This is a genomic window from Allobosea sp. P1_B10, assembly GCF_056406735.1.
Map to the genome: position 1 here is coordinate 112,523 of NZ_JBFTZP010000005.1, position 224,729 is coordinate 337,251.

The 224,729-nt window shown below is 66.6% G+C and carries 206 protein-coding genes, 2 tRNA genes, 1 pseudogene and 1 riboswitch (2 of these 210 running past the window's edge); of the genes and pseudogenes, 98 read left to right on the plus strand and 111 right to left on the minus strand.

Annotated elements, in window-relative coordinates:
* From AC1D2L_RS13450 to AC1D2L_RS13470, 5 genes are all read right to left on the minus strand, one after another.
* Positions 1–122: the 5' end (the start) of a thiosulfate oxidation carrier complex protein SoxZ gene (locus tag AC1D2L_RS13450; protein ID WP_476846375.1), read on the minus strand. It extends 199 nt beyond the left edge of the window; the window shows 122 of its 321 coding nt (coding positions 1–122); the start codon lies at positions 120–122; its stop codon lies off the left edge, out of view.
* 10 nt (positions 123–132) lie between these two features.
* Positions 133–621, minus strand: coding sequence for a thiosulfate oxidation carrier protein SoxY (locus AC1D2L_RS13455; protein WP_476846376.1), 489 nt, complete (start codon positions 619–621; stop codon positions 133–135).
* Positions 584–1,039 (minus strand): sulfur oxidation c-type cytochrome SoxX, encoded by a 456-nt coding sequence (gene soxX / locus AC1D2L_RS13460; RefSeq protein WP_476846377.1) that lies wholly within the window; start codon positions 1,037–1,039, stop codon positions 584–586. Before soxX ends, AC1D2L_RS13455 begins: the two co-directional genes overlap by 38 nt.
* A gap of 7 nt (positions 1,040–1,046) precedes the next feature.
* Complete coding sequence (locus tag AC1D2L_RS13465; RefSeq protein ID WP_476846378.1) at positions 1,047–3,251, minus strand: xanthine dehydrogenase family protein molybdopterin-binding subunit; 2,205 nt, start codon at positions 3,249–3,251, stop codon at positions 1,047–1,049.
* A 94-nt stretch (positions 3,252–3,345) separates the two neighbouring features.
* Positions 3,346–3,813, minus strand: a complete 468-nt coding sequence (locus AC1D2L_RS13470) for a (2Fe-2S)-binding protein (protein WP_476846379.1) — start codon at positions 3,811–3,813, stop codon at positions 3,346–3,348.
* Positions 3,814–4,311: 498 nt separating this feature from the next.
* Between AC1D2L_RS13470 and AC1D2L_RS13475 the strand changes: the two genes are divergently transcribed.
* Positions 4,312–6,882: a DUF3772 domain-containing protein gene (locus AC1D2L_RS13475; protein WP_476846380.1), complete on the plus strand. Its 2,571-nt coding sequence runs from the start codon at positions 4,312–4,314 to the stop codon at positions 6,880–6,882.
* Positions 6,883–6,886: 4 nt separating this feature from the next.
* On the plus strand, positions 6,887–7,414 hold the full coding sequence (locus AC1D2L_RS13480) for a CAP domain-containing protein (protein ID WP_476846381.1): 528 nt from the start codon (positions 6,887–6,889) through the stop codon (positions 7,412–7,414).
* 82 nt (positions 7,415–7,496) lie between these two features.
* On the opposite strand, the gene AC1D2L_RS13485 is transcribed toward AC1D2L_RS13480, so the two are convergent.
* Together AC1D2L_RS13485 and AC1D2L_RS13490 are read right to left on the minus strand one after the other, a co-directional pair.
* Positions 7,497–8,321, minus strand: a complete 825-nt coding sequence (locus AC1D2L_RS13485; protein WP_476846382.1) for an OmpA/MotB family protein — start codon at positions 8,319–8,321, stop codon at positions 7,497–7,499.
* A gap of 14 nt (positions 8,322–8,335) precedes the next feature.
* Entirely contained in the window at positions 8,336–9,106 is a 771-nt protein-coding gene (locus AC1D2L_RS13490; RefSeq protein WP_476846383.1) for a motility protein A, read from the minus strand.
* A 136-nt stretch (positions 9,107–9,242) separates the two neighbouring features.
* Between AC1D2L_RS13490 and AC1D2L_RS13495 the strand changes: the two genes are divergently transcribed.
* The 3 genes from AC1D2L_RS13495 (at position 9,243) to AC1D2L_RS13505 (ending at position 12,722) form a co-directional block, all read left to right on the plus strand.
* Positions 9,243–11,060: a glucan ABC transporter ATP-binding protein/ permease gene (locus tag AC1D2L_RS13495; protein ID WP_476846384.1), complete on the plus strand. Its 1,818-nt coding sequence runs from the start codon at positions 9,243–9,245 to the stop codon at positions 11,058–11,060.
* A gap of 111 nt (positions 11,061–11,171) precedes the next feature.
* A complete protein-coding gene (locus AC1D2L_RS13500; RefSeq protein WP_476846582.1) occupies positions 11,172–12,284 on the plus strand; it encodes a calcium:cation antiporter in 1,113 nt (370 codons plus the stop codon).
* Between the two features lie 99 nt (positions 12,285–12,383).
* Positions 12,384–12,722, plus strand: coding sequence for a DUF1330 domain-containing protein (locus AC1D2L_RS13505; RefSeq protein WP_476846385.1), 339 nt, complete (start codon positions 12,384–12,386; stop codon positions 12,720–12,722).
* On the opposite strand, the gene aroB is transcribed toward AC1D2L_RS13505, so the two are convergent.
* Positions 12,719–13,870 carry a 3-dehydroquinate synthase gene (gene aroB, locus AC1D2L_RS13510; RefSeq protein ID WP_476846386.1) on the minus strand — a complete coding sequence of 384 codons (1,152 nt, stop codon included), beginning with the start codon at positions 13,868–13,870 and terminating at the stop codon, positions 12,719–12,721. The genes AC1D2L_RS13505 and aroB overlap by 4 nt on opposite strands.
* Positions 13,867–14,469 carry a shikimate kinase gene (locus AC1D2L_RS13515; RefSeq protein WP_476846387.1) on the minus strand — a complete coding sequence of 201 codons (603 nt, stop codon included), beginning with the start codon at positions 14,467–14,469 and terminating at the stop codon, positions 13,867–13,869. Before AC1D2L_RS13515 ends, aroB begins: the two co-directional genes overlap by 4 nt.
* 184 nt (positions 14,470–14,653) lie before the next feature.
* Here AC1D2L_RS13515 and AC1D2L_RS13520 point away from each other — a divergent pair, with 184 nt between their 5' ends.
* From AC1D2L_RS13520 to AC1D2L_RS13530, 3 genes are read left to right on the plus strand one after another with little or no spacing between them, the layout of a single operon-like run.
* A complete protein-coding gene (locus AC1D2L_RS13520; RefSeq protein WP_476846388.1) occupies positions 14,654–14,800 on the plus strand; it encodes a histidine kinase in 147 nt (48 codons plus the stop codon).
* Positions 14,797–15,729: a site-specific tyrosine recombinase XerD gene (locus AC1D2L_RS13525; protein WP_476846389.1), complete on the plus strand. Its 933-nt coding sequence runs from the start codon at positions 14,797–14,799 to the stop codon at positions 15,727–15,729. Before AC1D2L_RS13520 ends, AC1D2L_RS13525 begins: the two co-directional genes overlap by 4 nt.
* Before the next feature lie 9 nt (positions 15,730–15,738).
* Entirely contained in the window at positions 15,739–16,329 is a 591-nt protein-coding gene (locus tag AC1D2L_RS13530; protein ID WP_476846390.1) for a HutD/Ves family protein, read from the plus strand.
* A 12-nt stretch (positions 16,330–16,341) separates the two neighbouring features.
* Here the strand turns inward: AC1D2L_RS13530 and AC1D2L_RS13535 are convergent, their stop codons facing one another.
* On the minus strand, positions 16,342–16,536 hold the full coding sequence (locus AC1D2L_RS13535) for a hypothetical protein (protein ID WP_476846593.1): 195 nt from the start codon (positions 16,534–16,536) through the stop codon (positions 16,342–16,344).
* Between the two features lie 252 nt (positions 16,537–16,788).
* On the opposite strand from AC1D2L_RS13535, the gene AC1D2L_RS13540 reads away from it, so the two are divergent.
* On the plus strand, positions 16,789–17,793 hold the full coding sequence (locus AC1D2L_RS13540; protein WP_476846391.1) for an LLM class flavin-dependent oxidoreductase: 1,005 nt from the start codon (positions 16,789–16,791) through the stop codon (positions 17,791–17,793).
* Between the two features lie 72 nt (positions 17,794–17,865).
* Complete coding sequence (locus tag AC1D2L_RS13545; protein ID WP_476846392.1) at positions 17,866–18,672, plus strand: transglutaminase-like domain-containing protein; 807 nt, start codon at positions 17,866–17,868, stop codon at positions 18,670–18,672.
* Positions 18,673–18,691: 19 nt separating this feature from the next.
* Here AC1D2L_RS13545 and AC1D2L_RS13550 read toward each other — a convergent pair whose 3' ends face one another.
* Genes AC1D2L_RS13550 through AC1D2L_RS13565 form a run of 4 tightly spaced genes read right to left on the minus strand, consistent with a single transcriptional unit; the run spans position 18,692 to position 22,228 of the window.
* On the minus strand, positions 18,692–19,537 hold the full coding sequence (locus AC1D2L_RS13550; RefSeq protein WP_476846393.1) for a metal ABC transporter permease: 846 nt from the start codon (positions 19,535–19,537) through the stop codon (positions 18,692–18,694).
* On the minus strand, positions 19,534–20,397 hold the full coding sequence (locus AC1D2L_RS13555) for a metal ABC transporter permease (RefSeq protein WP_476846394.1): 864 nt from the start codon (positions 20,395–20,397) through the stop codon (positions 19,534–19,536). The genes AC1D2L_RS13550 and AC1D2L_RS13555 overlap by 4 nt, the downstream gene beginning before the upstream one ends.
* Positions 20,394–21,272 carry a manganese/iron ABC transporter ATP-binding protein gene (locus tag AC1D2L_RS13560; RefSeq protein ID WP_476846583.1) on the minus strand — a complete coding sequence of 293 codons (879 nt, stop codon included), beginning with the start codon at positions 21,270–21,272 and terminating at the stop codon, positions 20,394–20,396. The genes AC1D2L_RS13555 and AC1D2L_RS13560 overlap by 4 nt, the downstream gene beginning before the upstream one ends.
* 38 nt (positions 21,273–21,310) lie before the next feature.
* Positions 21,311–22,228 carry a metal ABC transporter substrate-binding protein gene (locus AC1D2L_RS13565; protein WP_476846395.1) on the minus strand — a complete coding sequence of 306 codons (918 nt, stop codon included), beginning with the start codon at positions 22,226–22,228 and terminating at the stop codon, positions 21,311–21,313.
* Between the two features lie 132 nt (positions 22,229–22,360).
* Between AC1D2L_RS13565 and AC1D2L_RS13570 the strand changes: the two genes are divergently transcribed.
* Positions 22,361–22,813, plus strand: coding sequence for a Fur family transcriptional regulator (locus AC1D2L_RS13570; protein ID WP_476846396.1), 453 nt, complete (start codon positions 22,361–22,363; stop codon positions 22,811–22,813).
* A gap of 299 nt (positions 22,814–23,112) precedes the next feature.
* Here the strand turns inward: AC1D2L_RS13570 and acs are convergent, their stop codons facing one another.
* Positions 23,113–25,065: an acetate--CoA ligase gene (gene acs, locus AC1D2L_RS13575; protein WP_476846397.1), complete on the minus strand. Its 1,953-nt coding sequence runs from the start codon at positions 25,063–25,065 to the stop codon at positions 23,113–23,115.
* A 237-nt stretch (positions 25,066–25,302) separates the two neighbouring features.
* Here acs and AC1D2L_RS13580 point away from each other — a divergent pair, with 237 nt between their 5' ends.
* Entirely contained in the window at positions 25,303–26,436 is a 1,134-nt protein-coding gene (locus AC1D2L_RS13580) for a DUF2235 domain-containing protein (RefSeq protein WP_476846398.1), read from the plus strand.
* Between the two features lie 100 nt (positions 26,437–26,536).
* Here AC1D2L_RS13580 and AC1D2L_RS13585 read toward each other — a convergent pair whose 3' ends face one another.
* From AC1D2L_RS13585 to tsaD, 4 genes are read right to left on the minus strand one after another with little or no spacing between them, the layout of a single operon-like run.
* Positions 26,537–26,944, minus strand: coding sequence for an EVE domain-containing protein (locus AC1D2L_RS13585; protein WP_476846399.1), 408 nt, complete (start codon positions 26,942–26,944; stop codon positions 26,537–26,539).
* The gene (locus tag AC1D2L_RS13590) at positions 26,944–27,276 is read right to left on the minus strand and encodes a hypothetical protein (RefSeq protein WP_476846400.1); all 333 of its coding nucleotides are present in this window, start codon (positions 27,274–27,276) and stop codon (positions 26,944–26,946) included. Before AC1D2L_RS13590 ends, AC1D2L_RS13585 begins: the two co-directional genes overlap by 1 nt.
* A gap of 14 nt (positions 27,277–27,290) precedes the next feature.
* Positions 27,291–28,292 carry an NAD(P)H-dependent glycerol-3-phosphate dehydrogenase gene (locus AC1D2L_RS13595; protein WP_476846401.1) on the minus strand — a complete coding sequence of 334 codons (1,002 nt, stop codon included), beginning with the start codon at positions 28,290–28,292 and terminating at the stop codon, positions 27,291–27,293.
* The gene (gene tsaD / locus AC1D2L_RS13600; RefSeq protein ID WP_476846402.1) at positions 28,289–29,377 is read right to left on the minus strand and encodes a tRNA (adenosine(37)-N6)-threonylcarbamoyltransferase complex transferase subunit TsaD; all 1,089 of its coding nucleotides are present in this window, start codon (positions 29,375–29,377) and stop codon (positions 28,289–28,291) included. The genes AC1D2L_RS13595 and tsaD overlap by 4 nt, the downstream gene beginning before the upstream one ends.
* A gap of 213 nt (positions 29,378–29,590) precedes the next feature.
* Here tsaD and hemC point away from each other — a divergent pair, with 213 nt between their 5' ends.
* The 5 genes from hemC (at position 29,591) to rpoH (ending at position 36,486) form a co-directional block, all read left to right on the plus strand.
* On the plus strand, positions 29,591–30,541 hold the full coding sequence (gene hemC, locus AC1D2L_RS13605) for a hydroxymethylbilane synthase (RefSeq protein ID WP_476846403.1): 951 nt from the start codon (positions 29,591–29,593) through the stop codon (positions 30,539–30,541).
* 46 nt (positions 30,542–30,587) lie between these two features.
* A complete protein-coding gene (locus AC1D2L_RS13610; RefSeq protein ID WP_476846404.1) occupies positions 30,588–32,531 on the plus strand; it encodes a uroporphyrinogen-III synthase in 1,944 nt (647 codons plus the stop codon).
* Between the two features lie 16 nt (positions 32,532–32,547).
* Positions 32,548–34,239: a heme biosynthesis HemY N-terminal domain-containing protein gene (locus tag AC1D2L_RS13615; RefSeq protein ID WP_476846405.1), complete on the plus strand. Its 1,692-nt coding sequence runs from the start codon at positions 32,548–32,550 to the stop codon at positions 34,237–34,239.
* 83 nt (positions 34,240–34,322) lie between these two features.
* Complete coding sequence (locus AC1D2L_RS13620) at positions 34,323–35,366, plus strand: RluA family pseudouridine synthase (protein ID WP_476846406.1); 1,044 nt, start codon at positions 34,323–34,325, stop codon at positions 35,364–35,366.
* Positions 35,367–35,586: 220 nt separating this feature from the next.
* A complete protein-coding gene (gene rpoH, locus AC1D2L_RS13625; RefSeq protein ID WP_476846407.1) occupies positions 35,587–36,486 on the plus strand; it encodes an RNA polymerase sigma factor RpoH in 900 nt (299 codons plus the stop codon).
* A gap of 104 nt (positions 36,487–36,590) precedes the next feature.
* Here the strand turns inward: rpoH and AC1D2L_RS13630 are convergent, their stop codons facing one another.
* On the minus strand, positions 36,591–37,643 hold the full coding sequence (locus AC1D2L_RS13630; protein ID WP_476846408.1) for a DUF2125 domain-containing protein: 1,053 nt from the start codon (positions 37,641–37,643) through the stop codon (positions 36,591–36,593).
* A gap of 140 nt (positions 37,644–37,783) precedes the next feature.
* Between AC1D2L_RS13630 and AC1D2L_RS13635 the strand changes: the two genes are divergently transcribed.
* Positions 37,784–38,344, plus strand: a complete 561-nt coding sequence (locus AC1D2L_RS13635) for a gamma-glutamylcyclotransferase (RefSeq protein WP_476846409.1) — start codon at positions 37,784–37,786, stop codon at positions 38,342–38,344.
* 8 nt (positions 38,345–38,352) lie between these two features.
* Here AC1D2L_RS13635 and AC1D2L_RS13640 read toward each other — a convergent pair whose 3' ends face one another.
* The 5 genes from AC1D2L_RS13640 to ftsE form a co-directional block, all read right to left on the minus strand.
* Positions 38,353–38,739 (minus strand): hypothetical protein, encoded by a 387-nt coding sequence (locus AC1D2L_RS13640; protein ID WP_476846410.1) that lies wholly within the window; start codon positions 38,737–38,739, stop codon positions 38,353–38,355.
* A 72-nt stretch (positions 38,740–38,811) separates the two neighbouring features.
* Positions 38,812–39,597: a lysophospholipid acyltransferase family protein gene (locus AC1D2L_RS13645; protein WP_476846411.1), complete on the minus strand. Its 786-nt coding sequence runs from the start codon at positions 39,595–39,597 to the stop codon at positions 38,812–38,814.
* 50 nt (positions 39,598–39,647) lie between these two features.
* Positions 39,648–40,454 (minus strand): YdcF family protein, encoded by an 807-nt coding sequence (locus AC1D2L_RS13650; RefSeq protein WP_476846412.1) that lies wholly within the window; start codon positions 40,452–40,454, stop codon positions 39,648–39,650.
* A gap of 68 nt (positions 40,455–40,522) precedes the next feature.
* A complete protein-coding gene (locus AC1D2L_RS13655; protein ID WP_476846413.1) occupies positions 40,523–41,482 on the minus strand; it encodes a cell division protein FtsX in 960 nt (319 codons plus the stop codon).
* Positions 41,469–42,137, minus strand: coding sequence for a cell division ATP-binding protein FtsE (gene ftsE / locus AC1D2L_RS13660; RefSeq protein ID WP_476846414.1), 669 nt, complete (start codon positions 42,135–42,137; stop codon positions 41,469–41,471). The genes AC1D2L_RS13655 and ftsE overlap by 14 nt, the downstream gene beginning before the upstream one ends.
* 257 nt (positions 42,138–42,394) lie before the next feature.
* Between ftsE and AC1D2L_RS13665 the strand changes: the two genes are divergently transcribed.
* The 3 genes from AC1D2L_RS13665 to AC1D2L_RS13675 all read left to right on the plus strand — a co-directional run bounded on the left by AC1D2L_RS13665 (position 42,395) and on the right by AC1D2L_RS13675 (position 44,307).
* Positions 42,395–43,222: a zinc-ribbon domain-containing protein gene (locus AC1D2L_RS13665; RefSeq protein WP_476846415.1), complete on the plus strand. Its 828-nt coding sequence runs from the start codon at positions 42,395–42,397 to the stop codon at positions 43,220–43,222.
* A 145-nt stretch (positions 43,223–43,367) separates the two neighbouring features.
* Positions 43,368–43,928 (plus strand): hypoxanthine phosphoribosyltransferase, encoded by a 561-nt coding sequence (gene hpt / locus AC1D2L_RS13670; RefSeq protein ID WP_476846416.1) that lies wholly within the window; start codon positions 43,368–43,370, stop codon positions 43,926–43,928.
* A 4-nt stretch (positions 43,929–43,932) separates the two neighbouring features.
* Positions 43,933–44,307 (plus strand): response regulator, encoded by a 375-nt coding sequence (locus AC1D2L_RS13675; RefSeq protein ID WP_476846417.1) that lies wholly within the window; start codon positions 43,933–43,935, stop codon positions 44,305–44,307.
* A 7-nt stretch (positions 44,308–44,314) separates the two neighbouring features.
* Here AC1D2L_RS13675 and AC1D2L_RS13680 read toward each other — a convergent pair whose 3' ends face one another.
* Positions 44,315–44,875 carry a TspO/MBR family protein gene (locus tag AC1D2L_RS13680; protein WP_476846584.1) on the minus strand — a complete coding sequence of 187 codons (561 nt, stop codon included), beginning with the start codon at positions 44,873–44,875 and terminating at the stop codon, positions 44,315–44,317.
* 39 nt (positions 44,876–44,914) lie between these two features.
* Between AC1D2L_RS13680 and AC1D2L_RS13685 the strand changes: the two are divergent.
* Positions 44,915–45,175 (plus strand): annotated as a pseudogene (locus AC1D2L_RS13685) (hypothetical protein); the annotation flags it as partial.
* Here AC1D2L_RS13685 and AC1D2L_RS13690 read toward each other — a convergent pair.
* From AC1D2L_RS13690 to AC1D2L_RS13715, 6 genes are all read right to left on the minus strand, one after another.
* The gene (locus tag AC1D2L_RS13690; protein WP_476846418.1) at positions 45,105–45,638 is read right to left on the minus strand and encodes a glycoside hydrolase family 19 protein; all 534 of its coding nucleotides are present in this window, start codon (positions 45,636–45,638) and stop codon (positions 45,105–45,107) included. The pseudogene AC1D2L_RS13685 and the gene AC1D2L_RS13690 sit on opposite strands and share 71 nt — an antisense overlap.
* Positions 45,639–45,774: 136 nt before the next feature.
* A complete protein-coding gene (locus tag AC1D2L_RS13695; RefSeq protein WP_476846419.1) occupies positions 45,775–47,394 on the minus strand; it encodes a peptide chain release factor 3 in 1,620 nt (539 codons plus the stop codon).
* Positions 47,395–47,452: 58 nt separating this feature from the next.
* Positions 47,453–48,229 carry an ABC transporter permease gene (locus tag AC1D2L_RS13700; RefSeq protein WP_476846420.1) on the minus strand — a complete coding sequence of 259 codons (777 nt, stop codon included), beginning with the start codon at positions 48,227–48,229 and terminating at the stop codon, positions 47,453–47,455.
* Positions 48,226–49,152 carry an ABC transporter ATP-binding protein gene (locus tag AC1D2L_RS13705; protein WP_476846421.1) on the minus strand — a complete coding sequence of 309 codons (927 nt, stop codon included), beginning with the start codon at positions 49,150–49,152 and terminating at the stop codon, positions 48,226–48,228. Before AC1D2L_RS13705 ends, AC1D2L_RS13700 begins: the two co-directional genes overlap by 4 nt.
* Before the next feature lie 328 nt (positions 49,153–49,480).
* Complete coding sequence (locus tag AC1D2L_RS13710; protein ID WP_476846422.1) at positions 49,481–50,113, minus strand: hypothetical protein; 633 nt, start codon at positions 50,111–50,113, stop codon at positions 49,481–49,483.
* A gap of 83 nt (positions 50,114–50,196) precedes the next feature.
* Positions 50,197–53,757, minus strand: coding sequence for an indolepyruvate ferredoxin oxidoreductase family protein (locus AC1D2L_RS13715; RefSeq protein ID WP_476846423.1), 3,561 nt, complete (start codon positions 53,755–53,757; stop codon positions 50,197–50,199).
* A 286-nt stretch (positions 53,758–54,043) separates the two neighbouring features.
* Here AC1D2L_RS13715 and AC1D2L_RS13720 point away from each other — a divergent pair, with 286 nt between their 5' ends.
* Both AC1D2L_RS13720 and AC1D2L_RS13725 read left to right on the plus strand, forming a co-directional pair.
* The gene (locus AC1D2L_RS13720) at positions 54,044–54,688 is read left to right on the plus strand and encodes a DUF1007 family protein (protein WP_476846424.1); all 645 of its coding nucleotides are present in this window, start codon (positions 54,044–54,046) and stop codon (positions 54,686–54,688) included.
* Positions 54,679–55,704, plus strand: coding sequence for a nickel/cobalt transporter (locus AC1D2L_RS13725; RefSeq protein WP_476846425.1), 1,026 nt, complete (start codon positions 54,679–54,681; stop codon positions 55,702–55,704). The genes AC1D2L_RS13720 and AC1D2L_RS13725 overlap by 10 nt, the downstream gene beginning before the upstream one ends.
* Before the next feature lie 92 nt (positions 55,705–55,796).
* On the opposite strand, the gene AC1D2L_RS13730 is transcribed toward AC1D2L_RS13725, so the two are convergent.
* The 5 genes from AC1D2L_RS13730 to AC1D2L_RS13750 form a co-directional block, all read right to left on the minus strand.
* A complete protein-coding gene (locus AC1D2L_RS13730) occupies positions 55,797–56,180 on the minus strand; it encodes a nitrile hydratase accessory protein (RefSeq protein ID WP_476846426.1) in 384 nt (127 codons plus the stop codon).
* A complete protein-coding gene (nthB, locus tag AC1D2L_RS13735) occupies positions 56,167–56,826 on the minus strand; it encodes a nitrile hydratase subunit beta (RefSeq protein WP_476846427.1) in 660 nt (219 codons plus the stop codon). Before nthB ends, AC1D2L_RS13730 begins: the two co-directional genes overlap by 14 nt.
* Positions 56,823–57,458 (minus strand): nitrile hydratase subunit alpha, encoded by a 636-nt coding sequence (gene nthA / locus AC1D2L_RS13740; RefSeq protein ID WP_476846428.1) that lies wholly within the window; start codon positions 57,456–57,458, stop codon positions 56,823–56,825. Before nthA ends, nthB begins: the two co-directional genes overlap by 4 nt.
* 109 nt (positions 57,459–57,567) lie before the next feature.
* Entirely contained in the window at positions 57,568–58,770 is a 1,203-nt protein-coding gene (locus AC1D2L_RS13745; RefSeq protein ID WP_476846429.1) for an amidase, read from the minus strand.
* On the minus strand, positions 58,770–60,359 hold the full coding sequence (locus AC1D2L_RS13750) for a gamma-glutamyltransferase family protein (protein ID WP_476846430.1): 1,590 nt from the start codon (positions 60,357–60,359) through the stop codon (positions 58,770–58,772). The genes AC1D2L_RS13745 and AC1D2L_RS13750 overlap by 1 nt, the downstream gene beginning before the upstream one ends.
* 141 nt (positions 60,360–60,500) lie before the next feature.
* Between AC1D2L_RS13750 and AC1D2L_RS13755 the strand changes: the two genes are divergently transcribed.
* Complete coding sequence (locus AC1D2L_RS13755; RefSeq protein ID WP_476846431.1) at positions 60,501–60,737, plus strand: hypothetical protein; 237 nt, start codon at positions 60,501–60,503, stop codon at positions 60,735–60,737.
* An 18-nt stretch (positions 60,738–60,755) separates the two neighbouring features.
* Here AC1D2L_RS13755 and AC1D2L_RS13760 read toward each other — a convergent pair whose 3' ends face one another.
* The 3 genes from AC1D2L_RS13760 to AC1D2L_RS13770 form a co-directional block, all read right to left on the minus strand.
* On the minus strand, positions 60,756–61,121 hold the full coding sequence (locus tag AC1D2L_RS13760; protein ID WP_476846432.1) for a DUF1850 domain-containing protein: 366 nt from the start codon (positions 61,119–61,121) through the stop codon (positions 60,756–60,758).
* Positions 61,118–63,256 (minus strand): TRAP transporter permease, encoded by a 2,139-nt coding sequence (locus AC1D2L_RS13765; RefSeq protein ID WP_476846433.1) that lies wholly within the window; start codon positions 63,254–63,256, stop codon positions 61,118–61,120. The genes AC1D2L_RS13760 and AC1D2L_RS13765 overlap by 4 nt, the downstream gene beginning before the upstream one ends.
* Before the next feature lie 158 nt (positions 63,257–63,414).
* Positions 63,415–64,383 carry a TAXI family TRAP transporter solute-binding subunit gene (locus AC1D2L_RS13770; protein WP_476846434.1) on the minus strand — a complete coding sequence of 323 codons (969 nt, stop codon included), beginning with the start codon at positions 64,381–64,383 and terminating at the stop codon, positions 63,415–63,417.
* 260 nt (positions 64,384–64,643) lie between these two features.
* Between AC1D2L_RS13770 and AC1D2L_RS13775 the strand changes: the two genes are divergently transcribed.
* The 10 genes from AC1D2L_RS13775 (at position 64,644) to AC1D2L_RS13820 (ending at position 74,218) form a co-directional block, all read left to right on the plus strand.
* Positions 64,644–66,263 (plus strand): OpgD/OpgG family glucan biosynthesis protein, encoded by a 1,620-nt coding sequence (locus AC1D2L_RS13775; RefSeq protein WP_476846435.1) that lies wholly within the window; start codon positions 64,644–64,646, stop codon positions 66,261–66,263.
* A gap of 160 nt (positions 66,264–66,423) precedes the next feature.
* Positions 66,424–67,290 (plus strand): hypothetical protein, encoded by an 867-nt coding sequence (locus AC1D2L_RS13780; protein ID WP_476846436.1) that lies wholly within the window; start codon positions 66,424–66,426, stop codon positions 67,288–67,290.
* A gap of 118 nt (positions 67,291–67,408) precedes the next feature.
* The gene (locus AC1D2L_RS13785) at positions 67,409–67,558 is read left to right on the plus strand and encodes a hypothetical protein (protein ID WP_476846437.1); all 150 of its coding nucleotides are present in this window, start codon (positions 67,409–67,411) and stop codon (positions 67,556–67,558) included.
* A 17-nt stretch (positions 67,559–67,575) separates the two neighbouring features.
* Positions 67,576–68,310: a zinc ABC transporter ATP-binding protein AztA gene (gene aztA / locus AC1D2L_RS13790; protein ID WP_476846438.1), complete on the plus strand. Its 735-nt coding sequence runs from the start codon at positions 67,576–67,578 to the stop codon at positions 68,308–68,310.
* A gap of 144 nt (positions 68,311–68,454) precedes the next feature.
* Positions 68,455–69,339 carry a metal ABC transporter permease gene (locus AC1D2L_RS13795; RefSeq protein WP_476846439.1) on the plus strand — a complete coding sequence of 295 codons (885 nt, stop codon included), beginning with the start codon at positions 68,455–68,457 and terminating at the stop codon, positions 69,337–69,339.
* 37 nt (positions 69,340–69,376) lie between these two features.
* Positions 69,377–70,324, plus strand: a complete 948-nt coding sequence (locus AC1D2L_RS13800) for a metal ABC transporter substrate-binding protein (protein ID WP_476846440.1) — start codon at positions 69,377–69,379, stop codon at positions 70,322–70,324.
* Between the two features lie 188 nt (positions 70,325–70,512).
* A complete protein-coding gene (locus tag AC1D2L_RS13805; RefSeq protein WP_476846441.1) occupies positions 70,513–71,475 on the plus strand; it encodes a CobW family GTP-binding protein in 963 nt (320 codons plus the stop codon).
* 146 nt (positions 71,476–71,621) lie between these two features.
* On the plus strand, positions 71,622–72,632 hold the full coding sequence (locus AC1D2L_RS13810) for a WD40 repeat domain-containing protein (protein WP_476846442.1): 1,011 nt from the start codon (positions 71,622–71,624) through the stop codon (positions 72,630–72,632).
* Positions 72,633–72,640: 8 nt separating this feature from the next.
* Positions 72,641–72,913 (plus strand): hypothetical protein, encoded by a 273-nt coding sequence (locus AC1D2L_RS13815; RefSeq protein WP_476846443.1) that lies wholly within the window; start codon positions 72,641–72,643, stop codon positions 72,911–72,913.
* Between the two features lie 144 nt (positions 72,914–73,057).
* Positions 73,058–74,218 carry a winged helix-turn-helix domain-containing protein gene (locus AC1D2L_RS13820; protein ID WP_476846444.1) on the plus strand — a complete coding sequence of 387 codons (1,161 nt, stop codon included), beginning with the start codon at positions 73,058–73,060 and terminating at the stop codon, positions 74,216–74,218.
* Positions 74,219–74,321: 103 nt separating this feature from the next.
* Here AC1D2L_RS13820 and mutT read toward each other — a convergent pair whose 3' ends face one another.
* The 5 genes from mutT to AC1D2L_RS13845 all read right to left on the minus strand — a co-directional run bounded on the left by mutT (position 74,322) and on the right by AC1D2L_RS13845 (position 78,373).
* On the minus strand, positions 74,322–74,726 hold the full coding sequence (mutT, locus tag AC1D2L_RS13825; protein WP_476846445.1) for an 8-oxo-dGTP diphosphatase MutT: 405 nt from the start codon (positions 74,724–74,726) through the stop codon (positions 74,322–74,324).
* 9 nt (positions 74,727–74,735) lie between these two features.
* The gene (locus AC1D2L_RS13830; protein WP_476846446.1) at positions 74,736–75,248 is read right to left on the minus strand and encodes a peptidase associated/transthyretin-like domain-containing protein; all 513 of its coding nucleotides are present in this window, start codon (positions 75,246–75,248) and stop codon (positions 74,736–74,738) included.
* A complete protein-coding gene (locus tag AC1D2L_RS13835; protein ID WP_476846447.1) occupies positions 75,245–76,165 on the minus strand; it encodes a DMT family transporter in 921 nt (306 codons plus the stop codon). Before AC1D2L_RS13835 ends, AC1D2L_RS13830 begins: the two co-directional genes overlap by 4 nt.
* Positions 76,146–77,396, minus strand: coding sequence for a bifunctional glutamate N-acetyltransferase/amino-acid acetyltransferase ArgJ (gene argJ / locus AC1D2L_RS13840; RefSeq protein WP_476846448.1), 1,251 nt, complete (start codon positions 77,394–77,396; stop codon positions 76,146–76,148). The genes AC1D2L_RS13835 and argJ overlap by 20 nt, the downstream gene beginning before the upstream one ends.
* A gap of 113 nt (positions 77,397–77,509) precedes the next feature.
* Complete coding sequence (locus AC1D2L_RS13845) at positions 77,510–78,373, minus strand: peptidylprolyl isomerase (RefSeq protein ID WP_476846449.1); 864 nt, start codon at positions 78,371–78,373, stop codon at positions 77,510–77,512.
* Positions 78,374–78,727: 354 nt separating this feature from the next.
* Here AC1D2L_RS13845 and secA point away from each other — a divergent pair, with 354 nt between their 5' ends.
* Together secA and AC1D2L_RS13855 are read left to right on the plus strand one after the other, a co-directional pair.
* A complete protein-coding gene (secA, locus tag AC1D2L_RS13850) occupies positions 78,728–81,511 on the plus strand; it encodes a preprotein translocase subunit SecA (RefSeq protein WP_476846450.1) in 2,784 nt (927 codons plus the stop codon).
* A 226-nt stretch (positions 81,512–81,737) separates the two neighbouring features.
* Positions 81,738–83,120 carry an aminotransferase-like domain-containing protein gene (locus AC1D2L_RS13855; protein ID WP_476846451.1) on the plus strand — a complete coding sequence of 461 codons (1,383 nt, stop codon included), beginning with the start codon at positions 81,738–81,740 and terminating at the stop codon, positions 83,118–83,120.
* Between the two features lie 3 nt (positions 83,121–83,123).
* Here AC1D2L_RS13855 and AC1D2L_RS13860 read toward each other — a convergent pair whose 3' ends face one another.
* Positions 83,124–83,540, minus strand: a complete 417-nt coding sequence (locus AC1D2L_RS13860; protein ID WP_476846585.1) for a DUF983 domain-containing protein — start codon at positions 83,538–83,540, stop codon at positions 83,124–83,126.
* A 147-nt stretch (positions 83,541–83,687) separates the two neighbouring features.
* Positions 83,688–84,791: a YeiH family protein gene (locus AC1D2L_RS13865; protein WP_476846452.1), complete on the minus strand. Its 1,104-nt coding sequence runs from the start codon at positions 84,789–84,791 to the stop codon at positions 83,688–83,690.
* Positions 84,792–85,170: 379 nt separating this feature from the next.
* Here AC1D2L_RS13865 and AC1D2L_RS13870 point away from each other — a divergent pair, with 379 nt between their 5' ends.
* The 4 genes from AC1D2L_RS13870 to AC1D2L_RS13885 all read left to right on the plus strand — a co-directional run bounded on the left by AC1D2L_RS13870 (position 85,171) and on the right by AC1D2L_RS13885 (position 89,682).
* A complete protein-coding gene (locus AC1D2L_RS13870) occupies positions 85,171–86,079 on the plus strand; it encodes an amino acid ABC transporter permease (protein WP_476846453.1) in 909 nt (302 codons plus the stop codon).
* Between the two features lie 2 nt (positions 86,080–86,081).
* Positions 86,082–86,867 (plus strand): amino acid ABC transporter ATP-binding protein, encoded by a 786-nt coding sequence (locus AC1D2L_RS13875; protein WP_476846586.1) that lies wholly within the window; start codon positions 86,082–86,084, stop codon positions 86,865–86,867.
* A gap of 35 nt (positions 86,868–86,902) precedes the next feature.
* A complete protein-coding gene (locus AC1D2L_RS13880; protein WP_476846454.1) occupies positions 86,903–87,733 on the plus strand; it encodes an ABC transporter substrate-binding protein in 831 nt (276 codons plus the stop codon).
* A 242-nt stretch (positions 87,734–87,975) separates the two neighbouring features.
* A complete protein-coding gene (locus tag AC1D2L_RS13885; RefSeq protein ID WP_476846455.1) occupies positions 87,976–89,682 on the plus strand; it encodes an FAD/NAD(P)-binding protein in 1,707 nt (568 codons plus the stop codon).
* A gap of 89 nt (positions 89,683–89,771) precedes the next feature.
* On the opposite strand, the gene AC1D2L_RS13890 is transcribed toward AC1D2L_RS13885, so the two are convergent.
* Both AC1D2L_RS13890 and cpdR read right to left on the minus strand, forming a co-directional pair.
* A tRNA-Val gene (locus tag AC1D2L_RS13890) sits at positions 89,772–89,846 on the minus strand.
* 134 nt (positions 89,847–89,980) lie between these two features.
* Complete coding sequence (cpdR, locus tag AC1D2L_RS13895) at positions 89,981–90,340, minus strand: cell cycle two-component system response regulator CpdR (protein WP_038363805.1); 360 nt, start codon at positions 90,338–90,340, stop codon at positions 89,981–89,983.
* A gap of 264 nt (positions 90,341–90,604) precedes the next feature.
* On the opposite strand from cpdR, the gene AC1D2L_RS13900 reads away from it, so the two are divergent.
* Positions 90,605–91,522, plus strand: a complete 918-nt coding sequence (locus AC1D2L_RS13900) for an N-formylglutamate amidohydrolase (RefSeq protein WP_476846456.1) — start codon at positions 90,605–90,607, stop codon at positions 91,520–91,522.
* 347 nt (positions 91,523–91,869) lie between these two features.
* Positions 91,870–92,652, plus strand: a complete 783-nt coding sequence (gene hisN / locus AC1D2L_RS13905; RefSeq protein ID WP_476846457.1) for a histidinol-phosphatase — start codon at positions 91,870–91,872, stop codon at positions 92,650–92,652.
* Here hisN and AC1D2L_RS13910 read toward each other — a convergent pair.
* Positions 92,557–93,612 carry an alpha/beta fold hydrolase gene (locus AC1D2L_RS13910; RefSeq protein ID WP_476846458.1) on the minus strand — a complete coding sequence of 352 codons (1,056 nt, stop codon included), beginning with the start codon at positions 93,610–93,612 and terminating at the stop codon, positions 92,557–92,559. The genes hisN and AC1D2L_RS13910 overlap by 96 nt on opposite strands.
* 195 nt (positions 93,613–93,807) lie before the next feature.
* On the opposite strand from AC1D2L_RS13910, the gene AC1D2L_RS13915 reads away from it, so the two are divergent.
* Positions 93,808–94,281: an Hsp20 family protein gene (locus tag AC1D2L_RS13915; RefSeq protein WP_476846459.1), complete on the plus strand. Its 474-nt coding sequence runs from the start codon at positions 93,808–93,810 to the stop codon at positions 94,279–94,281.
* Between the two features lie 85 nt (positions 94,282–94,366).
* Here AC1D2L_RS13915 and AC1D2L_RS13920 read toward each other — a convergent pair whose 3' ends face one another.
* Complete coding sequence (locus tag AC1D2L_RS13920) at positions 94,367–95,308, minus strand: hypothetical protein (RefSeq protein ID WP_476846460.1); 942 nt, start codon at positions 95,306–95,308, stop codon at positions 94,367–94,369.
* Positions 95,309–95,397: 89 nt separating this feature from the next.
* On the minus strand, positions 95,398–96,459 hold the full coding sequence (locus tag AC1D2L_RS13925; RefSeq protein ID WP_476846461.1) for a threonine aldolase family protein: 1,062 nt from the start codon (positions 96,457–96,459) through the stop codon (positions 95,398–95,400).
* 599 nt (positions 96,460–97,058) lie between these two features.
* Here AC1D2L_RS13925 and gltB point away from each other — a divergent pair.
* Together gltB and AC1D2L_RS13935 are read left to right on the plus strand one after the other, a co-directional pair.
* Entirely contained in the window at positions 97,059–101,759 is a 4,701-nt protein-coding gene (gene gltB / locus AC1D2L_RS13930) for a glutamate synthase large subunit (RefSeq protein ID WP_476846462.1), read from the plus strand.
* 4 nt (positions 101,760–101,763) lie between these two features.
* A complete protein-coding gene (locus tag AC1D2L_RS13935) occupies positions 101,764–103,185 on the plus strand; it encodes a glutamate synthase subunit beta (protein ID WP_476846463.1) in 1,422 nt (473 codons plus the stop codon).
* Positions 103,186–103,291: 106 nt separating this feature from the next.
* On the opposite strand, the gene AC1D2L_RS13940 is transcribed toward AC1D2L_RS13935, so the two are convergent.
* A complete protein-coding gene (locus tag AC1D2L_RS13940; protein ID WP_476846464.1) occupies positions 103,292–104,518 on the minus strand; it encodes an SGNH/GDSL hydrolase family protein in 1,227 nt (408 codons plus the stop codon).
* 65 nt (positions 104,519–104,583) lie between these two features.
* The gene (locus AC1D2L_RS13945; RefSeq protein WP_476846465.1) at positions 104,584–105,813 is read right to left on the minus strand and encodes a lytic murein transglycosylase; all 1,230 of its coding nucleotides are present in this window, start codon (positions 105,811–105,813) and stop codon (positions 104,584–104,586) included.
* A 363-nt stretch (positions 105,814–106,176) separates the two neighbouring features.
* On the opposite strand from AC1D2L_RS13945, the gene rnk reads away from it, so the two are divergent.
* Positions 106,177–106,602, plus strand: coding sequence for a nucleoside diphosphate kinase regulator (gene rnk / locus AC1D2L_RS13950; protein ID WP_476846466.1), 426 nt, complete (start codon positions 106,177–106,179; stop codon positions 106,600–106,602).
* Positions 106,603–106,619: 17 nt separating this feature from the next.
* On the opposite strand, the gene galE is transcribed toward rnk, so the two are convergent.
* On the minus strand, positions 106,620–107,609 hold the full coding sequence (galE, locus tag AC1D2L_RS13955) for a UDP-glucose 4-epimerase GalE (protein ID WP_476846467.1): 990 nt from the start codon (positions 107,607–107,609) through the stop codon (positions 106,620–106,622).
* 179 nt (positions 107,610–107,788) lie between these two features.
* Between galE and AC1D2L_RS13960 the strand changes: the two genes are divergently transcribed.
* The 6 genes from AC1D2L_RS13960 to grxD all read left to right on the plus strand — a co-directional run bounded on the left by AC1D2L_RS13960 (position 107,789) and on the right by grxD (position 113,271).
* Positions 107,789–108,670 carry a UTP--glucose-1-phosphate uridylyltransferase gene (locus AC1D2L_RS13960; RefSeq protein WP_476846468.1) on the plus strand — a complete coding sequence of 294 codons (882 nt, stop codon included), beginning with the start codon at positions 107,789–107,791 and terminating at the stop codon, positions 108,668–108,670.
* A 28-nt stretch (positions 108,671–108,698) separates the two neighbouring features.
* Complete coding sequence (locus tag AC1D2L_RS13965) at positions 108,699–109,580, plus strand: methyltransferase domain-containing protein (protein WP_476846469.1); 882 nt, start codon at positions 108,699–108,701, stop codon at positions 109,578–109,580.
* Positions 109,581–109,709: 129 nt separating this feature from the next.
* Complete coding sequence (locus tag AC1D2L_RS13970; protein WP_476846470.1) at positions 109,710–110,147, plus strand: acyl-CoA thioesterase; 438 nt, start codon at positions 109,710–109,712, stop codon at positions 110,145–110,147.
* A gap of 133 nt (positions 110,148–110,280) precedes the next feature.
* Entirely contained in the window at positions 110,281–112,491 is a 2,211-nt protein-coding gene (gene purL / locus AC1D2L_RS13975) for a phosphoribosylformylglycinamidine synthase subunit PurL (protein WP_476846587.1), read from the plus strand.
* Between the two features lie 147 nt (positions 112,492–112,638).
* Positions 112,639–112,875 carry a BolA family protein gene (locus tag AC1D2L_RS13980; RefSeq protein ID WP_476846471.1) on the plus strand — a complete coding sequence of 79 codons (237 nt, stop codon included), beginning with the start codon at positions 112,639–112,641 and terminating at the stop codon, positions 112,873–112,875.
* A 60-nt stretch (positions 112,876–112,935) separates the two neighbouring features.
* Positions 112,936–113,271 (plus strand): Grx4 family monothiol glutaredoxin, encoded by a 336-nt coding sequence (gene grxD, locus AC1D2L_RS13985; RefSeq protein WP_476846472.1) that lies wholly within the window; start codon positions 112,936–112,938, stop codon positions 113,269–113,271.
* A gap of 28 nt (positions 113,272–113,299) precedes the next feature.
* On the opposite strand, the gene AC1D2L_RS13990 is transcribed toward grxD, so the two are convergent.
* From AC1D2L_RS13990 to tlpA, 3 genes are all read right to left on the minus strand, one after another.
* The gene (locus tag AC1D2L_RS13990) at positions 113,300–113,545 is read right to left on the minus strand and encodes a DUF1272 domain-containing protein (protein WP_476846473.1); all 246 of its coding nucleotides are present in this window, start codon (positions 113,543–113,545) and stop codon (positions 113,300–113,302) included.
* Between the two features lie 67 nt (positions 113,546–113,612).
* A complete protein-coding gene (locus AC1D2L_RS13995; protein WP_476846474.1) occupies positions 113,613–115,343 on the minus strand; it encodes a carbamoyltransferase family protein in 1,731 nt (576 codons plus the stop codon).
* Positions 115,344–115,432: 89 nt separating this feature from the next.
* Positions 115,433–116,017, minus strand: coding sequence for a thiol:disulfide interchange protein TlpA (gene tlpA, locus AC1D2L_RS14000; protein WP_476846475.1), 585 nt, complete (start codon positions 116,015–116,017; stop codon positions 115,433–115,435).
* Between the two features lie 66 nt (positions 116,018–116,083).
* Here tlpA and argH point away from each other — a divergent pair, with 66 nt between their 5' ends.
* The 4 genes from argH to AC1D2L_RS14020 all read left to right on the plus strand — a co-directional run bounded on the left by argH (position 116,084) and on the right by AC1D2L_RS14020 (position 122,193).
* The gene (gene argH, locus AC1D2L_RS14005) at positions 116,084–117,475 is read left to right on the plus strand and encodes an argininosuccinate lyase (RefSeq protein WP_476846476.1); all 1,392 of its coding nucleotides are present in this window, start codon (positions 116,084–116,086) and stop codon (positions 117,473–117,475) included.
* A 165-nt stretch (positions 117,476–117,640) separates the two neighbouring features.
* Positions 117,641–117,904, plus strand: a complete 264-nt coding sequence (gene lptM, locus AC1D2L_RS14010; protein ID WP_476846477.1) for an LPS translocon maturation chaperone LptM — start codon at positions 117,641–117,643, stop codon at positions 117,902–117,904.
* A gap of 170 nt (positions 117,905–118,074) precedes the next feature.
* On the plus strand, positions 118,075–119,364 hold the full coding sequence (gene lysA / locus AC1D2L_RS14015) for a diaminopimelate decarboxylase (protein ID WP_476846478.1): 1,290 nt from the start codon (positions 118,075–118,077) through the stop codon (positions 119,362–119,364).
* Between the two features lie 129 nt (positions 119,365–119,493).
* The gene (locus AC1D2L_RS14020) at positions 119,494–122,193 is read left to right on the plus strand and encodes a TIGR02302 family protein (protein ID WP_476846479.1); all 2,700 of its coding nucleotides are present in this window, start codon (positions 119,494–119,496) and stop codon (positions 122,191–122,193) included.
* A gap of 128 nt (positions 122,194–122,321) precedes the next feature.
* Here the strand turns inward: AC1D2L_RS14020 and yddG are convergent, their stop codons facing one another.
* A complete protein-coding gene (gene yddG / locus AC1D2L_RS14025) occupies positions 122,322–123,185 on the minus strand; it encodes an aromatic amino acid exporter YddG (protein ID WP_476846480.1) in 864 nt (287 codons plus the stop codon).
* A 214-nt stretch (positions 123,186–123,399) separates the two neighbouring features.
* Between yddG and AC1D2L_RS14030 the strand changes: the two genes are divergently transcribed.
* The gene (locus tag AC1D2L_RS14030) at positions 123,400–124,602 is read left to right on the plus strand and encodes an MFS transporter (protein ID WP_476846481.1); all 1,203 of its coding nucleotides are present in this window, start codon (positions 123,400–123,402) and stop codon (positions 124,600–124,602) included.
* 93 nt (positions 124,603–124,695) lie between these two features.
* Positions 124,696–125,946: an MFS transporter gene (locus AC1D2L_RS14035; RefSeq protein ID WP_476846482.1), complete on the plus strand. Its 1,251-nt coding sequence runs from the start codon at positions 124,696–124,698 to the stop codon at positions 125,944–125,946.
* Between the two features lie 3 nt (positions 125,947–125,949).
* Here AC1D2L_RS14035 and phbB read toward each other — a convergent pair whose 3' ends face one another.
* Genes phbB through AC1D2L_RS14050 form a run of 3 tightly spaced genes read right to left on the minus strand, consistent with a single transcriptional unit; the run spans position 125,950 to position 128,109 of the window.
* Positions 125,950–126,672 (minus strand): acetoacetyl-CoA reductase, encoded by a 723-nt coding sequence (phbB, locus tag AC1D2L_RS14040; protein WP_476846483.1) that lies wholly within the window; start codon positions 126,670–126,672, stop codon positions 125,950–125,952.
* A gap of 35 nt (positions 126,673–126,707) precedes the next feature.
* Complete coding sequence (locus AC1D2L_RS14045) at positions 126,708–126,923, minus strand: DUF1737 domain-containing protein (RefSeq protein WP_476846484.1); 216 nt, start codon at positions 126,921–126,923, stop codon at positions 126,708–126,710.
* Positions 126,924–126,927: 4 nt separating this feature from the next.
* Entirely contained in the window at positions 126,928–128,109 is a 1,182-nt protein-coding gene (locus AC1D2L_RS14050; protein WP_476846485.1) for an acetyl-CoA C-acetyltransferase, read from the minus strand.
* Between the two features lie 309 nt (positions 128,110–128,418).
* Here AC1D2L_RS14050 and phaR point away from each other — a divergent pair, with 309 nt between their 5' ends.
* Positions 128,419–129,015, plus strand: coding sequence for a polyhydroxyalkanoate synthesis repressor PhaR (phaR, locus tag AC1D2L_RS14055; protein WP_476846486.1), 597 nt, complete (start codon positions 128,419–128,421; stop codon positions 129,013–129,015).
* Positions 129,016–129,126: 111 nt separating this feature from the next.
* Here the strand turns inward: phaR and AC1D2L_RS14060 are convergent, their stop codons facing one another.
* A complete protein-coding gene (locus tag AC1D2L_RS14060) occupies positions 129,127–130,815 on the minus strand; it encodes an EAL domain-containing protein (RefSeq protein ID WP_476846487.1) in 1,689 nt (562 codons plus the stop codon).
* Between the two features lie 179 nt (positions 130,816–130,994).
* Here AC1D2L_RS14060 and AC1D2L_RS14065 point away from each other — a divergent pair, with 179 nt between their 5' ends.
* Positions 130,995–131,192, plus strand: coding sequence for a hypothetical protein (locus AC1D2L_RS14065; protein WP_476846488.1), 198 nt, complete (start codon positions 130,995–130,997; stop codon positions 131,190–131,192).
* A 106-nt stretch (positions 131,193–131,298) separates the two neighbouring features.
* On the opposite strand, the gene rpmF is transcribed toward AC1D2L_RS14065, so the two are convergent.
* Positions 131,299–131,484, minus strand: coding sequence for a 50S ribosomal protein L32 (gene rpmF, locus AC1D2L_RS14070; RefSeq protein ID WP_069688448.1), 186 nt, complete (start codon positions 131,482–131,484; stop codon positions 131,299–131,301).
* Positions 131,485–131,656: 172 nt separating this feature from the next.
* Positions 131,657–132,367, minus strand: a complete 711-nt coding sequence (mtgA, locus tag AC1D2L_RS14075; RefSeq protein WP_476846588.1) for a monofunctional biosynthetic peptidoglycan transglycosylase — start codon at positions 132,365–132,367, stop codon at positions 131,657–131,659.
* Between the two features lie 154 nt (positions 132,368–132,521).
* On the opposite strand from mtgA, the gene AC1D2L_RS14080 reads away from it, so the two are divergent.
* Positions 132,522–133,472, plus strand: coding sequence for a polyprenyl synthetase family protein (locus tag AC1D2L_RS14080; RefSeq protein WP_476846489.1), 951 nt, complete (start codon positions 132,522–132,524; stop codon positions 133,470–133,472).
* Between the two features lie 78 nt (positions 133,473–133,550).
* Here the strand turns inward: AC1D2L_RS14080 and AC1D2L_RS14085 are convergent, their stop codons facing one another.
* The 6 genes from AC1D2L_RS14085 to AC1D2L_RS14110 all read right to left on the minus strand — a co-directional run bounded on the left by AC1D2L_RS14085 (position 133,551) and on the right by AC1D2L_RS14110 (position 141,732).
* Positions 133,551–134,768, minus strand: a complete 1,218-nt coding sequence (locus AC1D2L_RS14085; protein WP_476846490.1) for a histidine kinase — start codon at positions 134,766–134,768, stop codon at positions 133,551–133,553.
* A gap of 67 nt (positions 134,769–134,835) precedes the next feature.
* Positions 134,836–136,128, minus strand: a complete 1,293-nt coding sequence (locus AC1D2L_RS14090) for an adenylosuccinate synthase (RefSeq protein WP_476846491.1) — start codon at positions 136,126–136,128, stop codon at positions 134,836–134,838.
* Positions 136,129–136,256: 128 nt separating this feature from the next.
* Positions 136,257–138,812 carry an HWE histidine kinase domain-containing protein gene (locus AC1D2L_RS14095; protein ID WP_476846492.1) on the minus strand — a complete coding sequence of 852 codons (2,556 nt, stop codon included), beginning with the start codon at positions 138,810–138,812 and terminating at the stop codon, positions 136,257–136,259.
* Complete coding sequence (locus tag AC1D2L_RS14100; protein WP_476846493.1) at positions 138,790–139,359, minus strand: biliverdin-producing heme oxygenase; 570 nt, start codon at positions 139,357–139,359, stop codon at positions 138,790–138,792. The genes AC1D2L_RS14095 and AC1D2L_RS14100 overlap by 23 nt, the downstream gene beginning before the upstream one ends.
* A gap of 85 nt (positions 139,360–139,444) precedes the next feature.
* Positions 139,445–141,145 (minus strand): mucoidy inhibitor MuiA family protein, encoded by a 1,701-nt coding sequence (locus AC1D2L_RS14105; RefSeq protein ID WP_476846494.1) that lies wholly within the window; start codon positions 141,143–141,145, stop codon positions 139,445–139,447.
* A 122-nt stretch (positions 141,146–141,267) separates the two neighbouring features.
* Entirely contained in the window at positions 141,268–141,732 is a 465-nt protein-coding gene (locus AC1D2L_RS14110; RefSeq protein ID WP_476846495.1) for an Lrp/AsnC family transcriptional regulator, read from the minus strand.
* A gap of 143 nt (positions 141,733–141,875) precedes the next feature.
* On the opposite strand from AC1D2L_RS14110, the gene AC1D2L_RS14115 reads away from it, so the two are divergent.
* Both AC1D2L_RS14115 and AC1D2L_RS14120 read left to right on the plus strand, forming a co-directional pair.
* Positions 141,876–143,030: a trans-sulfuration enzyme family protein gene (locus AC1D2L_RS14115; RefSeq protein ID WP_476846496.1), complete on the plus strand. Its 1,155-nt coding sequence runs from the start codon at positions 141,876–141,878 to the stop codon at positions 143,028–143,030.
* A gap of 17 nt (positions 143,031–143,047) precedes the next feature.
* On the plus strand, positions 143,048–143,971 hold the full coding sequence (locus AC1D2L_RS14120; RefSeq protein WP_476846497.1) for a DMT family transporter: 924 nt from the start codon (positions 143,048–143,050) through the stop codon (positions 143,969–143,971).
* A 9-nt stretch (positions 143,972–143,980) separates the two neighbouring features.
* Here AC1D2L_RS14120 and AC1D2L_RS14125 read toward each other — a convergent pair whose 3' ends face one another.
* Positions 143,981–144,865, minus strand: coding sequence for a type 1 glutamine amidotransferase (locus AC1D2L_RS14125; protein ID WP_476846498.1), 885 nt, complete (start codon positions 144,863–144,865; stop codon positions 143,981–143,983).
* A gap of 138 nt (positions 144,866–145,003) precedes the next feature.
* On the opposite strand from AC1D2L_RS14125, the gene AC1D2L_RS14130 reads away from it, so the two are divergent.
* Positions 145,004–145,936 carry a DMT family transporter gene (locus AC1D2L_RS14130; protein ID WP_476846499.1) on the plus strand — a complete coding sequence of 311 codons (933 nt, stop codon included), beginning with the start codon at positions 145,004–145,006 and terminating at the stop codon, positions 145,934–145,936.
* Between the two features lie 115 nt (positions 145,937–146,051).
* Here AC1D2L_RS14130 and bla read toward each other — a convergent pair whose 3' ends face one another.
* Entirely contained in the window at positions 146,052–147,053 is a 1,002-nt protein-coding gene (gene bla, locus AC1D2L_RS14135; protein WP_476846500.1) for a class A beta-lactamase, read from the minus strand.
* A 320-nt stretch (positions 147,054–147,373) separates the two neighbouring features.
* Between bla and AC1D2L_RS14140 the strand changes: the two genes are divergently transcribed.
* Positions 147,374–149,113 (plus strand): diguanylate cyclase, encoded by a 1,740-nt coding sequence (locus tag AC1D2L_RS14140; protein WP_476846501.1) that lies wholly within the window; start codon positions 147,374–147,376, stop codon positions 149,111–149,113.
* Positions 149,114–149,138: 25 nt separating this feature from the next.
* Here the strand turns inward: AC1D2L_RS14140 and serA are convergent, their stop codons facing one another.
* A complete protein-coding gene (gene serA / locus AC1D2L_RS14145; RefSeq protein WP_476846502.1) occupies positions 149,139–150,728 on the minus strand; it encodes a phosphoglycerate dehydrogenase in 1,590 nt (529 codons plus the stop codon).
* Positions 150,729–150,950: 222 nt separating this feature from the next.
* Positions 150,951–152,126: a phosphoserine transaminase gene (locus tag AC1D2L_RS14150; RefSeq protein WP_476846589.1), complete on the minus strand. Its 1,176-nt coding sequence runs from the start codon at positions 152,124–152,126 to the stop codon at positions 150,951–150,953.
* A gap of 249 nt (positions 152,127–152,375) precedes the next feature.
* Here AC1D2L_RS14150 and AC1D2L_RS14155 point away from each other — a divergent pair, with 249 nt between their 5' ends.
* Positions 152,376–153,875, plus strand: coding sequence for a cobaltochelatase CobT-related protein (locus tag AC1D2L_RS14155; protein WP_476846503.1), 1,500 nt, complete (start codon positions 152,376–152,378; stop codon positions 153,873–153,875).
* 747 nt (positions 153,876–154,622) lie between these two features.
* On the opposite strand, the gene AC1D2L_RS14160 is transcribed toward AC1D2L_RS14155, so the two are convergent.
* Positions 154,623–154,856, minus strand: coding sequence for a hypothetical protein (locus AC1D2L_RS14160; protein WP_476846504.1), 234 nt, complete (start codon positions 154,854–154,856; stop codon positions 154,623–154,625).
* A 293-nt stretch (positions 154,857–155,149) separates the two neighbouring features.
* On the opposite strand from AC1D2L_RS14160, the gene AC1D2L_RS14165 reads away from it, so the two are divergent.
* The 5 genes from AC1D2L_RS14165 to AC1D2L_RS14185 all read left to right on the plus strand — a co-directional run bounded on the left by AC1D2L_RS14165 (position 155,150) and on the right by AC1D2L_RS14185 (position 158,884).
* A complete protein-coding gene (locus AC1D2L_RS14165; RefSeq protein ID WP_476846505.1) occupies positions 155,150–155,416 on the plus strand; it encodes a hypothetical protein in 267 nt (88 codons plus the stop codon).
* 162 nt (positions 155,417–155,578) lie between these two features.
* The gene (locus AC1D2L_RS14170) at positions 155,579–156,367 is read left to right on the plus strand and encodes an ABC transporter permease (RefSeq protein WP_476846506.1); all 789 of its coding nucleotides are present in this window, start codon (positions 155,579–155,581) and stop codon (positions 156,365–156,367) included.
* Between the two features lie 7 nt (positions 156,368–156,374).
* On the plus strand, positions 156,375–157,136 hold the full coding sequence (locus tag AC1D2L_RS14175; RefSeq protein ID WP_476846507.1) for an ABC transporter ATP-binding protein: 762 nt from the start codon (positions 156,375–156,377) through the stop codon (positions 157,134–157,136).
* A gap of 80 nt (positions 157,137–157,216) precedes the next feature.
* The gene (locus AC1D2L_RS14180) at positions 157,217–157,774 is read left to right on the plus strand and encodes a LemA family protein (RefSeq protein WP_476846508.1); all 558 of its coding nucleotides are present in this window, start codon (positions 157,217–157,219) and stop codon (positions 157,772–157,774) included.
* A gap of 30 nt (positions 157,775–157,804) precedes the next feature.
* Entirely contained in the window at positions 157,805–158,884 is a 1,080-nt protein-coding gene (locus AC1D2L_RS14185) for a M48 family metallopeptidase (RefSeq protein WP_476846509.1), read from the plus strand.
* A gap of 2 nt (positions 158,885–158,886) precedes the next feature.
* Here the strand turns inward: AC1D2L_RS14185 and AC1D2L_RS14190 are convergent, their stop codons facing one another.
* Entirely contained in the window at positions 158,887–159,495 is a 609-nt protein-coding gene (locus AC1D2L_RS14190) for a DsbA family protein (RefSeq protein WP_476846510.1), read from the minus strand.
* Between the two features lie 245 nt (positions 159,496–159,740).
* Between AC1D2L_RS14190 and AC1D2L_RS14195 the strand changes: the two genes are divergently transcribed.
* Positions 159,741–160,973 (plus strand): argininosuccinate synthase, encoded by a 1,233-nt coding sequence (locus AC1D2L_RS14195; protein ID WP_476846511.1) that lies wholly within the window; start codon positions 159,741–159,743, stop codon positions 160,971–160,973.
* Between the two features lie 164 nt (positions 160,974–161,137).
* Complete coding sequence (locus tag AC1D2L_RS14200) at positions 161,138–161,503, plus strand: hypothetical protein (RefSeq protein WP_476846512.1); 366 nt, start codon at positions 161,138–161,140, stop codon at positions 161,501–161,503.
* Between the two features lie 13 nt (positions 161,504–161,516).
* Here the strand turns inward: AC1D2L_RS14200 and AC1D2L_RS14205 are convergent, their stop codons facing one another.
* The 5 genes from AC1D2L_RS14205 to fabA form a co-directional block, all read right to left on the minus strand.
* The gene (locus AC1D2L_RS14205; protein WP_476846513.1) at positions 161,517–161,762 is read right to left on the minus strand and encodes a DUF2188 domain-containing protein; all 246 of its coding nucleotides are present in this window, start codon (positions 161,760–161,762) and stop codon (positions 161,517–161,519) included.
* A gap of 52 nt (positions 161,763–161,814) precedes the next feature.
* Complete coding sequence (gene fabI / locus AC1D2L_RS14210) at positions 161,815–162,648, minus strand: enoyl-ACP reductase FabI (RefSeq protein ID WP_476846514.1); 834 nt, start codon at positions 162,646–162,648, stop codon at positions 161,815–161,817.
* Positions 162,649–162,746: 98 nt separating this feature from the next.
* On the minus strand, positions 162,747–163,019 hold the full coding sequence (locus tag AC1D2L_RS14215; protein WP_476846515.1) for a DUF3303 domain-containing protein: 273 nt from the start codon (positions 163,017–163,019) through the stop codon (positions 162,747–162,749).
* 6 nt (positions 163,020–163,025) lie between these two features.
* Positions 163,026–164,252: a beta-ketoacyl-ACP synthase I gene (gene fabB / locus AC1D2L_RS14220; RefSeq protein WP_476846516.1), complete on the minus strand. Its 1,227-nt coding sequence runs from the start codon at positions 164,250–164,252 to the stop codon at positions 163,026–163,028.
* Between the two features lie 122 nt (positions 164,253–164,374).
* Complete coding sequence (gene fabA, locus AC1D2L_RS14225; protein WP_476846517.1) at positions 164,375–164,887, minus strand: 3-hydroxyacyl-[acyl-carrier-protein] dehydratase FabA; 513 nt, start codon at positions 164,885–164,887, stop codon at positions 164,375–164,377.
* Positions 164,888–165,253: 366 nt separating this feature from the next.
* Here fabA and irrA point away from each other — a divergent pair, with 366 nt between their 5' ends.
* Complete coding sequence (gene irrA, locus AC1D2L_RS14230) at positions 165,254–165,718, plus strand: iron response transcriptional regulator IrrA (protein ID WP_476846518.1); 465 nt, start codon at positions 165,254–165,256, stop codon at positions 165,716–165,718.
* A gap of 34 nt (positions 165,719–165,752) precedes the next feature.
* Here the strand turns inward: irrA and AC1D2L_RS14235 are convergent, their stop codons facing one another.
* Positions 165,753–166,289, minus strand: a complete 537-nt coding sequence (locus AC1D2L_RS14235) for an SH3 domain-containing protein (RefSeq protein WP_476846519.1) — start codon at positions 166,287–166,289, stop codon at positions 165,753–165,755.
* A 203-nt stretch (positions 166,290–166,492) separates the two neighbouring features.
* Here AC1D2L_RS14235 and AC1D2L_RS14240 point away from each other — a divergent pair, with 203 nt between their 5' ends.
* The gene (locus tag AC1D2L_RS14240; RefSeq protein WP_476846520.1) at positions 166,493–167,488 is read left to right on the plus strand and encodes a 2-hydroxyacid dehydrogenase; all 996 of its coding nucleotides are present in this window, start codon (positions 166,493–166,495) and stop codon (positions 167,486–167,488) included.
* A gap of 105 nt (positions 167,489–167,593) precedes the next feature.
* Here the strand turns inward: AC1D2L_RS14240 and AC1D2L_RS14245 are convergent, their stop codons facing one another.
* Positions 167,594–168,604 carry a complex I NDUFA9 subunit family protein gene (locus AC1D2L_RS14245; RefSeq protein ID WP_476846521.1) on the minus strand — a complete coding sequence of 337 codons (1,011 nt, stop codon included), beginning with the start codon at positions 168,602–168,604 and terminating at the stop codon, positions 167,594–167,596.
* A gap of 417 nt (positions 168,605–169,021) precedes the next feature.
* On the opposite strand from AC1D2L_RS14245, the gene AC1D2L_RS14250 reads away from it, so the two are divergent.
* Positions 169,022–169,108, plus strand: a tRNA-Leu gene (locus AC1D2L_RS14250).
* 412 nt (positions 169,109–169,520) lie between these two features.
* Here AC1D2L_RS14250 and thiQ read toward each other — a convergent pair.
* From thiQ to AC1D2L_RS14270, 4 genes are all read right to left on the minus strand, one after another.
* Positions 169,521–170,228, minus strand: coding sequence for a thiamine ABC transporter ATP-binding protein (gene thiQ, locus AC1D2L_RS14255; protein ID WP_476846522.1), 708 nt, complete (start codon positions 170,226–170,228; stop codon positions 169,521–169,523).
* On the minus strand, positions 170,221–171,786 hold the full coding sequence (locus tag AC1D2L_RS14260) for an ABC transporter permease family protein (protein WP_476846523.1): 1,566 nt from the start codon (positions 171,784–171,786) through the stop codon (positions 170,221–170,223). The genes thiQ and AC1D2L_RS14260 overlap by 8 nt, the downstream gene beginning before the upstream one ends.
* Before the next feature lie 7 nt (positions 171,787–171,793).
* Complete coding sequence (gene thiB / locus AC1D2L_RS14265; protein ID WP_476846524.1) at positions 171,794–172,807, minus strand: thiamine ABC transporter substrate binding subunit; 1,014 nt, start codon at positions 172,805–172,807, stop codon at positions 171,794–171,796.
* A 75-nt stretch (positions 172,808–172,882) separates the two neighbouring features.
* Positions 172,883–172,989, minus strand: a riboswitch (TPP riboswitch).
* A 94-nt stretch (positions 172,990–173,083) separates the two neighbouring features.
* On the minus strand, positions 173,084–173,848 hold the full coding sequence (locus AC1D2L_RS14270; protein ID WP_476846525.1) for an IclR family transcriptional regulator: 765 nt from the start codon (positions 173,846–173,848) through the stop codon (positions 173,084–173,086).
* 346 nt (positions 173,849–174,194) lie between these two features.
* On the opposite strand from AC1D2L_RS14270, the gene AC1D2L_RS14275 reads away from it, so the two are divergent.
* The 8 genes from AC1D2L_RS14275 to AC1D2L_RS14310 all read left to right on the plus strand — a co-directional run bounded on the left by AC1D2L_RS14275 (position 174,195) and on the right by AC1D2L_RS14310 (position 184,183).
* On the plus strand, positions 174,195–175,475 hold the full coding sequence (locus tag AC1D2L_RS14275; RefSeq protein WP_476846526.1) for an ArgE/DapE family deacylase: 1,281 nt from the start codon (positions 174,195–174,197) through the stop codon (positions 175,473–175,475).
* A 48-nt stretch (positions 175,476–175,523) separates the two neighbouring features.
* Positions 175,524–177,110 carry an ABC transporter substrate-binding protein gene (locus tag AC1D2L_RS14280; protein ID WP_476846527.1) on the plus strand — a complete coding sequence of 529 codons (1,587 nt, stop codon included), beginning with the start codon at positions 175,524–175,526 and terminating at the stop codon, positions 177,108–177,110.
* A gap of 100 nt (positions 177,111–177,210) precedes the next feature.
* The gene (locus AC1D2L_RS14285; protein WP_476846590.1) at positions 177,211–178,170 is read left to right on the plus strand and encodes an ABC transporter permease; all 960 of its coding nucleotides are present in this window, start codon (positions 177,211–177,213) and stop codon (positions 178,168–178,170) included.
* 122 nt (positions 178,171–178,292) lie between these two features.
* On the plus strand, positions 178,293–179,105 hold the full coding sequence (locus AC1D2L_RS14290; protein WP_476846528.1) for an ABC transporter permease: 813 nt from the start codon (positions 178,293–178,295) through the stop codon (positions 179,103–179,105).
* Between the two features lie 3 nt (positions 179,106–179,108).
* Positions 179,109–180,119 carry an ABC transporter ATP-binding protein gene (locus AC1D2L_RS14295; RefSeq protein WP_476846529.1) on the plus strand — a complete coding sequence of 337 codons (1,011 nt, stop codon included), beginning with the start codon at positions 179,109–179,111 and terminating at the stop codon, positions 180,117–180,119.
* Positions 180,120–180,142: 23 nt separating this feature from the next.
* Complete coding sequence (locus tag AC1D2L_RS14300; protein ID WP_476846591.1) at positions 180,143–181,141, plus strand: ABC transporter ATP-binding protein; 999 nt, start codon at positions 180,143–180,145, stop codon at positions 181,139–181,141.
* 221 nt (positions 181,142–181,362) lie between these two features.
* Positions 181,363–182,961 (plus strand): ABC transporter substrate-binding protein, encoded by a 1,599-nt coding sequence (locus AC1D2L_RS14305; protein WP_476846530.1) that lies wholly within the window; start codon positions 181,363–181,365, stop codon positions 182,959–182,961.
* Between the two features lies 1 nt (position 182,962).
* Positions 182,963–184,183, plus strand: a complete 1,221-nt coding sequence (locus AC1D2L_RS14310; protein WP_476846531.1) for a metal-dependent hydrolase family protein — start codon at positions 182,963–182,965, stop codon at positions 184,181–184,183.
* Positions 184,184–184,337: 154 nt separating this feature from the next.
* Here AC1D2L_RS14310 and AC1D2L_RS14315 read toward each other — a convergent pair whose 3' ends face one another.
* The 5 genes from AC1D2L_RS14315 to AC1D2L_RS14335 form a co-directional block, all read right to left on the minus strand.
* Positions 184,338–185,264 carry a 2-hydroxyacid dehydrogenase gene (locus AC1D2L_RS14315; protein WP_476846532.1) on the minus strand — a complete coding sequence of 309 codons (927 nt, stop codon included), beginning with the start codon at positions 185,262–185,264 and terminating at the stop codon, positions 184,338–184,340.
* 9 nt (positions 185,265–185,273) lie between these two features.
* Entirely contained in the window at positions 185,274–186,602 is a 1,329-nt protein-coding gene (locus tag AC1D2L_RS14320) for an NAD(P)/FAD-dependent oxidoreductase (RefSeq protein ID WP_476846533.1), read from the minus strand.
* A gap of 83 nt (positions 186,603–186,685) precedes the next feature.
* On the minus strand, positions 186,686–187,579 hold the full coding sequence (locus tag AC1D2L_RS14325) for an ABC transporter permease (RefSeq protein WP_476846534.1): 894 nt from the start codon (positions 187,577–187,579) through the stop codon (positions 186,686–186,688).
* Positions 187,580–187,587: 8 nt separating this feature from the next.
* Positions 187,588–188,538: an ABC transporter permease gene (locus tag AC1D2L_RS14330; RefSeq protein WP_476846535.1), complete on the minus strand. Its 951-nt coding sequence runs from the start codon at positions 188,536–188,538 to the stop codon at positions 187,588–187,590.
* Positions 188,539–188,562: 24 nt separating this feature from the next.
* The gene (locus AC1D2L_RS14335; protein WP_476846536.1) at positions 188,563–190,230 is read right to left on the minus strand and encodes a peptide ABC transporter substrate-binding protein; all 1,668 of its coding nucleotides are present in this window, start codon (positions 190,228–190,230) and stop codon (positions 188,563–188,565) included.
* Positions 190,231–190,451: 221 nt separating this feature from the next.
* On the opposite strand from AC1D2L_RS14335, the gene AC1D2L_RS14340 reads away from it, so the two are divergent.
* From AC1D2L_RS14340 to AC1D2L_RS14365, 6 genes are all read left to right on the plus strand, one after another.
* On the plus strand, positions 190,452–191,087 hold the full coding sequence (locus AC1D2L_RS14340) for a cupin domain-containing protein (protein ID WP_476846537.1): 636 nt from the start codon (positions 190,452–190,454) through the stop codon (positions 191,085–191,087).
* 74 nt (positions 191,088–191,161) lie between these two features.
* Positions 191,162–191,515 carry a cupin domain-containing protein gene (locus tag AC1D2L_RS14345; protein ID WP_476846538.1) on the plus strand — a complete coding sequence of 118 codons (354 nt, stop codon included), beginning with the start codon at positions 191,162–191,164 and terminating at the stop codon, positions 191,513–191,515.
* A gap of 147 nt (positions 191,516–191,662) precedes the next feature.
* Positions 191,663–192,997: an NAD(P)/FAD-dependent oxidoreductase gene (locus AC1D2L_RS14350; RefSeq protein WP_476846539.1), complete on the plus strand. Its 1,335-nt coding sequence runs from the start codon at positions 191,663–191,665 to the stop codon at positions 192,995–192,997.
* 213 nt (positions 192,998–193,210) lie between these two features.
* A complete protein-coding gene (locus tag AC1D2L_RS14355) occupies positions 193,211–193,654 on the plus strand; it encodes a MarR family winged helix-turn-helix transcriptional regulator (RefSeq protein ID WP_476846540.1) in 444 nt (147 codons plus the stop codon).
* Between the two features lie 11 nt (positions 193,655–193,665).
* Positions 193,666–195,366 carry an MFS transporter gene (locus AC1D2L_RS14360; RefSeq protein ID WP_476846541.1) on the plus strand — a complete coding sequence of 567 codons (1,701 nt, stop codon included), beginning with the start codon at positions 193,666–193,668 and terminating at the stop codon, positions 195,364–195,366.
* 14 nt (positions 195,367–195,380) lie between these two features.
* Positions 195,381–196,454, plus strand: coding sequence for an HlyD family secretion protein (locus AC1D2L_RS14365; protein ID WP_476846542.1), 1,074 nt, complete (start codon positions 195,381–195,383; stop codon positions 196,452–196,454).
* A 59-nt stretch (positions 196,455–196,513) separates the two neighbouring features.
* Here the strand turns inward: AC1D2L_RS14365 and AC1D2L_RS14370 are convergent, their stop codons facing one another.
* The 7 genes from AC1D2L_RS14370 to AC1D2L_RS14400 all read right to left on the minus strand — a co-directional run bounded on the left by AC1D2L_RS14370 (position 196,514) and on the right by AC1D2L_RS14400 (position 204,351).
* A complete protein-coding gene (locus AC1D2L_RS14370; protein ID WP_476846543.1) occupies positions 196,514–197,488 on the minus strand; it encodes a quinone oxidoreductase family protein in 975 nt (324 codons plus the stop codon).
* A gap of 71 nt (positions 197,489–197,559) precedes the next feature.
* A complete protein-coding gene (locus AC1D2L_RS14375) occupies positions 197,560–198,552 on the minus strand; it encodes a Bug family tripartite tricarboxylate transporter substrate binding protein (RefSeq protein WP_476846544.1) in 993 nt (330 codons plus the stop codon).
* A 177-nt stretch (positions 198,553–198,729) separates the two neighbouring features.
* Positions 198,730–199,668, minus strand: coding sequence for a hydroxymethylglutaryl-CoA lyase (locus tag AC1D2L_RS14380; RefSeq protein WP_476846545.1), 939 nt, complete (start codon positions 199,666–199,668; stop codon positions 198,730–198,732).
* Between the two features lie 4 nt (positions 199,669–199,672).
* Positions 199,673–200,485, minus strand: coding sequence for an enoyl-CoA hydratase/isomerase family protein (locus AC1D2L_RS14385; RefSeq protein WP_476846546.1), 813 nt, complete (start codon positions 200,483–200,485; stop codon positions 199,673–199,675).
* Positions 200,486–200,502: 17 nt separating this feature from the next.
* Positions 200,503–201,921: an MmgE/PrpD family protein gene (locus AC1D2L_RS14390; RefSeq protein WP_476846547.1), complete on the minus strand. Its 1,419-nt coding sequence runs from the start codon at positions 201,919–201,921 to the stop codon at positions 200,503–200,505.
* A gap of 30 nt (positions 201,922–201,951) precedes the next feature.
* Complete coding sequence (locus tag AC1D2L_RS14395) at positions 201,952–203,112, minus strand: acyl-CoA dehydrogenase family protein (protein WP_476846548.1); 1,161 nt, start codon at positions 203,110–203,112, stop codon at positions 201,952–201,954.
* Between the two features lie 45 nt (positions 203,113–203,157).
* On the minus strand, positions 203,158–204,351 hold the full coding sequence (locus AC1D2L_RS14400) for a CaiB/BaiF CoA transferase family protein (RefSeq protein WP_476846549.1): 1,194 nt from the start codon (positions 204,349–204,351) through the stop codon (positions 203,158–203,160).
* A gap of 288 nt (positions 204,352–204,639) precedes the next feature.
* Between AC1D2L_RS14400 and AC1D2L_RS14405 the strand changes: the two genes are divergently transcribed.
* A complete protein-coding gene (locus tag AC1D2L_RS14405) occupies positions 204,640–205,356 on the plus strand; it encodes a GntR family transcriptional regulator (RefSeq protein WP_476846550.1) in 717 nt (238 codons plus the stop codon).
* Between the two features lie 536 nt (positions 205,357–205,892).
* The gene (locus tag AC1D2L_RS14410) at positions 205,893–207,014 is read left to right on the plus strand and encodes an acyltransferase family protein (RefSeq protein WP_476846551.1); all 1,122 of its coding nucleotides are present in this window, start codon (positions 205,893–205,895) and stop codon (positions 207,012–207,014) included.
* Between the two features lie 75 nt (positions 207,015–207,089).
* Here the strand turns inward: AC1D2L_RS14410 and AC1D2L_RS14415 are convergent, their stop codons facing one another.
* The 11 genes from AC1D2L_RS14415 to AC1D2L_RS14465 all read right to left on the minus strand — a co-directional run bounded on the left by AC1D2L_RS14415 (position 207,090) and on the right by AC1D2L_RS14465 (position 219,017).
* Positions 207,090–207,818: an SDR family oxidoreductase gene (locus AC1D2L_RS14415; RefSeq protein WP_476846552.1), complete on the minus strand. Its 729-nt coding sequence runs from the start codon at positions 207,816–207,818 to the stop codon at positions 207,090–207,092.
* Complete coding sequence (locus AC1D2L_RS14420) at positions 207,815–209,470, minus strand: FGGY-family carbohydrate kinase (protein WP_476846553.1); 1,656 nt, start codon at positions 209,468–209,470, stop codon at positions 207,815–207,817. The genes AC1D2L_RS14415 and AC1D2L_RS14420 overlap by 4 nt, the downstream gene beginning before the upstream one ends.
* Before the next feature lie 50 nt (positions 209,471–209,520).
* Entirely contained in the window at positions 209,521–210,960 is a 1,440-nt protein-coding gene (locus AC1D2L_RS14425) for an FAD-dependent oxidoreductase (protein ID WP_476846554.1), read from the minus strand.
* 83 nt (positions 210,961–211,043) lie between these two features.
* On the minus strand, positions 211,044–212,339 hold the full coding sequence (locus AC1D2L_RS14430; RefSeq protein WP_476846555.1) for an ABC transporter substrate-binding protein: 1,296 nt from the start codon (positions 212,337–212,339) through the stop codon (positions 211,044–211,046).
* Between the two features lie 23 nt (positions 212,340–212,362).
* Positions 212,363–213,196 carry a carbohydrate ABC transporter permease gene (locus AC1D2L_RS14435; protein WP_476846556.1) on the minus strand — a complete coding sequence of 278 codons (834 nt, stop codon included), beginning with the start codon at positions 213,194–213,196 and terminating at the stop codon, positions 212,363–212,365.
* Complete coding sequence (locus AC1D2L_RS14440; protein WP_476846557.1) at positions 213,186–214,061, minus strand: carbohydrate ABC transporter permease; 876 nt, start codon at positions 214,059–214,061, stop codon at positions 213,186–213,188. The genes AC1D2L_RS14435 and AC1D2L_RS14440 overlap by 11 nt, the downstream gene beginning before the upstream one ends.
* 62 nt (positions 214,062–214,123) lie before the next feature.
* Positions 214,124–215,215, minus strand: coding sequence for a LacI family DNA-binding transcriptional regulator (locus tag AC1D2L_RS14445; protein WP_476846558.1), 1,092 nt, complete (start codon positions 215,213–215,215; stop codon positions 214,124–214,126).
* Between the two features lie 145 nt (positions 215,216–215,360).
* Entirely contained in the window at positions 215,361–215,891 is a 531-nt protein-coding gene (locus AC1D2L_RS14450; protein WP_476846559.1) for a chromate transporter, read from the minus strand.
* Positions 215,888–216,454, minus strand: coding sequence for a chromate transporter (locus AC1D2L_RS14455; RefSeq protein ID WP_476846560.1), 567 nt, complete (start codon positions 216,452–216,454; stop codon positions 215,888–215,890). The genes AC1D2L_RS14450 and AC1D2L_RS14455 overlap by 4 nt, the downstream gene beginning before the upstream one ends.
* On the minus strand, positions 216,451–217,836 hold the full coding sequence (locus AC1D2L_RS14460; protein WP_476846561.1) for an MmgE/PrpD family protein: 1,386 nt from the start codon (positions 217,834–217,836) through the stop codon (positions 216,451–216,453). Before AC1D2L_RS14460 ends, AC1D2L_RS14455 begins: the two co-directional genes overlap by 4 nt.
* On the minus strand, positions 217,833–219,017 hold the full coding sequence (locus tag AC1D2L_RS14465) for a PrpF domain-containing protein (RefSeq protein WP_476846562.1): 1,185 nt from the start codon (positions 219,015–219,017) through the stop codon (positions 217,833–217,835). Before AC1D2L_RS14465 ends, AC1D2L_RS14460 begins: the two co-directional genes overlap by 4 nt.
* A gap of 427 nt (positions 219,018–219,444) precedes the next feature.
* Here AC1D2L_RS14465 and AC1D2L_RS14470 point away from each other — a divergent pair, with 427 nt between their 5' ends.
* From AC1D2L_RS14470 to AC1D2L_RS14490, 5 genes are all read left to right on the plus strand, one after another.
* Positions 219,445–220,149, plus strand: a complete 705-nt coding sequence (locus AC1D2L_RS14470) for a GntR family transcriptional regulator (RefSeq protein ID WP_476846563.1) — start codon at positions 219,445–219,447, stop codon at positions 220,147–220,149.
* A 172-nt stretch (positions 220,150–220,321) separates the two neighbouring features.
* Complete coding sequence (locus tag AC1D2L_RS14475) at positions 220,322–221,362, plus strand: ABC transporter substrate-binding protein (protein ID WP_476846564.1); 1,041 nt, start codon at positions 220,322–220,324, stop codon at positions 221,360–221,362.
* Positions 221,363–221,486: 124 nt separating this feature from the next.
* Positions 221,487–223,214, plus strand: a complete 1,728-nt coding sequence (locus AC1D2L_RS14480) for an ABC transporter permease (RefSeq protein ID WP_476846565.1) — start codon at positions 221,487–221,489, stop codon at positions 223,212–223,214.
* A 40-nt stretch (positions 223,215–223,254) separates the two neighbouring features.
* Positions 223,255–224,343: an ABC transporter ATP-binding protein gene (locus AC1D2L_RS14485; RefSeq protein WP_476846566.1), complete on the plus strand. Its 1,089-nt coding sequence runs from the start codon at positions 223,255–223,257 to the stop codon at positions 224,341–224,343.
* On the plus strand, positions 224,340–224,729 hold the beginning of the coding sequence (locus tag AC1D2L_RS14490; protein WP_476846567.1) for an Ldh family oxidoreductase. Its footprint extends 672 nt past the window's final position; the window shows 390 of its 1,062 coding nt (coding positions 1–390); the start codon lies at positions 224,340–224,342; the stop codon falls past the right edge of the window. The genes AC1D2L_RS14485 and AC1D2L_RS14490 overlap by 4 nt, the downstream gene beginning before the upstream one ends.

The following is a 224,729-nucleotide window of genomic DNA, read 5'->3' on the forward strand; positions in this document are numbered from 1 at the left end:
ACGGTGCCGCCCTTTCCGTCGGACTGGCCGCCGCGGTCCATCGGATGGCGGGTCAGCACGCGGATTTCGATGATCTCGCCGGCGCGGGCCTGCGCCGGCACGGTGATGCGGGCGTTGAACATGAAAAACTCCTCAGCCGCCGTCGATGCAGGCGCTCAGCGTCACCACGATATCCGCATCGGCCATGACGAAGCTGCCATCGCTGAGCGCGGCGACGGCCGTGACGGTCTGCGACGCCGCAAAACGCAAGGTGGTGGCGACCTCGGCGCGGCCTGAGCGGGGGCCGAGATGGAAGCGGGCCATGTCGGGAAACGGGTTCTTTTCGGCGATCAGGTGAATCCAGCGGACATGGTCGGTCTCCGTCATCGGGCTCTCGACGAAGATGCGGGTGTCGACGGAGTTGCCGTTCTCGACCAGCGCGGGAATGTCGAGCGTGATCCGGCTGCGCTCGGGAACTGCGCCCTGGGTGATGCGCGCGACGAATTCCGGCAAGGCAGGCGGCGCGGCGGCGAGCACGTCTTGTGGCAGCGCCAGCAAAGCCAGGCCCGCGCCGGCCCCGGCAACGAGCTCGCGGCGGCTGGGTTCAAAAGCTCTTGAGGGAGGCGAGATAACTGACGACATCCTCGATCTCCTGTGCCGACAGAGCTGGTTTGCCCCGGTATTGCGCGGCGACATCTTGCAGGTTTTCCGTGCGGAAATAGGGCGGCATCACCGTATCGGGGTTGAGCTGCGAGGCGTCGACCAGCCGCAGGCGGATCTGGCAGGCATCGAGGCGCGCGCCGATGCCCCTCAGCGGCGGCCCGATCGTGCCCTGGAAGGGTTCCGCATCGTCGGCGCCCCTGTGGCAGATCAGGCAATTTCCGCGCTCCCGGTCGCGCACCAGCTCCGCTCCGCGCAGGCGATCCCCGGAGAACCCGCCGAGCGGAAGCGGGATGGCGTCCCTGACGACCCGATAGGCTTCGAGCGCGAAGACTTTGCCGGTGTTGCCCCAGATTGCCAGCAGGCCGACGAGGGCCAGCATTGCCCTCGTTCGCGCCATACTGGCCTCAGGCCTTCTTGAGATCGGCATTCTTCAGCGGCAGGGCCCGGATGCGCTTGCCGGTCGCAGCGAAGATCGCGTTCAGAACGGCGGGCGCCGCAACCGCGATGGTGGGTTCGCCGACGCCGCCCCAGAAGCCGCCCGAGGGCACGATCACCGTCTCGACCGCCGGCATGGCTTCGAGCTTCATCACCTCGTAGCTGTCGAAATTCTCCTGCTCGACGCGCCCGTCCTTGATGGTGATCTCGCCGTAGAGCGCAGCCGACAGCCCGTAGACGAAGGAGCCCTCGACCTGACGCTCGATCTGCGCGGGGTTCACGGCATGGCCGGGGTCGGTGGCGGCGACGATGCGGTGAATCTTGAGACGCCCGTCCGCGCTGACCGAGACCTCGGCCACCGCCGCGACATAGGAGCCAAAGCCCATGGTCTGGCAGATGCCGCGATAGACGCCTTCGGGCAGCGGCTTGCCCCAGCCGGCCTTCTCGGCGACGGCGTTCAGCACGGCGAGATGCTTGGGGTGGCTCTTCATCAGTGCGCGGCGGAATTCGAGCGGGTCCTTGCCCGCCGCATGCGCCAACTCGTCCATGAAGGATTCCAGGTAGATCGTATTCTGGTTCAGGTTGACGCCGCGCCAGAAGCCCGGCGGCACATGCGGGTTGCGCATGGCGTGGTCGATCAGCAGGTTGGGAATGCCGTAGCCGATCGAGGCTTCCGGCCCCGGGGCGTTGAGGCCCTGGAAGACCGCGGGGTCGCGGCCGTTCTGGATGGTCTGCGGGAACAGCCCGGCGACGATCGACTGGCCGGAGATGCGCATGTGCAGGCCGGTCAGATTGCCGTCCTTGTCGAGCGCGCCGACCATCTTGCACTGCGTGACCGGATGATAGCGGCCATGCATCATGTCCTCCTCGCGCGACCAGATCAGCTTGATCGGGGTGCCCGGGATCTGCTTGGCGATGGCGACGACCTGCCGGATCCAGTCCTGCGAGGCGCCGCGTCGGCCAAAGCCGCCGCCGAGATCGATCTTGTAGGCCTCGCATTTGGCCAGCGGCAGGCCTGCCGCCTCCGAAGTCGCAGCGAGCGCTGCCTCGCCGTTCTGCGTCGGGGTCCAGACCTCGCATTTCTCGGGAGTCCAGACCGCCGTGGCGTTCATCGTCTCCATGCAGGCATGGTTCTGGTAAGGATAGGAGTAGACCGCCTCGACGGTGCGCGCGGCGTTGGCGATCGCCGCCTTCACGTCGCCATTCTGGTTTCCGACCACGGCATTGGGTGCGTCGAGACCTTCCTTGAGCCAGGCCGCAATGCTTTCGCTCGAGACTTTCGCGTGCTCGCCCTCGTCCCAGACGATCGGCAAGGCGTCGAGCGCGCTCTTGGCCTGCCACCAGCTCTGCGCCACGACGGCAACCGCGCTGTCACCGACGGGCAGGACGTGCTTGACGCCGGGCATGGCCTTGATCGCGGTGGCGTCAAAGCTCTTCACCTTGCCTCCGAAGACCGGGCAGTCCTTGATCGCGGCGTTGAGCATGCCGGGCATGGTCAGGTCCATGCCGTAGATCTTCTTGCCGTTGGTCTTGTCGGCGGTGTCGAGGCGGGGCATCGGCTTGCCGGCGATGATCCAGTCCTTCGGATCCTTCAGCGTCACATCCTTGGGGGCCTCGAGCCTGGCTGCGGCGGCGGCGACCTCGCCATAGCGGAGCGAACGGCCCGAGGCCTTGTGCGTGATGACGCTGCTCTGCGCGCTGCATTCGGCCGCCGGCACCTTCCACTGGTCGGCTGCGGCCTGGATCAGCATCATGCGCGCAGCGGCACCGCCCTTGCGCACGTATTCGTTGGATTCGCGGATGCCGCGGCTGCCGCCGGTGGAGAAATTGCCCCAGACCCGGTTGCGCGCCACGCTCTGGCCGGGCGTGGGATATTCGGTGGTGACCTTGGCCCAGTCGCAGTTCAGCTCCTCGGCGACGAGCTGGGCGAGGCCGGTCAAGGTGCCCTGGCCCATCTCGGAGCGGGCGATGCGGATCACGACCTTGTCGTCGGGGTGGACCACCACCCAGGCATTGATCTCGGGCACGCTTGTCGTGGCCTGGGCGTTGGCCTCGCCCGCAAAGGGGATGCTGAAGCCGAAGCTGAAGGCGCCGGCAGCGGCGGCGGAGCCGGCGAGCAGGCTGCGGCGGGAGAGGCGGGTCTTGTCGGCGATCACGGTCGAGGCGGATGTCATGTCGTCCTCCGGATATCGATGGGAACGCGAGGGATGCGGCGGTCAATCGACCGGCCGCGCTCGACCTCGCGCAAGGGATGCAGGACCATCGGCCTCAGCCGCGGCCCAGCGTGCCGCCGGCGACCACGTCCAGGATCGCGGTCTTGACGCGGGCATAGGTCCCGCAGCGACAGATATTCGTGATCTCGCTGGCGAAATCGGCCTCTGTCGCCTTCGGATTGGCCTGCAGCAATGCGGCGGTGGCCATGATCATGCCGCTCTGGCAGAAGCCGCATTGCGGCACATCGTGCTTGATCCAGGCCTGCTGGACCGGATGATTGCCGTCGGGCGAGAGGCCCTCGATGGTGACGATCTTCTGCTCGGGCGTTACGGCACTCACCGGCAACACGCAGCTGCGCGTCGCGACCCCGTCGACATGGACTGTGCAGGCGCCGCACTGGGCGACGCCGCAGCCATATTTCGTTCCGGTCAGGCCGATCTGCTCGCGGATCGCCCAGAGCAGGGGCGTGTCGTCCGCGACTTCGATGTCGATGATCTTGCCGTTCACATTCAGCTTCGCCACTGCAAACCTCCCGGTTCAGCTTAGAGAAGGACGGCGAGAGTGCGGGCGCGCCTCGCCGAAAATCCCGGCGCCTGTCGTGCAGACGGCGCCAGTTTGTGATTGGACAAGAGTGAAACTCAGAACCGCGCCGGCCGCCAGCCTGGGGACGGGCACGGAATCGCGACCGGGAATGCGGGCGATCCCTGGCCCGACGTGTCCGGTTCGGCGCGATGGTGACGCTTTCGCCGCCTCACCGCCATGATCATGTCCCGTTTCTCGTCGATGACGCCGTGAACGCGTGTAATCGCCTCGCCCGAGCCTCACGGCAATGTGAAGCTTCCCCTTGGTTACACCTCTCCCATCTGCACGAGGTTCCTGCTCTTGCCGCTCATGACGCTATTTCCCGTCTCTCCTTGCGCTGGGAAGCACTCAGGGGCGAGGGTCGGGCGCGAACCGAATCACAGCGCGAGAGGGATTGATATGCGGCTCCCGACAGGGGCGAGGCGTCGTGCCGGCTCAATGTCCGCCCTCGGAAGCGCGCTGCTCGCATGCGCCATGCTGCTGGGCCTTGCATTGTCGGGCATGCAGGCTTTCGCCCAGGCCGCCGAACCCGGCCCGGCCCGCGGACGTCTCGACGGCCTGCGCACCGAACTCACGCATGTCGAGACCGTGCTGGCGGAGCCCGCCGTCACGGATACCGAACTCCAGCGCCAGCGCTCCCGCCTGCAGCCCGTCCTCGACCAGTTGCGCGCGCTCGTCGACGAGCAGGTTCCGAAGGTCGAACAGGCCCGGCTCCGGCTCGAGCAACTCGGCGCTAAGCCCGAGGCGAACGCGCCGCCCGAGAGCGGAGAGGTCGCCCGCGAGCGCGAGACCCGCACCAAGGCATTCTCGGATGCCGACGAAACCATCAAGATCGCGCGTGCGGCGCTGCTCCAGGCCGAGCAGCTCCAGACGTCGATCGGCGACAAGCGCCGCGAGATCTTCTCGAAAACGCTGTTCACCTCCGGGCCCACCATCCTCAGCCCGGAACTCTGGGCCAGCGCGCTGGCGGGCTTTCCCGAGGATCTGCGCGCCTCCGGCTACATCTTCGGAGGCTGGCTCTCGGTCGTCGGAGAGGCCTTTGTCGGGGCGCGTGGCGTGCTGGTTGCGCTCGGCTTCGTTGGCGCCGTCCTGCTCTATGTCGCCCGCTTCCGCTACATGCCGCGCTTCAAGGCGCGGATGGGCGGGACCGAGGGCGCCGGCGGCCTGCGCTGCCTCTATGTCGCGCTCGCCCATCTCGTCGCCGGCGCCGCGCCGCCGGCTTTGGCGAGCTGGCTGATCTATTCTGCCCTGAACACGGCGGGCCTGCTGCCGCCACGAATCCAGCCGGTAATCTGGGCGGCCGTCATCGGGCTCGCGCTCTTCGCCTTCATCCAGGCGCTGGCGGATGCGCTGTTCGCACCGGGCAATCCGCAGCGCCGGCTCGTCAGCGTGCTCGATACAACGGCGCGCATCGTCGTCTGGATCGCGAGTTCTCTGGCTCTGGTGATGTCGGTCGGCAAGGTCGTCGAGGCCTGGCTGCAGGCGATCGGGGCCGGACTGGCCGTGTCGATCCTGGCGCGCGGCATCCTGGCTATCATTTTCGCGGTGACGCTGATCGCCGGGCTCTACCAGCTTCGCGACGACGAGGATGTCGAGCAGGAGGCCTGCCTGGGGCCATATGTGCCGGTGGACGGGGCCAGCCTCGGGCCGCTGCGCATCCTGGGCTGGATCGTGGGCGTCGCCATCGTGCTGGCGGCCCTCAGCGGCTATGTCGTCTTCGCGACGTTCCTGACAGAGCAGGTGCTCTGGATCGGCATCCTCGCCTGCCTGTTCGTGCTGGCCTACCAGCTCGTCGATCTCGGCATCATGAGCCTGTTGACCGGCAAGGGGCGCATCGCGCTGACCCTGAAGGCGGGCATCGGCATCCGCACGGGCACGCTTCAGAAGATCGCCGTTGTGAGCACCGGCCTGCTCAAGCTGGTGATCATCGTCATCGCGCTGCTGCTTGCACTGGCGCCCTGGGGGCTCGAATCCGTCGACTTCTCGTCGTCGCTGCGCGCTGCCTTCTTCGGCTTCCAGGTCGGCGGCGTCACCGTCTCGCTCTCGTCGCTGATCGTCGCGGGCCTGTTGTTTGCCCTCGGGCTCACGGCGACGCGCTATTTCCAGGCCTGGCTGGATGACAAGTTTCTGCCGACGACCCAGCTCGACCGGGGCCTGCGCAACTCCATCACCACGGCGGCCGGCTATCTCGGCTACGCAGCGGCGGTGGCGATCGCGATTTCGGCGCTGGGCTGGAGCCTCGAGAGGCTGACGCTGGTCGCCAGCGCGCTCTCCGTCGGTATCGGTTTCGGCCTCCAGTCCGTGGTCTCGAACTTCGTCTCGGGGTTGATCCTGCTCTGGGAACGGCCGATCCGCGTCGGCGACCAGGTCGTCGTCGGCGATGCCGAGGGCATCGTGAAGAAGATCAATGTGCGCTCGACCGAGATCGAGACCTTCGATCGGTCCTCGGTGATCGTGCCGAACTCCAATCTGGTCTCGGGCGTGGTCAGGAACCGCGTCCGCACCGACCGCACGGGGCGCGTGCTGATCTCGATCACGGTTCCCCGCACGCTCGACCCCAGCGCCATCCGCAGCATGCTCAACGACGCCGCCGAGGCCCATGGCGACGTGATGAAGCAGCCGCCGCCCAGCGTGCAGTTCAAGAAACTCGGCACCACGACGATGGATTTCGACCTGGTCTGCGTCGTCGGCGACATCTCCATCGTCGGCCGCGTGACCAGCGATCTCAACTTCGTCATCCACAAGCGGCTGACCGAGATGGAGCCGGCGGCCGAGGGCGCGGAGATGACCGTCAAGGGGCTGGAGGGCATCGAGCACTCGCTCGGCAGCATCGCGCGCGCGGTCAGCCGCGAGATGCAGGCGATGAAGCGCCCGGCGAAGTCGAAGATCTCGGTCAGCCGCACAGCGGTGCCCGACGCCGAGCCGGAGGCGGACCGTGAGGAGGCTGCCAAGCCTGCGCCCGAGCCCAAATCCGCCGAAGATCTTCTCAAGGACGACAGCAAGGAATGACGCGATGCCCGAGACCCTGCGGCGCGGTGCGGCGAAAGCCCGCGCCATGACCTGCCCTGCCGTGATCGCCGGGGCGCTCGCCGCCTTCAACCTGGCCGGCTGCACCGAGCCCGTGCGCACGAGCCAGCCCGCCTTCTATCGCGAGCTCGGCTCGGCCTCGTCCCGCGTCGACGCGGAGGCCGCGCGCGCCACCATCTCGGCCTACCGGCTGAACCATGGGCTGGCCGTGCTGCGGCTCGATCCCGCGCTGATGCAAGCTGCCGAAAGGGAGGCCGCCGCCATGGCCGCCGCCGACAAGCCGGGCTCGGCCGACGCGGTCAAGGCGCGGCTGACCCGCGAAGGGCAGGGGGGCAGCGAGGTCAATCTCTCGGCCGGGTACCGCCGCCTCGCCGAGGCGTTTTCGGGCTGGCGCGATTCGCCGCAGCACGACCGGGTGATGAAGGCTTCTGGCGCGACCCGGATGGGCATCGGCACGGCCTATGCGCCGGGCTCGAAGTACCAGGTCTACTGGGCGCTGATACTGGCCCCGTGATCCTGGCGCCGTGATTCTGGCCCATGATTCTGGCCCATGATCCTCGCGCCGAAACCGGCCGCCCTGCTGTGACGGCCGCCGGCTACGGCCCGGCGCCCAGGGGCAACGGCGGTGCGTCGGCCTTGAGCACGATGCCGACGCGGCGATTATAGGGCAGATAGGGGTTGTCCCGGATCAGCGGCTCGGTATCGCCCTTGCCGCTGACCGAGGCGAAGCGCTCATTGGGCACGCCGGCATTGGCGAGGATCTCGCGGACCGCCGAGGCCCGGCCCACCGACAGCGTCCAGGGGTCGCCTTCGGGCGCCTGGCCCGGGCGCGGCGTCGCGGTGTGGCCGGTAAGCGTGATCCTGTTGGGCAGCCGGCGCAGCGATGGCGCCACTGCCGCCAGCACCTTGCGCATGCGCGCATTGGGCTGGCTCGAGCCCTCCGCGAACATGGCGAGCCCGTCCTGGTCGACGAGCTGGATGTCGATGCCGGTCTCCGAGATCTCGACCAGTATGTTGCGCGAGAGCTCGGCGATCTCCGGCATTTCGCGCAGGGCCTGCCGCAGCGAGGCGGCGGCCAATGCGAAGCCGCGATCCTGGGTGGTGGTCTGCAGCCCGTTTTCATTGGGCGTGTTCTGGGTGGGGCCGGGCGTGTCGGTGGCGTCGTCGAGCCGGATGATGCGCGCGTTCTTGACGTGGGTTTTGCCGGGATGGCCGTCCTGCTCGATGATCCCTGCAAGGCGCACGTCCGTCTGGGTGCCGAAGGCCTCGCGCATCGAGCCGGCGACGATCTGGAGCTTCTGCTTGTCCTGGCTCGAATAGGCCGCGACCATGACGAAGAACGCCATCAGCAAAGCCATCAGGTCGGCAAAGGTGACGAACCAGCCGTGGCCGCCATGCGCCCCGCGCTTTTTCTTTGCCATGGCTCAGCTCCCGTTCAGGTCGCTTCCGCCATCTCGGAGCGATGATGATCGGGCAGATAGGCCAGCAGCATTTCGCGCACGAGGGTCGGGCTCTTGGCGTCGCGCATCTGGAGCACGCCGTCGATGATCAGCGTGCGCGAGATTTCCTCTTCCTCGAGCTTGATGTGCAGCTTGTCGGCGATCGGCAGGGTGAACATGTTGGCGACCATCGCGCCGTAGAGCGTCGCCAGCAGCGCGGTCGCCATGGCAGGGCCGAGCTTGGAGGGGTCGGACATGTTGGCGAACATCGTCACCATGCCCAGAATCGTCCCAATCATGCCCCAGGCGGGCGCGCAGTCGCCGATGGCGCGATAGACCTTGGAGCCTTCGTCGAGCCGCTGCAGGAAGTTGTCGCGGTCACGTTCCATCGTGTCGCGGATGAATTCCTTGTCGTAGCCGTCTGCGATGTAGCGCAGGCCCTGGGCAAGAAACGGATCCGAGACCTCGACGCTTTCGAGCGCGACGGGGCCGCTCTTGCGGGCGACCTCGGCGACGCGGGTGATCTCGTCGATCAGTTCGCGCGGATGGATCGAGCGCATGGTGAAGGCGAAGCGGATGCCCATTGGCAGGCCATGGGCGATCACGGAAAACGGAAAGCGCAGCATGGTCGCCGCCGAGGCGCCGCCGAAGATGATGATGGCCGCGTGCTTGTCCCAATAGGCGGCGAAGTTGCCGCCATCGATCATGATCAGCGCAACGATCGTGGCGATGCCCCCGATAATCCCTGCGCCGGTTGCGAGATCCATGAAAAGCACCCTGATGCCGCTCTGCCGAGGCTTTCGGCCGGCTATTCGCAATCCAGAAACCATAGGATGCGTGGATTGAACGAAGCGTTAAGGTTGAGGGCTTGTTCACGTCGCAGCGTTCGCTAAAGGTCACTGCATGTCATTGTTTGCGATCTACACCCGCGTGCTCGGCGAACTCGGCTCGGAGAAGCGCCTCGGCATCATCCTGGCCCTCGCCAACGTCCTGCTGGCGGCCGCGGCTTTCGCGGAGCCGATGCTGTTCGGCGCGCTGATCGACAAGCTGTCGACCGTTCAGGGCGCTGGCCAGCGCCTCGGCTGGGGCGATCTCAATGTGCTGATCCTGGCCTGGGTCGGCTTCGGCCTCTTCACCATCGGCGCCAGCGTCTTCGTCTCGCTGCATGCCGACAGGCTGGCGCACCGGCGCCGCCTCGCCGTGATGGCCGATTATTTCGAGCACGCGCTGACATTGCCGCTGGCCTACCACACGCAGACCCATTCCGGGCGCGTGCTCAAGGTCATGCTCGACGGCACGAGCGGCATGTGGGCGCTGTGGCTGTCGTTCTTCCGCGAGCATTGCGCCAGCTTCGTCGCGCTCTTCATCCTCCTGCCCTTCACCTTGTGGAAGAACTGGCAGCTCGGCCTGCTGCTGATGTCGCTGGTGGTGCTGTTTGGCCTGCTGACAGCCTATGTGCTGCGCAAGACCGACAAGCTGCAGAGCAATGTCGAGGCGTATCATTCGAGCCTCGCCGAGCGCGCCTCGGATGCGCTGGGCAACGTGCCGGTGATCCAGAGCTTCACACGCATCGAGGCGGAGGTGCGCGGGCTGCGCTCGACCATCGCCAATCTCCTTGAAGCCCAGTTGCCTGTCCTGTCCTGGTGGGCGATCGCAGCCGTGGCGACGCGTGCGTCCGCCACGCTGACGGTGCTCGCGATCTTCGTGGTGGGTGCGTGGCTCCTGATGCAGGGGCTGACCACGGTCGGCGAGATCGTCACCTTCATGGGCTTCGCCACCATGCTGGTCGGGCGGCTCGAGCAGATCGTCGCCTTCGTCAACTTCATCTTCCTGCAGGCTCCGAAGATGCGCGAGTTCTTCGAGGTGCTGGATACGCTGCCCGCCGTCCGCGACCTGCCCAGCGCCAAGGATGTCGGCCGGGTCTCCGGCGCGGTCGCCTTCGAGGACGTCTCCTTCTCCTATGACGGCAAGCGTACCGCCGTTCGCGACGTCTCCTTCGCGGTGAAGCCGGGCGAGACCATCGCCATCGTCGGCTCGACTGGCTCCGGCAAGTCGACGACGCTCGGCCTGCTGCATCGCGCCTTCGATCCGCAATCGGGGGCGATCACCGTCGACGGCATGGACATCCGCGAGATCTCATTGCTCTCGCTGCGCCGGAACATCGGCGTGGTCTTCCAGGAGCCGATGCTGTTTGCGCGCTCGATCCGCGAGAACCTGACCGTCGGAAAACCCGATGCGACCGATGCCGAGATGATCGAGGCGCTCGACCGCGCGCAGGCGACCGAGGTGATGGCGCGCCAACCCGACGGGCTCGACACGCTCGTCGGCGAACGCGGCCGCACCCTGTCGGGCGGCGAGCGCCAGCGACTCTCGATCGCCCGGGCACTGTTGAAGAACCCGCCGATCCTGATCCTCGACGAGGCGACCTCGGCGCTCGACGCCGCGACGGAGGTCAAGCTCCAGAAGGCTCTGGAAGAGGTGATGAAGGGCCGCACGACCTTCGTCATCGCGCACCGGCTCGCCACCATCCGCAATGCCGACCGCATCCTGGTCTTCGAGCAGGGCGAGGTCATCGAGATGGGCTCCTTCGAGGAACTGGTCGGCAAGGGCGGGCGTTTCGCGGCGCTGGCCCGGGCGCAGTATCTCGTGGCCGACAAGCCGGTCGCGAGCCTGCCCGAGGGGGCGGCAAGCCCGCTGGCGGGGACAATTGCGGTCGAGTGATGCGATTTCAGTGGGTGACCGGCGGTTGTCCGCGCTAAGGCAGGGACGGCTGCCTGCGTGCCAACCCGCCTTGCCCCCGCATCATTTCACAGGACCTGAACCTTGACCCTCATGATCGTCCGCCTTGTTGGAGCCTGGGCCAGCGTCATCGCCTTCCAGTTGTTCGGAGACAGCCTCGTCGGCCAACTGGGAGCACCGGTTCCCGCCGCGCTCGTCTTCGCCTGGTTGCTGGGGATCATCATCTGGTCGGCATTCGGCGTGGTGCATGAGGCGGAGGAGATCGCGCATCGCCTCGGCGAGCCCTATGGCACGCTGATCCTGACGCTCTCGATCGTGATCATCGAGGTGGCGCTGATCGGGGCAGTGATGCTGGGGGCGAAAGGCTCACCGACGCTGGGGCGCGACACCATGTTCGCAGTGCTGATGATCGTGCTCAACGGCGTCGTCGGCATCGGGCTGTTCATCGGCGGCCTGCGTCATTTCTCGCAGCGCTACAATCTCAAGGGCGCCACGGCCTATCTGGCGGTGATCATCCCGCTCACCGTCATTCCGCTGATCCTGCCGAATTTCACGACCTCGACCGCCGACGGCACGCTCACCACGGGCCAGGCGATCGCCTTCTCGCTCTTCACGCTCGCGCTCTATGGCGCCTTCCTGATCCTGCAGACCGGCCGCCACAGCGCCTTCTTCCAGGAGCCGGAGGTCGAGAAGGCGGCTGCCGGCGCGCCTGAAGGCAGCGGCGCCAAGCCGGCGGTCCACACCTCCTCGGCCAATTCGACGCTGTCCCATGTCGTGCTGCTGCTCGCAAACATCCTGCCGATCGTGATCCTGGCCAAGAGCCTGGCGACGGTGCTCGACTTCGGCATCGGCAAGCTCGGCGCGCCGCCCGCGCTGGGCGGCATCCTGATCGCGATGGTGGTGTTCACGCCCGAATGCATCGCGGCCCTGCGCGCGATCACCGCCAACCAGTTGCAGCGCGCGATCAACCTGTGCCTGGGCGCGGCTGCGTCGACGCTGGGGCTGACCGTGCCCGCCGTGCTCTGCATCGGCGTGATCACAGGCCAGCCTGTCATCCTTGGGCTGTCGGCGACCAACATGGTCATCCTGGCGATGACACTGCTGCTGAGCACGCTGACCTTCACGGGCACGCGCACGACGATGCTGGAGGGCGCCGTGCACCTGGCGGTGTTCTTCGTGTTCCTGGTGCTGGTGTTCAGCCCCTGAGCGAGGAGGCGATTACCGCCGAGGTAATCGACCGCGCGAGGGCGCCCCGCCATGATCTTCGGAACGCCGGCCATCCGGCGGCGAATCCCGGAGGACATCATGACCGCCTACGCCATCGCCCATCTCCAGGAGGTCGATCTCGGGCCCGAGATCGTTGCCTATATCAAGGCGATCGATGCGACGCTTGCGCCGTATCAGGGCCGCTTCGCGATCCATGGCGCGAGCCCGGAAATCGTCGAGGGGCCGTGGCCGGGCGACCTCGTCGTTATCGCCTTTCCCGACATGGAACGCGCCCGCGCCTGGTATGCCTCGCCGGGCTATCAGGCCATCCTCGCCCTGCGGACGCGGCATTCGCGCAGCGTCGCAATGCTGGTCGAGGGCGTGCCCGATGGCTACCGGGCGACCGATGTGCTGGCGAAGCTGAACGCGGCGGCCTAGTGCGCCATGCCGTTCGTCGCGAGCTCGCTCTCGATGAAGGCCCTGACCTCGTCTGCCGCGACGCCCGGCGCGATGAAGCTCTTGCCGATGCCGCGGGCCAGAATGAAGGTCAGCACGCCGCGCTTGACCTTCTTGTCCTGCGCCATGGCGGTCACGATCTCGTCGGCGCTGCCGGCGCCGCCGGGTACCTGCTGGAGACGGCTCGGCAGGCCGACCGCATCGAGATGCCGGGCGACACGCACGGCGTCCTGACCGGGACACAGGCCCAGCCGCTGCGAGAAGCGGAACGCCAGCGCCAGTCCGATCGCGACGGCCTCGCCATGGACCAGGCGGCTTGAATCGTACTTCGTCAGCCGCTCCAGCGCATGGGCGAAGGTATGTCCGAGATTGAGCAAGGCGCGGTCGCCTTCCTCGCGCTCGTCGCGGGCGACGACGGCGGCCTTGGCGCGACAGGCAATGGCGACGGCATGGTCGCGCTCGGGGCCGCCGGCGATGACGCGGCTCCAGTTCGCTTCGCACCAGTCGAAGAAGGCGGGATCGTCGATCAGCCCGTATTTCACCACCTCGGCGTAACCGGCCTTGAACTCGCGCTCGCTCAGCGTGTCGAGCAGGGCGGTGTCGGCGATGACCAGCGCCGGCTGGTGAAAGGCGCCGATCAGGTTCTTGCCATGCGAGGAGTTGATCCCGGTCTTGCCGCCGACCGAGCTGTCGACCTGCGAGAGCAGGCTGGTTGGGATCTGCACGAGGCGCACGCCGCGCCGGAGCACCGAGGCGGCAAAGCCGGCGAGATCGCCGACAACCCCGCCGCCGAGGGCGACGACGAGGTCGTTGCGCTCGATCTTGGCCTCGAGCAAGGCGTCGCAGAGCGCGACGAACTGGCCGTAGGATTTCGAGGCCTCGCCAGGCGGGATCGTGATCCGGGTGGCGGCGATGCCTTCCTGGCTCAGGCAGGATTCGAGAGCCGGTGCATGCAGGGCGCCGACGCTTTCATCCGTGACGATGGCGACCTTGGCCCCCGGCGCGAGCTTGCCGATAAGCGCTGCGGCCTCGCAGAGCTGGTGGCGGCCAATATGGATGTCGTAGCCGCGGCCTTCCAGCGCGACGGGAACGACCACACGGGTCGGTTGGGTCTTCGCAGGCATGGTCATGGCTTGGCCTCGCTGCCGGTTTCGGCACGCAAATAGCCGTCGAGCGCGGCGATTGCGCCCTCGACGACGACATCATGGGGTTCGTCGCGCGAGACCAGAGTGAGATTGGCCAGGGCATAGGTCGGCTCGCGCTCGGCCAGCATGCGCCGCAGTGTCGCCTCGGGGTCTGCGGTCTGCAGCAAGGGGCGGTTCGAGCGCTTGCGGACGCGGCGCATCAGCACGTCGGCATCGGCCTTGAGCCAGAGCGAGATGCCGAGTTCAGCGATCCTTTCCCGCGTCTCGGCATTCATGAAGGCCCCGCCACCCGTTGCCAGGACGAGGGGGGCGCGCGTGCTCAGCACGCGGCTGATGACGCGGCGCTCGCCGTCGCGGAATTCGGCCTCGCCGCGCTGGGCGAAGATCTCGGGGATCGTCATGCCGGCGGCCGTCTCGATCTCGGTATCGGCATCGATGAAAGGCATCCCGAGCCGTGTCGCCAGCCGCTTGCCCACGGAACTCTTGCCGGAGCCCATCATGCCGACGAGCACGACGGCGCGCTGGCCGAGCGCGGCGCGCAACTCCGCGCGGTCGCGGCTATCAATCGTGTCGGCGGTCGTCATTCTGGCATGTCCTCAGGGCCCGTTTAGCACGACCGATCGCGCTCCGTCATGCCCTCCCGCCAGATCGCGGTTGCAACCCGCCGGGACGCGCGTCGCGAGGCGGCCCTTGCGTCCGCGGGCCGGCTTCGGGAATAACCATACAGGCCCGATTCCGCGGGTGCGAAGCTTACAAGGTCGCCCGGTCGTGCCGACACTGTTCAGGTTCATCGCCTTTCTCGCCATCCTCGCCGGGATCATCTTCGGCGGCATGGTCGCGCTGGTGACCTTCGTCGAGCCGCAGCCGCGCGAGATGATCGAAATCGTGCCGCCGGCCAAGCTGCAACCGCGATGAGCCGGCAGGGACGCGCCTGGCTGAAGGCCTATCTCGACATGATGGCGGCCGAGCGCGGCGCCGCCCGCAATACGCTCGAGGCCTATGAGCGCGATATCGACGACTACCTCGAATATCTCGGGGGGAGATCGCCGACCGATGTGACCGCGGACGATATCCGCGGCTGGCTCGGCGATCTCGCGGCGCGCGGGCTGAAGGCCTCCTCGGCTGCACGCAGGCTCTCGGCGCTGCGGCAGTTCCATCGCTTTCTCTATACCGAGGGCTTGTCACCCACCGACCCGTCGGCCGCGATCGAGGGGCCGCGCCAGGGCCGCCCGCTGCCGAAGGTCGTGTCGGTGGGCGATGTCGACCGCCTGATCGAGACTGCACGGCTCGCGATTGAACGCGAGGGGCTGTCGCCAGCGGCCCGGCTGAAGGCGCTGCGGATGCGCTGCCTGATCGAGATGCTGTACGCAACGGGGCTGCGGGTGTCGGAATTGATCGCGCTGCCGCTATCGGCGGCGACGACCCGCGAACGCTTTCTCGTGGTGCGCGGCAAGGGCGACAAGGATCGCCTTGTGCCACTCAATGATGCCGCCCGGCGTGCGGCGCTGGACTATCTCGAGGCGCTGCGCGAGGCTGGCGGGGACGGTTCGCGCTGGCTGTTTCCCTCGGATGGCGAAAGCGGCCACCTGACCCGGCAGGCCTTTGGCCGAGACCTGAAGAGCCTCGGTGCGGCGGCGGGGCTTGCGCCAGCGGCCCTGAGCCCGCATGTGCTGCGCCATGCCTTCGCGAGCCACCTCCTGCAGAATGGCGCCGATCTGCGCGTCGTTCAGGAATTGCTCGGCCATGCAGACATAGCCACCACCCAGATCTACACCCATGTGCTCGATGAGCGGCTGAAAAGCATGGTCCGCGACCTGCATCCGCTCGGCGACAGCGAGGACTGAGAGCATCAAATGGCGCCCCCGACGCTGACCAGCCTGCCGCAGGCCGACTTCGACCGCACGCCCTGGAAGAATGGCGGCGGCATGACGATCGATATCGCCGGCGACTACCGGCAGGGTTCAGAGGTGGGCAGCTGGGCCGGCATGATCTGGCGCTTCGGCCGCACGGCGATCACGGTGCCGGCGCCGTTCTCGGACCTCACGGGTTATGAGCGCATGCAGCTCGTCATCGAGGGATCCGGGCTGGTCCTTGTGGCCGATCACGGCGAGATCGATCTGCGCCGGCCCTTGCGGCCGGTGCGCTATGATGGCGGCCTCCCGCTTGTCAGCCGGCTTGAGAACGGAGCCGTCGAGGTGATCAACCTGATGGCCGACCGGGTTACCTGCGAGATCGACCTCGTCGTGCCCGGGGCCGGCATATCGCTGCCGCTCAGCGAGGGCGCGCATATCCTCTACGCACCCCGCGACGCCGTTTCAGGCGCCTGCGGCGAAGCTGCATTCGCTATCGAGGCCGGCGATGCGCTTCGGATCGACGCGACCGCTGCCCTTTCGCTGAGAATCAGTTCGGGGCTGGCGGTCCTGGCATCCGTCCGCCGCAGGTAGCTTTGCGTCCGGTCAGTGCGGCGCGCGCTTCTTGGCGACTGATTTCGTCGCACTCTGCGCGGCTACGGGGTCGCTGGCCGGAAAGGTGTCCTTCAGCGCGCGGTTCAGCTCGGCATCCTCGCCGCCTTCCCGGGCGGCGCGGCGCTGATCGGCCTGTTCCTTGCGAAGGCTTTCCTTGGCCGGATTTTGCGTCGTGGAGGTAGCCATGACTCGATCCCCTTCGATGGTGTTCAACGTCGTGGTGATGCGGGGAGAACGCGCGAGGCCGCGCTTGCGTTCCGGCGGCAATGCCGGCCAGAACGCGCGCGCAGATGCGCCATGCCCGTGCGATAGCGTGCAGCGCTTGGATTGCGCGGCGGGGCACCCCACCTGAGTGCCCTGACATGATCTGCCCTCTGGTCCTGGCAAGCCGGCATTGCAAGCCGGCAGCCGGAACGCGGGGCCAAAGCGGGGGCCTTCATGGTCGCTTACTCAGTTCTAGACCTCGTCCCCGTCATCGAGGGTGAGCAGCCCGGCGACGCCCTGCGCAAATCCGCCGATCTCGCTCGCCATGCAGAGTCGTTGGGTTTCACCCGCTACTGGGTGGCCGAGCACCACAACATGACGGGCATCGCCAGCGCCGCGACCTCGGTCGTCATCGGCCACCTCGCGGCGGCGACCAAGACCATCCGCGTCGGTGCCGGCGGCATCATGCTCCCCAACCACGCCCCGCTGATCATCGCAGAACAGTTCGGAACGCTGGACGCGCTGTTCCCCGGGCGTATCGACCTTGGGCTGGGCCGAGCGCCCGGCACCGACCAGATGACCATGCGGGCCATGCGGCGCAGCCCGATGGCCTCGGACCAGTTCCCGCAGGACGTGCTGGAGGTGCAGGCCTTCTTCGCGCCGGCCGGTCCCAACCAGGCGATCCAGGCCGTGCCGGGCGCCGGACAGAACGTACCGCTCTGGATTCTGGGCTCCAGCACCTTCGGGGCGCAGCTCGCGGCCGAACTCGGCCTGCCCTATTCCTTCGCCTCGCATTTCGCGCCCGACGAGTTGTTGCGGGCGCTGGCGATCTATCGCGACCGCTTCAAGCCCTCCGAGCAGCTCGAGATGCCCTATGCCATGCCGGGCATCAACGTGATCGCGGCCGATACCGACGAGGAGGCGCAGTACCTGGCGTCGTCCCTGTATCAGCGCTTCGTCGGCATGGTGCGTGGCGCGCGCGGCAAGCTGCAGCCACCGCTGGATATCGAAAGCTACTGGTCGCCCGCCGAAAAGGCGTATGTCTCGCGCATGTTGCGCTATGCCTTCATCGGCTCGCCCGAAACGATCCGGCGCGAGCTTGGCGCCTTCATCGCGGAGACATCCGCCGATGAGATCATGGTCACCGCGCCGATCTATGATCACGCGGCGCGCAAGCGCTCCTACGCGATCCTGGCCGGGGTTGCGGCGGAGCTCGGCAAGTCACGCTCGGCTGCCTGATCTCGCACCGGAACTTTTCGCTCCGGGACGGCGTTCGGCGGTCGAATTCTCACACGCAGTCCCGGAGACTTCATGAAGCTCACGATCGAGGCGACGCTTTCCTATGGCTTTGGCGCCGCCACGCAGGTCATCGCTGCGATCGAGGCGGCGCGATCGCCCGATCAGGTCATTCTGTCCGAGGAACTGGTGATCTTCCCGGATTCCGCGCTGATCCGGGACGCCGACGCCGCGACCGGCGAGCGCCGGTTCCGGGCCGTGCTCTCGGGCCAGGTCGAGATCAGCTATCGCGCCGTCGTCGACAATGGCGCGCGCGCGCCGCTTGCTGCGAACGCCCGCCAGCATGACTGGTCACAGCTGCCGCAGGAGGTCCTAGCCTATCTGCTGCCGAGCCGCTTCAGCCCGTCGGACGAGTTCATGCGCTTTGCCCAGCGCGAGTTCCGGCGGGTTCAGGGCGGCGGCGCGAAAGTGCTGGCGGTGCTGGACTGGCTGCACACCCATCTCGATTATGTCCACGGCGTCAGCCACGCCATGACGACGGCCGAGCAGACCTTCATCGACAGGGCCGGCGTCTGCCGCGACTTCTCGCATCTGGGCATAGCCCTGACGCGGGCGCTCAATATTCCGGCGCGCGCGGTCAGCGCCTATGCGCTCGATCTCGACCCGCCGGATTTCCATGCCGTCTTTGATGTCTATCTCGACGGGCGCTGGTGGCTGGTCGATCCGACTCGGCTGGCGCCGATAGAGGGCATGGTGCGGATCGCCAGCGGGCGCGACGCCGCGGACATCGCCTTCCTCACCAGCGACTATAATTGCCAGTGCCTGAGCCAGACCGTCACGGTCAGGCGGGCATCCGACGAGGCAGGCCAGCAGGCGGCCTGAGGGCTGACAGGGGCGGCCGTCAGGCGGCAAGGCCAGCCCGGCGCGCCGCCCGGATCTGATTGACCGCCAGAGCGACCATGAAGAACGCCGCCTGCACCACGACGATGCAGGGGCCGGTCGAGGCGTCGAGGTGGAAGCTCAGGATGGTGCCGATGATGCTCGACACCGTGGCAACGCCGACCGCGACTGCCAGCATGGCATCGAAGCGGCGGGTGACAAGGTAGCCGACGGCGCCGGGCGCGACCAGCATCGCCACCACCAGGATGATGCCGACCGCCTTGAGTGCTGCGACGATTGTCAGCGCCAGCAGCACGAGCAGCCCGAAATGCAGGATCCGCACGTTCAGTCCGATGGCGCGGGCATGTGCGGGGTCGAAGGCGACGAGCAGAAAATCGCGGCGCTTGGCCAGCATGATCGCGATGGTGGGCACGGCAATCAACGCAGTCTCGCCGATGTCGGCCCAGCGCACGCCGAGCATGTTGCCGAACAGGATGTGCAGCAGGTGCTGGTCGCTATCGACCTTGACGAACATCACCAGCCCGAGCGCGAACATGCCGGAGAAGACGATGCCCATCACGGTGTCCTCCTTCACCCGGCTGTTCTCCTTGAGGTAGCCGATGCCCAGCGAGCAGCCGAGGCCCGCCACGAAGGCGCCCAACGCCAGCGGCAGGCCGGCGATCTGCGCGATGACGATGCCGGGCAGCACGGCGTGCGAGACCGCATCGCCCATCAGCGACCAGCCCTTGAGCACGAGGAAACAGGACAGTACGGCGCAGACGATGCCGACCAGCACGGCGATGATCAGGCCGCGCTGCATGAATTCATGCGCGAGCGGGGCAAGGAGCCAGGTTTCGATCAGCGTCATGCCGAGGGCTCCGAGGCGACGGCGCGCGCGGCCCGCGCGGCTGCCAGACGGCCGTGCTTTGGGGCGAAGACGAAGGCTGCCAGGAACAGCAGCGTTTGCAGCACGACGATCAGCCCGCCGGTCGAGCCGTCGAGGAAATAGCTGACATAGGCGCCGGCCGCGCTGGTGACGACGCCCATGGCGACGGCGATGACGATCAGCCAGCCGAAGCGATCGGCCAGCAGATAGGCGGTGGCGCCGGGCGTGATCACCATGGCGATGACGAGGATGGCGCCGACCGTCTGGAGCGCCGCGACCGCGCAGGCGCTGAGCAACACGAAGAACAGGATCTTGAGCCGCGTCGGCGAGAGGCCGACCGCGCGCGCCTGGTTCTCGTCGAAGAAGACCAGCATCAGGTCCTTCCAGCGCGCGACCAGGATCGCGAGCGAGACGCTGGCGATGATCGCGACCTGGATGACGTCCTCGTCGGAGATGCCCAGGATGTTGCCGAGCACGATCGACTGGACGTTGACCGAGGTCGGATTGATCGAGACGATCAGCAGTCCCACCGCGAAGAAGGTGGTAAAGACGATGCCGATGACGGCATCCTCGCGCAATTGCGTGCGCACCCTGACCAGCGCCATGGCGAGCGCGGCAAGCAGGCCGGAAAAGAAGGCACCGGCAGCGTAGGGCACCTTCAGCAGATAGGCGAGCGCGACGCCGGGCACGATCGCATGCGAGAGCGCGTCGCCCATCAGCGACCAGCCCTTGAGCATCAGGAAGCAGGACAGGAAGGCGCAGACGCCTCCGACCAGCGCCGAGACCCAGATCGCGCGGACCATGTACTGGTACCCGAAAGGTTCGAGCAGCAGTTCCATCATGGCGTGCCCTCGCCATTGCCGGAGGATTTTTCGCCCGCGGGTTTTTCGTGGTCGCGCTCGCCATAGAGCACGAGGGGGCGCTCGTCGTCGGTGATCACCGTGACGCGGCGGACGTCGGCATCGTCGTGAAGTGCGGCGCCTTCCAGCCGGAAATGCCTGAGCGCGCCGCCGAAGGCGCGCTGCAGATTGTCATGGGTGAAGGTCGTCTCGGTCGGGCCGGCGGCCAGCACGGTCTTGTTGATGATCACGACCTGGTCGCAGAAATCGGGGATCGAGCCGAGATTATGGGTCGAGACCAGCATCAGCCGGCCCTCGTCGCGCAGCTCGCGCATTAAAGCGACAATCTGGTCCTCGGTCTTGACGTCGACGCCCGTGAAGGGCTCGTCGAGCAGGATGACACGGCCGCCCTGCGCCAAAGCGCGGGCGAGAAAGACGCGCTTCCGCTGCCCGCCCGACAATTCGCCAATCTGGCGGCGGCGGAATTCGAGCATGTTGACGCGGGCGAGCGCCTGGTCGACCGCCTCGCGGTCTGCCGCTCCGGCGATCCGCAGAAAGCCCATATGGCCGTAGCGGCCCATCATCACGACATCGTCGACGAGGACCGGGAAGCTCCAGTCGACCTCCTCGGCCTGCGGGACATAGGAGACGAGCCCGCGCTTGAGCGCCTTGCGCACCGCCATGCCGGCGATGGAGACGGTGCCGCGCGCGGGCTTCAAAAAGCCCATCAGCGTCTTGAACAGCGTCGACTTGCCGGAGCCGTTGATGCCCACGAGCGCGCAGATCGTGCCGGGCCCAAGCGCGAACGAGGCGTCGTTCACGGCAGTGACGCCATTGCTGTAGCGGACGGTCACGCCCTCGACCGAGATCGAGGGCATGACGCTTGCGTCGGTCGGCAGTCGCCCGGCGTGGATGTTCACTGTCCGAACCCCTTTGCGACGGTGTCGACGGTGACTTCGAGCAGCTTCAGGAAGGTCGGGACAGGCCCGTCTGCCGTCGAGAGCGAGTCGACATAGAGCACGCCGCCATAGGCCGCGCCGGTCTCGCGCGCGACCTGCTTCGCCGGCTTGTCGGATATCGTGCTCTCGCTGAACACGGCCGGGATCTTGTTCTTGCGCATCAGGTCGATCAGCCTGCGCACCTGCTGCGGCGTGCCCTGCTCGTCGGCGTTGATCGGCCAGAGATAGGCTTCGCGCCAGCCATAGTCGCGGGCGAGATAGCTGAAGGCGCCCTCGCTGGTGACGAGCCAGCGCTTGTCCTCCGGCACCTTGTCAAGGCGCGCGCGCAGGGGCGCGTCCGTCGCCTTCAAGGCCTCTGAATAGGTTTTTGCGTTCTCTGCATAGGTTTGCGAGTTGGCGGGGTCGGCCTCGCTCAGCGCCTTGCGGATGTTCTCGACATAGATCAGCGCGTTCTGGGTCGACATCCAGGCATGGGGGTTGGGCTTGCCCTCATAGGGGCCTTCCTTGATGCCCATCGGCGCGATGCCGTCGGTCACCACAGCGCTCTTCACGTTCTTGACGTTCTCGAAGAAGCGCTCGAACCAGCGCTCGAGGTTCATCCCGTTCCAGAGCACGAGGTCGGCGGACTGCGCCTTGACCACGTCGAGCGGCGTCGGCTGGTAGTCGTGAATCTCGGCGCCCGGCTTGGTGATCGATTCGACCACCGCGGCCTTGCCCGCGACATTTTGGGCGATGTCCTGGATCACCGTGAAGGTGGTGACGACGCGCAAGGGCTTGCCGGATGCGGTTTGCGCCAAGGCCGGCCCTGCTCTCACAACGGATGCGGCGATTGCCGCAATCAGCCCCAAGCCCATGAGAATACGACGCAAATGCATGGTGTCTCCAGTCGGCTTACGTTCCGCCAACTTTACGCTATTGCAAAGCACTTGCATCTGTCAATGCAGTTGCGAACGATTTGCGATAAGAGTCGATTTTGCAAATGCGTCTCAAAATTGGTATGTCGAGGCATGAGCGGAATCGAGCAGCGCGTGGCCATCTTCGAGGGCCAGATCAGGAATGCCGGCCTGCGGATGACGCAGCAGCGCCGGCTCATCCTGCGTGTGCTGGCCGAGGCCGACGACCATCCCGACGCCAAGGGCATCTTCACCCGGGCCTTTGCGCATGACCCGACGCTGTCGCTCTCGACGGTCTACCGGACCATGAAGCTGCTGGAATCGCAGGGTGCGATCGAGCGCCACGCGTTCGAGGATGGCGTGTCGCGCTACGAGCATGCCGACCAGGAACATCACGACCATCTCATCGATATCGAGAGCGGGCAGGTGATCGAGTTCGCCTCGGACGCGATCGAGGAGCTGCAGCGCCGGATCGCTGCCGAACTCGGCTATGAACTCGTGCGCCACCGGCTCGAGCTGTACGGGCGCAAGATGCCTGAGAAGCAGCCGAAGTCGCAGAAGGGCTGAGCGGCTCGTCCTCATGCTCACCCTGGCTCAACGCCGCATCAATCCGTGGCGGGCCAACGGCACGACCGTCATTGCGAGGAGCGCAGCGACGAAGCAATCCAGAATGGCGTAGCGCACTGCCGCCCCTGGATTGCTTCACTGACGCTCGCAATGACGGTTCGGTCCGATCAGAACGTGCTCTGATCCGAAGCCCCGGAGTGACGGGCTGCGCCCGCGGCTTCGGAATGCCTTGAGAGGGCCTGATACGAAAATGCCCGGGACGAGCCCGGGCATGATCTGTTGCAGATAGAGGTGGTCGCTCAGCCGGCCTTGCGCTTGTTCTGGCGGTTGGCGATGAGGTCGTCGACGACGGCCGGGTCGGCCAGCGTCGAGGTGTCGCCGAGCGCGGAGAACTCGTCCTCGGCGATCTTGCGCAGGATGCGGCGCATGATCTTTCCCGACCGGGTCTTTGGCAGGCCGGGCGCCCACTGGATCAGGTCCGGCGAGGCGATCGGCCCGATCTCGTTGCGGACATAGGCCACGAGCTCCTTGCGCAGATCGTCGCTCGGCTTCTCGCCGTTCATCAGGGTGACATAGGCGTAGATCCCCTGGCCCTTGATGTCGTGKGGATAGCCGACGACCGCGGCTTCCGAGACCGACGGGTGCGCGACCAGCGCCGATTCGACTTCCGCCGTGCCCATGCGGTGGCCGGAGACGTTGATGACGTCGTCGACGCGGCCGGTGATCCAGTAGTAGCCATCGGCATCGCGACGGCAGCCGTCGCCGGTGAAGTACTTGTTCGGGTAGGTCGCGAAATAGGTTTCCTCAAAGCGCTTGTGGTCGCCATAGACCGTGCGCATCTGGCCGGGCCAACTTTCGGCGATGACGAGATTGCCCTCGCAGGCGCCCTCCATGACCTTGCCCTCGGCATCGACGATCTCGGGCCGGATGCCGAAGAAGGGGCGCGTCGCCGAGCCGGGCTTGAGCTTGGTCGCGCCGGGCAGCGGCGTGATCAGGATGCCGCCGGTCTCGGTCTGCCACCAGGTGTCGACGATCGGGCAGCGATGGTCGCCGACGACGCGGTGATACCACTCCCAGGCTTCCGGATTGATCGGCTCGCCGACCGATCCGAGCAGGCGCAGCGACTTGCGCTTGGTCTTCTTCACCGGCTCCTCGCCTGCGCCCATGAGGGCGCGGATCGCGGTCGGCGCAGTGTAGAAGGTGTTGACCTTGTGCTTGTCGATGACCTCCCAGAACCGGGAGATCGTCGGATAGGTCGGGATACCCTCGAACATCAGCGTGGTCGCGCCATTGGCGAGGGGGCCATAGAGGATGTAGCTGTGGCCGGTCACCCAGCCGACGTCGGCGGTGCACCAGTAGACGTCGCCGTCATGGTAGTCGAAGACATATTGGTGGGTCATCGCGGTATAGACGAGGTAGCCCGCGGTCGTGTGCAGGACGCCCTTCGGCTTGCCGGTCGAACCCGAGGTGTAGAGCAGGAAGAGCGGATCCTCCGCCTTCATCTCGGCGGGCGGGCAATGGCCGGAGACCTTGGCGGCCTCGTCGTGATACCAGACGTCGCGGCCATCCTGCATGGTGACAGTGCCGCCGGTCCGCTTGACGACGACGACCTTGCCGATGCCGCCCTTCACCTTGGCGTGCGCGGCGTCGACGTTCTTCTTCAGAGGGACCGCGCGTCCGCCGCGCAGGCCCTCATCGGCGGTGATGACGATGTTGGAATCCGAATCCTCGATGCGGCTCGCCAGCGAATCCGGCGAGAAGCCGCCGAAGACGACGGAATGGATCGCGCCGATGCGGGCGCAGGCCAGCATCGCATAGGCCGCTTCCGGTATCATCGGCAGGTAGATCGTGACACGGTCGCCCTTCTTCACGCCGTTGGCGCGCAGCACGTTCGCGAACCTGCAGACCTCTGTGTAGAGCTGGCCGTAGGTGATCTTCTTGGATTCGGAGGGGTCGTCGCCCTCCCAGATGATCGCGGTCTGGCTGGCGCGCGTGGCGAGATGCCTGTCGATGCAGTTATGGGCGACGTTGGTGGTGCCGTCTTCATACCATTTGATCGAGACCTTGCCGGGCTTGTAGCTGGCGTTGCGCACCTTGGTGTAGGGCTTGAACCAGTCGATGCGCTTGCCGTGCTCGGCCCAGAACTTGTCGGGGTCCTTGATCGAGGCCGCATACATCTTCTTGTATTTGGCGTCGTTCAGATAGGCCTTCTTGGCCCATGCGGCGGGCACATCGTAGGTGGTCTCGGACATTATAGGCGTCTCCCCAGACTTGGGCCGTCTTCTGAATTTCTGGAGTCGGGCCTGCGCGATGATGCGATGGTCGTCCGCTTCCTTCGAATTGCAGATATCATAGGGTGCGTGGCCCCAGCGGCAAGCCATTGTGCGTCGCACTTTCGTGGCACGGCCATGCCGTGGTCGCGGCTCGCGCGGGAAGTTGTCCCCGGATGCCGGGAGGTCGTGCTAACCTCGCTCGGCTGGAGAGCGGCGATGGCAAGAAACATCTGCATCTTCTCTGACGGCACCGGGCAGGCCGGCGGCGCCAACCCGATCAACTGGACCAATGTCTATCGCCTGTTCATGGCGACGCGGGAGGCCGACCTCGCGGGTCAACTCTGCTTCTACGACCCCGGGCTCGGCTCGAATCCCGACAGTGGCGAGATTCGCGGCCCGTTCCGCCGTTTCAAGGACATGCTCGCCAAGGCCACCGGCTACGGCATCACCGACAACATCATCGACTGCTATGCAGCCCTTCTGCTTGGCTACGAGCCCGGTGACCGGATCTTCCTGTTCGGCTTCAGCCGTGGCGCCTACACCGTGCGCAGTCTCGGCGGCGTGCTCGGCCTCTGCGGCATTCCGGCTGGCCTGCCAAAGGTCAGGCATTGGCAGGATTTTGTGGAGGCGATCGCCGAGCCGTCTCTGCGCAAGCTGGCGTCGGAGGCCGTCGAGGACGTCTACATGGTCAAGGACGATGCCGAGCGCGCCCGCGCCGCGGCGGATTTTCGCCGCCGGCACGGCACCAGCCCGACACCGCCCTTCTTCGTCGGGGTCTGGGACACGGTGCGGGCGCTGGGCCTGCCGGCGATCGGGAGCATGCCCGGCCGGCACAAATTCCACGATCCCGTGCTGAACCCGGCCGTGCCGCATGGCCGGCAGGCGCTGGCGATCGACGAGAACCGCCAGGTTTTCGCACCCGAGATCTGGGACGAGCGCGCGGCTCCGCACGGCCAGATCAGGCAGATCTGGTTTGCCGGGGTCCATACTGATATCGGCGGCGGCTACGGCCTGCAGATGGGGCTGTCGGACCTGACGTTGCGCTGGATGATCGACGAGGCGCGCGCGGCGAGTCCGGCTTTGCTCGTGGAGCCGGAACTGATCGCGGGACTCCGTCCCGATGCACTGGGCCAGCAGCATGACGAGCGCGCGACCTCCTGGCTGCCCTGGAGCGAGGGCACGCGCGAGAGTTTTGTCGCCGACGCCTACCAGCCGCAACCGGCCGCGATGGCTGCGGCCGTCGAGCCGCGCCTGCAGGCGCCAAGCGTGCCGATCCTCGACCGGCGCGCGCCATATCGCCCGCGCGCGCTGTCGGCGTATCCGCCCTTCGCGCGCTATTACGGGCGGTAACCGTCATTGCGAGGAGCGTAGAGACGAAGCAAGCCTGGGGGACGTAGCGCTCTGCATCTGCTGGATTGCTTCGCTCACGCTCGCAATGACGAGTGGCGCCTCAGAGACCGCCCATCTTGCAGACGATGTCCCATTCCTCGTCCGTCACGGGCTGCACCGAGAGCCGGAACGAGGTGACGAGCGCCATCTTCGAGAGCTCCGGAGTCGCCTTCACATGGGCCAGCGTCACCGGCTTCGGCATCGGCTTCACGGCCTTGAAATCGACCAGCACCCAGGGCTCGCCGGGGATCCAGTTATAGGCCTCCTTGATGACCTCGACGATGCCGACGACCTCGAGCCCCTCGTTGGAGTGGTAGAAGAAGACCTGCTCGCCCTTCTTCATCGCCATCAGGTTGAGCTTGGCGGTGTGGTTCTTCACGCCGTCCCAATGCGTGCCCGCTTCGCCGGCCGCGATCTGCTGGTCCCAGGACCATTTCGACGGTTCGGATTTGATCAGCCAATGCGCCATCAGGCTTCGTCCTCTGCTTCCTTCAGCGGGTTCGGCGGCCGTGAGGCGGCCTCACCCTGCTCGTTCCAGAACCGCACCATCTCGCGGGTCAGGGCGGCGTAATCCTTCGGCTCGAGCTCGACCCGGACCTCGCCCTCGCCGAAAGGCAGGATCAGCACGAAGCGGTGAGTATCCTCGGCGCGACGGCGGCGATGCTGGATCACCGGCGCAGCGATCCGTCCCGAGAGCGGAACGGGCTGGCTCTCGGCGACAAGCTCGGATCCGGTGGTCTTGCGCACCTCCTTGAGCCCGCGCGCGACGCGCTTCGTCAAGTCAGACCAGTCGTTCGCCATGGTTCATGTCTCCCTCAGATCTCGGCGCGGATCGGCCGGGCCAGCAGGCCGGCGACCGCATCGCGCACGCCGATGCGGCCGGCGATGATGGCCGCGACCGCTTCGGCAATCGGCATCTCGGTGTCATGCGCCCGCGCCATTTCCGCAAGGATCGAAGCAGTAAAGGCGCCCTCGGCGAGCTTTCCGCCCGAGGCCTCGGCCACCGGCTTGCCTTGGCCGAGCGCGAGGCCGAACGAGAAATTGCGCGATTGCGGCGAGGCGCAGCTGAGCACGACATCGCCCAGCCCCGAAAGGCCCATCAGCGTCTCGCTCTGCGCCCCAAAAGCCGCGCCGAAGCGCCGCAGTTCGGAGAAACCGCGCGCGACCAGGGCGGCGCGGGCACTCTCGCCATAGCCGAGGCCGATCGCGATGCCGGCCGCAATGGCGAGCACGTTCTTGGCGGCGCCGCCGATCTCGACGCCGCGCGGGTCGCTGCTGTGATAGATGCGGAAGGCCGGCGAACTCAGCGCCTCGGCCAGCTGTTGCGCCAGGTCGGCATCGCTTGACGCCAGCGTCACGGCGGTCGGCAGGCCGCGCCCGATATCGGTGGCAAAACTCGGACCCGACAGGATCGCGGCCGGCGATCCCGGCCAGGTCTCGGCGATGATCTGCGTGGTGAAGCGCCCCGTCGCCTGCTCGATGCCTTTTGCGGCCGAAACGACCGGACGGCCCGCCGGCAGCGTTGCCGCCAGCGCCGTGCAGACGTCGCGCAGGCTCTGGGTCGGTACCGCAACCACCAGCGCGTCGGCTTGTGCGAGGTCGGCGAGCACCGAGGTCGCGTTCACGGCTGGCGGCAGGATCGTGCCGGGCAGATGCGGGCTCTCTCCGGTCTGCCGGATCGTGGCGATGGATCCCGCGTCGCGCGCCCAGAACAGCACCTCGCGCCCGGCCCGGGCCGCCGCGAGCGCGAGAGCCGTGCCATAGGCACCGCCGCCGACAATGCCGATGGTGGAGATAGTCGCGGCCGTGCCGCTCATGCCCCGACCGGGAGCTGTTGCGGGGCAGGCTCCGGCTGGGCGAGGTCCTGCGGCCGCAATTCGTCGAGCGGCCAGCGCGGACGGGCGATGGCGCTCATGTCGTCGATCAGGCCCAGGCGCAGGCGCTCCAGCCCGGCCCAAGCGATCATCGCGCCATTGTCGCCGCACAGCGCCATCGGCGGCGCCACCATCGGCAGGCCGGCTTCGGTCGCAAGCCGCGTCAGCCCGCGCCGGATCGGCTGGTTGGCCGCGACGCCGCCGGCCACGACCAGCGCCGTCGGCATGATGCCGGCGGTGCGGCAGGCGCGGAGCCCCGCCCGCGTGCGGTCGACCATCACGTCGACGACGGCGGCCTGGAAGGAGGCGCAGAGATCGGCGACATCGCGGTCCGAAAGTGGCGCGATCCGCTCTGCCACCAGTCGAACAGCCGTCTTCAGGCCCGACAGCGAAAAGTCGGGGTTGGGCCGGCCGCTCATCGGGCGCGGGAAATCGAAGCGCTCGGGATCGCCCTTGTCAGCTTCCTTCTCGACCGACGGCCCACCGGGATAGGGCAGGCCCAGCATCTTCGCGATCTTGTCGAAGGCTTCTCCGACGGCGTCGTCGATCGTGCCGCCGAGCTTGAGATAATCGCCGACGCCGCGCACCGCGAGCAATTGCGTGTGTCCGCCGGAGACCAGCAGCAGCAGATAGGGGAAGGCGAGGTCGTCGGTGAGGCGCGCCGTCAGCGCATGGGCCTCGAGATGGTTGACCGCGATGAAGGGCTTTCCGGTCACCAGCGCGATCGCCTTGCCCGTGGTGAGGCCGACCATCACGCCGCCGACAAGGCCGGGCCCGGCCGCGGCTGCGACAGCGTCGATATCGGAGGGCTTCAGGCCGGCCGTGGCAAAGGCGCGCGCCACGACGCGGTCGATCGCCTCGACATGGGCGCGGGCCGCGATCTCGGGCACGACGCCGCCGAAGGCTGCATGTGCGGCGATCTGACTCAGCACCTCGTTCGACAGGATCGTGGTTTCGCCTGAGCGCGCGACGCCGACGATGGCGGCCGCTGTCTCGTCACAGGTCGTCTCTATGCCCAGAACACGCATGAGGATTGAGTTTGATCTCGCTGAGGGAATGGGTGCGGCGAATGGGAGCAGGTGAAGCGGCAGGCGGGATGGCGTGACTGCCGACGGTTTCACGCCGGCAATTCCCCCGTATAGTGCGCGCGCAACCATAAGGCCAAGGGGCCGACGAGCCGAGCGCGGGATAGATCGCGCCATCGCCGGCATCGAGACGAGTTCGAGGGGCTATCAGACGGCATGACGCACAGCGCAGTTTCGCAACCGGACCGACCTGCCGGCCGTTTCGTCATCGGCACGCGCGGCAGCCCGCTCGCGTTGGCGCAGGCCCATGAGTTCGCCCGCCGCGTATCGCAGGCGCAAGGCTGGGCCGAGGACATATTGGCCATCGAGGTCATCAAGACGAGTGGCGACGCGATCCAGGATCGGCCCTTGTCCGAGGCTGGCGGCAAGGGGCTTTTCACCAAGGAACTCGACCACGAGCAGTTGGCGGGGCGCATCGACCTCGCGGTGCATTCGGCCAAGGACCTGCCGACCATGCTGCCCGACGGACTGGTCATCGCTGGCTACCTGCCGCGCGAGGATGTTCGCGATGCTCTGATCGCGCGCGATGTGAGCCGAGTCGAGGATCTTCCGCAGGGTGCCATTGTCGGCTCGGCCTCACTGCGGCGCCAGGCGATGCTGCGCCGGCTGCGGCCGGATCTCGACATCGTCCTGCTGCGCGGCAATGTCGCCCGTCGCCTGGGCAAGGTGACCTCCGGCGAGATCGCTGCGACGCTGCTCGCCATTGCCGGGCTCAAGCGCCTCGGGCTCGCCGACAAGGCGACGGCGATCCTGCCGATCGACCAGTTCCTGCCCGCCGTGGGGCAGGGCGCGATCGCGGTCGCGGTGCGCGCGGATGACGAGGCGGCGGCGCAGGCGGTCGCTCCCGTGCTTTGCCGCGACACCGGCATCGCGCTGGCGGCCGAGCGCGCCATGCTGACAGTGCTCGACGGCTCCTGCCGCACGCCGATCGCCGGCTATGCTGCGGTTGCCGATGGCGAGGTCCATCTGCGCGGCCTGCTGCTCTCGCCCGATGGCAGCGCCAGCGCCGAGGACGAGATCCGTGGACCTGCGGGCGACGCCGCCGCGTTGGGCTCCGAACTCGGACGCCGCTTGCGCGTTCGTGCTCCGCACGGGATCTATGTCTAGTTCCGTGACGACCCGCGCCGGTCTGATCGAGTCGAGAGGAAACAGCATGCGCATTCTTGTGCTCCGACCGTTGCCTGATGCCGAGCGCAGCGCCAGCGCGATCGCGGCGCGCGGCAACGAGCCGGTCGTCGCGCCGCTCTTCGAGATTTCGCGCCTGCCTGATCCCGCGCCGGAGGGGCCCTTCGATGCGCTCGTGCTGGCGAGCGGCAATGCCGTGCCGGTTCTGGCCGAGGGGCCGCAGGACTGGCGCGCCCTGCCGGTCTTCACGGTCGGGGCGCGTACCGCCGCGAAGGCCCGCGAGGCCGGCTTCGAGGATGCCCGCAGCGCCGATGGCGACCGCAACGACCTGATCGAACTGATTTCGCGCAACATCCCGAGCCCGGCAAAGCTCCTGCTGATCCTCGGCCGTGACCGGCGCGAGGACCTGCCGCAACGGCTGAGCGATGCCGGATACGCGGTGACGATATGGACGGCCTACGCCGCCAAGGCGTTGACGGCCTTGCCGGACGCGGCCTCGGAGCCGCTGCGCAGCGGCCTTATCGATGCCGTGCTGCACTATTCGGCGCGCGGGGCGCAAACCTTCATCTCGCTTGCCCGCGAGGCCGGGCTCAAGGACGAGGCGCTGGCGCCCACCCATGTCACCCTTTCGGCCGATGTCGCGGGCCCGCTGATCGAGGCCGGCGCGGGGACCGTGCTGGTCGCGGAGTTCCCCGAGGAGGCCGCGATGCTGGCGGCTCTCGACGAGATTTCCGCCCGCCACCGCCTGCACCAGCGCGCCGCCGCCGAGGTGGAAGGATCGGGCGAGGCCGCCTTGACGCCAGCGGCCGCCGCGCGGTCGCGCAGCAGCGCCCGCCGCTCGCCGCCCACCATCGAGGTTACCGCGCAGGAGGCGGTGCTGGTATCTCCAGAGCCCGTATCGGAGCCGGTGCCGGAGCCTGCGGTCGAGGCCGTGTTGCCGAGCGAGGCTTTGCCGCAGGAATTCAGCGCCCCACCTGACCCCGAGCCGCGCGAGAACGAGCGCCCCGCGATCGTGACGGAGCCCGCGGCAAAGCCCGGGCTGCCCTGGGCTGCGCTGGCGATCGCGAGCGTGGTCGGTGGCGTGGTTGGGGCGGGCCTAGTCATGCTGGCGCTGAGCCGCGTCACGCCGGCCGTCGATCCCGCCGAACTCGCGCAACTGCGCAGCCGCGTCGACGCACTCCAAACCGCCGCGACCGCGCTCGACCGAAAGGCGACGGCTGCCTCCGAAGCGGCGAACAAGGCGGGCGCCGATGCGCAATCGACTGCGGCACGCATCGGTGCGCTGACCACCGCCCAGCGCGCGCAGGCTCCCGATGCCGAGGCCATCGCCGGGCTGAGCGCCCAGGCCCAGCGCGCCGAGGCTGCGGCGACTGCGCTGGCCCAGCGCCTCGACCAGACGACAGCCAAGATCGGCTCGGTCGAAACCCTGGCCAAGACCGCGTCGGCGCCGAGTGCGCAGGCGCTGGCCGCCGCGCGCATCGTGCTCGCCGAGCGCGTCCAGGGCGCGCTGGCCTCGGGCAAGCCCTTCGCTAGCGATGTCGCGGCGCTGGCCAAGGGAGGCGTGGCAGCGGAGGCATTGGCGGCGCTGAACGCGGTCGCCTCCAGCGGTGCACCGACGCAAGCCTCGCTGCTGGCCCAGTTTCGCGAGCATCGCACGATGTTCCAGCGCGAGCTGACGCCGGCCAATGCCAGCTGGCAGGACCGCTTGCTCGGGCTTGCCAGCCGCATCGTGACCATCCGCCCGGTCGGCGAGACCGGCGCCAATGATCCCGCCACCTTGCTGATCCGCTTCGAGAACGCCATCGTCACCGGGAATGTCGTCGCGGCGGCCGGGCTCTGGGGGCAATTGCCGGAGCCGGCGCAGCGGGCCAGCGCCGATTTCGGTGCGAACGTGCAGAAGCGGGCGGCGGCGGATGCGGCCATCGCCAAAATCGCGCAGGATGCGGTCGTCGCCCTCGGCGCAGCCGGCTGACGGAAGGATAGAGTTTATGGTTCGCGTTCTGCTCTATCTTCTCGTTTTCGCCTGCCTCGCGGCGGGCGCGGTCTGGCTCGCCGACAGGCCGGGCGAGGTTTCCGTTCTATGGCAGGGCTATCGTATCGAGACGTCGGTCGCGATTGCCGCGATCGGCGTCGTGGTGCTGGCGCTCCTGGCGATGCTCGCCTGGGGCATTGCGCGCTTCGTGCTCGGCCTGCCATCCGCATTCAGCTTCGCCTCGCGCGCCAGGCGCCGGGCGCGCGGCTTCGAGGCCGTGTCGCGCGGCATGGTCGCGATCGGCGCGGGCGATCCCGTCGCTGCCAGCCGCTTTGCTGTCGATGCGCGCCGCTTTGCCGGCAACGAACCCCTGACGCTTCTGCTCGAGGCGCAGGCGGCGCAGCTTTCAGGCGATCGCGGCCGGGCCGAGGCCGCCTTCAAGGCGATGCTCGACAAGTCCGAGACCCGTGTGCTCGGCCTGCGCGGGCTGTTCGTCGAGGCAAGGCGCCGGGGCGACATGGCGGCCGCGCGCGCCTTCGCCGACGACGCCGTGCGCCGCTCGCCCTCGCTGGCCTGGGCCAATGACGCGCTGCTCGATTTCCACACCAGCGCCGGCGATTGGCAGGCGGCGCGCACCGCCGTCGAGCGTCGCGCCGCCCTCAGGCTGGCCGACAAGGCCGATGCCAAGCGCCAGCGCGCAGTGCTCCTGGCGGCCGAAGCGCAGGACGCGCGCGGGTCGGAGCCGGAGAAGGCGCTCGCCGCAGCGCTGGAAGCGGTCAAACTTGCGCCCGGCCTGACGCCGGCCGCAGTGCTAGCGGGCCGCATGCTGTCCGAGCGTGGCGACGTCCGCAAGGCCGCCAAGATCCTGGAGGCGGCCTGGAAAGAGGTCTCGCATCCCGATGTCGCCGCTGCCTATCTCGATGCCCGGCCCGGCGACAGCGCGCTCGACAGGCTGCACCGCGCCGAGACGCTGGCACGCCTGCGCCCTGCCGATCCCGAAGGCGTCCTCGCACTTGCGGGCGCTGCGATCCATGCCCGCGATTTTGCCAAGGCGCGCGCAACGCTGAAGCCGCTGCTTGCCGGCGGGGCCTCGATGCGCGTCTGCCTGTTGATGGCGGAGCTCGAGGATGCCGAGCATGGCGCGGCCGGACGCGTGCGCGAATGGCTCTCGCGCGCCACGCGGGCGCCGCGCGATGCCGCCTGGGTGGCTGACGGCCTTGTCTCCGACCAATGGATGCCGGTCTCGCCGATTTCGGGCCGCCTCGACGCGTTCGTCTGGACCGTTCCGCCGGCGACGCTGGGAAGCCATCCGGTCGGGGTCGATGACGTCCTGGCCGATCTCGACGATTCCGCTCCGCTGCTCGAGGCACGGGCCGAGAGCGCCGTGACCGTCGAGCCGACGATTGCGCTGTCGGTAGCAGCGCCCAAGCCGGCCGAGCCCGCTGACGCCGTCGTGGTCGAGCCTGCGCCCACCTTGGCGCAGGAGCCGCCTCCGGCCGTGCCGGCCAAGGATGGCGGCAAGGTCGAGACCAAGCAGGAAGCAAAGCCGGCACCGAAGCCTGAGCCCAGGCCTGCGCCGGCCGCCACGGTCCAGGACCATCGACCGACCCCGGTCATCTTCCCGGTCTCGCATGCGCCCGATGATCCGGGCCCCGAGGAAGCCCAGATCGTCGAGGAGAAGAAGGGCAAGTTCCGCATTTTCGGTTGATGCCGAGGCGGGATGCTGCCTTTGCGCATCGCTGATTGCGAAAAGGGGTGCGGGCGGCGCCTTGCGCCCGTATAGCAGCGCTCATGACAAGCAACCCGACCGAACACGACATCGCGCCCTCCGACGGCGTGACCCTGCAGGTGACGGCCGAGCAGGCCGGCGCTCGGCTCGACAAGGCGCTGGCAATGCTGGCCAACGAGATCTCGCGGGCGCGGCTGCAGCAGGTGATCAAGGAGGGCGGCGTCGCGCTCAACGGCGCCGTCTTCACCGATGGCAGCCGCAAGGTCGTCGAAGGCGACGAACTGACGCTGGTGATGCCCGCGGCCAAGCCGGCGGACCCTGTCGGGCAGGATATCCCGCTGACGGTGGTCTATGAGGACGAGCACCTGATCGTCATCGACAAGCCCGCCGGGCTCGTGGTCCATCCAGCCGGCGGACATGAGGACGGCACGCTGGTCAATGCGCTGATCGCCCATTGTGGGGCGAGCCTCTCGGGCATTGGCGGTGTCCGTCGGCCGGGCATCGTGCACCGGCTCGACAAGGATACCAGCGGCCTGCTCGTCGTGGCCAAGAACGACAAGGCGCATCAGGGGCTGGCGAAGCAGTTCGCCGATCATGGCCGCACCGGCCCGTTGCAGCGCGCCTATCTCGCGATCGTCTGGGGCTTTCCGCGCCGGCCGCATGGCACGATCGAGGCCAATATCGAGCGCTCGAACAAGAACCGCGAGAAGATGGCCGTCGTCAACGAGGAACGCGGGCGCGAGGCGATCACCCATTTCACAGTGATGGAGCGCTATCCCGCACTGCTCAGGGGCAAGGAGGAGACCGAGCCGCTCGCCAGCCTGGTCGAGTGCCGCCTCGAAACCGGGCGCACCCACCAGATCCGCGTGCATATGAGCCATCTCGGCCACCCCCTGCTCGGTGACGGGCTCTATGGCTCGGGTTTTGCCACCAAGGCCTCGCGTCTGCCGGAGCAGGCCCGCGAGGCGCTGACGCAACTCGGTCGGCAGGCGCTTCATGCCGCCGTGCTCGGTTTCGAGCATCCGGTGACCGGCGAGGAACTGCTGTTCGAGTCGGAGCCGCCAGCCGACTTTGCAAATCTGCAAGAAGCGCTCGCGATCCTGTGAGGTTTGTGGGCTCGACTGCCCATTTTCCGACACGCTGTCTTGGCATATGGTGCATTGCATCGGATGCGGATGGCCAAGGGGGCGCCGCACGTGACGATGCGAACCGAACCGGCCGAGCCTTGCCGCGTTAGGTCCAGAGGTCACGACGTCCGAGCCCTGCGCGAAGGTTGATCGCGCGGTTGGTCTGCCGCGAAGCGGGGGCCTGAGAAGGAGAACGAGCATGGCAAATGCTGCCTCATTGCCCGTCATGTCCGCGGAAGGCGGATTGTCACGCTATCTCGATGAGATTCGTAAGTTCCCGATGTTGGAACCGAATCAGGAATTCATGCTGGCCAAGAGCTGGCGCGAGCATGGCGACCGCGAAGCGGCGCACAAGCTCGTGACGTCGCATCTTCGTCTCGTCGCCAAGATCGCCATGGGCTATCGCGGCTATGGACTGCCGATCGGCGAAGTCGTGTCGGAAGGCAATGTCGGCCTGATGCAGGCGGTCAAGCGCTTCGAGCCCGACAAGGGCTTCCGCCTCGCGACCTATGCGATGTGGTGGATCAAGGCCTCGATCCAGGAATACATCCTGCGCTCGTGGTCGCTGGTTAAGATGGGCACCACCGCCAACCAGAAGAAGCTGTTCTTCAACCTGCGCAAGGCCAAGAGCAAGATCTCGGCCCTGGGCGAGGGCGATCTGCGCCCCGAGCAGGTCAAGACCATTGCCACCAAGCTCGGCGTCAACGAGCAGGACGTGATCGACATGAACCGCCGCCTCGGTGGCGACGCGTCGCTGAACACGCCCCTGCGCGAGGATGGCGATGGCGAGTGGCAGGACTGGCTGGTCGACGACAGCGAGAGCCAGGAGCGGCGTTTCGCGGACTCGCAGGAAAGCGACAACCGCCACTCGGCACTGCGCGAGGCCCTGACGGTGCTGAACCCGCGCGAGCGCCGGATCTTCGAGGCACGCCGCCTCGCCGAGGATCCGATCACGCTCGAGCAGCTTTCGGAGGAGTTCGGCGTCTCGCGCGAACGCGTCCGCCAGATCGAGGTGCGCGCCTTCGAGAAGGTCCAGGAGGCCGTCAAGAAGGCCCTGACCCGGATCGAGGCGCCGCGTGCGGCGCTGCCGGCGGCGTGAACCTCCGGTCCTGATCGATGATGTCAGGGGGCGCTTTGCGCCCCCTTTTTTTATTGGGTCGGGCGCGACCCGTCATTGCGTCGCTGCGCTCAATGACGCTGGAATCAGTACAGCGGCGGCAGCGGCTGGAGGGGCAGGCGGATCGGGCCGAGATAGACGCGGCCTTCGCGCAGCACGAGCGGGGGCAGGGGCGTCAGGCCGGGTGCTGCCCCGGGCAACTGCGCGCTCAGCCTGCCGCCAAGCAGGCCACCGAGCCCCGAGGCCAGGCCGCCGAGCGGAATGCCGGCAACCTGCTTGATCCCCGCGAGCGCCGCCTCGATGCGGCCCGAGATTCGGTGGGTCTGGTCGAGCAGAAGCTGGCCGCTGGCCTCGACGCGCGCCGTCCCCTTGGTCGAGACGAGCCGGGTCAGGTCGACCTGGCCGCCGGCACTGCGCCAGATCTCGAGTGCGTCGGGGTTGAAGCCAGCGCGAAACGCCTTGGTCTGGGTCACGGTCGCCTGCAGGTCGACATCGCCGGGCTCGGTGGTGCCAAGCAGGGCATCGATCGCCGGCAGTACCGAGGCCTTGGTGTTGAGCGCGATGTCGACCGCCTGGTCTGCCGCCGGCCGGGCCGGGTTGCGGCGGAGATGGAGCTGGAGCTCGCCGGCCCGCCAGCTCTCATCCGCCTGTCCGGGCGACTTCAGGACGGCGTCAGGCTGGATCATCACCAGCGAGAGCCGCTCGGGCTCGGTCAGGCTGTGCTGAAGGCTGGCCTCGAAGCGGGTCCAGCCGAGGTCGAGCGTACGCCCTTCTGGCAGTGTCGCCTGAAGCGGCCCGGTGACCTCCACGATGACGAGGCCCGGCGAGTAGATCTGCCCGACCGCGACGCTTGGGCCGGTCTGGATCCTGACGGTGTCGCCCCAGCGCGCGGAGGTCAACGCCAGCGAGCCGCAGCGAAGTTCGACACGGAAGGGGAAGCCCCCGAGGGTCCTGTCGGTGCAGGTCCAGCTGCGACCCTGGCCGGCCTCGCGCAGGAGCGCGGCATCGACCGCCTCGGCGACCCGCCCGCGCACATAGAACCAGAAGCCGACCCAGGCGAATGCCAGCAACGCCAGCAGGACGAATGGGGCATAGAGCCAGAAGCGGCTGTTGCGGCGCGCGGGGGCGATATCGGTCATGCGGCATTGATCCATTGCGCGAAGGCGGTGGGATTGTTAGCTCCCGCGGCAGGCGGGCGGAAGGGCCGGCAGCCGATTTCGTCTGGCGCCGGACTATCCTGCCATCAAGCAGGCCGTAGCGGCCAAATTGTGAGGCGGTCGTGATACCTGATCTCGGCGAAACCGATCTCTGGGTTTTTGGCTATGGCTCGCTGATCTGGCGGCCGGGCTTCCCCTTCACCGAAATCCGGCAGGCGCGGCTGCACGGCTTCCACCGCTCGCTCTGCGTGTTCTCGCATGTGCATCGCGGCACGCCCGAGCGTCCGGGCCTCGTGCTCGGGCTCGACCGTGGCGGGATCTGCCGGGGTATGGCCTTTCAGGTCGCCGCAGCGGAGGCCGTCGAGACGGTCGCCTATCTGCGCGCCCGCGAGCAGGCGACTTCGGTCTATGTCGAGCGCTACATGCCGGTGCGTCTCGACGATGGCCGGAGCATCAAGGCATTGGTCTATGTCGCCGACCGCGGGCACCTGCAATATGCCGGCCGGCTCTCGGCCGAGGAGCGTTTTGCACTGGTGCGCGACGGGCGGGGCGGCTCGGGCCCCAATCCCGACTATGTGCTGCAGACGCATGAGCATCTGCGCAAGATGGGCGTGATCGACCCTGTCCTGGCCGATCTCGCCCACAGGCTGGGCATCGGCGACGAGACTGCGCCGCAGCGCTGAGGCTTCGTTCAGACCTCGGGCATCAGGTCGAGCAGCGCGGCGCGACGGCTGATGCCGTCCTCCGCCAGCAGATGGACGTGGATCTCGCTGGCGCCTGCCGCCAGGACCGCCTGGCGCCAGCGCGTCAGCGCGGCCTCGACGCCGAAGGGGCCGCTGTCGCGCGCCGCGAGAATCCGGCGATCGGGCGAGACGGCGAGCAGCACCGCGTCCGTGAAGCCGAGCGCGTGATCGTCGCCGACGACAAAGGTCGAGGCGACGTAGCGCCGGCCGGAGCGGCCTCGCCAGGCGGTGAAGCGACGCTCGGTCAGTCCCGCCGTGATGCGCAGCGGCATCTCGCGCGCTCCGGCGGTATCCTCGGCGAAGAGATCGGGCTGTGAGTAAGCGAGAGCGGCCATGCCGTTCCTCCTTTGTTCAGAACAAAATGAGAACGACAGTGCCGTCTGTCAAGGGGCGTGGCGGGTTCGGGTTCAGTCCTGCTGTCGGGATGTGTCAGGAGCGCCGGCCAGCTTGCCCAGGCCGATGCTCGCTAGTTCGGCGCGGCCCTGCTCGAGCAGGCGGTTGCTGGCGGTCTCGATCGTCTCCTGCAGGAGCGCGTAGAACTCGGCCTTGGGCAGGCCGGGCAGGATCGGCGGCAGGAACTCGAGCCGGATCGTGCCGGGCGGGCGCAGGAACTTGCGCCGTGGCCAGAACAGGCCGGAATTGAGCGCGACCGGCACGCAGGGCACGCCCAGGCTGCCATAGAGGTGGGCCACGCCATACTTGTAGTCCGGCGGGGCACCCGGCGCGCGGCGCGTGCCTTCCGGGAAGATCAGAAGCTGGCGGCCGTTCTGGCCGAGCTCGACGCGGGCGCGGCGAGCGACCGCGGTCAGGGCCCGGGCCTTGCCGCCGCGGTCGACCGGAATCATCCTGAGCTTCAGCAGGCACCAGCCGAAGAAGGGGATCCAGGTCAGCTCGCGCTTGAGGATGAAGACCGGATCGGGAAACAGCATGACCAGCACGAAGGTTTCCCAGAAGGACTGGTGTTTGGCGGCAACCATCAGCCCGCCCTCGGGGATGTTCTCGAGACCCTTGATCTCGTAACGCGTGCCGGCGGTGATCCGCATCAGGTAGAGCGCGCTGCGAGCCCAGGCCGCCGCGACCTTGGTCAGGTAACGGCGCGGCAGCAGCAGAGCGGGGAACGCCGCGAACACCAGCCAGAGCGACAGGTTGATGTAGAACACGACATTGGCGAGCAGGGAGCGCAGGAACAGCATGGGGCGCAGAAAGCCTGCCCGCCAGCCGCCGTCAAGCGGGCATTGCGGTTTCAGGCATCGTGGCGAGGCGCGTGCAGGCGCGTGCGCTTCTCGTAGTCGGGGCCGATCATGTCCGGCGGCTTCGGCGAGATCGGCTTCCGGCCGCCGATGATCACCGAGAGCCGCGAGGTCTCGGGGTCGGTCTCGAACTTGCTGCGCAGGCGCGCCACGAGATATTTGACGTATTCCGGCGCGAGCAGCCTGATCGTGCTCCAGTTATGCCACCATTCGGAGGCGTCGACCTGGTCGCTGACGACGGGATGGGGCACGAGCTGCACGCCCGGCATGGCATGGGCGAACTCCGCGAGAACACGCGGCATGTGATAGTTGGAGGTCACCACCAGGAGCGAGCCGAAACTGTGCCGGCGGACCCAGCGCCGCGCCTCGATGGCGTTGCCGATGGTGTTGCGGGCGCGGTAGTCGAGATCGACGCAGCAGGCGAGCAGCGCGCGCGAGGACGGGTTGTTCCGCGCCAGTTCCTCGCGTCCGGTCCGTTCGTTGACGCCCGAGATCAGAAGCCGCGAGCCGCGATCGGCGCCGAGCAGGCCTATGGCGTCGCCGATGCGCTGGGAGCCGCCGGTGACCACGACGATGGCGTCCGTCCGTGGCGCGCCGACCGGTTCGTGCGGCTCGATGCGGGAGGCGAACTGGGCATAGCCGATGATCAGGGCGACGGCGGACATTCCCGCAAGGCAGCACAGCACGAGGCCAAGCCGCGCCAGCCAATGGCGACGCCCAGCGATCGACGGCCCGCGCGCAGAGCGCGGTGCATCGCGCGATACCAGCCCCTTGCCTTGCGTGCCTTCGATCATAGCCATGACTTGATTAGGTTATTTGCTCATTCGGGCATAACGGCGGCGAATGAGACCGGCCTTCGCCGCAATGGTTAAGCGAGAGTCCTGAGATGGCGCCGCACCGTGAAGCGCGAGACCAGGCCTGCGATCGCGGCCACCACCGTGGCGACGAGGATGACCGCGCCATAGCCTGACCAGCCGATCTCGAAAGCCCCGAATAGCGCCTGCAACTGCTCCGCCTCGGCGTCGGCCGTCCAGCGCGAGGCCAGCCAGCCGAGCAGCGCGATGACCAGGATCGCCGCCAGCCCGCCGGCAGCGCCGCCCTTGAGGCCGAGCTGGATGAAGCGCGTCTGGAACTCGCGCGCGATGAACGCGTCGTCGGCGCCGACAAGATGCAGCACCTCGACGCTGTCTCGGCTTCCGGCCATCGCACCGCGCGTCGCAAAGGCGACCGCCAGCCCCGCCGCCGCCAGCACCAACAGGACGACGGTGACGCCCGACAGGATGATGGTGCTCGCCATGGCCGAGAGGCGGCGCACCCAGAGCTTGTGATCGTCGAGGATGGCGCTCGGCAGGTCGCGCCGCAGTGCCGAGCCCAGCGCCGTCAGGTCGGGGCCTGCCCCGTTCTTGAGCTTGAGCACGATCAGGCGCGGCACCGGCAGTTCGACGAGGTCGAGCCCGGTTCCGAGCCAGGGCTCGAGCAGCTTGTCCGATTCCGCCTTGGGTACGACGCGCACGCTCTCGACACCGGCGACGCCGGCGGCCATCGCCACGGCCTGAGACAGGTCGGCCTCCATGTCGCGGCGGGCGTCAGGACGGATCTGGATCGTCATCTCGTTGGCGACGGCGCCGCGCCATTGCTCGGAGGCACGCGCCGCCAGCACGGCCGCGCCCGCGCTGAGCGCGGCGAGGAAGGTCAGGATCGCGATTACGGCCATCAGGGCCCGGCCCGCGACGGAATCCACGGGCACGAGCGGCTGGCCGCGGCGCAGATTGGCCGGCAGCGCGCGCTCCTCATAGTCGGGGGCGGCATGCGGCTCAGTTGTCGACATGGAGATGTCCGTCGGCGAGAACCAGGCGCGGCGCGTCGTAGAGTTCCATCAGCGCGAGATCATGGGTCGCGATCACCACTGCGGTTCCGAGCGACTGCAACTCCATGAACAGGCGCAGCAGGCGACGGCCCAGACCGGGGTCGACGTTGCCGGTCGGCTCGTCGGCCAGCAGGAGCTCGGGGCGGCTGATCAGGGCGCGCGCGATTGCGGCGCGCTGCTTCTCGCCACCCGACAGAACGGGGGGAACGGCGTGCATGCGCTCGCCCAGGCCGACCCAGCGCAACAATTCGACGACCTCGGCACGATAGCTGGTCTCCTCCTTGCCGAGCACACGGAGCGGCAGTGCGACGTTCTCGTAGAGGGTGAGATGGTCGAGCAGGCGGAAATCCTGGAAGACAACCCCCATCCGGCGGCGAAAGGCGGTGAGCGTGTCGCCGTCGAGCCGCGAGACATCCTGCCCGAACAGGTTGACCAGCCCGCGCGTCGGCTTCAGCGCCATCAGCACCAGCCGGATCAACGTGGTCTTGCCCGCTCCGGACGGGCCGGTGAGATACTGGAACGAGCGCGGCTCGATGCTGAAGTTGATATCCTTCAGCACCTCCGGGCCCATACCGTACCGCAGACCGACATTCTCGAAGCGAACCAACCGACACATCCTTTTCGCTGGCGCGGCGAATCCCGGCGCGGCGATCCTACACTGCAAGCGCAGCGCCGCACCAAGCGCGTGCGCCTGCCATCATGACGCAGAGGTTCTTCACGAGGCGTTAACCATAAATCGCGCCAATGAGGCGAAGCGCCCGTGCCTGTGCGCGACATTGCTTGAATCGGCGCTGCCTGCCGGGACAGGGTTTCATTCCGCCCGCGACTTGCCCTGCAGCAGGACCGGACCATGCCGAGGAGCCGCTCGACGACATGCTGATCGTCTGCCCGTCCTGCGCCAGCCGCTACGAACTCGATGCCGCCAAGCTCGGTCCCACCGGCCGCAAGGTTCGCTGCGCCTCCTGCCAGACACTCTGGCATGTCGAGCCGGCGGAAATCTTTCCCGAGGCGCCGAGCGCCGAGGATACGCAGGCGCTCCTGAACGAGGAACTCCAGCGCGCGGCCGAGATCGAGGAGCAGATCACCGCCGTCACGGCCGAGCAGGACGCGGAGCAAGCGGCCGAACAGGCGGTCGACGCTGCCGCGAACGAGGGCCAAGATAAGGGCGAGGACGAGACGGTTCGGCAGGCACTGCGCAGGCGCGATTCGCTCGCCAAGGGACGCAGGGACGCTTCCAAGCGCCAGATCACACGCGGCGTTGCGCTGCCTGCTGCCTTGGCGCTGGGCGGTCTCGTGGTCATCGGCGCGCTGGTCGCGCAGCGCAATCTCGTGGTCCGCGCCGCGCCGCAATTGGCCGCGGTGTTCGAGACGCTGGGCCTGCCGGTGAATGTGCGCGGCCTCAGCCTGAGTTCGGTCGAAAGCGGCATCGTCAACGACGGCCAGGGTCGCTTCCTCGTGGTCGAGGGCGATGTCACCAACATCACCCGCAGCGTCGCCCCGGTGCCGCCGATCGAGGTCGCGATCAAGGATGCGTCAGGCCAGACGCTCTACACCTGGACGACGGAGCCGCCCCGGGCAAGGCTCGAGCCGGCGGAGCTGTTGCGCTTCCGCGCCCGGCTGGCGGCCCCGCCAGACGCCGGGAAGTCGGTGCATGTCCGCTTCGGTGACGGCAAGGCGGCGGAATTGGCCAGGGCCAACTGAGGGCGCGCTGCCGTCGCCTGGTCGTCGTCACGCCCTTTTCGCAGCGCAGAGGGAGGGGTGGCGCCCCTAGCCGATATCGGCGGATGCTATAAACCTGCCATTGACGAAGGCGCGGCAACGGGCGGCGCGAAAGGACGACAGCACGATGACTGACTCCCGGCGCATCAGGATTCTCTATGACGAGGCGAGCATTGCGCGCCGCAATGACGAGATGGCACAGGCCATCGCCGCGAGTTCACCCCCCGACCTGCTGGTCGTGGCGGTGCTGAAGGGCAGCTTCATGTTCGTGGCCGACCTGATTCGCGCGATGCATCGTGCCGGCATGAGACCCCAGGTCGAGTTCGTGCATCTGTCGAGCTATCGCAACGCGACGATCTCCTCGGGGCAGGTCGAAATCCTGCGCGACGTGCAGAGCGATGTGCGCGGGCGCGAGGTCCTGCTGGTCGACGACATCCTCGAGTCCGGGCGTACGCTCGCCTTCGCCAAGGATCTGCTTGCGGCGCGCGGCGCCTCGAAGGTCGCTTCGGCCGTGCTGCTGGAGAAGCCCGGCAAGCGCGCGGTTAACATCAAGCCCGATTATGTCGGCTTCGAATGCCCCGACTATTTCGTCGTCGGCTACGGCATGGACGTGGCACACTCCTATCGGCAGCTGCCCTATGTCGGCGTGATAGAGACGATCGACCAGGCCGGGCTACCGGGGATCTAGGGCGATGTCGCGCATTCTTGTCGTCGATGACGAGGAATCCCTGCGCACGCTGGTCGCGCGCGGTCTCACCATGGACGGGCATACATGCCTGATGGCGGCTGACGGCGCCGAGGCGCTCGACGTGCTGGTCGCGGAGGAGGGGCGCTTCGACCTGCTGCTGACCGACATCCGGATGCCGCTGATGGACGGGATCGCGCTGGCGCTCGCCGCCAAGCAGGCCTTTCCAGATCTGACGATCATGCTGATGACCGGCTACGCCGAGCAGCGCGAGCGCGCCAAGAGCCTCGATGCGGTGGTCTCCGAGGTGATGGTCAAGCCCTTCACCATCGCCGATCTCCGGGCGACGGTGCTGAAGGTCATCGAGCGCTCCATCGGGTAGCCACCGGCTACCGGTTCAGCCACCAGATCGAGACGGTGAGCAGCGTCGCAAAGCTCACCCAGGCGAGATAGGGCCAGAGCAGATTGGCCGCGACCCGGTTAAGCGGGCGAAACAGCGCGATGGTCGCCACGATTAGAGCGAGCAGCGGCAGAATGACGACGATTCCGCCAAGCGGGCTCTGGAGCCCGAAGAAGACGCAGGACCAGAGCAGGTTCAGCAGCAGCTGGACGTGATAAATGGTCAGCGCGCGGCCTTTCCCCGGCGTGCCGGCCGGCAGGCGAAGCACGCGCCAGGCCGCAAAGGCCATCATGACGTAGAGCGTCGTCCAGACCGGGCCGAACAGCCAGTTTGGCGGCTGGAAGGCCGGCTTGACCAGCGTGGCGTACCAGCCGGGGATCTGCGGCACGGTGACGGCGCTGCCGATCAGCGAGGCGACCACGACCGGGACGATCACGATCAGCGCATCGACCCAGACAGGTCTCGGGGCGCGGAATGCATTGGGAGTTGAAGCTGTCATCCCAGCCAGATGGGGCGCCACGACGCGGCGGGCAAGGCTGGGCCCGTGCATAAGCCCCGTCGCCTGCGTCAGATGCACATTCTCCTCCCTGTCGAGCGCTACAAGCGCGCGACCTCGCTGCGCGGCGTCGAGAGCCTGATGGAGCACCGCGCCTCGATCGAGGGGCCGGGCACGCCTAGGGCGGCAGAGGACGACATCATTGCGCGCGGAGCGACGCAATCCAGGGGACGAAGAGCTACAGGTCTGGATTGCGTCGCTTCGCTCGCAATGACGGCCGGCCCTACAGCCAGATCCGCTTCGCCAGTGCCAGCAGTCTCCTGCGGTCGGCCAGTCCGTTGCGCCCGCCATTGATCAGCCTGGTGACGGTCACGACGTCGTCCGCGTCGGCAGCGGCGTTGATCGCGCGCTCGCGCCAGTAGGCGAAGGCGATCGCGAGCGAGATCTCGGCCTGCATCGCCAGTGTGGGCTCGGCTTCGAGATCGACCCCGAGCAGCACGCCGTAGCGGCGGTAATTGGCGCGGCCGGTGAGCTGGAAAATGCCGCGGCCATGGAAGCGGGCGCCGTCGCCGCGTCGGGTATTGCCGAGGTCGCCTCGACCCTCATAGCGTGCGAAATAGGTGGCCCCGCCATACTCCTCAAGTGTGCGAAAGCGGTCGGTCTCATGCGCGGCCTGCGCGAGGAAATGGCAGATCCGCAGCCTCGTATCGACCGCATATCCAGGCGCCAGGCGGTCGAAGCCAGCCGCGATGCCCGCGATGATCGCCGGCTTGCCGGGCGGGCAGAGCCTGCGCAGGCGTTCCTCTGTGACCGACAATGCGCGCGGACCGCGCGATGAGGACCGGGGCGGAGTCGACGATCCTCGCAACGACATGGCGGCGCTCTCCAGCGGAAAACGCCATGATAGCGCCGCTGTACCGGACGGGGATAAGTCCGCCCGGTGCGAGGCCGCGTCAGGCGCCAGGTGTCTTCTGGTAGTCCTTGATGTCCGAGAAGGTGACGTCGGGAGCCCGTTCCGCATCGTATTTCAACGTGAACTGCGACGAGGCCATGAAGACCGGGTCGCCGTCGAGGTCGTCGGCCATCGAGGATGGCTTCAGCCCCACGAACTTCTGCAGCGCGAGCTTGTCGTCGCTGGAGACCCAGCGCGCGATCGAGAACTGGCAGGGCTCGAAATCGACGGGGAGCGAATATTCGGCCTCCATGCGTTCCTTCAGCACGTCGAGCTGCAGCGCGCCGACGACGCCGACTATGGCGGGCGCGCCGTCATGCGGCAGGAAGATCTGCACGACGCCTTCCTCGGCCATCTGCTGTAACGCCTCGCGCAGCTTCTTGGCCTTCATCGCGTCTTTGAGTTTGACGCGGCGCAGGATTTCCGGCGCGAAGCTCGGCACGCCCTTGAAGACGATATCCTCGCCCTCGGTCAGCGTGTCGCCGATGCGCAGGGTGCCGTGGTTGGGCAGGCCGACGATGTCGCCGGCATAGGCCTCCTCGGCGATCGAGCGGTCGCGGGCGAAGAAGAACTGCGGCGCGTTCAGCGGCATCGGCTTGCCGGTGCGCACCAGCTTGGCCTTCATGCCGCGCGAGAGCTTGCCCGAGCAGACGCGCATGAAGGCGATGCGGTCGCGGTGGTTGGGGTCCATGTTCGCCTGGATCTTGAAGACGAAGCCGGTCATCTTCGGCTCGCCGGCCTCGATCACGCGCTTATCGGCGACCTGCGCGCGCGGGCTCGGCGCGAGCGCGCCCAGCGCGTCGATCAGGTCACGCACGCCGTAGTCGCGCAAGGCCGCGCCGAAATAGAGCGGCGTCAGATGGCCCTCGCGGAAGGACTGCATGTCGAAGGGCTTCAGGCCCTCGCTGGCCAGGAAGACCTCCTCGCGCCAGGTCTCGGCCGCCCCGTATGGCAGGAGCTCGTCGAACAGCTTGTCGTCCCAGCCCGAGACCTGCTGGTCGTCAGCGCTCTCGTCGCCCTTCTGGTTGCGGCGGAAGGTGTTGGCCTTGAGATCGTAGGTGCCGACGAATTCGCGGCCGCGCCCGACCGGCCAGGTCATCGGCGCGACATCCAGCGCCAGCGTCGTCTCGATCTCGTTGACGAGATCGAAGAGGTCGCGCGTCTCGCGGTCGACCTTGTTGATGAAGGTCACGATCGGGATGTCGCGCAGGCGGCAGACCTCGAACAGCTTCTTCGTGCGCGCCTCGATGCCCTTGGCGGCGTCGATGACCATGATCGCGCTGTCGACCGCGGTCAGCGTGCGATAGGTGTCTTCCGAGAAGTCCTCGTGGCCCGGCGTGTCGAGCAGGTTGTAGACGTTGCCGCCATATTCGAAGGTCATCACCGAGGTGACGACCGAAATGCCGCGCTGGCGCTCGATCTTCATCCAGTCCGAGGAGGTCTGGCGACGGCCCTGCTTGGCGCGCACTTCGCCCGCCAGCTGGATCGCGCCGCCGAAGTAGAGCAGCTTCTCGGTCAGCGTCGTCTTGCCCGCGTCAGGGTGCGAGATGATCGCGAAAGTGCGCCGGCGCGCATGAGGAGCGTCGGCCGCCCGCGCTTCGAGGATCTGGATGTCGGTCATGGCGTTGTGAAAACAGGATGCTCCGGGGGAAGTCAATCGCGCCCCATGCCGCGCGACCTCAGTTCTTGAGCCGATATCCGGTTCGGAAGATCCAGCCGACGGCCGCGATGCAGGCAGCCAGGAACACCAGCGTCATGCCCAGACTCAGCGCGAGCCCGACGTCGGCCACCCCGTAGAAGCTCCAGCGGAAGCCGCTGATGAGATAGACGACCGGGTTGAACAGCGCGACCTTCTGCCAGAAGGGCGGGAGCATTGCGATCGAATAGAACGAGCCGCCCAGGAAGGTCAGCGGCGTCACCACCAGCAGCGGGATGACCTGCAGGCGCTCGAAGCCGTCGGCCCAGATGCCGATGATGAAGCCGAACAGGCTGAAAGTGACGGCCGTCAGCACCAGAAACAGCATCATGAAGACGGGATGCTCGATCCGCAGCGGCACGAACAATGTCGCGGTGAGCAGGATGATCAGCCCGAGCACGATGGATTTCGTCGCCGCCGCCCCGACATAGGCGATCACCGCCTCCCACCAGGCGACGGGGGCCGAGAGCAATTCGTAGATCGTGCCGGTGAATTTCGGGAAATAGATCGCGAAGGAGGCGTTGGCGATGCTCTGCGTCAGCAGCGAGAGCATGATCAGCCCCGGCACGATGAAGGCGCCGAACGGGATGCCGTCGATCGCCTGCATGCGCGAGCCGATCGCCGCGCCGAAGACCACGAAATAAAGCGAGGTCGAGATCACCGGCGAGACGATGCTCTGCAGCGGCGTGCGCCAGGTGCGGGCCATCTCGAACAGGTAGATCGCTTTGATGGCGTGCCAGTTCACGGTGAAGCCGCTCATTTGCGATCCCTCACCAGGCTGACGAAAATGTCCTCCAGCGAACTCTGGCTGGTGCGCAGGTCCCTGAAGCGGATGCCGGCTTCGCCGAGATCTCTTAGCAGCGCGGTGATGCCGGTGCGCTCGGCCTTGGTATCATAGGTGTAGACCAGTTCGCTCCCCTCGGCCGCCAGCGCCAGGCCATGCGAGGCGAGGCCATCGGGCAGCGCCGTCAGCGGCTCCAGCAAGGACAGGGTCAGCTGCTTCTTGCCGAGCTTGCGCATCAGCTCGGCCTTTTCTTCGACGAGGATGATCTCGCCCTTGCTGATCACCCCGATCCGGTCGGCCATCTCCTCGGCCTCGTCGATGTAATGCGTTGTCAGGATGATGGTGGTGCCGGCCTCCTGCAGGCGCCGCACCAGCCGCCACATGTCCTGCCTGAGCTCGACATCGACGCCCGCCGTGGGCTCGTCGAGGAACAGGATATGCGGCTCGTGCGAGAGCGCCTTGGCGATCATCACCCGGCGTTTCATGCCGCCCGAGAGCATGCGGATCTGGGTGTCCTTCTTGTCCCAGAGCGAGAGGTCCTTGAGCAATTGCTCGATCAGGGCTGGGTTCCTGGGCTTGCCGAACAGCCCGCGGCTGAAGCTCGCCGTGCTCCATGGGGTCTCGAAGGCATCCGTGGTCAGTTCCTGAGGCACGAGCCCGATCTTCGCGCGCGCGGCGCGATACTCCCGGAGGATGTCGTGGCCATCGGCCAGCACCTGGCCTCCGCTGGGATTCACGAGTCCGCAGATGATCGAGATCAGCGTGGTCTTGCCGGCGCCATTGGGGCCAAGCAGCGCAAAGATCTCGCCGCGCTTGATCTCCAGATCGACAGATTTCAGGGCGCTGAACCCGGAAGCATAGGTCTTGGACAGATTCGAGACGGAAATGATCGGGGTCATGGGGCTCGGTATGATGTCAGGCGAGGGTGCGACGACAAAGCCCGCGCTGCGCTGGGCAACCGGGCTTTCGGGACAGAGCATGAGGCCCGGCCAGGTTCTGTCAGTTGGGTAGGGCCCTGCCGAAATGCAAATGGCCGGGGCGAACCCGGCCAAGCTGCACATAGCAGTATCTGCGCTTCACTTCATGAAGAACCAAAGCAGGATGATGATCGGAATCGGGATCCCGAGCAGCCAGAGAGCAATCGAACGCATATCAGCAACCCCCATATTGGTAATGATGCCGGAGCAACGCCGACGGGCCGAATAAGGTTCCGTGCGGGACAGGTCGTCAGCGATCTACGGCGACGGTCGCGCTGTCATGCCAGACCGGAGCGTAGCCGCTCGCGAGTGCCGCGAGCGTCGCGGGCGGGGTGAGCACGTCGACGGCGCCCGCGGGGCGGGGCTGGTGCTCGACATAACCGGCCGGCGACCAGAGCAGCGCGGCATCGCCTCTCAGCGCGAGCCAGATGCCGGCTACCGGCTGGATCATCGCACCATCGGGCAGCGTCGAGGCTGGAAGCCGGTGCAGGCGCTTCACGCGGCCATTGCGGCGTTCGCTGTCGAGCAGGCGGTCGATCTCGGGAAACAGCGGCGTTTCGCTCAGCCTCAGACTTGCGACAAGGGCGGCGCGATAGGCCAGCGCGTCGGCGCGGCGGCATTCCATGCAGGGCCGATGCCCGGCTGCGAGCGCGGTGACCTCGTCGCAGAAGAACAGTTCGGTATAGCCGCGGCCCCAGAGCTTTCGCCTGCGACCCTTGAAGGCGAGCACGCAGCAGAGCCATTGCGGGGTTGCGTAAAGCCGTTCCGGCACGGCCTGCGAGGCCGGATCGTGAAAGTGGCCGCCGCGATTGCCGTAGAACAGCCCGCGCTCGGGCGTCGCGAACAGGGTGCCATCGGGGCGGACGCGATTGGGCAGAGGCATGGCGCGATCATGCGACCGCGTCGGGACGCTGCCAAGCGGGGCTCCTGACGAGGGGCGGCAGCAATCGCTTTCGGGCCTGTCGCCTATTCCGCCGCTGCGAGCGGCAGCACGGCCACGGTCGCCCTGCCTTCGCGCAACCGCGCCAGCAGCTCGGTTTCCTCGGCCTTTGCTGCCTTGAGATGTCGCTCCTTGACGTGCCCGAAGCCGCGGATCTTCTCCGGGATGGCCGCCAACGCCACGCAGAGCGCGTGGTTTTCCGGCGTGGCCCGGTCGGCGATCTCGGCCAGCAGCGCCTCGTAGCCGGCGATCAGCCGCCGCTCGGTGCGCCGTTCCGCGCTGTAGCCAAAGATGTCGAAGGGTGTGCCGCGCAGCCCTTTCAGCTTCGCGAGCAGGCCGAAGGCCGACATCATCCAGGGGCCAAAACTCATCTTGCGCGGCGCGCCGGTGCGGGGATCGGTCCGCGCCAGCAGCGGCGGGGCGAGGTTGAACTCGTAGCGCAGCGGCTTGCCGGCAGTGTCGGTCGCCTCGAAGGTCGCCGCGACCTGCTTCTGGAAGGAGCCGTCGGCATAGAGCCGCGCGACCTCGTATTCGTCCTTGTAGGCCATCAGCTTGAACAGGTAGCGCGCCACCGTTTCGGTCAGGGCATTCTGGCCAGGCAGGACGCTCGCCTCCTTCGCCTTCAGTTTCGCGACGAGAGCGCGATAGCGCTCGGCATAGGCGGCGTTCTGGTAGGTGGTGAGGACGGCGACGCGGCGCGTGATGATCTCCTCGAGAGTCTCGGAGATATGGCGCGATGCCGTCGGCGTCTTGGCCTCGGCGAGGGCTGCATGCAGGCTGGCGGGATCATGCGCGGCGCGGCGGCCGAGCTCGAACGCCTGCTGGTTCATCGGCACGGCCTCGCCATTCAGCTCGATCGCCCGCATCAGCGCCGCCCGCGAGAGCGGCACGCCACCGAACTGCCAGGCGTAGCCGAGCATGAACATGTTGGCGGCGATTGCATTGCCGAGGACCGCGACGGCCGCCGCCGTCGCATCGACGAAATGCGTCTGCTCGCGGCGCGAGGCGCCAAGTATTGCGCGCTTGATGCGCTCGAAGGGCAGCGAGAAATCGGCATTGCGGGTGAAATCGCCCGGCAGGCTCTCTGCGGTATTGACCACGACGAGCGCGCCCTGCGGCTTGATCGCGCCCAGCACCTTCTTCGAACCGGTCACGGTGAGGTCGCAGCCGAGCACGAGATCGGCCTGTCCGGCCGCGACGCGGATGGCGTGGATGTCCTCGGGCCGCGGCGCGAGCTTCACATGGCTGAAGACGGCGCCGCCCTTCTGGGCGAGGCCGGCCATGTCGATCATGCCGCAGCCCTTGCCCTCGAGATGGGCCGCCATGCCGAGGATCGCGCCGATCGTCACCACACCGGTGCCGCCGACGCCGGTGACCACAACCGCGAAGCTGCGGTCGAGCGCCGGGATTTTTGGCTCGGGGATATCGCCCGCGCCGATGGCGCCGGCATCGACCTTGCGGGGCGCGGCCTTTTTCGGCCGGGCGCCATGCACCGTGACGAAGGACGGGCAAAAGCCCTTCACGCAGGAAAAGTCCTTGTTGCAGTTGGACTGGTCGATCTGGCGCTTGCGGCCGAACTCGGTTTCGAGCGGCTGTACCGAGACGCAGTTCGACTGCACGCCGCAATCACCGCAGCCCTCGCAGACGAGCTCGTTGATGATGATGCGCTTGTCGGGATCGGGATAGCTGCCACGCTTGCGACGGCGGCGCTTCTCGGTGGCGCAGGTCTGGTCATAGAGCAGCACCGAGACGCCCTCGACCGTCGCCAGTTCCCGCTGCACCGCGTCGAGATCGTCGCGATGGTGGATGGTGGCGCCGGGCGGCCACACGGTGCCCGCCCGATATTTCTGGGGGTCGTCGGTGACGATGGCGATGCGCCTGACGCCTTCCGCCGCGACCTGGCGCGCCATCTGGTCGGGCGTCAGGTGCCCTTCTGCCTGCTGCCCGCCGGTCATCGCGACCGCATCGTTGTAGAGCAGCTTGTAGGTGACGGTCGTACCCGAGGCGACGGCCCAGCGGATCGCGAGCGAGCCGGAATGAGTGTAGGTGCCGTCGCCGATGTTCTGGAAGACGTGCTTGCGCGTCGAGAACGGCGCCTCGCCGACCCAGTTCGCACCCTCGCCGCCCATCTGGGTGAAGCCGGCGGTGTCGCGATCCATCCACTGCACCATGTAGTGGCAGCCGATGCCGGCATAGGCGCGCGAGCCCGCGGGCACCACGGTCGAGGTGCTGTGCGGGCAGCCCGAGCAGAAGTACGGCGTGCGCCGCGCGATCTCCTGCGCCTCGGCGAGCCTCCCTTGCGCGGCGGCAATCTCCTCCAGCCGGAGGCGCAAGACGGGATCGTCCCGGTATTGCAGCAGGCGCGAGCCGAGTGCGATCGCGATGTCGTTGGGGTCGAGCGCGCCATGGACGGGGAAGAGCCATTCGCCGGTCTCGTCGCGCTTGCCGATCACCATCGGGCGATGGGCGGAGCCGTAGAGCTCTTCGCGCAGCTGCACCTCGATCAGCGAGCGCTTCTCCTCGACGACCATGATCAGGTCGAGACCGGCCGCGAAGGCTTCGAGCTCGGAGGGGACCAGCGGCCAGGGGCAGCCGATCTTGAACAGGCGGATGCCGAGGTCGTTGGCGCGGACCTCGTCGATGCCGAGTTCCTCCAATGCCTGTCGCGTGTCGAGATAGGATTTTCCGACCGTGATGATGCCAATGCGCGGGGCCGGGCCGCCGGAGGTGACGATCTGGTTGAGCTTGTTGGCGCGGATATAGGCCAGCATTGCCTCGCGCTTGTGGAGATGCAGGCGCTTCTCCTGCTCGAGGAAGTCGAGCTCGCGGCGGATGCTCAGCCCGCCCGGCGGCATCTCGTAGTCGTCGGGAATGACGATCGTCACCCGGTCGACCGAGCCATCGACGGAAGCCGTCGATTCGACATTGTCCTTGACGCATTTGATGCCGACCCAGACCGAGGCGTAACGCGACAGCGCGATGCCGTGCAGGCCGTAATCCATGATCTCCTGCACGCCGGCCGGGTTCAGGATCGGCATCATGCGGTCGACCAGCACGAATTCGGTCTGGTGGGCGTTGGTGGAGGATTCGGCGGTGTGGTCGTCCCCCATCAGGCAGATCACGCCGCCATGGGGGGAGGTGCCGGCCATGTTGCCGTGGCGCAGCACGTCGCCGGAGCGGTCGACGCCCGGGCCCTTGCCGTACCAGAGGCCGAAGACACCTTCATATCTGCCCTCGCCCTGCAGCTCCGCCTGCTGGCTGCCCCAGATCGCGGTGGCAGCGAGGTCCTCGTTCAGCCCGGGCTGAAAGACGATGTTGGCGGCCTGCAGCGGCTTGGCGGCACGCGCCAGCTGCTGGTCGAGCCCGCCGAGCGGGGAGCCGCGATAGCCGGTGACGAAACCTGCGGTGTTCAGCCCGGCGCGCCGGTCTCGCTCGCGCTGGACGAGCAGCATGCGGGTGACGGCCTGCGAGCCCGTCAGGAAGATGCGGGTCTTGGCGAGGTCGTATTTGTCGTCGAGCGCGACATCGCGCAGGCCGGGAGATGGCGGTGCGCCCGCTGTCCCTGAGTTCCGCGTCATCTCGGTCATGCCGACCTCCCGACCGTGCGCTTCCAGCATAGAGTGGGCCGGTTGGTCCGGCCTCGGACTTGCGAGTGCTGTCTCGATTTATGTCAATCTTGCTGACGTATGGCGAAGCGGTCAATCAGCTTGGCATCATTCCAGCTTTCACAGATAGGTCCAGCGCCTGCGCCGCGATTCGGCCCCGATTGCAGGGAAGGCTGGTCTGCCGGCAGTCTGGACATGGCGACTGCGTTTACGATTGCTTAACCATGACATTCCAGATTTCCGGCTCCTTTGGAGGACACCGCCCTTGATGCGACGCGCGATCGTTCCGGCCCTGCTGGCTGCCGCGGCGAGCCTTGGCTTGGCGCTCCCGGCGCAGGCGCATCCGCACGTCTTCGTGAGCGCGCGCGCCGAGATCATCTACGGGCCCAACGGTGCCGTGACGGCGCTGAAGCATATCTGGAGTTTTGACGAGGCCTACTCCGCCTATATCACGCAGGGGCTCGACAAGAACGGCGACGGCAAGTTGACGCCAGACGAGCTTGCCGAACTGGCCAAGGTCAATGTCGAGTCGCTGCCCGATGTCGATTTTTTCACTGTCGCCAAGGCCAACGGCAAGGCGCAGGAGTTCGGCACGCCGACCGACCAGGGCTTGGTCTATGACAACAAGATCCTGACCCTGACCTATATCCTGCCGCTGAAGACGCCCGCGACGGCCAACCGTTCCTTCGGCGTCGAGATCGGCGATCCCACCTATTTCGTCGCCTTCGACATCGCGGACGGTGCCGATGCGATCACCACCCGCGACGCCCCGCAGGGCTGCGTCGTGCGGATCGCGCGGCCGCCAAAGCTCGCAGCCGACGTCCAGCAGAAGCTGGCGCAGGAGGATGTCACCGCCACCCCCGATATGAGCGGCTTCCAGGTGACGACGCGCGCGCTGGTGGCATGTCCCTAGAATCTATGCGCAGCGCGCGGCCGCCGGCCTGGCTCGGTCACGCCGGACGCCGCCTTGCGCTCGCAGTGCTCGCGCTCGTCGTCGTTGGCGTGTCGCTGGCCATACTGGCCGGCATCATCGCGACGCTGAGCCCCCCGCCGCCGCCTGCGCCGCGCAATCCCTTCGGCACGGCGCTGCCGCGCGAGGCGCTGCCCTCGACCACAGGTATCGGCGCCATCATTCTGTCCTGGCAGTCGAGCTTCTATCGTGAGCTGACCGCGGCGTTGAAGGCCATTGCCGCCAATCCGGCGGCGGTATGGGGCCTGCTCGGTCTCGGCTTCGGCTATGGCGTCTTTCACGCCGCCGGTCCCGGACACGGCAAGGCGGTGATCTCGGCCTATATCGTCGCCGACAACCGCAGCCTGCGACGGGGCCTCGGCCTGAGCTTCGCCGCCGCGATACTGCAGGCACTGGTTGCGATCGCGCTGGTCGCGACGCTGACGCTGGCGCTCAAGGCGACCGCCGCAACCATGAGCCGCACGACCTGGTTTGTGGAGCAGGCGAGCTTCGCCATGGTGGCGCTGGTCGGGCTGCTGGTGCTCTGGCGCAAGGCCGGCGCTCTTTTGACGCTCAATGACGGGGCGCTGGCGCATGATCCCGCTTGCGACCATGTCCACATGCCCGGGCCCGACGAGATGTCGCGCCTGAAGAATTGGCGCGACATGGCCGGCGTCGTCTTCGCCGCCGGTCTGCGGCCTTGCGCAGGGGCGCTGATCATCCTTGTCTTCGCGGCCTCGCAAGGGCTGCTCTGGGCGGGAATCGCAGCGACCTTCGCGATGGCGCTCGGCACTGCGCTGACCACGGGGGCGCTGGCGGCGCTGGCGGTGTTCTTCAAATTCGCCGCGCTGAAATTCGCAGGCGGGGGCTCGCTGCGCGCCGCGCGGGCTATCGCGGGGCTGGAACTGCTGGCGGCGGCCTTCGTGGCGGTGTTCGGCGCCGCGCTGTTCTTCGGGATGATGGCCGGGCAGGGCGGCTAGGCCTTCCCGTCATTGCGAGCGAAGCGAAGCAATCCAGGTGGATGTAGAGCCCTACGAGACTGCATTGCTTCGCTTCGCTCGCAATGACGGATTTACCGCCGCGGGTCGTTCTCCAGCAGGATCGGCTTGCCGTGCGGGGTGGCCTCCGCCGCACGCGCCCAGGAGGCGGCAAGCGCATCGACGCCGTCATGCGAGGTCAGTCCCTTGGCGATGAGCAGATGCTCCAGCGCCTCGCACCAGCGCTCGTAATAGTCGGAGCCGTCGCGGCAGCCGCCTTCGGCCAGCGCCTCGCGGATTTCGGCGCCCAGCGCCTGCGCCCATTCGTCCGCTGTGAAGACGCCCTTGTTCTGTAGCGCGACGACCAGTGCAAAGGCCTGCGCCTGCCAGGGCTCGGCGAAAAGCGGGCCGCCGGCGTCGCGCGGGATTGGCGTATCTGCAGCCAGCGCGGCGGCAAGGTTGGTCTCAGGCTGGCTCAAGATAGCTCTCCCAGGCCTCGATGCTGACGGTGGAGGTCGGGTCGGCATTGCGGCCCCAGAGTTCGGGGCCGGTTAATACCACCGTGTAGAGCCACTGCGCCGTCTCGGGCAGCCCTTGAGCGCCCGTATCCGGGAAGACATGGCAGCCGGTCACGCGCTCGATCGTGCCAAGCTTGCCTCGCGCATAGCGCGGCAGCCGGGTGTGGTGCTGCGGGTTCATGACAAGGGTGCGCACGCTGTCGCCGACGGCAAAGCGCGCCGGGGCAGGGGCCTCGCGCTCATAGGGGAAGCCGCGCCGAAGCACCGCCGGGACATCCTCGCCTTTGAGCACGCGCTTGGGTGTCCTGGGGGGCGCGAGCGGCCTGCCCTGCGCCAACTCGTCGGGCGTCAGGAAACCGTGGCGGGTCAGCACCGTGTCGAGGCCAGCCAGCCAGATCTCGTAATAGGATGACGACAGGTAATCGGCCGGGGGGATGCTTTCGCGGGCCGAGCGGATTTCGTCGATCGACCAATGGCCCATGGCGCCGGCTGCGACATTGATGGCCAGCACCCGCTTCTCCCAGTCGTCGTGGAAGACCGGCTCGTTGGGTTCGGGGACGACCGGGCCGAAGCCCATCTGGCCGCCGAGGTCCTGTGCGCCGTTCATGCCTGCGCCTCCAGCGTCACGAGCTCGGTGCCGATCATCGAGTCGCGGCTGACGATGGTGGCGAGCTGTTCTTCCGACCAGCCTTCCGTGCCTTCAGGCCTCATGGGAATGACGAGGAAACGCGTCTCGGCAGTGGAATCCCAGACGCGGATGCGCTGGCCCTCCGGCAGGGTCACGCCGAAATCGGCGAGTGTGCCGCGCGGATCGATCACGGCCTTGGCCCGGTAGGGCGGGGATTTGTACCAGACCGGCGGCAGGCCCAGCACCGGCCAGGGATAGCAGGAGCACAGCGTGCAGACGATGAGGTTGTGCTCCTCGGGCGTGTTGAAGCAGGCGACGATGTGCTCGCCGCCGCGCCCGCCATAGTCGAGCTCGGCCACAGCGGCGGTGCCATCCGCCTTCAGGCGGGCGGCGTAGGCAGGATCGGTCCAGGCCTTTGCGACGACGCGGGCACCATTGCGGGGACCGACGCGGGTCTCGTAGGTCTCGACGATGGCATCCAGCGCAGCAGGGTCGACATAGCCCTTCTCGACCATCAGCGTCTCGAGCGCCTTCACCCGCGCCTCGATCGGCGTGAAATGATTGTCGTGGTCATGATCGTGGTCATGGCCGTGATGATGGTGGTCGCTCATCGCCACTTCTCCCTGTTTCCGATCGTCATTGCGAGCGTAAGCGAAGCAATCCAGGAGCACAGCGCTCCATGTCTCCCTGGATTGGTTCGCTGCTCTCGCAATGACGGTTTCATGCGATCCTGACCCGCGCCGCGCGCTCGAAACGCACCGCAAACGCGACGAGCGACTTGTCCGAGCCCTTTGGGCCGATCAGCGACATGCCGAGGGGTGCGCCCTCGCGCTGCGCCACCGGCACCGTGACCTGCGGAAAACCCGACAGGCCCGAGAGGCAGAGCAGGCGCAGCGCCCGGTTGCGGAAATCGTCGAGCTCGGCCTCGTTGGCGCTGACCAGCGGTGCGATATCGGGCACCGTCGGCATGATCAGCACGCCATCGTTGCCCAGCAGCTTCGCCAGCCTCGTCCGGAACGCCTTGCGCACGGCCTCGCCCTTGGCGAAATCTGCGTCGTTCACCGCCTTCGAGAAGGCGAAGCGCTCGGCCACGCCCGGTCCCAGCGGTGGAGCAAAGCGCTCTATCATTGCGCCATCGGCATGCCAGGCCTCGCGGCCCTGGATCCAGCGGAAGGCCCAATAGAGCGCGTCCAGATCGCGCGCGACCTTGATCGGCTCCGGCTGGCCCAGCACCGGCACGATGCGCTGCACGACATTGCGCAGGATGGTCTCGGCTTCGGGCACCGCCTGAGCGAACATGTCGTCGCCGAGCAGCAGGCGTGGCGCCTCGGGCAGGGAGACGCGGTCCTTGTCGAAGACGACGCCGGCGACGCGCGCGAAGACCTCGCCGTCGCGGGCGAACCAGCCGGGCGTGTCGAGGCTTTCCGCCAGCGGCCATACGCGCTTCAGCGAAAGCCGCCCGTGTGTCGGGCGGATGCCGAAGAGCCCGCCATAGCTCGCCGGCGCGCGCACCGAGCCGCCGGTGTCGGAGCCCAGCGCGATATCGGCAAGCCGGCCCGCCACCGCCGCCATCGACCCCGAGGACGAGCCGCCGGTGATCCGGTCGGGCGCGGCTGGATTGATCGGCGCACCGTAATGCGCGTTCTTGCCGTTGAGCGAGAAGGCGAGCTCATCGGTGTGGGTCTTGCCGACGAAGCGGGCGCCGGCGTCGAGCAAGGTCTTCACCAGCGGCGCCGTCTTGGTCTTGATGCCCGACTGCGCCAGCACGATCGGCGAGCCCGCGCCCGTCGGATAACCCTTGACGTCGAACAGGTCCTTGACCGCCAGCGTCAGCCCGGCGAGCAGGCCGGCCGGGCTGTGTTTCACCGGCGTATCGGGATAGGGCACGAAGCAACGGAACGGATCGTCGAAGGTCATCGGCATCAGATCCCCTTGGCATCGCCGTCAGAGCGCGGGTCGTGCGTCGCCTCGATATGGCCCTTGGGATGCCGGACCAGCATGCCGGCATGTCCGAAGCCATCGGCATAGGGCTCGCTGAACTCCTCGACCGGGTGGCCGGCCGCGGTGAGCCTGGCGACGAGCATCGGGTCGAAGCGGCTTTCCATCTTGAGCGACATGGTACCGCCGCCCCAGGTCTTGCCGAAGAGCCAGCGCGGCGCGTCGACGGCGGTCGCCGGGTTCTGGCCGAAGCGGTAGCGCGTGAAGATCTGCGCCTGGAACTGCGGCTGGCCGTCGCCGCCCATGGCACCGTAGGACATCACGCGGCCGTCGTCGAAGACCGCCAGCGGCGGGTTGAGCGTGTGGAAGGGCAGGCGGCCCGGAGTCAGCGGATTGACCGCTTTCCTGTCGAGCGAGAAGGAGACGCCGCGGTTTTGCCAGTGCACGCCGGTCTTCTCCAGCATGCAGCCCGAGCCGTATTCCCAGTACAGCGACTGGATGTAGGACACGGCGAGGCCAGACGCATCGATAGCGCCCATCCAGATCGTGTCGCCATCGCCGGATTTGAGCGGCCAGGAGGCGGCGCGCTTCATGTCGATGGCCGCCGTCTCGCGGTCGAGCGAGGCGGCGCTGAGCAGGCTCGCGACATCGACCCTCATATGAGCGGGGTCGGTGATGTGGCGGTTGCGCATGTCGAGAGCGCGCTTGGAAGCCTCGATCAGGGCGTGATGATGCTCGAAACCTTCCGCGCGGGCGACATTCAGGCGCTCGAACATGCCCAAAGTCGTCAGGGCGGCGAGCCCCTGCGTCGGTGGCGGGAAATTGTAGAGCGTCACATCCTTGAGCCGCAGCGACAGAGGTTGGACCATCTTCGCCCGATAGCCGGCCATGTCGTCGCGCGTGATCGGCGCGTCGATCCGCGCGAGGTCGGCAGCGATCTCGCGCCCGACATCGCCACGGTAGAAATCGCCGAGGCCGGCTGAGACGAGCTGCTCGAACATGCCGCCCAGCGCCTCGGGCCTGCGGCGCGCGCCGGTCTTGGGCCGCTCGCCACCCGGATAGAAGAAGGTCGAGAAGCCCGGCGATGCCTTCAGCGCGTCGAGTTCCTTGGGCTCGTAGCGGCACTCCGACGCCGAGACCTCGTAGCCTTCGGTACAATTGCGGATCGCGTCGGCGAGCAGGTCCTTGAGCGGGAGCCGGCCGCCGAGATTTTTCGCGAGGTCGAGCGCGACCTGCCAGCCCGCGATGGCGCCGGCGACGTTGATCGCGGAATCGGGACCACGCAACGGGATGGTGTCGTAGCCCTTCTCCCGGTAGCGCTCGATCGTCGCGAGCGCGCCGGCTGGGCCGCAGGCCTCGATCGCGTGGATCTTGCCACCTGGCTGGTGCACCAGCCAGAAGCCGTCGCCACCGACGGCATTCATGTGCGGGTAGACGACGGCGACGGTCGCAGCCATCGCGACCATGGCCTCGATGGCGTTGCCGCCCTCGGCGAGAATGGCGCGACCTGCTTGCGAGGCGAGATGGTGGGGGGCGGCGACGGCGGCCGAACCAAAGACAGGCGTATCGATCATCGGGCTCTTTTCAAGCTGTGACGGGACACCCATGTCCCGGAAGGCGGGGCTCTTGCGTTTCGCCGATCGGCGCGATTTTGTTGCATGCCGCGCCGGCCTCGGCTAGGCCGTTGCGCGCATGACTTTCTGAGGGACTGGAACATGGCCGCAAGGCGCACAAACTGGCGCACCCACGTCATGGTGATCTCGCTGGGTATCCTGATCGCGGTCGAGCTGTTCGGCGTGGCGCTGGCTTCGGGCTGGGCCCTGGCCGGCCTGTTCGATCTCGGCCATATCGTGGCCTACATCCTGATGGCGCTGTTCTCCGGCTTTGCCGCCTATGGCATGCTGAACCTGATGCGCCGGGTGATGAAGTTCGAGCACGTGGGCGGCCGCTGAGCGCAGCCGCCGCAAGGCTCAGTCGCAACGCCTGAGCGCGACCGGGTCGGCATCGGCCGGCAGGTAGTCCCCCATTGCACGACAAGCGCCCGCTACGCAGACGCGCCAGTCGGCCGTGGCGCCCGAGCGGCGCATCACGATCTCCGGCAGCGCCGGCAGGTCCGGCCGCCAACGCCAGAAACCATCGCTGAGCTTTGCGCCCTCGGGCGGGTCCATGCCCGCGCCCGAGCCTTCGACGCGGGCCTCGACCAGGCGAAGGCCGGCCGACGTATCGCGCCAGACCTCCTCCCACAGCGTCTTCTGGACCGAATGGCGCCAACCGAGCGTGATCTCGGCGCCGCCAAGCGCGACGACGAGGGCACCTGCGGCCAGGCATAGGCTCATGCCGGGGCCTGCACCTGCGAGCGGGCCGCAAAGCGATGGCGGAGCGTCAGCGCGAGAGCGAGGGCGTAGCCGATCGGATCGCTATAGGGGAATTCTCCGAACAGGAAGACTGCCGCGACGAAGCACAGCACGCGCTCCAGCAGCGTCAGGCGCCCGAACAGATAGCCGATCGCGACCATCCCGAAGAGCGCGATCGCAACGCCGGCCTTGAAGGTGGCGTAGACGACCGCCGGCCAGAAGCCGATCACGGCCGCCATCGGGTCGCCATTCTGCAGCATCAGGGCCGGCGAGTAGACCGCGATGAAAGGAATGACATAGCCCGCCAGCGCCACCCGCATGGCCTCCCAACCGATCTTGTCGGGGTTTTCCTTGGCGATCGGTGCCGCTGCCAGCGCCGCCAGCGCCACCGGCGGCGAGAGATCGGCCATGATGCCGTAATAGAACGCGAACATGTGGCTGACGATCAGCGGTACGCCGAGCTTCTCGAGCGCCGGCGCCGCCAGCGCCGCGACGATGATGTAGGTCGGGATCGTGGGGATGCCGGTGCCGAGCAGGATCGACAGGACCATTGTCAGGATCAGCGCCAGGAACAGGCTGTGCTGGCCGAGGCCGATGATCCAGGCGCCGAAGGTCGTGCCGATGCCGGTCTGTGTCATCAGCCCGATGATGGTGCCGACGATAGCGCAGGCGATGCCCACGGGGAGCGCCGTCTTGGCGCTGTCGGCAAGGGCATTGCGGCAGATCAGCAGGGTCGTGCGCCCACCCAGGGTGAAGGCGTTGAGCAGCACCAGGACCGCGATCAGGCCGGCGACGACCTTGACGTCCATGCCGTCCCTGAACAGCGCGGCAGCGATCAGCCCGAGGCCGATCCAGAAGATCGTCCGTTGCGTCGTCGATTTGAAGCCGAGCGCCACGCCCGCGCCGAGCAGAAGGCCCACCGTCAGCGCCAGGCCCATCGTGCCGGCAAAGAGCGGCGTGAAGCCGTGGAACAGCATGAAGACCAGCACGGCCAGCGGCAGAGCCAGGTACCAGCGCTCCTTCAGCGCCTTCAGCGGCTTGGGCAGCAGGCTGCGCTCGATGCCCTTGAGGCCGTGCTTGCCGGCTTCCAGATGCACCATCCAGAAGGCCGAGGCGAAATAGAGCACGGCGGGGATGACGGCCGCCTTGACGATCTCCGAGTATTCGACGCCGAGCGTCTCGGCCATGATGAAGGCGGCGGCGCCCATCACCGGCGGCATGATCTGGCCGCCCATGGAGGCCGTCGCCTCCACGCCGGCCGCAAAGGCGCGCCGGTAGCCGAACTTGATCATCAGCGGGATCGTGAACTGCCCGACGGTGACGACATTGGCGACGCCGGAGCCGGAAATCATGCCCATCAGGCCAGATGAGAACACGGCGACCTTGGCCGGGCCGCCGCGCGCGCCGCCGAACAGGCCCAGCGAGACGTCGTTGAAGAGATGGATCATGCCGGCCTTCTCGAGGAAGGAGCCGAAGACGATGAACAGGAAGATATAGGTCGCCGAGACATAGATCGGCGTGCCGTAGAAGCCCTCGGTGCCGAAGGACAGGTGCCCGATGATCTGGTCGAAGCCGTAGCCGCGATGGTTGAACGGGGAGGGCAGGTACTGGCCGAAGAACCAGTAGAGCAGGCAGACGCCGCACATGATCGGCAGCGCATTGCCCATCAGGCGGCGCGCCGCCTCGAAGATCAGCACCACAAGGAGCGACCCGACGACGAGGTCCATCGCGGTGGGGTCGCCGTCGCGAATGATCAGGTCATTGTAGAAGACTAGCTGATAGAGGCCGAGCCCGAATCCGACCAGGCCCAGCGCCCAGCCCAGGAGTCGACCAGCCTCCGACTTGGCCTTGAAATTGGCGACGAGACCGAAGGACAGCAGCAGCAGGAAGCCGACATGGACGCCGCGAACCGCCTGGCTCGGCAGGAAATGCCAGGCCGAGATCAGGATCTGGAACGAGGCGAAGACCAGCGCGATGCCGTAGGCGATCAGGCCCCAGCGGCCGGGCCCGAAGCCGGGCGGGAAGCCATGCTCGAAATTGTCGAGCGCCTCGTTCTCGATCGGCGCGCCGGTGGCGCCAGAGAGTTCGTGGAGCTGGTCGGTCTGGGCGGTGGTCATGCTGTAGGTCCTGCCGATGTCATCCCCTCACGCCGCGGCACGATGTGCCGTGGCGCGATTGGGGGGCCGTCTCGAGAAAAAGGCGTCGTCTCGTCTCGCAGTCCCGTGTCTGCGCTGCAGCACGGCGTGCCGCAGCGCGCACGGGACGACACGCGTGGTTACGAGCCGACCTTGAGGCCCTTTTCCTTCAGGTACCGGGCGGCGCCGGGGTGCAGCGGGATCGGCATGCCGTCGAGCGCGCTTTCGAGCTTGATCGCCTTGCCGGCCGAATGCGAGGCGCCGATTTCCGCCAGGTTCTCGAAGATGTTCTTCGTCATCTGGTAGACCAGTTCCTCCTTCACGCCCTCATGCGTGACGAGATAGTTCACCACTGCCGCGGTGTTCACATCCACGGTCTGGCCGCCATAGGTGTTGGCGGGAATGGGCGCGTTGATGAAGGGCGGGCCGGCCTTGTCGACGATCGCCTTGGGGACCTCGACGACCACGATCTCGACCGAGGCGGCGAGGTCGCGGATCGAGGCGACGCCGAGCCCCGCCGACTGCAGTGTGGCGTCGAGCTGGCGGTTCTTCATCAACTCGACGGATTCGGCGAAGGGCAGGTACTCGATCTTGCCGAGGTCCTTGTAGGTCAGGCCGGCCGCGGCCAGGATGGCGCGGGCGTTCAGTTCGGTGCCGGATTTGGGCGCGCCGACCGAGAGGCGCTTGCCCTTAAGATCCGCCAGCGTCTTGATGCCGCTCTCCTTGGAGGCGACGATCTGGACATAGTTGGGATAGATCGCGGTGATGCCACGCAGTTTCTTCAGCGGGGTCTTGAAGCCGGCATCCTCATCGCCCTTCCAGGCTGCATCGAGCGAATCGCCGAGCGTGAAGGCGATTTCGCCCCGGCCCTGCTGGAGCAGGACGAGGTTCTCGACCGAGGCCTTGGTTGCCTGCACTGTCGGGCGGGTGTTGGCGATCTTGTCGCCATAGATCTTCGAGAGTGCGACGCCCATCGGGTAGTAGACGCCCGAGGTGCCGCCGGTGAGGATATTGACGAAATCCTGGGCGCGGGCTGCCGCAGGAGCAAAAGCGATCAGCGCCGCGGTAGCGAGGCCAGCGAGAGGTCGGGCCCAAGCGAGCGTTTTCATGAAGTCTCCCTGAAAGTCTCCCGGCTCGCGCGGCCGGCTGGCCGTATTTGTAAAGCAGCGGCACGGTGAAGGGAAAGCGGAACAAACGCGGGGGTATCCGCCTTTAGCCCAATGCTGACGATGGTTTGGCCTGAGTTCTGCGTCGCGAATACGCAGTTTTCAAGCCTCTCTCAGGCCAAAGGCCCGGCTGTCCGTGTCCCTCGGGACGCTAGGCGCGGGATTGATTTCCCAACATCTGAACAGAACGAGACCGACCAGACATGCAAGACCGGGCCACGCCTCCGCTTCTCGACCGCCGCGCCCTGCTCGCCAGCGCCGGAGCCACCGCGACGCTGGCCGCACTCGGTTTTTCAACCGCCGCGCTCGCGGAGGAGGGCCTCAAGCTCGGCAGCGCCGAGGCGTTCAGCTTCGAGGGGCTGAAGACGCGGGCGCGCGAACTTGCCGGCAAGCCCTATCAGGCGCCGCCCTCACCGCGCCCCGACGTGCTGGAGCGGATCGATTACGACGCGCATGGCAAGATCAAGTTCAAGCCGGAGATGGCGCTCTGGGCCAAGGGGCCATCGCCCTGGCCGGTGACCTTCTTCCATCTCGGCCGCTTCTTCCAGAAGCCTGTGCTGATGCATGTGGTGGAGGCCGGGACGGCGCGCGAGATCGTCTACGACGCCAGCTATTTCGAGATGCCGGTGGATTCCGCGGCCCGCGAGCTGCCGTCCGGAGCGGGCTTTGCGGGTTTCCGCTTTCAGGAAAGTCGCTCCGGGCAGCCCGGCCGCAAGGGGGAGAAGCTGGACTGGCAGACAAATGACTGGGTCGCGTTCCTGGGCGCCTCCTATTTCCGCGCCATTGGCGAGCTCTACCAGTACGGGCTTTCGGCGCGCGGACTGGCGATCGATCCCGCAGTCGCCGGCACGATCGAGGAGTTTCCGGACTTCACCCATATCTGGCTGGAGACGCCCGAGCCCGCCTCCGAATTCGTGGTCGTCTACGCCTTGCTCTCGGGGCCCAGCGTGGCGGGCGCCTTCCGCTTCCGCATGCACCGCGGCAAGGGCGTGATCATGGAGATCGAGACGGCGCTGTTCCTGCGTAATGACGTGGCGCGGCTCGGTATCGTGCCGCTGACCTCGATGTACTGGTATTCCGAGACGGCCAAGAAGACTGCGATCGACTGGCGGCCCGAGGTGCATGATTCCGATGGTCTGGCGATCTGGACCGGCGCGGGCGAACGGGCCTTCCGCCCGTTGAACAATCCCGCCAGGACCACCGTCTCCTCCTTCATCGACCAGAATCCACGCGGGTTCGGCCTGGTGCAGCGCGACCGCGAGGTCGGGCATTACCTCGACGGCGTGTTCTACGAGCGCCGGCCGAGCCTGTGGGTCGAGATGCAGGGCGACTGGGGCAGGGGGGCAGTCCAGCTCATCGAGATTCCGACCGATGACGAGATCCACGACAACATCGTCGCGATGTGGGTGCCCGAGGGTCAGGCCCGCGCCGGCGCCGCCCTGACCTTCCGCTACACGCTGCATTGGCTTGCAGACGAACCCTTCGCACCGGCGCTGGGGCGGGTCGTCGCGACCCGGCTCGGCAATGGAGGCCGGCCCGGCACGGCGCGGCCGCGAGGCGTGCGCAAGTTCATGATCGAGTTCAAGGGCCCGGCGCTGGAAGCGATTCCGTTCGGGGTCAAGCCGGAGGTCGTGCTCTCGACCTCGCGGGGCAGCTTTTCCTATGTCTTCGCCGAGGCCATGCCCAATGACGTACCCGGCCATTGGCGCGCGCAGTTCGACCTCAGCGTCGAGGGCGACGATGCCGTCGAGATGCGCTGCTTCCTGCGCGGTGGCGACGCTGTGCTGACCGAGACCTGGCTGTACCAGTACCTGCCGTTCTGAGCGGGACAGAAGGCGAGTTGGATCCGGTCGCGGATGCCCTGAAGCTCGGGGGGTAGTCGTAGCATGTCCTTTGCATGGACTGATAGCAACGGCGGCGCTCCGTGCAGCCGTGCCGCCGCTGTCCCGCTGGCTGCCAGTGTCCCGACAGGAGCTTCACGCCATGATCCAGAGATTCCTGAGCTGTACGATCGCTGCGCTTGCCGTCCTGACATCGGCGCATCTTGCTGCGGCCCAAGGCGCGATCGACAACACAGCGCTCGAAAGTGCAGCCTTTCGGGCGCATGAGCGGACTTTCGGGCTCGTCTACATATTGCCGTCGGAGGTCAACAACACGTTGCAGACGACAATCGGGGGACCGTTGAAAGAGCATCTTCTGGTGCTCGGTCTCGAGACGGAAGCGATCCGCTCCAATATCGCGCATGTCACGGTGGTCCACATCCACAACGCGGATCCGACGACGCCGGCGAAGATGCTCAAGGTGCTGCCGAAACCTCCTGCGCCGATCGAGGCCACGCTGAAGCGGTTCTACACGACCGAAGCCGCCAAGGGGGCCGGCCAACCCTGGTGGCTCGACCTCGGTGTGGTGAAGGAGGGCGCGGGCTTCGAGGCCATGATGGCCTACAACACCGCAGCGACAGCCGCATTCGCGCCCCTTCGTGATGGGCCGCTGCCGCGCGTGACCGGCCCGGTCTTTGCGAAGATGGGCGATGCCGGCAAAGACCTCGTCAGGACGGTTGGGGTCAGCGGCGTCAATGTCGTCAAGGACGGCAAGGAACTGCGCTCGCACAATCCTCACAACACCCTCGTCTACAGCACCAAGAGTTTCACGCCCGAGTTGGAGGCTGCGATGAACAAGGTCGCCGAGCAGTTCAACCAGATCCTGCCGGAGGGGATTCCCGCCAGCTTCAAGACGGTTTCGATCGTGGAACTGGCGTTTTCAGGCAACGTCACGCGCGAGATCTACCGCATCGATCTGGCGAGCGGGGCGGTCCTGGACGTTGCGACGGGCAAGACCGTTGCCCGTTGATCTGATCTGATCGCCGCTCACTCATGGCGCGCGCAGCAGACACAGCGCGCGCAGCGATCATGTGAAAACAAGGTCGTGAGCGCTTGCGTCGGCGAATGTGTAACTTTATATCATTCCCATGGCTCACGCGCATGGTCACGGCACGCATCGTCCCGCCTCGGAGAATCCGGGCTGGTCGCTGCTGCGCCTGTCTGCGGCGAGCCGGCTTGGCCTGGCGCTGGCGATCATCGTCGTGCTGTGGATCGCGACCTGGGCCGTGATCTCGTGAGGAAAGTTGCGTCCGACATGTCCGCCATCCGCCTCGCAGACCTGACGCTCGGCTATGATCGCCACCCGGCTGTGCATCATCTCTCGGGCGAGATCGCCTCGGGCAGCCTGACCGCGATCGTCGGCCCCAATGGCGCGGGCAAGTCCACTTTGCTCAAGGGCATTGCCGGGGCGCTCGCCCCGCTCGAAGGCAGCGTCTCGGTCGCGCGTGGCAAGCGCCTGGCCTATCTCCCGCAATCGGCCGATCTCGATCGCTCCTTCCCGATCCATGTCTATGATCTCGTCGCCATGGGGCTGTGGAACGCGGCCGGGATCTTTGGTCGCATCGGGCTCGGTGTGAAGCAGAAGGTCGACGAGGCGATCGCCGCCGTCGGCCTGACCGGTTTTGAGCGCCGGCCGATCGGCTCGCTCTCCGGCGGGCAGATGCAGCGCGTGCTGTTTGCCCGGCTCCTTCTGCAGGACGCCGAGATCATCCTGCTCGACGAGCCGTTTACTGCCATCGACGCCCGCACGACTGCCGACCTGCTGGCGCTGGTCCAGCGCTGGCATGGCGAGAGCCGCACCGTCATCGCCGTGCTGCACGACATCGAGACTGTCCGGCGGGCTTTTCCACAAACCCTGCTGCTGGCGCGCGAGGCGGTGGCCTGGGGCGAGACCGGCGAGGTGCTGACTGCCGCCAACCTGCTGCAGGCGCGCCGCATGGTCGAATCCTTCGACAGCCACGCCGCCCCCTGCGCGCGCGACGCGGCGTGAGCCGATCATCCCACCGTTAGCCGAACGCCGTCATTGCGAGCGAAGCGAAGCCATCCTGACTTCCAGCCGTCGAGGTGTCCTGGATTGCTTCGCTGTGCTCGCAATGACGGTTGAGATGCACGACGCCTGACCGCCACGGACCTCATGCCGACCTTGCTCTACGACCTCCTCATCGGCCCCTTCGCCGAGTTCGATTTCATGCGCCGTGCGCTGGTCGGCATTGTCGCGCTGTCGGTCTCGGGCGCGCCGATCGGCGTGTTCCTGATGCTGCGCCGCATGAGCCTGACCGGCGACGCCATGGCGCATGCGATCCTGCCGGGCGCGGCCATCGGCTATCTCGTCGCCGGCTTTTCGCTGCCGGCCATGACGATCGGCGGGCTCGCCGCCGGCTTTGCCGTGGCACTCGCGGCCGGCGCGGTGGCGCGCGTCACGGTGATGAAGGAGGACGCCTCGCTTGCGGCGTTCTACCTGATCTCGCTGGCGCTGGGCGTCACCATCGTCTCGCTGCGCGGCTCGGCCATAGACCTCCTGCATGTGCTGTTCGGCAATGTGCTGGCGCTCGACAATGATGTCCTGGTCCTGCTGTCGGGCGTTGCGACGCTGTCGCTGCTAACGCTGGCTGCGCTCTACCGCCCGCTGGTGATGGAATGCGTCGACCCCGGCTTCCTGCGCTCGGTCAGCCGGTCCGGAGGCTTCGTCCACCTGACCTTTCTGGGCCTCGTCGTGCTGAATCTGGTGGCCGGCTTCCACGCGCTGGGCACCCTGCTCGCGGTCGGGCTGATGATGCTGCCGGCGGCGGCGGCACGCTTCTGGACCGCCGACATCACCCGGCTCATCCTGCTGGCGAGCGGGTTTTCGATGCTCTCGGGCTATGCGGGGCTCGTCCTGTCCTATTCCGTCGGCAGCGGGTTGCCGGCCGGCCCCGCCATCATCCTCTCGGCAGGGGCGCTCTATCTCTGCTCTCTCCTCGTCGGCTCCCAGGGCGGATTGCTCAGACGCCTCTTGCCTCGGCCTCATCTCCAGCGCTAGTAATGTTATAGTGTTTCATTATCTACGGGAGAAGCCCATGCCTGACCGTCGCCAATTCGTGCCCGGCCTCCTGGCCGGCCTCGCCATCGGCCTTCTCGTCGTGGCGAGCCCGCTGCCCTCGCGGGCTCAGGACAGGCTGCCGGTGGTGGCGAGCTTCTCGATCCTGGGCGATTTCGTCCGGGAGATCGGTGGCGAGCGTGTCACGGTGACGACGCTGGTCGGCCCCGATGGCGACACGCATGTCTATTCGCCCAGCCCGACCGATGCGAAATCGGTCGCAGCCGCAAAGCTGATCGTCGTCAACGGCCTGAAGTTCGAAGGCTGGCTGCCGCGCCTGATCAAGTCCTCGGGCGCCAAGGGCGTGGTCGCGACCGCGACGACTGGCATCAAGCCGATCGAGGCAGCCGAGGACGAGCAAGCCCATGGCAAGGGCGGGCATGATCACGGCCATGACGATCCCCATGCCTGGCAGAGCGTGGCCAATGCCAAGCTCTACGTCGCCAACATCCGCGATGCGCTCGGAGCCGCCGACCCCGCCGGCAAGGTGGCCTATGATGCGAACGCGGCCGCCTATCTCGCAAAGCTGGACACACTCGAGGCGGAGATCAAATCGGCCGTGACGCGCATTCCGGCGGAGCGCCGCAAGGCGATCACCTCGCATGACGCTTTCGGCTATTTCTCGAAGACCTATGGCATCGCGTTCGTGGCGCCGCAGGGCGTCTCGACCGAAGCCGAGGCCTCTGCGCGGGATGTCGGGCGCATCATCCGTCAGATCCGCACGCAGAAGATCCCCGCCGTCTTCCTCGAGAATGTCACGAATCCGCGCCTGATCGAGCAGATCGCGCGGGAGAGTGGGGCCCGCATCGGCGGCCGGTTGTTTTCCGACGCGTTGTCCGGAGCGAACGGGCCGGCCGGGACTTACATCCAGATGATGAAACACAATATAAGCGAGATCGAAAAGGCGCTCGGCGCCGGCCCGGCCTGAGGCATATCCGCAGCAGACACGGCGTCATCCTGGACAAGCCGCGCAGCGGCGCAGAGCCGGGATCCAGCGGAGGGCTCCGGCGCTCTGGCATGGATCCCGGCGCTCCGCTTCGCTCCGGCCAGGATGACGACGGCGGATAAAGCTCCCGGCAGAGTCCAATCCAATTCGAAGACTGAGCAGGATCGACCATGTCCGAAAAAATTCCCGTCACCGTGCTCACCGGCTATCTCGGCGCCGGCAAGACCACGCTCCTCAACCGCATCCTCACCGAAGACCACGGCAAGAAATTCGCCGTCATCGTCAACGAGTTCGGCGAGGCCGGTATCGATGGCGACCTCGTCGTCGGCGCCGACGAGGAAGTGTTCGAAATGAACAACGGCTGCATATGCTGCACCGTGCGCGGCGATCTGATCCGCATTCTCGACGGCCTGATGAAGCGCAAGGGCAAGTTCGACGCGATCATCGTCGAGACCACGGGGCTCGCAGACCCTGCGCCCGTCGCCCAGACCTTCTTCGTCGACCAGGATGTCGGCGACGCTACCAAGCTCGATGCGGTCATCACCGTGACCGACGCGAAGTGGCTGACGCAGCGGCTGAAGGACGCGCCCGAGGCCAAGAACCAGATCGCCTTTGCTGACGTCATCGTCCTCAACAAGGTCGATCTCGTCTCGGCCGAGGAATTGGCGGCTGTCGAGGCGCAGATCCGCGCCATCAACCCCTATGCCAAGCTGCACAAGGCGACACGCTGCGACGTGCCGATCGATGCCCTGCTGGACCGCAACGCCTTCGATCTCGACCGCATCCTCGACATCGAGCCCGATTTCCTCGAGTCCGGGCACCATCACCACCACTCCGACGAGGTGCGCTCGATGTCGTTCACGATCCCCGGCGACGTCGATCCGGAAAAGTTCATGCCCTGGATCAACGATCTAAGCCAGGCGCAGGGGCCCAACATCCTGCGCTCGAAAGGCATCCTGGCCTTCAAGGACGAGCCGCGGCGCTTCGTCTTCCAGGGCGTGCACATGATCCTGGACGGCGACCTCCAGCGCGACTGGAAGCCGGGCGAGGAGCGCAACTCGCGCCTCGTCTTCATCGGCCGCAATCTCGACGAGGCCGCGCTGCGCCAGGAATTTCTGGCCTGCGCGGCGTGATGTGAGCTGCGGAAGCCCTCGCCGTCATTGCGAGGAGCATAGCGACGAAGCAATCCAGCGGGTGCCGCGAGCCCTGCCTCTGGATTGCTTCGCTGACGCTCGCAATGACGGTTCAAGCCGAGCGAGAAACGCGCTAGACCCTGCCCATGGATACGATCACCAAACCCGTTTCGTTGCGCGAGCATGTCGTCCCCGTCGAGGCCGGCGAGCATGTCGTCGGCGCCCATTGGCTCAAGGATACGCTGGCGCTCGCGCTGGCCGACGGCCGCGTGCTGCGCTGGCGCGATGGCGCCACTGAGAGCATCGAGGTCCATGCCGGCGGCATTCTCTGCACAGCGGGCGACAGCGAGCGCCTGATCAGCGGCGGCGATGATGGACGCGTTGTCGCGACGCCAGCCGTTGGCGAGCCGATCGAACTTGCAAAGGACCCGAAGCGTCGCTGGATCGACGCGGTCGCGCTCTCGGCCTCGGGCAGCATAGCCTGGAACACCGGCAAGAGCGTGCATGCGCGCGACGACAAGGGGCGGGTCCGGAGCCTCGACGTCACGACCACTCCGCAGGGGCTGGTGCTGGCGCCAAAGGGCTATCGCCTCGCCATCGCGCAGATGAACGGCGTCTCGCTCTGGTATCCCAACACCGAGGCCAAGCCCGAATTCCTGGAATGGAAGGGCTCGCATCTCGTCGTCGTCTGGTCACCCGACGGGCGCTTCGTCGTCTCCTCGATGCAGGAGAACGCGCTGCATGGCTGGCGGCTCGGCGACAAGCCCACACATATGCGCATGACGGGCTATCCGGCCAAGCCGCGCTCGCTGTCCTGGTCGCATGACGGGCTGTGGCTCGCCTCGAGCGGTGCCGATGCCGCGATCGTCTGGCCGTTCCAGGGCGAGGGGCCGACCGGAAAAGCCCCGCGCGAGTGCGGGGCGCGCCACGCCAAGGTGACGCGCGTGGCCTTCCATCCCAGGGCGCTGGTGCTGGCTGTCGGCTATGACGACGGCTGCATCCTGATGATCCGCCTGACCGATGCCTCCGAACTGCTGGTCCGTCCGGCGCAGAAGGCCAGCGGCATCACAGCCTTCGCCTGGGACAAGCTCGGCAAGAAGCTCGCCTTCGGCACCGAGGACGGGCTGGCGGGCGTCCTGACGCTGCCGGCGGGCTGAGCGGCACGATGCGCTTCGGCCTGTTCGGCAAAAGCGCCGCCGACAAGGCTGCCGCGGCCGATGCTGCGACGCGGATCAAGACGGATGTGCGCGATCTGCTGGGGCTGAGCGAGGCCGCAGCGATCGCCGTCAACGAGATCCTCTGCGCCGACCCCGCCTGTCCCGGCACCGAGACGGTGATCCTGGTGATGAACCCGGGCGAAAAGACAAAGGCCTTCAAGGCGCAGATGGCCATGGCCGATCTCAAGCGCGAGGCGCTGGCCGAGGTTCTGGCGCAGTAAGCTCATCGTCATTGCGAGCGGAGCGAAGCAATCCAGACCTTGCGCTCCACGTCTCCCTGGATTGCTTCGCTGTGCTCGCAATGACGGCTGTCGTCGGCACGTAACCGCCATGGCCTGTCAGGAGCCTTGGCGATATTCTGCGGCATGGCTCGTCGACCCAACCTCCCGCCCGCTCTCACCTCCTCACAAGCTCGCCGGATCTGGCTGAGGGCCCAGCGCCTGGATATGCGCGAGCCCTTCGGCAGCGGCCCCGAAGCGACGCGGGCGGCGATCGAGCATCTCGGCTATGTGCAGATCGACACGATCAATGTGATCGAGCGCTGTCATCATCACATCCTGCAATCGCGCATCCCCGGCTACGAGCGGGCGCATCTCCAGCAGGCCCAGTCGGCAGAGAAGAGCGTTTTCGAATACTGGACGCATGCGCTGTCCTATGTGCCGACGCGCGACATCCGCTTCTTCCTGCCCGCGATGAAGGCCCATCGCGAGGAGCCCAAGCGCTGGTCGGCGGTGGGCGGCGGGGAGGAGGCTCGCAAGCTTCTGCGGCGCATCCGTCGGGATGGCGCGCTGACAATCCGCGACATCGACAGCGACGTGCTGGTCGAGAAGGCGCATCTCTGGGCCAGCAAGAAGCCCTCAAAAGGCCTGCTGGAGCGGGCTTTCTACGATGGCGAGCTTGTGGTCTCGGCGCGCGCCGGCATGCTCAAGACCTATGAACTGTTCGACCGGCATTTCGCCTGGGAGAAGCGGCCGATACCCGCCTCGCAGCGGCAGGTCACCGCGTATCTCCTGGACCGCGCCCTGCGCTCGCAAGGAGTGGTCAGCCTCGATTCCGTCTGCCATCTCGATGCCCCCGGAAAGAAGGCCGTCGCCGAGTTGATCGCCGCGCGGGTCAAGCGCCGCGAACTTGTCGCTGTCGATGTCGATGGTGCGGGCAAAACCGGGCACTGGATGCCGCGCGACCTGCTTGAGGCCATGCCGGCGCAGGCGCCCGATGAGGAACTGGTCCACATCCTCTCGCCCTTCGATCCGCTGATCATCCAGCGCAAGCGGCTGAAACTGTTCTTCGGCTATGACCACCTCTTCGAGGCCTACCTGCCGAAGGAGAAGCGGGTCTTCGGCTATTTCGCGCTTCCCGTGCTGGTCGGTGACAGGATCGTGGCGGCGCTCGATCTCAAGACCGATCGCGCCGCCGGAAAGCTCCTGATTCAGCAATGGAGCTGGATCGACGGGCAGGGGACGCCTGAGCTGAAGGCGCGGATCGAGGGGGAACTGGGCCGCTTCGAGCGCTTCCAGTTGGGCTGAGCCGCTTCCCGTCATTGCGAGCAAAGCGAAGCAATCCAGTGGCGGAAGAGCGCTACGTCCTCCTGGATTGCTTCGCTTTGCTCGCAATGACGCTACGGGGCCGTCAGGCGCCCAGCAGGTCCACCAGATGCGGGATCAGCGGCTCGTCGGCCGGCGGCATGGCGAGGTCGCGCAGCTTGCCGGGGCGGACCCATTTCAGCGCCTGGCCTTCACGCGAGCTGACCGTGCCCTGCCAGCGCCGGCAGATATAGAGCGGCATCAGAAGGTGGAACTCGGGATAGGCATGGCTGGCGAAGGTGAGCGGCGCCAGGCAGTCCTCCTTCACGGTGATGCCGAGTTCCTCGTCGAGCTCGCGGATCAACGCGGGTTCGGGACGCTCGCCCGTCTCCAGCTTGCCGCCGGGAAACTCCCACAGGCCCGCCAACGACTTGCCCTCTGGCCGCTGCGTGACGAGGATGCGGTTGTCGGGATCGATCAGCGCGCAGGCGACGACGAGAAGCAGTTTCAAGCGAAGAACTCAATTGCCGGAGAGGATGATGTCGACCGGCTCGGTTTCCCGGCCGGTCAGCGTGACGCTATCATAGACCGAGCCGCCCTCGCGCTGCTCATCATCGCCCCAGACGATCTGGGCCGTGAGAAAATAGCGTCCGGGCGGCACGTTCTCGAACCGGAAGCGACCATTGGCCTGGATCTTCACAATTCGGGTGTGCTCGCCATAGGCGGGATCGGGTGCGTCCTGCTTGGGATAGCGCGCCACCGCCACGAACTTCCGGTCGCCATAGAGCTGCGTCACGCGCTCCTGCGCATAGGCCGTCGCCGGGATCAGGCGAATGACCTCGCCTGCCGCATTGACCACCGTGCCGGTCGAGCGCGTGCGGAAGGCATGGCCGGTGACGACGCCCGTGCCCGGTTTCTTGATGAAGGCGGCATCGGCTGCGGAAAAGACCTGTGTCGCGGGCGGGCGCTGGGGCGTGTGGCACGCGGCCATCGCAACAGCCAGAACGACGACAGCACCAGCCAGCCTGATCATCCCGCCCTCTTTGTCGCCGTGACAAGGAATACTCCGGCCAGGATGATGCAGCCTCCGATGATCTGGCGCATCTCCAAAGTTTCGCCGAGCACGAGGATGCCCATGATCGTCGCCACGGTGGGGACGAGATAGCCGGTCATCGCCGCGCGCGTCGGGCCTGCCGCCCGGATCAGGCGCATGAAGATCGCCATGGGAATTGCAGTCGAGGCGAGGCCGAGCGCGAGCATGGCCGGCCAGTGGTCTGCGATCGGCAGCAGCGCGGCCGAGCCGGAGAAGACGAGGGTCAGGCCAAGCGCGACGAGGCCCGACACGACCTGCTGGCCAAGCGCCAGCCGTGCGGGATCGCCGGCCGAGGCCGGGACGGCGCGGGCGTAGAGATTGCCGGTGGCATAGCCGAGCATGACGCCGACCATGGCCAGCACGCCCAGCGCGGTGCCCCCGCCCTCCACGAGGCGCGGGCCGATCAGGACACCGACCCCGACCATCCCCAGGAGGATTCCGGCGAGGCGACGCCCACTCAGCCGCTCCTCGGCGAACAGGAAATGCGCGAACACGGCCGTGACCAGAGGGCCGGCCGCCTGGATCATTGCCGCGGGTCCGCTGGCGAGTTGCGTCAGCGCATAGGCGACGAGCACATTGGGCACCCAGCCATTGGTCGTGCCGAGCACGAGCCAATGCCTGATCTCGTCACGGCGCGGCAGCGGGTTCTGGCCGAGCCATACAATCCACAACGCCAGCGTGCTCGCGCCGAGCAGGCCGCGCCCGGCCGCGACGGCCAGAGGCGACACCTCGCCGTTCATCAGCTTGATGAACAGGAAACTGCAGCCCCAGAAGAAGGAGCAAACCAGCAGGTTCCCAACGACGAAGGCCCGGCTGGGTTCGGCCGGCCGCGGCGCCTCAGCTGCGATAGTCGCCATTGATCTCGACATAGGCCTTGGTCAGGTCGCAGGTCCAGACGACGGACCTGCCCCGGCCGATTCCGAGATCGGCGGTGATGACGATGTGATCGCCCTTCATGTAGTCGGAGACCGCCTGCTCGTCATAGGAACCCGCGCGCGCGCCCTGCTCGGCGACCATGATCTCGCCGAAGGAGATGTCGAGCCTGTCGCGATCAGCGGGCTCGCCGGCCTTGCCGACGGCCATGACGACGCGGCCCCAATTGGCGTCCTCGCCGGCGACCGCGGTCTTGACCAGCGGCGAATTGGCGATGGAGAGCGCAACGCGCTTGGCCGAGCGCGACGAGGTGGCACCCGCGACGCGGACCTCGACGAATTTGCGCGCGCCCTCGCCATCCTTGCAGACCAGATGCGAGAGCTCGAGCAGCAGGCTGTTCAGCGCGCGCTTGAAGCCCGACAGCCTGTTGTCGCCGATCTCGGTGATGGCGGGTACGCCGCGGGCGGCGGCCTTGCCGGTGGCAAACAGCATCAGCGTGTCTGAGGTCGAGGTGTCGCTGTCGACGGTGACGGCGTTGAACGAGCCTTTTACGCCCCTCGACAGCAGCGCCTGCAAGACGGGGGCGGCGATCGGCGCATCGGTGAAGACGAAGGACAGCATGGTGGCCATGTCGGGCGCGATCATGCCCGCGCCTTTGGCGATGCCGGCGAGGACGATCTCATGGCCGTCGATCTTGGCTTTTCGCGACAGCGCCTTGGGGAAGGTGTCGGTGGTCATGATCGCCTTGGCGGCGTCGATCCAGGGACCGTCGGCGGCGCGGCTGGCGCAATCCTGCAGCACGCCGTTGAACTTGGTGGCGTCGAGCGGTTCGCCGATCACGCCGGTCGAGGCGATGAAGACTTCCTGCGGCTGGCAGCCGACGGCCTTGGCGGCGATCTCGGCGGTCAACTTGACGGAATCGCGACCTTTGAGGCCGGTGAAGGCGTTGGCGTTGCCGGAATTGACCACGATGGCCCGAGCGGAGCCCTGCGCCAGGTTCTCGCGGCACCAGTCGACCGGGGCCGAGGGGCATTTCGAGCGCGTGAAGACGCCGGCGGCCTGAGTGCCCTCGTCGAGCAGCATCAGCACGACATCGGTGCGGCCCTTGTAGCGGATGCCCGCCTCGGCCGTGGCGAAGCGCACGCCCGGCACGGCGGGAACTTTTGGCTGCTGCTTGGGAGCGAGCGGAGAAACGGGAACATCCTTGCCGGCCATCGTAAGCGTCTCCTGTGCGGGGAGGCTGATGTGCCGCAGGGCGGGCCAGAAAACAAGAAGGGCGACCTCTCGGCCGCCCCTCCTGTGGTGCAATGGTCGTCGTCAGGCGTCGATCAGGGCTTCTTCGGCTCTGCGGGCTTGGCGGCAGGAGCTGTGTCGGCGGGCTTGTCGAGGCGCTCGATCTGCGCCTTTTCCCGCAGCGCCAGCACGAGATCCTGCTGGGCCTTGCGCTCGAGATACTGGTCGATCTGCGGCTTCACCGAGGCGAAGTCCGGCAGCGGCTTGGTGCGACGATCCTCGAGCTTGATGACATGCCAGCCGAACTGGCTCTTCACGGGCTCGGAGACCTCGCCCTTCTTCAGCTTGAAAGCGGCTTCGGCGAATTCCGGGACCATGCGGTCCTTGCTGAACCAGCCGAGCGAGCCGCCTTCCTTGCCTGAGCCGGGATCCTTGGAGAGTTCGGCTGCGATCTTGGCGAAATCCTCGCCCTTCTTGATGCGCTCAGCGACCGTCTTGGCGACGGCCTCGTCCTCGACCAGGATATGGCGGGCGTTGAGCTCTTCCTCGGGCGTCAGAGCCTTGACGGTGTCGTTGAACAGCTTCTGGGCTGCTTCCGGCGTCGCGGCCTTCTTGGCCTCGCGCTGCAGGTATTCGTCGAGCAGGACCTTGTCGCGGTTATAGGCGAGGCGGGCTGCGAAATCGGGACCTTCGCCGACCTTGGCGTCGGTCGCGGCCTTGGCGCCGAGCTTGAGGTCGACCAGGTAGTTGACGACCTCGTCGCGCTTGCGCTCCTCGGGGACCTGAGCGAGGCGCTCGCCGAGATCCTCGGTCGCAAGCGTCATGTCGCGTTCGGTGATCGCCATGCCGTTGACCTTGGCGACGACCTTGTCGGGTTGGGCTGGCGCGGGCTGGGCCAGTGCTGCCGGCGCGACGGCAAGCGCCAGGCCGAGAGAGAGCAAAGCGAGACGAGACGTCATGGGACAACCTTTCGCATGCAGCGCACAGCAATGATTTTCGTTGCACTGCCAGTTGAACGCGGCAAAGGCAAGGCGGTTGAGCCACTTAAGCCAAGCGTTCACGCAAGAGTTCCTCGCCGGGAGGGCGATTACGCAGGAGACATCGGCCGCGCCCTTGGCACGGGCGAGGGAAAACACCACATCGGGAGCGAAATCGGCTGCCTATCGCGTACCGGCGCGCGGTACGTAAAGCGGCTGGACCCGGCAACCGCGCCCGTCTAAACACGCGGTCGCATTGAGAATTATCGGGCTCTCGCCCGCGCGCGGATTTCCGTGGGCCGTGAAGCGAGAGCCGTTCGTATCGAAAGGCCCAACATGCTTGGCGCGCTTGCAAAGAAACTCTTCGGCTCGTCGAACGACCGGCGCGTCAAGGGCTATGGTCCGCGCGTCGCCGCGATCAACGCGCTCGAGAACGAGGTCAGCGCTCTCACCGACGAGCAGCTGCAGGCCCGGACCGCCGAGTTCCGCCAGCAGATCGCCAACGGCACCAAGCTCGACGACCTGCTCGTGCCGGCCTTCGCGACGGTGCGCGAGGCGGCCAAGCGCGTGCTCGGCCAGCGGCCCTACGACGTTCAGCTCGTCGGCGGCATCGTGCTTCACGAAGGCGCGATCGCCGAAATGAAGACCGGCGAAGGCAAGACCCTGGTCGCGACCCTGCCGACCTATCTCAATGCGCTCGAGGGCAAGGGCGTCCACGTCGTCACGGTGAACGACTATCTCGCCCGCCGCGACGCGGAGTGGATGGCGCGCCTCTACAACTTCCTGGGCCTCTCGGTCGGCATCATCGTCCACGGCATCGAGGACGAGGAGCGCCAGCGCGCCTACGCGAGCGACATCACCTACGGCACGAACAACGAGTTCGGCTTCGACTATCTGCGCGACAACATGAAGTACGAAGTTGGCCAGATGAGCCAGCGCGGCCATCACTTCGCGATCGTCGACGAGGTCGATTCGATCCTGGTCGACGAGGCGCGTACGCCGCTCATCATCTCCGGGCCGCTCGACGACAAGTCCGACCTTTACGTCGCGATCGACAAGATCCTGCCGGGCCTCGTGGCCGGCGATTTCGAGGTCGACGAGAAGCAGCGTGCGGTTTCGCTGACCGAGGCCGGCAACGACCATATCGAGGAGCTGCTGCGGGAGGCCGGGCTGCTCAAGGAGGGCGATCTCTACGACGCCCAGAACGTCACGCTGGTGCATCACGTCAACCAGGCGCTGCGGGCGCATTCGCTGTTCACGCGCGACAAGGACTACATCGTCCGCAACGACGAGGTCGTGATCATCGACGAGTTCACCGGCCGCATGATGCAGGGCCGGCGCTATTCGGAAGGGCTGCACCAGGCGCTCGAGGCCAAGGAACACGTCACCGTCCAGCCCGAGAACGCGACGCTGGCCTCGATCACGTTCCAGAACTATTTCCGCCTGTATTCAAAGCTCGCCGGCATGACCGGCACGGCCTCCACCGAGGCCGACGAGTTCTTCGAGATCTACAAGCTCGAAGTGGTCGAGATCCCGACCAACCTGCCGGTCTCGCGCAAGGACGAGGACGACGAGGTCTACCGCACCTTCGAGGAGAAGGTCCGCGGCGTCATCCGCGAGATCAAGGCGGCGCAGCAGAACGGCCAGCCGACCCTGGTCGGCACGACCTCGATCGAGCGTTCGGAACTGGTCGCCGAGATGCTGGTCAAGGACGGCTTCCAGCAGATCGACTTCTCGCAGCCCAACGCGCTGGAGCCGATCTATGCCGCTGCGCGCCAGGGCAAGCCCTCGAACCATTTCGCCGTGCTGAACGCCCGCTTCCATGAGCAGGAGGCCTATATCGTCGCCCAGGCCGGCGCGCCCGGCGTGATCACGATCGCCACCAACATGGCCGGCCGCGGCACCGACATTCAGCTCGGCGGCAATGCCGACATGCGCATCAAGCACGATCTCGGCGACATGCCCGAGGGTCCCGAGCGCGATGCGGGGGAGGCCCGCATCCGCGCGGAAGTCGCCGATTTCAAGCAGCGCGTGCTCAAGGCCGGCGGCCTCTACATCGTCGGCACCGAGCGCCATGAGAGCCGCCGCATCGACAACCAGCTGCGCGGCCGCGCCGGCCGCCAGGGCGATCCCGGCCGCTCGAAATTCTTCCTGTCGCTGCAGGACGACCTGATGCGCATCTTCGGTTCCGACCGCATGGACGGGATGCTGCAGAAGCTCGGCCTCAAGGAGGACGAGGCGATCGTCCATCCCTGGATCAACAAGGCGGTCGAGAAGGCGCAAGGCAAGGTCGAGGCTCGCAACTTCGACATCCGCAAGAACATCCTGAAATACGACGACGTGATGAACTCGCAGCGCAAGGTCGTGTTCGAGCAGCGCCGTGACTTCATGCGCCAGGAGACCGTGCGCGAGACGATCGACGACATGCGCCACGGCGTCTGCGAGGACCTGGTCGCCCGCCACATCCCCGAGGAGGCCTATCCCGAGCAGTGGGACACCACGGCTCTCAAGGAAGGCGTGATGCAGTTCCTCAACCTCGATCTTCCGATCGAGGAATGGGCAAAGGAAGAGGGCATCGCCGACACCGAGCTGCGCGAGCGTATCCGCAAGCTGGCCGATGCTGACTATGCCGCGCGCATCGAGCGCAACACCGAGGAGGTGATGGTCTATGTCGAGAAGCAGGTTCTGCTGCAGACGCTCGACCATCTCTGGCGCGACCATCTCGTCACGCTCGACCATCTCCGGCAGGTCATCGGCTGGCGCGGCTATGCCCAGCGCGACCCGCTCAACGAGTACAAGCAGGAAGCCTTCGAGCTCTACGACTCCCTGACCGACCGCCTGCGCGAGCAGGTGACGGGCAATCTCATGCGGATCGAGGTTCGCTTCGATGCGCCGGAGGAGTCCGCTGGCCTGCCGCCCCAGGGCGATGGCGAGGCGGGCGCTGGCTTCGGCGGCGATTTCGGCTCGGCCGGCCTGCAATACGCAGCCACCGATGGCGACGTCGCCGTGCTCGACCGCGATCCGCAGGACCCGGCGACATGGGGCAAGGTCAGCCGCAACGAAGCCTGCCCCTGCGGCTCCGGCAAGAAGTTCAAGCACTGCCACGGACAGTTCGTCTGAGCTCAAGCGTTCGACCTCGGAAACGCACCGTCATCCTGGGCGCCCGTAGGGCGTCCAGGATCCATCGGAGAGCTCCTCAGCTTTGAGCGATCTCGGACCTGTGCCGCTGCGCAGTTCCAGGTTGACGCAATGGTTGACGGGAAACTCTCCACGCTGCAGCGCCGGCTTGCCCTCGACACCCCGACATTGTAGCCAAGTGTATGGCAACAATCTCGGAGCCGTCCCCATGACGCAGGGCGACAAGACCGCGCTGTGGTTGCGGCCGCTCGACCCCGCTCTGGGGCCGCGTTATCTTCAGATCGTCGAGTCGATCGCCCAGGCGGTGGCCACTGGCGTGCTGCGCGCCGGAGATCGCCTGCCACCGCAGCGCCGCCTGGCCGAGCGCCTCGATGTCGACCTGACCACCGTGACGCGCGCCTATCTCGAGGCGCGCCATCGCAACCTGCTCGACGCCGTCACCGGCCGCGGCTCCTTCGTCTCGGCGCGGGAGGCGCAGTCCGGTCCCGCGATCGATCTCAGCATGAACATTCCGCCGGCGCCCAAGGGCGTGCGGCTGGCGGAGCTGATGCAGCGCGGCATCGCCGAGATCCTGGGCAGCACCAGCGCCGACCGGCTGATGACCTATCATGTCGGCACGGGCTCGCTCGCCGACAGGGCCGCTGGCTGCGCCTGGCTCGAACCCGCGCTGGGGCCGATTGCGCCCCAGCGCCTGATCGTCACGGCCGGCGCCCAGCCGGCGCTGGTGGCGCTGATGCGATGGCTGGCGGCACCGGGCGACGCCATCCTGGTCGAGCCGCTGGCCTATCCCGGTCTTCTGGCAGCCGCGCGCCTGTGCGGATTGCGGCTGGTGCCGGTCGAGTCCGACGCTCAGGGAATCCTGCCCGAGGCGCTCGAGCGTGCGGCGCGGGAGCACGGCGCCACACGTTTGGCATTGACGCCGACGATCCAGAACCCGACGACCGTGACCATGCCGCTGGCCCGGCGTCGCGAGGTCGTGGCCATTGCGAGGGCGCAGGGCCTGTCGATCATCGAGGACGACCCGTACAGCCTGCTCGCGGGCGATGCCCCGCCGCCGCTCGCCGTGCTCGCGCCGGAGCGGGTCTATCACGTGGCTACGCTGTCGAAGGTCCTGACGCCCGGGCTGCGGACCGGGTTTGTCGTGATTCCGCCCGGCGTCGAGGCTGACGAACTGGGCACGCGCCTGCGCACGCTGACATTGATGCCGGCGCCGCTGATGACCGCGCTGGCGACGCACTGGATCAGGATCGGGGCGGCCCGCGACCTGCTGGACGGGGTGCGCGAGGAGGCCGCCGCCCGGCAGGCCCTGGCACGCTCGATCCTGCCGGCCTCTGTGCAGGCTCATCGCAACGGCCTGCATGTCTGGCAGGCGCTGCCGCCGCATTGGGACCGTCACCGGCTGATCGAGACCGCGCGGCAGGAAGGGCTCGGCGTCACGCCGTCGGACGTCTTCAGCGCGACCGGCGGCAGCCCCGATGCGGTGCGGATCTCCCTTGGGGGTGTGCCCGAGCGCAGCCGTCTGACCGACGCGCTACGGACGCTGGCGACGATCATCGGCAGCGGGCGGGTCGGGCAGCATTCGATCGTCTGAGGGTCAGTTCGACGGCTTGGTCTGAGGGCGATAGAGGCGACCCTCCTCGGCCTTGTGGAAATACTGGGACGCGACGAGCCAGCCCTTGAGCGGCTGCAGCGGCGGAATGCAGGTCAGCAGGATCAGTGGCAACGTCGTGACGAGATGCACCCAGGTCGGGGGATTATAGGCAAGCTCGAGCCAGAGCGGGAACGCCGCTGCCGGCACGCAGACGAACATCATCACGAAGAAGGCCGGGCCGTCGGCCGGGTCGGCGAAGCCGTAGTCGAGACCGCAGGCCTCGCATTTCGGGCGCAGCTTCAGGAAGCTCTCGAACAGGTGCCCCTCGCCACAGCGGGGGCAACGGCCACGCAGGCCGGTCTTGAGCGGCGAGAGCGGGGGCCAGGACGTCTCTGGGGTGGACGAGGACGTCTCTGGCATGGACACCGTCGGCCGGGTCTCCTCGGGCATATGCGTGACTCCACTGGCGAGCCGGCTGGCGGCTCATGCGTCAGGTGGTGTCTGACACATACAATGTCAATATTGTATGCGTCTGTTTGACGCCCTCACCCGGATTCCGCAACGGGTTCAGGCGACCCCGAGCAGGCGGATCAGGCCGTAGCTGATCGCGCCCAGTGCGAGCAGGGAGGCGGTGACCGCGAGGGTAACCCGGGGCCCGGCCTTAGCGACTGTCGCGATGTCGACGCCCAGACCCAGCGCCGCCATCGAGATGATGGTTAGCAGCTTGGAGACCGTGGCGATCGTCGGGAGGGCAAAGGCCGGGATCGCGCCTGCCGAGCGCAGGGCCGCCATGACCAGAAAGCCAACGATGAACCAGGGCACGAGCCGGTTGATCGGGACCCGGCGGGGCGCGGATGGCACGCCGGCGAGCGCGGCTCCGGCAGCCGTCTCGGCAGGGCTCCGCAGCCTGCTTGAAACCAGTGAGAGCACCAGCACCACCGGCCCCAGCATCAGCACGCGCACCAGCTTGACCAGCGTGCCGACCTGAACTGCGATCGGGCCAGCCGGCGCGGTGGCGGCAAGGACTTGCGGGACGGCGTAGACAGTCAGGCCCGAGAGGACGCCGTATTGCGTGGCGCTCAACTCCAGCACCGGAATGAGCAGAGGCAATCCGATGACGACGAGCACGCCGAGCACGGCCGTGAAGGCGATCGACGAGGCGACCTCATCGCTCCTCGCGCCGATGACAGGGGCCACCGCCGCGATGGCCGAGTTGCCACAGATCGAATTGCCGCAGGCGATCAGGATCGCCATGCGGCGCGGCAGTTGCAGCGCCCGGGCGATGCCGTAGCTCATCACGATCGCGATCAAGACGACGCCGGCAATGCCGAACAGCAGGCCCGAGCCCGCGGCCATGATCGCAGCCGCACTGAGCGAGGCGCCGAGGAGCACGACGGCGATCTCCAGCAGCATCTTGGCCGAGAAGGCGATGCCGTCACGCCAGAGCGGGCCGGGCGTCCAGGCCGTGCGGACCACCGTGCCGACTAGGATCGCCAGGACCAGGGCTTCCAGCCAGGCGCGGCTAAAAACCTGCTCCTCGACACGTTCGAGCGCGACGGCCACGATCGTCACCGCGATGCAGAGGCCAATGCCCGGGAGCAGCCGACGCAGGGCGTCCAGACGCGTGCCCAGCATGCGGGGAGATTTGGTATCGCTTCCGGACGCAGACATGGATGGCACTGCCTAGAGCGGACAAAGGAGAATATTCTTCTCAGCGATGCGTGAATTCAACCAAACGTTCCAACAAGTAATTTTGCTGATTCCGTTCGATTTGCTCGATTGGTTGGTGTCTTGTCCGGCGGGGGCTCCGTCAGGCGCACCGGGTGCAGGGGGCCCTGCCTGTCCCCCCATGAGCTGCACGGGCCGACACGCGTGTCGAAATCTGCCCTTATCCCCCAAAACACGCGCGTTTCGGTGCCTGGCATTTGTCGCCGAGGGAACAAGGCGGTAAGGGCTCGGGGGTGCTGATCGGTCACGCTGATTGCGCATCCCCGGCCGTGCTTAGACGCTCTGTCGGATTGGTTTCATGGTTTCAGGAGAACGCCGGACGATGAGTGCGGTTTCGGACGGGCCGGCGGGCCGGGATCTCGCCGCCATCGCAGGGCTGAGGATCGTGCCCAGGCGCTTCCACGGCCGCTGGATATCGGCTGTCGCGATCATCGCCATCCTCGCCTGGGTGGTCATGGCCTTCGTCAACGGCGATATCGCCTGGACTGTCGTGGGGCAGTTCTTCACCGCGCCGGCGATCCTGTCGGGTCTCGGCAACACCCTGATCATGACGGTCTGCGCCATGACGCTCGGCGTCGTGCTCGGCGTGGTCTTTGCGATCATGTACATGTCGCCCAATCCCGTGCTGCGCGGCGTGGCGCTGTTCTACATCTGGTTCTTCCGTGGCACGCCGCTGCTGCTCCAGCTGCTGATCTGGTTCAACCTGGCGCTGGTCTTCCCGACCATGGGCATCCCCGGCCTGTTCTCCTTCCGCACAATCGACATCATCGGGCCGTTCATGGCGACGCTGCTGGGTCTCGGCATGAACCAGGGGGCTTACACCGCCGAGGTGGTGCGCGGCGGCATCCTGTCGGTGGACACCGGGCAGACCGAGGCCGCCAAGGCGATCGGCATGACACGGCTGACGACCTTGCGCCGGATCGTGCTGCCGCAGGCGATGCGCGTCATCATTCCGCCGGTCGGCAACGAGGTCATCAGCATGGTCAAGCTGACCTCGGTGGCCAGCGTGATCCAGTACTCCGAGATCCTGCGCAACGCGCAGACGGTCTACTACGCCAACGCCCGGGTCATCGAGCTCCTGATCGTGGCGGCCGGCTGGTACCTTCTGGTGGTGACGCTGTTGCAGATCGGCCAGTTCTTCCTCGAACGCTATTTCTCGAAGGGGCAGGGCGGCCGCCGCGGCAAGCGCAAGCAGCCGGTCGCCGCCATCGAGCAGGAGGCCCGCGCGTGAGCATGACCGAGACATCCCGCACCGGCGCGCCGATCGTCGAGATCGCCCGCGTCAGCAAGTTCTTCGGCCCGCTGACGGCGTTGAACGACGTTTCGCTCGCGATCGAGCCCGGCACGGTTCAGTGCATCATCGGGCCCTCGGGCTCCGGCAAGTCGACGCTGCTGCGCTGCATCAACCAGCTCGAGAAGATCGACCAGGGCGCGATCCGGGTCGATGGCGCGCTGATCGGCTACCGCCGCGTCGGCGACGAACTGCACGAACTGACCGATGTCGAGATCGCCAGCCAGCGCCTCGTCACCGGCATGGTCTTCCAGCGCTTCAACCTGTTCAACCACATGACGGTGCTGCAGAACATCATCGAGGGGCCGCTGACGGTCCTGAAACGTCCGCGCAAGGAGATCGTCGCCGAGGCGATGGCGCTGCTCGAGCGCGTCGACCTTGCCGACAAGCGCGATGCCTATCCCAGCGAGCTCTCGGGCGGCCAGCAGCAGCGTATCGCGATCGCCCGCGCACTGGCGATGAAGCCCAAGGTGATGCTGTTCGACGAGCCGACCTCGGCGCTCGATCCCGAACTCGTCGGAGAGGTCCTGAGCGTGATGCGCGACCTCGCGGTCTCGGGCATGACGATGATCGTCGTCACCCATGAGCTCGGCTTCGCACGCGAGGTTGCCGGCGATGTCGTCTTCATGGACAAGGGCGAGATCGTCGAGCAGGGCCCGCCGCAGACCGTACTCGTCGCGCCGAAGCAGGCGCGCACGCGCGAATTCATCGCCGCCGTCCTGAAGTGACGCTGGCGGCAACCCTTCATAACCAGGAGAGACCCATGCTTCGTTTGACCCTCGCTTCGGCCCTGCTCGCGGCGACTGCCCTGGCCGCCCAGGCCCAGGCCCTGCCCGAGCGCATCAAGACCGCCGGCAAGATCGTCATCGCCACCCAGCCGAACTATCCGCCGATCGCCTTCAAGGACCTGGCCACGAACCAGCTCACCGGCTTCGACATCGATCTCGGCGAGGCCATCGCCAAGGAGCTCGGCGTCAAGGTCGAGTGGCAGGAGACCGCTTTCGCCCAGATGCTGCCCTCGCTGCAGACCGGCCGCGTCGACACCGTGCTGGCCGGCATGAGCGACCTGCCCGCACGCCGTGAACAGGTCGATTTCGTCGACTACATGGTCTCTGGCGCGCAGTTCTACACGGTCGCCGCCTTCAAGGACTCGATCAAGACCCCCGAAGACCTGTGCGGCAAGAGCGCCGGCGCCAGCCGCTCGACCAACTGGCCCCGCCAGATCGGCGAGTGGAGCCAGGTCAACTGCGTCGCCAAGGGCAAGCCCGCGATCACCGTCGTCGGCACCGAGGGTTCGGTCGACGCCCGCACGCAGCTCAAGACGCAGCGCCTCCAGGGCGGCGTCCAGGGCAGCGAGACGATGGCGCATTTCCAGAAGCTCGAGCCCAACACCTATATCCCGCTGGGCAAGCCCTTCACCCGCTCGCTCTCGGGCATGCCCTTCGCCAAGACGGCCGAAGGCACGCAGCTGCGCGACGCCGTCAAGGGCGCGCTCGACCGCATGCAGGCCAATGGCTCCTATGATGCGCTGATTGCGAAGTACGCAACGGCCGACAATGCCCTCAAGCCGATCGTGCTGAACCAGGGCGAGTAAGCCGCGCGCCGGGCGAGCAGCGCCCGGCCATCGCGTGAAATCGGCCCGGGGCGCGACATCGCCCCGGGCTTTTCTTTGCCCGGCCGAGTCGTGAGGGTGCTTTGCCGGTGGCCGCCAACCCATGCATGGTGTCGGCCCGTCGCGGGAACGTTTCAGGGGGGTGGACGTTCAGCCTGCCGACGCCGACGTCGATGGACGTGTGGTTGAGTCAGCCAGGTCAGTCTCGGCGTTAGCGTAACAGCATGTCAGCCAGGGTTTGCGTTCAGGACGTTGCCATCGTCGGCTCTGGCCCGAGCGCGATCTATACGCTGCAGCACCTCCTGAGCAGCGCGGTGCCGCTGCGGATCACTCTCTTCGAGGCGGGTGCGCGCGCGGGCGTCGGCACGCCCTATGACCCCGCCACCACATCCGTCGACCTGCTCGCCAACATTGCGAGCATCGAGATGCCCCCGGTCTGCGAGACGCTGCTGGCCTTCCTCGCTCGCTCGAGCGACGCGGAGCTCGAAGCGGTCGGCGTCGACCGGACGAGCCTCGGCGAGAGGGAGTTCTTTCCCCGTGTCGCGCTGGGAGCCTATTACGCATCGCAGCTGAGCCAGCTCCAGGCTCAGGCGGCAGCCTCGGGCAGCTTCGTGACGATCCTGACGCAGCATCGCGTCGAGGATGTGAAGCCTCGCCGTGGCGGCCTGACGGTCCTGTACCGCACGCCCGGTGCGCGATTGGCTGGAGCGGCGTTCGATCAGGTCGTGCTGGCGACAGGCCACAGCACGTCAAAGCGCCAGGGTGCACTGCCTGAGCGCGCTGGCGACGTGGCCTGCCCCACGGGATCGATTGGAATCCTCGGCTCCTCGCTGTCGGCAATCGATATCGCGATCTCGATTGCGACGTCCTGCGGGTCGTTCGTCGGCGACGGTTTCGAGCCCTCGGGGCAGGCCGGGCACTTTCACATCACGATGATGTCGCGTGGTGGGCGTCTTCCCGAGATCGACTTCTTCTGCCCCCTGCCGGCCGAACCGGCCGCGGGGTTCACCGAGGCCGATGTCGAGGCGATCGTGCGGTCCTCGGCCTCGGGAACGGTTCTGGACGCCGTCTTTGCGCGCTTCGCCGGGGCGCTGTCTCGGCTCGATCCCGCCTACGCGGCTGCGATCGGCCTGGTGGCGCTCACCGCCGACACGTTCGCCAGCGCCTATTTCAGCGCACGCGACGCGCGTGACCCCTTTGCCGGCGCGGCCCAGGATCTGGCGACGTCACGCCAGCACGCGGCGTACAAGCATGTCGTGCCCTGGAAATACGCGATCCTGCGCATGCACGAGGCTTTTGCCTGCTGCCTCGACGCGCTCGATGAGACCGAGCTGGAGCGTTTCAACCGCGGCATGAAATCGGTCTTCATCGACAACTACGCCGCCGTTCCACCGCTCTCGATCGAGCGTCTCCTGGCCCTGCATGCGTCCGGCCATCTCTCGCTGCTGCGCCTGGGCGACGACTACGAACTCGACATCGAGCCCTCGACCGGAGCGGCCGAGATCACCATTGGTGCCGGGCAGCACCGCTTCGAACACCTGTTCGATGCGCGGGGGCAGGCGGCCGCCGATGAGGATGCATTTCCCTTCCCGACCTTGCGCATGCTCCTCAAGGCCAATGGCGCCCGGAACGACGACGGGGGCGGCAGCGTCCAGGTGGAGGATGATTATGCGCTCTCGGGCGGCCTGAATCCGATGCCCGGCGTCTATTGCCTGAGCCTGCCTTTCCTCCTCGCGCGTCAGCCCTTCATCCAGGGGTTGACGAGCGCAGCGGATATGGGCCGGTCGGTGGCCGAGGCGATCCTCGAAGCAGGCGGATCGGCGGCGCCCGATTCAGAGCCGGTGAGCCTCGAAGAACTCGTCGAGACAGTGGAGCAGACCAGCCCGATCTTCATCGTCGGGACCGGCGAAGTGATTCTCGCGGGGACCTAGACCTCGCGGAGGCAATCGCGGACTTGGCGCCAGCCAGAACGAAAAAACCCCGGACATCGCCTTGCCAGCGATGTCCGGGGTTTTGAAAATGGTGGGCGCGACAGGGATCGAACCTGTGACCCCTACGATGTCAACGTAGTGCTCTCCCGCTGAGCTACGCGCCCATTTCACCGGTCAGGATTTGCATCCGTCGGCGATCTGGAAACTCGGTGTTGGCCGGTTGGCCGCGACCTCGTTGCGAGGACTGGGGCTATAGCCAATGGCGCTTCGGCTGGCAAGGCGCTTTTGGCGAAAATCGTCAGGCTGCCAAAAGCTTTTCAACCTCGTTGACGAGTTCGCGCAGATGGAAGGGCTTTGACAGCACTTTTGCGTCCTTCGGGGTCTGCGAATCCGGGTTGAGCGCGACAGCCGCGAAGCCCGTGATGAACATCACCTTGATGTCGGGGTCGAGTTCGGTGGCGCGGCGCGCCAGCTCGATGCCGTCCATCTCCGGCATCACGATATCGGTCAGCAGCAGTTCGAAGGGCTCTTCGCGCAGGCGGTTATAGGCCGAGAGCCCGTTGTCGAAGGAGGCCACGTCGTAGCCCGCATTCTGCAGGGCCTTGACCAGGAACCGGCGCATGTCGTTGTCGTCTTCGGCGAGAAGTATCTTCGTCATGGGCCTGCTGTGTCCGTCCCGTGGTGCTTGTCTTGAGGCCGGGACCTCGCCAAGGCGGCGTGTCCGACCGATGGTCTGGTCTTGTGTCTCAGCCGTTCCCTGGCTGGCGAGCGGCTGGGGTATCCGGCCGCGGGGGCATAAGGAACCATGCAGTTGTATAAGGCACGACCATGGTAAACAACGCGTGAATCCCGCGTCGGGTTTCCACCCTGCGGCGGTATCACTTCAAAGCCGCGTGTTTGTGTGCTTCAGTCGAGCCGCATGATGTCTTCTTTCACCGCCTTCACGACCAGTCCCGACGATGTCGTCGCCGAGATCGAGCGGCCGTTCACGCTGTACCAGCCGGCGTTGCAGGTCGTTCCGGTGGTCGTCGACGTGCCCCATGCCGGCCGACGCTATCCGAGCGCCTTCGTCGAGCGCGCGCGCCTGCCGCTGCGCGGGCTGCGCCGCTCCGAGGACGCCTATGTCGACCGGCTTTTCGCACAGACGGTGTCGCTAGGCGCGCCGCTGCTCGCGGCCGAATTCCCGCGCGCCTTCCTCGATGTCAATCGCGAGCCCTATGAACTCGATCCGCGCATGTTCGACGGCAGGCTTCCCGCCTTCGCCAATACCCGCTCGCTGCGGGTCGCCGGCGGCCTGGGCACGGTCCCGCGCATCGTCGGGGACGGGCAGGAGATCTATTTCGGTCGCATTCCGATCGAGGAGGGGCTGGCGCGGATCGATCGGCTCTATCGCCCCTACCATGCCGGCCTGCGCGGACTGATCCAGCGAACCCACGGCGCCTTCGGCACCTGCATCCTGGTCGACGCGCATTCGATGCCGTCGACAGGGCTCGACCGTGACGGCACGCCGAAGGCCGACATCATCCTGGGGGACCGCTTCGGGACCAGCGCGGCGGCCTACATCACGGATATCGCCGAAGACGCGTTTCGCCGGCTTGGGCTCACCGTGACGCGCAACCGGCCTTATGCGGGAGGCTTCATCACCGAGCATTACGGGGCGCCGGCCACCGGCGTCCACGCGCTCCAGATCGAGGTCAACCGCGCGCTCTACATGAACGAGACGACGCTCGAGCCGCATGCCGGTTTCGACGGCCTTGAGCGCGCGATAATCGCCGCGATGGCGGATTGCTTCGCGCGCTGGAGTGGCTGGCTTGACGAATGGCGCGAGGCGGCGGAATAGCCGGGTTCTTGCGCCGAAACGATCGTTTCAGATTGGTTTCCATCGCGAACCCAGAAAAAAGGGCCGCACACTTGCGTGGCGGCCCAAGTCTAGGGAGGAAACGCCCAAGGAGGGCAACGAAGGCTTGAAGTAATCGCCCCTTCGCAGTGCACAATATGAACGTGCAGCGCAAAAAAGCAAGCGCTTTCGCGCGGAGTCGTGAGGGGTATGCGCAGCATGCAAAGAAGAGCGCGCGTTTTCAGGCATTTCTCTTGTTTTTCAATGAGGCGGGCGGCATTGAGGGCGTTGGCTGGCAGCGCTGGCGGGGCCTGAATGCTGCGGGGCAACAAAATGCGGGGAGACGGCCTATGAGCACGGTGGATTTTGGCGCCTTCGTCGGCGAACTGGCGACGCAATCGGGCCGGGCGATCCTGCCGTTCTTCCGGGCGCATCATGCGACCGAGGACAAGTCCCTGGGCGGTGTCTTCGACCCCGTGACCGAGGCCGACCGCGCTGGCGAGAACGTGATGCGCCATCTGATCAAGCGCAGCTTCCCCGCGCATGGCGTGCTCGGCGAGGAGTTCGGCAACGAGAACATCGATGCGGAATATGTCTGGGTTCTGGACCCGATCGACGGGACGCGTGCCTTCATCTCCGGCATCCCGGTCTGGGGCACGCTGATCGGGCTGACGCGGTCGGGCGTGCCGGTCTACGGCATGATGCACCAGCCCTTCACCGGCGAGCGCTATTCCGGCGATGGCCGCCAGGCGCGCTATGAGGGGCCCAACGGCCCGCGCACCCTGCGCACGCGCCAGGTCACGGATCTCGCCCAGGCGACGCTGATGACCACGAGCCCGGCGCTGTTCAAGGGCGAGGAGGCGCAGGCCTATGCCCGAGTCGAGGCCAAGGTCCGGCTGCCGCGCTATGGCTGCGACTGCTATGCCTATTGCATGCTGGCCGCCGGCCATGTCGATCTCGTGATCGAAGCCGGCCTGAAGCCCTACGACATCGTCGCGCTGATCCCGATCATCGAGGGCGCGGGCGGCATCGTCACCTCATGGGACGGTGGCAGCGCCGCTGGCGGCGGCAGGGTCGTCGCGGCTGCCAACAAGACGCTGCATGAGGCCGCCATGAGCCTGCTCGCCGGCTGAGACGACGGCGCCATTGTCCTCGCCGGGGATGAAGGCGTCGAAGGCGGCCCAGAACTGGGCGCGGATGTCGTCGCTCTCCATCAGGATCTCGTGCCTCGCCGTGGGCAGGACCAGCGCCGAGCCGGTCTTGAGCCTGGCAGCGAAGCGCTCGATCGCCGGTGTTGACACGACGGGGTCGCGGCCCGCCGCGATGACGAGCGTCGGCACCTTGACCTCCAGTGCGGCTGAGGGCGCGCTCAGCCGCGCCATCAACTGGAACGCCGCCCGGATCCAGGCGATGGTGGGGTCGCCGATGCTGAGGTGCCGCGCCACTGCCGAGAGCGCGCTGTTGCGGGCATAGCGCACGGGATCGCTGGTCAGGCGATTGCCCTCGAACGGCTTTGTGGCAATCGCCGTGTCGCCGCCGCCGGGTACGAAGAACCGGCCGAGGCCGAGCCAGAACAGGGCGCTGGCCAGGCGGCTTGCGGCCTGCGGGCGCTCGATCAGCGTCAGGCCCAGCATCGGCGCGATCGCGACCATGCGCGAGACCGGCAGGGCATCGTGCCGGGCTGCGTCGAGGCAGAGCGCGGCGCCCATCGAATGCGCCAGCACGAAATAGGGCGGAGGCAGGAGCTCGCGCATCTGCTCCATCGCCAAGGCGAGGTCGCGCTCATAATGGCTGAGCCAACCGACATGGCCCTTGCGGGTGCGGCTGACGAAGCGCTGGGAACCACCCTGGCCGCGCCAGTCGAAGCTCAGCACATGGAAGCCGCGCCGGCGCAGTTCCGCGATCGTCTCGCTGTAGCGCTCGATGAATTCGGCCCGGCCCTGGATGACGACGACCGTGCCGCGCACCGGCTTGACGGTCGGGCGCCAGCTGGCGAAGCGGAGCCGCGCGCCATCGCGGGTCGTCGCGAGCCAGGTCTTGCCGTGGCCGGGGACGGGATAGTCCGGGTGGGCGAAGAGTTCGGCTTCAGACATCGCAACTTTCGCATGCAGGCGGGCCCGGGCGGCTCGCGGCCTTGTTTATGCCCGTCTCGCCGACCTCTTGAAAAGCCGAAATCACGCTCCCAGATGGTGTCTGCGCAGGCCGCCAGCCGGGTGCGCAAACCCAACCGAGCCCGTGCTCATGATGAGGCGGGCCGACCCAGATGTCGCTTCCTTTGGAGGACAACCATGCGTCACTATGATCTTTCCCCGCTCTATCGTTCGACCGTCGGCTTCGATCGCCTGTTCTCGCTGCTCGACCAGGCTACCAGCACCGAGGCTGCGCCGACCTATCCGCCCTACAACATCGAGCGCACCGCCGAGAACGCCTACCGCATCACGATTGCGGTCGCGGGCTTCGCCGAAGCCGACCTTGCCATCGAGAGCAAGGAGAACGCGCTGACGGTTCGCGGCGACAAGCAGGCAAACGACAATGGCGAGAAGCGCGAAGTCCTGCATCAGGGCATTGCCGCGCGCGCCTTCGAGCGCCGCTTCCAGCTTGCCGACTACGTGCATGTGACCGGCGCCAGCCTTGAGAACGGCCTGCTCCATATCGACCTCGTACGCGAGATTCCCGAGGCCAAGAAGCCGCGCCAGATCGCGATCGGTGCCGGTTCGGCCAAGGTGCTCGAGGCCAAGGTCGAGCCCGCCAAGGCGGCCTGATCCCGCTCGTATCGTTCCCTTCAATGAGAACGGGCGCCCCTGCTTGTGCAGGGGCGCCCTTTTTTGTGCGCCTCTCGGACGTGCCTCAATCCAGCGGCGCGACCGGGGCGATCGGGGTTTCGGCGCCGGGTTTCGCCGGGCTCGCGTCGTCGATCTGGACCGGCGGCAGCTTGATGGCCTCGCCGGCAGGGGCCGGCTGCTCGGCCCGCGCCAGGGGAGGCTCGCGCTCGGGACCGCTGGTGCCGCGGACATCGCTGGGATTGACCAGTTGGGGCTTGGACGCGCCGGTCGCCGGGTCGGCTGTGCCGGGGGTGGGAGCAGGCGGGGCGGCGGGCGCCGCGGGCGCGACCGTTGCAGGTGCGTTCGCTGTGGCTGGCGGCTGGGCTTGCGTGGCTGGAGCCGGCTCCACTCGCGGCGGGCTCGCCGGCGAGGCGTGCGCATCGGTGGCCGGGGCGTTGGCGGTCGCCGCGGCGGGCGGTTCCGTCGGCCCGACGGGCTCTGCCGCTCGCGGCAGGGTCGCGGGCGAGGGGAGTGGCTGTGTGGCGGGCGCGCTCGCCTCAGCGGGAGGCTTCAGTGAAGCCGGCCGCTCCGGAGGGCGGGGATCCAGGCGCGGCGCGGGCCGCTCGTCGGCGCGCGGATCGATGCGCGCCACGCGGGGCGCCTCGCGACGCGTTTCGGGCAGGGCGATGCGATCGACGAGGTCGCCGGTATAACGGTCGATAATCAGGCGGGTGCGACGCCCCTGGGCGCTGCGACCATCGATGATGTAGGAGCTTTCCGTGCGCACCGTGCGGTCGATCTGCGAGAGCCCGTAGTCACGGGCAGCGACGCGGCCGATCGCGCGCGGCGGGATCTGGGCTGGCGGGACCGGCGCGTAGCGCTCGTAATAGCGCGGCGCATAGGCCTCGTAGCCGTAGTCATACTCGTAATATTGCGCGAACGCCGTGCCAGACGATCCCGCGACGGCGCCGGCCATGGCCAGCCCCGTCAACGCCAGGCGCGCATGCGCGGTCGATCGAAATGCCATCTCGTCAAATCCCTCTCGGCGACTGAAATACCGCTCTTCAGTCTTCCTTAGGGATTGCGGCGTGCGTGGGGCTGAATTCGGGACTCAATTCAGCGTGGCGACTGGCTGAAGGCCGTGATCGCGCGCTCGACATCGGCCTCGCGGGTCGAGAACGACATCACGAACCGCCCGACGACCTCGCCCTCCGCGAGCGCGACATCCTGCGGCAGGGCCGTATCCGACCAGGGCAGGAAACCGACGCCTGCCGCTTTCAGGCCCTGCTGCAAAGCAGGCGACAGGATCGGAAACACCGCATTGGCCTCGCAGGGCCAGGCCAGCGCGATGCCCTGCTCCGTCAGCGCGCCGGCGAGGCGGCTGGCCATCGCATTGGCGTGGCGGGCGAGATCGAGCCAGTGGCCGTCGCCGAGCAGGCCCTCGAACTGCGCGCCGATGAGGCGCCCCTTGGACAGGGTGTGGCCGGCACGCTTGCGCCTCCATTTGGTCTCCATGGCTCGCGCGGGATCGAAGAAGATCACCGCCTCGGCCGCCCAGCAGCCGTTCTTTGTGCCGCCGAACGACAGGACATCGACGCCGGCCTTCCAGGTGATCTCGGCCGGCGTGCAGCCGAGCGAGACCAGCGCATTGGCGAAGCGTGCGCCGTCCATATGCAGGGTCAGGCCGCGCGCGTCTCCGGCCTGCTTCAGGGCGCGCACCTCGGCGGGGGTATAGATCTGGCCGCATTCGGTCGCCTGCGTGATGGCCAGCGCCTGCGGCTGGACCTGGTGCAGAGCGCCTTCGCGCATCCGTCCGAGCGCCTTGGTCACGAGTTCCGGCGTGATCTTGTTGCCGGCGCCGGGCAGCCCGATCAGCTTGGCGCCATCGCTGAAGAATTCGGGCGCGCCGCATTCGTCATCGGCGACATGGCTTTCCTCATGCGTGAGCACGGCGCCCCAGGGACGGGTGATCGAGGCCAGCGCCAGCGCATTCGCCGCCGTGCCGCTGGCGACCAGGAAGACCGAGACCTCGTGCTCGAAGATCTCGGAGAACAGGCGCTCGACGCGCCCGGTCCAGGCATCGGTGCCATAGGCCGATGCGGAGCCGTCGTTCGCTGCTGCGATCGCGGCCATGACGGGGGCGCTCGCGCCGGCGGTGTTGTCGCTGATGAAGTTCATGCGCGAGGGTTAGCGGCGAGCGGCGAGGCTGCCAAGCGCGGTAACGGAAGGGTGCCCTGCATGCAGGGATGGTCGAACAAGGCCCCGGCTCACAAAAACAAGAAGCATGCTGCTGGAGTCGGGCTTTCGTTCCGGTTATGTCTGGCGGGCTCGCGATATCGCAATTAAATTTCGTCTTCGTTCCAAATCCGCGCTTGTGCCCAGATTGGAATTCTGGCAAATTCACGGCGATAGGACAGTGTTGCTGTCCCATTTTCATCCTGTCCACGCCAAGCCGCAGGGCTGGATGTCGGACATGCGCAAAGGAGCGGACGCATGACGAAGGGTACGGCCAAAAACGCCAAAACCACTCGTACGCGTGCCACTCGCAAAGCGGCAGCCTAACAGGCGCGACCGGGCGACAAGCCCCAGGCGCCTGCGGAGGACGCGGGCGCCCCAAGACAGCGCAAGCAAACCTCCTGAGACCAGACTGGCCGTGTTGGCCTCTTCCTTGCTGCGTCCCGAATGGACGTTGGCGGGGCCGGCACGGTGAAGCATGATTGGGTTCGAAGGCGGCTGCCGGCGACAAACCGGCTGGCTGCATGAAGCGGGGTTTGACGATGAGCGAAACCAGCAAGTCGAGCGTGGCGGAAGCCGCTGCGGCCTTCCCGGCGGTGCGTGATCCGGCGATGCCCGAGCGCCAGGGACTCTATGATCCGTCCTATGAAAAGGACGCCTGCGGCGTCGGCTTCATCGCCGATATGAAGAACCGCAAGACCCACGCCATCGTCCAGCAGGGCCTGCAGATCCTGCACAATCTCGACCATCGCGGCGCGGTCGGTGCCGATCCCAAGCTCGGCGACGGCTGCGGTATCCTCACCCAGATCCCGCATGGCTTCTTCATGGAAGAATGCGCCAGGCTCGGCATTGAATTGCCGGCGGCCGGCCATTACGCCATCGGCCAGTTCTTCATGCCGCAGGATGCCGAGGACCGCGCGGTCTGCGAGGACATCGTCGCCAAGGCGGTGGAAGAGGAAGGCCTGATCTTCCTGGGCTGGCGCGACGTGCCGGTCGATTCCTCCGATCTCGGCGACGCCGTCAAGGCGACCGAGCCCGTGCATCGCCAGCTCTTCGTCGGCCGCCCCGCAGAGATCGAAGACGAGGATGATTTCGAGCGCAAGGTCTATGTGCTCAGGAAGTCGGTCTCCAACAAGGTCTATCGCCGCCAGGACCGCGCCACCGCGACCTATTACCCGGTCTCGATGTCGGCCCGCACCATCGTCTACAAGGGCATGGTGCTGGTCACGCAGCTCGGCTCCTATTTCAAGGACCTGACCGACGAGCGCTTCGTCTCGGCCATCGCGCTGGTCCACCAGCGCTTCGCCACCAACACCTTCCCGTCCTGGCGCCTGGCCCACCCCTATCGGATGGTGGCGCATAACGGCGAGATCAACACGCTGCGCGGCAACGTCAACTGGATGGCGGCCCGGCAGGCCTCGGTCGATTCCGAGCTGTTTGGAACCGATATCTCGAAGCTCTGGCCGATCTCCTACGAGGGCCAGTCGGACACGGCCTGCTTCGACAACGCGCTCGAATTCCTGGTCCAGGGTGGCTATTCGCTCGCCCACGCCATGATGATGCTGGTGCCGGAAGCCTGGAACGGCAATCCGCTGATGGATGAAGAGCGGCGCGCCTTCTACGAATACCATGCCGCGCTGATGGAGCCCTGGGACGGGCCGGCCGCGATCGCCTTCACCGATGGCCGCCAGATCGGCGCGACGCTCGACCGCAACGGCCTGCGGCCCGCGCGCTATCTCGTGACCGATGACGGGCTTGTCGTGCTCGCCTCGGAATTCGGCGTGCTGCCGATCCCCGAGGAGAAGATCGTCCAGAAGTGGCGCCTGCAGCCCGGCAAGATGCTGCTGATCGACCTCGAGCAGGGCCGCATCATCGGCGATGACGAGATCAAGTCGTCGCTGTGCCTGGCCAACCCCTACAAGGACTGGCTGAAGCGCACCCAGATCGTGCTCGAGGACCTGCCGCCGGTCGAGGCGCGCGCCTCGCGCACCGACGTCGCGCTGCTCGATCGCCAGCAGGCCTTCGGCTACACCCAGGAAGACACCAAGATCCTGATGGCGCCGATGGCCGTGACCGGCCAGGAAGCCGTCGGCTCGATGGGCACCGACACGCCGATCTCGGCGCTCTCGTCGAAGTCGAAGCTGCTCTACACCTATTTCAAGCAGAACTTCGCCCAGGTCACCAACCCGCCGATCGATCCGATCCGCGAGGAGCTGGTGATGAGCCTGCTCTCCTTCATCGGCCCGCGCCCCAACATCCTCGATCTCGAGGGCATGTCGCGGCGCAAGCGGCTCGAGGTGCGCCAGCCGATCCTGACCAATGACGATCTCGAGAAGATCCGCTGCATCGGTCATTACGAGGATCGCTTCGACACCAAGACGATCGACATCACCTATCCCGCCCGCGACGGTGCCGGCGGCATGGAGGCTGCCATCGAGCGGCTCTGCGAGCGCTCGGAAGCGGCTGTCCATGGCGGCTACAACATCATCATTCTGTCCGACCGTCAGGTCGGGCCCGACCGCATCCCGATCCCGGCGCTGCTGGCGACGGCGGCCGTGCACCATCACCTGATCCGCAAGGGCCTGCGCACCTCGGTCGGCCTCGTCGTGGAGACCGGCGAGCCGCGCGAAATCCATCACTTTGCCTGCCTGGCCGGCTTCGGTGCGGAGGCGATCAACCCCTATCTCGCCTTTGAGACGCTGGAAGCCCTCTACGAGGCCGGCGAGTTCCCGAAGGAAGTCGACCGCTACGAGGTGGTCAAGCGCTACATCAAGTCGGTCGGCAAGGGCCTGCTCAAGGTCATGTCCAAGATGGGCATCTCGACCTACCAGTCCTATTGCGGCGCCCAGATCTTCGACGCGATCGGCCTGCGCACCGACGCGATCGAAAAGTACTTCACCGGCACGATCTCCTCGATCGAGGGTGTAGGGCTGCCGGAGATCGCCGAGGAGACGGTGCGCCGCCATCGCGACGCCTTCGGCGACTCGCCGGTCTATCGCGACTCGCTCGATGTCGGCGGCGAATACGCCTTCCGCCTGCGCGGCGAGGACCATGCCTGGACGCCCGAGAACATCGCGCTGCTGCAGCACGCCGTGCGCGGCAACGCCCAGGACAAGTACCGGGCCTATGCCGATCTGGTGAACGACCAGAGCCAGAAGTTCTCGACCATTCGCGGGCTGTTCGACATCAAGGACGCAGCCGCGATCGGCACCACGCCGATCCCGATCGAGCAGGTCGAATCGGCTGCCGACATCGTCAAGCGCTTCGCCACGGGTGCCATGTCGTTCGGCTCGATCAGCCATGAGGCGCATTCGACGCTCGCCATCGCGATGAACTCGATCGGCGGCAAGTCGAACACCGGCGAGGGCGGCGAGGAGCCCGAGCGCTTCGTGCCGATGGCCGATGGCCGCTCGATGCGCTCGGCGATCAAGCAGATCGCGTCCGGCCGCTTCGGCGTCACCACCGAGTATCTCGTCAATTCGGCGATGATGCAGATCAAGATCTCGCAGGGCGCCAAGCCCGGCGAGGGCGGCCAGCTGCCCGGCCACAAGGTCGATGCGCGCATCGCCAAGGTCAGGCACTCGACGCCGGGCGTCGGCCTGATCTCGCCGCCGCCGCACCACGACATCTACTCGATCGAAGACATCGCCCAGCTGATCTTCGACCTGAAGAACGTCAACCCGGCGGCCGACGTCTCGGTCAAGCTGGTCTCGGAGCTCGGGGTCGGCACGGTTGCGGCCGGCGTCGCCAAGGCGCGCGCCGACCACATCACGATCTCGGGCTATGAGGGCGGCACCGGCGCCTCGCCGCTGACCTCGATCAAGCATGCGGGCTCGCCCTGGGAAATCGGCCTGGCCGAGACCCACCAGATCCTCGTGCTCAACAAGTTGCGCGGCCGCATCGCACTGCAGGTCGACGGTGGCCTTCGCACCGGACGCGACATCGTCATCGGCGCGCTGCTGGGCGCCGACGAGTTCGGCTTCGCGACCGCGCCGCTGATCGCGGCCGGCTGCATCATGATGCGCAAGTGCCACCTCAACACCTGCCCGGTCGGCGTCGCCACGCAGGACCCGGTGCTGCGCAAGCGCTTCAAGGGCGCGCCCGAGCACGTCGTCAACTTCTTCTTCTTCCTGGCGGAAGACGTCCGCGAGATCATGGCGAGCCTCGGCGTCGCAAAATTCGACGATCTCGTCGGCCGCTCCGAATGGCTCGACAAGAAGCAGGCGATCGACCACTGGAAGGCCAAGGGCCTCGATTTCAGCCGCATCTTCCACAAGCCCGATGTCGGCCCCGAGGTGGCGATCCGCCATGTCGAATTGCAGCAGCATCCGATCGATGCGGTGCTCGACCGCGCCCTGATCGCGCAGTCGCAGGCCGCGCTCGAAAAGGGCGAAAAGGTCGTGATCGAAAGCCCGATCAAGAATGTCGACCGGTCCACCGGCGCAATGCTCTCGGGCGAGGTCGCCAAGCGCTACGGCTATGCCGGGCTGCCGCAGGACACGATCACCGTGAAGCTCACCGGCACCGCCGGCCAGAGTTTCGGCGCCTGGACCGTCAACGGTGTCACGCTCGAACTCACCGGCCAGGCCAACGACTATGTCGGCAAGGGGCTGTCGGGCGGCAAGCTGATCATCAAGCCGGCAGCCGATTCCCGCACGGTCGCGGCGCAGTCGATCATCGTCGGCAACACCGTGATGTACGGCGCGATCTCGGGCGAGTGCTACTTCAGCGGCGTCGCCGGCGAGCGCTTCGCGGTGCGCAATTCGGGCGCCATCGCGGTGGTCGAGGGCACCGGCGACCATGGCTGCGAATACATGACCGGCGGCGTCGTCGTCGTGCTCGGCCAGACCGGCCGCAACTTCGCGGCCGGCATGTCGGGCGGCATCGCCTATGTCCTCGACGAGGACAGGAGCTTCGCCAAGCGCTGCAACCTATCGATGGTCGATCTCGAGCCGGTGCCGGAGGAGGAAGAGCTGACGCAGCGCCTCTACCACCATGGCGGCGACCTCGAGTTCAAGGGCCGCATCGACGTCATGGCCAACATGTCGGGTTACGACGCCGAGCGCCTGCTGCAGCTGATCGCCGACCACCACCGCTATACCGGCTCGCTGCGGGCCAAGGACATCTTGGACAACTGGGCGGAGTACCTGCCCAAATTCGTCAAGGTCATGCCGGTCGAATACCGGCGTGCGCTTCAGGAAATCGAGCAGGCGCAAGCCGGCCTATCGGTCGCGGCGGAGTAAGATCATGGGCAAGGTTACAGGCTTCCTCGAGATCGACCGGCGCGACCGGAAGTATCTGCCGGCCTCCGACCGGATCAGGAACTACAAGGAGTTCGTGATCCCGCTCGGCCCGGAGGCGACGCGCGACCAGGCTGCGCGCTGCATGAACTGCGGCATCCCCTATTGTCACAATGGCTGCCCGGTGAACAACCAGATCCCGGACTGGAACGACCTCGTCTACAACGACAAATGGCGCGAGGCGCTGGGCAACCTGCACTCGACCAACAACTTCCCGGAGTTCACCGGACGCGTCTGCCCCGCGCCCTGCGAGGCCTCCTGCACGCTCAACCTCGAGGACACGCCGGTCACGATCAAGTCGATCGAGTGCGCCATCGTCGACAAGGGCTGGGCCGAGGGCTGGATCGTGCCCGAGCCGCCGAAGTCGCGCACCGGCAAGAAGATCGCGCTGATCGGCTCCGGTCCCGCCGGGCTCTCGGCCGCGCAGCAACTCGCTCGCGCCGGCCATGAGGTGCATGTCTACGAGCGCCAGGCCCGCGCCGGCGGCCTGCTGCGCTATGGCATTCCCGACTTCAAGATGGAGAAGAGCCACGTCGAGCGCCGCGTGAAGCAGATGGAGGCCGAAGGCGTCATCTTCCACTACGGCGTGAATGTCGGCGTCGACATCGACCCTGCCGAACTCGTCGCGCAATATGATGCGGTCGGCCTGACCGGCGGCGCCGAGAAGCCGCGCGACCTGCCGATCGAGGGCCGCGACCTCGACGGCGTACAGTTCGCCATGGATTTCCTGCCGCAGCAGAACCGCCGCAATGGCGGCGAGTCAGCGACCGGTAATTCGCTACCGATCCTGGCCTCGGGCAAGCATGTCGTCGTCATCGGCGGCGGCGACACCGGCTCGGACTGCATCGGCACCTCGGTGCGCCAGGGCGCGCTCTCGGTGACGCAGATCGAGATCATGCCGCAGCCTCCCGAGAAGGAGAACAAGCAGCTGACCTGGCCGAACTGGCCGCTGAAGCTGCGGACGTCGTCGAGCCACGAAGAGGGCGCCGAGCGCGATTTCGCCATCGGTACCGTGAAGTTCGTCGGCGAGAACGGCCGCGTCAAGAAGCTGCGCTGCGCCAAGGTCGATGCCGGCTTCAAGCCGATCGAGGGCAGCGAGTTCGATCTCAAGGCCGATCTCGTGCTGCTCGCCATGGGCTTCGTCTCGCCCGTGCATGAGGGGCTGATCGAGAAGCTCGGCGTCGCGATCGACAAGCGCGGCAATGTCGAGGCCAATACGCTGGGCTACAAGACTTCGGTCGAGAAGGTCTTCACCGCCGGCGACATGCGGCGGGGACAATCGCTGGTGGTCTGGGCCATCCGCGAGGGTCGCCAGATGGCCCACGCGATCGACAAGCACCTGATGGGCGAGACGATCCTGCCGCGGTGAGCCTGCATCCGTCATGGTCGGGCTTGACCCGACCATCTCGGAAACAAGAGTCTTCCGTAATGAGATCCCCGGGCCTGCGCTGCGCGTTGCCCGAGGATGACGCCGCTCAGCGCGGCCAGCGGTAATCGTCGAGGCGGCCGGGCTTGGGCTCGGGCGCGATGCCCTCGCCGAAGACGCGGTCGAGCTGCAGCGACGCCTCGCCGCGCCCGCGCGCATCCGTGATCGAGGCGAGCAGGGCCTGCTCGCCGGTCCGCGGATGGCCCGTCAGCGGCAGGATGGGCCCCGCCAGCGGCCGGGCCTGGAGCGCCGCCGGCAATCCAGGCGAGGCAAGCTGGTTGCCGACCATGACGTCGATCATCCGCTCGACGCCGCCGGGCTGCAATTCGGGGCTGGTCGGCGCGCCGGTCTCCGGCGAAACGGGCAGGGCGATGATGCCTTGCTGCGGCGCAGCATCGATCATGCGGCGGATCAGCAGGTTGACGAAATGGGCGGCCTTGCGCGCGCCGGCGGGCGTGAAGTGGATGCCGTCGCCGAGACGCAGCCGCATGGTTTGGCCGCTGACATCGGGCCCAGTGGCCGCATAGCGGTTCTCGGCATCGACGAACGCGCCCCAGAGATCGACATATTGGCCACCGGCCTTCTCGACCTGCTGCCGGAACATCTCGTTGAAGGTGACGAAGTCCGCCGATAGCCGCGCATTCTGGACCGGAGGCATGCCGACCCAGATCAACGGGACGCGCTTGCTGGCGAAGGCGGCCGTGACCGCGTCGATGCGGGCGCGGTAGAGTTCGAGCCAGCGTGGGCTCAGCGGCTCGTGCACGGTCTCGCCCTCGCGTATCGCCTGCCGATCGTTGAGGCCGAGCAGGATGACGCCGATGCTGCTGGCCTGGTCGCTGGCGAGCAGTTCCGTCGCAGCCTTGGGCCAATCGTAGAAATCGGCGCGAACCAGCCCGGAATCGAGCTTGGCCTTGTGGACCACCGCGACATCGGGTCGGTCATTCAGGATGTCGTCGAGCCCGCCGGCCAGGAGGTGTCCGAGCGAATCGCCGAGCACGAGGATGTGGTGCGCCACGTCGACCTTGGGGAGGACGGGGTCGTCGCGCACCACGACCGGCGCGCTGCGGCGCGGCATGGCCGGGACGATCCGTGCCGGGCGCGGTGCGAGGACGGCCCTGGGCGCTGCCGGCGCGCCGAAGAGGAAAAAGCCGCGTCCGCGCTGCAGCGTCGGGTCGCGGGTCAGCATGGTGTCGCCTTCGGCGAATGAGGACGGCCCGCCTGTCAGCAGGAGCAGGCAGGCGGCCCCCAGAACCGCGATGATTGAGCGCAATCGCATTGGCTCGACCCGGCGCCGCGTCTGGCGCGGCGGAACCGCCATCCTAGCCCAAAACGCGCTCGACGTCAGCGGGAGGCGCGCATCCGTGCCAAAAGGGCCGGGGTCGGGTAGCCGTCGGCGATCTCGCCCGCGCGCAGTTGGTACTGCCGCACGGCTTCACGCGTGCCGGTCCCGATGCGGCCGTCGGCGTCATGGCTATAGAGCCCAAGAGCCTTGAGCCGGCGCTGCACATCCTGCGTCGCGGCCTTGTCGAGGCGCGGTGCCTTGACTGGCCAATCGGCCTGGATCTCCGGCCGACCCATGATGCGGTCGCCGAGATGGCCGACTGCGAGCGCATAGGCGTCCGACGAGTTGTATTTCTTGATGACGTCGAAATTCTCGGTCAGCAGCAAAACCGGCCCGCGATGGCCGGCGGGGTAGAACAGGCGGCCCTCGCCCGAGGAGGGGAGGGTGCGGCCATCGGCGCGGCGCACGCCGGCCGAACCGAAGGACGAGAAACTGGCCTTGTTGAGCTTGTGATCGAAGCCGTCCGGCAGCGTCACCTCGATGCCCCAGGGCAGGCCTGGCACCCAGCCATAGCCCTTGAGATAGTTCGCGGTGGAGGCCAGCGCGTCGGAGGTCGAGCTCCAGATGTCGGCATGGCCGTCGCCGGTCCAGTCGACGGCATATTTCATGTAGCTCGACGGCATGAACTGGGTGTGACCCATGGCGCCTGCCCAGGAGCCGCGCAGCTCGGAGCGCTCGACATGGCCCTTCTGGATCAGTTCGAGCGCCGTCAAAAGTTCATCGCGGAAGAAGTCGCCGCGGTAGCGGATCTGGGCCAGCGTCGCGAGCGAGCGGATGGTGTCCTTGTCGCCCTTGAACGAGCCGTAATTGGTCTCCATGCCCCAGACGCCGAGCACGATCTCCTTGGGCACGCCGTAGCGCGCCTCGATCTGCGCCAGCACGGTGGCGTTGCTGGCCGCGGCCTCCCGGCCGCGCGCGATGCGGGTGCCGCCGAGCGCGCTGTTGAGATAGCCCCAGATCGGCGCGGTGAACTCGGACTGCTTCTTCGTAAGTGCAACGATGGACGGATCGGGTGTCAGGCCGCGAAAGGCGAGATCGAATGTGGCACGCGAGATGCCGCGCGCCTGGGCCTGGGGCCAAAGCCCTTTCAGGAAGGCATCGAAGCCGGAGGCCGGGACGGCTTGCGCATCGCGGGCACGCGCGGCCGATGTATTGATCGAGCCGGTCGTCTGCGCCAGGGCCGGAGCCAGACTGATCAGGGCCGCAGCGGCGATGACGGACAGGCGCATGGGTTTCCTCGGCGGCTTCAGAGTCACTCGACGCCTACAGCGCCCGAACAAGATTAACCGAAGGTTAAGCGGGCGCAATCGGCCAGCGCCCCGGCCCCCGGAAACGGCTGCGATTTGACAAGAAGGCGGCACTGGCGGCAGCATGGCGCCATGAACAGCGCCTCCCAGCTCCGTCGCGGCCGCCATCGGTCGGGCAACCTCATCGCGGGCCACTAGCCCCGGGCCTGTCGCGCTGCGCGCCTCGGGCACGGGGTGCAAGGCGCTTTGAATTCCTCTCCCATTCGATTGCGGTTCTGACAGACCTGCGCCGAGGCTGAAGCCTCGGCCGGACGTGCTGTCGCCGCGCCACCAAGCGAGACTGCCATGACAACCCGCACAAGGGGCCGCTCGCGGCCCGCCATCGTCGTTACCTCTCAGGACCACCACATGCTGAGCCGCATCGCGGAAGGGGCGAGCGACACCATGCCCGAGCTGGCGGCCGAACTCAGTCTCGAGCTGGACCGCGCCCGCATCCTGCCCGAAGGCCGCAACTCGGCCGAGCATGTCCGCATCGGCAGCTCCGTGACCTATCGCGACGAGACCACCGGCAAGGAAGCGACCGTGACCCTGGTCTGGCCGCAGGATGCCGACATCGCCGCCAGGAAGATCTCGGTGGTGACGCCGATCGGCGTGGCGCTGATCGGCATGGCCAGCGGCCGCTCGATCGACTGGACGACGCGCTCGGGCGAGGTCAAGCGCCTCACCGTGATCGAAGTCCGCGATCCCCTGGACCTGCGCGAGCCCGCCTGAGCGGGCCCGCTGCGGCCCTAGAGCGCGTTGCGGGTCTTCAGCGCCTCTTCCCATGCCAAGGCCTGGCGGACGATCTCGCCGAGGTCGTCATGCTCGGGCTGCCAGCCGAGCTCGGCGCGGATGCGGTCGGCCTTGGCTACCAGCGACGCCGGGTCTCCGGCGCGCCTGCCCGAGAGCTTCACGGGGAAGTCGACGCCGGAGACCTGCTTCACGACGTCGATGACCTCGCTGACCGAATAGCCGCGGCCATAGCCGCAGTTCAGGGTCAGGTTCGCACCGCCCGCGCGCAGATGGTCGAGCGCGGCGAGATGGGCCCGGGCGAGATCGGTGACATGGATATAGTCGCGCACGCAGGTTCCGTCCGGCGTCGGATAGTCCGTGCCAAAAACCTCGAGCCCGGCGCGCTGCCCCAGTGCCGCCTGGCTCGCGACCTTGATCAGATGCGTCGCATTCGGCGAGGATTGGCCTGAGCGACCCTTGGGATCGGCCCCGGCGACGTTGAAGTAGCGCAGCGCGACATAGGTCAGGCCGTGGGCGCGAGCGACATCGGCGAGCATCCATTCGCTCATCAGCTTGGAGCGGCCATAAGGGTTGATCGGGTTCAGCGCGATGTCCTCGGGCACCGGAGAGACCTGTGGCTCGCCATAGACGGCGGCCGTCGAGGAGAAGATCACGTGCCTGACGCCGCCACGCACGGCGCTTTCCAGCAGCGCGCGCGTCTTCACGGTGTTGTTGAGGTAGTAGCCGAGGGGATCGCTGACGGAATCGGGCACCACGATCCTTGCGGCGAAATGCGCGATCTCGGTGATCCCGTGCTCGGCGATGACGCGTGCCACAAGCTCCTGGTCGCCCATGTCGCCGCGGACGAGGGTGGCTTCCTTGGGCACCGCCCACCAGAATCCGGTCGAGAGATCGTCGAGCACGACGACTGATTCGCCGCGATCGAGCAGTTCGAGGACCATGTGGCTGCCGATATAGCCGGCGCCGCCCGAAACCAGAATCGCCATATGCTGTCCTGTCTGCCGGATTGGAATGAACCCCCTCTACGCAAAAAACGTTGACGAGCCATCAAGGTCGTTCTGCTATCGCCGTCCGCCGGCCGCGTTCATCGGGGGTTGTGAACCGTGTCGCTAATTCATTCTCTCTCGCCGCCGCATACCCGGTCAGGCACGCGAAATGGACAATCATGACGAAACGCATCCGCAAGGCCGTTCTTCCCGTCGCCGGCCTCGGCACCCGCTTCCTGCCTGCGACGAAGGCGATCCCCAAGGAAATGCTGACGATCGTGGATCGCCCCGTCGTCCAGCATGTGGTCGATGAGGCGCGTGCCGCCGGCATCGAGCATTTTGTCTTCATTACCGGCCGAAACAAGGCGGTGATCGAAGATCACTTCGACCTCGCCTATGAGCTCGACGACACCCTGCGCAAGCGCAACAAGATCAAGGAGCTGGAAGGCCTCCTGGGCGATCTGCCCGCCGCCGGCGCCACCAGCTTCACCCGCCAGCAGGCGCCGCTGGGCCTGGGCCATGCCGTCTGGTGCGCTCGCGACATCATCGGCGACGACGAGCCCTTCGCGCTGCTCCTGCCCGACATGCTGCATCACAGCCACGGCAAGGGCTGCCTGGCCGAGATGATCGAGGCCTACAACAAGCATGGCGGCAATCTCATCGCGGTGGCGCCCGTGCCCGACGACCAGACCCACCAATATGGCATCGTCGGCGTCGAGGACACCAAGGCCAAGGTCTCGAAGGTGACCAAGATGGTCGAGAAGCCGGCCAAGGGGACTGCGCCCTCGAACCTCCACATCACCGGCCGCTACATCCTGCAGCCGACGATCTTCAACCTGCTCGCCAACCAGGAGCCGGGCGCCGGCGGCGAGATCCAGCTGACCGATTCGATGATCGCGCTCTCGCGGCTCGAGCCGTTCCATGCGGTACGCTTCGACGGCGACATCTACGACACCGGATCGAAGATCGGCTTCCTCACGGCCAACATCGCCTATGCGCTTGACCGCGGCGATCTCGGTCCGCAACTGCGCGAGGAAATCGAGCGACTGCTGGAGCGTTGAGCCGCGGCGTCCATCCGGGAGCCCCGCAATGAGCGGTACGGCCATTATCTTCGACCGCGCGCTGGTCCGGCAACGTCTGGGGCGCGCGCTGGCGGCGGGCTATCCCGATTTCCTGCTGGCGCGTGCGGCAGAAGACCTCGACGAGCGGCTGGCCGCCGTGCTGCGGCGCTTCGCGCTTGCCGCAGATCTCGGAACCGCGCTGCCGGTCGCGGTTCCGGTGCTCCGGGGCAAGGCGGATGCGGTGTTGCGCATGGCAGAGGCGCCGGGTGGCGATGCCGCAGTGGTCGGCGATCTCGAAAGTCTGCCTTTCGCGCCCGCCTGCCTCGATCTGGCTGTTTCGCTGCTCGCCTTGCATGGGGTCAACGACCTGCCCGGCGCGCTGATCCAGATCCGCCGTGCCTTGAGGCCCGACGGGCTGTTCATGGGCTGCCTGCTCGGCGGACGCAGCTTGCAGGAGCTGCGTCAGGTGCTGCTGGAGGCGGAGGCCGAAACTTCGGGCGGCGTCTCTCCCCGGATCGCGCCCTTCGCCGATCTCCGCGACATGGGCTCGCTGCTGCAAAGGGCAGGCTTTGCCCTGCCCGTCGTCGACAGCGAACTCGTCACCGTACGCTATGGCGACATCTTTGGACTGCTGCGCGACCTGCGCGCGCTCGGCTGGACCAATGCGCTGGCCGACCGGCGCAAATCGGGCTTGCGGCGCGACACGCTGGCGCGGGCGGCGACGCTCTATGCGGAGCGCCATGCCGATGCCGACGGGCGCCTGCGGGCGACGTTCGAGATGGTCTGGCTTTCAGGCTGGGCTCCGCATGAGAGCCAGCAGAAGCCGCTGCGTCCAGGCTCCGCCAAGGCGAGGCTCGCCGATGCGCTGGGCGTGCCGGAGATCGGGGCAGGGGACAAGGCTGGCGCGTGAACCACACCGTCATTGCGAGCGAAGCGAAGCAATCCAGTCTCCTAGAGCACGACGCCTGCCTGGATTGCTTCGCTTCGCTCGCAATGACGACACGGCCTGCTCAACACCTGCCATGACGGGGAAATGCCCATGACCACCCGCCAGCCCCGCCTGTCTCGCGACGCCTTCGCGCTGTTCCGGCCGATCCCGACCCGCTGGCACGACAACGACGTGTTCGGGCACGTCAACAATGTCGTCTATTACTCCTGGTTCGACACCGGCGTGAACGCCTGGCTGATCGAGAACGGCTTTCTCGATCCGCAGACCAGCCCTGTGGTGGGGCTCGTGGTCGAGACCACCTGCACCTATTTCGAGAGCGTCGCCTTCCCCGAGACCGTCGAGATCGGGCTCGGCGTCGAGCGGCTGGGCTCGAGTTCCGTGACCTATCGCCTCGGGATATTTCGGCAGGGCGCGCAGCTTGCCGCGGCCCAGGGGCGCTTCACCCATGTCTACGTCGAGCGGTTGACGCAGCGGCCGGTGCCAATCCCGGATGCGCTGCGCAACGCACTTCAGGCGCTCGACGCGTAAACGCAACCCCGTTCCGGGCTGGAATGCGTTGTCTCCGGCCTTGAGTCACGCTATGCCCCGCGCAATCGAAAGCTGGCTCCAAGGGCCGGTAGGCGCCGGCCGTTGCGGCCGGATCATCAGGAACCGTCGCGCCGTGATTCCCAACGACATCAAGATAACCCCGCAGCTCGTGGCCGAACATGGCCTGAAGCCGGATGAGTATCAGCGCTTCCTGCACCTGATCGGGCGCGAGCCGACGATCACCGAACTCGGCATCGTCTCGGCGATGTGGAACGAGCATTGCTCGTACAAATCCTCGAAACTCCACCTCAAGACGCTGCCGATCAAGGCGCCCTGGGTCATCCAGGGGCCGGGCGAGAATGCCGGCGTCATCGACATCGGCGACGGCATGGCGATCGTCTTCAAGATGGAGAGCCACAACCACCCGTCCTTCATCGAGCCCTACCAGGGCGCGACGACCGGCGTCGGCGGCATCCTGCGCGACGTTTTCACCATGGGCGCCCGCCCGATCGCGGTGCTCGACGCGCTGCGCTTCGGCTCGCCCGACCATCCGCGCACCCGTCATCTGGTTTCCGGCGTGGTCGCGGGCATCGGCGGCTACGGCAACTCCTTCGGCGTACCGAATGTCGGCGGCGCCACCGGTTTTCACAGCCGCTATGACGGCAACATCCTCGTCAACGCAATGGCGGTCGGCATCGCCCGCGCCGACGAGATCTTCTACGCCAAGGCTTCCGGCGTCGGTAAGGCGATCGTCTATCTCGGTTCCAAGACCGGCCGCGACGGCATCCATGGCGCGACCATGGCCTCGGCCGCTTTCGGCGAAGGCGCCGAGGAGAAGCGCCCGACCGTGCAGGTCGGCGACCCCTTTGCCGAAAAGCTGCTGCTCGAGGCCTGCCTCGAGATCATGGCCGCTGGCCATGTCGACGCGATCCAGGACATGGGCGCGGCCGGCCTGACCTGCTCGGCCGTCGAGATGGGCGCCAAGGGTGATCTCGGTGTCGAGCTGAACCTCGATGCCGTGCCCTGCCGCGAGGCCGGCATGAGCCCCTATGAGATGATGCTGTCGGAGAGCCAGGAGCGCATGCTCATGGTGATCAAGCCCGGCCATGAAGAGCCGGCCGAGGCGATCTTCCGCAAATGGGGCCTGGATTTCGCGGTCGTCGGCTACACCACCGACAATCTGCGCTTCGTCGTGAAGCACCAGGGCGAGACCATGGCCGACCTGCCGATCAAGGAGCTCGGCGACGAGGCTCCCGAATATGACCGGCCCTGGGTCGAGACGCCCAAATCCGCCGTCATTTCGGCCAGCGAGGTCAAGCCGCCGGTCTCAACCGCGGACGCCCTGCTCAAGCTCGTCGGCTCGCCCGATCTCAGCTCCAAGCGCTGGATCACCGAGCAGTACGACACGCTGATCCTGGGCAATTCGGTGATCACGCCGGGCGGCGACGCCGGGCTGATCCGGATCGAGGACGGGCCGAAGGGCCTGGCCATGACCGCCGATGTGACGCCGCGCTATTGCGAGGCCGACCCCTTCGAGGGCGGCAAGCAGGCGGTCGCTGAAGCCTGGCGCAACCTGACCGCCGTGGGCGCGACGCCGCTTGCCGTCACCGACAACCTGAACTTCGGCAATCCGGAGCGGCCCGAGGTGATGGGCCAGCTCGTGGGCTGCATCAAGGGCATCGGCGAGGCCTGCCGCGCGCTCGACTTCCCCGTGGTTTCCGGGAATGTCTCGCTCTACAACGAGACCAACGGCGTCTCGATCCTGCCGACGCCCACGATCGGCGCCGTCGGCGTGCTCGCCGACGTCACCAAGCACGCCACTGTCGCCTTCAAGGGCGAGGGCGAAGCCATCATCCTGCTCGGTGAGACCACGGGCTGGCTCGGGCAGTCGGCCTATCTCGGCACGGTCTGCGGCCGCGAGGAGGGCGCCCCGCCGCCGGTCGATCTTTCGGTAGAGCGTCGCAACGGCGAGTTTGTGCGCAGCTTGATCGCGGCCGGCCGTGTTGGCACCTGCCATGACCTGTCGGATGGCGGTCTCGCCGTCGCGCTCGCCGAAATGGCGATGGCACGCGGCATAGGCGCCACGATCGAGCAGCTCCCCGCCGGCCCGGCCCATGCCGTGCTCTTCGGCGAGGACCAGGCGCGCTATGTCGTCGCGGTCCCGCAGGCTGCGGCCGATGCCGTGCTCACTGAAGCCAAGGCTGCCGGCGTCCCGGCGCTGCGTCTGGGCACCACGGGCGGCGCGTCGCTCAGCTTCGCCGGCGAGGGCTCGGTCGAAGTCGAGGCGCTCAAGAGCGCCCATGAAAACTGGCTGCCCGACTACATGGCCGGCAAGGCCGCCTGACCACCCACTCCAGCGCCGCTTTCGTCATTGCGAGCTTAGCGAGGCAATCCAGACACGAAGAGCTCTACGCCTTCCTGGATTGCTTCGTCGCTTCGCTCCTCGCAATGACGGGAAGGCGGCGACCCGTGACTACAGGAGACGACTGCCATGGCGATGGATGCACATGAGATCGAGGCGATGATCAAGGCGGCGCTGCCCGATGCGACTGTCGTGATCAAGGACCTCGCCGGCGATGGCGACCACTATTCCGCGACGGTTACCTCGGCCGCGTTTGCCGGCAAGAGCCGCGTGCAGCAGCACCAGATGGTCTATGCGTCCCTGCAGGGGAACATGGGCGGTGTGCTTCATGCCCTTGCACTGACGACTTCGGTTCCCCAGAATTAGAACCAGAGCATTCACGAAGACCTTGCCAGCGGGCCTTGAACCCGCCTTTGGAGACGAACCATGACCGACGTCAACGCCCGCATCGATGCCGAAGTGAAGTCCGCCGATGTGGTGCTCTTCATGAAGGGCACGCCGCAGTTCCCGATGTGCGGCTTTTCCGGCCAGGTCGTGCAGATCCTGTCCTATGTCGGCGTGCCGTTCAAAGGCGTGAACGTGCTCGAGGATCAGGAGATCCGCGAGGGCATCAAGGCCTATTCGAACTGGCCGACCATCCCCCAGCTCTACGTCAAGGGCGAGTTCGTCGGCGGTTGCGACATCACCCGCGAGATGTTCCAGGCCGGCGAATTGCAGACGCTGCTGGAAGAGAAGGGCATCGCCGTCAAGCAGGCGAGCTGATCTCACGCTCAAGCCGTAACGAACATGATCAGGCCGCGCATTGCGGGTGCGGCTTGGTCACGCGCTCGCGCGAGGCCGGATATGTGTCGAGCTTGCCAGCCGGCCTGATCGGGCGGCGCACCAGTTCGCCCCCGCAATTGGGGCAGGCGCCGTCGAAGCGCGCGTGCGCGCAATCGGCGCAGAAGGTGCACTCGAAGGTGCAGATCATCGCCTCGCGGCTGTCGGGCGCGAGATCGCGGTCGCAGCATTCGCAGTTCGGGCGTAATTGCAGCATGAGGCCTTCCTCCGATGCGGTCGATGGGACGTAATAGCCTGGCCGCCAGCAAATCCTGCCGCTCGGCTCACTTCACCAGCAGCCAATCGTCGACGACCAGGGCATCGAGTCCCGAGGTGTAGAACATCAGGATCGCGTCCTCGGCCGTGTGCAGGATCGGCTTGCCCATGACATTGAACGAGGTGTTGAGGATCACCGGCACGCCGGTCAATGCGTGAAAGGCCGAGATCAGCGCGTGGTAGCGCGGGTTGCGCTTGGCCGTGACGCTTTGCAGGCGGCCGGTGCCGTCCTCATGCACGACGGCGGGCACATGGCGCCGCACAGCATCCTTCCAGACCAGCGTGCGCTCCATATAGGGCGCATCCTGGTAGTTCTCGAACCAGGCCGGGCCGTGCTCGGCCAGGATCGAAGGCGCAAACGGGCGAAAGGCCTCGCGGTACTTCACCTTGGCGTTGAGCAGGTCCTTGGCGTTGTCGGGGCGCGGATCGGCCAGGATCGAGCGATTGCCGAGCGCGCGCGGCCCGAATTCGGCGCGGCCCTGGACCCAGCCCACAAGCTTGCCCTCGGCCAGCAACCCGGCTGTCACCGGCGCGATCTCGTCGGGTGCCAGCCTGCGCAGGCGCGGCTCCCAGGCCTGCATGCGCTCGAAAGGTTCGGTCGATACACCGGAGCCGAGATAGGGCGATGCCGGTCCCTTTGGCGCGCGCCAGCCCGGATTGGCCTGCGCGTGGCTAAGCCAGGCGGCGCCGATCGCATTGCCGTCATCGGCGGGCGCGGAGGGGACAAAAACCTCCTTGAAGCCATGGCGCCCGATGATCTTGCCGTTGAAGGACGAATTCAGCGCGCAGCCGCCCGCCAACACGAGATTGTCGCAGGCGACCAGCGCCGCGGTCTCCGCCAGCAGGGCCGCCATCATCTCGGCAAAGACATCCTGCCCGCAGCGGGCGAGGTCGGCCCAACCGGCCTCGGTCGCCTTGGCTGGGCGCAACGCGAGTATCTCGGCGCTGACGGCGCGCACGGTCTGCGCATCGGCAAAGGAAAGCTTGTGGCCCTCGATGCGATAGAGCTTTCGCAGCAGCGCCATCAGCGCGTCGTCGGTTCGACCATAGGGCGCGAGCCCCATGATCTTCCATTCCTCGCCCTTGGCCTGGTCGAAGCCGGCGAGATCGGTGACGAGCCCGAAATAGAAGCCGATCGATTCGCGGCCGCGATGGCGCTTCACCTCGGCGATCGCGCCATCCTTGAGCGCGAAGATGGCCGAGGCGCCGGTTTCGCCCATGCCGTCGACGACGAGGCAGGCGGCATTGCTGAAGGGCGAGGACCAGCAGGCGTAGGCCGCGTGGCTGAGATGGTGCCCATGCCGGCTCAGGCCGACGATATCGGCGCTGCCGAAGGCACGGTCGAGCGCCAGCAGCGTGCCGAGGCCAGCGCGTTGCTGGGCGTGATGCAGCGAGGCGATCAGGGCGCGTTCGGTCCGCTCGGGCACCAGCGAGCGGTTGAGCTGCGGCGACAGCGTGAGCAGCGCATCGAGCGAGAACGAGCCGGCGCGGCCCATCTGGTCGAGGAAGCCACTGAAATCCTGGCCCCAACTCGTCGCGATCCGTACCGAGGCGTCGGGCGGAATATAGCGCCGGACGAGGTCTTCCATGCGCGGCGCCAGATCGGCATCGCAATTGGGCGCGCGCTTGTATTGCAGGTAGCGCTCGGTCGCCTCGGCGAAGATGACGACGCCATCGGGATCGAGAATCGCGACGGCAGGATCGTGAAAGGTCGTTGCCAGCCCTATCGTATAGATCATGCCATCAAGCTAAGGGGCGGGATCGCGAGGCGCAACACCGCCGTCCTGTTACAGGCTGCCCGGCCTGGAGCCTTCCGGCGGGCGCGGCTTCAGCGCCCGCTTGCTGCAGAAAGCAGGGCCTTGGAATCGGCGCTCGCCCAATCGGCAGGACCCTGGATGATGCCGAGCTCGCAGCCGGTCTTGTCGACGATCAGGCTGACCGGCATGCCCTCGACCTTGCGCGTCGTACGCAGCACCTGGAACACGCTCGCCTGCGGGTCGCTGTAATAGCCGAGGGTGGAGACCCTGTTCTCGGCGAGCCAGGTCTTGGGCTTGTCGAGATTTCGCGTGTCGATGTTGATGGCGACGACGGCGAAGTCCGGTCCGCCCATGTCCTTCTGCAAGGTGTCGAGCGCCGGCATTTCCTTCAGGCAGGGCGCACACCAGGTCGCCCAGAGATTGACCAGCACCGTCTTGCCCTTGAAGGCGGCGAGCGTGGTGGGCTGGCCGTCGGGACCGGTGAAGGCGAGCTCGGGTGCCGGCTTTGGCCGGGCGTGAACCTCGACTGCGGCGACCTCGCCCCGGGCCAGGGGGGCCATGGAGGCAGCCGTCTTCGTCGCGGCGGCGCATGATGCGTTGCCCGCATCGCCAAGGCCGGAGTAGAAGGCTGTGCCGCCGAGGGCCAGGAGGGCCACGGCCCCGGCGGCGTACAGGATTTTCGATCGAGACCTCATCGCGCCCTAGAAGCAGGAAAGACCGTCGTGAGCAATCGTATGTGGGGTGGACGTTTCGCCACGGGGCCCGACGCGATCATGGAGGAAATCAACGCCTCCATCGATTTCGACAAGCGCCTCTGGCGCCAGGATATCCGCGGTTCGCTCGCCCATGCGGCCATGCTCGCCGAGACCGGCATCCTGACGAGGGATGATGTCGCGACGATCAAGGCCGGACTCAAGCAGGTCGAGGGTGAGATCGAGGCCGGCTCGTTCACGTTCTCGCGTGCGCTCGAGGACGTGCACATGAATATCGAGAGCAACCTCAAGGACAAGATCGGCCTCGCCGCCGGCCGCCTGCACACGGCGCGCTCGCGCAACGACCAGGTCGCGACCGACATGCGCCTCTGGGTCCGCGACACGCTCGACGAGATCGACGCCCAGATGGCCGATCTCCAGCTCGCTCTGGCCGAGAAGGCCGATCTCTATGCCGGCGCGGTGATGCCCGGCTTCACCCATCTGCAATCGGCACAGCCGGTCACCTTCGGCCACCATCTGCTCGCCTATGTCGAGATGCTGTCGCGCGATCGCGGTCGTGTCCGCGATGCCCGCACCCGCATGAACGAGTGCCCGCTCGGCGCCGCCGCGCTCGCCGGCACCTCGTTCCCGATCGACCGGCACATGACCGCCAAGGCGCTCGACTTCGACCGGCCGACCGCCAACTCGCTCGATTCGGTCTCCGATCGCGACTTCGTGCTGGAGACGCTGTCGACCGCTTCGATCTGCGCGATGCACCTGTCGCGCCTGGCCGAGGAGATCGTGCTCTGGGCGACGCCGCAATTCGGCTTCGTGCGGCTCTCGGACAAGTTCTCGACGGGCTCGTCGATCATGCCGCAGAAGCGTAATCCCGACGCTGCGGAGCTGGTGCGTGGCAAGGCCGGTCGCGTGTTCGGTGCGCTGCAGGCCATGCTGACGATGATGAAGGGCCTTCCGCTGACCTATTCCAAGGACATGCAGGAGGACAAGGAAGGCACGTTCGACGCTCTCCAGACCCTCTCGCTGTGCCTGGCCGCCATGGCCGGGATGATCCGCGACATGGAGCCCGACCTGAAGGTCATGAAGAAGGCCGCCGGCCTCGGCTATGCCACCGCCACCGATCTCGCCGACTGGCTGGTGCGGGTGCTGAAGATGCCGTTCCGCGACGCGCATCACGTCACCGGCCGCCTTGTCGGCCTCGCCTCCGAGAAGAAGATCGGGCTGGAGAAGCTGACGCTGGCCGAGATGCAGGCGGTCGAGCCCCAGATCACCGAGGCCGTCTTCGCCGTGCTCGGCGTCGAGCAGTCGGTCAAGAGCCGCGTCAGCTATGGCGGCACGGCGCCGGCGAATGTGCGCAAGCAGGCCAAGAGCTGGCTCAAGCGGCTGGCCAAGGAGCGCGGCTGAGCCTCAGCCGTCATTGCGAGCACAGCGAAGCAATCCGGGAGGGTAGCGCTCTACGTTCCTGGATGGCTTCGTCGCTGCGCTCCTCGCAATGACGGCAATCGCTCGCTTCGCGCCGACCTATTCGCTACACTTGTCGCCTCTGCTCAAGTCCGAGGGTTTGTTTTCGTGCCGTATCCCCGCCTGAAACTCGGCCGCGCCATCATCGTGGCCGGCCTGCTTGGACTGAGCCTTGGCGCCTGCGGCCGCAAAGGGCCGCTCGAGCCGCCCCCGGCCGCAGCGAATGCGATCGATCTGCCCGATGGCGATATCGGCGCGACGCCTGTCGACGTGCCCGGCGCGACCGAGGTCTCGCCGCTGGCAAAACCGTCGAAAGCCAACCGCGCCATCACCGTCCCCGACAAGAGCTTCATGCTCGACCCGATTCTCTGAAGCGCAACTGATTTAACGCCGTCATCCTGAGGAGCCGCCAGGCGGCGCCTCGCAGGATGGTCCAGCAGGATGCGAAAGCCGCTGGGGCATCCGTCACGATGCGTGTCCTGCGGGCGCGCTCGTCAGGATGACGGTCGAGATTGATCCCGACGGATTTTTGAGCAGCAACCATGCACCATTTCAGCTATCGCGACGGCTCGCTTTTTGCCGAGGACGTCGATCTCCGCACCATCGCCGCAGAGGTCGGCACACCGGTTTATGTCTATTCCTCGGCCACGATCGAGCGGCACTACAGGCTCTATGAAGCCGCGATGAAGTCGGCCGCGCCCGACGGCCGGGCCCATGTCTTCTATGCGATGAAGGCCAACGGCAATCTCGGCGTGCTGAAGACGCTGGCCGCGCTGGGCGCCGGCGTCGACACCGTCTCAGAGGGCGAGGTCCGCAAGGCGCTCGCCGCCGGCTTCCCGGCCAACAAGATCGTGTTCTCCGGCGTCGGCAAGTCCGAGAGCGAACTGCGTTTCGCAGTCGAAGCCGGGATCTACCAGGTCAATATCGAGACAGAGGACGAACTCGACCTGCTTGCCCGCGTCGCCGCCAGCCTCGGCAAGCGCCAGGAAGCCGTGTTTCGGGTCAATCCCGATATCGGTGCCGGCGGCCACGCCAAGATCACCACGGGCTCCTCCGAGAACAAGTTCGGCGTCTCCTTCGAGGAGGTCGGCCGGCTCTATGCCCGCGCCGCCAACCAGGCCGGCGTGCGCATGATGGGCCTGGCGGTGCATATCGGCAGCCAGATCAAGGATACCGCATCCTTCGAGGCGGCCTATGCCAAGATGGCGGCGCTGGTCGGCGACCTGCGGGCCGAGGGCCATCGCGTCGACAGGCTCGACCTCGGTGGCGGCCTCGGTATCCCCTATGAGATCCCGAAGGATTTCGACCACGGGCCCGATCTGATCCAGGCCTATGCCGCGATGGTGGCGCGCGTCACCAACGGGCTGGACGTCGAGCTCGGCTTCGAGCCCGGCCGCCTGATCGTCGGCAATGCCGGCATCCTGCTGACGCAGGTGCTGCATCTCAATCCGCGCCCGACCAAGCAGTTCCTGGTCGTCGACGCCGCGATGAACGACCTGATGCGGCCGGCGATGTACGAGGCCTATCACGAGATCTGGCCGGTCACCGAGTCCGCGACAGGGGTTGCGACCGTTGCCTATGACGTGGTCGGGCCGATCTGCGAATCGGGCGACACCTTCACCACCGGCCGCGCGCTGCCGGCGCTGAAGCCCGGCGACCTGATCGCCTTCATGACGGCGGGCGCCTACGGCGCCAGCATGTCCTCGACCTACAACCAGCGCCCGCTGGTCGCGGAGGTGCTGGTCAAGGGCGACCGGTTCGCGGTGACGCGTCCGCGCCAGACCTATAAAGAGCTTCTCGGCACGGATCGTGCACCGCCCTGGCTCGACTGATCGCCCGTTCACGAAGCGCGGAGCGGTGGGGCCGGGGCAGTCTTCGCTCTGGCCTTGCCATATTCACGTGCTAGCCTGTGACCAGGCATATGGCTTGAGAACGGCGCGGGGGCGGCTCGGAGCGACTGCATGAACGAAGCTGAGCGCCACAAGGCGCCCGAATCGATCGAGGGCATCCGCAAGCGGCTCAGCCGGTTAGCGGCTGCATCGCGTGTCTCGCTCGGTTGGGAACGGCTTTGGCCCAGATTGTGGTTGCCGGCCGCCATTCTGCTGACCTTCCTCGCGGTCTCATGGGCGGGCCTGTGGACCTGGCTGCCCTGGCAGGGGCGGGCGCTCGGTGTCGCGCTCTTCGGTGTCGGCCTGCTGGCAAGCCTCTGGCACGTCGCGACCACGCGCGTGCCGACCCGCCGCGATGCGCTCACCCGTCTCGACAAATCATTGGCCGATGGGCACCGCCCGGCCTCATCGCTCGAGGACAGCCTGGCTGTCGGAGCGAGTGATCCGGTTTCGCAGGCGCTGTGGAAACTCCATGTCGAACGCCAGGGCCGGCGGGTCGCAGGGCTCAAGGTCGCCGCGCCGCGCCCGCTCATGGCCGGTCGCGACAAGCTCGCCTTGCGGGCCGTGCCGCTGCTCGCCGCCGTCACGGCACTGTTTGCCGCCGGCGACGAGGCGGGACGCCGCTTCCAGGCCGCCTTCGACTGGCGCGGGCCGGCCGCTGCGACGCCCTCCATCCGGATCGACGCCTGGATCGACCCGCCGGGCTATACGCGCCTGCCGCCGATCCTGATCGACTTCGCGAAATTGCAGCAAGGCAAGCTCGCCAGCCCGAATTTCTCCGCGCCCGAGAAATCGACGATCGTCGTGCGCATCGCCGGCAAGACGGCGATGGATGTCGCGACGACCGGTCGGCTCGACCCGTTGGCGCCGGCCGAGGCCAAGGACGCAAGGCCGGCCTCCGGCGATACGCCTGCCGTGCTGGAGAAGCGCTTCACGCTCGCCGGAAACGGCACGCTCAGGCTGACCGGTTCAGGTGCGCCCTCGGGCACGCTGACCCTCACCGCGATCGCCGACCAGCCGCCGCAGATCAGCTTCATCGAGCCGCCAAAACCCGTGACTGGCGCGCAATCTGGCGGGCTTGGCATCAGCTACCGCGCCAAGGACGATTACGGCGTCGCGGCGACGGAGGTTCTGGTGTCGCGGCCCGGGCCGGCGTCGGGCGGACGCTCGCTGGTCGAGCCGCCGAAGCAGTCTCTCGCCGTGCCGTCCTCGCCATCGGGCGAGGAGGACATGAAGAGCACGGTCGATTTCTCGGCCCACCCGTGGGCTGGCGCGAAGGTGCGCATGACGCTGGTCGCGCGCGACGATGCCGGCCAGGAGGGCCGCAGCGAGTCTGTCGAGGTGACGCTGCCGCAGCGCACCTTCACCAAGCCGCTGGCAAAGGCCCTGGTCGAGCAACGCCGCAAGCTCGTCATGGATGTCGAGGACCGACGCAAGGTCCAACTCGCCATGGACGCGCTGATGATCGAGCCCGAACTCTTCATGAAGGAGACCGGCGTCTATCTCGGCATGCGCATGATCAACGAGCGGCTGCGCGGCTCCACCAGCGACGACCAGCTGCGTGAGGTCGCAGAGTTGATGTGGGCGATGGCCCTGCAGCTCGAGGACGGCGACATGTCCGACGCAGAGCGGGCGCTGCGCGCGGCGCAGGAGAATTTGCAGCAGGCGCTGGAGCGCGGTGCCTCCGAGGAGGAGATCAAGAAGCTCACCGAAGAGATGCGCCGGGCGATGGATCGCTTCATGCGCCAGCTCGCCGAGCAGATGCAGCGCCAGCAGCAGAATGGCGACCAGAACATGGCCAAGCTGCCGGAGAATTTCCGCAGCGTGACGCCGCGCGATCTCCAGAACATGCTCGACCGCATCGAGGAGCTCTCCAAGCGCGGCGACATGGCCGAGGCTCAGCGCCTGATGGAAGAGCTCAACCAGATGCTCAACAACCTGCAGATGGCCCGCCCGGGCCAGCAGGACCCGCGCCAGCGCGAGATGAACCAGGCACTGGGCGAGCTCGACAAGATGACGCGCGAGCAGCAGCAATTGCGTGACGAGACCTATCAGCAGGAGCAGCAGCGCCAGAACCGCACCCAGCGCGGCCAGCGCCCGGGCCAACAGCAGCAGGCGCGGCCCGGTCAGCGCCAGCAAGGCCAGCAGGGCCAGCGCCAGCGCGGACAGCAGCCCGGTCAGCAGCAGCCCGGAGATCAGGGCGAGGGCGAGGATGGCGAGAATGGCGAGGGGCAGCAGGGACAGAACGGCCAGGGACAGAGCCTGGCCGAGCGCCAGCAGGCCCTGAAGGAGCGCCTGCAGGAGTTGCAGCGCCGTATGCGCGGCATGGGCGCGCCGCAGCAGGGCGAGCTCGGCGAGGCCGAGGATGCTATGGGCGAGGCGCAAGGGCAGCTCGGGCAGGGCCAGGGCGAGGGCGCGCTGGAATCGCAGGGGCGTGCGCTCGACGCCTTGCGCAAGGGCGGGCAGAACCTCGCCCAGCAGATGCAGGGCCAGCCCGGCGAAGGCGGCGAGCCCGGCGAGAACGCTTTTGGCGAGCCAGACGGCCAGCCGGCGGGGCGTCCCTCGGCGCAGCAGCGCGGTCGCGAGGATCCGCTCGGTCGGCCGCAGCGCCAGCGCGACTGGGCCGATGGCCGCGTGCGCGTGCCCGGCGCAGACGAAAGCGCGACGCAGCGCGCGCGGCGGATCCTGGAAGAGCTGCGGCGCCGGCTGGGCGATCCTTCGCGTCCGAGCGAGGAACTGGATTACCTGGAACGGCTGCTCCGGCGGAACTGAGGGTTGCGCCCCTCTCCGTCATTGCGAGCGAAGCAATCCAGCCGCTGGTGCGCCCTGCCGACTCTGGATTGCTTCGCTTCGCTCGCAATGACAATCCCGGCTGCGCTGCCCTTATCGAGACGCGCGGATCAGGAGCTGGTGCGACGGGGCTGGAAGCTCGCGACAACCGCCCCGACCACGATCAGCGCGCAGGAGCCTGCGAGCAGCCAGCTCGCCTGGGCATAGCCGGCCGCCACCAGGACCAGCGTCGAGAGCACCGGCGCGGCGTAGGAGGCGACGCCCAGCAGGGCGACGTCGCCCTTCTTCATGCCGATATCCCAGACCACGAAGGCAAGCCCGATCGAGCCGATGCCGAGACCAAGGACCCCGCCCCATTCCGTGGGGCTCAGCGACCAGAGCGTGGTCTCGAAGGCGACGTGACAGGCGAAGGCCGCAACGGCACAGCCGAGCAGCGTCAGGCTGAGGCTCTCGGAAGGGACCGTGGAAAAGCGGCGCGACAGCACCGAATAGCTCGCCCAGACGAAGGCGCCGAGGGCGGCCAGGAGATGTCCGAGCGAGAGCCCGCCGCCGCTGCCGAGCCCGCCTGAAATCAGCAGCATGGTCGCGCCGAGGCCGATCAGCGCACCGATCAGGTGCCTCAGCTTGAGGCCGCCTCCGGGCAGCAAAGCTGCAAACAGCACGATCAGCAGCGGCCAGAGATAGTGGATGAGGTTGGCTTCCGCCGGCGGCGCCGTCTTGACGGCGGCGTAGTACAACGCGCTGTCGCCGAAGGGGCCGTAGAGGCCCAGCGCGAAGGAGGCCGGCGTCGGCACGATGCGACGGATCTCGCCGCGCGCGATCGCCACGCCCAGGATCACCAGCCCGCCGATGGCGAAGGTCATGCCGACCAGCTGGAACGCCGGGACGCGGCCCGACATGGCAGTGAACAACGCCAGCGTCGACCAGAGCAGGATGGCATTCAGGCCGATGGTCGTTGCGGTGCGGGAGGTCATGGCATGCAATCGTTCAGAAGAGCGTGGTCCGGCATGGGACCGGCGCAGGCTGTCGGTCAAGATTTACATTCCGCGGGCGCGTCGCGATCTTGGGATAATGCCGCTGTTGCCCGATGTTGCTGCGCCGCAGCACCGCCTTGCCGCCATGGGCGCCATGCTCGCGACGCCGTGCCGGCCCGTTGACGGCGGGAGCGCTGGGGACCATGCGTCAGGCATGACAACGATCCCGATGCCCTCTGTCGCCCGTCGTCCGCTGATGCCGGTGCTGCTGGCGCTGAGCATGGCGCATCTGCTGAACGATCTCGTCCAGTCGATGATCCCGGCGCTCTATCCGCTGATCAAGGAGAGCTATCAGCTCGATTTCATGCAGATCGGGCTGATCACGCTGGCCTTCCAGGTCACCTCCTCGCTGCTGCAGCCGCTGCTCGGCTATGTCACGGACAAGCGGCCCTGGCCCTATGCGATGGTCGCCGGCATGTGCTCGACCCTGTCCGGGCTGCTGCTGCTCGCCTTCGCGCAGAGCTATGGGGTCGTGCTCGTCGCGGCGGCGCTGATCGGGCTGGGCTCGGCCGTGTTCCACCCGGAAGCGACGCGGATGGCGCGCCATGCTGCGGCTGGACGGCAGGGGCTGGCGCAGGGCGTGTTCCAGGTCGGCGGGCATGTCGGCTATGCCGTCGGGCCGCTGCTGGCGGCGCTGGTGGTGGTGCCGCGCGGGCAGACGAGCCTGTCCTGGTTCTCCGGCGTGGTGCTGGTGGCGATGCTGCTGATGGGCTGGCTCGGTGCGCGCTATTCGGCCCTGCGGCGGGAGCAAAAGGCCTCGAGCGACCATATCGAGGAGGCGCCGAGCCATGGCTTGCCGCGCGGGCGCGTCCTGCTCGCCATGACGGTCCTGGTCGTGCTGCTGTTGTCGAAGAACGGCTACACCGCCGCCTTCACCTCCTACTACACCTTCTACCTGATCGAGCGCTTCGGCATCGCGCTGCAGCTCTCCCAGATCATGCTCTTCATCTACCTCGTCGTCGGCGCCGCCGGCGTCATCATCGGCGGCATGATCGGCGACAGGATCGGCCGCGACCGCGTGATCTGGCTCTCGATCCTGGGATCGCTGCCGTTTGCGCTGGTGCTGCCCTATGCCGACCTGTTCTGGACAGGCGTGCTCAGCGTGATCGTCAGCTTCATCATGGCCAGTGCCTTCTCGGCGATCCTGATCTACGCGATCGACCTCGTGCCGCATCGCGTCGGCCTGGTCGGTGGCCTGTTCTACGGCCTGTCCTTCGGGCTCGGCGGTATCGCCGCGGCGGGGCTGGGAGCGCTGGCGGATTCGATCGGCATCATCGCGGTGTTCAAGCTCTGCTCGTGGCTGCCGGCCATGGGGCTCCTGACGTTCCTGCTGCCGAGATCGGGCCGACGTTCGTAACGACGACGCCGCAGCGACGTACTGAGCCCACATTTGGTCCCTAGCGATTCCTGAGACCCGGCCGGCCTCGCCGGCGCTGCGCAGGAGATTGCCGTGCTGGTTCAGATCGGGACGCTCATCGCCGCAACCAGCCTGGTGCAACTCGCCAACGGCTTCTTCAACACCTTCCTGTCGCTGCGGCTGACGACGGAGGGGTTCGGTGCGACCGCCTCGGGCATCGTGCTCAGCGCCTATTTCGTCGGCTTCACCCTCGGGGCGGTGGGCTGCGGCGGGGTGATCCAGCGCATCGGCCATATCCGCGCCTACGCCGCCTTTGCCGGGCTCGTCATCGTCGGGGCGGCAGCGATGCCGCTCTTTATCTCGGCACCGGCCTGGATCGCCTGTCGTGTCGCGATGGGCATCGGCTGCGTCGGGCTGTTCGTCACCACGGAGAGCTGGCTCAACGCCAAGGCCCAGGCGGACCAGCGCGGCCGCGTGTTCTCGACCTATATGGTCGGCACCTTCCTGGCGCTGGCGGTCGGGCAGCTCGTGATCGCCAGGCTCGCGATCCAGTCAGCCGCCGCCTTCCATGTCGTCGGGGCACTGTTCGCGCTGGCGCTGGTCATGGTCTGCACGACGCGGGCCGAGGCGCCCACCACGGTGCCCGCAGCGGAAGGGGGCGCTTCGCTGGCTTATGGCGAGCTCACGCGTCAGGCGCCCGTCGCGGTCGCCGGCTGCGTCGTCAGCGGCATCATCAGCAGCGCCTTCTATGCGCTGGTGCCGGCCTGGATGCTGAACAACGGCATCGAGCAGGGCACGATCGCCTTGTTCATGCTGGTCGCCGTGCTCGGCGGGCTGGCCTTGCAGGTGCCGGTCGGGCGTCTGTCGGACCGGAACGACCGCCGGCTCGTCCTGGCGGGGCTGGCGGTGGGTTTCGCGGCTGCCGCCGTGCTGCTGGTGCTGCTGCCGCCGCAGCTGGCGACGGTGCTGCCGGTGGCGGCGCTGCTCGGCGGCTTCATGTCGACGCTCTACCCGGTCTGCGTCGCGCACGCCTTCGACCGCATGCCGTCCGATCGCGTCGTCGCGGTCAGCGGCAGGCTGATCCTGGTGAGCGGCATCGGCTCGGCGCTCGGCCCCATCCTCGGCGCCGGGATCATGGCGCGCTTCGACATCAACGGCCTGCTCTACTTCATGGCGCTGATGACGCTGCTGCTGGCGGCGATCGCCGGCTTGCGGATCCGGGTCCGCGAGGCGCCGGAGCGGGTGGAGCGCCCCTTCGACATCATCGACCCGATGACGGCGCCGATCTCGCAGGAGCCCGAGGCGACCGAGGCGGACGGGACGCCTCGGCCGGCCGCGGCGTGAGGCTCACGCCATGTACTGCCCGCCATTGACGGCGAAGGTCGCGCCGGTGGTGAAGGCGCCGTGCTCGGAGGCCAGGAACACGACCATCTGGGCGATTTCCTCGGGCTTGCCGAGACGGCCCGTAGGAATGCCGGCAATGACGCGCTGGAGCGCGGCTTCCGGCATGGCGGCGACCATATCGGTGCCGATATAGCCCGGCGTGATCGTGTTCACGGTGATGCCCTTGTTGGCGTTCTCCTGGGCCAGCGCCTTGACGAAGCCGATGTCGCCGGCCTTGGCGGCGGAGTAGTTGACCTGGCCCATCTGGCCCTTCTGGCCGTTGATCGAGGAGATCACGATGATGCGGCCGAAGGAGCGGGCACGCATGCCCTCGATCACGGGGCGTGTCATGTTGAAGAGCGAGTCGAGATTGGTGCGGATCACATCCGACCATTGCTCGCGGGTCATCTTGTGGAAGAAGCCGTCGCGGGTGATGCCGGCATTGTTGATCAGGATGTCGACCGGGCCGTTCTCGGCCTCGACCTGGGCGATGCCCGCCGCGCAGGCGTCGTAGTCGCCGACATCCCATTTATAGACCGGGATGCCGGTCTCGGCCTTGAACTTGGCCGCCGCCTCGTCGTTGCCGGCATAGCTAGCGGCCACCTTGTGCCCGGCCGCCAGCAGGGCCCGGCTGATTGCCGCGCCGATGCCCCTCGTCCCCCCAGTAACCAACGCGACCTTCGCCATAGCCTTTTTCCCCTCTAGGCGGCGTGATCGCCGCGCTATTCTTCTGACAATTTCATGTCGGACCGGTATGGGCCGTCCACGTCCTTGATGATGGCCTGGCCGCAGACCACGCGCTGCGACGTCGCGTCGAAAGTCAGGGTCGGGTGCCCATACAGCACCCAGCCCTGGCTCAAAGCCTCCGAGACCCGATGACAGAAGGAGGCGTCATCGGGGCCGGTCAGATAGCGGTAGAGGGTGGTCTGCCGCGCCATTGCGTCAGGCGCGCTCGACCGCGAGGGCGACGCCCATGCCGCCGCCGATGCAGAGCGTGGCGAGGCCCTTCTTGGCGTCGCGCTTCTGCATCTCGTGCAGCAGCGTCACCAGCACGCGGGCGCCCGAGGCGCCGATCGGATGGCCGATCGCGATCGCGCCGCCATTGACGTTGACGATGTCGGGGTTCCAGCCGAGGTCCTTGTTGACCGCCAGCGCCTGGGCCGCGAAGGCCTCGTTGGCTTCGACGAGGTCAAGGTCGGAGACCGACCAGCCGGCGCGCTCCAGTGCCTTGCGCGTGGCCGGGATGGGGCCCGAGCCCATGATGGCGGGGTCGACGCCTGCCGTGGCCCAGGACTTGATCGTGGCGAGCGGCTTCAGGCCGCGCTTGGCGGCTTCCTTGCCGCTCATGATCACCAGGGCCGCGGCGCCGTCATTGATGCCCGAGGCATTGCCCGCGGTGACGGTGCCATCCTTGGAGAAGGCGGGACGCAGCTTGGCCATCCCCTCGACGGTCGCGCCATGGCGCGGATACTCGTCGTCGCTGATCACGATGTCGCCCTTGCGGGTCGAGATGGTGAAGGGGACGATCTCGTCCTTGAACTTGCCGGCCTTCTGCGCGGCCTCGGCCTTGTTCTGCGAGCCGACCGCGAACTTGTCCTGCTCCTCGCGGCTGATCTGCCACTTGGTCGCGACGTTCTCGGCGGTCGTGCCCATGTGGTAGCCGTGGAAGGCATCCCAGAGGCCGTCCTTGATCATGGTGTCGACGAACTTGGTGTCGCCCATCTTGGTGCCGTTGCGCAGATGAGCGCCGTGCTGCGACATCGACATCGATTCCTGGCCACCGGCCACGATGATGTCGGCATCGCCGCTGGCGATCTGCTGCAGGCCGATGGCGACGGCGCGCAGGCCCGAGCCGCAGAGCTGGTTCAGGCCCCAGGCGGTCGCCTCCTGCGGGATGCCTGCGGCCATGGCTGCCTGGCGGGCGGGGTTCTGGCCCTGACCGGCGGTCAGGATCTGGCCCATTATGACCTCGTCGACATCGGCGGGGTCGACCTTGGCGCGGGCGAGCGCTTCCTTGATCGCAGCGGCGCCGAGTTCATGGGCCGGGGTATTGGCAAAGACGCCGTTGAAGGCGCCGACCGCCGTACGTGCTGCGCCGACGATGACGATGTCCGTATCAGACATGGCTAGATTCCCTGTTCTTCTCGCGTGTCCGGCTGTCGCTGGTCACTGGGTTCGGCAGGCACCTTCGAAGGCTGCCGCGCCGCCGTCAAGTAAGCCTGAGGAGGACGATGCGGGAGGGGGGCGCCGCAAACCCGCCGCGCTGCCTGACGTCGATGCAATCTCGCACCTGCCGCAGAGCAGGTTTTGCGCTGCACGCTCAAAAAACTTGCGGCATGCCGCCGACAAGCTATCGTTGCGGGTGGAACCGTTCCGATCGGCCGTACCGCGATCTTCGTGGCAGGGCGCGAACCAAAGTGATGCAGGATTCTGATGGCCAGCGACAAAGAACCGACCGTCATCAAGAAATACGCCAATCGCCGCCTCTACCATACTGGAACAAGTTCCTATGTTACGCTTGAGGATCTGGCTGGCCTTGTGCGCGGCGGTGAGGATTTCGTGGTCTATGACGCGAAGTCCGGCGAGGACATCACCCGGTCCGTTCTGGCCCAGATCATCTTCGACGAGGAGGCCAAGGACGGACAGAACCTTCTGCCGATCGCCTTCCTGCGTCAGCTGATCCGGTTCTACGGCGACAGCATGCAGGCGCTGGTGCCGCGCTACCTCGAATTCTCGATGGACAACCTGACCAAGGACCAGGGCCAGTTCCGCGAGCAGATGGCCAAGGCCTTCTCGGGCGGCGCCTTCGGCGGGACCGGCGCCATGGATGCGATCCAGGCGCAGACGCGGGCCAACATGGCGATGTTCACCGACGCCTTCCGCATGTTCAACCCCTTCACGGCCATGGCCGCCGCCAAGGAACAGGAAGCGTCCCAGGCCAATCCGGCCAAGGGCGACGATCTCGGCGACCTCAAGCGCGAGCTCAACGAGATGCGCGAACGGCTAGACAAGCTCGCAAAGCCGAAGTGAGACGCGCCACGCGATAGAGCGTGAACGACAAACGGCCCCGGGCGATGAGCGCCGCCCGGGGCCGTAGCTTTTCTCAGGCGTGGCGATCGCTGCTGAGGCGATGCCGGCGTACTAGCCGGYCGCGCTGGCCCGCTCGGGCGCGGCGACCGGCCAGATCTCGGCCTTCCCGACCAGGTGGCCCTGCAGATAGGTCACGCCCCAATCGGTCAGCATCGTCGCCTGGAGCTGGTCGTCGACCCATTCGGCCACCGTCTCTACGCCGAGGTGACGGGCGAGGTCTATGAGGGTGCGGACGTAGAAGCGGTCGTCGGTCGAGCGCCGCAGGTTCTGGGTGAAGGCGCCGTCGAGCTTCAGGATATCGATCGGGAAGGCGCGCAGATGCTTCAGGGAGGTATGGCCCGCGCCAAAGTCGTCGATGGCGATGCGTGCGCCCTGATCCTTGATCCGGGTCAGCAGCTTTGTCATGCGGGCGGGATCATCGATGGTGGCGGTCTCGGTGACCTCGACGACCAGGCGCTGTGCGGCGCCGCGCGCACCATTGGTGCAGGCGATGAAGGCATCGATCCACTCGGGGTCCGCCAGTGAGCGCGGCGAGACGTTGATCGACAGCGATAGGCTGGTGTCGTGGGCGAGCAGGTCGACCGCGAGCTCGAGGACGCGATGGTCGAACAGGCGCACCAGGCCGCGCCGTTCGAGCAGCGGAATCAGTTCTGCGGGGGCGAAGAACAAGCCCTGGGTGGACTGGCCGACGCGCAGAAGAGCCTCGTGGAAGGCGATCTCGCGCGTCGAGGCGCGCACGATCGGCTGCAAGGCGAGCTGGACGCGGCGCTCGTTCAGCGCAGCCACAGCCTGGAGGTCGAAGCCCGGGCGCTCCTGGCTGGGTTGGCGAATATCGCTGCGCCGGGCGATGACGGCGGTGTCGACCGCGCCGGCCCGTGCGCTGGCGAGGGCCGATTCCGCCGCTGCCACCAGGGTTCCCGCATGGCTTGCGAGGTCGGGCGCCACCGCCGCGCCGACGCGCAGACGCGCCAACGCGATGCCGCGACCGGTCTCGATCGCCGAGCGCGAGACGGCCTTGATGAAGCGGCGCGCCGCTGCCTCGACCTGATTGGCGGGGCAGCCGGTGAGCAGGATGGCGAAACGATTGCCGGAATAGCGCATCAGATGGTCGCGCCGGCGCATCACGGAGCGCAGGCGGTCCTGCACGGCGCCGATGATCTCGTCGGTGGTCTCATGGCCGAAGTCATCGTTCAGCCGTGTCAGTTCGTCGATCGCAGTGACGAGCACCACGACGACGCGCTCCGCCGGCAGGTTCTCGGCGAGAGTCGATTCGACGCGCTCGATCAGCGAGGTACGGTCGCACAGCTCGTTGGCGACCGCGCCGAGTTCGTCCTGGCGGACGCTGCGCTCGAGCCTCAGGATGCCGCGCGCACTGGCGGGGCGGCCGTCGGCGCCGGCGAACCAGCGGCCGGCATCCTCGATCCACATCTTGCGGCCCGCGAGATCGGCGGCGTAGCGCGTGCGATAGACGACGCCGTCGCCAAGGTCGTTGCCGCTCGAGGAGAAGATCGCGTCATAGCGGCTGCGGCCGCTGCCGGGCTCGACCAGGCCTGCGAATGCAAGGCCCCGGCCCATGACGTGGGCTGGCACGCCGGGCAGGAGATCGGTGGCGTTAGGTCCCCATTTCAGGCCGTCGCTGGCGATGTCCCAGGTGTAGAGCACCTCGCCGATGGAGGAGAGCAGGCTGCGCGGGTCGATCAGGGGCTCGTCGGCAGGGCTGAGGATCGACGGCACGGGCATCGTGGGTTTCAGCCTCAAACGGGCGAACCGCACGGCGGCGAGACGCCGTGTCGTCCTGGCCCGGACGGATCGGGATTTGTCCCGAAACGATGCAGGTTTTTGGATTAACGCCTCGTTAAGCCCGGCCGGAGAATTGCAAATTTCGCTGCGACGCAACCTTCGGCGTTTCGGAGCGGAACATGGCACGCAGCGAGCAACGCGAAGACCAGCTTCGGCTTGCTGCCGCCGAATCGGCCCTGCTTCTCCTGCAATTCGCGGCATGCCGGGCCGAAATCGGCCCTTTCGCGCGGCGCGGGCTCAGTTCGCCGCAGGCTGCGGCGCGCAGCTACGGTGCGGCGGCACGACCGGTGCCGGATCGCCGCTTACGACTCGCCTGAGACCGGCGGAGCAAAGCCAGACCACCGCGCATGGAAAAAGCCGGCCTCGCGGCCGGCTTTTTTCGTTCGCGCAGAACATGGCGCGGGACCCGGAGGTCCCGTGCGATCAGGCCTCGGCCTTGACCTTCAGGACCTGACGGCCGCGATACATGCCGCTCTTCAGGTCGACATGGTGCGGACGGCGCAGTTCGCCGGAGTTCTTGTCTTCGATATAGGTGGGCTGCTTCAGCGCATCGGCCGAGCGGCGCATGCCGCGCTTCGACGGCGAAGTCTTTCTCTTCGGAACGGCCATAGTACTCTCCATCGTGCCGGCGTCCGGAAGCACAGGCCAAAAGGCTGCACAACCGCCACGACGACGTAATCAATCTCGTGAGGCCTTGCCCATACACGCTCAAGGACAGCATGGCTAGAGCAGCGCGCTAAAAAACGGCGCAGGCGGGACGTCTATCGCATTCCTGGCGTCGCTAGTCGAGGGCTTCCGTCTCCCTTGCGGCGAGGGCGCAGTCGCCGAGCCCGCCGAGCTGGCCCATGCGGCGCTGGATGCGGTTGCCGGCGGCCAGCAGGCCGCGGCTGGGCCGGGCGGGATTGCGCAGCAGCGGGTTGGGCAGGGCGGCTGCCAGGCGCGCGGCTTCGGCCGGGCTCAGCCGCGAGGCCGGCTTCCTGAAATAGCGCTGCGCGGCAGCTTCCGCACCGAAAAGCCCGTCGCCCCATTCGGCGACGTTGAGATAGACCTCGATGACGCGTTGCTTAGGCCAGGCGAAATCGAGCGCTGCCGCCAGCGGCAGTTCGAGGCCCTTCCGGAGATAGGAACGGCCGGGCCACAGAAAGACGTTCTTGGCCGTCTGCATGGTCAGGGTCGAGGCGCCGCGGCTCGGCCCGTCCTCATCCTCCATCACGGCGTTGAGCTCGATCCAGTCGATGCCGCGATGCGTGCAGAAGCGCTGGTCTTCGGCCGCGATCACGGCGCGGATCAGATTCGGGGATATCTGCGAAAGCGGGACCCACTGCCGCTCCACCGGCTGCAGGGTCAGCCAGCGTCCTAGCATCAGCGTCGAGGGCACGGGCAGGAAGCGGTAGAGCGCCAGCGCCAGCAGCAACAGCGCGAGGAGGCCGATGACGATACGCAGGGCCCAGCGAATCAGGCGCGCGAAAAGGCCGCGCTGCGCCGCCCGCATAGCTGTCGCCATGAACTCCCGTTCCCCCCTTTGGCTTGACGCCGCCGCCCGGCTCCGGCAAGCCCGCTCGCAACAAGGCGAGCACCGAACTGCACGAAGGCCGGTCTGCGCCGCCTCGCGCCCACGGCCTCGCAGCGAACGCGAGATCCCGTGCATGAGTTCCGCCTCGTCAGACGCCGAGACCCAGAACCTCCCGACAAGTCTCGCACGGACGGCAGACGCGATCGAGTCCCTGCTCGACACGCTCCTGTCCTCGCCGCCGCGCGAGGGCGAACTGGCTCGCCCCGAGCCGCTGCTCGCGGCGATGCGGCACGGCGCGCTCGGCGGCGGCAAGAGGTTGCGTCCGTTCCTGACCATGGAAACGGCGCGCCTGCTCGGTGGCGACCATGCGCAGGCGCTGCGCGCTGGCGCGGCGGTCGAGCTCGTGCACTGCTATTCGCTGGTCCATGACGACCTGCCGGCGATGGACAACGACGATACGCGGCGGGGCCGCCCGACCGTCCACAAGGCGTTCGACGAGGCTTCCGCGATCCTGGCCGGCGACAGCCTGCTGACGCTAGCCTTCGATGTGCTGGCAGATCCCGCAACGCATCCTTCGGGCGAGGTCCGGATCGCGCTGGTGAGGGTGCTGGCGCGGGTCTCGGGGCTCGGCGGCATGGCCGGCGGCCAGATGATAGACCTCGCGGCCGAGGGGCGTTTCGACGGTGGCCGGCCACGCAGTCTGTCGCAAGACGATATCCGCCTGTTGCAGGCTATGAAGACCGGGGCCCTGCTGGCTGGCAGCGTCGAGATCGGTGCACTGATCGCCGGCGCCCAGGCCCCTGAGATCGCGGCACTGGTCGCCTATGGCAAGGCCCTGGGCGCTGCCTTCCAGGTCGCCGACGACATCCTCGATGTCGAGGCGACGCCTGAGGATCTGGGCAAGGCCACCGCCAAGGATGCCGAGAGGGGCAAGGCCACGCTGGTCTCGGCGCTCGGCCTCGCAGGAGCCAAGCGTGAGCGGGATCGTCTCAGCGACGCGGCGGTTGCGGCGTTGTCTGGCTTCGGGGCGCAAGCCGACATGTTGCGCGCGGCCGCGCGATTTGCTGCCGAGCGGAAGAGCTAGCAGATACGCTCGGTCCCGCAGCCACACCGCTAAGCGGTCATCCAGGTGTGGCGCTTCGTTTCGGGCCTTGCGATTGGCTCAGCGCCAGCGGCTGAAGGCGTCCCGCAGGGTCTGGTTACCCGAGATGCCCTTCTCGAAGGTGATGATGCCGCGCTTGCCCGAGGCGAAGCGGATCGGGATGTCGATCCAGTTGCGCGTCATGATCAGGTCGCTGTTGCGCTCGAGTTCGACGGGGACGTTCGAGAGCGCCGCCACGAACAGATTGTCGCCGAGCGCCGAGTTGATCGCCGAAAGCGGCGCGCCGCGTTCGCTCTCGTCGGTCTTGAACTGCGGCACGCCGATCTCGCGAATGGCCTCGATCGCCTGGCTGCCGGCGCCGGTGAAGCGCAGGCCGATGATGTGCGAGGCGGGGAAGGCCGGATCGGTGTTGCGGCGGATCGTGAAGTCGAGCCCCAGCCCGGCCTCGGGGATCTCGATCGTGGCGCGCACGATCGTTTCCACGGGGCGTCCCTGGCCGGCGCTCTCGCTGTCCAGACGCCAGAACACGCGCCCGTTGACGGCACGCGGCTGCTGCGGATTCTCCGGCGTCTCGGTGTAGAGGATCGCGCGTTGCGCCACGGCGACCTCGGGACCGGGTGCCGCTGCCGGCGTGTCCTGCGTCGGACGAGCCGGGGTTGCGGGCGTGGCCGGTGCGCCGGCATCGCCGACGCGGTCGTTCAGCTTGCCTGCACCCTCGGGCTGCGTGCCCTGGGCCGGGGCTTCCACCTGTGGCCGTGCGGCAGTCTGCGGCGGTTTGATCTTGTTGACGTAATAGGCGGCGCCAGCGATCGCGGCGACCGCGATGGCGATGCCGGTTCCGACAATGGCGGTCCGGACATGGCCGGGATTGACCCTGCGCTCGCGCGGCGGTGCGACGCGGGGCCGTACGGCCTGCTGCTCCGGCTGTTCGGGAAGGGGGTTCTCGAAGCGGCCCTCATCATGGGCGGGTTCGGGCTCGGGCTGAACCTGATAGGCCGGTTCCTGACGCTCCGGTTCCGGCAGGTCGCGGATGATCGGCGTGGCCTGGCCGGGCTGGGCGACGGGGCCTTCGCCGTAATCGGCCTCGACCTTCGCGACAGCCTCGTCGAGCGAGAGCCGCTCGCGCATGATCTCGGCTTCGCCGAGCGGCGGATCGAGCCCGCGCAGCTGGGCGACGAGCGCGGCCCGGGCGCGTTCATAGACCGCCCGGCGCGCCTCGGGCGAGGTGTCGGGCAGGCCGGCAACCGCGCGAGACAGGATGGGATAGAAATCGGCCATTGGCCTCACTTGTCGCTGATGCGGGCCTGCGTCAACCCTCGCGGGGCTGGGCTGGCCCGCAGGATTGTCAGGCCTCGAAGGGGTTGTGGACCAGGATCGTGTCGTCACGCTCCGGGCTGGTCGAGAGGACCGAAACCGTCGCTCCGATCAGCTCCTCGATGCGGCGAACATACTTGATCGCCTGCGCCGGCAGGTCCGCCCAGGAGCGGGCGCCGGCGGTCGATCCTTCCCAGCCTGCGATGGTCTCGTAGACGGGCTCGACACGGGCCTGGTCGCTCTGGCCGGCGGGAAGATGCTCGAGCAGTTCGCCGTCGAGCTTGTAGCCGGTGCAGACCTTGATCTCGTCGAAGCCGTCGAGGATGTCGAGCTTGGTCAGCGCGATGCCGTCGATGCCGGAGGTCTTCACGGTCTGGCGCACCAGGCAGGCATCGAACCAGCCGCAACGGCGCTTGCGGCCGGTGACGACGCCGAATTCCTTGCCCTTCTGGCCGATCAGCTCGCCGATCTCGTCGAAGAGCTCGGTCGGGAAGGGGCCTTCGCCGACGCGCGTCGTGTAGGCCTTGGCGATACCCAGGACGTAACCGACGGCCGAGGGACCAAGGCCCGAACCCGTCGCGGCCTGGCCGGCGACGATGTTCGACGAGGTCACATAGGGGTAGGTGCCGTGGTCGACGTCGAGCAGCGCGCCCTGCGCACCCTCGAACAGGATGCGCTTGCCGGCGCGGCGCTCGGCATCGAGCAGGGCCCAGACGGTGTCGGCATAGGGCAGCACCTGCGGCGCGATCGCCTTCAGCTGTGCGAGCAATTCGACCGCGTCGACCTCGGCGATGCCCAGGCCGCGACGCAGCGCGTTGTGATGGGCGAGGAGGCGCTCGATCTTAGCCTCGAGGATCGCGGGATCCTTGAGGTCGATGACGCGGATGGCGCGGCGGCCGACCTTGTCCTCATAAGCGGGGCCGATGCCGCGCTTGGTCGTGCCGATCTTGAGACCGGCATTGGCGGTCTCGCGGAAATGGTCGAGCTCGCGATGCAGCGGCAGGATCAGCGTCGCATTATCGGCGACGCGCAGATTGACCGGGCTGATCGCGACGCCCTGCTTCCGCAGCCGCTCGATCTCCTCAATCAGATGCCAGGGATCGACGACGACGCCGTTGCCGATGACGGAGAGTTTTCCGGGGCGCACGATGCCCGAGGGCAGCAGCGACAGCTTGTAGACGACACCATCGATGACCAGCGTATGGCCGGCATTATGGCCGCCCTGAAAGCGGACCACGACATCGGCCTGGCTCGACAGCCAGTCGACAATCTTGCCCTTGCCTTCGTCGCCCCATTGGGCGCCGACCACCACCACATTTGCCATGGTTCAGGTTTTCCCTGCTCGACTCGCATTTACGAACGCAAGCGACGCGCGAATGCAAAACCCCGACGCAAGGCCGGGGTTTCGGGGCATGTCCTTGCAAGCCCTCATGAGCCAACAAGGCGGCGAGGTCAAGGCAAAGCGGCCCGGCCGGCCAACAATCCGGTCAATACCGCGACCAACTCGGTGCTGCCGTAAGGTTTGCGGACCAGGGGCGCCTGTCCCAGATCGGGAGGCATTCCGGGGTCGCTGAAGCCCGATGCGAAGGCGAAGGGAATGGCGCGTTCCATAAGGCGGCGCGCCAGGGGCTCGCTGGTCTGCGAGCCCAGTTGAACGTCGAGCACGGCGACGTCCGGCCGTGACGTTTCCAGTCGCGCAAGGGCCTCGTCGAGCGTCGCGCAGATCTCGACGCGGGCGGCACCCGCCGCGACAAGCATCGTCTCGACGTCCATCGCGATCAGGAACTGGTCCTCGACCACGAGCACGCACCTGCCCAAAAGCGGTGTGGCCTCGATGTGGGCCGGGGTCGCGGCCGCCGTCGGGCCTTCGGTGGCACCAGCGCCCCAGGCCAGATGCCGGCCCGGCACCGAGATGCGGGCGCGCAGGCCGTCGCGGGCATAGTCGATATCGGCTGTGCCGCCGAGATCGAAGGGGATGCTGCGGTTGATCAGGACCGAGCCAAAGCCGTGCCGGGTCGGGGCGGAGACCTCCGGTCCACCGCTTTCCGTCCAGTTCAGCGCGACGCCATCCGCGATGTCGCGCTGCCAGGCAATGGCGAGATGCCCGCCGGGCCGCGACAGGGCGCCGTATTTGGCGGCGTTGGTGACGAGTTCGTGCAGCACCAGCGCCATCACCGAATAGGCGCGCCCGTCCAGCGTGAGCGCAGGGCCCTCCAGCGTGACGATGCCGTGCCCGCGATAGGGCGAGAGCTCTGCCTCGAGCAGCGCCGCGAGCGCGCCGCCGCCGCTGCCACGCGCGATCTGGTCATGCGCGACCGAGAGGGCGACGATGCGCCCCTTGAGGGCGTCGACATACGCGGCGACCGGCTCGTCGGGCTTGACCGGCTGCGAGACCAGCGAGCTGATCAGGGCCAGGATGTTCTTGACCCGGTGGTTCAATTCCTCGTTCAGCAGCTTCTGGCGCAGGTCGGCCTTGCAGCGTTCCTCGGCCAGCATCTCGGTGTGATGCATCACGACCTCGACCAGGGCCGAGCGCGCCGACTCCGCTGCGCGCCGCTCGCTATCGGTCCAGGGCTTCGACTGGCGCTCGACGGTCTCCTTCCAGATCGCGAAACTCTTGCGCGGGGTCAGCCGGTCGCCGAGCGGGCCGGTCTCGTAGTGCTTGTTGGGGTCGCCGCCCCATTCCACGGTCTCGATGACCTCGCGGCGGAAGAACAGCAGGTAGTCGCGCGGGCGTTGCGACAGCGGGATGCTGAGCACGCCTGCGGCCTCGGATCGGTAGGCCTCGGCCGGTGCAAAGCGGTCCGGCAGGTCATGGCAGGCGAAGACGCGCCCCTCGCCGGCCTCCCCGACGAAGGCGAGCAGCGGCGCGATGGCGGCGTCGGGCGGTGTGGTGCCGGCTTGCGTCCAGGCGCCGTCGAGCCAGAGGCCGACACCGTCGCAGGCGATCAGCCTCTGGAAGGCGGGCAGGCTCTCGCGCAGGAAGGTCGCGGCGTCGCTGGCCTGGGGTGCGTTGACCAGCAACGCGTCGAGAAAAGCCCTCGTGCGCTCCGCTGCGTCGAGCTTTTCGCGCTGGATCAGCGAATCCAGCTGCAATGACAGGAACTCGCCGAAAATCTCGGCCGCTATGCGCAAATTCATCGGCAGCGGGCGTGGCGCGTAGTGATGGCAGGCGATCAGGCCCCAGAGCTGGCCGCCCAGGATGATCGAGATCGACATCGAGGCGCCGACGCCCATGTTGCGCAGATACTCGCAGTGAACCGGCGAGACGCTGCGCAGATGCGCGAAAGATAGGTCGAGCGCCGCGCCGGCCTCGTCCAACACGGGTTCGATCGGGATGCGCGCCCCGCCGGAATCGCCGACGACGCGGATCGGATTCTGCAGGTAGAGCCGGCGCGCCTGCTGGGGGATGTCGCTGGCGGGAAAGTGCTGGCCCAGAAAGCTCTCGAGGTCGGCGCGCCGGGCCTCGCTGACGACCTGGCCGGAGCCATCGGGCGCGAAGCGATAGATCATGACGCGATGATATTGCAGCACGGCGCGCAGCAGCCGCGCTGCCTGGCGCAACAGCCCGTCGATCGTGCCCTGCTTCTCCATGCGGCGGATCAGGGTACGCGTGAATTCGAGCGGGGTGGTCGTGCTGTCGCCGGCCGAGGGCTCGATCTCGATGATCGCGTGGCCGCCATGGTGATGCGCCGACAGGTCGAACTGCGGTCCGCCCGGAACGAGCTGCACGCCTGTCATCAGGCCGGGTCGCGACGGGTCTCCCGAGCGCGCCAGCGCGTTGCGAAGATTATGGACGAGGTGCGGTGCCAGCAGCGTCTCGAGACGCCGGCCGATCAGGCTGGGCTCGGAGAGGCGCAGCATCGTGGCCAGGTTCGCCGAATGGCGCCGGACGGTCACCGCCTCGGGATCGCAGGCGATCAGGCAGCCATGCGGCTGGATGCTGCCTGGAATATGGATCGGCTCGCGATCGCAGTTGGTGAGATCAACCTGCGGCGAGTTCATCATGGTCGAGACTCTGGAAGGCCCGCGTCACTGCGAGGAAGGCGTCGTCGGCGCCTGCCGCCAGGGCGTCGCGATCGATCGCCGTCTGGCTGTCGAGCAGGCCGATGTAGCGCCGCCAATTGTCGATGGAGCCGGCCTGCAAGGCGAGGTGCCGGGCACCATGGCTGTCCGTCATGCCGAATTGGCTCACTGTGCGGTAGGTCAGTTGCGCGCCGAGCGACGAGCCTTCCATCACATAGAACAGGCCTGCCAGGCGCGCGCTGTCATTTGACAGCTCTGCAGGCCCGCCGATCTCGGGAAGGGCGAGGTCGAGATCGTCGGCATCGGCCGCAAGCAGCCCGTGCAGCTCGAGCGGTCGCCAGTCCTGGAAGGGAGCCGGATTGAGCCTGCCAGCGAGGGCGAGCTCCACGGGTGCGCGAAAACAGTACATGCCCGCGAGATAACGCCGATAGGCCGAAAGGGTTTCGACGGGGCCGACTATTTCCTCGAGCGCCCGGTGGTGGGCCGAGGTCGCGGAGCGGAGAAAGAAGCGAAGCGAGGACGAGGTCATCGTCCTCCGCTAAGGGCAATCCGGCGGCCTGTCAAAAGGCGTTGCTGCGGGCGAAACTGCGCGATCAATGTCGCGCACTGAAGCTCTAGCGCTGGATGGGACCCGGCTGCGACGCGCCTTGCTGCGCATAGCTGAGCTCGCGATCGCCCGGCCATTTGATGCGATAGGAGAGCTTGATCTCCTTCTCGGCCGCAGGGGCTAGGTCGAAGGTCCAGGCCGAGACGCCGCGCTTGTCGCCGACCTGCTTCTCGGTCGGGGTCGTCGTCTGCGGCAGGGTCTCGATGGTGATCGTGCTGACCTCGGAGAACGGGATACGCTCGGTCACGGTGACCTTGACCGGTTGGGCGTGCAGGCTCTTCACCACGGTGCGGAACTCGCGCAGGTCGGTCCGAGTCTGGCCAAGCCAGGTCGGGTCGTTCTCGCGGCGGCGGACAGGCGCACGTGTCACCTTGAGCTTGTCGTCGGCGCCGAAGCCGAGCTCGACCTTGTCGCCGGGCGCGACCAGGCCGATCTGGCCACGCCCGATATAGGCGCCGTCGCGATGCAGGAAGACCTGGCCGGGCAGCAGCGGGGCCTCGTCCTCATGGGTGAAGCTGGCCTCGAGATAGGCTTTCTCCTCGAGTTCCGGCGTGGCCCTGGCGCTGAGCGCCGGATTGGCCTTGCTCTGGCTCAGCACTACAGCCTTCGACGAGCCATCCTGCGGGACGGTGATGCGTCCGGGTACCTGGAAGCTCGCCTGATAGGCTGAGGCCTCGATCGTGGCGGTCGCGATGGTCGCGGCCTCGGCGGCCGGCTCTGGCGCTGCGGATACCGCCTTGGGCGCTGGCGCGGCGGCGGGCGCCATGCGCTGGGTCTGCTCGCGGCGGATCTGGTCGGCAGCGCGCGCCCGCGCCTCGTAGATCGAGGGTGGCTCGAAGAACATCACCTGCATCGGTGCGAGATCGGGCGCGCGGGTGCCGCCGGCCGAGCGTGTCGTCGAGAGCGTGACGGCCACATCGGTCCAGTCCTCGCCGCTGCGCTGGCGCAGTTCGGCGCGCCGCGTAAAGGCGATCTCCGGCTTTGCGGCGGTGCTGCCGGTGGAGAGCCTGGCCTCATAGGCCGGCGTCCAGTTCGCGCCGGTGACCCTGTAGCTCACAATCAGCTCGGCGGAGACCGGTGCCGGCGCCTCAACGGCAATGGCGACATCGCGCTTGGGCGCGCCGGGGCGGCCGGGCTGCGGACGTGCGCGCTCGAGCGCGGCGATCTCGTTCTGGATATCGGTGGCTCGGTTGCGCACGCCGCGCAACTCGTCCTGGACCTTGACCAGAGCCGTGCCGATCGCCTCGAAGACCGCCGGCCAGTCGGCCACTGGCAGGGCCTTCCCGTCCGGGCCGAGCTTGTCGGGACCGGTCTGGGCGAAGCGCTCGATCGTCTCGCGCTTGGACTCGATCGCGCTCAGCTGGCCGTCGAGCACGGCCTTTTCGTCACGCAGGGCCTTGAGCTTGGTCTCGATGGCGTTGTCGAGGGGCTTCGTCTCGCCGGGCACCAGCCGGACATCGACCGCGCCGATCGAGAAGGCGCCGGTCCCGACGCCATCGACGCGGATCGAGGCGGGATCGATCGTCGCGGGAAGGCCGCGCAGCACGATCTGCGAGGTGCCCTGCAGCAGGTCGGCCTTGCCCAGCCGCGTCACCACCGCCCCATCGGGATAGACGGTGACCCGATCGATGCGCGAGGCGAAATCGGCCTCGGCTGCGCCGGCAAAGCTCGGCGCGACGATCAGGGCTGCGGCAAGTCGGCTCTTCATGGTGCTATCCCTCCCAAATCACGGTGGCGTGATAAGCGCGGCCGAATTGGGCGCGGCGAAGGCGGGATTGGGGTGGGTTGTGAAAAATTGACGCAGGGTGAGGTCTGCGGGTTTCGTGCGGATTACCGTTTCGGCGTCACCCCGACGACTTCGCGCATGGCGACATAGGTGTGGTATTCAGAGACGTTGGGGTCGTCGTGAAAGACCTCGCGGGCGAAGGCGGCATAGGCGGCCATGCTCTCGACCTGCAGATGCAGCACGAAATCGGAGCCTCCGGTGACATAGGAGGCCTGCTTCACCTCCGGACGCGACTGCAGCTTGCGCGAAAACTCGCCATAGGTGCGCGAGCCCCGTTCGATCGAGACCAGCACGTGCACCGTGACGGGGACGCCGAGCACCTCGGGGCTCACGATCGAAACGTCGGCCGTGATGATCCGCTCCGCCCGCAGGCGGCGCAGGCGCCGCAGCACCGCGCTCTGGGACAGGCCGACGCGTTCGGCCAGCACGCGTGCAGGCGTCTGATTGTCGACCTGGACCTCGCGCAGCAGCGCGTGATCGAAACTGTCGAGTTCGACTGTTTTCGCCATTCGACTTCCCATCTGCGACCAAAACAGTCGCTGCATAGCCAAAGTCTGCGAAAATGGCCACGCGTTTCCGCGCAAGATGAGCGGCAGCCCAGGTGAGCAAGACCGGATCGGCCGGATCTGAGCATGGGCGACGGAATGCAATCATGTCCCAGCGCCCGCTTCATCCCCGTTCCCTCGCCGCGCAGGCGATGGGCAAGATCGATCCGCAGACGAAGGGGGTGGTGACGCCGATCCACATCGCGACGACGTTCATCCGCGACCCCGACAACGCCTATTCCTCAGGCTTCGTCTATGGCCGGCCCGATAACGAGACGGTGCGCGAGGCCGAGAGTGTGCTGGCCATGCTCGAGCAGGCGCAGGCCGGCGCGCTCCTCTTCGGCTCCGGGATGGCGGCGGCGACCGCCGTGTTCCAGGCGCTGTCGCCGGGCGACCATGTCGTGGCCTCGAAGGTGATGTACTGGGCGCTGCGGGCCTGGCTCCTGACGGAAGCGACGCGCTGGGGCCTGAAGATCGATTTCGTCGAGACCGACGACCTCGTGGCGCTGAAGGCCGCCGTGAAGCCCGGCGTGACAAAACTGGTCTGGGCCGAGACGCCCTCGAACCCGCTCTGGACGATCACCGACATCGCCGGTGCCGCGGAGATCGCGCATGCGGCGGGGGCGAAGCTTGCGATCGATTCCACCTGTGCCTCGCCGGTGCACACCCAGCCGCTGGCGCTGGGCGCCGACATCGTCATGCATGCCGCGACAAAGGTGCTGAACGGCCATTCCGACGTGGTCGCCGGGGCGCTCTGCGCGCGTGAGGACGACGAATTCTGGAACCGCATCAAGACCGTGCGCAAGATGCAGGGCGGGATCCTGGGGCCGTTCGAGGCCTATCTCCTGATGCGCGGCCTGCGCACGCTGCATGTCCGGCAGGAGCGCCAGTCTGCTTCCGCCATGACGCTGGCCCAAAAACTCTCGGCGCATCCCCTGGTGGCACGCGTGCTCTATCCCGGCCTGCCGCAGCATCCCGGCCACGACATCGCGGCGCGCCAGATGGCGGGCGGGTTCGGCTTCATGCTGTCGGTGCAGGTCACGGGCGGCGAGGGCGCGGCGATCAAGGCCGCCGCCCATGTCGAGCTCTACAAGCGCGCGACCTCGCTGGGCGGCGTCGAGAGCCTGATCGAGCACCGCGCCTCGATCGAGGGGCCGGGCTCGCCCTGCCCGACGGACCTGCTGCGGCTGTCCACGGGGATCGAGGACGTCGGCGACCTCTATGACGATCTCGACCAGGCCCTCAAGGCCGGTCACGCGTAAAGCCAAGGGGCGCCGCCATGGGCATCGAGGCGACAGCGGCGCACCCGTCCGGCGGCGACCGGACCGGGCAGCTTCTTCTGGTGGTCACGGCCATTGGCTGGGGGCTGAACTGGTCGGTCCTGAAGTTCGTGTTGCAGGACTGGCCGCCTCTGTTCGCGCGCGGCACCGCCGGGCTGCTGGGCGCGCTCGCTTTGGCGGCCGTCGCCCTGCGGCGCGGCGAAAGCTTTGCCGTGCCGCGCGGCCTGCGCCTCCGGCTCGCCGTGGCCGCCGGCACGAATGTCTTCGCCTGGATGGGGTTCACCGCCCTGGCGCTGAACTGGCTCAAGGTCTCGGAAGGCGCGCTGATCGCCTATTCGATGCCGCTCTGGGCGATGCTGCTCGCCTGGCCGCTGCTCGGCGAGCGCCCGACGAGGCGTAGCCTGATCGCGCTGGCGCTCGGGCTCGCCGGCCTGGTGGTGCTGATGGGCGGCCCCGACATCGCCGCCGGCAAGCTGCCCGGTATCCTGTTTGCGCTGGCGGCGGCGATGCTGTTTGCCTTCGGCACCGTAACCTCGCGCATGCCGATCACCACCTCGCCGACCGCGCTGACGGCCTGGCATGTCGCGTTGGGCTGCCTGCCCATGGTGCTGCTGGGACTGTGGCTGGAACAGCCGCGCATCACGGCGCTGTCGCTGCCCGGCCTCTGCGGGCTGGCCTACATGGCGGCCGGCCCGATGGCGCTGTGTTACCTGACCTGGTTCGGCGCGTTGCGGCGCCTGCCGGCCTCTGTCGCCGCGGCCGGGATGCTGCTCGTACCGGTCATCGGGGCGCTCTCGGCGGTTCCGCTGCTCGGGGACAGCCTCGGCGCGCGAGAGCTATGCGCCATCGTCCTCACGCTCAGCGGCGTCGGGTTGGCGTTAAGGCGCTCGCCGCGCGCGGATGTCGTGGCAACGACGCGCTGAGACCCGCCCTCAGGCGCGCCCTCTCGCGCTTGCATGGGGTTTCACGCGGTGGGCAAGGAAGTTCCGGAGTTCCGTCACCCGCTTGGCATCGTCCAGCACCTCCTCGTCGAGGCCATGGGCCCAGGCGAGGTCGTGGCGGGCAGGGTCCGCGTCGAGCGTGACGAGTTCGTCGAGCCATTGCGAGGCTGCCGCTTCGTCCCTGCGAAATCCTTCCTGGACGAGGATCGGCTTCATGCGGCCCAGGATCGAGGCGACCTGGCGCAGCGGAAATTCGGGGTGGTATTGCACGCCCCAGAACAGCCCGCCATCCTGCGCGATCTCGCAGGCATGCACGGTGCTGTAGGCGTTGCCGGCGAGCACCGTGGCGCTGGCCGGCGGCTGGACGACGGTGTCGAGGTGGATCGCCGGGGCATCGAAGGCAAGCGGGCGCCCGGCCAGCAGCGGATGCGTCCGCCCGGCCTCCGTCAGGGTGATCCTGCGCGCAAACCCGACCTCGCGGCCCCTGGGATTGGCTGTGACCGTTCCGCCGGCTGCAACCGTGCCGATCTGGATGCCCCAGCATGAGCCGAAGCTCGGCGTGCCGCTGGCATAGATCGCGCGCATCAGCTCGACCTGCCGCGTGATCGCGGGGTCGTCATGATAGATGTGCAGAGCCGAGCCGGTCAGGAATATGCCGTCATAGGATTGCAGGCCGGCACCGTCGGGCAGGTTGGCGCCGTCATCGGCCGGCAGGCAGATGTCGGTGATCGCGTCGGGCACGATCGCCGTCACCTCCTCGGCATAGGCGGCCGCGGGCGACAGGCCGCGGTAGCCGGCTGCGTGGTTGTCGCGTTGCTCGCGGGTGTTGCCGTCGACGACGAGCAGGCGGAGCGGGCGGCTGGCAGTCTGGATCATGTCGGGGGTCGCCGGGGAGCTGTGCGTCGGGCAGGGATGCGTCGGCCGGGGGACGGCCTTGCGCCTCATCTCACATGACGTGAAGGCCGTGCAAGGCTATTGCAGTGACCCGACCTATCGCCGACAGGCCAGAATCCAGTGTCTCCAGCTCAATCCCCGCTCGTCGAGAAGACGCTGCCGCAGCGCCTGTGGGGCAATGCCTATCTGCTCCTGATCCTGACGACGCTGATGTGGGGCGGCAATGCCGTCGCCAGCCGGCTCGCGGTCGGCGAGATCTCGCCAATGGCGCTGACCTCGCTGCGCTGGGTCTTTGTCTGCGCGGTGATGCCCTTCGCCATGCGCGATCAGCTGCGGGCGCATTGGCCGGTGCTGAAGGCGCGCTGGGTCTTCATCCTGGCGATGGGCACGATGGGGTTCACCGCCTTCAACGCGGTGATGTATCTCGCGGCCTATTCGACGACGGCGATCAATATCGGGATCCTGCAGGGCTCGATCCCGATCTTCGTGCTCGTCGGCGCCTATCTCGCCTATCGCACGCCGATCGGGGCGCTCCAGGCACTGGGTGTGCTGGTAACCTTGCTCGGCGTCGCGGTGGTTGCGAGCCGCGGCGACTGTCATGTGCTGTCGCAGCTCGCCTTCGTTCCCGGCGACCTCTGGATGATCTTGGCCTGCACCTTCTATGCCGGCTACACGGTCGCGATCCGCTCGCGTCCCGCGGTGCCGGGCCTCGTCTTCTTCACCGCGCTCGCCATCGTCGCCTGCTTCGTCTCGCTGCCGCTGCTCGCCATCGAGGTCGCGACCGGCAATGTGCTCTGGCCGACGGCGAATGGCTGGCTCATCCTCGCCTTCGTCGCGATCGGCCCCTCGATCTTCGCTCAGCTTTTCTTTTTGCGCGCGGTGGAGCTCATCGGGCCGGGCCGGGCCGGCGTCTTCGTTAACCTGGTGCCGATCTTCGCGCCGATTCTGGCGGTGTTCATCCTGGGCGAGCAGCTCTCGCTCTATCATGGCGTGGCGCTGGCGCTGGTGCTCGGCGGTATCTTCATCGCCGAGCGGATGGGCAAGCGTCGCTGAGAGCTTCGGCGCGCCATCGTCATTGCGAGCGAAGCGAAGCAATCCAGGAACGGCAGAGCGCTACGTCCCCTCGATTGCTTCTCCGCTGCGCTCCTCGCAATGACCGGAGGCTGCGTCAGCGCAGGGCCGCGACCGCTGCCTTCGCCACGGCTGCATGGACGGCCTCGCGCGTCTTGGCATCCGCCATCGAGCCAGCGAGATAGATCGCGATCGCGAAGCGTCGTCCGTCGGGCAGCGTGACGATGCCGATGTCGTTGGTGGCGTGGTTGACGCCGTCCATTGTCAGCCCGAGTCCCGTCTTGTGGGCCAGCCGCGCCGCCTTGGGCAGGCCGGCGCGAATGCGATCAGGGCCGCTCCTGGTCTGCGTGATCGCCGCGTCGAGGAAAGCGCCGTGCGCGGGCTCGCGCAGCCAATTGCCGCGAGCCAGCGCTTCGAGGAAGGCGACCGACGCGTCCGGCGTTGCGGAATCGCGCTTGTCCTTGAGCGCCACCGCCAACGCAGCCTGCCTCTTGTCGGGCGCGAGAGCCTTGAGCCTGGCGCGATAAGCGGGCTCGTCGATGGCGACATCCCAGCCGAAGCCGGGCAGGCCGAAGACCTCGGGCTGGAAATCGCGCTCGTAGCGATCCACGGAGATGCCGGCGATGCCGCCCTCCCTGAGCATCTTCGTCACGACCTGGGGGCCGCCAATGCAGCGCATCAGCAGGTCGGCGGCGGTGTTGTCGCTTTCCTCGGCCGCAAGCCGGATCAGTTCGCGCAGGGGATACGCGTTGCGCTCGCCCTTGAACGCCTTGGCCAGGGGGCTGTGGTAGAGCGAGAAATCCTTGCGGGTGACGGTGATCGGCTGGTCGAGCCTGAAACGTCCCGCCTCGACAGCCTGCAGCGCCGCGACGGCGAGAGGCAGCTTGAAGACGCTCTGCATCGGAAAGCTCTCGGCGCCGCGATGCGACCAGGTCGCGTGATCACCGAGGTCGATCAGCGCCACTCCGAGCCGGCCTTGGGACCGGGTCTCAAGGGTTGCGACCTCCCGATCGAGCGCCGCCTTGTCCCAGCCGGCGAGTGTTGGCGTCGCGGCGAGGCCGAGCAGGACGGGGGCGATCAGGCGCAGGGCGGTCAACACAGGCGGTATCCTCCGGTCGAAGTCGGTGGCTCGCGAAGGTGGGGTCAATTGTGGCGACACGATAGCCGGCCCATGTGGCGCGGCGCGTGGAGGCATTCGTCCGTACATCTGCGGTACATCTGACGTAGGTCAGCTTGCCTGCCGGCCTCTAGCACGATCTGTTCGATGGGCGCGGTTCGGGCCAGGAGGCGACTTGCCTATCGGCATAGAATAGAGTGCATAGTACCAAGCAAGCAATCTGGCGATTGCTTGCCAATATTTGTGGTGGTCCGGTTTCAGGCCTCGAAGGCATTACGATGGGTAAGTCTGGTTTTTCCAGTATGGTCGACATACTGTCGTCCCCGGCATGCATTCTGGATCCTGATGGCCATGTCGTTCACCTCAACTCCGATTGGCGGGCGCGTGCGGGCCTCGGCGGCTCCGATGGCCGATCCGTCCCCTTCGAGCGCCTGATCGATGCGCGGGATGGCGCCGCGGCCGTGGCGAGTCTGCGTCAGGGCACATCCGTGGGCGAGCGCCTCGACATCGAATGCCGCCTTCCCGAGGTCTCAGGTTGTTCGCGCTGGCATCGCCTCACGCTGCATCCGCTGGACAAGGGGGGAGAGGGACCGCGCGGCTGGCTCTGCATCGCCGCCGACATCCACGACCTCAGGGAAAGCGAAGCGCGGCTGCGCCACCATGCCGAGATGCAGACCGACATGCTCAKTGGCAGCGTCGATTGCATCAAGCTGATCGCGCTCGATGGCACGCTGTTGCACATGAACAAGGCGGGCTGCCTGGCGCTCGGCGTCGCGGAGGATTCAGGCTTCGGCATGGCGTGGCTGCCCCTGCTGCAGCCGGAGGTGCGCGCGGCGGGCGAGCACGCATTGGCTTTGGCTCGGGCGGGCTCCTTCGCCCGGTTCGCGGGGCGCAGCGAGCTGCCGGGTCAGAAGCCGGTCCATTGGGACAACATGCTGACGCCCGTCATCGGCCACGACATGAAGCCGAGCGCGATCCTGTGCGTGTCGCGGGAGGTGACAGCCGAGCAGGAGGCGTTGCAGCTGCTGCGCGAAAGCGAGAAGCGACTGATGATCGCGACGCGCGTCGGCGGGCTCGGCATCTGGGATTTCGATATCCTGCAGGGCAGGCTGCAATGCGACGATGGCTGGTACCGGATCATGGGTCGCGATCCCGCCACGCCGATCGGCACGCTGGACGCGTTCCGCCCCTTCATTCATCCCGACGACGTTGAACGCGCCACCGAGGTCACCGACACCGCCGGGGAGCTTGGGTCGACAGGGCGCGACTACGCCATCAAGTTTCGGATCATCCGCCCCAATGGCGAGATCCGCTGGCTGCGCTCGGCGGCCTCGCTGATCAGGAACCCGGCCGGCGAGTTGATCCGTGCGATCGGCTTTGTCGTCGATATCACCGAGGCCTTGCGCAGCGAGCAGGCCCTGCTCGAAAGCAATCGCGAGCTCGAGGCGGAAAAGATGTCGCTCGCCCGGCAGAGCCTCGAGGACCCGCTGACCGGGATCGCCAACCGCCGCCATCTCGACAGGGAACTGGCGCGGATCTGTCGCGACGCCAAGGAGCATGCGCGCGCGATCTGCGTCGGCATGGTCGATGTCGACAATTTCAAGGCCTATAACGACCGTTACGGCCATCTCAAGGGCGATGCCGCGTTGCGCGAGGTCGCGAGCGTGCTGAAATCGGTCGTGCGGAAATCGGACCTGGTGGCCCGCTATGGCGGCGAGGAGTTCGCCTTCGTCCTGATGGACACCACCAACCCCGGCCCGCTGCTCGACCGCTTGATCGCCAGCGTGGCAGAGCGCGGGATCCAGCATGTCTGCTCGCCCACGGGCCTGCTGACCGTGAGTTGCGGCTGCGTGACTGTGGGCAGCTGCGACGGGGCCTCGCCCCGTCTTCTCCTCAAGGAGGCCGACGAGCTGCTCTACAAGGCCAAGCTGGCCGGACGGAACCAAAGCGTGATCGGTACCGTCCAGCCGGATCCTGCGCCGGCCATGGCCGAAGCCGCGCAGCAACTGCGCCTTGTCGGCGCGGCCCCGGATCCCCGTTGAGGGGTCGAAGAGCCGCGCTGCGACGTCAGAACTGCAGGCGGCGGGCCCGCTTCACCATCGGGATCTCGTGGATCTTTGCCAGCAATTCATCCGAGATCGCCTCGTCGACGGCGACGTAGCAGATCGCGTCTCCGCCCGGCTTGTCGCGGCCGAGCGAGAACGTCGCGACATTGACGCCGGCCGAGCCCAGCAGCGAGCCGAACTGGCCGATGAAGCCCGGCTTGTCGGCGTTGCGGACATAGAGCATGTGCGGCGCGAATTCCGCGTCGACCTGGATGTCGCGGATCTCGACAATGCGCGGCTTGCCGTCCTGGAACACCGTGCCGGAAGCGTGGCGCGTCATGTCCTGCGCCTCGACGAAGATGCGGATCACGCTCTCGAGGTTTCCGGCGACCTCGCGGGTCAGCTCCTCGACCACAATGCCCTTCTCCTTGGCGATCATGGCGGCGTTGACCATGTTGATCTCGGGCAGGAAGGGCCGCAGCACGCCGGTGATGGCGGCAGCCGAGATCGCCTTCAGGTTGAGATGCGCGACGGCGCCCTCATACTCTATCCGGATGCCCTTGACCGAAGCCTCGGTCAGCTGGCCCAGGAACGAGCCGAGCTTTTCGCCCAGCGCCACGAAGGGCTTGATCCGCGGGGCTTCCTCGGCCGAGATCGAGGGGAAGTTTACCGCGTTGGTGATCGCGCCCTTCAGCAGATAATCCGACATCTGCTCGGCGACCTGCAGCGCGACATTCTCCTGCGCCTCGTTGGTCGAGGCGCCCAGATGCGGCGTGCAGACCACGTTCTCCAGCCCGAAGAGCGGGTTGTTCTCGGCCGGCTCGGCCGAGAACACGTCGAAGGCGGCGCCGGCGACATGGCCCGACTTGATGAGGTCGGCCAGCGCCTGCTCGTCGACAAGCCCGCCGCGGGCGCAGTTGATGATGCGCACGCCCTTCTTGGTCTTGGCGAGGTTCTCCGCCGAGAGGATGTTCTTGGTCTTCTCGGTCATCGGCACGTGCAGCGTGATGAAGTCGGCGCGCTTCAGCAACTCGTCGAGCTCGACCTTCTCGACGCCGAGCTGCACGGCGCGCTCAGTCGAGAGATAGGGGTCATAGGCGACGACACGCATCTTCAGGCCCACAGCCCGCTCGGCGACGATCGCGCCGATATTGCCGCAGCCGATCAGCCCCAGCGTCTTGGCGGTGATCTCGACGCCCATGAAGCGCGTCTTCTCCCACTTGCCGGCCTGGGTCGAGACATCCGCCGCAGGGATCTGGCGGGCGAGCGCGAACATCATCGCGATGGCGTGCTCAGCGGTGGTGATCGAATTGCCGAAGGGCGTGTTCATCACGATGATGCCGCGGGCGGTGGCGGCCGGGATCTCGACATTGTCGACGCCGATGCCGGCGCGGCCGATGACCTTCAGCTTGGTCGCGGCCTCCAGCAGCTTTGCGGTCGCCTTGGTGGCGGAGCGGATGGCAAGGCCGTCATAGTCGCCGATGATGGCGGCGAGCTTCTCCTTGTCCTTGCCGAGGCTGGGATCGAAGGTCACGTCGATGCCGCGATCTTTGAAGATCTGGACGGCGGCGGGGGAGAGGGCGTCGGAAATCAGGACTTTTGGGGCTGTCATGAAAGCGCTCCGGCAGCGCGGCGCTCGATGGCGCTTCGCCTGCGTGAAGGGAGGTCGAGGACCTTTCCGTCATTGCGAGCGAAGCGAAGCAATCCAGGAGCGGCAGTGCGCTACGTCCTCCTGGATTGCTTCGTCGCTTCGCGTCTCGCAATGACGGTTCAGGTTCGGGGTGAAGGTTCCGGGCGCGCCTGCAGCGCGCCGCAGAATGACAGGGCTTTCGCCTCAGGCCGCCTTCTTGCCCAGCGCCGCCTTGGCCTCGGCAAACGCATAGGCGATCCAGGGCGTCAGCGCCTTGAGGTCGCGCGCCTGCACGGTCGCGCCGCACCAGATGCGCAGGCCGGGAGGGGCGTCGCGGTAATGGCCGAGGTCATAGCCCGCGCCGGCCTTCTCGATGATCGCCACGACCTGCTTGGCAAACGCCGCCTGGGCATCCGCCGGCAGCGACGTCACGGCCGGGTCGGTGAATTTGAGGCACACCGAGGTGTTGGAGCGCGTCTTCGGCTTCACCGCCAAAAAGTCGATCCAGTCGTTCTCTTTCACGAATTTCGCCAGCACGCGGAAATTCGCATCGGCGCGCTTCACCAGCCCGTCGAGACCGCCGACCTTCTGAGACCATTGCAGCGCGTCGATATAGTCCTCGACCGCCAGCATCGACGGCGTGTTGATGGTCTCGCCGACAAAGATGCCCTCGATCAGTTTTCCGCCCGAGGTCATGCGGAAGATTTTTGGCAGCGGCCAGGCCGGCTTGTAGGTCGTCAGGCGCTCCACCGCGCGCGGCGACAGGATGATCATGCCATGCGCGGCCTCGCCGCCCAGCACCTTCTGCCAGGAGAAGGTCGTGACATCGAGTTTTTGCCAGTCGAGGCGCTGCGCGAAGGCGGCCGAGGTCGCGTCGCAGATCGTCAGACCCTCGCGGTCCCCGGCGATCCAGCTGGCATCCGGCACGCGCACGCCCGACGTCGTGCCGTTCCAGGTGAAGACGACGTCGCGGTTTTTGCTGTCGACCTTCTTCAGGTTCGGCAGTTCGCCATAGGGCGCGTTGATGGCGCGCACGTCTTCGAGCTTCAGCTGCTTGACGACGTCGGTGACCCAGCCCTCGCCAAAGCTCTCCCAGGAGACCATGTCGACGCCGCGGGCGCCGAGCAGCGACCACATCGCCATTTCCATGGCGCCGGTGTCGGAGGCCGGCACGATGCCGATGCGGTAATCGGCCGGCACCTGCAGGATTTCGCGCGTCAGGTCGATCGCGAGCTTGAGCTTGTCCTTGCCGATTTTTGCGCGGTGCGAGCGACCAAGCGGGGCGTCAGCCAGGCCCTTGAGTGACCAGCCGGGGCGCTTTGCGCAGGGGCCAGACGAGAAATTGGGCACGCGCGGGCGCGCTGCCGGAATCGTATTCACCATCGATGTCTCCATCCTTACAGATGGGCGCGCCGCGTTGGGGCGGCGTGTCCCGTCGATGGGGGTAGAGCCGGAGGGTGGGGGGAGTCAAGGTGGAGTGCGCCCCCATCGCAGGGTCGGATATCGACTGCGGCTCGCCTCACATTGCAATGTAAAGAAAATATGAGCTAGCCTCACGTATGGGTGTGTCCGCCATAGAAGTGCGGTCGGATTCTCGAAATATGGTCAAAGCCACCAGAGATTCAGTAAATGGAAATAGACGCACCAATCGCTTTCCTGAGTTATGTTCGGTCGGACGACGAACATGATCGCGGACGTATTACCGCCTTCCGTGAGAGATTGGAAGGTGAGGTTCGAATGCATACAGGCAAGGCATTTAAGATATTTCAAGATAAGAATGATATTAAATGGGGGCAGAAATGGAAAGAGAGGCTTGAAGGTACGTTGTTGAGTGTTACATTTCTTATACCGATTATCACTCCATCTTATTTTAATAGTAAATCTTGCCGTGAAGAATTTGATAGATTTCTTCTGAGAGAGAAGCAGCTCGGTGATGACCGTTTAATACTTCCAATTTATTATCTTCATTCAGATGTTATATCGGATTCTATCGAGGTGGGAGACGATGCCATTGCGAAGGTGGTGGCATCCCGAAATTGGGCGGACTGGCGCTCTCTGCGGTTTCTGCCAATCACTGATGCTGACGTCGGGCGCTCGATCGCGGCGATGGCAGAGAGCATCAAGCGCGCCATGAAGGAGATCGAGGCGGTAATAGAAGCCTCAAAACTTGTCCCTCCGCCGCCACCGCCGCCGCCGCCAGAATCTGGGAAGCGTAACGAGGATTTCTTGCCGTTTGTGCCAGCTCTTAGATACGGCGCTGCGAAAACTTTTCTGCGAACCAAAGATTTAGACCTAGAGAGGTATTACGCGTATACTAAAATCTACGATGAAGAGATTCATGCTGAAGATCTGTCTTCCAAGGATGAGCTGACGAAGCTTAGTCGGTATGTCAAGAGTGTTGTATCTAGAGTTTCGACGCGAGATGGGGGTGTAATATCTGAATTTGCCCAATACCTCAGTAAGTGTGACGGGCTATCTGATTTTTCCGTATCTATATTAGTTGATAATTCGGGCAGTATGCGCGGAGAAAAGATTATTAATTCTGCATGTTGGGCTTACATTGTTTCTGAGATGCTTGATAAATTTGAAATCTCTGTCGAAGTTCTTGGTTATACCACAAAGGCGTGGAAAGGTGGGTTTTCCCGAGTGCGGTGGCAGCAGGACGGTTCGCCTCAGCTTCCGGGGCGCCTGAATGACATTAGGCACATAATATATAAGGATTTTTCGAAGCGATTTTCTGATGCAAGTAGAAATTTCAGTCTGATGACTAGGGATGGTATCCTTAAAGAGAACATTGACGGTGAAGCGCTGCTTTGGGCTTGCGAACGAATTAATAACTTTGGCAAGAAATACAAATTGATCTTGGTAATTAGCGACGGCGCTCCTGTCGATGATTCGACTATGGTGGCCAATCGCCAGAAGATTCTCTCTTCTCATTTGAGAGATACGTCGCGATGGATATCGGATAAATCTGGTGTCGACCTTGTGGCTATTAATCTTGAACCAGATTTTGCTATCAGCATGTACTATGATAAATATATACATTCCGGAGAATTGACTAATCTCGGACGCTCTATTACATCTGCGATCGTCGACTTTTTGCAGAGTAACCATGAGGCGAAATCTTAACGTTATCTGGTAAGCGTTATAGTCTTCCGCAGCACGGCATCGAAGAGAGGCATATGTGTCAGCATGAGAGCGGCGCTTCACCTCGTTACAGCCAATTGGGAGCCGAATCTGGTCGCTTGTCCGGAACCTATGTCCTTGGCCCGCCCGGGAGAATAGTATCGGCGTCTTATCCCCGCCTCCCACACCCACACCCATACTCGCCCCACCTCATCCCCGAGGGGCGGCCGTCCGGAGGCATGCCGTGGGTCGGGATGGGGGCGGCGCCTGCGGCCAGCCTTGCACGCTGGACTCGGGAGGCTTCGGGGCACCGCCCTGGGGGTACTACGGCCCCTGTGCGAGGAGCTCGCTGGAGGGTGAGGGCCGGAGACGATGCGATCCGGCGACGACGCGACGCCCCGCAAGGGGACACTGGCGTCGAAGCCGGGCTCATCGATCCGCCCCGCCCGATAAGCGCGGCCCGGAGTCGTCAAATCGCCGACGAGCGGAGCGCCACGCGGCGTGCGGACAGTGGCTCAATCTGTCCGCGCCGCGCCCTGGCACGAGGACGCGGATATCCCTTGCGCCGCGCGGCGCTCCGCTGCCCCTCGCTAAGAAAACCGCCGCGTGCGAACGCGGGCGGGTGTTTCGTCATGCTCGGGCTTGTCCCGAGCATCCACGTCTTCCTCCCGACACGCGTGAAGACGTGGATGGGCGCCACAAGGGCGACCATGACGGTGAAGGGAGACGGGAAGAGGCGTCGCCGTTCCCTCAATCCCCCGTCACCGTCATCTCGGCGTCGATCGCCTTCATCTGCGGGTTGGCGGCGCAGAAGCGCCTGATGCGGGCCTCGACCGCAGGCGGCCAGCCGCTGCGGGCAGCCTTGCCACCGGCCTTGAGATATTGCGCGCAGCTCATCTCGCGGTCGGAGATGCCGGCTTCGGCCGGTCCTGCCAGCATGAGGCAGGCGAGCGTCGCGAGGGCGGTGCGGGCGGGCAGGGACATGGGTAACCTGGCGTGGCGAAGCGTGAGGCGCGGCTGGTGCCCCGGCGCGGCGCATCGCGCAACCGCCTTTCGCTCGGGGCGGGTGTGCAGGAGAGGCATTGGCGCTGGGGAAGGGGTGCTCTCGTCATGCCCGGGCTTGTCCCGGGTATCCACGTCTTCCTTGCGGGGAGAAGACATGGATGGTCGCCACGAGGGCGACCATGACGGTGAAGGGGGCCGCGACGCTAAGGGGGAGGCGCAAGCGGGCTTTGGGTGGTAGGAGACCGCAACAGAGATCAGACGGAGCCGCCGCCATGGCCAGAAAAACGCCCGAACAGCTTGCCCAGGAATTCGAAGGCCGCAAGGCCAAGGGGCTGGCCAAGGGGGCTGCGGCCTATTGGCCCAACGTGCTCGGCAACGCCGTGCTGAAGCTGACCGCCAGCCAGGGCGAGATCAGCGTCGCAGGCGTGCTCGAGCTGCTGGCGAAGGATGCCGAGGCCAAGGATCTCGCGCTCAGCGTCGGCGCCAATGAGGCGATCGCGCGGCTGCGCCAGGCGATCGCCAAGGGCTCGGACGCGTAAAAGCGCCCGCAGGCCTTGGTGGCGCCATAGTGTCGGTGCTGACGGGAGCGGCTGTCGGGCAGCGATCTTGCCAAGCTCCGGCGATCATGGTTTGACCCCGGCGCCGACGTGGCGCCCATTAACGGGACTGCGGCGGCGAGCCCCGGTCAGGAGACGAATTACATGCGGTTTGTCGCAAACGGAGCAGCCGACGTCATCGGCGGCTTCGGCTCATGGCGCATGTGGTGGATGCTGTCCAAGAACGACGTGGTGCGGCGCTATCGGCGCTCGCGCGTCGGGCAGCTCTGGCTGACACTGAGCATGGCGGTGATGATCCTGGGCCTGGGCATCGTCTACGCCTCGCTCTTCAACACGCCGATGGCGTCCTACCTGCCGCATCTCGGCACCGGGCTCGTGCTCTGGGGGCTGATCTCGCAGACGATCAACGAGAGCTGCACGAGCTTCACCGAGAACGAGAACATCATCCGGCAGATCGCGCTGCCGCGCTTCACCTATCTCCTGCGCACGCTCACGCGGAACCTGATCGTCTTCGCGCATAACCTGGTGATCCTGCCGATCCTGTTCGTGGCGCTCGGCTCTCCCCTGAACTGGCACACGCTGCTGTTCGTGCCCGGCCTCCTGATGGTGCTCGCGAACCTGGCCTGGATCGGCTACCTGCTGGCGATCCTGTCGGCGCGCTTCCGCGATATCCCGCAGATCGTCGCCAGCATCGTGCAGGTCGCGTTCTTCGTCTCGCCGGTGATCTTCAAGCCCTCGCAGCTGCGGGTCGACCATCCGATCCTGATCCTGAACCCCTTCGCCAGCATGCTCGACGTGATGCGGGAGCCGCTGCTCGGCAACCTGCCGCATCTGAGCTCCTACGGCATCCTGCTGGGGCTGCTGATCGTCGGCTGGACGATCACACTCAACTTCGCGGGCCGCTATTCGCACCGCGTCGTCTACTGGCTCTGAGGTTCGCATGGCCCATATCATCCTCGACCGGACCAGCGTCGAACTCGCGGTCTATAACTCGCGCGGCCGGGCACTGAAGAGCGAAATCCTGCGCCGCACCGTCGGCGGCGGGCTGGAAAATGCGCGCGACAAGAGCACGCAGGTCATCAAGGCGCTGAACGAGGTCTCCTTCGAGGCCAGGGACGGCGACCGGATCGGCCTCGTCGGCGGCAATGGCGCAGGCAAGACGACGCTGCTGCGCGTGCTCAGCCGGGTCTATCCGCCGACCTCCGGCACGGTCTCGATCACCGGCCGCGTCTCCTCGCTGATCGACCTGTCGATGGGCATGGATAATGACGCGACCGGCTACGAGAACATCATCATGCGCGGGATCATGCTTGGGTTGGACGCCAGGCAGGCCAAGGCGATCACCGCCGATGTCGAGGAGTTCAGCGAGCTCGGCGAATTCCTGGACCTGCCGATCCGGACCTATTCGAGCGGCATGATGCTGCGGCTGGCCTTCGGCGTCAGCACGGCGGTGCATCCCGACATCCTGATCCTCGACGAGGTCATCGGTGTCGGCGATGCAGCCTTCGCAGAGCGCGCCGAGACACGCCTGCACAGCATGATTGACAAGGCGAGCATCGTCTTCCTCGCCTCCCACGACAACAGCTCGATCAAGCGCTTCTGCAACCGAACGCTCTGGATGAAGGGTGGTCGGCTGATGATGGACGGCGCCCCCGAGGAGGTGCTGGCGGCCTATCACGCCGACGGTCATCCGGCCGGCTGAGCCCCGCGCGATAGCCGCTTCCCCGATGTCGCCCTTCATGCAAGGTTGCGGCTGACGGGGCTGCGGCAGGGGAGCGCGCAATGGGCTGGGTGATCTTGGGGCTGCTGGCGCTCGTCGTCGGCTATGTCATCATGACCTATAACGGTCTGGTCGCGATGCGGCAGCGCGTCGGCCAGGCCTTCGCCGATATCGACGTGCAGCTGAAGCAGCGCCACGACCTGATCCCGAACCTGATCGAGACCGTGAAGGGCTATGCCTCGCACGAGAAGTCGACGTTCGACGCCGTGATCTCGGCACGCAACGCCGCACAGGGCGCGACCGGCGTGCAGGCGACGGCCGCGGCCGAGCAGCAATTGTCGGGGGCGGTGGGGCGCCTGCTGGCGCTGGGCGAGGCCTATCCCGACCTCAAGGCGAGCGCGAATTTCCAGCAGCTGCAGCTCGACCTCGGCAATGTCGAGGACAAGCTCGCGGCTGCGCGGCGCTTCTTCAACAACGCAGTGAGCGAGTTCAACGCGGCGATCCAGGCTTTCCCGGCGGTGCTGTTTGCGCCGCAGATGGGCTTCAAGGAGCGCGAGTTCTTCGATGTCGGTGAGGCCAAGCGGGCCGAAATCGACGTCGCGCCGAGCGTGAAGTTCTAGGCTTCCGCACCGGGCAACGGAGCCGCCACGATGACGGGGCAGGCCTTCGGGCTCTACACGCACCAGCGCAATAACCGGATCCGGTCGAATTGCCTGATCGCAGGGCTGTTCCTGCTCGTCTACCTGACGAGCTGGGGGCTGATCCTGGTCGGGCTGGGCTATGGCGGGGTGCCACGCGGGCGCAGCGTCTTCGAGGAGGCGTGGGGCCTGTTCTGGAGCCTGTGGCCCTTCATCTCGGCTGCCACGGCTGTCTGGGTCTTTATCGGCTTCAAGATCAATGTCGGGATCATCAGCGCGGTCTCCGGCGCCAAGGGCGTCACCCGTGAGGACAATCCAAAGCTCTACCGGATGCTCGAGAACCTCTGCATCTCGCGCGGGCTGACGATGCCAAAGCTCGCCATCGTCGAGAGCGAGGCGCTGAACGCCTTCGCCAGCGGCGTCAACGACAAGCAGTTCACCGTGAGCGTGACGCGCGGCCTGCTCGACCAGCTCAACGATGCGGAGGTCGAGGCGGTGCTGGCCCATGAGCTGACCCATATCCGCAACGGCGATGTTCGGCTGATGATCGTCGCCGTGGTGATCGCGGGCGTGATCTCGCTCGTCGGAGAGGTGATCTTCCGCAATCTCGGCCGTGTGAGAGTCTCCTCCTCCGACGACAGCAAGAAGGGCAGCGGCATCGCGGTCCTGATCGGCTTTGCCGTGATCGCGCTATCCTGGCTGCTGGCGGTGCTGATCCGGCTGTCGCTGTCGCGATCTCGCGAATATCTGGCGGATGCGGGGGCCGTCGAGCTGACGAAGAACCCAGACGCCATGATCTCGGCCCTGCTCAAGATCGCGGGGCGCGCCGACATCGACGATGTGCCCTCGGGCGTCATGGACATGTGCTTCGAGAACGATCCCGACGATTTCGCCGACCTGTTCTCTACGCATCCCTCAATCACCAAGCGCGTCCAGGCCTTGGTCGAAACGGCCGGCGGACGCGTGCCGGCGATGCCGCCGCACCCTCCGAAGCTCAACGAACGCCAGACGCTTCCCGATATGGTCGAGGAATCCGCCGCGCGAGGGGAACCGACGATGCGCGGACCGTGGGCCCGCCCCCCGGGCAGCTGATCTCAGCGGCCGTCGCGGGCCCAGACGAGCGCCTCTTCGAGGCGATCGTCGCCCCAGAACAATTCCCCGTCCTGCGTGACGAAGGTCGGCGCGCCGAAGATCCCGCGCGATTTGGCGAATTCGGTTTCGGCCTTGAGGCGGCCCTTCACCTCTTCGCTGCGCGACGCGGGGAAGGCCACGCCGGGGTCGGCTCCCGCCTCACGCAGCGCGGCGTTGAGGACGGCCTCCTCGGCAATGTTCTTGCCCTGGCAGAATTCGGCCCTGAAGAGCGCCTTCGAGAAGGCAGGCATCCAGCCCGCTTCGCGCCCGGCCAAGGCCAGACGCGCTGCGATCAGGGAGTTCTGGGGAAAGCTCTCGGGCCGGACGATGGTCAAGCCGTTGCGGCCGCCGCGCCTGGCGACGTCGCGCCACATATAGCGGCCCTTGCTGGGATAGAGATTGAAAGGCGAGCTGCTCCAGCCCTGCGCCGCGAAAATCGGGCCGAGCAGGAACGGGCGCCAGCGCAATTCGACACCGGCCTCTTCGGCCTTGGCCTCGATCCGCAGCGCGCTCAGGCAGGAATAAGTCGACGCGAACTCATACCAGAAGTCCAGGACAGGACGATTCGGCATTCCGCCTCCAGGTCAGTGATCCAGATTCGAGTCGCGCCCAGCCAGCTTCTGCCGGCATGCGTGCGACCGCAAGTGTGGGAGGTCGGCTCAGTCGTGCCCCGAACAGCGTCTTCAACATCGATCCATCAATGCAAGACGCGCTATCGATCATAAGGTTCCGATTGCGTCGCCCCCACGCGTGGGATAGTGCGCCATTGCGTTCAAATTCCGGCTGCCGGCCGGCTGCACCAGCAGGACATGATCAAATGACCGATAAAAGCGTGAAGAAGGTCGTACTCGCCTATTCCGGCGGGCTCGACACCTCGATCATTCTGAAGTGGCTGCAGACGACCTATCAATGCGAAGTCGTCACCTTCACAGCCGATCTCGGGCAGGGCGAGGAACTCGGCCCGGCACGCGACAAGGCGCTGTTGCTCGGCATCAAGCCCGAGAACATCTTCATCGAGGATTTGCGCGAGGAGTTCGTGCGCGACTACGTCTTCCCGATGTTCCGCGCCAATGCCGCCTATGAAGGCGTCTATCTGCTTGGCACCTCGATCGCGCGTCCGCTGATCGCCAAGAAGCTGATCGAGATCGCCGAGAAGCTCGGCGCCGACGCCGTCTCGCATGGTGCGACCGGCAAGGGCAACGACCAGGTCCGCTTCGAGCTGACAGCCTATGCGCTGAAGCCCGACGTCGTCGTGATTGCGCCCTGGCGCGAATGGGACATGCGCTCGCGCGAGCAGTTGATCGCCTTTGCCGAACAGCACCAGATCCCGATCGCCAAGGACAAGCGCGGCGAGGCCCCGTTCTCGGTCGACGCCAACCTGCTGCACGCCTCCTCGGAGGGCAAGGTGCTCGAGGATCCCGCAATCGAGGTGCCCGATTACGTCTATTCGCGCACGATCTCGCCCGAGGATGCCCCGGACAAGCCGACCGTGATCTCGATCGAGTTCGAGAAGGGCGATGCCGTCGGCATCGACGGCGAAACGCTTTCGCCGGCGACCCTGCTGGCCAAGCTCAACGATCTCGGCCGCGACAACGGCATCGGCCGGCTCGACCTGGTCGAGAACCGGTTCGTCGGCATGAAGTCGCGCGGCATGTACGAGACGCCCGGCGGCACGATCCTGCATGCGGCCCATCGCGCCATCGAGTCGATCACGCTCGATCGCGGCGCGGCCCATCTCAAGGACCAGCTCATGCCGCAATATGCGGAGCTGATCTATAATGGCTTCTGGTTCTCGCCGGAGCGCGAGATGCTGCAGGCGCTGATCGACAAGAGCCAGGAATTCGTGGCCGGCTCCGTGCGTCTCAAGCTCTACAAGGGCGGCGTGCATGTGATCGGTCGTTCGAGCCCCTATTCGCTCTACGATCAGGATCTGGTGACCTTCGAGGAAGGCGCCGTGGCCTATGACCACCGCGACGCCGCGGGTTTCATCAAGCTCAACGCGCTGCGCCTGCGCACGCTCGGCCAGCGCAAGAAGAAGCTGGGCCTGTAAGGGCGCTCAGCATTCTCCGAATGTTACGATGCTCGCCCCTCGGGGCGAGCATTTTCGTTTTCCGGCGCGGCACTGCGCGCCGCAGCGCGCTCGGGATGACCCCCTTCGGCAACCATTTCGGCAGGCTGCGCGTTCAGCACTCACCCCACACGCGAGTGCCCGCCATGATCCGCCTGTCCGCCTCCGCCCTGCTGATATCCGCCTTGATGATGGGAGGCGCGCTTGCGCAGACCGCCGGGCCCACCTCGGGCGTTCCGTCGGAGAAGCCGGCGACGACGGAGATCGCGTCCTGCAAGACAACGGCCCTGCAGGCGATTTCCGCCAAGGAGCCTGAGATCAAGGACATCTATATCGACGAGGACGGCGCCACCATCGCGACCTCGGATACCAAGGTCGAGGATACGCCGATCAAGCGCATCATCATGGGCGAGGCCTATCTGCGTACCGACCGCTCGGACAAACCCCGCCGCTTCCTCTGCCTGATCGGCGAGAAGGGCAAGGTGCTGCTGACGTTCTTCACGGCGCGCTAGGCCGCGCGCCGGGTCAGGCGCCGTCGATAACCCGCGTCGAGGGCCGGTCGCGGCCATCGGCGAGTTCCTCGTGCCACTGGCCGTCCTTGTCCTGGTAGACGATTCCGTCGGTCTGGCCGGCCAGGGTCTGGCGCGCGGCAGCACGGGTCGCAGCCTTGTGCGCGGCATCGTGCGTCGCGAAAGTCTCCGACAGGGCGTCGCCGACCTTGTAGGCCCAGCCGCCGTCATGCTGGACGACTTCGTATCTCACCGTGACCATTGCGTTCTCCTGTTGGCTTGCGGAGAGAACGGCAGGCAGGGTCGAGGGTTCCCTACTCGCCGTTTCCGGCGTCGGCGGCGCGAAGGCCGTCCAGCACCGGCATCGAGGTGATGTGGTAGCCGGCATCGACATGATGGATGTCGCCGGTGACACCGCCCGAGAGATCCGAGAGATAATAGAGCGCCGAGCCGCCGATTTCTTCAAGCGAAACCGATTTCCGCAGCGGCGAGTTGGCGCGCTGCCAGGAATACATCGCGCGCGCGTCCGAGATGCCGGCGCCGGCAAGCGTCCGCACGGGCCCGGGCGAAAGCGCGTTGACGCGGATGCCGCGCGGACCGTAGTCGCCCGCGAGATAGCGTACGCTGGCTTCAAGGGCGGCCTTGGCGACGCCCATCACGTTGTAGTTCGGCATGATCCGGGTCGAGCCGCCATAGGTCAGCGTGATCATGCTGCCGCCCTTGGGCATGCGTTCGGCTGCGCGCTTTGCCGCTTCCGTGAAGGAGAAGCAGGAGATCACCATGGTGCGCGAAAAATTCTCGCGGCTGGTGTCGGCGTACAGCCCCTTCAGTTCATTCTTGTCGGAGAAACCGATGGCGTGGACGATGAAGTCCAGCGTGTTGCGGTCGGGGTCGCCGCCCCAGGCCTCGTCGATCGCGGCAAAGGCCGCGTCGACCGTGCCGAGGTCCTCGACGTCGCAGGGCAGGACGAGCTTCGAGCCGATGCTCTCGGCCAGCGGCTTGACGCGCTTGCCCAGCGCGTCGCCCTGATAGGTGAAGGCCATCTCCGCGCCATGGGCGTGCAGGGTGCGCGCGATGCCCCAGGCGATCGAATTCTGGTTCGCGACGCCCATGACGAGGCCGCGCTTGTTGTGCATGAGGGGGAGCATGGCTGTCTCGGAGACTGATACGGGGAAATTCTAGGGCAGGATCATAGTCGGCAAAAGGCGAGGGGGCATCGTGGCCGGTCGGCTATTTCCGGCGCGGCCTACAGATGCTTCTTCACGGCGGCGGCCGTTGCCTTGGACGAGGCCAGCGGCACGATCTCGAAGCGGGCGAGATCGGCCCATTCCAGCACCCATTCCTGCAGCAGCGCGACGTCGTCGCATTGCATGATCTGGAAACAGCGGCTCAAATCCGCCGAAATCCAGCTATCGACATAGGTCAGGCCCTCGGGAGCCATGCGGCCGTGTTCATGGAAGCGCCGGTAGATATCCTTGACCCGCGCCTGATCGAAATGCTCGATCACCATGAACAGCATGCCGGCTCAGGCCTCCAGCTTCTTCATCACGATAGTGGCGTTGGTGCCGCCGAAGCCGAAGGAGTTCGAGAGCACGCAGCCAAGGCCGGCATTGTCGATGCGCTTGCGCACGATCGGCATGTCGGCGAAGGCCGGATCGAGTTCCTCGATATGGGCGCTCTCGCAGATGAAGTCGTTGTTGAGCATCAGCAGCGAATAGATCGCCTCCTGGACGCCGGTGGCGCCGAGCGAATGGCCGGTCAGCGACTTGGTGGCGGAGATCGGCGGGCTATTTTCGCCGGCGCCGAAGACCTCGCGGATCGCCTCGATCTCCTTGGCGTCTCCGACCGGGGTCGAGGTGCCATGGGGGTTGATGTAGCCGACCTTGGCGTTGACGCCCTGCAGGGCCATCTTCATGCAGCGCACGGCGCCCTCGCCCGAGGGGGCGACCATGTCGTAGCCGTCCGAGGTCGCGCCGTAGCCGACGATCTCGCCATAGATCTTCGCGCCGCGCGCCTTGGCGTGCTCGAGCTCTTCCAGCACCACGACGCCTGCGCCGCCGGCGATGACGAAGCCGTCGCGCTTGAGGTCATAGGCGCGCGAGGCGACCGCGGGGGTGTCGTTGTAGTCGGAGGACATCGCGCCCATCGCGTCGAACAGCACGGAGAGCGTCCAGTCGAGCTCCTCGCAGCCACCGGCGAAGATCACGTCCTGCTTGCCCCACTGGATCAGCTCATAGGCATTGCCGATGCAATGATTCGAGGTCGCGCAGGCCGAGGAGATCGAATAGTTCACGCCCTTGATCTTGAACCAGGTCGCGAGCGTGGCGGACGCCGTCGACGACATGCCCTTGGGCACGGCGAAGGGACCGACCTTCTTGGACGAGCCGCTCTCGACGGCCTTGTCATAGGCGTCGATCAGCGCGCGGGTGGAGGGCCCACCTGAGCCCATGATGATGCCGGTGCGCTCATTGCTGACCTCGCCGGTCTCCAGGCCGGAATCGGCGATGGCCTGTTCCATGGCGACCTGGTTCCAGGCGGAGCCGCCGCCATGGAAGCGCATGGCGCGCCGGTCGAGCACGGTCGAGGGGTCCAGCGTCGGTACGCCGGCGACACGGCTGCGGAAGCCGTGCTCGGCGAATTCCGGCACGAAGGAAATGCCCGATTTCGCCTGTTGCAGCGAGGACAGCACCTCCTGCGTGTTGTTGCCGATCGATGAGACGATGCCCATCCCGGTGACCACAACGCGTCTCATGCTCGCTTCTCCGGCTGTTTCTCAAAGCCGTCGGGACGTTTCGGTCCCGACCTGTCATTTCGTCGTTGCCGCGCAAATGGACCGCGCGGCCCGCGAGCGCAAGGCTTGTGCCTCGGTTTTGCTCAGGCGCCTTCAGGCTTGAACAGGCCGACGCGCATGTCAGACACCGTATAGATGCGCTTGCCGTCGGCCTCGAGCCAGCCATCGGCGATGCCAAGGACGAGCTTCGATTTGAAGACGCGCTTGAACTCGACGCCGTAGACGACCTGCTTCACCGAAGGCAGGACCTGGTCCGCGAACTTGACCTCGCCGACACCCAGCGCGCGGCCGCGGCCGGGCAGTCCGAGCCAGCCCAGGAAGAAGCCGGTGAGCTGCCAGAGCGCATCGAGGCCCAGGCAGCCCGGCATCACCGGATCGCCCTTGAAGTGGCAATCGAAGAACCAGAGATCGGGCCGCACGTCGAACTCGGCACGCACGAAACCCTTGCCGTTCGGCCCGCCGGTTTCCGAGATCTCGGTGATGCGGTCGAACATCAGCATGGGCGGCAGCGGCAATTGCGCATTGCCCGGCCCGAAGAGCTCTCCACGACCGCAGCTGAGGATTTCCTCATAGCTGAATGACGACTGCCGCTCCATTCCCATACCGCTCCGTTTCAGCCGCCGGGAGACGGCGGTTCACCTGATCTTTCGCCCGCACCTAACACGGTGCTGAGCGGTAACGGAAGTGTGCAGGTGCAGAAGGCCGGCCAGGCGGGCAAGCTGTGGCGGCCGGGAGTTGCCCGGCTCGCGCACCGCCCCGCGGGCGCCCGCGGGGAAATTGCGCCCCGCGACGACGGAAACCAGAACAGCGGAAGCTCACCTGCGACGCTGTAGACCTCTCCAGCAGACTAGTCCGGGCAGGGCGCGCGCTTGCGGGGCGGGGGGCGAGGCCCTACATTTGTTGTGAACTGTTCCTGGCGCAGAGTTGTGCCTGCCATCCCCAAACTAAGGTCTGCTGCCGCGATGAACGATCTGGTTTCCCAGGACGAGGGCTACGGATCGAACATGGGGCAGGGCTGTCTGTTCCACGATGTTCGGCAGCGTCTACGCCGTGCGGGCCTCCGGCCGACACGCCAGCGCGTCTCTCTGGGCTGGCTGCTGTTTGCCCGCGGCGACCGGCATGTCAGCGCGGAAATGCTCTTCGAGGAAGCGATGAAGGCGCGCGTGCCGGTTTCGCTCGCGACCGTCTACAACACCCTGCACCAGTTCACGGAAGCCGGCCTGCTGCGCGAACTCGCGATCGAGGGCGCCAAGACCTATTTCGATACCGACAACAGCGAGCACCATCATTTCCTCGTCGAGGGCGAGAACACGGTGTTCGACATTCCGGCGGCGGAGGTCGAGCTTGCGGCGCTGCCGCAGCCGCCCGAGGGCTACGAGATCGCCCGCGTCGACGTGGTGGTGCGGCTGCGCAAGCGGTCCGACTGACGCCTCACCGCGCCGCGCCCGGGCCTGCTTGGGCTCAGTCCACCTTCTCGTTGGGGTAGACGCCCCAGAGGCGCTCCTGGCGGACATAGCCCTCGACCTTGCCGATGCCGACCTTGCACCAGGCATTGGCGCAATTGGCGACATTGGCGATGACGCCAGGCTGCAGCTTGGCGATTTCTGCGGAGCTTTCATCGGCCGAAGCGCGCAATGCGAAGGTTTCGTTCTTGGTCTTGGACCAGGGCGCGACCAGCGCGGTGCGCCTGCCCGACAGCAGGCTGTGGAGCACCCAGCCCTCGGCGCCATCGGCATCGCGCACGCGCCGCCAGGTCTCGAACTCAGCCACGATCTCGACCGGCAGGCCGGCTCGCTGATAGACCCAACGCGTGCGGTGTTCCTTCGAGGGGCCCTCGCGCAGATTCACGCGGTCCGATTTCAGGCTGACGTAGCGCGGTACCGGAAGCCCCGTAACGGCACCAGCCTGCATGTCCTGGGCCCGGGCTGCGGAGCCAACGCTCAGGCCGGCGACCAGAATCAGTGCCGCACCCAAGCCGCGCATCGCAAAACCCGTCATTCGTCCGCTCTCCATCCCGCAAACCTGCGTAACACCGCCACCGCGTCGGGCCAAAGGGCCATGTTGTCATCCGCCACGCCGCCACATAGACAACGGGAACGGATGTGCGATGTCGTCGGCCTCTAGTCCTGATACGCTGCGGTTAATGGCGGGTTGAGGCCGAAAGGCGGCAAAGGCGCGCACCAGCGGAAGAGGAGCCCTTGATGTCGAAGAAAAAGCCGCTGGTCGTCGTTACCCGCAAGCTTCCCGCAGTCGTGGAAACGCGTATGCGCGAGCTGTTCGACGCCAGGTTGAACATCGACGACACACCGATGAGCCAGGCCGCCCTAGTCGAGGCCGTGAAAACCGCCGATGTGCTTGTGCCCACCGTGACGGACCGGATCGATGCGGCCCTGATCGCCCAGGCCGGGGACCAACTCAGGCTGATCGCCAATTTCGGAAACGGCGTCGACAATATCGACGTCGTCAGCGCCGTGCAGCGCGGCATCACCGTGACCAATACACCCGGCGTCCTGACCGACGACACCGCCGACATGACGATTGCGTTGATTCTCGCCGTGGCGCGGCGGATCGCCGAAGGCGCCCGCGTGATTCCCGACGACGAGTGGGCGGGATGGTCGCCGACCTGGATGCTTGGCCGGCGAATCACCGGCAAGCGCCTCGGTATCGTCGGCATGGGCCGGATCGGGCAGGCGGTCGCACGCCGGGCTGCAGCGTTCGGGCTGTCGATCCACTATCACAACCGCCGCCGCGTCGATGCCCGCATCGAGGAGAAGCTCGAGGCGACCTACTGGGATTCGCTCGACCAGATGCTGGCGCGGATGGACATCGTCTCGGTCAACTGCCCGCATACGCCGGCGACCTATCATCTCCTCTCGGCGCGGCGCCTCAAGCTGATGAAGCCCGACGCCATCCTGGTGAACACCGCCCGCGGCGAGGTCGTCGACGAGACGGCGCTGGCGCGCATGCTTGAGGCCGGGGAACTGGCGGGCGCGGGGCTCGACGTCTTCGAGAGCGAGCCGGCGGTCAATCCGCGCCTGCTCAAGCTCGCCCGTCAGCACAAGGTCGTGGTGCTGCCGCATATGGGCTCGGCCACGCATGAGGGGCGCGCCGACATGGGCGAGAAGGTCATCGTCAACATCAAGACCTTCATGGACGGCCACAAGCCGCCGGACCGCGTGCTGCCGAGCATGCTCTGAGCGGCTGGCACCACCCGTCATTGCGGGCGGAAGCGAAGCAATCCAGCTTCGTGGAGCGCTGCGTCCCCCTGGATTGCTTCGCTTCCGCCCGCAATAACGGGGGACTCAATTCGCTCGGGCGGTGTCGAACTGGCCGGTCTTGCGGAAGCGCCAGAGATAGGACGGTACCACGGCCTCGACCGAGGTCGGGGTGATGCCGATGCCGGCGAAATCGCGGCCTTCGGCCTGCGCCGCTGTCGAGACGACATTGTCGCTCTGCAGCAGCGTGACCTGGTCGCGCGTCAGCTTCAGTTCGTTGGGCAGAAGGCCGAGCGTCAGGGTGTCGACGATCTCCAGCAGGCGCGCCTGGATCCGGGCGAGCGGGAAGGGCAGGCTCGCGAGCAGGCGCTTGCGGCCGGTGACCTCGCAGATATAGGCGACGAGCTCCCGGAAGCTCCTCACCTCCGGCCCGCCAAGCTCATAGATCCGGCCGCCGGCAACCTTGCCTTCGACGGCGCGCGTCACGGCTTCGGCGACGTCGCCAACGAAGGCCGGCTGGAACCGGGTCTCGCCGCCGCCAACCAAGGGCAGGACCGGCAGCATCCGCGCCAGCGAGGCGAAGCGGTTGAAGAAGCTGTCCTCGGGGCCGAACATGATCGAGGGCCGCAGAACGACCGCCGACGGCACCAGAGCCTGGACGGCGGCCTCGCCCTCGGCCTTGCTGCTGCCATAGCGCGAGCCGGAGTCGAGGTCGGCGCCGATCGCGGAGATCTGGACCAGGCGCGTGATGCCGAGCGCCGCGCAGGCCTGTGCCACGGCGCGCGCGCCATTGGCCTGCACGCCCGTGAAGGTCTGGCGGCCGCCCTCCTGCAGGATGCCGACCAAGTTGACGACTGCGTCGGCGCCCCTCACGGCAGCCGCGACCGAATCGGGATAGCGCAGATTGGCCTGGACCGCGTGGATCTGGCCGACGGTCCCCAGCGGTTGCAGGAAGCCGGCGAGATCGGGCCGGCGCACCGCGACGCGCACGCGATAGCCGCGCTTGACCAGCGCCCGCACGACATGGCGGCCGAGGAAGCCCGAGCCGCCGAAGACGGTGATCAGCTGCTGGCTCGGAGTGGACAGATCGATGGCCATGGTCGCCTTAGCCTCATGCGCGTTAGTTGGAACGCTCCTAAAGCATTTTGGCCCGGAGTGGAAAGGCAGTTTGCGGCGTCGGCGCTTTGGTCGCGGTGGTCACGGCATATGCCGGTGGGGCACGTGCGAGGCGGCGCAAGGTGAGGCGACGGCATGGCCGCGTCCTGATATGCGCCGGCTTGCAACCGCGTTCGTGCGCTCGAGCCGTCGCGGGTGCTCTCCGTTACAAAATTTTTGCAATGCCGAACTATGGCGTTTGCAGCGCAAAACACACGATAGGGACCGGATTTTGCGGGGTAACTCGAAAGGGCTCGGAGAGGTCGTGCCAAACTCTCCACAGGCTGGCCGATCGCAGGCAGATGATTTTCGAAAACGCCGTTGACAGGCCCGGTTCGTCCCCCTAAACCGCCCCTCGTTGCCCAGGTGGCGGAATTGGTAGACGCACCAGCTTCAGGTGCTGGCGCTCGCAAGGGCGTGGAGGTTCGAGTCCTCTCCTGGGCACCACTCTTTCTCCTCAGCAGGAGAAAGAGCTGAGCATTGATAACGAGTTAAGTGGTTTCCGCTTTCACCATGCGGTCTTACACTCGGCTCTTGGAATGCTCCGATCCTTCACTACCAAGAAGGGTCCTTACGATCTCAAAATGAAGGTGCCATGGGCCCTTCGCCCGTTTGCCGAGTGGCAGCGGGTGGGCCCGCCGTCGGGAGACGTGCACCACGTCGCGGTGGTCAGCCAAACGACTTCGCTGCTCGTTCGCGCGCGAAGACGCGGTCGGCGCTTAAGCGCGCTTTGCATGGACCATCCAATCCAGGCTGCCTCGTCGGGACAGCGGGCCGGTTCTCCCCGACGCTCGCTCGATTCTTCGACCTGATCCTGCCCAGAACAACTGCTGCGTTGTGGCGTCACACAACGCCATCCTTATGCCGGCGACCGGCCGAAATAGGCATCGAGCTCCGGGATGCCCCGCTGTCCCAGAACCTGTTCCGGTCGTCCAGAGAGTAGCACCCGCCCGGCTCGAATGAACACGATCTGGTCGAGCCGGCCTGCCGCGTCCTCGGGCGTGTGCAGCGAGAGCAGCACTGTCAGGTTCTTTTCTCGACGCAACTCGTCGACGAGCGCGATCATCTCGCGTCGCAGCCCCGGATCGAGCGCGCTGAACGGCTCGTCGAGCAGCATCAGCGGCCGGTCCCGGACCAGCGCGCGGGCGAGTGCGACCCGCTGGCGCTGCCCGCCCGAAAGCTCGGCCGGGCGGCGCGCGCCGAAACCTGCGAGCTCGACACGGACGAGCGCATTCTCGACCTCGGCGTGCTGACGCTCGTCGAGCCGCAGGCCGGGGTTCAGGCCCAGCCCGACATTCTGCGCCGCCGTCAGGTGCGGCAGCAGATTATGGTCCTGGAACAGGATCGAGGCCGGGCGCTGCGCCGGGGCGAGCGGCATCAGGTCGATGCCATCGAAGCTCAGCCGCCCGCTGGCCGGGCGCTCGAACCCGGCAATGGCGTGAAGCAGCGTGGTCTTGCCGCCGCCCGAGGGACCGATGAGCGCGCAGAGCGCCCCCTTCTCCACGGTGAGGTCGAACTCCGCCTGAAAATCCGGATAGCTCAGGGTCAGGGCGCGAAGCTCAAGCATGGCGGTCTCCAGAAAGGCGGTCGGCCAGCAGGAACAGGCAGAAGACGAGAGCCGCCAGCAGCAGCGCGACCGAGGCTGCCTCATCGACGCGATAGGCGCCGAGATGCTGGTAGAGCAGCAGTGGCAGCGTGGTGACGGCGCCGCCAAAAAAGCTCGCCACGCCGAGATCGCCGAGCGACAGCGCCGTGGCGACCACGAAGGCGTCGAGCAGCGGGCGCCGCAGCAGCGGCCAGTCGACCAGGCGCAGGCGGTCCAGTCCCGCGATGCCGAGGCTTTCCGCGAGACGTCCGTGGCGCTCGGCCGCCAGACTCAGCGGTGGCTCGATCTGCCGCAGCGCGAAGGGCAAGGCCATCAGCGCGTTGATCAGGATGATGGCGGGGATCGCGACCTCCGCGGGATCGAGGCCGCGGCGCAGCAGCACGAACAGGCCGGTGATCAGCGCGAAGGGCGGCACGATGACGATCATCAGACCTGCGAGGCTGGTCGCATCGGCCAAACCGGGTCGGCGCAGCGCGAGCCGGCAATGGCTTGAAAGGCTGCCCAGCGAAAGAGCCAGCATGACAGCAAGCCCTCCGGCCGCCCCGCCGATCCCGAGGCTCGTTGCGAGCGCCTCGCGGACCTCCGGCTCCAGCACACTGCGGTAGCTCGCGAGACCGGAGACAACCATCGCCGCCAGCGGCGACAGGACCAGCAGCGCTATGCAGGCGAGTGCAAAACCGTCGAACAGGCGCACCGGCCTTGAGGTCGCGTCGGGGCGCTCGACCGACCCACCCGCGGTCGCGATCTCGCCGCTGCGCCAAACCGCGCGCGCCATGGCCAAAACGAGCGTGCCACAGATCAGGATCTGTAGCCCGGCCAGCGCGGAGGCGCGGCCGAGATCGGCTTCGAAGCGCACCGCCTCGTAGATTGCGACCTCCAGCGTCGCCGCGCCCGGTCCGCCGCCCAGCGCCAGAACGATGGCAAAACTGGTGAAGCACAGCAGGAAGATCAGCGCCGCGAGCCCCGGCGCCTCGCGCAGGAGCACGGCGCGGTCGACCAGCCGGAAGATGTCGAGCGGGCGCATGCCGAGTTGCGCGGCGATCCGCCAATGCGCGGCGGGTACCGCCATCAGCGCTGCGAGGAAGACGCGTGCGGCCAGCGGCGCGTTGAAGAAGACATGGGCGATGAGGATGCCGGGCAGGCCATAGAGCCAGCTGCCGAAGTCGAACCCCATGAGAGAGGCCAACCGCCCGGTCCAGCCCGCCCAACCGAAGACGGCGACGATGCCGAAGACTGCGACGATGGCCGGCAGCACGCTGGCAAGGTTCATAGCGCCAACCAGCAGGCTCCGCCCGGGAAAACGCGGGCGCCGCGCTAGCGCCAATGCGGCCGCTGCGCCGAGCAGGAGCGAGAGCGCCGTCGACAGGCTCGCTTGCATCAGGGTGAACCCCAGCACGCCCCGTAGATAAGCCAGAGGCGGCAGGCTAAAACTCACCCCGGCCGCGAGGAGCCCCGTAACCGCCGCCCCGACCGTGCTGAGCAGCAGCGCGAGCGAGATCAGCCCGGGGAGCGTGCGCACCGTGCGGTCAGCGGCTCAGAGCCGCGAGCCATTGGTCGATCCAGCTGCGCCGCTGGTCCCGCAGCTCTTCGGGCGCGAATTGCAGCGAACGCTCGGGCCGGGCGAGGTTCTGGAAGGATGCGGGCAATCCCGTCGCGGGCGTGCGCGCCGGGTACATCCAGTTGGTCTCCGGCAGTGCCGATTGGAACGGCTCCGTCAGCGAGAAGGCGAGGAAGCGGCGCGCCAGCTCCGCATTCTTCGTCATCCTGACCATCCCGGCCACCTCGACCTGCAGATAATGCCCCTGGGGGAAGATCGCGGCCCTGAAATTGTCCTTCTTCTCGGCGCCGACATGATAGGCCGGCGAGGTCGTGTAGCTCAGGACCATGTCGGCCTCACCCTTGAGGAAGAGCCCATAGGCCTCCGACCAGCCCTTGGTCACGGTGACGATGCGCGGCTTCAGCTTAGCCCACGCTGCATTCGCCTCATCGCCATAGACCTGCCGCATCCAGAGCAGCAGTCCGAGCCCCGGCGTCGAGGTGCGCGGGTCCTGGATCACGATCTTCGGCCCAGCCGCATCCTCGACCAGCGCCTTGAAGCTCGCTGGCGGGTTTTTCAGCCTTGCGCTGTCATAGACGAAGGCGAACCAGCTCCAGTCCACCGGGACGAATCTCTCGTCCGACCAAGTGACAGGCAGCGAAAGCCCGGCGAGATCCGCGCCATGCGGTGCAAACAGCCCTGTCGCCTTCGCCTCCGCCATCAGATTGTTGTCGAGTCCGACGACAACATCGGCCTTGGTCGTCTCGCCTTCGAGCTTCAGCCGCGCCAGCAGCGTGCCGGCATCGTCGACGCTGACGAGGTTGAGCGTGCAGTCGCAGACCGCCTCGAACCGCTCCTTCACGGTCTTTCCCGGTCCGTATTTCCCGGCGAAGCTCGCATAGGTGTAGACTGTGAGCGTCGGCTTCGGCGCCTGTGCCATGGCGGTCGCGGCGCTCAGGCCGAGGATAAGCGCCGCACAGCGGACGAGCGAACGGAGCGACATGGGCAGCGCCTTGACCGGTTCGAGGACGATCAGATCCAGAACGCTTCCGACGTGAGCTGAAACCGCGATGCACCCGGGGCAACGCCGTCTCCATCCCTACGCCGGCACGATCCGGATCAGGTTCGACGGGTTGACGGATTCAGGTCCGCCTCTCAGCCCTGCAGGCACCCCGTGAGACGTCGCGACGATAATGCGGCTGCCCAGATATGCCAAGGTGTTGCAGAGAGCCGAGGTCTGACCGTCAGTTCAGGTACATCGTCCTCGCTCCGGGGATCCCTAGCCCCCCAGCCCCGAGGCCCAGATCGGATCGCGCATGCGAACACCGATCGCGTGCGCGTGCCGCGCGACGTCGGTGGCGATCTGGTCCTGCGTTTCGAGATCCGCCGCTAATGTCGGAAACGACATGCAAAACCCCATGATCTCATTGCGGGCGGGATCTGCCACTGCCGCTCCGATCGAAGAAATTCCCGGCTTGATCAGGCTCGATGTACGGGCGATCCGGTTCGCCCTGATCGCGGCAAACTCGGATCTGACCTCGTCGTCGCTCATGGCCGCGCGAAGGCCCTGCTTGCCGCGGGCGTCGACCTGCGCAAGGGCCTGGTCATCGCCGAGCCGGGCGAGAATGACGCGCCCGATGACCGAGTCGAACGCTGGTATGCGCTCCGCTATCGCTCCCGTGTGCTGCAGCGGGTACGTGCCCTGCTGTGCTGCGAGGAGGACGCGCTCGTGTCCCGATAGAATCCCGGCGTGCCCGGTAAAGCCGAACTTCCGCACGAGTTCGTCAATGGCGACGCGGACGAGGTCCAGGAGCCCGTGACGTGCGAGGTATAGCGCGCCCAGATCAAGGGCCTTGCCTCCGACGACGTAGCCCTGATCGTGCCGCTCTCGCTCCAACAGCCCGGCTTCGGCAAGCGCTTTCATCAGCCGCGATACCGAGGCCTTGGGCAGGCCTAAATCGCGGCAGACCTCCCCAACGCGCAGGACCTGCCGATCCTCGTTCAGAAGCGAGAGAATGCGCAACCCGTTTTCGAGCGAGCTCATGTGTGTTCCATTTGCGATAACGATGTTGACATATACGGCACGACGGGCTTTCTTCCTAACACCAGCGGCGGTCCGAAACATCACCGCAGGCGAGAGCACACAGCAGATCAGGATCGTGGCCGAGAGGCTGTGAGCCCTTCTGAGGCCGGGCCTCTCTCGCTCGCGTTGGGTCGAGGGGTGTCATGCGAACTCAAGGCGAAAAGCGGTAGCGATCTGAATATCGCTTTCAGCGGCGGCGTATGTTTCAGATTATTTTGATTGATTATAACGGCGTGTCGCGTTTTTATTCCAATTAACTTTCATTTTAAATCAATAATACTGCTCAGATACAGATGTGGCCTTCACTATGATTTCCGATTCCCACCGCAGTCGAATCCTCGAGGCGGTTGATCGCAATTTCGACACCCAGATCACCACAACGCTCGCGTTCACGAGTATTCCGAGCACGCGGGGCGCAGAGGGACCGGCCCAGGACATGATGGCGGGGCTGCTGCGCGAGCGCGGCTACGAAGTCGATGACTGGCGCATCGACATGGACGACCTGAAGGCCCTTCCGAACTGCGGCATCATCGAACACGACTTTTCCCGCGCCCGCACGGTCGTCGGGACGCTGCGTCCCGAACAGGAGGCCGGCCGCTCGCTCATCCTGCAGGGTCATTGCGACGTCGTCCCGGCCGGGCCGCTCGATATGTGGGATACGCCGCCCTTCGTGCCCGAGTTGCGCGATGGCTGGATTTACGGCCGCGCAGCCGGCGACATGAAATCGGGCACGATCGCGGCGCTCTACGCGATCGATGCGCTGCGCGCGGCCGGGCTGGCGCTGAATGGACGGCTGCATTTCCAGTCGGTGATCGAAGAGGAGAGCGGTGGTGTCGGCGCGCTCTCAACGCTTCAGCGCGGCTACAGGGCAGACTGCGCTGTCCTGCCAGAACCGACCGGGGGCACGATCGGCAAGGTCTGCGTCGGCGTGATCTGGTTCCGTCTGAGGGTCCGCGGGCTGCCTGCCCATGTCGCACGCGCCCATGAGGGCTCGAATGCGATCAAGGCGATGATCCATCTGATCAGTGCCGTCGAGGCGCTGGAAGCGGAGTGGAACGGGCGCGCCAAGGTCGATCGCCACTACGGCGCCGTCGCGCATCCGATCAATTTCAACCCCGGCATCATCGCCGGTGGCGAATGGGCCTCCAGCGTTCCGGCCTGGTGCGATCTGGATTGTCGCATCTCGATCCTGCCGGATTGGGACCTGAATGCCGCCTGCGTCGAAATCCAGGACTGCATCGCGGCGGCATCACGCACGCATCCCTTTCTCGCCAACGCGCCTGCGACAGTCGAGTGGTCGGGCTGGATGACCAACGGCTACGCGCTCGAAGACGGAGACGAGGCGATCGACGTGATGCGGACTGCTCACGAGACGATCATGGGCGAAGCTCTCACAGAGAAGCTTTCGACGGGTGCGCATGACGGACGCTATTACAGCCGCGACTACGGCATTCCCGCCTTCTGCTACGGAGCAAAGGCAGAGAAGATCCACAGTTTCAACGAGCGCGTGAACGTTGAATCGATCCGAAAACTTACAAAAGTCTTGGCGTTATTTGTCGCCGAGTGGTGCGGCGTCCGCGCAGTGTAGGGCCAATACTAGAGACGCAATTCACAGTCGATTATTTCTGGAGCTGATATGAAACGCAGAGATTTTCTTGCTGGCCTGGCCGGCACATCGGTCTTGGCCTTGCCGTCGATCCACACGGCTTCGGCGCAGGCGCCCCGGACCTTGCGGATCGCCGCGCAGACGGCGCCGAGCGGCATGGATCCCCATTACCACAGCTCTAACCCCAATATCGCGACGTCCAAGCAGATCTTCAGTTCGTTGATCGACGTCGATGCCGACAACAAGCTTATCCCGTGCCTGGCGGAAACGTGGCGCATCGTCGACGACAAGACCTGGGAATTCACATTGCGCCAGAATGTGAAGTTTCATGACGGAACGCCGTTCGAGGCCGACGATGTCAGGTTCAGCCTGGAGCGGGTCCTGAACATCCCCAACAGCCCGGGAAGTTTCGCGCCGTATGCGCGCAATATCGCAGAGGTCAAGACCGTCTCCCCGAACGTCATCCAGATCGTGACGAAGGATCCCAATCCGTTCCTGGACTGGGACATCTACTGCATCTTCATCCTGTCGAGGCGGCTGCACACCGGCGCGACCCTGGCCGACTTCAACAGCGGCAAGGCGATGATCGGGACGGGCCCGTACAAGCACGTCTCCTATCAGATCGGCGAGCAGCACGAGATCGCCAAGAACCCGGACTACTGGGGCACGCCTGCGGCCTGGGACCGCGTCGTTACGCGGATCATTCCCAATGCCGGCAGCCGCGTCGCCGCACTTTTGGCCGGCGATACCGATCTAATCGACTCGGTCGGGCCCCAGGATGTGCCGCGCCTGACCGCAGACCCGAAAATCGGACTGTTCGCCAAGGAAAGCACGGGCGTTGCCTATCTCTTCCCCGATGCGTCGCGCGACGTGTCGCCATTCGTGTTCGACAAACAGGGCAAGCCGCTGTCGTCGAACCCGCTTAAGGACGTGCGCGTACGCCAGGCCTTGTCCCTGGCGATCAACCGGGCCGGCATCATCGAGCGCCTGCTGTCGGGGCAGGGCGCCGTGGCCGACCAGTTCGCGCCGGCCACTGCCAGCGATCGCGCGCCTGGGCTTCCGCCCCTCGCGCTCGATATCGCCAAGGCGAAGAAGCTTCTGGCTGACGCCGGGTATCCCGATGGTTTCCGCCTCACCATCCACGGTCCCAGCGGCTGGTTCGCCGGCGACCAGGACGTGCTGCAGGCAGTCGCGCAGGGTTTCACGCGGATCGGCGTCGAGACGCAGGTCGAAGTGCTGCCGCCGTCAGCACTGTTCTCGCGAGCCACGAACCGCGAGTTCTCGATGTTCATGACCACGCTCTCTGGCCCCACCGCAGCCAACACGCTGCGTCAGGTCGTGCAGACCTACGATACGGCGACCGGCTCTGGCCCGTTCAATCGGCAGCGTTATTCTAACCCGAAGATCGACACCCTGGTCTCCGAGGCCCTGCGCACAATGGACCCGGCCAAGCGGGCTTCCCTAACGTCGCAGGCGCTGAAGGAAACGGTCGCCGACATGCCGGTCATTCCGTTGTTCTTCCCGAAATTCGCTTGGGCGACGCGCAAGTCCTACGTGACCTTCCAGGCCAATGCCGGGTGGAAGACCACCGCCGTGTTCGCTGAGCCGGCGAAATGATGTGGTGCGGCGGCGCCTTCACCGGGCGCCGCCGCAGCCCGGCCGGCGCGACGATACTTCAAGCATTCAACCGGGAAGGTGATGTGTGAGCGTCTATTTAATGCGCCGCCTCGTGCAGGCGATCATTGTCGTCTTCGCGATGTCGCTGATCGTCTTCGTCGGCGTCTATGGTATTGGCGACCCCGTCGAGTTGCTCGTCTCGCCCGACGCGAACCAGGCCGAACGCGCCCGGGCGATTGCCTTGATGGGGCTCGATAAGCCGCTGTGGCAGCAGTATGTGACCTTCCTGGTCAACGCCGCGCATGGCGATCTCGGGCGGTCCTTCGTCTATAACGAGCCGGCGTTGAAGTTGATCGCGGAGAGGGCGCCTGCGACCCTGGAACTGGCCATCGTGGCGACGGGGCTGGCACTGATCATAGGCCTGCCGCTGGGTCTCTATGCGGGCCTGAAGCCGGACGGGAAAATTTCTTCGCTGATCATGGCAGCCTCGATCGTCGGCTTCTCGCTGCCGACATTCTGGATCGGCCTGATCCTGATCATGGTATTCGCAGTGCAACTGGGATGGCTGCCCAGCACGGGGCGCGGCGAAACGGTCGAAATCTTCGGGCTGAGCTGGTCGTTCCTGACCCTGGACGGGCTCAAGCACCTGGCGATGCCCGCGCTCAACCTGTCGCTTTTCAAGATCAGCCTGGTGATCCGCCTGGCACGGGCCGGTGTGCGCGAAGCCATGCTGATGGACTACGTCAAATTCGCGCGCGCCAAGGGATTGCGGCCATCGCGCATCGTCGGCGTACATATCCTCAAGAACATCATGATCCCGGTCATCACCGTCGTCGGGCTCGAGCTCGGCACGACCATCGCCTTTGCGGTGGTCACGGAGAGCATCTTCGCCTGGCCCGGCATGGGTAAGTTGATCATCGACAGCATCAATGCTTTGGATCGGCCCGTAATCGTCGCTTATTTGATGATGATCGTGTTGATGTTCATCATCATCAACCTTGTGGTCGATCTGCTCTACGCCCTTCTCGATCCTCGAATCCGCCTGGAGAGCACGTCGTGAGTGCCGTGCCGAAAACCTCTCCGGCGATAGCCGATCGGGTGTCCGCAAAGCAGCCGGTCCCGGAAACCGCTTTTCGACGGTTCGTTTCGGAGTTTGCCGAAAGCCGCCTCGCGGTGGTGGGCTTGTGCGTCTTTATCGCCATCGCCCTGATCGCGATCTTTGCGCCCCTTATCGCGCCGCAAAATCCGTACGATCTGATGCAACTCGATATCATGGACGGGCGCCTGCCCCCGGGGTCGAAGAGCGCCGACGGATCGACGACATTCTGGTTCGGCACCGACGACCAGGGCCGCGATATGCTCTCGGGCATGATGTATGGCCTGCGCATCAGCCTGATGGTCGGCGGCGGCTCGGCGCTGGCTGCGGCGCTCGTTGGCGCGACTCTGGGGATGATTGCAGCCTATGCTGGCGGTCGCGTCGACGCGATCATCATGCGCGTGGTCGATCTCCAGCTCTCGTTTCCCGCAATCCTCGCGGCGTTGATGATCCTGGCCGCGCTTGGCAAGGGCGTGCTCAATGTCGTGCTCGCCTTGATGATCGTCGAATGGGCTTACTATGCCAGAACGGTCCGCGCCTCGGCGCTCGTCGAGCGCAGGCGCGAGTACATCGAGGCCGCCCGGTCACTCGCACTGCCGACCAGGCGGATCATTTTTGGCCATCTCCTGCCCAACTGCCTGCCGCCGCTCGTGGTCGTGGGCGCAATTCAGGTGGCCCGCGCCATTTCGCTCGAGGCGACCCTCTCATTCCTGGGGCTGGGCGTTCCGCTGACGGAGCCCTCGCTGGGGCTGCTGATCGCCAACGGCTACAAATACATGCTGTCGGGTCAGTACTGGATCTCATTTTTTCCCGGCGTCGCACTGCTGGTGACGATCGTCTCGATCAACCTGGTCAGTGATCGGCTTCGCGACGTCCTCAATCCCCGTTTGAAAAAGTAAGCCATGGGCGCGCCATTCCCCTCGATTTCGAGCGCGCCGACGCTCGAGATTCGCAAACTCTGCACGGAATTCGACAGCCGGGCCGGCGTCGTCCGTGCGGTCAGGGACCTGTCGCTGACGGTCGAGCGCGGCAAGATCCTCGGGCTCGTCGGTGAATCCGGTTCGGGCAAGACCGTCACCGGGTTCTCGATCATGCGGCTGATCGACAAGCCGGGGCGGATCGCATCGGGCCAGATGCTGTTCCAGGGACAGGACCTGGTCAAGGCGAGCGAGGAGGAGATGCGCTCCTTGCGAGGCAACCGCATCGCGATGATCTTTCAGGACCCGATGATGACGCTGAACCCGGTTCTACGCATCGGCACTCAGATGATCGAGACGGTGCTGGCGCATGCAAGGGTCAGCAAGGAGGAGGCCCGCAAGCGCGCCCGCGACACACTGGGGCTGGTGGGTATCGCCTCGCCCGACGAACGCCTGATGGCCTATCCGCATCAGTTCTCGGGCGGCATGAGGCAGCGCATCGCCATCGCCATCGCCCTGTTGCACGATCCCGAACTGATCATAGCCGACGAGCCGACGACGGCGCTCGATGTGACGATCCAGAGCCAGATCCTGGCCGAGGTGCAGCGGCTGGTCGCGCGCACCAGAACAGCCGTGCTCTGGATCACTCACGACCTCTCGGTCGTGGCGGGTCTGGCCGACGAACTGGCGGTGATGTACGCCGGCCGGATCGTCGAGACCGGCCAGGTCTCTGATGTCATCGGGCAGCCGCTCCATCCCTATTCGCGGGGACTGATCGGCTCAGTGCCCAGCCGCAATGTTCGCGGCCAGCCGCTGCTGCAGATCCCCGGCATGGCGCCGTCCCTGCTCAATCTGCCGCGTGGCTGCGCCTTCAAGGCGCGTTGCGAGAAGACAACCGAGGCGTGCGAGGTCGATCCCGCGATCACAGTCCACCGGCCAGCCCACCTGGTGCGATGCGTCCATCCCCACACCGCTCCGACGGAGATCTCCGCGTGACGTTGCACACCGATACGCGCTCGATGGGCGAGGACGCCATGATCGAGGTCACCAATGTGTCTCGTCGCTTCACCAAGGAACTGGATATCTTCAGCCGGATCGCGGGCAGGCTGGGCGCCTCGATCAAGCCGGAAACCGTGCACGCCGTCGATGATGTCAGCCTGACGATCCGGCGCGGCGAGGTTGTCGGGCTGGTTGGCGAATCGGGTTGCGGCAAGTCAACGCTGGGCCGGCTGATCGCGGGAATCCTGCCGCCCTCGGACGGCGTGATCAAATGGAAGGGCAGCGACCGGGCGAGCCTGCGCGGCAGGCACGAACGCGACGCGATGCTCAAGGCGCAGATGATCTTCCAGGATCCGATGTCGTCGCTCAATCCGCGCAAGCGCGTCCGGGACATCATCGTCGAAGCACCGCTCTATCACGGCCTCACCAACGATAAGCAGGCAGAGACCTATCTCGACGACCAGATGCGCCGGGCCGGGCTCGATCCGGGGATGAAGTCGCGCTATCCGCACCAGTTCTCCGGCGGCCAGCGTCAGCGCGTCGGCATTGCCCGCGCGCTCGCCGTGCAGCCGGAACTCCTGATCTGCGATGAATCGGTCGCTGCGCTCGACGTCTCGATCCAGGCGCAGATCCTCAATCTCTTCATGAAGCTGAGAACAGAGCTGGATCTCACCTATCTCTTCATCTCGCATGATCTCGGCGTCGTCGAGCACCTCAGCGACCGGGTGGCGGTGATGTATCTCGGGCGCATCGTCGAAGAGGGCACGACCGACGACATCTTCCAACGCCCCAATCATCCCTACACGCAGTCGCTTCTGGCCTCCGTTCCCAAGCTCACAGCGCGCAAGACCCAGTTCGGAACGATCAAGGGCGAGATTCCCTCACCGCTGGACCCGCCCAAGGGCTGTCACTTCCACCCGCGCTGCCCGCTTGCGATTGCCAAGTGCCGAGAGGTCGTGCCGCTGCTTACAAAAGTCGGACCGCACCACGCCAGCCGCTGCCACGTCACGGCTCACTGAGAGCGGGGACAGGCGGGATGAGGGGGGCCGGACCTTCTGCGGCAAGCTGGCCTGGCGCTAAGGGCCGATCTCCGCTGTAGAAAACATCGTGTAGACGAAACTGCTCGCCCAACGGTCCTGGGGGAGGGATTTTTTCTGATTTTCGAATGAGCTTTGGAAGCATAGTCGTCGGTTCATCCGCTAGAACGACGTCATCTATTCTCCCTAAGGCCTTTGATCTGATGACATTAACTCGTCGAAACGTGCTTTCAGCCGGCGCCGCGCTGGCCGGCTCAGCCGCCTTTCCGGCCGGCCCCGCATTCGCTCAGGGAATAACCAGAGGCGGCACGCTCAACGTCCATTACAGCTTCGAGCAGCGGGTCCTAAACCCCGCGATCCGCGCCGGTGTCGGCATCAATATGGTCGCGAGCAAGATGATCGAGCCGCTCGTCGATCTCGGCAAGGACGGCGAGATCGTCGGCGTGCTCGCCACCTCCTGGCAGAGCTCTCCTGACGGCAAGACCATCACTTTCAAGCTGCGCGACGGCGTGAAATGGCATGACGGCAAGCCGTTCACCTCTGCGGATGTGCAGTACAACGCGCTCGAACTCTGGAAGAAACTCCAGAACTACGGCACGCAACTGCATCGTGATCTCGAGGCGGTGGATACGCCCGATCCGCTGACGGCGGTGTTCCGCTATGCCCGCCCGATCCCGCTCGACCTGCTGCTGCGCGCGCTCTGCGACCTCGGCTATGTCGTGCCGCGCCACCTCTATGAGGGCACGAACCCGCTCGAGAACCCGGCCAACACCGCGCCCGTCGGCACCGGTCCGTTCAAGTTCCAGCGTTATGAGCGCGGGCAGTTCGTCTCGGTGGAGGCCAACAAAGAGTATTGGCGCAGTGGCGCGCCCTATCTCGACCGGATCTTCTGGCACATCATCGCCGACAAGGCGGCGGCAGCTGCTGCGCTGGAAACCGGCCGTGTGCATCTGAGCACCTATTCGACGCTGACGCTCTCGGATTTCGACCGGCTCGGCAAGGACAAGCGCTTCGAGGTCTCCAGCCGGGGTATGGACGGCAGCTCGATCAACAACACGGTCGGCTTCAACCTGCGCCGCAAGGAGCTTTCCGACGTGCGGGTGCGCCGTGCGATCGCGCATGCCATCGACATCGAGTTCTTCATCGAGAACTTCCTGTTCGGCTTGGGGCGCCTTGCCACCGGCCCGATTCCGTCGGTCGCGAAGGCATTCTATCCCGCGGGGCCCGTTCCCTATGCCTTCGACAAGGCGAAGGCCGAGGCGCTGCTCGACGAAGCCGGCTACACCAAGGACAAGCTGGGCAAGCGCTTCAAGCTGCGCATCGTCCTGATCCAGAACGGCGAGGACGTGCCGCTCTTCGGGACGTTCGTGCAGCAGTCGCTGGCGCCGATCGGTATCGAGACCGAGATCGCGAGCTACGATTATGCCGGCGCGATTGCCGCTGTGAACCGCGACTGGAATTTCGATCTCGCGCTCGACTGGCACCGCTTCCGCGGCGACCCGGCGATCTCGACCACCGTCTGGTACAGCTCGGGCTCACCCAAGGGCGCGCCCTGGACCAACCAGTTCGGCTGGGAGAATGCGAAGGCCGATGCGCTCGCCGCTGACGCTGCTGCAGAGCTCGATCCGGTCAAGCGCAAGGCGCTTTATGCCGACTGGGTCAAGCTCGTGAACGACGAATTGCCCGTCTGGATGGCGACCGAACGCCAGGAGGTCGCTGCCACCGACCGCCGCGTCCAGAACCACCACACCACGCCGCGCTGGGATTCCAGCGACTATCACGACACCTGGATCTCTGCCTGACATGCTGACGAAACTGCTGAACGCCGACGTGGTCGATGTCGACCGCGGGGCTATCGACGCCGACCGGACCATCATCATCGAGGACGGGGTGATCCGGGAGATCACCGAAGGCGCCTCCCAGATCGCCGCCGATCTGACCATCGACCTCAAGGGCAAGTCGGTCATGCCCGGGCTGATCGATGCCCATGTCCATGCTGTGGCCTATACGGCCAACCTCTCCGAGTTGCCGCTGCAGTCGCCGATGTATGTGGCGATCCGGGCTGCGGAGGGTCTCGAGGCCATGCTCCAGCGCGGCTTCACCACGGTGCGCGACTGCGGGGGCGCTGATTATGGGCTGGCACGCGCTGTCGAGGAGGGCCGGATCCGTGGGCCGCGCCTGCTCTATGGCGGCAAGGCGTTGTCGCCGAGCGGCGGGCATGGCGATCTGCGGCCCGCGGGTCTCGACCGCGAGGACGAGGCCTACCCTTATGTCAGCCTCGGCCGTCGCTGCGACGGGCTCGACGCGGTTCGCGCCGCCGCCCGCGACGAAATTCGCCGCGGCGCCCACCACGTCAAGATCATGGCCAATGGCGGCATCTCCTCGCCGACCGACCGGATCACCTCCGACCAGTTCTCCGAGGCCGAGATTGCCGCGATCGTCGACGAGGCCGAGATGGCCGATCTCTACGTCGTTGCGCACACTTACACGGCGCGCTCCGTGGCGCGGGCGGTGCGCAACGGCGTGCGCTCGATCGAGCACGGCAACCTGCTCGACGAGCCGACGGTCGCGCTGATGAAGCAGCACGGCGCCTATCTCGTGCCGACGCTCTCTGTCTTCCGCGCGCTGGCGGATGAGGGCGCCGCCGCGGGTTATCCTGCCGGACGGACGGCGAAGATCGCGTCGGTGCTGGATGGTGGCATCCGTGCGGTCGAGATGGCGCGCCGGGCGGGCGTGCCGATGGCCTATGGCACCGACCTCGTCGGCCCGCTACAGCGCCATCAGCTGATGGAGTTCCGCCTGCGCGCCGACGTCGTGCCGCCCGACGAGCTGATCCGTTCGGCGACCATCGTCGGCGCGGAACTCCTGCGCCTCGACCATGAAATCGGACGCATTGCGCCGGGCTATCGTGCCGATCTCATCGCGCTGGCCGGCAATCCGCTGGAGCGGGAGGTCCTTTCCGACCTCGAAACGCGTCTCCGGTTCGTCATGAAAGCGGGCGAGGTGGCGAGGTCCGACACCTGACCTGCGCGAGATATGAAGGTGCCGGCGCGTGAGGATGCGCCGGCACCTCATCTACAGCGGAAGGCCCGTCGCCCTCCTGGACTGAGCCGCAGAGTTGGCTCCGTCGAGCCGGTCCAGGTCAACAAGAGGCCGCGCCTAAGGATTTCTAGTCGGCTCAGTATCCGCGCTCGCGGAGGATCTGCCCTTCCAGGGGCTTGCCCTTGCTGTGCGCTTCTATCGTTTGGAGCACGAAAGTTGTCGCGGATCTTGGCCGCGTCATGCTGGCGATATGAGGCGTCATCAGGATGCGCGGGTGATGCCAGAACGGGTGATCGGGTGCTGGCGGCTCGCTTTGCAGGACATCGATCATGGCTGCCGATATCTGCCCGGTCTCGAGAGCCTCGAGCAGGGCGGCCTCGACAAGATGGGCGCCGCGTCCGACGTTGACCAGCGACGCGCCGCGCGGAAGCATCGCAAAAAGTCCGGCGTCAAGAATGCCGCGTGTCGAATCGGTCAGGGGCAGCAGGCAGACGAGAATGTCGGTCTGCGCAAGGAAGGCCGGGAGACCCGCATCGCCGTGGAAGCAGGTCACGCCCTCGATGTCGCGCGGAGACCGGTTCCAGCCGGACAGGGGAAAGCCAAAGCCCTTCAGCCGCTCCAGGCTCGCCTGGCCGAGCTGGCCCAGCCCAAGGATGCCGACGCGCCGGTCGGCCGGCGGTCTCACCTGGTACTCCCGCCAGACCCGATCCTTCTGCTGTCCGACATAGGTCACCATGTCGCGGTGCAGTGTCAGCACCGCGAGCGTGACGAACTCGGCCATGCTTTCCGCGATCCCGGGGTCCAGCATCCTGATAACGGGAAGCGTTTCGGGGATGGTCGAGAGATCGAACTGGTCCACGCCGGCTCCGGCCGAGAACAGCAATTTGAGATTGGGAAAGGTCTCGACGATCTGCGCCGGCGGCTGCCAGGCGAGCAGGTACTCGACCTCGCGGGGGTCGCCGATGTCGGGCCAGATCCGGAAGGGGATATGGGGCGCCTGCTCGGCAAAAGCGGCTGCCCATTGCTGGGCGCGGTCGGGACTGGATTTGTAGACAATGGCCATGGGACGGTCTCAGAAGAGCCCTGCGGGGGCGAGGTGGCGGCCGTCGACCAGCCGTGCGTAGCTGTAGGCGGCCGGGTCGACCAGGGGCGTGTCGCCACGCAGGATATCGGCGGCCAGCCGGCCCGCAGCCGGCCCGATGCCGAAGCCGTGGCCCGAGAAGCCCGTCGCCAGGATCAGCCCTGACATCTGCTCGACGCGCGATATCACGGGCACGGTGTCGGGCGTGGAATCGATCGTGCCACCCCAGGCTTCGGCAATCTTGATGCCCGCTAAGGCGGGGTTGCTGGCGATCAGCGAGTCGAGCGCTTCGTTCACCAATGACATGTCGGGAGCGGGATCCAGAACGCGCTCCGCCTCGAACGGGGAGGGGCCATCGAAACTCCAGTTGGCGCCGCCCAGCAACTGCTTGAAGAACTCCGTGCCGATGCGCAGCTTCAGCCCTTTGCGGCGGTTCAGATAGGTGGGCCAGAAAGTCCGGGCGTTGCGGATGATGTCGGGCGTGAGGTTCACCGTGCCACGGCCGCGCAGCGCCAGCGTGAAGCCGCCGTCTAGCCTGCGGCGGATGCAGTACTCGGTCGTGCCAAGGGCGCCGGACGTGATCTCGGGGGCGGGGGTGGTGCGGCAGGCGGTGGCGTCGACCAGGCCGATGGGCAAGGCGATGCCGTGGCGCCGACAGAACAGCGACGACCAGGCCCCGCCGGCCAGCAGGACGGCCTGCGTGCGGATGGTGCCCTTTTCGGTGACGACGGCGCTGACGGCACCGGCTGTGGTCTCGAGCCCGCGCGCGGCGCAGCCTTGATGGATGGTCACGCCGTGCTTGCGCGCAGCAAGTGCGAGTGCCGGTACCGCCATCGAAGGCTCCGCCCGCCCGTCGCTCGGCGTATGCAGGCCCGCGACCCAGGGCTCGGCGTTGCCCGGCAGCTTGTCGCGGATCTCGGCCGGCGAAAGCACGGTGGAATGAACCTGCTCGTCGCGCGCAATCGCGGCCCAGCGCTCCCAATCGGCAGCTTCCTTGGCATCCTTGGTCAGGAACAGGACGCCCGTGCGCCGGAAGCCGGTATCGACGCCGGCATCATCCTGCATCTGCTCCCATAGCCGCAGGGCTTCGCGCGCGAGCGGAATCTCCGCCTGGACCCGCCCCTGCTGCCGGCACCATCCCCAGTTGCGGCTCGATTGCTCGCCGCCGACATGGCCTTTCTCGACAACCGCGACCGACTGGCCCTTGCGAGCCAGGTGATAGGCTGCGGAAATTCCGATCACCCCGCCGCCGATCACGACGACATCGACAGCCTCGGGGAGGCGCTCGTCGCTTGGAATGCGATTGACGGGCGGTGACATCGGTAGGCTCCGGACTTGGCGGGAATGATGGCGCGGGAATGAAGCTTGCGGAGGCTGCTGCGGCCTCCGTCAGGCGCGCACGGTCAGTTGATGTCCATACGCGGATCGAGCGCGTCGCGAAGACCGTCGCCGATGAAGTTGAAGCTCGTCACGGCGAGCGTAATCGCCAGGCCCGGCAGGATGGCGAGCCAGGGCGCGCTGGTCAGGTAGATCTGGGCGTTGTTGAGCATGTTGCCCCAGCTCGAAACCGGAGCCTGGATGCCGTAGCCGAGATAGCTGACATAGGATTCGAGCAGGATCGCCTTGGCGACGTTCAGGGTGGCGGCAACGACGATCGGCGCCATCGCGTTCGGCAGCAGGCCGCGGAACATGATGCGCAGGTCGCTCGCGCCCATCGCCCGGGCGGCCTCGGCGAAGTCGCGCTCGCGCAGGGAGCGAATCTGGGCCTCCACGATGCGCGCCACATTCATCCAGGAGGTCGCAGCGATGAGCAGCGTGGTGGACAGGATGCCGGGTTCCGTCAGCGCCGCGAGCGCCAGCAGCAGGAAGATCGCAGGGAAGCACAGCACCGCATCGACGAAGCGCATCAACGCCGTGCCGATCCAGCCCTGGTAGAAGCCGGCGATGGTACCGACCATGATGCCGACCACCATCGCGACAGCCATCGCGACAAAGCCGATGGCCAGCGAGATCCGGCCGCCCATCATCAGCCGCGCCAGGACATCGCGCCCGAGTTCGTCGGTTCCGAGAACATGGATACCCGACAGCGGCGGCGCAAAGCGCTGCATGATGTCGATATAGGTATCGTCGAAGGGCAGCAGATACGGTCCGACGAAGGAGCCCAGCGCCAGTATGAGGATCGTGAACGTGCCAGCCATCGCCAGGCGATGGCGACGGAACCGCCGCCAGGGCGTGTTCGTGGAGCGGGGCGGCACAAGGGTTGGGGCGCCGTCCGTCGGGTTTGCGAGTCCGCTCATGCCGTGTCTCAGCTCACTCGAATGCGTGGGTCGGCGGCGGCGTAGAGCAGGTCCGCCAGAAGCGACCCGATCAGGACCATCACGGCCGAGAACATCAGGATGCCCATCACCACGGGATAGTCGCGATAACCGATGGAATCGAGGAACAGCCGGCCCATTCCGGGCCAGGTGAACACGGTTTCCGCCACCAGAGCGCCGCCGAGCAGGGTCGGGAACTGCAGACCTGCGACGGTGATCATCGGCAGCAGCGCATTGCGGAAAGCGTGACGTGAAAGCACCTGCCATTCCGGCAGGCCCTTGGCGCGGGCGGTGCGGACGTAGTCCTGGCTGATCACATCAAGCATGGACGAGCGCATGAAGCGCGCCCAGATCGCCATCTCGACGAGAGCCAGCACCAGCACCGGTGCGATCAGGTGGTGGAGAAGATCGAGCAGCGACGCATCGCCCACGGTGTGGCGATTGCCGGCGGGCAACCAGCCCAGCTCGACCGAGAACACATAGATCGCGACCAGGCCGAACCAGAAGGTCGGGATCGACAGCGCGACCATGGCGCCGACCGTCGCCAGCGTGTCGAACAGCGAATAGCGCTTGATGGCGCCGAGCACGCCGATCCAGCAGCCCACGACGCAGGCGATCAGCATCGAGGCGGCCATCAGTTCGAGCGTGGCGCCCAGATGAGAGCCGATGACCGAGAGGACCGGGGCGCCGTCACGATAGGACATGCCCCAGTCGCCCTGCAGCATGCGCCACAGCCAGTCGACGTACTGAACCGGCAAGGGCCGGTTCAGTCCCAACTGGGTGGCGATGCGGTCGAGATCCTCCTGCGACATCTGCGACGAGAGGGCGAATTGCGACAGCGGCCCGCCGGGAGCGAGATGCAGGATCGCAAAGCCGATCATCGAGACCAGGAACAGGAGCAGGAGAGCCTGCGCCAGCCGTCGAAGGAGGAATGGTGCCATCGTTCAGGTCCTAAAGCTCAGCCGTCAGGCCCAGTACCACTCGCGCATGTTCCAGCAGTTCGACGAGGTGTTGATGTTGGGCGCGAAGCCCTGGAGGCCGGTCTTGATGCCCTCGGCAAGAGCCGACTGGAACAGGGGCAGGATCGCCAGGTCGTTGCGGATCAGCTTCTGCAACTCGCCATAGGTGGCCTTGCGGGTCGCGAAGTCGAACTGCGATGCGCCCAGCGCGAGCAGCCGGTCGGCTTCCTTGTTGGCGTACTGATAGGTGTTGAATCCGCGGCCACCCTTTGCCGGGGTGGCGGTGGAGCCAAACCGCGGCGTCACATCGGGGTCGCTGCCGAGCATGAAGTTGACGCCGACCACGACCGACTGGAACTTCGACTGCTGCCAGAACTCGCCCCACATCACGGCGGGCGGCATGTTGCTGATCTTCAGGCCGACGCCGATCTTGCGCCAGTCCTGCATCAGCAGCTGCTGCGTCTGTTCACGCACGGCGTTGCCGGTCGTGGTCGAGTTGGTCAGCTCGAGCTTGGTGCCGTTCTTGACGCGGATGCCGTCGGAGCCGCGGGCCCAGCCGGCTGCGTCCAGGATGGCATTGGCCTTGGCGGGATCGTTGACATGCTCGGGCAGCGCGGCCTCGAACGCCCAGCCCTGCCGGGGAACGAAGGATTCCGTCGGGGTCGGCAGGCCGTAGTTCAGGACGTCGATCAGGGCCTTCTTGTTCACGCCTAGATAAAGGGCCTCGCGGACCTCGCGTTCCGAAAGCGGCCCGTAGCCCAGATTGGGAGCGATGTGTTCCACCGACGCCGTCGGCGAGACCGTGACCGTCCGGCCCGGAAGCGTGCGCGCTTCCTTGACGAAGTTCGGCAGGATGCCCTGCAGGCCGGTATAGTCGACCTGCCCCGTGCGGAACTGCGTGTAGAGCACCGTCAGGTCGGGGATGTACTTGAAGATCACGCGCTCGAGATAGGGACCCGTGCCGTGGTAGTCCTTGTGGGCATGGAGCACGATGTGGTCGCCAGGAACGCGCTCGCCCCAGCGGAACGGCCCGGTGCCGACCGGCGCATTGTTGAACGGCGAGGCATTGGGGTCCGTGGCCTTCTCCAGCACGTGCTTGGGCACGATGAAGAACAGCGACAGGATCGAGATATAGGGCGAGTAGGCGCTCTCCATGCGCCAATGGATCTCATCGGCCGCAACGACCTTGATGTCCTTGACCAGGCTGTGACCGACGCGATTGCGCGCCCGGAAATCCGGGTTGTTGATCAGGTCGATGCTGAACTTGACGTCTTCGGCGGTGAAAGGCGTGCCGTCATGCCATTTGGCGTTCTTGCGAAGCTTGATCTTCCAGGTCAGGCCGTCGGCCGACAGGCCGCCATTCTCGGCGCTCGGGATCTCGCTTGCGAGATCGGGAATGAGCTTGCCGGCGGGGTCGATCTGCCAAAGCGTGCTGAAGACGTTCCACCACACGCCCTGATCGACCTCGATGCCGGGCATGAGCGGATGAAAGACGGTCGGTTCCTGCGAAAACGCTGCAACGACCTGGCCGCGCGGCTGCGCGGGGGGCGGCGTTGTCGGGCGCTGCTGCGCCCGCAGCGCGGATGGCAGGCTGAGGCCGGCGGCCAGTCCCGCTCCAAGTGCGAGGGCGCCGCGTCGTGTGGGCGCGCCAGCGTTGAAAATCTCGTCTGCCATGATCGTTGGTCCCCGCGCTATGGCGGCGTGCCGTTAAAGCCCGTCGCCAGCCACTGCCTTGGTTGAAGTCTCATTTATTTAGTGGCTTTGACTTTTCTGGGATTGAATTCAACATAGCTAAATATCTAAGTCAACGTCCCGGACTGTGTCTGGATGTGGCACCCTGTGTATCCGGCTCAGGATCGAGCAAAGAGGGCGAGAACGCGCGTGTTGAGACCTGCATGACGAGCCGTACAGGAGATGATCCGATCGACGCGACCGGCAATGAGGCGGGCGTCAAGGACGACGGCGAGCATCGTCTCGGCGAGACGGTGCGCCTGCTGCGCCAGCGCGCGGGCCTGTCGATCCAGGAGGTAGCCCAGCGAACGGGGCTGTCCAACGGCATGATCAGCCAGCTCGAACGTGCGCTGGCGACGCCCTCCATCCGGACGCTACGCCTGCTGAGCATCGCGCTCTCCGTGCCGATCTCGTATTTTTTCGAACCGCATGCGGACGATGCCTCGTCCCAATACATCGTGCGCAAGAACAGCCGGCGCCTGCTGCGGCTGACGTCGAGCGGCGTCCTGAAGGAATCGCTGACACCGACGCAGAGCGGCGCGCTCGAGATCTATGAATTGACGCTCAATCCCGGCGCGTCGTCCGGCCCCGACTTCGTCAGGCATATCGGTGAGAAGGCCGTCGTCGTTCTGTCGGGCCGCGTGCGGATCTGGCTCGACAACGAGCCGCATATGCTGAGCGAGGGGGATAGCGTCTGCTTCCCGAGTACCGTGCCGCATATGTTCGACAACCCCGAACAGGAGGTCGCGCGCGCGATCTGGGTGACCACCCTGCACAAGGGTGCCCCTGTTCAGACCTGACGCGCTGCTGCGCCGCCAACAGCGTCGCGGCGCGCGTGAATCCCCGAATGCACGAGCTTGATTGAAGGACGGACATGTCGCGACTTGAGACTTTGAAGACGACCGATCTCGGTGAGGGCGAGATCTCGAAGGCAGCACCCGAGAAGCTGCTCGCAGGGGACCCCACCTTCACCAGCTGGAACCAGTACGAAAGCGAGAACGGCAAGGTGATGGCCGGCGTCTGGCAGGCGACGCCGGGTTCGATGAAGTCGGTCAAGGGCGAACGCTTCGAGTTCTGCCACATCCTCGAAGGCGTTGCCGAACTCACCGAGACCGGCGGCGCCACGGTGACCTACCGGGCCGGCGACAGCTTCATGCTGAAGCCCGGCTTCGTCGGAACCTGGACGACGATCGAGACGGTGCGGAAAATCTACCTCCTCGTCGACTGATCCACGATCTCGACCAACGGCGCGCGGCCCTGGGTCGGGCGCCGTTTCAGTGCGGGATCCGCCGGTTCGCCACAGCGCACGGTCATCGATCAGCACGACATCTCGACGGTTCAAACGCAATCGAAGGCCCCAGGGGACGTCCTTATCATGCCAATCCAGGTCGATGCCGTTCAAAACAGTGCTGACTTCCCTCGCGAGGTCGACGTCGTCGTCATCGGTGCCGGGGTCATCGGCACGTCGACTGCCTATGAGCTTGCACGCAAGGGCGTCTCGGTGGCTTTGATCGAGAAGGGCATGGTCGCCGGCGAGCAATCGAGCCGCAACTGGGGTTGGGTGCGGCAACAGAACCGAGACCTGTTCGAGCTGCCGCTGGCGATGCTCAGTCTCAGGCGCTGGGACGAGCTTGGCCAGGAAATCGGCCGCGATCTCGGCTTCCGTCGCACCGGCATTCTTTTCTGCGCGCGCGAGCAGGCGTCGATTGCGCAGTGGGAGAGCTGGGGACAATCCGCGCGCGAACTCGGCTTTCACAGCGAGATCCTCTCCGCCGCTGCGGTCAAGGCCCGTTCGGCCGGCTCGGTGTCCGGCTGGACCGGAGGCGTCTGGTCGCCGACGGATGGCCGGGCGGAGCCGAGTATGGCGGTGCCGGCGATCGCCGAAGGCGCGAAGGCGCTGGGCGTGCATCTCCATCAGAACTGCGCCGCGCGCGGATTGGAGATCAGCAATGGCCGTGTCTCAGGCGTCTGGACGGAGCGCGGGCTCATTCGGGCGAAGGCGGTCGTGGCCGCTGGCGGCGCCTGGACGTCCCGCTTTTGCCGCCATCACGGCATCAGCCTGCCGATCGCCAATATCGGCGGCACTGCGCTGCGCACGGCGCCGGCGCCTGACGTTCTCAGCTGCGGGAATTTCTACACCCCGGAGTTCGCGCTGCGGCGTCGCGTCGATGGCGGCTATACCCTTGCTGTTCCCGGGCATGGCACGGTGAATGTTGCGCCGCAGGGCATGATGCACGCCAGCAAGTTCTACCAGATGTACCGGGCAAAGCTGGCCAAGAAGCTGAAGTACCGGCTCAATAGCTACTGCTGGAATGGTCCGGAGGCCTTCGGAAGCTGGACCAACGATCAGGTCTCGCCATTCGAGCGGATCAGGACGCTCGACCCGGCTCCCGACTCGGAGCTCGTCGGGCGGGCGATCGAGAGCCTGGTGCGCGAGTTTCCGGCGCTGCAGGGCATCACGGTCGCGGCGTCGTGGGGAGCGATGATCGATACCTCGCCGGACCTGATTCCGGTGATTTCGAAGGTGGACCAGATTGCCGGGCTCGTGATCGCGTCCGGCTTCAGCGGACATGGCTTCGGAATCGGGCCAGGGGCGGGACTGCTGGCCAGCCAGCTTGCCCTCGATACCACTCCGGTCGTCGACCCCGCGCCGTACAGGCTGAGCCGGTTCAGCGACGGTTCAGCCATTCGCCGTCCCGAGATGATGTAGGCGCTCGCAAACCCTGCACGTCGGCGGGGGGTGGCGAGACTTTTACGGAACTCCATCGAGCTTTGCGTCCCATGCCGCTCGTCGGCGCCTCGCGGGGTGCCGACGTGATGTGAGTTGCCTTCGGAGGCGGGGCTGGGTCACAGGTTCGGCATGAGAGGCCACCACTGGGATCCATGCTTGACTAATAGATAGCATGCTACATATATGTGCTCTATGAATTTCATAGAGCCTGCCTCCCAGCGCAGCTTCCTAACCGAGCTGTCGACCGCCGGCCGCAAATTGCGGACCCTGTTCGACGGCCTCGTGCGCCAGCGCGGGCTGACCTTGTCGCGCGCCCGGGCTCTGCTGCACCTCTCGCGCTCGACGGGCATGAGCCAGACCGAACTTGCCTCCCTGATGGAGGTCGAGGGCCCGACGATCGTGCGGCTTCTCGACGGCATGGAGAAGAACGGCCTGATCGCCCGCAGCGTCACCGACGGGGACAGGCGCGTGAAGCAGATCACGGTCCCGCCAACCGCGCGGCACCAGGTCGACGACATCGAGGAGATCGCAACCCAGATCGAGCAGAACGTGTTGCGCGGCGTCGACGCCGCCGATGTCGATGTCGCGATCCGCGTCCTGCGCCAGATGATCCGCAACATGGAGCCCGCCTCGTAAGGGCTATCGCGATGACCCCCCTCAAATCCACCGACGCCGCGGATCAGGGCCCGGCCGATCGCACATCCGCGGCCGCCGTTGATGCGCCGGCTGCGGGGAGCCCGGCTCTTCCTCCAGCCCCCGCTGCTGCTCCCCCGGCCGTTGCGGGCCAGTCGATCTCAGTGGCCTTCATCGCGGCCTCGCTCCTGCTTTGGAGCACGCATGGGCTGGGAATGAACTTCGTCGTCGCCAATACCAGCCAGCTCCAGGGCGCGTATGGCGCCACGCAGATCGAGGTCAATTGGCTGATCGCTGCCTATATGGCGCCCAATGTCAGCCTGACCGCGTTTCTCGTGAAGATCCGGACGCATTTCGGCCTGCGCCGCTTTTCCGAACTGAGCATCTGCATCTTCGTTGCGGCCTCTCTCCTGCATCTGCTGGCGCCAAATCTGCAGTCCGCGATTGGTGTCCGCTTCCTCGCAGGCATTGCCGCCGCGCCGGTCTCGACGCTCGCATTCTTCTATATGGTCGAGGCCTTCCCGCCTGCCCAGAAGCTGAATTGGGGCTTCAGTCTCGCGCTCTTCTGCTCGGCCGCCACACCCACGCTCGCGAGATTGATCTCTCCGCTCCTGCTCGACATCGGCGGCGTGCAGAGCCTGTACGTGATGTCGCTCGGGCTCGCGTTGCTGTGCCTGCCCGTGATCTTCCGGATGCCTTTGCCGCCGACACCGCATGCAAAAGTCCTCGAGCCCGTCGATTTCGTCAGCTATCCCCTGATCGCACTGAGCTTCGGCCTGTTTGCTGTCGTCCTTGTGATGGGGCGCCTTGTCTGGTGGCTGGAAGCGCCCTGGATCGGCTGGTGCCTGGCTTTGGCCATTCTGTCGCTCGGTCTTGCGATCGCCATCGAGACCAGGCGCGCGACGCCCTTCCTCAACATGCGCTGGGTGATGAGCCGGGAAATCCTCCACATCGCCGCGGTGATGCTGATCTTCCGCATCGTGCTGTCGGAGCAGGTCTCGGGATCGGTGGCGATGTTCCAGAGCCTCGGCCTGTTCAACGAGCAGAGCCGCGGGCTCTACATCGTCATCATCCTGGCATCGCTGGGCGGCGCGCTTCTCTGCGGCGCCACCGTCACACCGGAGCGCGTGCCGCTGCTGCACGGCATCGCCCTGCTGTGCCTGTGCACTGGCGCCTATATGGACAGCCAGGCGACAAACCTGACGCGGCCGAGCAGCATGTATCTGAGCCAGGCGCTGATCGCCTTCGGGGGTGCATTGTTCCTGCCTCCGGCCATGCTGACGATATTCAGGTCCGCGCTGCGGCAGGGCCCGGCCTATGTGACGAGCTTCCTGGTCGTCTTCATGTTCACCCAGAGCGTCGGCGGGCTCATGGGATCGGCCGTCCTGGGAAGCTTCGTCACGCTGCGCGAGAAGTTCCATTCCAGCATCCTGGTCGAGCATCTCACCTTGTCGGACCCGGTCGTCGTCGAACGGATGCGCCAGTTGTCGGGGGCATTTGGCGGCGTCCTGCCCGATACGCAGTTGCTGAACGCGAAAGCCATCGCCCTGCTCGGTCAGGAAGCGACGCGGGAAGCGACGATCCTTGCCTATAACGACACCTTTCTCGTCATCGCGATCATCGCCGGTGCCGCATTTGTCGGGCTGATCCTGCACAGCCTCCACACCCGACTACGGAGCGCCAGGCTGATCCCGAGCCCTGCCGCAACAATCTGAAAACGAAACCAGCCATGATCTCCAAAGCCCTTCGCTCGCCCGGATCCCTGATCGCGCTGCTTGTCGCCGCGGCGGGCGCATTGCTCGTGCTGTACGCCTGGCGGCTGCCGCCCTTTGGCAGCGCCGTGGAAAGCACCGAAAACGCCTATGTCAAAGGCCAGATCACGATCATCAGCCCGCAACTGGCAGGCTATGTGAAAGAGGTCGCCGTCCAGGACTTCCAGACGGTGAAGGCTGGCGATCTGCTGGTCCAGATCGACGAGCGGATCTACCAGAAGCGGCTTCAGCAGGCGCAGGCGACGCTCGCCGGGCAGCGCTCGAACCTCGCCAATGTCGATCAGTCTGACCGGGCCGCCGAAGCGCGCATCCGCTCCGGCGAGGCCCAGATTGCCGGCGCGCAGGCTGCGCTGGAGACGGCACAGTCCAATGCCGATCGCATCCTCGCTTTGCGCGAGAAGGCCATCTCCACCCAGACGGCCGCCGACCAGGCCAATTTGGCGCTCGATCAGGCGCGGGCCGGCCTGCGCCAGGCGGAAGCTGCACTGGACGTCGTCAAGCAGGACCGCCAGGCCATCGTGGTTGGGCGCGCGGGGCTGGAGGCTGCCGTGCGCAATGCCGAGGCGGCCGTCCAGCTGGCGACCATCGACCTGCAGAACACCCGCATCCTGGCGCCACAGGACGGCAAGATGGGCGAGATCGGCGTGCGCCTCGGGCAATATGTCGCCGCCGGGACTCAACTGGCGTCACTGGTTCCGGCCAAGAAATGGGTTATCGCGAACTTCAAGGAGGACCAGCTCTCCGGGATGAAAATAGGGCAGCCGGTCACCTTCACGGTCGATGCCCTGCGCCACGCCGCGCTGGCCGGGCATGTCCAGGAGTTCTCGCCGGCAACCGGCTCCGAGTTCAGCGTGCTGAAGGCGGACAACGCGACGGGCAACTTTACCAAGATCGCCCAGCGGTTGCCGGTGCGGATCGCGATCGAGCAAGACCAGCCTCTCGCCGCAGACCTGGCGCCAGGCATGTCTGTCGTGGTCAAGATCGACACCGCTGCCCCGGGAGGCGGCGCTCACACGATCGCGCGGAGATAGGCGGCCAGGTCCGATCAGTCAGCCGGTTCGGCCGCACCGCCAGCGACGGCGGCGTCCCTTCACGGGATCAGGATCGTCGAGCCGGTGGTTTCGCGCGCCTCTATCGCCCTGTGCGCTGCGGCGGCATCGGCCAAGGGCAGGCGCAGTCCGATCTCGACTGCCAGAACGCCATTCGACAACGCCGCGAGCGTCTCGGAGGCGAGCTTCTGCTGCATCGCGGCGTCGCGCAGATAGTGAAAGATGATGGGTCGCGACAGCGCGTTCGAGCGGGCCGCAAGCTGGGAGACCTCGAAAGGCGCCACAGGCCCCGACGCCTGACCAAAATTCACGAGCTTTCCGAAAAAAGCCAGTGAGGCGAGCGACTGCTGGAAGCTGTCGCGGCCAACGGAATCATAGGCGACAGACACGCCGCGGCCGCCTGTGATCTCCCGGATCTGCTCGACCAGCCTCTCATCACGGCTCGACAGGACATGGTGAGCGCCGCAAGCCCTGGCGGTTGCCTCCTTGCGGGGATCACCGACGGTGGCGATCACGGTGGCCCCGAGATGGGAGGCCCAGCGGCAAAGCAACTGTCCGACGCCGCCGGCGGCAGCGTGGACCAGAACGAAATCGCCCGCCGCGACCGGATACTCGTAGCGCAGCAGCATGCAGGCCGTGAGGCCCTTCAGGATCGCCGCAGCGGCGACCTCCTCGGCGATCCCGACAGGCAGCTTGAGCGCCAGCGAGGCGGGTAGGTTGCGCGCCGACGCATAGGCGCCATACGTCCCGGTGACGTAGCAGATCCGGTCGCCGGCCACGAAACCGGTGACGCCGGGCCCAATCGCTTCGACGATGCCGCTTGCCTCGATCCCCGGAATGCCGGGCAGCGGCAAGGTGCGATAGAGCCCCGTGCGGACATAGATGTCGTGAAAATTGACACCGACCGCCGTGTGGCGAATGCGCAATTCGCCGGGGCCCGGATCGTCCAATGCGATCTCCTCGCATTGGAGACGCTCCGGAGCGCCGAATTCGCGCAACATGATCGCCTGGGCCATGGGTCGTCGCCTGCCTGTTGAAGCCTGGGGATCGGATGTCGGACCGGCCGGTTTAGGGCTGGCCCGTGCGCTCAGCCGGTGATCTTCATGCCGGTGCGCCTGGAGATCTCCCGGAACCTTGCATATTCAGCAGCGACGATCTCGCGGGTGCTCGCCGGTGTGTTGACCCCGTCCCACGGCTCCATGCCCGCCTTGAGGAAACGCTCGCGCGTGACCTTCTGGGTCAGGGATGCGGCGCTGGCCTTGTTCAGCTTGGCCAGCACATCGGGCGGCAGCCCGACCGGCGCATGGACGAGATAGTAGATGTTGAGTTCCATCTCGCTCAGGCCGAGTTCGTTGAAGGTCGGGATGTCCGGGAACTGCGGAAAGCGCTTTGGGCTCGTCACGGCGAGCGCCCGCAATGCTCCGCCCTCAAGAAGACCGGTTGCCGACCCGAGGGAGGCGACGCCCCAAGCGGTCTCGCCGGTGGAGACGCTGAGGACCGCCGGTGCGCCGCCGCGATACGGCACGTGGCGCGACTGGTTCGTCGGCCCGGCAATGTTTCGCAGCAGTTCGCAGCCGATATGCGGGATCGAGCCGGCGCCGGAGCTGGAATAGTTCAGATCGACCGATTTTTCCGAACGCAGGACCTCGATGGCCTCGGCGGCCGTCTTGGCCGGGAAATTCGGACTGACAATGAAGACCATGGGCGCCGTGCAGACTGTCGCCACCCAATCGAAGTCCTTGAGAGGATCATATTTGATGCCGGTCTCATGCATAGCCGGCCAGATCGCGAAGGACGAGGATTCAGACAGCAGCATGCTGTAGCCATCGGCCGGCTGGCGTGTCAGCCAGGCCGCAGCAACGGTGCCGCTCGCGCCCGGGCGGTTCTCCACGACGATACGCTGGCCGCCGAGGTCGGGAGCCATGCCCTCGACCATCAGCCGCGCCGCGACATCGGTCGAACCGCCGGGCGGATATCCGTTCGACATGATGGGCGAGCGGGTCGGGTAGCCTTGCGCGTGTGCGCCGCCGGCCGACAAGGCGAGGGCACTCATTCCGAGCATGTACTGGCGGCGATCCATGATGTCCCTCCCGGGGAAAGGGTCGGCCATTCGCCAACCTCATTTTATAAATTCGAATGATATACGGCGACTGCCTCGCGTCAACCCGCGCGAGGCCCTCGCGCTGCATTGCTCCGGCTGGCCATGCACCTGTTGTCGCCAGAGTTCATGCCCATCGCCATTCCATCGAAGAAAAACTCATGCGGTCAGGCTCGCGCTGCCCCGGAACGTCCTGGGCAGCCCGGCCCGGCTCACGCCACCGGAGAACCGCTCGCCCGGCAGCCACTCCTCGAGCCTTCGACGCAGCGCGACCAGCGCCTCGATGTCGACGCCGGTATCGAAGCCCATCGCCTCGAGCATGAAGGCGGTGTCCTCGGTGTTGATGTTGCCGGTCGCGCCGGGCGCGAAGGGGCAGCCCCCGAGCCCGCCCAGCGAGGAATCGAAGCGGCGAACGCCAGCCTCCAGCGCCGCGGTGACATTGGCGAGGCCGAGACCGCGGGTATCGTGGAAATGCGCAGCGAGCGGCAACCTGCCGACCGCGGCGGCAAGCTGGTCGAAGACCCGCCTGACCTGAACGGGGTTCGCATAGCCGACCGTATCGGCCGCCATGATCTCGTCGGCTCCAGCAGCCGCGAGGGCTTCCGCGATCTCGACAACGCGCCGCTCGGGCACCTCGCCCTGCAGGGTGCAGCCGAAGGCGGTTGCGATGCCGACGCCGAGCATGACCGGCCCATCGAGGCCGCGCGCCTTGCGCTCCGCCACGATCAGGCGGAATTCCTCCAGCGCCGCGTCGGTCGAACGGCGCGCATTGGCGAGGCTGTGCGCTTCGCTCGCGGAGACGACATAGTTCACCTTGCGCAGTCCGGTCTCGAAGGCACGGACCGCGCCTTTCAGATTGACGACGAGGGCCGAGACGGTGGCACCCGGCAGGTCCCGCAGGCCGGCGGCAACATCGGCTGCGTCGGCGAATTGCGGGAGGATGTGGGGCGGAACGAAGGAGGTCGCCTCGAGCTCGCGGATGCCGGCAGCGGACGCGCTGCGGGCAAAATCGAGCTTGTGAGCGGTCGAGAGCATCGTCTTGACCATCTGGATGCCGTCCCGCAGGCCGACCTCGCGCAAAATCACGGTTTCGGTCATCGCTTCACTTGCCCTGGAAGCGCGGTGGGCGCTTCTCGTTGAAGGCCAGGACGCCCTCATGGCGGTCCTGGGTGGGTACCATGCGGGCATAGGCCTCGATCTCGAAGGCCAGCCCATCGCGCAGCGACATCTGCAAACCGCGATGGATCGATAGCTTGGCCTGCCGCGTCGAGATCGGCGCGTTGCGCGCGATCGTGGCGGCGGTCGCGCGTGCCTCCGGCATGAGCTCGGCGAGCGGCAGCACGCGGTTGACCAGGCCCCATTCCTCGCCCTGCGTCGCGCTGAAGGGCCGGCCGGTCAAGATCAGTTCCTTGGCACGACGCTCGCCCATGGCGCGCGGCAGGGTCTGGGTACCGCCGCCGCCCGGCATGATGCCGAGCGTCACCTCGGTCAGCGCGAAGCGGGCGTGGTCGGCGGCATAGAGGAAGTCGCAGCAGGCGGCGATCTCGCAGCCGCCGCCATAGGCCGCGCCATTGACCGCACCGATGACCGGGACCGGGCAGTCGAGGATGGCTCGCACCATGCGCTCGAAGATGACATGCTGGCGCTGCCATTGCTCGTCGGTCATGCCGCGGCGTTCCTTGAGGTCGCCGCCGGCGCAGAAGGCCTTTTCGCCCTCGCCAGTGAGGATGATGCAGCGCAGATCCTCGGGGTCGAGGGCGATCGCCTCGAACAGGGCGACGAGATCGCGCCCCATCTGGGTGTTCAGCGCGTTCATTGCGGCGGGCCGCGCCAGCGTCACCTCGAGCAGATGCGGCACGGTGCGCGACAGGCGCAGCGTTTCGAAGTCCTGGGACTGGATGGTCTCGTCGCCCATGCGCTGATGTCCTCGGTTCAAGCTTGCGCGATGCCGTCGCGCAGGCGCAGCAGCCAGTCGCGGGCGTTGTCTTCCGTCACCAGCGAAGCTCCCTGGTCGAACAGCGCTCCGGCTGCGTCTGCGGGGAGAGACGGCCGCGCCTTCTGGAGGCAATCGACCCATTTCGCCTTGAGCTGGGGCGGCGTCAGGGGATCCTGCAGCGAGCCTGGCGACGCGGTGATCGTGCGCGAGACCTCGGCGCCCTGATGCGGGACGAGCGTGACCGTGACCGGCGCGCTGCCGAGATCGCTGCCGGTCTGCGCCTCGCCGGAGGCCTCGACCACCGCGACATCGGCAAGCCGAGACTGGATGTCCAGCCGCAGGACCGCGGCATCTGCAAAGCTCTTCAGGTCGATGCGACCGTCGGCGAGGCTTGCGGCCACTGCATAGGGCGCGCTGAAGAGCGCGTTGAGCCCGCTCTTCGGGAAGGGATGGATCAGCGGCTTGGTGCCGCCTGCGGGCATGTCGACGCGCATGCTCTTTACGTTGCCGAGGCCGAGGCCGGTGTCGCGACGCAGCTGGAGGCTGGCCTCGATCATCTTGTGCAGCATGTAGCAGCAGGGATAGCGCTTCTGCTCGAAGCCGGGCTCGACGATGGCAAAGGGTTCGCCGAGGCTCAACCGCTCCGGCCAGCGATCGGTCTCGCCACCCGAAAAGGCATGCAGGAAGCCCTCGCCCTCGAAGGGCTCGGAAGCGCCCTCGATACCGGCTGCAGCGAGCCGCGCCGCCTTCAGACCGTTGGCAGCGGCAATGCCGACATGCAGCGACTTCACCATCGAACCAAAATTCTTGCGCAGGCCCGAGGACATACTTGTCGCGATGGCAAGCGCGTGGCCGGTGCGGGTCACGTCGAGCCCCATCAGGCGGGCGCAGGCGGCGGCTGCGCCGACGGCCCCGAGCGTCGCAGTGGCATGGAAGCCGAGCGCGTAGTGCCGGAAACCCATAGCCTGGCCGAGCCTGATCAGCACTTCGGTGCCGATGGCGAAGGCCTCCAGCAGGGCCTTGCCCGAGACACCCTCGCGCGGCGCTGCCGCCAGCAGGGCCGAGAGCACCGGCGCGCTGGGGTGGCAGACGGTCAGCATGCTGACGTCGTCATAGTCGAGCATATGGCTCGCCATGCCGAACAGCATCGCTGCATCGTCGCGGCAATAGGCCGAGTTGCTCCAGAAGGACGGCACGGCGTTGGGCCCGGAATCCGGCTCCAGCGACCGCTTCAGCGCCCGGACACCGGGCTCGACGCCCCCTGCAAGGGTGACGGCCAGCGTATCGAGCACGGCGCGGTTGGCCTCGGCAAGAACCGCCTGGTCGGCCCGCGCCTCCATGACGAAGCGCAGGATCTCTGGCATCGCCGAGGCGGACGCACTGGCTTCGGCCTGCTTGCTGAGTGAGGTGGGCATCGCAATCCTCCAGGCGGTCAGGGGCTGTCGTCAGTAGGAACGGGGCATTCCGAGCGCGTGCTGGGCAACCTGCGCCAGGATCAGGTTGTTGGAGATCGGCGCGGTGCGGAACAGCCGGGCCTCCTTCCACTTGCGCTCGACATGATACTCGCTGGCCACGCCATAGCCGCCGAAGGTGGTCATGCAGGCTTCGCCCGCTTCCCAGCTTGCTTCGGTCGCGAGGTATTTTGCCATGCTCGTCTCGGTGCCGCAGGGCTTGCCCTGATCGAACAGCGCAGCCGCCCGGTTGCGCATCAGTTCGGCCGCCTCGAGGTTCATATGCGCCTTGGCGATGGGGAACTGGATGCCCTGGTTCTGGCCGATCGGCCGGTCGAAGACACGGCGTTCCGTGGCATAGCGCGAGGCCTGGTCGACGAACCACTTCCCGTCGCCCAGCGCCTCGCTGCAGACCAGCAGGCGCTCGGAATTGAGGGAATCGAGCAGGTAGTGGAACCCCTTGCCCTCCTCGCCGATGCGGTCCTCGTCGCTGACCTCGAGATTGTCGATGAATACCTCGTTTGTGTGGTGGTTCATCATCGTGCGGATCGGCTTGCCCTTGAGCGAGGCGCCGGCCTTGGCGATATCGACGAGGAAGAGGCTCAAGCCATCCGTCTTCTTCTTGACCTCCTCGATTGGCGTGGTGCGCGCGATCAGCAGGTACATGTGCGACTGGAAATAGCGCGAGGTCCAGATCTTCTGGCCGTTGATGACGTATCCGCCGGGTACCTTTTTCGCGAAGGTCTTGATCTTCAGCGTGTTGGAACCGGCATCGGGCTCGGTGACGCCGAAAGCCTGGAGGCGCAGGCTGCCATCGGCGATACGCGGCAGGTATTTTTGCTTCTGCGCGTCGCTGCCATGGGCGAGCAGCGAGCCCATCGTGTACATCTGCGCATGGCAGGCGGCGCCATTGCCGCCGGAGCGGTTGATCTCCTCGAGGATGATGCAGCCTTCCATGACGCCCAGTCCCGAGCCGCCATAGCTCTCGGGGATCAGCGCGGCGAGCCAGCCGGCATCGGTCATCGCCTGCACGAAGGCTTCCGGATATTCGCCCTTCTCATCGCAGGCGAGCCAGTAGGTCGGGCCGAACTCGGCGCATTGCTTGCGCACGGCCTCGCGGATTTCCTGCTGCGTATCGGTGTAGTCGAAATTCATGACCTGTCCTGACCTGTGTTGCCCGGGCGGCGTTCCAGCGGTGGCTTAGGCGACGATCCCTGCAGCGCGCAGGCTGGCGATGCGGGCGGCTTCGAGCCCGACCGTCTCCAGCACATCGGTGGTGTCGGCCCCGAGGCCCGGCGGGGTTGCGAGCAATGCGCCGCGCTTGCCCTCGAGCTTCAGCGGCAGCGTCACGACCTTGTGGCCGGGCGCGTGTTCGAGTTCGATCTCCGCGATCATGCCCGAGGCTGCGACCTGCTCGTGGCCGAGCATCTGCGAAACGTCCTGCATCTCGCTGCAGGGCGCGCCGGCCCGGCGCAAACGGTCGACGATCTCGGTCGTCGGCAGCGCACTCGTCAGGCCGTTGATCGCGGCCTTAAGGGCCTCGCGATTGCTAACGCGTAGGGGATTTGTCCGAAAGCGCTCATCATCGGCGAGCGCGGCATTGCCCAGCCCCTCGCAGACGCGCCGGAACAGCCCGTCATTGCCTGCCGCGATGAAGACCTGACCATCGGCCGAGCGGAACAGCTCATAGGGTGCGGTCATCGCCATGGCCGACCCCATCTTCTGCGGCAGCTTGCCGGTAGCGAGATAGCTCGCGACGAACACGGTCATCCAGTTGACGCCGGTGTCGAGCAGGCTTGCCTCGACGCTGAGCCCCTGTCCGGTGCGCGCCCGCTGGATCACGCCGGCAAAAATGCCGAGCGCCGCCCACATGCCGGTGCCGATATCGATCAGCGAGACGCCGACGCGGACGGGATCGTCGCCGGCATTGCCGGTCACGCTCATCACGCCGGTGAAGGCCTGCATCAGCGGGTCGTAGCCCGGCAGATTCTTCAGGGGGCCGGACTGCCCGAAGGCGCTGATCGCGCAGTAGATCAGGCGCGGATTGACCGCCTTCAGGTCCTCGGGGCCAAAGCCGCGCGCCTCGGCACTGCCCGGCTTCATCGAATGGATGAAGATGTCCGCGCCGGTCACGAGTTCCTTGAGCACCGCGACGCCCTCGGGCTTGTCGAGGTCGATGCAGACGCTGCGCTTGTTGCGGTTCAGCGCCACGAAAGTCGAGGATTGCCCGCCGACCTCCGGTGGGCGCCAGTCGCGCGTGTCATCGCCGCGGCCGGGACGCTCCACCTTGATGACCTCGGCGCCGAAATCGCCCAGCACCTGCGTGCAGAACGGGCCGGCCACGTTCTGGGTCAGGTCGATCACCCGCATTCCGGCCAAGACGGTTTCGAGCATGGATGGTCCTGCCTTCGTCGCACGGCTTCGCGCCGGGTTCCGATTTCAATTAATTCGACGAATAAGATCGTGTGCGCCAGAGATCAAGCGCTCAATCATTTTGCCGGCCTTATAGTCGAATGATTGAGCAGAACTCGCCTTAGCGCGCGACCCGGTCTGGCGCGAGATGGAGGAGATCGGCGCAATCGTGCAATAAATCCGCCGACCGCGCTTTGCTTTCACGCCTCATCCGCCTAGCATCGGGCTTTGGGGCAAAAATCATTCGTCGCTATGGATCAGCAGCATTCAGTGTCACGTCACGCTGCGTTGGCGGCAGAACTGACCGAGGAAATCGGCCGCGCCACGTATCCGCTGGGCTCTCGCTTTCCCAGCGAGCAGGAACTGCAGGAGCGCTTCGGCGTCGGTCGCCACACCATACGCGAGGCGCTGAAGGTACTCACCGAGCAGGGTCTGCTCGGCCGGCGACGCAAGACCGGGACCGTGGTGCTCTCGCACCGCCCGGTCTCGCATTATGTCCACAGCATGCGCGACATCCGCAGCCTGTTCGATTTCGCGCAAAGCACGACGCTCGACATCCGGCATGAGGGCTTCGTCTCGGTCTCGGGCCAGAATGCCGAGGAGTTTGCGCAGTTACCCGACAAGCGCTGGTTTCGCGTCGCGGGCCTGCGCTCGACCCGCAATGACGGGGCGGCCTTGTGCTGGTCGGAAGTCGCCGTGCCGGAGCGCTTCGCACCCGACCGCGACGCCGTCCACTGCGGCGACCGGGCGCTGTACGAGATCGTCTTGCAGCAGTTCGGGCTGCGGCTGGACCATGTCGAGCAGGCGATCACCGCAACGACCCTGTCGCCGAAGCTCGCCACCATCCTGAACGCTCAACCGCATAGCGCCGCTCTGCTGGTGAAGCGGCGCTATGTCGCCCACCCGAATACGATCTTCGAGATATCGCATAACCTCTATCCGGCCGATCGATTCTCGATGCACAGCATCATCCGGCAACGCGCTTGATGATGACGGGCGGCGCGATCGTCCTGCGGAGCCACTGACGCGCACTCGCCGAGGAAACGTCGCCATCCGGGCCGCCGCCCGTCTCCTTCCCGGCGCGTGTTCGGGCGATTATGGCAGGCGGGGTACCTCGTCGTGACCCAAGGTAAGAAATACTAGATCATCGTAGAGAATGCGCGGGGGGCGGGATTACGTCTTCCTAGTTCTGCGCATCTTTTACTCAAATTGTTATCGTGCTCACCGCATCCCGACGGTGAGGCTGTCATGTGCTCGTCACTTCTGCCGGCCACGCCGACCTCGGGGCCCTTGCTGACCGTACCGCAATGGGCAAGGCGAAAACCCCCGCCAGCCCTGGCAGTCGCGCGGAGCGCTTGGTGTGGATGCTCGGCATGCCGATGGCACGCTCAATGTCGCCGCGTTCATTGCGCGCGGCCCATGGCGCCACGGATCGCTCGCGCGAACGCCCTCCAGTGTCGGAGGCACCCAGCACCCATCCCGGGAGTCCGCTGGCCTCATCCCGAAGGATCGGATCGCCATTGATGTCCAAAGCGAGGCGCGCAGATATCCAGTGGCTCAGGGCGATTGCGGCGCTCTCGATCGTGCTCTGGCATACGGACCTGGTCGTAAAGCACGTCTGGCTGGACGCGGAGCTCGCCAGCAACGCCACCTACAACTTCATCGGTGGCTTTGGCGTGGAGTTGTTCTTCATGCTCTCGGGCTACTCGATCGCCATGCAGGTCGAGCGGGTGAGCGAGCCCCGGGAGTTCCTGTTGACCCGCGCATACCGGATCTATCCGTTGTACTGGCTGTTCACGGGGCTCATGCTGGTCGCCTATATCGTGAACCCGACCTTGCAACTCAGCGCGCGGGCGGGCCAGGGCTTCTTCTTTGTCCTGTCGTCGCTGCTGGCGCTGCCTCAGGGCGACCTGCCGCTGCTCCCCGTCGGCTGGACGCTCGAGCTGGAGCTGATCTTCTACCTGATGGTCGCCGCGGCCATTGCGACGGGTGCCATCAAGGCGGCCAAGAGCCGGCTCGGCTGGCTTTTGGTGGCGCTTGGGCTTGCCGGTTTTGCAATCGCCGCCGAGCCGGCCGGCGGCATGCTGATCCTCGATATCCTCAACCCGTTCATGGCGGCCTTCGGCTTCGGCTGGCTGCTGCGCTGCCGTGACACGCAGCCGGGCGGCTCGAGCATTCCCTTCGCTGCGGCTGCGATTGCCACCATGCTGGGCCTGTCGCTGATCCTGCCGGAGCGCGAGGCGGGGTGTGCGCTCAGGATGGCGCTGGCGGGGCTGATCATGGTCGGGGTGATGCGGCTGGAGCCCTTCTTCGAAGCCAATCCGATCGCCGCCTGGCCCGGCCGTGTTCTCGGGGGCGCGTCCTTCAGCACCTATCTCGCGCACTGGTTCGTGCTGTCGATCGTCGGAAAGCTGCTGCCGAAACTGCCGGTCGCCTGGATGGGGAGCGGCGGCGCAAGGCTGGCTGGCGTCCTGCTCAGCTTCGCCGTCGGGATCCTGGTGCATCGCCTGATCGAGGAGAAGATCAGTTCGTGGATTGCGGCACGGCGGCGCGCCAGGAGGGCACCGGCGACCCTCGACGCCGCCCCGCGCTTCTCGCCCGCGACGCCGCCGGTCCCCGTTCCCGGGGCCGCTGAGCCGAGCTGACAGCTCGGGCGATCGGACCATCGCGCTGTTGGCGCTGCCAATCCCGCGCCAGATCGCCCGCTTTCGTGAAGGCAGCTAGAGATCGGTGCTTTGCGGCAGGATCACGAGGTCGCGGATCGTGACGTTGCGTGGGCGCGTCAGCATGAAATGCACGGCCTCGGCCACTTCCTCTGGCTCGATCAGCCCGCCGCGCGCGCGTTCGGCGTCGAGCTTTGCCTGCGGCCAGTCGGCGATCAGGGCGGTGACGACCGGGCCGGGAAGAACGGCGCCGACCCGCAGCCCATGCGGGATCACCTGCCGCCGCAGCGTGTGCACAAAGGCCTGAACCGCGTGTTTCGATGCGGTGTAGATCGGCTCCCACACCACCGGGACCACGCCCGCAACCGAACTCGTGACGAGGATATCACCAGTCTTGCGCGCAATCATGTGGGGCAGCACGGCATGGATGCTGCGGAAGGTCGCGTTGACGTTGAGGTTCAGCATGCGGTCCCAGCTGTCGGGATCGCCGTCGGCGAGCGGGCCGCCGACATAGGAACCCGCATTGGCATGGAAGATGTCGAGCCGTCCCGCGCGCTCAAGGATGGCAGGCATCATGCCGGCGACGGAGGCGGAGTTCGTCAGGTCGACCACCAGAGGCAGGGCGTCGGGTCCCAACGTCGCGATGGCCTGCTCGAGGGCTCGCGCGTCCCGGTCCACCAGCACGACGCGTGCACCAGCCGCGAGCAGCCGGCGGGCGCAGGCGAGCCCGATCCCGGAGGCGGCCCCGGTGATGGCTGCGACTTTTCCGGCCAGGTCCTGCGTCACGGCGTCGGCTCCGGTTCTGCTATGGGTGGGGCGGGGTGCATCAATTCCCGGGCCGTGCGGGCGGCGCTCTGCAGGGCCTCGAAGGCAGCAAAGCGCCTCTCATGGCTCCCAGCGATCTCGCCGCCTGCCGGGAGGAACGCCGATGCATCCGGCGCCATCGCCGTCATCGCCTCGCCGAGATCGGGGTAGGCGCCCGCAGCCGTGGCGCCGAGCATGGCCGAGCCCAGCAACACCGGGTCGACCTCGTCGGGGACGAGCACGGCCAGGCCCGCACTGTCTGCAAGCAACTGGCGAATCAGGGGATTGCGGCCGGCACCGCCGCTCAGCACCAGCGTATCGATCGTGGCGCCCCGCTCACGGCTGGCCGCGATGATCTGGCGCAGCCCGTATCCGATGCCCGTAACCCCCGCGACATAGAGGGCGGCGAGGTGGTCAAGATCACGCTCCATGCCGAGGCCTGCGATGACGGCGCGCGCTTGCGGGTCGGCAAGCGGAGAGCGATTTCCGAGGAAATCGGGCACGACGATGATGTCGCCGGCCTGGTGCACGGCATGCGACAGGGTTTTCAGCCCGGCCGCGACGCGTTCGGCGAGCCAGCCCAGCACCGGCACCCCTTCGGTCGCGGCCAGCGCCTTGGCTTCCGGCAGCGCCGGGTGGAAGCCGATGAGCTGCTCGATGGCGGCGCCAGCACCGGACTGGCCGCCCTCGCTGAGCCACAGGCCGGGCGCCATCGCAGAGTAGTAGGGACCCCAGAGTCCCGGGATGAAAAGCGGTTCGCGGCTGCTCGCCATGGTGCAGGCCGAGGTGCCGAAGACATAGGCCATACGGGTCAGCGCCGTGCCATGGGCCGAGCGCACGCCGAGCGAGCCGACGCCGCCGGCATGGGCGTCGATCAACCCGGCCGCCACGGCGGTGCCCGGCCTCAAGCCGAGATCGGCGGCGGCCTGCGCCGTCACGCCCTGTCCGAGCGCCGTGCCGCCGGGCACGATCTTGGTGCCGATGCGGGCAAAACCGTCATCAGCGAGGTCGCCGAGCCCGATCTGGCGGAAGTAGCTATCGTCCCAGCGCGCCTCGTGGGCGAGATAGGTCCATTTGCAGGTCACGGTGCAGGTTGAGCGCGCCAGCGAGCCGCTTGCCTTCCAGGTCAGGAAGTCGGCGAGATCGAAGAACTGCCACGCGGCGTCGTAGGTCTGAGGCAGCTCTTCCTTCAGCCAGAGCAGCTTTGGCGTCTCCATCTCGGGCGAGATCGTGCCGCCGACATAGGCCAGGACAGGGTGCCGGGTGCCGTTGATCCGCACCGTCTGGTCGAGCGCGCGGTGGTCCATCCAGACGATGATGTCGCGGGCCGCGTCGCCATGGCGGCCGACCGGAAGCGGCGCGCCGCCCGGTCCCGAGACGACTAGCGAGCAGGTCGCGTCGAAGCCGATGCCGGCGATCGCCTCGGGTGCGAGCGCCGCGATCACCATCGCTTCGCGAACGCTGGCGCAGACGGAGCGCCAGATATCGGCGCTCGATTGCTCGGCAATGTCTGGCCCGTCACGATGGAGCGCGATGTCGCGCCTGGCTGTCGCGACCATCGCGCCGTGCCGATCGAAGACGCCGGCGCGCACGCTGCCGGTGCCGACGTCGATGCCGATGAAGTGCTCGTTCATGTCTGGCGGCCCGGTGGGCGAGGCGGCGCCGTGCCGACTCGCGAGGATGGTCAGGCGGCGGCCTTGCTGGGCGAGCCGGCGCGGCTGCCGTCGGGCGCGCGCAGATAGACGCCGTGTTCGAGTTGCTGGCGGCGCAGTTCCTCGACATCGATGTCGGCTGGCGGTCGGTTGCCGCGCACCGAGATTTTCGCAGCGCGTCCGGCGGCCTCCCCCATCGCCATGCAGGTCGCCATCACGCGGATGGCGCCCATCGCCTCATGCGTCGCCGAGATGCTGCGGCCGGCGACCAGCAGGTTGCCGATCTTCTGCGGCACCAGCGAACGATAGGGGATGTCGTAGCAGTCGCCGCACCAGATCAGCGTGCAGCCATCGTCGGAGGGGCGGTGGATGTCGATGGGATAGCTCGCTACCGCAATCGAGTCGTCGAAGTGCCGACAAGCCAGCACGTCCTCCTGCGTCATCACATACTGGCCGACGATGCGGCGGGTTTCGCGGATGCCGAGGAAGGGCGCGGTCTTGGTGAAATAGGCTTTCTCGAAGCCCGGTACGTAACCGATGAGATAGCTCACGATGTCGTCGATCTGGGCGCGGCCCTCGATCTCGCCCCTGGTGAGGCTGCGGGCATTGGTTCCGTCGGTGCCCTTCACGCGGGTCATGTTGATCCAGACCTCGCCCTTCTTCAGACCGGTGATGATGATGGTGCGTTCATTGGGAATCTTCAGCCCGCGCTCGGCCTTGGCCTTGGCCATGAGCTCGCGCATGCCGACCACGATGAACTGCCGGTTCTGGCCAAAGTACTCCGCCGGGATGAAGTCGGTGAGGTAGGTGCGCGCCTCGGGCGGAGCGTTAGCGATGCTCATGCGCAGCGCGTCGGTGTCGACGCCGGCGAGGCAGAACATCAGCGTGGGGGGCTGCATGCCGCCCTCGGCGTTGCCCTTTTCGGTCGGCACCCCGGCGCTGTAGGCGACGTCGGCATCGCCGCTGCAATCGATCACCACCTTGGCCATGATCGCCGTGCGGCCGGTCTTGCTCTCGGTGATGACGCCGCGAATGGTGTCGTTCTCGACCAGCGCCCCGGCGAAGAAGGTGTAGAACAGCACGTCGACGCCGGCCTCTGTCAGCATCTCGAGCGCCACCGTCTTGACCGCCTCGGGCTCGACCAGCGTGATGCCCATATGGAGCGGGCAGGGCCGGTGCTCACTGGCGCCGTCACGCTCCTTGCGCAGCCGCGCGATGAACTTTTCCGGCAGCCCGTCGATGATCTGGTTGCCCTTCTGCCCGAGAAAGCCGAGCACCGGCAGGCCGATCGTCATGTTGCCGCCGACGAAGCTGCGGCTTTCGATCAGGCCGACGCGCAGGCCGTCCTCGGCGGCGGCGAGGGCGGCGGTGAGGCCAGCTGGGCCGCCGCCGACGACGAGCACGTCATAGTCGGCAGAAACGGGGATGGAGCGCGCCGGCTCCTCGATGAAACGAACCCCGGTCGTGGACATCAGGCATTTCCTTCCAATGGCAGCATTGCGGTTGGTCTGGTGGCGGAAAAGCCGGCGCCGCAGCGCCGGCCACTGATTTACGATCAGGCTGGCATCATCGGCTTGATGCGCTCGATGATGGCGGAGACCGCATCCTTGACGGGTTTGCGCCCGAGCACGGCGAGCTGGACCTCCTCGAGGAAGGTCGCCTGTGCGCGGGCAGCCTCCGGGAAGGGCGGGAAAGCGCCGCGTGCGGTCGCCAGGACCTTGGCCTCGACGGCTGCGAGCGCATTCTTCGACTTCAGACCCTCATCGGCATAGGTCGAGACGCGCACGGGTCCGTTGCCGGCGATCGCCATGCCGAGCGTGACGCGCTTGCTCGAGACCTCCCTGATGAAGCTCCAGGCGAGCGCCTTGTCCCTGGCGTTCTTCGGGATCGCCATCGCCCAGGCCTCGACCACCGAGGCCATCGGCGTCTTGCCCTTGATCGTCGTCGATCCTGGGAACTCGATCGCCTTGATCTTGCCGGGGTAGCGGCTCTGGTCGGGGTTGTTGAGCTGGGCGCTGCGGGCGAACGGCAGAGGCGAGAAGGCGGCGCGACCCTGCTGCATCCAGGTGACATGGTCGTCGTTCTTGGTGGTGGCGTAGCTGCGCGGCAGGGCGCCCGCCTCGAACAGGCCGCGCAGGGCGGAAAGCCCGCTTTCCATGGCGGCACGGTCGGGCACCAGCTTCATGTCCGAGCTGATGAAGTCGCCGCCATAGGCGCGGGCGAACATCACCGGGAAGACGGCGAGATCGCTGGCCAGGATCATTCCGACCACCGGCGTGCCGGCCTTTGAGGTGAAGGTCGCCTTCTTCGCCTGCTCGATCAGCTCCTCGAGGGTCGTCGGCGGCGCCGAGATCCCGGCCTCCTCCAGCAGCGCCTCGTTGTAGAACAGCCCTTGCGTGGCATGGCGAACCGGAATGCCGATCAACTTGCCGTCGACCGTCATGCCCTGCACCAGGCCCGGCGCGATATCACCGAAATCCTCGATCGCAGCCTGTTTCTGGTAGCTTTCCAGTGGTTCGAACAGCGCCGCGATCTCCGAAGTCGGGCGGTTGTCGATGAGGTAGCCGACGACGTAGTCAGTCTCCTTCAGGCTGGCTTCGCGGAAAAGCCTGTCCTGCAGCGGGTTGGAATCGAAGGTGGTGAAGACCGGCTCGGCGTCGTTGGCCTTGCGCCAGTCTTTCAGGAGATCGCCGTCGCCGCTGCCGAGTACCGTCTGGTGGACCTTGTGGCTGAGCACGTTGAGCGTCTTGCCGGCAGCAAGGCCCGGTCGTGCCGCCAGCATGGCGGTGGCGCCGACGGTGCCGGCCACGAAGCTGCGGCGCGTCAGTCTGGAATCAGGCTTCTTCGACATGATTTCCTCCCTTTCCTGGTTGGCTACCCCTTCGTCGAACCGGCGGTGAGGCCGGCCACGAGGTAGCGATTCATGAAGACGACGAAGATCAGGACCGGCACGAGTTGCACCGTCGAGGCTGCGAACAGGATGCCCCAGTCGACGCCGTCGATGGAGCCGATCATCTCCGAGATCACGAGCGGCGCGGTCTTGGCGCGGGTCGCCGTGAAGACGAAGGCGAAGAGGAACTCGTTCCAGGAGAAGACGATGACGAAGACTGCGACCGCGAGCACGCCCGGCATCGCCAGTGGCGCGATGACCTTGAGCAGGATGGTCATGCGACCGGCGCCGTCGATGGCCGCGGCCTCGTCGAGCTCGCGCGGGATCTGGTCGATGAAGGTGCGCATCAGCACCGTACCCAGCGAGACGAAGAAGGTCGCGTAGAGCAGGATCAACACGAGATGGGTGTCGTTGAGCCCCAGGGCATTGACGATGGGGAACAGCGGCAGTGTCACCACGATCGGCGGTATCAGGCGCACGATGATCAGCCCGGCGATGCCCGCATTCAGCCCGCGCCCGGAATGGCGGGAATAGACATAGCCGGCGCAGGCGCTGGCTATAATCGCGAGCAGGGTCGCGCCGACGGTGATGACGAGGCTGTTGAGCAGTGCGTCGAAGAAGATGCCCCAGGAGCGCCAGAGCTCGGCATAATGCTTCAGCGTCGGCGTGAAGAGCCATCGCGGCGGCACGGCAAAGATGTCCTGGCCGGGCTTCATCGAGCTGACCGCGATGAACAGGATCGGGAACAGCGACCAGAGCAGGATCGCTACGACCGCGAGCGCCTTGCCGGCCCCGATCAGGAGGCGCTCAGTGCGCATGGGCCGCCCCCGTGCGCCGCAGCATCAGGACATAGCCGGCGGCGAGGATCAGCGAGGCCAGCACCATGATCCAGGCGGTGGCAGCCGCCGAGCCGAAGGCGTTGAAGCTGAAGGCCTCCTGATAGAGATAGATCGCCACGACCTCGGTGGAGCGCGCCGGCCCGCCCTTGGTCAGAAGCCAGGCCTCGGAGAACAGGCGGAAGGCGAAGATGTAGCGAAACAGCAGCGCGATCAGCATGGCAGGGCCCAGCAGCGGCAGCGTCACGCGCCTGAACGCCTGCCAGCGGGTCGCGCCGTCGATCCGTGCGGCCTCGTAGAGCTCGGCGGGGATGGCGAGCCGGGCGGCGTAGACGATGACGAAGGTGAAGGGCAGGTGCAGCCAGATCGTCAGGAGGCCGATCAGCGTCATTGCGTGCGAGGGCTCGAACGACCAGTCGAGCGAGGGCAGGCCGAGCGCGTGAAGGGCAAGTGTCAGCGGCCCGGCGTCGGGATCGAACAGGAAGCGCCACATCACCACGGCGGTGACCTCGCTCACGGCGTAGGGCGCCAGGACCGCCACCAGCAGGAAGCGGCGAAAGGGCAGGCCGCTGGCGAAGAGCAGGGCCATGCCAAGCCCGATCGCGAGTTCGATATGCACCGCGACGACGACGAGCACGACCGTGTTCCACAGTGCGCTGTGAAAGGCGGGGTCGGAGAGCACGCGGACATAGTTCTGAAAGCCGACGAAGCTCGGCGCCTGCCCGAAACTCGACCTGTTCAGGCTGAGCCACACCACATAGAGCGACGGCAGCACGATCACACTCAGGACGAGCAGATGCACCGGCGCAAGCAGCGGCAGGAGTCGTGCCGTTTTCGCAAGCTGCAATGTTTCCTCCGATATGTCGTTGATCCGGGCTCTGTCGGCCCGGTGATCACGTCGTCATCTCGTCAGTGCACGGCGCTGGCCGGCGCCAGCCTGGTCTCCCTGTCCTCGGGTTCATCGCGATCTCCGACCGGTCGGCTCGTAGCCGGGGCGAGGTCGCGTACGGATTCGCGCACCTGCAGGCTGGTCTGCAGAACCGTGGCCTGCGGGGGCGAGACATCACCGGCCATGCGCAGGCGCAGCCTGTCCCAGGCCGCGGCGGCGATCTCCGGGATGGGCTGGCGGATCGCGGTCAGGCCGACCTTGCGCGCGCTCATCCAGGGGTAATCGTCGAAGCCGACCACGGAAACGGGATCGGGAATGTCGAGCCGCAACCGTGCCAGCGCCGACAGGGTGCTCAGCGTCGTGACATTGGTCAGCGCGATCACGGCGCTTGGCCGCGGATTGCGCTCAAGCCAGTGCAGGAAGGCCTCCGCACCGCGCTCCGCATTCGAGCCGAGTTCGATCACGGTCGCGTCGATGCCGAGCGCCGTGCGGATCAGGGCATGGGCTCCGCGCACGCGCTCTCGGATCGGCGAGATCGCCAGGCTCGAGGCCGCGATGACGATGTCGCGGTGGCCGAGCGTCAGGAGATGGCGGGCCGCGATCTCGCCGGCCTCGCAATTGTCGATCGTCACGGTGTCGACGGGCGCGCCCTCAGGCGGCACGCGGTCGGCAAAGACCATGGGCAGGCGCGCGATCTCGCCTTTCAGCCCGAGAGGCACGGCATCGGAGCAGGGCACCACGATCAGGCCCGAGGGACGCCAGGCCAAAAGGGTCCGCAATCGCGACTGTTCGAGCCCGACATCGTCGCGGGAGCTAGCGACGATGATGTCGTAGCCGTCCTTCTGCGCCATGACCTCGAGTTGGGAGACCAGCGAGGTGAAGAACACGTCGTCGAGATCGGGCACCAGGACGCCGACGACCTTGGCCTGACCGGAGCGAAGCTGCGAGGCGGCGCGATCGACCTGGTAGGAGAGCGCGCTCGCCGCCAGCTGGACGCGTTCCTGGAGGTCGGCGTTCACCGGCTTGTTGCCACTGAAGACGTTCGACACGGTGGCGATAGAGACGCCGGCGCGGGCCGCTACATCCTTGATCGTGACACGTCTCGTCGCCATCCGGAACGCCTGTTAAACGTTTTACAGAAAAACGTTTAACAGGCGTTGTGCGACTCTGCAACGGATTTTGCGAGGCGGCCCGGCGGATCAGGCAGGGTGTCGTTTCAGGTGTGGCGAAAGCTATGGGACGTTGCTGAAAGCGCGTTCAGACCAAGCCCGCCCAGCCCGCCGCCGCGGCGAACCCCAGTGCGATGAGCGGGCTGTTGCGCCATTTGAGCAGCGAGACCACGGTCAGCGCGGTGACGACCATGCTGCCCCAGTGATCGACGGCAACATGGGTCAGGAGCAGGGCGCTTGAGCAGATCAGACCTATGGTGACGGGAGCCATGCCGCGCTCGCAGACCCTGTACCAGGCGCGTGCGTTGAGGCGGCTCCAGAGCCGCGAGGCTGAATAGGCGATCACGAAGGAGGGCAGGGAGACTGCGATCGTCGACACCACGGCGCCGGCGAGACCCGCGACCCGCCAGCCGATCAGCGTGACGACGATGACATTGGGGCCGGGCGCGGCCTGGGCGAGTGCAAACAGCGTGACGAAGTCCTGGCTCGACATCCAGCCATGGTTGTTGACGACGGCCGCGTGCATTTCGGGCACCACCGCGATGATGCCGCCGATCGACATCAGCGACAGGCCGATGAACTGGACCGCGAGATCGGCGAGGACGGAGCGCTCGCTCATTTCGACCTCGTCGTCCAGGCCAGCGCCAGGCTGACCGGCAGCACGCTGGCCAGGATCCAGAGCAGCGGCAACTTGAACCAGGCCATGGCCAGGATGGTCGCGGCGATGATCGCCAGCGCACGAGGATCGCGGCGATAGCGCCAGCCCATGCGCAGGCCCATGGCGAGGATCAGCCCAGCCGCGCAGGCGGAAACCCCGCGGAACATGCCCTGCACTGCCGGCAGGTGGCCATAGGCCTGGTAGAAGCTGCCGAAGCCGATCACGATCATGCAAGGCGCGACCAGCAGTCCCGCCAGCGCGGCGATTGCGCCGGCCAAGCCGCCGAAGCGCTCGCCGACATAGACCGAGATGTTCATGACGTTGCCGCCCGGCAGGATCTGGCAGAGCGAGAGCGCGTTGACGAACTCCTCGTCGTCGAGCCAGCCCTTGCGCTCGACAATCATCCAGCGGACCCATGGCAGCACGCCGCCGAAGCCCATGATGCTGATGCCCGAGAACGCCAGGAAGAGATCGACCAGACCGACCTTCCTGACCGGCGCGACGCGTTCCACCTCGGCCGTCATGATGCCTTCCCCGGGCGCGAGGGCCGGGCGAGCCCCGCCATCAGCCGGTTCAGGCCGGCGCGGTCGAGGTTTGCGAAATCGTCGATGATCCCGAGTGTCTGCTCTGCCACCTCGGCGCCCAGCGCGGTCTCGAGGCAGTCGCTGGCCTTGGCCCGCAACCGCTCCTGCGCCACCGGCTTGCCCCAGATGCCAGGCGGGCCGTCGCATTCGCCGCGCGCACGGCCGCCCTCCCATTCGACCTCGACGGCAAGCGTCATGGCGTCGAAACGGCCCTGGCGGGCCGGGTCGGGCTCGATCGCGATCTTCGGAAGCAGCGCCACGATGTCGGGCGCGAAGCGGCGTGCATCGCTGAAGCTGCCGACGCTGACCGCGCCGTCGAGCAAGGCGACGCCGGCTGTGTACTGGAAGCTGAACTTGCCCGCGAGCCCGGTCGCCGGATTGGGACGGTCGACATAGGCCATCGGCGGGCTGTGGATCACGACGCGGCCGATCTCCTGTCCAGCCGGCATCGAAGCGCGGGCTGCAAGCGCGGCGGTGATGACGAAATGGGTGCCATACTGGCTCGGATAGAGCTTGTAGGCCGGGCCCGGGTGCAGGATCTGCAGCGCATCGTGCTCACGCGTGAGTTCGGCCGGGACAAAGCCCTCGCGGAAAAACGCCATTCCGTAGCCGCGGGGATCGCCCAGCGCGTCCGCGTCGGCGGTGAAGCCGTGGGCTGCCAGCGTGGCGCTGTCGAGGCCGGCGGCCGCCGCCTGGCCGCAATGCAGCGCCTTGGTCATGCTGCCGATATTCGCCTGCAGGCCGCCTGCCCGTGAGGCCGCGATCGCGATGGCATGCCTCAGTTGCGCGCCGTCGAGCTTCATCATGAGCCCGCAGGCGACCGCGCTGCCGAGCGGGCCGACCGCGCCGGGGGGGTGGAACACCAGCGAGCCCGGTTCGAACTGCCCCGACGACAGGCGCAGCCGTTCCTGCGCCTCGATGCCGATGGCGAGCGCGACGAGGATGCGCTCGCCCAGCGGCATGGCGTCATCGCCCGGCGTCGTCTCGGCCAGCGCCAGAAGAGCCGGCAGCGTCGTCGAGAGCGAATGGTTGGCTGGATTCCACATCGGCTCGAAATCCAGCACGTGCATGGCCGCGCCGTTGATGCGGGCGGCATCGATCGCGCCGGCCCTGCCGTCGCGGCCGATCAGGCTGGCGGAGGGACCGCGAGCCGGCGCGAGCGCGCAATCGGCGAGGATCGAGGGGCCCTTCTCCGAGGCGCCCAGCGCCGCCACGGCGAGCCCGTCGCGAACCAGCGAGATCGCGCTGCGGCGCGTGGCATCGTCGAGGCCGCGCGCTGCGAGTGCCGACAGTTGGTCGGCGAAGGCGGCAGTCAGGCTCATTCGGCAGCAACCTGACGCGCTGCTGGCGCTGCCTGTAGCGGGCGATAGAGCACCTGGCCCTCGAACAGGCGTCGCGCCGTGCGGTAGACCGCGCCATGGACGGCACGCGCGCGGGCGGGATCGCCGGCGTGCTCGACTGCGGCGTCGACGACGGTTGCCCCGGAGGGATGCGCGACCGTGATGGGCCCGTCGCCGCCGGAGGCCAGTTCATGGGGCAGCGAGCCTTCGACGCGGACGGCGATGGCCAGGCAGGTCGCACCGGTGATCGGCACGGCCCGGTGCGGCTGGCCCATCGAGAGCATCCGGATCGCCAGCGACATCTCGCCGGGTTCGAGGACGCGGCCCGACAGGGTCGCCATGCGCCCCGGCGCGGCGATCATTGCCACCTTCGGAACGCTCGGGATGCGCGCGGCAGCGGCGATGTCGGGTGCGATGCCCATCGCGACGGATGCCGCGCAGCGGATCGCCTCCATGCGCTCGATGAACACCGCGTCGCGCTCGAGCGCGTCGGGCAATTCGCTGCCCTCCTTGCCGAGAGACGTCGCCGCGACGAAGACGCAAGGGTTGGCGGCATCGACGAGCGAAGCTTCGATCATGCCGAAACCCGGAATATCGAGGGTGTCGCGGGCGCGTCCGGTGGGAAGCAGGCGGCCGGTCTTGGTGCCGCCGGGATCGTCGAATTCGAGGCGGACCGGCGCGGCGGTTCCAGCCACGCCGTCGATGGCGAGTTCGCCCTCGGTCTCGGCCACGCCATCGACCATGCCGAAACGCGCGATGATGATCTTGGCCGTATTGGTATTGTGGATGCGCACGACCGCCTCGCCATTGGCGGGCACGTTGACCAGGCCTTCCTCGGCCGCGAACGGACCCATCGCCGAGGACATGTTGCCGCAATTGCCGCTGTAGTCGACCGAGGCCTCCTTCACCTGCACCTGGGCGAATGTGTAGTCGATATCGGCGTCCGGGCGGGTCGGTGGCCCGACGACACAGACTTTCGAGACCGAGGACAATCCTCCGCCCATGCCGTCGAGCTGCCGGCCATTTGCATCGGGCGAGCCCATCACGGCGAGAAAGATCGGATCCCACAGTGCGGGGTCTGCCGGCAGGTCGTTGCGATTGAAGACGACGGCCTTGGAGGTTCCGCCGCGCATGAAAGTGGCTCTCAACCGGCTCTGTGCCATCGCGGTCTCCCTATTGGAATACTTTTGTATACATCTACGTACAAGAATGCTATCGGGTTGTCGACGCGCAAATGCCGGCACTTCGATGAGCCGGCGCCAAAGGCAGGTGGATGTCAGGTGGTCGGGAGGCAGGGCTGCGAGTGACGGGCGGAACCGGGGTGCTGTTCGAGCGGATGGATTGCGATGTGTCCGGCGCTGCCACCGGCCAGGCAAGCTCGCGCGGCAGTTTCGTCGATGCGAAGCCCGGTCACCGCGACGCGCTCCCTTGCGAAGCTGACGGGAATGCCGGCCTATATGGGGCCGAGAGGGTAGGAGTACGGGCTTATTTCAACTATCCCGACGATACGGGCTTGATATTCGGAGCTGTGTCCGGCCGCCGCGCCTGCGTGGCAGTCGACGGGTCCGCAGCCGATCCAGGGAGACCAGAATGAGCGAGGACACCGGGCTGCCGGACCGAAACAAATACGCCTCGGCCGCCGATTACGCCTATGCGGCCCTGCGCCGCGAGATCGTCGAGGGTCGGTTCGCGCCGGGGCGCCGGATGCGCGAGATCGAGCTTGCGCAACGGCTCGGCATCAGCCGGACGCCGACGCGGCAGGCGCTTTCGCGGCTTGAGCTGGAAGGGCTGCTCGACCTGCGGCCGCGTGTCGGCCTTGCGGTGTCGGTGCTCGACATGGATGCCGTGGAGGAGCTCTACGAGATGCGCGCGGCGCTGGAGGGCAACGCGGCTGCCATGGCCGCCAGGCATGCCAGCCCGCGTGACCTCGCGCTGCTGCAAAGGCTGCTGGACGAGGGTACCGGCCCCGAGGGCGACCCGCTCGAACTCTACCGGCACAATCGCGAGCTGCACGAGGCGATCCATGTCGCCGCGCATAACCGCTATCTCGAGAAGAGCCTTCACGCGCTGCATGACGCGATCGCGCTTCTCGGCCCCACGACGCTTGCCGCGCAGGGCCGCGCCATCGTCGCCCATGGCGAGCATGTCGCGATCGTTGCCGCGATCACCGCCAAGAACGATGCCGAGGCTGACCGTCTCGCGCGCGCCCACATCCTCGGCGCGCTCGACGTTCGCCGCGAGATCCTGGACCGCGAGCGCCGTCGCAGCGCCCGGCCTGAGCAGGAGGACGTATGAGGCGCGATCCCGCGCAGAAAGCTGCCTGTTGCGGCCGGCATCAGCCGGGCTGGACCTTGCTGTCCGCCCCTGGCCGGGAGGCGAGCGCCTAGAGAACCGAGACTTCGAGGACCGCAGGCCAAAGGCCTGCGGGAAATGCGTCCGATTAGAGATGCGACAAAGGGAGAGAACGATGGGTGACGAGAATTACGGACTGACGCGGCGCAGCGTTCTGGCTGGCGGCGCCGCTGTGGGGCTTGCCGGTCCCGCTTTTGCGCAGACCAGCGCGGTCGACCTCGATGCAGCGCGCAAGGAGGGTTCTGTCGTCGTCTACAACAACTGGCAACCCAATGGCATCGAGCCGCTGCTGCAGCGCTTCCGGGAGGCGGTCCCTGGCATCAAGACCGAGCAGATCCGGCTCGGCAGCAATCCGTTGATCGAGCGCTTCCAGACCGAATTCGTCGCCAACCGCAATCTCTGCGACGTGCTCGTCACCTTTCCCGACGAGCGTATCGACGAGGGCCTGAAGCAGGGCTGGATGGCGACCTGGACGCCTCCGGAAATCAGCAATTTCGCGCCCGAGCACAACAACAGCAACATGCTGTTCACCATCCAGCATGCGCGCGAATGCATCATCTGGAACAAGGCGCAGGTCCGTCCGGCGGATGCGCCCAAGGAATGGACTGACCTGTTCGACCCCAAATGGAAGGGCAAGGTCGGCATGAACCCGCCCTGGCGTTCCGTGTCGATCCAGCAGATCTGCGCGTTTTGGGAGGATATTGGCATCAAAGATGCCCCCGAGCGCCTGAAGGCCAACGAGGTCCGCTTCTTCGAGGGCTCGGGCGGCATCATTCAGGCCGTGGTGCGCGGGGACGTGCGCGTCGCCGAGCTGACCGACCTGCCGCTCAATCCGCTGCTCGACGACGGGGCGCCGATCGGCTTCGTCTATCCGCAATCGGGCACGACGCTGTCGGCCAACAAGGCCTTCGTCGCGGCCAAGGCGCCCCATCCCAATGCCGGCAAGGTCTTCCTTAACTGGCTGATGACCGCTGAGGGCCAGGCACATCTGCAGACCTATTGCGGCCTGCCGGTCACGCGAAAGGGCGCGCCGCCCCTGAGCAAGCTGCCGGCCACAGCCCAGCTGAGCAATGTCGTCGATGGCGAGAAGATCCTGACGCCCGCAAGGCAGACGGCGATCGTCGACAAATGGCGCTCGACCTTCGGCATTCGCTGAGACCGTGACGGCTGCGCGGGGCCTGATCGCTCCGCGCAGCTCCGCAGCATTCCCAGTACGGCGCGGGTGGCGACATTCGCGACGGGGAAGTGCTGCAGTGCCCGAGCCGGTTCTGGAGCCGATCATGTCCGACCAAGCTATTGCCATCCAAGGGTTGCCCGCATCCGATGCGCGCAGGCGCCCGCGTTCCGCCAGCCTCCTGATCTGGCTCTACTGGGCCACGTTCGCGCTCGTCTTCGCGATGGTGTCGATCCCCGTGATCGCGCTGGTCTATGGCAGCTTCCGCACCAGCGCGCCGGGGCTGCCGGGCGAGTGGACGCTGCGTAACTATGCCGGGCTCGCCTCCAGCGGCGTGCTGAACTCGATGACCAACACCCTGCTCATCGGACTCTTCACCTCGGTGCTGTCGATCGTGGTCGGCACCGCGATCGCGCTGGTGCTCCATCGTACGGATTTCCGATATGGCAAGATCGTCACCCCACTGATCGGCCTGACCTTCTATTTCCCGTCCTTCATCCTCGCCATGGCCTGGATCATCGTGGGGGCGCCGGGTGGCATCTACAACACCATCGTCGATGACGTGATGGGCCTGCCCTGGCTGCGCGCCGACATCTACACGGCGGCCGGCATCGTCTTCGTCATGGTCCTGCACCAGGTGCCCTTCGTCTATCTGACGATGCGCGGGCCGATCATCGGCATGGATCCGATCTACGAGGAAGCGGCCAATACCGCAGGCGCCAGGCCGCACGAGGTGCTGCTTCGCGTAACGCTGCCGCTGCTCAGCTATTCGCTGATCTCGAGCTTCATCCTGACTTTCGTGATGACGATCGAGCAATTCGCCATTCCGGCCCTGCTCGGCATTCCCGGCCAGGTGACGATGCTGGCGACGCAGCTCTATCTGCTCGTGCGCTTCTCGCCGACCGATTACGGGCTGGCCGCCTCGATCGGCGTCGCGCTCAGCATGATCACCGGCGCGGCGATCTGGGCGCAGCGCCGCGTCACCACCGCCGGGCGACTGACGACGGTGACCGGCAAGGCCGGCCGCGTGAAGGCGATCCCGCTCGGGCGCTGGCGCTGGGCGGCCAACCTGCTCTGCTTCGGCTTCGTCTTCCTCGGGCTCGTGATGCCCATGGTGATCCTGCTCTACACCTCGGTGCTGAAGTGGTTCACCGTGAACCCGCTCGAGGGCATGTACACGCTGCGCAACTACATATTCATCTGGGAGAGCGGTTCGACGCTCGGCAGCTTCACCAATACGCTGATCGTCTCGGGTGTCGGCGCGGCGGCGGGCGTCGTGCTGGGGCTGCTGTGCTGCTACTTCACGCTGCGGCTGCAGCCGAAAGGCTACCGCACCCTCGACTTCCTGGTCAGCCTGCCCTTCGGCGTCCCCGGCGTCGTGCTCGGTCTCGGGCTGCTCTGGGCCTATGCCTATCTGCCGCTGCCGCTCTACGGCACGCTGACCCTGATGATCGTCGCCTTCGTGACGCGGTTTCTGCCCTATGCCACCGAGACCATCGGCGGGCAGATGGTGCAGATCGACAAGAGCCTGGAGGAGGCGGCCTGGGTCAATGGCGCAACCCGCATAGAGGGCGTCACCCGCATCCTGCTGCCGCTGGTCTCGCCGTCGCTGCAGGGCGCCTACTTCCTGCTGTTCATGGCGTTCTTCCGCGAGATCTCGTCTGCGATCCTGATCTATTCGGTCAACACCTCGGTGATCTCGATTTCGATCTGGTCCTTCTTCGAGCAGGCCAACTGGGGGCTGGCGAGCGCGCTTGCCGTCGTCGCCACGCTCATCATCTTCATCGCCATGGCCCTGATCATGCGGCTGGTCCCGACCGCGCGGCGCGGTTGACCACGGCATTCTCAGATCCACTGCCTTCTAAGGGTTCGCAATGAGCATCAGTATCGACAACCTGATCAAGCGCTACGGCGCGCTGACCGTGGTCCACGGCATATCCTTCGACGTCGCCAAAGGCGAGTTCATGTCGCTGCTGGGACCGTCGGGATGCGGCAAGACAACGACGCTGCGCTGCATCGCCGGGCTGGAGGACGCCAATGGCGGAACCATCCGCATCGGCGACCAGATCGTCTCGGCGCCAGACCAGAACCTCGTCGTTCCGGTCTATGAGCGGCAGATCGGCATGGTCTTCCAGTCCTACGCGATCTGGCCGCACATGACGGTCGCCAAGAATGTCGGGTTCCCGCTGTCGATCCGGAAGGTGCCGGCCGCATCGGTCGAGAAGCAGGTCGACGAGGCTCTCGAGATCGTCGGCATGCGCCATCTGCGCGAGCGCCACCCGTCGCAGCTGTCGGGCGGACAGCAGCAGCGCGTCGCGCTGGCGCGCGCCATCGTCGGGCGGCCGCGCGTGCTGCTGTTCGATGAGCCGCTCTCCAATCTCGACGCCAAGCTGCGCGAAGGCACCCGCACCGAGATCAAACGCCTGCAGCGCGAACTCGACGTCGCGACGGTCTATGTCACGCATGACCAGGAAGAAGCCCTGTCGATGTCGGACCGGGTCATCGTGATGGATGGCGGCCATGTCACCCAGGCCGGCACGCCCAAGCAGCTCTACCGCCGTCCCGCCAACCGCTTCGTGGCCGACTTCGTCGGCCGGGCGAGCTTCATCGACGTCAACAAGACCAACGGCTCGGGCTGGTCGACCTCCGGCGGCGTGGCGCTGCGCCTCGACGATGCCGGCGCGCCGGAAGCCTCTCGCTACCAGGCGATGCTGCGGCCCGAGAGCGTCGACATCCGCAGCCGCTCGCTGAATGGCAGCGCGGATGACGGCGTCAACGTGCTGAACGGCCATGTCGTGGAGAGCCATTATCTCGGCGCCTATACCGAGTACCTCGTCGAGGCCTCGGGCGCGCGGATCAAGGTCCATTCCCGTGCCGATTTCGACGTCGGCGCCGAGGTCACGCTGCGATTTGCGCCGGAGTTCTGCCGGCTTGTCGCGCTCGGCGACGAGGCCAGGGCATGAACGCGCTGCGCGTGGCGCCAGCCGAGCTGGAGCCTTTCGTCGCCAGGCTGTTCGTCGCAGCCGGTGTCCCTGATGCCGATGCCGCCACGGTCGCGGGCTGCCTGGTCGAGGCCGATCTGCGCGGGGTCGTCTCCCATGGCGTCGGCCGCGTGCCGATCTACCTGCATCGTATCGCCATCGGCCTGGTCGACCCGACATCGCCTGTCCGGGTCGAGGCGCTGACGCCGGTCGCGGCTCGCATCGACGGCGCCAATGGTCTCGGCTTCGTCATCGCGCGGCGCGCCATGGCGGAAGCGATGGAGCGGGCGCAAACCTTCGGCATCGGGCTCGCGCTGGCGCATCACAGCACGCATTTCGGCATGGCCGCGAGCTATCTGCGCCAGGCG

Excerpts from the sequence above, each read along its gene's own strand:
- AC1D2L_RS13455 (WP_476846376.1), bottom strand. The coding sequence starts at position 621 with ATGTCGTCAGTTATCTCGCCTCCCTCAAGAGCTTTTGAACCCAGCCGC.
- soxX (WP_476846377.1), bottom strand. The coding sequence starts at position 1,039 with ATGGCGCGAACGAGGGCAATGCTGGCCCTCGTCGGCCTGCTGGCAATC.
- AC1D2L_RS13465 (WP_476846378.1), bottom strand. The coding sequence starts at position 3,251 with ATGACATCCGCCTCGACCGTGATCGCCGACAAGACCCGCCTCTCCCGC.
- AC1D2L_RS13475 (WP_476846380.1), top strand. The coding sequence starts at position 4,312 with ATGTCCGCCCTCGGAAGCGCGCTGCTCGCATGCGCCATGCTGCTGGGC.
- AC1D2L_RS13480 (WP_476846381.1), top strand. The coding sequence starts at position 6,887 with ATGCCCGAGACCCTGCGGCGCGGTGCGGCGAAAGCCCGCGCCATGACC.
- AC1D2L_RS13485 (WP_476846382.1), bottom strand. The coding sequence starts at position 8,321 with ATGGCAAAGAAAAAGCGCGGGGCGCATGGCGGCCACGGCTGGTTCGTC.
- AC1D2L_RS13490 (WP_476846383.1), bottom strand. The coding sequence starts at position 9,106 with ATGGATCTCGCAACCGGCGCAGGGATTATCGGGGGCATCGCCACGATC.
- AC1D2L_RS13495 (WP_476846384.1), top strand. The coding sequence starts at position 9,243 with ATGTCATTGTTTGCGATCTACACCCGCGTGCTCGGCGAACTCGGCTCG.
- AC1D2L_RS13500 (WP_476846582.1), top strand. The coding sequence starts at position 11,172 with ATGATCGTCCGCCTTGTTGGAGCCTGGGCCAGCGTCATCGCCTTCCAG.
- AC1D2L_RS13505 (WP_476846385.1), top strand. The coding sequence starts at position 12,384 with ATGACCGCCTACGCCATCGCCCATCTCCAGGAGGTCGATCTCGGGCCC.
- aroB (WP_476846386.1), bottom strand. The coding sequence starts at position 13,870 with ATGACCATGCCTGCGAAGACCCAACCGACCCGTGTGGTCGTTCCCGTC.
- AC1D2L_RS13515 (WP_476846387.1), bottom strand. The coding sequence starts at position 14,469 with ATGACGACCGCCGACACGATTGATAGCCGCGACCGCGCGGAGTTGCGC.
- AC1D2L_RS13525 (WP_476846389.1), top strand. The coding sequence starts at position 14,797 with ATGAGCCGGCAGGGACGCGCCTGGCTGAAGGCCTATCTCGACATGATG.
- AC1D2L_RS13530 (WP_476846390.1), top strand. The coding sequence starts at position 15,739 with ATGGCGCCCCCGACGCTGACCAGCCTGCCGCAGGCCGACTTCGACCGC.
- AC1D2L_RS13535 (WP_476846593.1), bottom strand. The coding sequence starts at position 16,536 with ATGGCTACCTCCACGACGCAAAATCCGGCCAAGGAAAGCCTTCGCAAG.
- AC1D2L_RS13540 (WP_476846391.1), top strand. The coding sequence starts at position 16,789 with ATGGTCGCTTACTCAGTTCTAGACCTCGTCCCCGTCATCGAGGGTGAG.
- AC1D2L_RS13545 (WP_476846392.1), top strand. The coding sequence starts at position 17,866 with ATGAAGCTCACGATCGAGGCGACGCTTTCCTATGGCTTTGGCGCCGCC.
- AC1D2L_RS13550 (WP_476846393.1), bottom strand. The coding sequence starts at position 19,537 with ATGACGCTGATCGAAACCTGGCTCCTTGCCCCGCTCGCGCATGAATTC.
- AC1D2L_RS13555 (WP_476846394.1), bottom strand. The coding sequence starts at position 20,397 with ATGATGGAACTGCTGCTCGAACCTTTCGGGTACCAGTACATGGTCCGC.
- AC1D2L_RS13560 (WP_476846583.1), bottom strand. The coding sequence starts at position 21,272 with ATGCCCTCGATCTCGGTCGAGGGCGTGACCGTCCGCTACAGCAATGGC.
- AC1D2L_RS13565 (WP_476846395.1), bottom strand. The coding sequence starts at position 22,228 with ATGCATTTGCGTCGTATTCTCATGGGCTTGGGGCTGATTGCGGCAATC.
- AC1D2L_RS13570 (WP_476846396.1), top strand. The coding sequence starts at position 22,361 with ATGAGCGGAATCGAGCAGCGCGTGGCCATCTTCGAGGGCCAGATCAGG.
- AC1D2L_RS13580 (WP_476846398.1), top strand. The coding sequence starts at position 25,303 with ATGGCAAGAAACATCTGCATCTTCTCTGACGGCACCGGGCAGGCCGGC.
- AC1D2L_RS13585 (WP_476846399.1), bottom strand. The coding sequence starts at position 26,944 with ATGGCGCATTGGCTGATCAAATCCGAACCGTCGAAATGGTCCTGGGAC.
- AC1D2L_RS13590 (WP_476846400.1), bottom strand. The coding sequence starts at position 27,276 with ATGGCGAACGACTGGTCTGACTTGACGAAGCGCGTCGCGCGCGGGCTC.
- AC1D2L_RS13595 (WP_476846401.1), bottom strand. The coding sequence starts at position 28,292 with ATGAGCGGCACGGCCGCGACTATCTCCACCATCGGCATTGTCGGCGGC.
- tsaD (WP_476846402.1), bottom strand. The coding sequence starts at position 29,377 with ATGCGTGTTCTGGGCATAGAGACGACCTGTGACGAGACAGCGGCCGCC.
- hemC (WP_476846403.1), top strand. The coding sequence starts at position 29,591 with ATGACGCACAGCGCAGTTTCGCAACCGGACCGACCTGCCGGCCGTTTC.
- AC1D2L_RS13610 (WP_476846404.1), top strand. The coding sequence starts at position 30,588 with ATGCGCATTCTTGTGCTCCGACCGTTGCCTGATGCCGAGCGCAGCGCC.
- AC1D2L_RS13615 (WP_476846405.1), top strand. The coding sequence starts at position 32,548 with ATGGTTCGCGTTCTGCTCTATCTTCTCGTTTTCGCCTGCCTCGCGGCG.
- AC1D2L_RS13620 (WP_476846406.1), top strand. The coding sequence starts at position 34,323 with ATGACAAGCAACCCGACCGAACACGACATCGCGCCCTCCGACGGCGTG.
- rpoH (WP_476846407.1), top strand. The coding sequence starts at position 35,587 with ATGGCAAATGCTGCCTCATTGCCCGTCATGTCCGCGGAAGGCGGATTG.
- AC1D2L_RS13630 (WP_476846408.1), bottom strand. The coding sequence starts at position 37,643 with ATGACCGATATCGCCCCCGCGCGCCGCAACAGCCGCTTCTGGCTCTAT.
- AC1D2L_RS13640 (WP_476846410.1), bottom strand. The coding sequence starts at position 38,739 with ATGGCCGCTCTCGCTTACTCACAGCCCGATCTCTTCGCCGAGGATACC.
- AC1D2L_RS13645 (WP_476846411.1), bottom strand. The coding sequence starts at position 39,597 with ATGCTGTTCCTGCGCTCCCTGCTCGCCAATGTCGTGTTCTACATCAAC.
- AC1D2L_RS13650 (WP_476846412.1), bottom strand. The coding sequence starts at position 40,454 with ATGGCTATGATCGAAGGCACGCAAGGCAAGGGGCTGGTATCGCGCGAT.
- AC1D2L_RS13655 (WP_476846413.1), bottom strand. The coding sequence starts at position 41,482 with ATGTCGACAACTGAGCCGCATGCCGCCCCCGACTATGAGGAGCGCGCG.
- ftsE (WP_476846414.1), bottom strand. The coding sequence starts at position 42,137 with ATGTGTCGGTTGGTTCGCTTCGAGAATGTCGGTCTGCGGTACGGTATG.
- AC1D2L_RS13665 (WP_476846415.1), top strand. The coding sequence starts at position 42,395 with ATGCTGATCGTCTGCCCGTCCTGCGCCAGCCGCTACGAACTCGATGCC.
- hpt (WP_476846416.1), top strand. The coding sequence starts at position 43,368 with ATGACTGACTCCCGGCGCATCAGGATTCTCTATGACGAGGCGAGCATT.
- AC1D2L_RS13675 (WP_476846417.1), top strand. The coding sequence starts at position 43,933 with ATGTCGCGCATTCTTGTCGTCGATGACGAGGAATCCCTGCGCACGCTG.
- AC1D2L_RS13680 (WP_476846584.1), bottom strand. The coding sequence starts at position 44,875 with ATGCACGGGCCCAGCCTTGCCCGCCGCGTCGTGGCGCCCCATCTGGCT.
- AC1D2L_RS13695 (WP_476846419.1), bottom strand. The coding sequence starts at position 47,394 with ATGACCGACATCCAGATCCTCGAAGCGCGGGCGGCCGACGCTCCTCAT.
- AC1D2L_RS13700 (WP_476846420.1), bottom strand. The coding sequence starts at position 48,229 with ATGAGCGGCTTCACCGTGAACTGGCACGCCATCAAAGCGATCTACCTG.
- AC1D2L_RS13705 (WP_476846421.1), bottom strand. The coding sequence starts at position 49,152 with ATGACCCCGATCATTTCCGTCTCGAATCTGTCCAAGACCTATGCTTCC.
- AC1D2L_RS13710 (WP_476846422.1), bottom strand. The coding sequence starts at position 50,113 with ATGCCTCTGCCCAATCGCGTCCGCCCCGATGGCACCCTGTTCGCGACG.
- AC1D2L_RS13715 (WP_476846423.1), bottom strand. The coding sequence starts at position 53,757 with ATGACCGAGATGACGCGGAACTCAGGGACAGCGGGCGCACCGCCATCT.
- AC1D2L_RS13720 (WP_476846424.1), top strand. The coding sequence starts at position 54,044 with ATGCGACGCGCGATCGTTCCGGCCCTGCTGGCTGCCGCGGCGAGCCTT.
- AC1D2L_RS13725 (WP_476846425.1), top strand. The coding sequence starts at position 54,679 with ATGTCCCTAGAATCTATGCGCAGCGCGCGGCCGCCGGCCTGGCTCGGT.
- nthB (WP_476846427.1), bottom strand. The coding sequence starts at position 56,826 with ATGAACGGCGCACAGGACCTCGGCGGCCAGATGGGCTTCGGCCCGGTC.
- nthA (WP_476846428.1), bottom strand. The coding sequence starts at position 57,458 with ATGAGCGACCACCATCATCACGGCCATGACCACGATCATGACCACGAC.
- AC1D2L_RS13745 (WP_476846429.1), bottom strand. The coding sequence starts at position 58,770 with ATGCCGATGACCTTCGACGATCCGTTCCGTTGCTTCGTGCCCTATCCC.
- AC1D2L_RS13750 (WP_476846430.1), bottom strand. The coding sequence starts at position 60,359 with ATGATCGATACGCCTGTCTTTGGTTCGGCCGCCGTCGCCGCCCCCCAC.
- AC1D2L_RS13755 (WP_476846431.1), top strand. The coding sequence starts at position 60,501 with ATGGCCGCAAGGCGCACAAACTGGCGCACCCACGTCATGGTGATCTCG.
- AC1D2L_RS13760 (WP_476846432.1), bottom strand. The coding sequence starts at position 61,121 with ATGAGCCTATGCCTGGCCGCAGGTGCCCTCGTCGTCGCGCTTGGCGGC.
- AC1D2L_RS13765 (WP_476846433.1), bottom strand. The coding sequence starts at position 63,256 with ATGACCACCGCCCAGACCGACCAGCTCCACGAACTCTCTGGCGCCACC.
- AC1D2L_RS13770 (WP_476846434.1), bottom strand. The coding sequence starts at position 64,383 with ATGAAAACGCTCGCTTGGGCCCGACCTCTCGCTGGCCTCGCTACCGCG.
- AC1D2L_RS13775 (WP_476846435.1), top strand. The coding sequence starts at position 64,644 with ATGCAAGACCGGGCCACGCCTCCGCTTCTCGACCGCCGCGCCCTGCTC.
- AC1D2L_RS13780 (WP_476846436.1), top strand. The coding sequence starts at position 66,424 with ATGATCCAGAGATTCCTGAGCTGTACGATCGCTGCGCTTGCCGTCCTG.
- AC1D2L_RS13785 (WP_476846437.1), top strand. The coding sequence starts at position 67,409 with ATGGCTCACGCGCATGGTCACGGCACGCATCGTCCCGCCTCGGAGAAT.
- aztA (WP_476846438.1), top strand. The coding sequence starts at position 67,576 with ATGTCCGCCATCCGCCTCGCAGACCTGACGCTCGGCTATGATCGCCAC.
- AC1D2L_RS13795 (WP_476846439.1), top strand. The coding sequence starts at position 68,455 with ATGCCGACCTTGCTCTACGACCTCCTCATCGGCCCCTTCGCCGAGTTC.
- AC1D2L_RS13800 (WP_476846440.1), top strand. The coding sequence starts at position 69,377 with ATGCCTGACCGTCGCCAATTCGTGCCCGGCCTCCTGGCCGGCCTCGCC.
- AC1D2L_RS13805 (WP_476846441.1), top strand. The coding sequence starts at position 70,513 with ATGTCCGAAAAAATTCCCGTCACCGTGCTCACCGGCTATCTCGGCGCC.
- AC1D2L_RS13810 (WP_476846442.1), top strand. The coding sequence starts at position 71,622 with ATGGATACGATCACCAAACCCGTTTCGTTGCGCGAGCATGTCGTCCCC.
- AC1D2L_RS13815 (WP_476846443.1), top strand. The coding sequence starts at position 72,641 with ATGCGCTTCGGCCTGTTCGGCAAAAGCGCCGCCGACAAGGCTGCCGCG.
- AC1D2L_RS13820 (WP_476846444.1), top strand. The coding sequence starts at position 73,058 with ATGGCTCGTCGACCCAACCTCCCGCCCGCTCTCACCTCCTCACAAGCT.
- AC1D2L_RS13830 (WP_476846446.1), bottom strand. The coding sequence starts at position 75,248 with ATGATCAGGCTGGCTGGTGCTGTCGTCGTTCTGGCTGTTGCGATGGCC.
- AC1D2L_RS13835 (WP_476846447.1), bottom strand. The coding sequence starts at position 76,165 with ATGGCGACTATCGCAGCTGAGGCGCCGCGGCCGGCCGAACCCAGCCGG.
- argJ (WP_476846448.1), bottom strand. The coding sequence starts at position 77,396 with ATGGCCGGCAAGGATGTTCCCGTTTCTCCGCTCGCTCCCAAGCAGCAG.
- AC1D2L_RS13845 (WP_476846449.1), bottom strand. The coding sequence starts at position 78,373 with ATGACGTCTCGTCTCGCTTTGCTCTCTCTCGGCCTGGCGCTTGCCGTC.
- secA (WP_476846450.1), top strand. The coding sequence starts at position 78,728 with ATGCTTGGCGCGCTTGCAAAGAAACTCTTCGGCTCGTCGAACGACCGG.
- AC1D2L_RS13855 (WP_476846451.1), top strand. The coding sequence starts at position 81,738 with ATGACGCAGGGCGACAAGACCGCGCTGTGGTTGCGGCCGCTCGACCCC.
- AC1D2L_RS13860 (WP_476846585.1), bottom strand. The coding sequence starts at position 83,540 with ATGCCAGAGACGTCCTCGTCCACCCCAGAGACGTCCTGGCCCCCGCTC.
- AC1D2L_RS13865 (WP_476846452.1), bottom strand. The coding sequence starts at position 84,791 with ATGTCTGCGTCCGGAAGCGATACCAAATCTCCCCGCATGCTGGGCACG.
- AC1D2L_RS13870 (WP_476846453.1), top strand. The coding sequence starts at position 85,171 with ATGAGTGCGGTTTCGGACGGGCCGGCGGGCCGGGATCTCGCCGCCATC.
- AC1D2L_RS13875 (WP_476846586.1), top strand. The coding sequence starts at position 86,082 with ATGACCGAGACATCCCGCACCGGCGCGCCGATCGTCGAGATCGCCCGC.
- AC1D2L_RS13880 (WP_476846454.1), top strand. The coding sequence starts at position 86,903 with ATGCTTCGTTTGACCCTCGCTTCGGCCCTGCTCGCGGCGACTGCCCTG.
- AC1D2L_RS13885 (WP_476846455.1), top strand. The coding sequence starts at position 87,976 with ATGTCAGCCAGGGTTTGCGTTCAGGACGTTGCCATCGTCGGCTCTGGC.
- cpdR (WP_038363805.1), bottom strand. The coding sequence starts at position 90,340 with ATGACGAAGATACTTCTCGCCGAAGACGACAACGACATGCGCCGGTTC.
- AC1D2L_RS13900 (WP_476846456.1), top strand. The coding sequence starts at position 90,605 with ATGTCTTCTTTCACCGCCTTCACGACCAGTCCCGACGATGTCGTCGCC.
- hisN (WP_476846457.1), top strand. The coding sequence starts at position 91,870 with ATGAGCACGGTGGATTTTGGCGCCTTCGTCGGCGAACTGGCGACGCAA.
- AC1D2L_RS13910 (WP_476846458.1), bottom strand. The coding sequence starts at position 93,612 with ATGTCTGAAGCCGAACTCTTCGCCCACCCGGACTATCCCGTCCCCGGC.
- AC1D2L_RS13915 (WP_476846459.1), top strand. The coding sequence starts at position 93,808 with ATGCGTCACTATGATCTTTCCCCGCTCTATCGTTCGACCGTCGGCTTC.
- AC1D2L_RS13920 (WP_476846460.1), bottom strand. The coding sequence starts at position 95,308 with ATGGCATTTCGATCGACCGCGCATGCGCGCCTGGCGTTGACGGGGCTG.
- AC1D2L_RS13925 (WP_476846461.1), bottom strand. The coding sequence starts at position 96,459 with ATGAACTTCATCAGCGACAACACCGCCGGCGCGAGCGCCCCCGTCATG.
- gltB (WP_476846462.1), top strand. The coding sequence starts at position 97,059 with ATGAGCGAAACCAGCAAGTCGAGCGTGGCGGAAGCCGCTGCGGCCTTC.
- AC1D2L_RS13935 (WP_476846463.1), top strand. The coding sequence starts at position 101,764 with ATGGGCAAGGTTACAGGCTTCCTCGAGATCGACCGGCGCGACCGGAAG.
- AC1D2L_RS13940 (WP_476846464.1), bottom strand. The coding sequence starts at position 104,518 with ATGCGATTGCGCTCAATCATCGCGGTTCTGGGGGCCGCCTGCCTGCTC.
- AC1D2L_RS13945 (WP_476846465.1), bottom strand. The coding sequence starts at position 105,813 with ATGCGCCTGTCCGTCATCGCCGCTGCGGCCCTGATCAGTCTGGCTCCG.
- rnk (WP_476846466.1), top strand. The coding sequence starts at position 106,177 with ATGACAACCCGCACAAGGGGCCGCTCGCGGCCCGCCATCGTCGTTACC.
- galE (WP_476846467.1), bottom strand. The coding sequence starts at position 107,609 with ATGGCGATTCTGGTTTCGGGCGGCGCCGGCTATATCGGCAGCCACATG.
- AC1D2L_RS13960 (WP_476846468.1), top strand. The coding sequence starts at position 107,789 with ATGACGAAACGCATCCGCAAGGCCGTTCTTCCCGTCGCCGGCCTCGGC.
- AC1D2L_RS13965 (WP_476846469.1), top strand. The coding sequence starts at position 108,699 with ATGAGCGGTACGGCCATTATCTTCGACCGCGCGCTGGTCCGGCAACGT.
- AC1D2L_RS13970 (WP_476846470.1), top strand. The coding sequence starts at position 109,710 with ATGACCACCCGCCAGCCCCGCCTGTCTCGCGACGCCTTCGCGCTGTTC.
- AC1D2L_RS13980 (WP_476846471.1), top strand. The coding sequence starts at position 112,639 with ATGGCGATGGATGCACATGAGATCGAGGCGATGATCAAGGCGGCGCTG.
- grxD (WP_476846472.1), top strand. The coding sequence starts at position 112,936 with ATGACCGACGTCAACGCCCGCATCGATGCCGAAGTGAAGTCCGCCGAT.
- AC1D2L_RS13990 (WP_476846473.1), bottom strand. The coding sequence starts at position 113,545 with ATGCTGCAATTACGCCCGAACTGCGAATGCTGCGACCGCGATCTCGCG.
- AC1D2L_RS13995 (WP_476846474.1), bottom strand. The coding sequence starts at position 115,343 with ATGATCTATACGATAGGGCTGGCAACGACCTTTCACGATCCTGCCGTC.
- lysA (WP_476846478.1), top strand. The coding sequence starts at position 118,075 with ATGCACCATTTCAGCTATCGCGACGGCTCGCTTTTTGCCGAGGACGTC.
- AC1D2L_RS14020 (WP_476846479.1), top strand. The coding sequence starts at position 119,494 with ATGAACGAAGCTGAGCGCCACAAGGCGCCCGAATCGATCGAGGGCATC.
- yddG (WP_476846480.1), bottom strand. The coding sequence starts at position 123,185 with ATGACCTCCCGCACCGCAACGACCATCGGCCTGAATGCCATCCTGCTC.
- AC1D2L_RS14030 (WP_476846481.1), top strand. The coding sequence starts at position 123,400 with ATGACAACGATCCCGATGCCCTCTGTCGCCCGTCGTCCGCTGATGCCG.
- phbB (WP_476846483.1), bottom strand. The coding sequence starts at position 126,672 with ATGGCGAAGGTCGCGTTGGTTACTGGGGGGACGAGGGGCATCGGCGCG.
- AC1D2L_RS14045 (WP_476846484.1), bottom strand. The coding sequence starts at position 126,923 with ATGGCGCGGCAGACCACCCTCTACCGCTATCTGACCGGCCCCGATGAC.
- AC1D2L_RS14050 (WP_476846485.1), bottom strand. The coding sequence starts at position 128,109 with ATGTCTGATACGGACATCGTCATCGTCGGCGCAGCACGTACGGCGGTC.
- phaR (WP_476846486.1), top strand. The coding sequence starts at position 128,419 with ATGGCCAGCGACAAAGAACCGACCGTCATCAAGAAATACGCCAATCGC.
- AC1D2L_RS14065 (WP_476846488.1), top strand. The coding sequence starts at position 130,995 with ATGGCACGCAGCGAGCAACGCGAAGACCAGCTTCGGCTTGCTGCCGCC.
- rpmF (WP_069688448.1), bottom strand. The coding sequence starts at position 131,484 with ATGGCCGTTCCGAAGAGAAAGACTTCGCCGTCGAAGCGCGGCATGCGC.
- mtgA (WP_476846588.1), bottom strand. The coding sequence starts at position 132,367 with ATGCGGGCGGCGCAGCGCGGCCTTTTCGCGCGCCTGATTCGCTGGGCC.
- AC1D2L_RS14080 (WP_476846489.1), top strand. The coding sequence starts at position 132,522 with ATGAGTTCCGCCTCGTCAGACGCCGAGACCCAGAACCTCCCGACAAGT.
- AC1D2L_RS14085 (WP_476846490.1), bottom strand. The coding sequence starts at position 134,768 with ATGGCCGATTTCTATCCCATCCTGTCTCGCGCGGTTGCCGGCCTGCCC.
- AC1D2L_RS14090 (WP_476846491.1), bottom strand. The coding sequence starts at position 136,128 with ATGGCAAATGTGGTGGTGGTCGGCGCCCAATGGGGCGACGAAGGCAAG.
- AC1D2L_RS14095 (WP_476846492.1), bottom strand. The coding sequence starts at position 138,812 with ATGATGAACTCGCCGCAGGTTGATCTCACCAACTGCGATCGCGAGCCG.
- AC1D2L_RS14100 (WP_476846493.1), bottom strand. The coding sequence starts at position 139,359 with ATGACCTCGTCCTCGCTTCGCTTCTTTCTCCGCTCCGCGACCTCGGCC.
- AC1D2L_RS14105 (WP_476846494.1), bottom strand. The coding sequence starts at position 141,145 with ATGAAGAGCCGACTTGCCGCAGCCCTGATCGTCGCGCCGAGCTTTGCC.
- AC1D2L_RS14110 (WP_476846495.1), bottom strand. The coding sequence starts at position 141,732 with ATGGCGAAAACAGTCGAACTCGACAGTTTCGATCACGCGCTGCTGCGC.
- AC1D2L_RS14115 (WP_476846496.1), top strand. The coding sequence starts at position 141,876 with ATGTCCCAGCGCCCGCTTCATCCCCGTTCCCTCGCCGCGCAGGCGATG.
- AC1D2L_RS14120 (WP_476846497.1), top strand. The coding sequence starts at position 143,048 with ATGGGCATCGAGGCGACAGCGGCGCACCCGTCCGGCGGCGACCGGACC.
- AC1D2L_RS14125 (WP_476846498.1), bottom strand. The coding sequence starts at position 144,865 with ATGATCCAGACTGCCAGCCGCCCGCTCCGCCTGCTCGTCGTCGACGGC.
- serA (WP_476846502.1), bottom strand. The coding sequence starts at position 150,728 with ATGACAGCCCCAAAAGTCCTGATTTCCGACGCCCTCTCCCCCGCCGCC.
- AC1D2L_RS14155 (WP_476846503.1), top strand. The coding sequence starts at position 152,376 with ATGGAAATAGACGCACCAATCGCTTTCCTGAGTTATGTTCGGTCGGAC.
- AC1D2L_RS14160 (WP_476846504.1), bottom strand. The coding sequence starts at position 154,856 with ATGTCCCTGCCCGCCCGCACCGCCCTCGCGACGCTCGCCTGCCTCATG.
- AC1D2L_RS14165 (WP_476846505.1), top strand. The coding sequence starts at position 155,150 with ATGGCCAGAAAAACGCCCGAACAGCTTGCCCAGGAATTCGAAGGCCGC.
- AC1D2L_RS14170 (WP_476846506.1), top strand. The coding sequence starts at position 155,579 with ATGCGGTTTGTCGCAAACGGAGCAGCCGACGTCATCGGCGGCTTCGGC.
- AC1D2L_RS14175 (WP_476846507.1), top strand. The coding sequence starts at position 156,375 with ATGGCCCATATCATCCTCGACCGGACCAGCGTCGAACTCGCGGTCTAT.
- AC1D2L_RS14180 (WP_476846508.1), top strand. The coding sequence starts at position 157,217 with ATGGGCTGGGTGATCTTGGGGCTGCTGGCGCTCGTCGTCGGCTATGTC.
- AC1D2L_RS14185 (WP_476846509.1), top strand. The coding sequence starts at position 157,805 with ATGACGGGGCAGGCCTTCGGGCTCTACACGCACCAGCGCAATAACCGG.
- AC1D2L_RS14190 (WP_476846510.1), bottom strand. The coding sequence starts at position 159,495 with ATGCCGAATCGTCCTGTCCTGGACTTCTGGTATGAGTTCGCGTCGACT.
- AC1D2L_RS14195 (WP_476846511.1), top strand. The coding sequence starts at position 159,741 with ATGACCGATAAAAGCGTGAAGAAGGTCGTACTCGCCTATTCCGGCGGG.
- AC1D2L_RS14200 (WP_476846512.1), top strand. The coding sequence starts at position 161,138 with ATGATCCGCCTGTCCGCCTCCGCCCTGCTGATATCCGCCTTGATGATG.
- AC1D2L_RS14205 (WP_476846513.1), bottom strand. The coding sequence starts at position 161,762 with ATGGTCACGGTGAGATACGAAGTCGTCCAGCATGACGGCGGCTGGGCC.
- fabI (WP_476846514.1), bottom strand. The coding sequence starts at position 162,648 with ATGCTCCCCCTCATGCACAACAAGCGCGGCCTCGTCATGGGCGTCGCG.
- AC1D2L_RS14215 (WP_476846515.1), bottom strand. The coding sequence starts at position 163,019 with ATGCTGTTCATGGTGATCGAGCATTTCGATCAGGCGCGGGTCAAGGAT.
- fabB (WP_476846516.1), bottom strand. The coding sequence starts at position 164,252 with ATGAGACGCGTTGTGGTCACCGGGATGGGCATCGTCTCATCGATCGGC.
- fabA (WP_476846517.1), bottom strand. The coding sequence starts at position 164,887 with ATGGAGCGGCAGTCGTCATTCAGCTATGAGGAAATCCTCAGCTGCGGT.
- irrA (WP_476846518.1), top strand. The coding sequence starts at position 165,254 with ATGAACGATCTGGTTTCCCAGGACGAGGGCTACGGATCGAACATGGGG.
- AC1D2L_RS14235 (WP_476846519.1), bottom strand. The coding sequence starts at position 166,289 with ATGACGGGTTTTGCGATGCGCGGCTTGGGTGCGGCACTGATTCTGGTC.
- AC1D2L_RS14240 (WP_476846520.1), top strand. The coding sequence starts at position 166,493 with ATGTCGAAGAAAAAGCCGCTGGTCGTCGTTACCCGCAAGCTTCCCGCA.
- AC1D2L_RS14245 (WP_476846521.1), bottom strand. The coding sequence starts at position 168,604 with ATGGCCATCGATCTGTCCACTCCGAGCCAGCAGCTGATCACCGTCTTC.
- thiQ (WP_476846522.1), bottom strand. The coding sequence starts at position 170,228 with ATGCTTGAGCTTCGCGCCCTGACCCTGAGCTATCCGGATTTTCAGGCG.
- thiB (WP_476846524.1), bottom strand. The coding sequence starts at position 172,807 with ATGTCGCTCCGTTCGCTCGTCCGCTGTGCGGCGCTTATCCTCGGCCTG.
- AC1D2L_RS14270 (WP_476846525.1), bottom strand. The coding sequence starts at position 173,848 with ATGAGCTCGCTCGAAAACGGGTTGCGCATTCTCTCGCTTCTGAACGAG.
- AC1D2L_RS14275 (WP_476846526.1), top strand. The coding sequence starts at position 174,195 with ATGATTTCCGATTCCCACCGCAGTCGAATCCTCGAGGCGGTTGATCGC.
- AC1D2L_RS14280 (WP_476846527.1), top strand. The coding sequence starts at position 175,524 with ATGAAACGCAGAGATTTTCTTGCTGGCCTGGCCGGCACATCGGTCTTG.
- AC1D2L_RS14285 (WP_476846590.1), top strand. The coding sequence starts at position 177,211 with ATGCGCCGCCTCGTGCAGGCGATCATTGTCGTCTTCGCGATGTCGCTG.
- AC1D2L_RS14295 (WP_476846529.1), top strand. The coding sequence starts at position 179,109 with ATGGGCGCGCCATTCCCCTCGATTTCGAGCGCGCCGACGCTCGAGATT.
- AC1D2L_RS14300 (WP_476846591.1), top strand. The coding sequence starts at position 180,143 with ATGGGCGAGGACGCCATGATCGAGGTCACCAATGTGTCTCGTCGCTTC.
- AC1D2L_RS14305 (WP_476846530.1), top strand. The coding sequence starts at position 181,363 with ATGACATTAACTCGTCGAAACGTGCTTTCAGCCGGCGCCGCGCTGGCC.
- AC1D2L_RS14310 (WP_476846531.1), top strand. The coding sequence starts at position 182,963 with ATGCTGACGAAACTGCTGAACGCCGACGTGGTCGATGTCGACCGCGGG.
- AC1D2L_RS14315 (WP_476846532.1), bottom strand. The coding sequence starts at position 185,264 with ATGGCCATTGTCTACAAATCCAGTCCCGACCGCGCCCAGCAATGGGCA.
- AC1D2L_RS14320 (WP_476846533.1), bottom strand. The coding sequence starts at position 186,602 with ATGTCACCGCCCGTCAATCGCATTCCAAGCGACGAGCGCCTCCCCGAG.
- AC1D2L_RS14325 (WP_476846534.1), bottom strand. The coding sequence starts at position 187,579 with ATGAGCGGACTCGCAAACCCGACGGACGGCGCCCCAACCCTTGTGCCG.
- AC1D2L_RS14330 (WP_476846535.1), bottom strand. The coding sequence starts at position 188,538 with ATGGCACCATTCCTCCTTCGACGGCTGGCGCAGGCTCTCCTGCTCCTG.
- AC1D2L_RS14335 (WP_476846536.1), bottom strand. The coding sequence starts at position 190,230 with ATGGCAGACGAGATTTTCAACGCTGGCGCGCCCACACGACGCGGCGCC.
- AC1D2L_RS14340 (WP_476846537.1), top strand. The coding sequence starts at position 190,452 with ATGACGAGCCGTACAGGAGATGATCCGATCGACGCGACCGGCAATGAG.
- AC1D2L_RS14345 (WP_476846538.1), top strand. The coding sequence starts at position 191,162 with ATGTCGCGACTTGAGACTTTGAAGACGACCGATCTCGGTGAGGGCGAG.
- AC1D2L_RS14350 (WP_476846539.1), top strand. The coding sequence starts at position 191,663 with ATGCCAATCCAGGTCGATGCCGTTCAAAACAGTGCTGACTTCCCTCGC.
- AC1D2L_RS14355 (WP_476846540.1), top strand. The coding sequence starts at position 193,211 with ATGAATTTCATAGAGCCTGCCTCCCAGCGCAGCTTCCTAACCGAGCTG.
- AC1D2L_RS14360 (WP_476846541.1), top strand. The coding sequence starts at position 193,666 with ATGACCCCCCTCAAATCCACCGACGCCGCGGATCAGGGCCCGGCCGAT.
- AC1D2L_RS14365 (WP_476846542.1), top strand. The coding sequence starts at position 195,381 with ATGATCTCCAAAGCCCTTCGCTCGCCCGGATCCCTGATCGCGCTGCTT.
- AC1D2L_RS14370 (WP_476846543.1), bottom strand. The coding sequence starts at position 197,488 with ATGGCCCAGGCGATCATGTTGCGCGAATTCGGCGCTCCGGAGCGTCTC.
- AC1D2L_RS14375 (WP_476846544.1), bottom strand. The coding sequence starts at position 198,552 with ATGGATCGCCGCCAGTACATGCTCGGAATGAGTGCCCTCGCCTTGTCG.
- AC1D2L_RS14380 (WP_476846545.1), bottom strand. The coding sequence starts at position 199,668 with ATGACCGAAACCGTGATTTTGCGCGAGGTCGGCCTGCGGGACGGCATC.
- AC1D2L_RS14385 (WP_476846546.1), bottom strand. The coding sequence starts at position 200,485 with ATGGGCGACGAGACCATCCAGTCCCAGGACTTCGAAACGCTGCGCCTG.
- AC1D2L_RS14390 (WP_476846547.1), bottom strand. The coding sequence starts at position 201,921 with ATGCCCACCTCACTCAGCAAGCAGGCCGAAGCCAGTGCGTCCGCCTCG.
- AC1D2L_RS14395 (WP_476846548.1), bottom strand. The coding sequence starts at position 203,112 with ATGAATTTCGACTACACCGATACGCAGCAGGAAATCCGCGAGGCCGTG.
- AC1D2L_RS14400 (WP_476846549.1), bottom strand. The coding sequence starts at position 204,351 with ATGCTCGAAACCGTCTTGGCCGGAATGCGGGTGATCGACCTGACCCAG.
- AC1D2L_RS14410 (WP_476846551.1), top strand. The coding sequence starts at position 205,893 with ATGTCCAAAGCGAGGCGCGCAGATATCCAGTGGCTCAGGGCGATTGCG.
- AC1D2L_RS14420 (WP_476846553.1), bottom strand. The coding sequence starts at position 209,470 with ATGAACGAGCACTTCATCGGCATCGACGTCGGCACCGGCAGCGTGCGC.
- AC1D2L_RS14425 (WP_476846554.1), bottom strand. The coding sequence starts at position 210,960 with ATGTCCACGACCGGGGTTCGTTTCATCGAGGAGCCGGCGCGCTCCATC.
- AC1D2L_RS14430 (WP_476846555.1), bottom strand. The coding sequence starts at position 212,339 with ATGTCGAAGAAGCCTGATTCCAGACTGACGCGCCGCAGCTTCGTGGCC.
- AC1D2L_RS14435 (WP_476846556.1), bottom strand. The coding sequence starts at position 213,196 with ATGCGCACTGAGCGCCTCCTGATCGGGGCCGGCAAGGCGCTCGCGGTC.
- AC1D2L_RS14445 (WP_476846558.1), bottom strand. The coding sequence starts at position 215,215 with ATGGCGACGAGACGTGTCACGATCAAGGATGTAGCGGCCCGCGCCGGC.
- AC1D2L_RS14450 (WP_476846559.1), bottom strand. The coding sequence starts at position 215,891 with ATGAGCGAGCGCTCCGTCCTCGCCGATCTCGCGGTCCAGTTCATCGGC.
- AC1D2L_RS14455 (WP_476846560.1), bottom strand. The coding sequence starts at position 216,454 with ATGACGGCCGAGGTGGAACGCGTCGCGCCGGTCAGGAAGGTCGGTCTG.
- AC1D2L_RS14460 (WP_476846561.1), bottom strand. The coding sequence starts at position 217,836 with ATGAGCCTGACTGCCGCCTTCGCCGACCAACTGTCGGCACTCGCAGCG.
- AC1D2L_RS14465 (WP_476846562.1), bottom strand. The coding sequence starts at position 219,017 with ATGGCACAGAGCCGGTTGAGAGCCACTTTCATGCGCGGCGGAACCTCC.
- AC1D2L_RS14470 (WP_476846563.1), top strand. The coding sequence starts at position 219,445 with ATGAGCGAGGACACCGGGCTGCCGGACCGAAACAAATACGCCTCGGCC.
- AC1D2L_RS14475 (WP_476846564.1), top strand. The coding sequence starts at position 220,322 with ATGGGTGACGAGAATTACGGACTGACGCGGCGCAGCGTTCTGGCTGGC.
- AC1D2L_RS14480 (WP_476846565.1), top strand. The coding sequence starts at position 221,487 with ATGTCCGACCAAGCTATTGCCATCCAAGGGTTGCCCGCATCCGATGCG.
- AC1D2L_RS14485 (WP_476846566.1), top strand. The coding sequence starts at position 223,255 with ATGAGCATCAGTATCGACAACCTGATCAAGCGCTACGGCGCGCTGACC.